Origin of the sequence: Paenibacillus oralis, assembly GCF_003863965.1 — a bacterium.
In the GTDB taxonomy this organism is placed as follows: domain Bacteria; phylum Bacillota; class Bacilli; order Paenibacillales; family Paenibacillaceae; genus Fontibacillus; species Fontibacillus oralis.
In genome coordinates this window covers 4,840,071-5,070,756 of sequence record NZ_RRCN01000001.1, presented here as the reverse complement: position 1 = coordinate 5,070,756, position 230,686 = coordinate 4,840,071, and the positions used below count along the sequence as shown (strand labels likewise).

The window sequence follows — 230,686 nt, the reverse complement described above, 5'->3', positions numbered from 1 at the left end:
TCCGTAATCCCGGCCGACACCGTCCGCTTAAGCTGCGCCATCGCCGCCGGCACGCCAAGCGCCCGGCCGATATCGACGCAAAGCGTGCGGATGTAAGTTCCTTTGGAGCAAAGCGCCCGGAACTGGATGGTTGGATGCGGCCCCTCCGGATGAAAGGATAACAGCTCAAGCTCATAAATCGTCACTTCGCGGGCTTTACGTTCGACCGTTTTCCCTTCCCTCGCCAGTTCATAGAGCCGCTTTCCGTCGTGCTTCAGTGCGGAATACATCGGCGGAACCTGGGAAATCGTGCCGGCGAACCGCTGCAGCACCTGCCTGACGGCTTCTTCTGTTACCGATACTTGATCAAGCTGCTCCACGACCGTACCCGACATGTCTTCGGTGTCCGTAGCCACCCCCAGAATCAGGGTCGCCTCATACTCCTTGGGCAGCTCCTGCAAATATTCGACCATCCGGGTGGCCCGTCCCAAGCAGAGCGGAAGCACTCCGGTGACGGCGGGGTCCAACGTGCCCGTATGGCCGATCCGCTTCATTTTGAGGATGCCGCGGCATTTGGCCACAACGTCGTGAGAGGTAAAACCGGCGGGTTTTAGCACCGGCAGGATGCCTTCATACGCGGTCATAACTGCAGCCTCACCTGCTCCACCACGCGCGGCACAATCGTGTCCAGCGTTCCTTCGACGCGCGCTCCCGCGGCCCGGACGTGCCCGCCCCCGCCAAAGCTTTGGGCCACCTTGGCCACGTCCACTTTCCCGGCGGAACGCATGCTCACTTTTACGGCTTGCTCATCGATCACCTTAAACAGGAGGCCGACCTCCACCCCTTGAATATTGCGGGGATAGTTGACGATGCCTTCCATGTCCTCATGAACCGCACCCGCGGATTTCAGGTCTTCGTCCGTCACGACCACCCAGCTGATTTTGCCGTCTTCGGTAAGCTGAAGCCCGTTTAAGGATCTCGTCAGCAGGCGCAGCTGCGACAGGGTCATTTGCTCCAGCAGAAGTTCGGACAAGCCCGGTCCGTCAACACCGTACTCCAACAGCTTGGACGCCGCCGCCATTACTTTGGGAGACGTGTTCGAATAGCGGAACCCGCCCGTGTCGGTCAGTAGTCCGGTGTAAAGCGCCGTGGCGATCGTCTCGTTCAACTCCAGGCCCATAAAATGGATGAGATCGAATAAAATCTCCGCCGTGGCTGCGGCATGAGGGACAATCAAATTAATATCGCCATACCCGTCATTGGTCGGATGGTGATCGATGTTCAGCAGCTTGGCGCCTTCCGCAAACAGCTCCTTGGTCGTCCCGACCCGTTTGAAATCCGCGCAATCGACGCAGATCACGTAGTCGAATTTCCGGTTTAGGGGCTCTGCCGACAGGTCGACAATCCGTTCCGCCTGCCGTAAATAAGCCATCCGCTTAGGGATCGGCCCTTCGTTGACCATTACATATTTTTTACCCAGACATGACAGAAGCCAGCCCACCGCGAGGGTGGAACTGACTGCGTCTCCGTCCGGCTGAACATGCGCCACCACGAGAAAATCATCATGCTCCGTCAGAAAAGCCTGGGTCTGACGCAGCTCCCGTTCATATTGCATTGCCGGTCTCCTTTTTAAAGAGATCAAAAAGTCAGACTTTTTGATCTCTATTTTAATTCATTTGTCGTGCTCGTGCGTAATTTCGCCCAGAAGCTGCTCGATCCGGCTTCCGTAAGCGATCGATTCGTCGATTTTAAAGATCAGCTCCGGCGTATGCCGCAGCCGGATCCGCTTGCCGAGTTCGGTGCGCAAAAATCCGTTGGCCTTCTCCAGCCCTTTCAGGGATTCGTTTTTCTTCTCTTCATCCCCGAAAACGCTCAAATAGATTTTGGCCTGCGACAAATCGCTCGTCACATCTACCCCGGTCACGGTGACAAAACCGATGCGCGGATCTTTCAGTTCCTTCTGGATAAGCACGCTAAGTTCTTTTTTAATCTGTTCGCCTACGCGGCCGGTCCGATTTTTGGCCATTTATGACACCACCTTACTTCGGTTCAACAGTTTCCATGATGAAGGCCTCAATCACGTCGCCTTCTTTAAGATCATTGTAGTTATCGAGGGTAATCCCGCATTCGTAACCTTGCGCAACTTCTTTGGCGTCGTCCTTGAATCGCTTCAAAGAATCGATTTTGCCTTCGTAGATTACGATGCCGTCGCGGATGAGACGCGTTTCCGCCGAACGGGTAATTTTGCCGGAAGTGACCATGCAGCCCGCGATCGTTCCGACCTTGCTGATCTTGAACGTATTGCGGACTTCGGCATGCCCGATGACGGACTCTTTGTATACCGGATCCAGCATCCCCTTCATCGCTTGTTCGATCTCCTCGATCGCATTATAGATGACGCGGTGCAGGCGAATGTCGACCTTCTCCTGCTCGGCCGTCGCTTTCGTCTGGTTGTCCGGACGGACGTTAAAGCCGATAATGATCGCATTGGAAGCTGCGGCCAAAATAACGTCGGACTCGGTAATTGCCCCGGCACCGCTGTGGATGATCTTCACGCGCACGCCCTCGATGTCGATTTTCTCGAGCGCGCCCTTCAGCGCCTCTACCGAACCTTGAACGTCCGCTTTGATGATCACGTTCAGCTCTTTGATTTCGCCCTCTTTAATGTGGCGGAACAAATCGTCGAGCGTCACGCGCGTATTCGCGCCCAGATCGGACTGGCGTTGCGTGATCGCACGTTTGTCGGCGATGGAACGGGCTTTGCGTTCGTCCTCGAACACCATAAGCGGATCGCCCGCTTGCGGCACTTCGGTAAGGCCGGTAATTTCCACCGGTGTCGAAGGCCCTGCTTCCTTGAGACGGCGTCCCCGGTCGTTCACCATCGCGCGGACGCGCCCGAAGCAGTTGCCGGCCACAAAGGCGTCGCCGACTTTCAGCGTCCCGTGCTGCACCAGCACGCGGGCCACCGGTCCGCGGTTTCTGTCCAGCTCGGCTTCAATAACCGCACCGCGAGCGCGTTTGTCCGGGTTCGCTTTGTACTCGTTGACTTCCGCCACAAGCAGGATCATTTCGAGCAGGTCTTCCAGTCCCATCTTTTGCTTGGCCGACACGTTGACGAAAATCGTGTCGCCGCCCCATTCTTCCGGTACAAGTTCATATTCTGTCAATTCCTGCTTGACTTTATCCGGGTTGGCATCCGGTTTGTCGATTTTGTTGACCGCCACAATGATCGGCAGCCCCGCCGCTTTGGCGTGGTTGATCGCTTCGACCGTCTGCGGCATCACGCCGTCGTCAGCCGCAACGACGATGATCGTAATGTCGGTCAGCTGCGCTCCGCGCGCCCGCATCGCCGTAAACGCCTCGTGGCCCGGCGTGTCGAGGAACGTGATCTTCTTGCTGTTGATTTCGACCTGATAAGCGCCGATATGCTGGGTAATGCCGCCGGCTTCGCCGCCGGTCACGTTCGTCGAACGGATGGCGTCCAGCAGCGTCGTTTTCCCGTGGTCAACGTGACCCATAATCGTCACGACCGGCGGACGTTCCTTCAAATCCGCCTCATCGTCAACCTCTTCGATCGTTTCGAAACGGTCTTCCTCGACCGGAATTTTCACTTCAACTTCAACACCGAAATCGCCGGCAAGCAGCAAGATCGTATCGATGTCGAGCTCCTGGTTGATCGCCGCCATGACGCCGAGCAGCATCAGCTTTTTGATTACCTCGGAAGCGTCTTTATGCAGCAGCTTCGCGGTTTCACCAACGGTCATCGTGCCGCGGACAATAATTTTCTTCGGCGTGTTGTCGATTTTCTCGCGCGGCGGCTGCTGATATCCGCCACGGCCCCCCCGGCCGCCTTTGCCGCCGCGGTTGTTGTTTCTAAAGTTGCCACTACGGTTGTCGTCAAAACCTTTTTGGTTTTTGCCGCCATGGTTGCCCTTTCTGCCTTGACCTTGACCTTGGCCTTTGCCTCCGCCATTGTTATTATTGTTGCCAGCCGAAGCAAAATTACGGTTTGGCGCTTGCCCGCCGCGGTTTGCTCCGCCGTTACCTTGGCCGCCTCCTTGGCGGTTGCCCCCGCCGTCACGGCGCTGCGAATCGCCCCCGCTTTGGCCTTGTCCCCGATTTCCTTGAGGGTTGCGGCCTCCGGCATTGCCCGCGTTTTGCGCGGAAGCGCGCGGGCCTTGCTGATGTCCTCCGTTTGGACGTTGATTTCTTTCCTGTACAGCGGTAGTTCCGCCTTTTGCGTTTTGGTTGTGATTTGGTTTATTATTCATGCTTACCTGCTTTTCATGTTGATTTTTATTTTTGGCTTGACCGCCGGGGTTGCCGTGAACCTTTGCCTCCCGGCCTTGTTCTCCGCGATTCCCCGCCCCTTCCGGGGCCGGATTTTTCGCAGCCTGGCTTCCTCCTGCGGAAGCCGGTGCCGGCGATTTGGACGGGGATTCGGCGCGGCCCGAATTTTCCCGCTTGGCAGCGGCGTTCGTCTTAATATCCTTGAAAAATTGCTCCACGCGCGTTACGGTATCATTCTCCATCACGCTCATATGGTTGTTCACCGGGATATTAAGTCGCTTAAGAATCGTAATGATTTCTTTGCTGCTCATGTTGAGCGATTTCGCATATTCATATACCCTGAGCTTATCTTGTTTTTCTTGTTTACTCAATATACTCCACCTCCGACGTTTTCGCGATCGCTTTACGAACCATATCGGCAAACCCTTGATCTGTAAGGGCCAGAACAACCCGTTCCGGCTTCCCTACGCTCGATCCGAGCATCTCCCTGTCAAATCCGACCATCAAAGGAACTTTGTACGTACCGCATTTGTCGCGATACTTCTTTTGCGTATTGGCCGACGCATCGCCGGCTACGATTACGAGTTTGGCCTCCGCAGAGCGGATCGCCTTCAGCACGACTTCATCTCCCGTCACCAGCTTGCCCGCCCGCATGGCAAGCCCGAGCCCGGACAACGCCTTATTCATCGTCATCCTCTTCGCGTCCCTGGCCAGCGAGAAACTCCTCTTCCACCGCCAAAAAATCGCGGGCCAATTGCTCATAAACCTCTGGACCGACCGGCGCTTTCAGCGCACGGTCGAGCGCACGGGTCTTATGGGCAAGCTTGAAGCAAGCTTCCTTTCCGCACAAGTATGCGCCACGCCCCGATTTTTTGCCGGTCAAGTCGATCGACACTTCGCCTTCCGGCGAACGGACGATGCGGATCAGCGATTTCTTGGGCATCATTTGCTGGCAGGCCACGCATTTGCGCAGCGGTACCTTTCTCTGTTTCATTTTACAACCGCCCCCGATCAATCTACGGAGATGGAATCCTGAGGCATTTCGTCCTGATCGGTTTTTTCTCTTCCGAATTCCTCTTCCGCTTGGGTTTCGCTCTTAATATCGATTTTCCAACCGGTTAATTTGGCCGCCAGACGAGCGTTCTGGCCTTTGATGCCGATCGCCAGCGAAAGCTGATAATCCGGCACGATGACGCGCGACATCTTCTCGGCCTCAAACACCTGCACCTCCAGCACTTTGGACGGGCTGAGCGCATTCGCCACATATTCCTCGACATTTTCCGAATAACGGACGATATCGATCTTCTCTCCGCGCAGCTCGTTTACGATCGTTTGCACCCGGGTGCCTTTCGGTCCTACGCAGGAGCCGACCGGATCGACCTCGCTGTTGCGGGAATATACCGCGATTTTGGAACGGAATCCCGCTTCGCGCGCTACGGAACGGATTTCCACGACACCGTCGAAAATTTCCGGCACTTCCAGCTCAAACAAGCGTTTCAAAAGACCCGGATGCGTGCGGGACAGCAAAATTTGCGGTCCCTTGGTCGTATTTTCCACCTTCGTGATGTAAGCCTTGATGCGATCCCCATGCTTGAACTTCTCATTCGGCATCAGCTCGTTCAAGGGCAGATGCGCTTCGATTTTGCCGAGGTCGACGTAAATGTTGCGCAGATCCTGGCGCTGCACGATGCCGGTGACGATATCCTCCTCCTTCTCTACGAAGGCGTTATATATGAGTCCGCGCTCGGCTTCGCGAATCCGCTGGGTCACGACCTGCTTCGCGGTTTGCGCCGCAATCCGGCCGAAATCGCGAGGCGTAACTTCAATCTCGGTAATATCGTCAAGATGATAGTTCGCATTGATCTCGCGCGCGGCCGCAAGCGAAATTTCCGTGCGCGGATCAAGCACTTCTTCCACGACGAGCTTGCGGGCGTATACTTTAATCGCGCCGGTATGGCGGTTCATATCCACGCGAACGTTCTGCGCCGTATTGAAGTTCCGCTTGTAGCTGGAGATAAGCGCGGCTTCAATCGCTTCGAACAAAATATCTTTGCTGATTCCTTTTTCCCTTTCCAATTCATTCAAGGCTTCGATAAAATCCATACTCATTTGCCTCGAGTTCCCCCTTTCATAGTTCCCAGCATGTCACGCTTAACCAAATGTCTGCTCTTCTAGAAAATGATCGCCAACCTTGCGCTGGCTACTTTGCTGTATGGAATCGTGTGACTCTTCTTTCCGACTTCAACGACCAATTCGTCGTTCTCGAAGGAAAGAAGCCGGCCTTCAAACTCCTTCAGGCCGCCTACCGGTTCATATGTAGTGACAAATACGTCTTTGCCGACGGCTTTTAATACGTCCTCGGCTTTTTTAAGCGGGCGTTCCGCCCCCGGCGAGGACACTTCCAGAAAATAAGCCGATGGAATCGGATCATTCTCATCAAGCTTCTCGCTAAGATATTCGCTGATCCGGCCGCAGTCATCGATGTCAATGCCGCCGTCCTTATCGACGAATACGCGAAGGAACCAATTGCTTCCCTCCTTGACGTATTCCACGTCAACCAATTCAAAGCCGTGTTCCTCCAAATAAGGCGTGACCATTTGCTCTACGGTCGCTTTGATCTTCGGTGTGCTCAAGCGTACATTCCCTCCATCACGTTCATTCCTGTATACCAAAGAGTAAAGAGTGGGTTTCCCCACTCTTTAAACAACGGTTCTATCTTCATGATTGCCAAAAAAATTATAACATAGTCCGCCAATAGTGACAAGTAAAACACCTTTACTACTATAGGTAGTTCAAAAAATCAGCTTTTGATCACGAAGCAATTCATGAAGTGAATTCGACATCGAATCTTGAATTCAGCCGGGCCTTCCGGTGCTCACGTACCCAAAACGTACGCTCCGCTCCTGACGTCCCTAGCTTCATCCAACCTTCTCGGTGCTGAAAACCTGATATTTTTGAACTTATATTTAAACTCACACTTAAAATAGCGACAGCTGGTTGCTTTCGGGGAGTCCGCGGAAGCAGCCCATGGTGCCGAGCAGCTCGACGATCGTTTTGCTCGCCTTCGATTTCTGCTGGAAGTCCTCAATCGACAGAAATTCGCCTTGCTCCTTGGCCGCCGCGATATTTTTGGCGGCGTTCTCCCCAATGCCGGCAAGCGCCGAAAACGGCGGAATCAGCGAATCGCCATCCACAGTGAACTTGGTCGCGTCGGAGCGGTACAAATCGATCGGTTTGAAATGGAAGCCGCGCGCGGTCATCTCAAGCGCCATTTCCAGAATCGAGAGCATCGCTTTCTCTTTGGGCAGCGCCTGGAAGCCCTTTTGCTCGATCTCCTCGATTTTGCGGTAGATTGCCTCGTATCCCTGACAGCAGAGCTCGATGTCGAAATCCTCACCGCGCACCGAAAAATAAGTCGCATAGAATTCGATCGGATGATAGAGCTTGAAATAAGCGGTGCGCACCGCGGAAATGACGTACGCGGCGGCGTGGGCTTTCGGGAACATGTACTGGATCTTCAGACAGGAATCGATGTACCACTGCGGCACTTTGCATTTCTTCATCTCCTCGATCCACTCCGGCGTCAGCCCTTTCCCTTTCCGCACGCTTTCCGTGATTTTGAAGGCAAGACCGGCGTCCATGCCCGCTTTGTAAATCAAAAACAACATGATGTCATCGCGGCAACCGATCACCGTTTTGATGTTGCAGGTCCCGTTTTTGATCAAATCCTGCGCATTGCCGAGCCAAACGCCCGTTCCGTGCGACAACCCGGAAATTTGCAGCAGGTCGGCAAACGACGACGGCTGCGATTCCACCAGCATCTGCCGGACAAACTTCGTTCCCATCTCCGGAATGCCGTACGTAGCGACCGGCGTACGGATCTGTTCCGGCGTCACCCCAAGCGATTCCGTCGAGTTGAAGATGCTCATCACCTTCGGATCGTTCATCGGGATCGTCGTCGGATCAATGCCCGTGAGATCCTGGAGCATCCGCATCATCGTCGGATCATCGTGTCCGAGAATATCGAGCTTGAGCAGGTTCGCGTCAAAGGCGTGATAATCGAAGTGCGTCGTTTTCCATTCCGCCTCGGTATCGTCGGCCGGATACTGCACCGGAGTGATATCCTCCACCTCGATATAGTCCGGTACGACCACGATCCCGCCGGGATGCTGGCCCGTGCTGCGCTTAACGCCGGTACATCCCGCCGCGAGGCGGCTCAGCTCGGCCCCGCGCCAATGCTTGTGATGCTCTTCCTCGTATTTTTTGGTGAAGCCGTACGCCGTCTTCTCCGCTACAGTACCGATCGTGCCGGCGCGGAACACGTTTTTTTCGCCGAACAGCACTTTCGTGTAGTTATGGGCGTGCGGCTGATATTCCCCGGAGAAGTTAAGGTCGATATCGGGAACTTTGTCGCCCTTGAACCCGAGGAACGTTTCGAACGGGATGTCGTGGCCTTCGCCCTTCAGCGCCTTCCCGCAATTCGGACATGTCTTGTCCGGAAGGTCAAAACCGCTCGGCACGCTGCCGTCCAGGAACCATTCGCTGTGCTTGCATTCCGGGTTTTGGCATATATAATGCGCCGGCAGCGGGTTAACCTCGGAGATGCCGAGGAACATGGCGACGACCGACGAGCCGACGGACCCCCGGGAACCAACCAGATACCCGTCCTGGTTTGATTTTTTGACCAAACGTTCGGAGATCAGATAGTTCGCCGAGAACCCGTATTTGATGATCGGCTCCAGCTCTTTCTCCAGCCGCTTGACAACGACGTCCGGCAGTTCCTCGCCGTAAATCTTTTTGGCCGTGTCATAGCAGGTCTGGCGGATTTCCTCTTCCGCGCCATCAATGATCGGCGTAAACAGCTTATCCGGAAACAGCTCGTATTCCTCAAATTCGTCGGCCAGCTTGGAGGTGTTGGCAACGACTACCTCGAAAGCCTTCTCTCCGCCGAGAAAAGCGAATTCCTCCAGCATTTCCTCCGTCGTCCGAAAATGCGCATCCGGCTTGCGTATATCCTTCAGCGGGCTAAACCCGGTGATACCGTGAATCGTTATGTCGCGGAACAGCTTGTCCTTTGGATCGAGATAGTGCACGTTGCCGGTAGCCACCACCGGCTTATCCAGCTTCATCCCGATCTCGACGATTTTGCGGATCGCCGTCTCCAGCTCGGCTACGCTGCCGACCAATCCTTTGTCCACCAGATGCATATACATCGTTAGCGGCTGGATCTCCAGCACATCGTAAAACTCGGCCACTGCCTCCGCTTCCTCCACCGATTTGTTGAGCACCGTTTCGAAAAACTCGCCTTTTTCGCAGCCGGACATGATGAGCAGCCCTTCGCGCATTTCCACCAGCTTCGATTTCGGAATGCAGGGCACCCGTTTGAAATAGTCGGTGTGCGACATGGAGACGAGCTTAAACAGGTTTTTCTTGCCTGTAGCGTTGAGCGCGTAGATACCGCAATGAAACGGCCGGGTATTCGACAGATCTTTGCCGACCTTATCGTTCAGCCGGTCCAGCGTCGTATACCCTTCGATCTTGAGCGCATCTTCGAGCAGGCCGTTTAATATTTCCCCGAGCGCCAGCGTATCGTCGATCGCCCGGTGATGGTTTTCCAGCGACACCTTGTATTTGGCGGCGAGCGTATTCAACCGGTGATTTTTAAGGGTCGGAAACAGCATCCGGGCTAGTTCGAGCGTATCGAGCACCGGATTGTTCATCTGCGGCAGGCCCAGCTCCTTCAGCTTCGCGTTGACGAAATCGACGTCAAACCGGGCGTTATGGGCCACCAGCACCGCATCTCCGGCAAACTCCACGAACCGCCGCAACACCGGTTCCACATCAGGGGCGTCCCTAACCATATCGTCGTTGATGTTGGTGAGCTGCTGGATGTTGTAAGGAATCCGTTCATGCGGGTTCACAAAGGTGGCGTACCGGTCGATTTCTTTGCCTTCCTGCATTTTGACGGCCGCAATTTCAATGATTTTGTTTTGGGTCACTGAAAGACCGGTGGTCTCGATGTCGAATACGATATATGTAGCGTTCTTCAAATCGTCCCCGCGCGGATTCAGCACCACGGCGACATCATCGTTCACCACATTGGCCTCGACACCGTAAATCATTTTAATGCCGTTCTTTTTCGCCGCTTTCGCCGCGTCCGGGTAACATTGCACCCCGCCGTGATCGGTGACGGCGATCGCTTTATGCCCCCATTTGGCGGCCATCTTCACGTAATCGCCGATCGGGGTGACGGCGTCCATGGTGCTCATTGTCGAATGCAGATGGAATTCAACCCGCTTCTCGGGGGCATTGTCCTTGCGTCCCGAAGGCCCCGTAATTTCCATCAGGTCGGAAGGAATCATCACCAATTCGGGAATCTGCATAAAGCGGTCGAACTCCACTTTGCCGCGGGCTTTCACCCACTTGCCGTTGGCCAACTGGCCCATCACTTTCAAATCTTCCTTGTTTTTTGCAAACAGCTTCATCGCCAGCGAATCGGTAAAATCCGTCAAATTGAACGTAAACAACGTATTTCCGTTGCGCAGCTCCTTGCGGTCCAGCCCGAAAATTGTTCCCTGAATGGTGATTTTCTTCTCTTCGTCCTGGAGGTCCTGAAGCGGCACCGGCTGCTCCTTAATGTCGTATCCGATTTGCAGTTTGACGACCTCGCCGTCCACCTCTTCAGGCGGCGCTTCCACCGTCATGCTTTCCATCATTTTCTGGATAACTTCGCGCTCTTCCTCCACGATCCGCTGCTGGAACTCCTCGAACGCTTCGGCGCCCGTTTCGCCGGTTTGCAGCTTTACCCGCAGTTGCAGGGCAAAATAAGTTTCATAAAACGTCACGATCGCCCGGTCGATACTTTTCTTGCGGGCCAGCTCCAATGCGGTAGAATCGCCCAACGTCACGGTGACGAGATCGTTCTCCACCTCAAACCCGGCGCGCATCATCCATCCGTTGACGGAAGGAACCTGACGCTGCACCCACTCCAGGAACAGCTTCCAGTACTCGCCTACAATTTCTCTGGAGGACACTTCACCGCCGTATATGAATTCGAAGGAAACTAACGCGATGTGCTCCATTTTTTCCTTGATGCGAAGGCAAAAAGTGCGGTAGGCTTGAGCCGGCACCAACGTGTCCTTCTTGATCGTGATTTTCCAATCCTTGTTGCTGCGGCTAACCTCAACCCGCTCGATATGGCCGTCGAGAAAATAGGGATCGATTAACGAGGCGGGAAGCTCCGCCTGCTTCATCAACAGCTCAAGCCGGTTTCTCTTTCCCCCAGTCTCCGTCATGTCTTCCTCCCCCATTCTAGTGCTGAAAACTTGACTTTTGGAACGCTCTGTTTAAAAGCCGTGCAGATGAATCCGTGTCCGCTTCAAATGCAAAAAGCTCCCGGCGGAAAACCGGCAGGCAATGAACCTGCCCGGCGATTCACTGCCGAAAGCCCTCTTTTGGCTGCGTTGTTTGATTTTTAATAGGCTCTGGCAAATACGACGGTATGCTTGGCTTGTTCCCCGCAAACCAGACAAGTGTGCTTCGTCTCTTTCGGTGCAAACGGAATGTTGCGGCTGGTCGCGCCGGTTTCCTCTTTCACCTGGCGCTCGCAAGCCTCCGAACCGCACCATCCGGCCAGCGTAAAGCCGCGTTTTTCTTCAATGCTTGCCTTCATTTCATCCAGCGTTTCCACGGAATAGAAATGCTCCTCACGATACGCATGAGCGCGTTCGTACATTTCATGATGCACCTGATCGAGCATCGCCCGGACTTCTTCCACCAGATTGTCCTGCTGAACCACTTTTTTCTCGCCGCTGATCCGGGAGACAAGGACGCACACGCCGTTCTCCATATCCCGCGGTCCGATCTCCAGGCGTACCGGCACGCCGCGCATTTCGTATTCGTTGAACTTCCAGCCCGGACGAAGATCGGAACGGTCGTCGATACCAACGCGAATCCCGGCCTTCTTCAACTCGGCGAACAATTCGTCCGCTCTTCCCACAACCGCGTCCCACGTTTTCGGCGGGCCGATCGGAATGATCATGACTTGCTTCGGCGCAACCTTCGGCGGCAGCACGAGGCCGCGGTCATCGCCGTGAACCATAATAAGCGATCCGATAAGCCGGGTGCTTACTCCCCACGAGGTTGTATGCACATATTCCCGGACGTTCTCACGGTTCAAGTATTGAATATTAAAGGCCGACGCAAAGTTCGTCCCCAAATAATGGGAGGTTCCGGCTTGCACGGCGCGGCCGTCCTTCATCATCGCTTCGATGGAATACGTGTCCACCGCGCCGGCGAATTTCTCGGACGGCGTTTTTTGCCCGACAATGACCGGAATCGCCAAGTAATTCTCGACAAAATCGCGGTAAATCTCCAGCATGCGCATTGTTTCTTCCCGCGCGTCCTGTTCGTTTTCATGGGCGGTATGGCCTTCCTGCCAAAGGAATTCGCTGGTGCGCAGGAACGGCAGCGTCCGTTTCTCCCAACGGACCACGTTGGCCCACTGGTTGATCAGCACCGGCAAATCGCGGTAGGATTGAATCCATTTCTCATACATGTGCCCGATCATCGTTTCCGAAGTCGGACGGATGGCGAGCCGCTCTTCCAATTTCTCGCCGGCAGCTTCGGTTACCCAAGGCAGCTCGGGGTTAAAGCCTTCGACATGCTCCTTTTCCTTCTGGAAGAAGCTCTCCGGGATGAACAACGGAAAATAAGCGTTGCGATGCCCCGTTTCCTTAAAACGGCGATCCAGCTCCTCCTGGATGTGCTCCCAGATTTCGAAACCGTCCGGCTTAAAAACGATACAGCCGCGCACCGGCGAGTAATCCATTAAATCCGCTTTTTTAATGACGTCGATATACCATCTGGAGAAATCTTCTCCCTGCGGGGTAATCTCCGTAACGAATTGTTTCTCCTCGTTTGCCATAAGAACCCTTGTCCTCCCGTTAAAAAACAACAATTTTTATTTCACCGCGTGATTCGCACGGTCCGGGCAACCGGTCAGCCGTGGAACAAGCGCAATATATCATTATAAGTGACCGCGATCATCAGCAGGAACAGCATCGCAAAGCCGATGAAATGAACCATGCCTTCGCGGTTCGGATCGATTGGCTTGCCGCGCAGCGCCTCGACCCCGAGGAACACGAGACGGCTGCCATCCAGCGCCGGAATCGGCAGCAGGTTGAATATGCCAAGGTAAAGGCTTAGGATTGCCGCCCAATACGTGAGCTGGGCTATCCCTTGTTTGGCAATTTGCCCCGTCACTTCAAACGTGCGCACCGGCCCGCCCAGATCGTCCATGGAAAACTTGTTGATCAACTGCTTAAAGCCAAGAAAAATCGCCTCGGTCGTGGACACCATTTTCTGCCCGGCTACCTGAAACGTCTCACCGAAAGAAGCGCTGCGGGTCGGGAAAATCGTCACGATCGTGCTGCCCACTTTTCCTTCTTCTTTTTCGGCTCCGCGCGGCGTAATCGTAAAGCTAAGCGTTTCTTCGCCGCGTTTGACCGTCCATTCCATCGGTTGACCCTTGGAAGCTTGAATCTTCCCGATCATTGCGTTCGCATCGGTGCCGACCGGCTGACCGTTGATCGTCTCGATAATATCCCCAGGCTGAAGTCCAACTTCCGCCGCCGGCATCCCTTTCACAACTTCGCCAATTTGCAAATGACTCGGCGTTTCCAGCGGAATCCCCGCCATTTGGGTATGCAGGGCAAACAAGACAAAGGCCAAAATAAAATTCATTAAAGGCCCGGCGAAGATCGACAACGCCCGCTGCCCCACCGTCTTGCTGCCGTACTGCCGATCCCTTGGCGCGATTTGCGTTTCTTTGCCTTTGGTCACCAGCATCGCCTGCGGATGAACGCGGTAAGACATCACGTCGCCATCCACATCCAGGCGAACCGCAAGATCATCCTGCAGATCGGCGTGCTGCACCTCGCCGCGGATGACATTTTTGCGGCTGTCCAACCGGTCCAAATAAATTTTACGAACGGTATCGCCATCCAGGCGCAGCGCGACGGTTTGTCCTTCGGCAATCTGGATCAGTTCGGGTTCTTCCCCCGCCATACGGGCGTACCCGCCGAAAGGAAGCAGGCGCAAAGTAAACTGCGTCTCTTCTCTTTTAAAGGAAAGCAGCTTCGGCCCGAATCCGATCGCGAATTCCCGCACCAAAATACCCGCGCGTTTCGCGAAGTAATAGTGCCCCCATTCGTGCACCGTAACGATGATAAAGAACATGAGCACCGTCAAAAATATAATTTTAAGCAATTCCAAGCGTAAGCATCCTCCTTTTGGCCACGGATCGTCCTAGGGCGTCTTCTTAGATTAACATTATTCTCCGAACAGGCACAAGAGAATACCGCCGCCGGACTTTTCCGGCGCAAAAGAGGAATTTTATAGAGGTTCCGGTCAAACGGGCGGGCTCTATAAAGATTCGGCCATGTTCCGGGCCCAGCGGTCGGCGAAGCGAATCCCTTCCAGATCCGGCTTCTCCTGAACGTCATGTTTGGACAACACCGTTTCAATAATCGTCTCAATCTGCAGAAACGAAATGTTTCCTTTCAGAAAGCGGGCGACGGCCACTTCATTGGCAGCATTGTAAACACAAGTAGCTGTACCACCTATTTTACCACACTCGAAGGCCAGTCTTAAACAAGGGAACCGGGTGTAGTCCATCTCCCGGAAATGCAGCTTGCCTACTTCCGCAAGGGACAGGCTTTTTGCTTCAGACGGCCAGCGGCGCGGATACGAAAGCGCGTATTGAATCGGAACCCGCATATCCGGCGTCCCTAATTGGGCGATCACGCTGCCGTCACGATATTCAACGAAGGAGTGGATAATGCTCTCGGGATGCAAGAGCACCCCGATCTGTTCGTAAGGAAGGCCAAACAGCCAATGCGCTTCGATGACCTCCAGTCCTTTGTTGACCATCGTGGCCGAATCGATCGTAACCTTGGCGCCCATCGACCAATTGGGGTGCTTCAGCGCATCCTCAACCGTGACGTTTTGCAGTTGCTCGCGGGTTAAATCGCGGAACGATCCGCCGGAAGCCGTCAACGTAATTTGCCGCACCTCTTCGATTCGCTCTCCGTTCAGGCACTGAAAAATGGCGGAATGTTCACTGTCTACCGGCAGCAGAGCGACGCCCTTGCGCTTGGCCGCTTTGGTGACCAGATGGCCCGCCGTCACCAGCGTCTCCTTGTTCGCCAGCGCAATATGCTTTCCCGCCTCTATCGCGGCGATCGTTGCCGGCAATCCGGCGCTGCCTACGATGGCGGTAACCACCGTATCGGCTTCCGTCCCCGCGGCCACCTCGATTAGCCCCTGCTCCCCATAATACAGTTCCACGCCTTGTGGAAGCTGGGGGCGCACCCGCTCGGCCAGCTCTTTCGTGGCCACGGAAGCTTTTTTCGGGCGGAACCGGTTTACCTGTTCGGCAAACAGCTCGATATTGCCTCCGGCCGCAAGCCCTTCGACTTCAAATTGCCCAGGATGCTGCCGAACGACATCCAGCGTTTGGGTACCGATCGATCCCGTCGATCCGATCAACGCTATTTTTTTCATATCGCACCTCTAAAAAATGGAGTTTCGTGATTTTCAAACTCATTTCAATCAATGTTTAAAAATCGGCTTTTCAGCACCGAAGCATATGCTTCCGATGTGCGTTTTTTCAAAACGCTTTAGGTCGGACGAAGCTAGGAACTGAGCAGCGCAGCATCGTCCCCATCAAATAGAGGAACTTTAGGGTCTTATTTCCCGAATTTGAGCCTATTCATCACCATAAGGGAACTTTTGGGTCTTATTTTTGATGAACAGGTCGAAAATGCTGCCTTTCGCCACTAGATCGTGAAAATAGCGCCATAAAATTCCTCTATTTCACGCAACATGGGGGACATCGGCTGAAATAGCGACCTATTTTTCCTTTATGTTGTCACCCGGGATTTTCAATAGACTATTTTGCCGTTTTTTCAATTCTTCACTTGCCATCATACTGACGTTATTTCTCAGAATCGTCCACAAGTTCTTGCCTCGTGATCAAAGCTTGGTTTTTAAACTGCCTCTACGGGAGGAGAATGAGGATATGTATAAACGGGAACACCACAATCCAACTGTCGCAGCGGTCCAAAATCCCGCCATGGCCGGGCAGCAGCTTTCCCGTATCCTTAATCCCGTAAACGCGTTTGTAGGCCGATTGAATCAAATCGCCGAATTGGCCGACGACAGCGGCGGATATCCCCACCACCGCGGCTCGTCCGATGCTTAACAAGCCGCCGGAAGCTACGGCAAAAATGACCGCTACGATCACCGCAAGCAGAACACCGCCAAGCGCCCCCTCGACCGTCTTGTTCGGACTGATGGCGGGCCACAGCTTGCTCTTTCCAAACCGGCGGCCGGTGAAATAAGCCCCGGCATCGCTGCTCCAGATCGCAGCCAGCAGCAGCAAGGTCCAAAACAGACCGTGGCCGTCCGGCGTGCTGCGCGTCTCAGCGATCGATGAAAAACCGATTCCAATGTAAACGGCGCCCAGAAACAGCAGCGCGGCTTGACCGATCGGAACCTCGTTTTTGGAAATCACCGTCACCGCCAAAAACAGCAGCATAAGCAGCCAGAGGATCGCCAAGGTCGGAAGCGGCATGGGGATTTGTAAGAGAGTCCATGGAAAACCCAAGTACAAAACGCCCAAATATCCCAAAACGGCGGTTCCGCCAAACGACGGCAGTCCGGTCATGCGGACGAATTCGTAGTAGCCGATCAGAGCCATTATTAAGATGAGTACATGATAGGTTAGTCCACCCAGCCAGCACATGCCCAGAAAAAAGCCGCCGGCAACGATTCCTGTAATCAACCGCTGTTTCAAGAGTTTACACCTTCCATCGCTAGCTTAATCCGCCGTAACGCCGCGTTCGCCGCTGATATTCGGCCACCGCTTCGATCAAATGCTCCTTGTGGAATTCCGGCCAATAAATATCCGTAAACCATAGTTCACTATATGCCGTTTGCCATAACATGAAATTGCTGAGCCGCAGTTCTCCGCCGGTCCGGATGAGCAGATCCGGGTCCGGCAGCCCGGCCGAAAGCATATGTTCTTCAAGCGAATCGGGGGTAATGTCTTCTGCGGACAGTTCCCCGCTTTGCACCTTCCTGGCAACGGCCTTGACGCTCTCGGCAATTTCGCGGCGGCTGCCGTAATTCAGGGCAAAATTCAAAATGAGTCCGGTATTGTTTTTCGTGCGCTCAGTCGCTTCTTCCATGGCGGCTATCGTATGAGGAGGCAACATGTCCGTATATCCCATCATTCGCACCTGGACATTTTTTTCAATCAGCTCGCCAAGCTCAATCGCCAAAAATTCCTGCGGAAGTGACATCAGAAAATCGACTTCATCCTTCGGCCGTTTCCAATTTTCCGTCGAGAAAGCATACAGCGTTAAAACGGAAATGCCAAGTTCGTCAGCCGCAATCGTCGCTCGCTTGACGGCTTTCATACCTGTACGATGTCCGACGATTCGCGGCAAACCAAGCCTGCGCGCCCAACGTCCGTTGCCGTCCATAATGATGGCCACATGCTTTGGAATGTTGTCAGGAGATAAAACAGCAGGTGCTGGACGTTGCTTTTTTTTCCACCAGGGTTGAAATAACTTGATCATTCCTTTTCCTCCAGCCGATGATGAAAAAGAGACAAACCCCACCGTAAAAGGAGGGGCCGCTTATCGTCTCTTAAACTTCCATAATCTCTTTCTCTTTCGCAGCAAGAACCTTATCTACTTCCGCGATGTATTTATCCGTCGTTTTCTGAATATCCTCTTGATGCCGGCGCGACTCGTCTTCCGAAATGTCCGTTTTTTCCATCTTCTTGATCTCGTCATTGGCATCGCGGCGAATGTTGCGGATGGCGACTTTCGCCTCTTCTCCATGCTTCTTCGTCATCTTCACGAGTTCAACGCGGCGCTCCTCCGTTAGCGGCGGAATCGACAGCCGGATGGACGATCCGTCATTCGCCGGGGTCAGCCCGAGATCGGATTTCTGGATCGCACGTTCGATATCGGACAGCGATGATTTGTCCCAAGGCTGAATCAGTAATGTCCGGGAATCCGGCGTATTGATGTTGGCCAACTGATTGACCGGAGTCGGCGCTCCGTAATACTCCACCTGAATGCGATCCAAAAGCGATGGGGCCGCTCTTCCCGCACGCAGCGTCGCAAGATCTCTTTTCAGCGCCTGGATTGCTTTGTCCATACGTTCTTCGGCATGCTTTTTAACCGACTGTGGCACTATTCAACACTCCCTTTAACAATCGTCCCGATTTTTTCACCGAGCACGACGCGCTTAATGTTTCCTTGTTCCGTAATGGCAAACACGATCAGCGGAATGTCATTGTCCATACACAGCGATGAAGCCGTGGAGTCCATAACACCTAGGTTTTTATTCAGCACATCCAAATAAGTGAGGGTTTCGTACTTCACTGCATTCGGATCAACAAACGGATCGGCGGAATAAACGCCGTCCACTTTATTTTTCGCCATAAGGATAACTTCGGCTTCGATTTCGGCGGCGCGCAGCGCAGCGGTCGTGTCCGTGGAGAAAAACGGATTACCCGTACCGGCGGCAAAGATGACGACCCGGCCTTTCTCCAAGTGACGGATAGCCCGGCGCCGGATATAAGGTTCGGCGATTTGCTGCATCGCAATGGACGTTTGCACCCGGGTCGGAACCCCGATCTGCTCCAGCGCATCCTGCAGGGCCAGGGAATTCATCACGGTCGCGAGCATGCCCATGTAATCGGCCGTAGCCCGGTCAATGCCCTTAGCGCTTCCGGCAATCCCGCGCCAAATATTGCCCCCGCCGCAAACGATCGCCACCTGAACGCCCAGTTCCACCACTTCCTTGACCTGTTCGGCGATGGATGTAATGGTGTCCGCGTCGATACCGTACCCGTTTTGACCGGCGAGCGACTCTCCACTGACCTTTAAGACAACACGTTTAAACACTGGCTGTTCCAAATGTATACCTCCACATCGAACTCATTCGCGACAAACAGTAAAGAATAACGTCTACCGACGTAAACTCTAAGGAGACAAACCACGATTAGCGGCAGTTTTTCTTAAAAAAGAAGGAACACGGCGTGTTCCAACTTTCCTTACGTTTATGATTGGCCTTTAGATTATTTATTTACTTGGGACATTACTTCTTCTACGAAGTTGTCCACTTTCTTCTCCATACCTTCACCAAGCTCATAACGAACGAAGCGGCGGATGGAAATGTTTTCGCCGATCGTGCTGATTTTTTCGCTAACCAGTTGGGAGATCGTTTTGTCCGGGTCTTTAACGAAAGCTTGCTCCAGCAAACAGAACTCTTCAAAATATTTGCCGATGCGGCCTTCCACCATTTTTTCCACGATTTTTTCCGGTTTGCCTTCGTTAAGGGCTTGTGCCGTTAAAATTTCCTTTTCCTTATCGATTTCTTCCTGCGGCACTTCTTCGCGGCGAACGTAACGCGGGCTCATCGCGGCGATATGCATGGCGATGTCGCGGGCGAAATCTTTAAATTGATCCGTCTTCGCAACGAAGTCGGTTTCGCAGTTGATTTCCACCAGAACCCCGATCCGTCCGCCGGCGTGTATGTAAGACTCAACCACGCCTTCCGTAGCGATGCGGCCAGCTTTATTGGCGGCAGCGGCAAGACCTTTTTCGCGAAGCAATTCAATCGCTTTCGTCAGATCGCCGCCAGCTTCTTCCAGCGCTTTTTTGCAATCGAGCATCCCTGCGCCCGTTTTTTCACGTAGTTCTTTAACCGTTTTAGCGTCAACAGCCATTGTTTAATTCCCTCCGTTATTGTTATGAAAATCAAAAACCGATTTTTAAACTTCCTTATTAAATCAAGGTTTAAAAATCGGGTTTTCAGCACCGAGAAGGTTGAATGAAGCTAGGGACTGAGCAGCGCAGCGTAGGTGAGCCTACGTGAGCAGCGGAAGGCCCGGCTGAATTCAAGATTCGATGTCGAACTCACTTCTTGATTCAACTTCGTGATCAAAAACCGATTTTTAAACTTCCTCTTTAAAAAAAGGGTAGTGAGAGGTTTGACACCTACCAACCACCCTTTTCATTTAGTTTATCGTTTGTTGTCGGCAATTAGCCGCTTACGCCGTTGTTTGCTCACCTTGGTTAGCTTCGATCACGGCATCCGCCATTTTGCTGGTCAACAGTTTAACCGCGCGAATCGCGTCGTCGTTGCCCGGAATGACGTAGTCGATTTCGTCCGGATCGCAGTTGGTATCTACGATACCTACGATCGGGATACCAAGTTTGCGGGCTTCCGCTACCGCAATGCGCTCTTTGCGAGGGTCGATGACGAACAAAGCGCTTGGCAGACCTCTCATGTTCTTGATCCCGCCGAGGAATTTCTCAAGGCGTTCTTTCTCCTTGCGAAGAATGATAACCTCTTTCTTCGGCAATACGCTAAACGTACCGTCTTCTTCCCAAGTTTCCAATTGTTTCAGACGGTCGATCCGTTTTTGAATCGTTTGGAAGTTGGTCAACGTACCGCCCAGCCAACGTTGGTTAATGTAGAATTGGCCAGCGCGTTCCGCTTCTTCCTTCACGGAATCTTGAGCTTGTTTCTTCGTGCCTACGAACAGAATGGTTCCATTCTCTTCCGCAATGCTTTTTACGAAGTTGTAAGCTTCTTCGACTTTCTTGACCGTTTTTTGCAGGTCGATAATGTAAATGCCGTTTCTTTCGGTGAAGATATAACGATCCATTTTCGGGTTCCAGCGACGAGTCTGGTGACCGAAGTGAACGCCTGCTTCAAGCAGTTGTTTCATGGAGATTACTGCCATCTTCACGCACCTCCTAAGTTTGGTTTTTTTGTGATGCTTCCTCCGCAGGTGTCATTTCCCGACAAGACTCTCAAGCGAGAGCACCCTTGGCGAAATCCTCCTGCGTGCGTTATAACACCGTCAATTAATATACCATAAGTGAAAAACGGATGCAACCGAAGTTTCCCGTAATTTCGCCCTTGTGGACGGATGCATGCGAAAAAGGCGCCTTTCGGCGCCTTTTTCGGATCGGCTCGGTTTATTTCCCCGAAGCCTTTGGCGAAATTTTGGCAATAATCGAGTCGTAATCTTCACCCTCGGTAAACGCGTACGTTCCGGTACGGATCTTGTTGTTGATTTTTTTCGCTTTGGCCGCCTTCAAAAACGCTTCCTTATCCGTAATCACGCCTGCCTTATACAAGCCTTCCGCCACGCCGGCAAGCGTGCTGCCGTAAGCGATTTTGTATTCGACGGAAACCGCGGCTGGCTTTGCCGGCTTAGCGGGCGTTTGCGGCTTCGCCGCTTCCGGGTTTGCCGCTGGCTTGTTTTCTGCCGGGTCCCTCTTGGCTGGTGCGGCGGGAGCTTCCGGAGCTTTGGGATTCCGGGGTGACGCCGGAACGTCCGGCTCCGCTCCTGCTCCTGCATCCTCCTGGCCGTTGCCGGCCTTCTCCTGCCACTGCTCTTCAGTCAGCAGCTCTTCATGAGCATCGACGACCTTCAGGCCGAGTTGTTCGGCCGCTTGCTGCACCTGATCCGCCGTATAAAGCTTGCCGCCCCCTTGCCCAAGGATCATCAACTGCAGGAGGAGCGCTCCGGCAATCAGGCCGCAGCCAAGGCCTAGCATAAAATAACGGTTTTTGATCATCGGGACTCCTCCTTTTTGGCCAATTGCAGGATAAGCTGCACCTCGCCCCGCTGAAGTCCCGTCGATTTCGCGATCATGTCGATCGATTTTCCTTTTTCATATAAGTCAAACAGTTCCGGATACCGGCCGCGCACATGATCGGCGTTATCCTCCGTTTCGGGCACCGGTTCGGCGGCTGGTTCGGCGGCCGATTCGGTGCCCGAAAGAACGGCCAAGCCGGACGCTTGTCCGGAAACGGCTGCATTCGCTGACGTCAGGCTTGCTTCCGCTGTGGCCGCAGCCGGGAGCGAAGCGGAAGCGGCGTTCTCCAACGCGGAAGCCGCCAAGCTCTCCAAGCGCGATTCGCTCTGCCGGGCCGAAAACTCCACGTCGCTAAGCCGTTTGCGCAGCTCGGCGATCTGCTCCTGCTGGGCCAGCTGCTTGGAGGCAAACTCCTGCTTCATCTGGGACACCAAATCGATAAGCTCCTGATTTTCTTTTTCGATTTCCGACATGTATTGTTCCAGCGTGGCTTCCATCTCTTTCGCCGCATCGTTCTTCGGGCTTGAGGCTTGGCGTCCCGGCAAAAGCAGGGCGTAAACAAGCGCCGCCGCCCCCAGAAGTACAACATAAAACCAGGGGTCTCCAAATGACAATGTAATCCTCACCTTTTTTGCTGTTGAATTGAAGTGCCAAAACTTAAGGCCCGCCTGCATCCTCCCCTGATTCATGAGGTGAAATCCCCGAATTACAGAGAGAAATCGATGTGCCGTCCTTTATATGGATGCTCGGCCAATTGCTCCGGCTTCGGCTCCTGCTCGTCCGGTTTGCCGCCGGAGCCTTGTTCCGGTTCCTGTTCCTCGCTGAAGGAACCATTTCCTTCCCGCCTTACGTTCTTATTACGGTTGCTCTCATCCACCCCAGCGCTCCGCTGGCGTTCTGCCTCGCTGGTTTTGACAGCTTGCAGCGAGAGCAGATTTTGATCGAGAAGAGGTCGATGCTGCTGATCATGCTGAACGCGACCCGCTTCGCTGGTACGCGGGACCGCGATTTGCAATTCCACAGGTTTCATATTCATGGGATCACCTCATCCGAAATGAAGTAAAAAACTTCGATAAGATCCAGGTAGTCCTCCTCAAGAGCCGTTACTAGATGTAAGCCGACATGGAAATATCCCCTTCGCTGTAGTAAAAAGACATGCGCGAAATGGGCTCTTTGATATATTTCGTATAACGGCCAATCACGATTTTGGAACCGCCGTAAATCATTTTTAATACGTCGACGCGGGCCTTGCCGGTATCCTCCAACGCCTTTTCGATCGCAAGCATGCGTTCTTTCATCAAATCCAATTCCTGCTTATTCGATTTTTTAGTCAAATTCAATTTGGAACGCATCGCCACCTTGTCCGGCGTCAGCTTTCCCAACGAGGCGAGCTGATCCAAAAGTGTCAGCGCTTTCTCAGTTTTGTCGAGATTCGCCAGCTGTTCCTTAACCTGCTGGCGCAAATCCTGAAGCTCGTTACGCAATTCCGGCAGCGCGCCCACCTCGATCGAGGTTGTCGTCGACATCGGGTTGCCGATGATCCGGGCAATCACTTTTTCTCCGGCCTGAATGCTGCCGCCGACGATAAGCCCTTTCGCCCCGCTGCACAAAACGTCGCGCCCGGCACGGATATTGGAGTGCATAATGCTCTGGGAAACGCTGACATCCTCCCCCGCTTGAACGTTTCCGTCCTGAATAAACGAGCTTTTCACGTTTTGGCCGGCTTTAACCAAACCTTTGTTATACCCGATGATCCCGCCGGTGATTTCGATAGACCCGTCGGCGTACAACTCCGCCCCTTCAACCCCGCCAACAACGCGAATGTCCCCGGCCGCACTGATCCTAAAACCGGTCAGCACATTACCGCGGACAACGACGGTTCCCACGAAATCGATATTGCCGATGCTGTAATCGACGTCCCCGTTGATCTCATATATCGGGAAGACGTTCAGCTTCCCCTTCTCGGTGAGCGTCACCAAACCGTCAATCGCCGCATACAAAGCGGTCTGCTCCGGGTTGAGCACGACGTTTTTCCCGACTTTGAAGCGGGCGGCTTTCCCCTCTTTGCAGGGAATCGTTTCCCCGGTCACGGCCGTTCCCGGGCGTCCGGGCACAGGAGGGACAAGTTCGGCGATAATTTGGCCTTTACGGATATTGTTCAGTCTCGTAATATCCTTCAAGTCCACTTTGCCGTCTTCGGTTTCCGCCGGTTGATGGCGATTGTCGTCATCGAGGGAAATCGCATAGCGGATTGAACCGTCTTTCCCGTGCACCGGTTCCTGTCCGATGGCTATCGGCGTTCTACTGAAATAGTACTCCTGCGGATTGGACGCAAAACGTCTGACAATGTCTTCCTGTATCCCGAATTTCAGGCCTTCGCTATGTAGAAATTGGTGCAGCGCGTCCTCCGTACAAGAAAAATCATCTTCCTTCTTTAAAAACTGCAGGTAGGCTACCGTCTTGTCATCATTTAACGTGACACTTAAGATCTGCCTCAAATCGTCCATAAGCTCCAAGAAGTCGTTCCTCCTCTCTTCCGTTTCGCTCGTTCATGATTTACCCGTCAGTCTTCGCACATCAGCAAATCCCGCTGCTTCTCCAAACTGCCGCGAAGCCGTAAAATCGCTTTGGAATGAAGCTGGGAAATTCGCGACGGCGAAAGCGACATCACTTCCGCGATTTCGCTTAATGATAAATCTTCATAATAGAGCAGGGAGACGACCGTTCTTTCCTTTTCGGTCAGTTTTTCGATTCCTTTTGCCAATGAATCCCTTAAATAAAACTCCCTGACTTTATAATCCGGGTTTTTTGCTTTTTCGTCAACGAGTAATGTGAGACGAGTTTCCGATTCTTCTTCGCGAATCGGGTCCTCGAGGGAACAAAGCGTCATGACGGCGACTTCTTGGAGCATGCTCTGAAACTCTTTCTCGCTGATATTCAAGTAAGCGCTCATCTCCTCGTCCGTCACGGAGCGGAGATATTGCTGTTCCAAATGCTGATAGCCTTCTTCGATTTTTTTGGCTTTCTCTCTCACGGAACGGGGAACCCAATCCCCCTGCCGAAGGCCGTCCAGAATCGCTCCTCGTACCCGCCAGGATGCATAGGTTTCGAATTGAAGACCGCGTTTATAGTCGAATTTTTCGACCGCATCGATCAGCCCCATCACCCCGTTGCTGGCTAAATCATCTTTGGAAACGTTCTTGGGAAGGCCAACGGCGAGACGTCCCGAAACGTAGTCGACAATATGCAGATACTTTTCGATAAGTTGTTTCTTGGCCTCCAAATCGCCGTGTTCTTTCCATCTTTCCCAAACCTCGGCATAATTCAGAGTAGAAGTCTTCCGCTCGTTCAATTGCCTTCACCCTCCTTATTTTTCTGTCAGGTGACGAACGACCTTAGCCAGCTCTTCAGGATCTTTGTCGTCAGGTGTTTTTACGAGTTTCGGCGGACTCAGCGGCGTAAAATCCGCGGACTCGCCCGGCGCATCCGCGGGCGGCTTCAGCAGTTCATTAAGCTGCTCGCTTTCGTCCGGTGTGGTCAGGTCGAGATTGCCCCCTTTACCCTCCTCCGAAAGCATGGCCTCCTGCGGTTCGGCCGTTTCGTTTTCCGGAATTTCCTTCAGAAACCCGAACATCCAGCTTGCCGCAAAGGCAAGCCCAAACCAGACGGCAAAGGCGATAAGTCCCCGAATAAAGCTGGTCAGAAACAAATTGTTCCCCGCCGATACCGCAAATGTAATTAGAAAACCGATAAAGCCCAACAACCAGTAATATCGCGTTTTTCCAGCCATGGCTACAATTCCTTTATCCCCATTTGTACACTGCGCACATAAAGAATCCCCGTTTCGTTATCCAGTTCGATGGTCCGGCCGTAATTTCCGCCGGTATCCTCCGCCAACAAGGGAATTTTCAATTCCTTCAGCTTCATTTTGCAAGATTCCGCGTTTCTCGGTCCGATTCGCATCGAATCTCCGCTCCCCCCAAAAGAAAACATCTGCGATCCTCCGGCCATTTTGGCCACCAGCCGGGATGGAGAGGCCCCGAGATCGATTAGTTTGCGGTACAGCTCCGGAATGGCCGTATCCGCATATTTTGCGATGTTCAAGGATCCTTCCCGCGCGATCTCCGAAGAGGGCAGCATGACATGCGCCAAGCCGGCCACTTTCAATTGCGGATCATACAGCGTAAGCCCAACGCAGGAGCCTAGCCCAGTCGTACGAATCAATCCCTGCTGTGTTATGACGTTCAACTCGGCCATGCCCACTTTTACAACGCGTTGTTCATCAATCATGCTGGGCCGGTACCCCCAACGCAGTGAAAATTTTGGCGAATGAATCCGGATCGGGAATCAGAAAAAACTGTCCCTCTACCTCATGATGTCCTTCGATAAACGTAGTATCGATCAGCAGGGCGGAGTCTCCCATTTCACCAAACTGCAGGAGTCCATAACTCAGGATCGCTCCTGCCATATCCAGCGCCAGCGCAGGTACCGTCGGCGCCATCGACAGGGACGTAAAATCGGCCAGCGAGGACAAATAGGAGCCCGCCAAAATGTTGCCGATTTCCGAAAGCGCGGACCATTCCATTTCCGAAAAGCTCTCTTCGCTTTCCACGTCAATCCCCGCAAGGCGATGCAGTAGTTTTTTGGCCGCTTCCGGGCTTAAAATGAAGAACAGATTTCCCGGAGCTTCGCCTTCCACGCGGAAAAATACCGCTAGCACGATATTTTCGGCGCCGCCGACGCGTTCGGCAACCGCTTCGAAAGGCAGCATCTGCACCTTCGGCACCGCCATATCGATCGGCTTGTCCAGCAGCTTCGACAGCGCGGTCGCCGCGTTGCCCGCCCCGATGTTGCCGACTTCTTTTAAAATGTCAAGCTTCAAATCTTCAAAGTCTTTAAAGAGCTCCACGGTCTTAATCCTCTAAACTTTCCAGCTGGATGATTTCCTTCCGGCTAAGCACTTCGGAAAGGTTTAGCATCACGAGCAGGCGCTCCTCGGATATTTTGGCCACTCCGTCCAGGTATTTGGCTTTGACTCCGCCGACGACATCGGGCGGCGAATCGATCAAATCGGAATCCAAATCGACGACATCGTTGGCGGAATCGACGATAAAGCCGACCTCCAACTCATTGGCCGCAACGATAATGATCCGGGTCTGATCGGTGTACTCCGTTTCCGGCAAACCGAAACGGCCGCGAAGATCGATGACGGGAATGACGACGCCGCGCAGGTTAATAACCCCTTTAACGAAGGAAAACGTCTTAGGCACGCGCGTGATCGGCATCATCCGCTCGATCGTTTGCACTTTGTCCACTTCGATGCCGTATTCCTCATGACCCAACTTAAAAACGATGACTTTTAACTCCTGTCCCATGTGGAAATCCCTCCTTAATGATTCGAACCTTATTTAATGAATGCGTTTGGATCAATGATGAGCGCCACTTGCCCGTCTCCCAAAATGGTGGCCCCAGCCACGCCCTGGATCGAAGGGAGGTATTTGCCCAGGTTCTTGATGACGATTTCGTTTTGTCCGATAAAATCCTCCACCGCAAACGCGGCCATTCGGTCGCCTTTACGGATAACCACAATCTCCGTCTCTTCCTCTTCGCTTTCCGAAAAGCCCGGAATGTCGAACAATTGGGCGAGCGACATCAGCGGAATATGCGTGTCCCGATACGGAATCATCGTGTAGCCGTGCACCTCGCGAACCTGCTCCCGCTTGATCAGTCCGGTTTCGACGATGGAGGAGAGCGGAATCGCGTATTTCTCCGCTCCGACTTTGATCAGCATCGCGGATATGATCGATAGGGTCAGCGGCATCTGAACCGAAAATTTGGTTCCGGCGCCAAGTTTGGATTGTATCGAAACAACCCCGCTGAGCGATTCAATCTTGGATTTGACGACATCGAGGCCGACGCCGCGTCCGGAAATGTCGGAAATCACTTCCGCCGTGCTGAAGCCCGGAGCGAACAGCAGCATGTACACCTGTTCATCGGTCATGGATGCCGCTTCACTCTCCTTGACGACCCCGTTCTTGAGCGCTTTTTTCAGCACCTTGTCGCGGTCGATGCCGTGCCCGTCATCTTCGATTTCGATAAACACGTGGTTGCCGCTGTGGAAAGCGCGCAGGTTGACCGTTCCCGTCTCCGGTTTGCCGGCAGCCACCCGTTCGGCCACTGGCTCGACCCCATGGTCGACGGCGTTCCGCAGCAGGTGGACGAGCGGATCGCCGATTTCGTCAATCACGGTCCGGTCAAGCTCCGTTTCGGCTCCCACGATGACGAGGTCGATTTTTTTGTCGAGCGATTTGGCCAGGTCGCGGACCATCCGCGGAAACCGGTTAAATACGGTATCGATCGGCACCATCCGCAGCTTCAGCACGATATTTTGCAAATCGCTGCCGACCCGGCTCATGTGCTCCACCGTTTCCGTCAAATCGGCGCGTTTTACTTCATTCGCCAACTGCTCCAGACGGGAGCGGTCGATGAGCAGCTCGCTGAGCAGGTTCATGAGCACATCCAGCCGGTCGATATCGACGCGAATCGTCCGCGACGGAGCCGGAGTGCCGCCGCCGGCGCGAGCGCCGCTTTTATGTTCCCCTTGCTGCGCCGAAGGTTTGGCCGCAGGCGCGGGATTGGCTGCATTTGTCTCCGGAGCCGGTGCGGGGGCGGCCGCGGCGGATGCCGCCGTTTCTTTGGCGCCGGCCGCAAGCTGGGCGAGCGTCTCGTGATCCAATGCCGCCACCTGAGCCGAACCGATCTCCGAGAGATTCATAATCATGCTTTGAATTTCAGCAGCCTCTTTCTGCGTTATGTAATAAAGCGAGAAACTGCGGTCAAATTTCTCTTGTTCAATATCCTGCACCGAAGGGTAAGCCTTCACGATTTCCCCGAAGCGTTCCAGCAGGTCGAACACCATGTATGCTCGCGCCGCCTTCAACTGGCTATCCTCGGAAATCGCGACTTCGACATAAAGCACCCGATGCCCTTCGGCGATGGACTGCTCCAGAACGGAATATTGATACTGGTCCAATTGGATCGCACCGGCTCCGGATGCTCCTTGAGCTTCCGCCGCCGGTTTGCCGTCCGCGCCGCCGCCCTGCCCAAAATCGCCGCGCACGATCGACTGCAGATCGGCCACGATGGAACTGACGTCGGCCTTCCCTTCTCCCCCCTGGGTAATGTCCTCAACCATCGACTGCAAAGCATCGAGGCCGCGGAACAGCGTATCGAAAATGAATTCCTGCATTTTCAGCTTCTCGTTGCGAACCAAATCGAGCACGTTTTCCATTTGGTGGGTGAGGGATGACAGATCCTCGAAGCCCATCGTTGCCGCCATCCCTTTTAAGGTATGCGCCGACCGGAAAATGACCTGGACGATGCTGATATCGTCCGGACTGCTTTCCAGTTCCAGCATCTTTTCGTTCAGTGATTGCAAATGATCGTTCGACTCATCGATAAACATGGATAAATATTGATTCATGTCCATGGTGAGGCACCTCCTCCAAGAGATTCCGTTTATTTCACAACTTGTACAAGCTTGGGGCCGATTTCTTGCAGCGGCAAAACATGGCTGACGCATTTCAGTTCGATTGCCGAGCGCGGCATGCCGAACACGACGCAGGTCTCTTCGCTCTCGGCAATGGTGGAGGTCACGCCAGCGTCATACAGCCGCTTCATGGCTTTCGCCCCGTCGCTGCCCATCCCCGTCAGGAGCACGATATGCCGCTTTAGCGATTCCAGCGGGAGCAGCGACTTATACAAGACATCCACCGACGGCCTGTGTCCGTTGCAGGGCTCTTCCTGCGACAGATGCAATCTGTAGCCTTCCGCCGGACCAGGCACCACGTTTAAATGGAAACCTCCCGGAGCAATATAGGCCGTACCGCTGAGCAGCTCCATTCCTTCTTCCGCTTCGACCACATTCAGTCCGCTCAAGCTATTGAGGCGTTGGGCCAGCGATTTGGTGAAATTCGGCGGCATATGCTGCACGATGACGATCGGGGCCGGAAAATCCGCCGGAATTTTCTCCAGCACGGCCTTCAGCGCTTTGGGGCCGCCCGTCGACGTGCCGATCGCGACCAAATCGGTAAAGCCCCTTGGGGCGGCGCTCCGCGGGCGGGAACGCGCGGCTGCGCCGCCGGCCGCTTCCCGGGCCGCGGCGGCCTCCGCCTGAGCCGGCTCCAGCGGCGGCTTTGGCGTCGCCGCAGGCGCGCCCTGCCGCGCGGAGGCCGCGCGCGCTGCCGCTGCAGGCGGAGCCAGCGGCTCCCGGCGCGGCGGCCCGCCCGCAGGGCGCGCGCTGCCTTGCGCCTGCGGCGGGCGCCGGTCCGCTTCGCCCCGGCCGGCAGCCGGCGCGGCCGGGGGCTGCGCCGCGGCCTGCCCGGGCTGCTGCCGGGGCAGGCGCGCGTCCTCGCCGCCGCTGCCCACAGCCCCGGGCGCGGGCGGAGACGCGGCGCCGCTGGCCGAAGGGGGCGCCGCTGGCCGCGCCAGCTTTTTCCGGCTCGGCGCAGCCGCCTTGCCGCCCGCACCCGCGCTGCCGTCCGCAGGCGGCGCCATTGCGGAGCGCAGCGCCGCCTCGCGGGCCGCCTTCCGCTCCGCAGCCAGCATGGCGCCCCGTATCTGCTCACGCAGCTCGCGTCCGACCTGAGCGATGTCATGCGAGCTGGTGGAGGCCGACGGCTTGCGGATAAAGTCGAAAGCCCCGAGCTCCAGCGCCATGATGGTCTCCCGCATGCCCTGCTCATTGATTCCCGACAGCATAATGACCGGGAGCGGATGCTCCTTCATAATGACTTTAAGCGCGTCCAGCCCGTTCATCTCCGGCATCTCGACATCCATCGTTACAAGGTCGGGCTTCAGCCCCGCGATTTGCTCGATCGCTTCCCGGCCGTTTTTCGCCGTAGCCTCCACTTTGAAATCCGGATCCTGCTCGATAAGGTCGGACACGATTTTTCGCATAAACGCCGAATCGTCTACCACCAATACTCGATAAGACATCGATTGTTCCACCCCTGTTCCAGAATCATTTTGCTAGCTTCAACCACTTTTGCATGAATCCCTTGATTCCTGACATAGTATCCCTTGGCTTGATTTGTGGAACATTCATATAAGCGATAGCCAAACGCTCGATATCGCGCGCCGCCTCTGAGCCGGGAAAAGCGACGGTAAAAGGCACCTGCTTCTTGACCGCCTGTACAACGCGCGCATCATCGCTCAAATAACCAAGAGTAGGGATGTCCATCCCCAAAAAACGGTGGGCTACCAGCGATATTTTATCGGCAACCTGGCGGGCCTCCCGCTCGCCGGTAACCCGGTTGATCACCAACCGGAACGGCACATGCTCGTCCAAACCGTGCACGACTTTGATCAAGGCGTAGGCATCCGTGATCGACGTCGGTTCGGGCGTCGTCACCACCAGGCATTCGTCGGCGGCGGTGATAAATTTCAACGTTTCTTTGGACAATCCCGCACCGGTATCAAAAATGATGTAGTCCATCTCCTCCGAGACGGATTCGATTTGCGAGGTGAAATAGTTCAAATCCTCCTCGGATAACGCAAACAGATCCGCCAAACCGGATCCGCCGGCAATAAACGGCAATGAATGAGTTCCCAGTTCAATAATTTCCGAGATGTTTTTTTCGCCTTTTAGCAGATGGTACAAGCTGTACCTTGGTCTCACGCCCATCAACACGTCGATATTGGCCATGCCGATATCGGCGTCAAACAGCAGCACTTTGCGTCCAAAAGACTTTAGGGCCAAGGCAAAATTGAGCGTAAAATTCGATTTGCCGACCCCGCCCTTGCCGCTGCTGACGGTGATGATCCGGGCTGAACCTTTTCTGGGGACCGATTCCGCAGAATCATCCCGCGACGAAACCAGTTGTCTGAGTGACTGGGCCTGATCATTCATAGCTTACGTTCCCCCAAAAGGATGTCGACCAGCAGCTCCCGATCCGCTTGCAGCAGATCATCCGGAACGTTCTGGCCGTTTGTAATGTAAGAAACCTTTAGCGGATAATCATTCAGCAAATTATAAATCGGCCCAACGCTTTCCGTTTCGTCCAGCTTGGTGAAAATCACTTTATCCAGGCCGTATTTGCTGAAATGCTCGGTTATTTTTTTCATGTCTTGCGTTTTGGACGTCAAGCTGAGCACCAGATACATTTCGCTGACATCCGAAGGGGCAAGCAAACTGTGCAGCTCCGCCACAAAAATCTCGTTCAAATAGTTCCGTCCGGCCGTATCCATCAAAATCAAATCGCAATCTCCAAGCCGCTGCATCGCCCGCTGCACATCTCCCGGCGATTGGACGACTTCAAGCGGTACGTTTAAGATCGCGGCGTAAGTGCGAAGCTGCTCGACCGCCGATATCCGATACGTATCCGCCGTGATGAATCCGACCTTTTTGCGGGCCCGGAAAATCTGATCGGCCGCCAGCTTGGCGATCGTCGTCGTTTTGCCGACGCCCGTCGGACCCGCAATATAGACGATGCGCGTCCCCTCTTCGATCCCTGAGCCGATCCGCCCCTCCAAAAACGCGCCGGCTTTACTGCGGAACTGGGCGGCAAGCTGTTCATCGCTGAGCGATTTTTCGGATTCCACCCACTCCTGATACACTTCCTCGATCCAGGAATCGCAAAGATCGGCCGACACCTCCTGGCCGAACAGCTGATTCTGAATCGACTGCAAGACCTGCGGCAGCTCGCGTCCGCCTTCCTGGTTTTTGGCGAGCTGGCTTAGCCACATCTTCATCTGCCGGATGTCTTCAAGCAGCTGTTCCTCCCTGGAATCCGCAGCTGGAGCGGCAACCGGGCTTGAGCGTTCCAAACCGGGGCTTAGCCGCGCAGGCTCTTCGCGGTGAATCGGCTTGTCCGCAGCAGATGCAGCATCGACGGCAGGCGCCGGAGGGGAGAATGGCGCCCGCTCGGGGGTCAAAGGAAGCGCGTTCCCGCCGGCCGGCGGTTCCTCCCGCTCTTGCAGCGCGATCGCCGCGAGCGCCGCGTTTGCCGCGGTTGACGAAGACGGGCTCGCCGCCGGCGAACCGAGCTGCGAATTTTTACGATACGCCTCGGGGACGGCCCGCCTTGCCACCGGAGCAGGCGCCACTGGGGTTGGCCTAGCCGTTTTGGCCTTGGTGGAGGAGGTTTCATTCCCCTCCGTCGCGGCGATGACCTCGATCTTTTTCTTTCCGAACAATCCAAAGATGCCTCCGACCTTCATCTCTTTGGTGCTCAAAATAACGGCATCCACCCCTAGCTCGCTCCTGATCTTCAGCATCGCGTCAGGCATCGCGTCGACGATATAGCGCTTCACTCTCATAAATTCACCACCCCGACACTTTGGATTTCAACATTAGGTTCAAGTTCGCTGTAGGACAATACCGGGATATCTTGCATGCTGCGCTCAATGATTTGCCGCAAATACATACGAATGGTCGGGGAGGTCAACAAGATCGGCTGCTGCCCCATCTGCACAAGCCGGTTGATCTGTTCCGTAAGCTTCTGGAACACGGTTTGCGTCGATTGAGGATCCATCGTCAAGTAGCTGCCCTGTTCCGTTTGCTGGACGCTTTCCGCGATTTTTTTCTCCAGCGACGGCCCTACCGTAATGACCCGCATCGTCTCACCCGGCCGGGTGAACTGCTGCGTAATCTGGCGCGACAGCGCCTGTCTGACATATTCGGTCAAAACATCGGGATCCTTGGTGTAAGTACCGTAATCCGCCAGCGTCTCGAAAATCGTGACCATGTCGCGAATGGAAATTTTTTCGCGGAGCAGCTTGGCCAGCACTTTCTGCACATCCCCGATCGTTAGGATCGACGGGATCAGCTCGTCGACAAGAACCGCGTAATGTTCCTTGAGGTTGTCGACCAGCGCCTTTGTTTCCTGCCGTCCGAGCAGTTCGTGCGCATGCTTTTTAATCAGCTCCGTCAAATGCGTGGCTACGACGGAAGGAGGATCCACGACCGTGTACCCGGACAATTCGGCCCGGTCCTTGGCCGCTTCATCGATCCACAGGGCCGGAAGTCCGAAGGCGGGCTCCCGGGTCTCAATACCTGTTATCGATTCGTCATCCATCCCCGGACTCATTGCCAAATAGTGATTAAGTAATAATTCACCATCACCTACGACATTTCCTTTTATTTTTATGACATATTCGTTAGGTTTTAGTTGAATATTGTCGCGAATGCGAATGACCGGAACGACAAGTCCCATTTCAAGCGCGCACTGGCGCCGGATCATGATAATCCGGTCCAGCAAATCCCCGCCTTGACTTGTATCGGCCAATGGAATAAGTCCGTAACCGAACTCGAATTCGATCGGATCGACCTGCAGCAGGTTGATGACGCTCTCGGGGCTGCGAACTTCCTCGATCTGCTGTTCTTCCTCTTGCTGCTCTTGCTCAATTTGCCTGCGGTTCATATTTTTTTGCATCCGCATAGCCGCAAAAATCATCAACCCCGCAAACGGGAGCGTAGTCCAAATGCCGATCGGCGTAAACAAGCCAAGCATGGCGATCGTCCCGGCAACGATATAAAGCAGCTTCGGATAATGAAATAACTGCCCGGTAATATCTTCGGCCAGGTTGCCTTCGGAAGAAGCCCGGGTCACGATCAGACCGGCCGCCGTGGAGATCAGCAGCGCCGGAATCTGGCTGACCAAGCCGTCCCCGATCGTCAAGATGGAATAGGTCGAAAGCGCTTCGTTAAAGGGCATGCCATGGATCGTCATCCCGATGATAAAACCGCCGATCAAGTTGATCAGGAGGATGACGATGCTGGCGATCGCGTCGCCTTTCACGAATTTACTCGCACCGTCCATCGCCCCGTAGAAGTCGGCTTCCCGTTCGATTTTGGAGCGCCGCTCCTTCGCCTGCTGCTCATTGATCAGCCCGGCGTTCAAATCGGCGTCGATGCTCATCTGTTTCCCCGGCATCGCGTCCAAGGTGAAGCGGGCCGCAACTTCAGCCACGCGCTCCGAACCTTTGGTAATGACGATAAACTGCACAACCACCAGAATCAGGAAGACGACAAAACCGACCACGGGTTGTCCCTGCGATATCCATGAGCCAAACGTGGCGACAACGTCGCCGGCTTTGGCCTGTCCCAGAATCAGCTTGGTGGTAGATATGTTCAGCGCCAGCCGGAATAACGTCGTAATCAGCAGCATTGCCGGAAAGATGGAAAATTGCAATGCTTCTTGCGTGTTCATCGCGACCAGCAAAATGATTAAAGCCAAAGAAATATTTACGATCAGAAGAATATCCAGCAGCAACGTCGGGATCGGGACGATCATGAGCAGAACGATGCCGATAATGCCAACAAGAATGAATAAATCTCTATACTTTTTCAAGGGGAGTTCCCTCCGTCCCTTCCTTATTTCACTTTGCCTTTTATTCTATATACATAAGCCAGCACCTCGGCGACGGCCTGAAACAGATCGGCGGGAATCGTGTCGCCGATTTCCGTTCTATGAAACAGCGCCCGCGCGAGGGGTTTGTTTTCCATTGTGATGACGCCGTGCTCCTTGGCGATTTCTTTAATCCGCAGGGCCACGTAGTCCTGGCCTTTGGCGATGACCTGGGGAGCATCCATTTTCGAGTTGTCGTATTTTAAGGCTACGGCGAAGTGCGTCGGGTTCGTAATAATGACGTCGGCTTTCGGCACTTCCTGCATCATCCGCTGCAGCGCCATCCGCCGCTGCCGCTCGCGGATTTTTCCTTTGATCAGGGGATCGCCTTCCTGGTTTTTGTACTCGTCCTTGATGTCCTGTTTGGACATTTTTAGACTTTTTTCGTGCTCGTATTTTTGGTACATGTAATCGAGCACCGCCAGTACAAGCAGGGCGGCGGCAATCTTGATTCCAAGGTTCGTCGTCATTTCGGCGGCAAAATGAAAAATATCCTCTACGGGAAGATGCACCAAGGCGGAAATGCTTCCCCTAAAGTCCCAAATCGTCGAATATACGATATATCCGATCACCGTAAGCTTAAATAACGTTTTAACAAATTCAAAAAGCGAGCGCATCGAGAAAATTTGCTTGAATCCTTTGATGGGGTCGAGCTTGCTGAGCTTCATCTTCAGCGGCTCTCCCGTGATCATAAAACCAACTTCCGCCAAGTTGGTGGCGGCCGCGACGACCATAACGACAAGCAATATCGGAGCAAGCAGCAGTAAGATCTGTACCGCATAATCGCCCAGCATCGTCATGACGTTCTCTTTCGTCACCTCGGTCGTGAGCCGATTATAAAACACGTCCACGAACAATCCGACCAGCCGTTCCTTGATAAATCCGCCAAAAAACAACAGGCATAAAAATCCCGATAATAGGACGAGCGCACCCGACAGATCCTGGCTTTTGGCCACTTGACCTTTTTTGCGGGCATCTTGCCGCTTCTTGGGCGTGGCTTTTTCCGTCTTCTCGCCGGCGAAAAGCTGCAAATCAAGCGAATAGCGATACGCCACCTTCAATCCCCCATCCTACGTCGGCCTTTGCCCGATCGAGCTGAGCAGGTCATGCAGCGCATCAAACAGCACCTCGAACAAAGCTTGGAAAGCATAAATGAAGCTAGGTACAAGCAACAGCATCACGAACAGCCCGACGATAATCTTCACCGGAATCCCGACGGCAAAAATGTTGAATTGCGGAGCCGTGCGCGCCAATAAGCCGAGGGCTACGTCGGTGATAAATATGGCGACGACTAACGGTGCCGACATTTGGAACGCCAACAGAAGAGCCTGTCCGAACGTTTGAGCCAAAAATTCCGTCAAATTTCCGTTGTAGATCCGCTGAAACACATCGTTGGACAACGGAACCCAGCCATAGCTGCGAATGATTGCATCCAGCAAGTAGTGATGCCCGTTCATGCTGAGGAACACCAGGGTCGCCACAACGTACTTGAGGTTCCCCAATACCGGTGCCGTCGCCCCCGTCATCGGGTCAAGCACATTCGCAATGCCGAAACCGACTTGCAAATCGATAAAAGACCCGGCCATTTGAATGACGGAAAAAATGAGAAACGCGACATACCCCATCAAAAGTCCTACCAGCACTTCGCGAAGGATATACAGCACGTAACCCAGATCGCCGGGAACGGCTTGACCCGGACCGATGATGAATAAAACCAGAAATGCGAGAATGCCCGCTAATCCGATTTTGAACGATGTCGGAACCGCTCGCGATGAAAATACCGGTGAAACTACAAAAAAAGCTGTCATTCGACAAAAAATAAGCAAAAATACAGAAAATCCGTGCAATAAGGTATCCATAATCTATGCAGCCTAACCGATATAACTAGATAGATTGTTTAAGATCCCATAGGTAAAGTCGACCAGCGTCGTTAAGATCCAGGGGCCAAACAATAATAACGCGACCAAAACGGCGACGATTTTCGGAACAAAGGCCAGCGTCTGTTCCTGAATTTGCGTCGTAGCCTGAAAGATACTGACCAAAAGACCTACGGCCAGCCCTAATATCAGCATCGGCGCGCTAACTTTCAAAACGGTGTAAACGGCTTGTCCGGCCAAACCGATGATAAATTCCGAACTCATAAACCGTCTTCCTCTCCAGATAATTAAAATCGATTCCCGACCTTTAAATTCGAGTTCAAACCTCTAAGGGTTGAAACTCATCAGCAGCGACTTGACGACTAAGTACCAACCATCCACAAGCACAAAGAGCAATATTTTAAACGGCAGCGAAATCATGGAAGGCGGCAGCATCATCATCCCCATCGCCATCAACACGCTGGAAACGACGATATCGATGATCAGAAAAGGGATAAAAATCATAAAGCCCATTTGGAAAGCCGTTTTGAGTTCGCTGATGGCGAACGCCGGAACCATGACCGAAAGCGGGATATCCTCATAGCTTTTCGGTTTTTCCATTTTCGTGTATCCCATAAACAGCTGAAGGTCTTTGGTGCGGGTATGGGTATACATAAACTTTTTCATCGGCACCGCCGCTTTTTCCAGCGCCTCCGATTGGGTAATCTCGCCTTTGATATAAGGTTGCAGCGCCACCTCATTAACCGTGGAGAGCGTCGGGCTCATCACAAACAAGGTCAGGAACAACGCAAGCCCGATCAGCACCTGGTTGGGAGGCATCGTCTGCGTCCCCAGGGAACTGCGGACAAAGCCTAGCACAACGACGATTCGCGTAAAACTCGTCATCAGCACCAGAATGGCCGGCGCAAGGCTGAGCACGGTAATGAGCAGAATAATGGACAACGAACTGGTGCCCGATTCTCCTCCCGTGCCACCGATCTGAATGCCGATGTTCGGAATTGGATCCGCCGGTTCTGCGGAAGCTACGGAGACGGCAAGCACGCTACACAAAGCCAGCAGCAAGCTGACGAGTATGACTTTTTTCTTCATGAATCCCTCGACCGATCTGTAGATTGTTCTTCCGGATCCTGCAACAAATCCTCCATTTGCCGTTTCCGGTTTGGCATTTTCCGCAGCTGTGATTGGAACACCTCGTGAAAAGCCGTCCCTTCCAGCTCTTCTTCCTGAGGCGGTTCCTTTTTGAAGCGGGAGATTACGCCGGACAGAATGGAAGAAAATCCGGCAAACTCCGTCTCTTCCTCCGCCAAGGCCTGCCGCAGCGCCTCTACTTCGGCCGGGCCGGAGATCTTATCGACCAGGGAAATGTCCTCTCCCACTCCGACGACGTAAATGGAGCCTCCGATTTCAATCACCTGCAGCGATTTGTTTGGTCCCAGACCCACGGCTCCCAAAGTGCGGATCGACCGGCTCTGGGACATGATGCGATTTCTTTTCCCGATAAAACGGAGCAAAGCAACGATTAAAACAAGGATGAGGCCAAGGACAACGATGACCGTTATCAGGTTCCCCCATAAATTGACATCCCCAGAACCGAACTGAGGAGCCGGCTGATTCGGATTCATTTTATAGGCCTACAGTCCCAGCGTTTTGTTGATCGCTTCGATAACCCGGTCGGATTGGAACGGCTTCACGATGAAGTCCTTGGCCCCGGCCTGAATCGCATCGATAACCATCGCTTGTTGTCCCATAGCGGAGCACATGATTACTTTGGCGTTGGAATCCAGCTTTTTAATTTCCTTCAGCGCGGCGATACCGTCCATTTCCGGCATCGTAATATCCATCGTGATGAGGTCGGGGTGCAGCTCCTTGTACTTTTCGATCGCTTGCGCGCCATCTTGCGCTTCCCCAACTACTTCAAAACCGTTTTTCGTTAAGATGTCGCGGATCATCATTCTCATAAATGCTGCATCGTCTACGATTAGAATTCGGTTTGCCATTGATTTAAAATCCTCCCTAAACTTCTACTATTGTAATTTTTGGATGCGGTCCCACTGGCTGACGATATCCGTTACGCGAACGCCAAAATTCTCATCGATGACGACGACTTCGCCTTTGGCGATCAATTTGTTGTTCACCAGAATATCAACCGGCTCGCCGGCAAGCTTGTCCAGTTCGATGATGGAGCCTTGCGATAATTCCAGGATATCCCTAATCTGCTTTTGGGTCCTTCCTAATTCTACGGTGACTTTAAGGGGAATGTCCATCAGTAAGTTTAAATTATTTTCATCAACTTGCCCGAAAGACGGATTTCCCAAGTTCGCAAACTGTACGGGCTGCACATTCACATTCCGGCCCGGAACACCGCCGTAATGATGCGGCTCACTGTAAGGCTGGCCTTGCGGCGGATAAGGATGCGCCCCTGGCTGCCCGTATGCGGCAGGCTGCTGATATGGATCCGGCTGTTGCATCGGCGGCGCTTGGTACGTTTGCTGAGACGCTGCCGGAGGCTCGTGATAAGCCGGAGCCGCTTTCGGAGCCGGGGCTGCCGCCGCGGCGCTTTCACTGGCCGAATCCGTTGTCGAACCGCTGATCAGGCTGTCCACCATCTCCTTGGCGAATTTTACGGTCAGCAGCTGCATGATCGTGGAATCGATCAAATTGCCAATCGTTAGCCTGAACGATATTTTAATCAGCGGATCCGCAGGCGGCAGGCTTCCCACCCCATGCCCGTCGGTCATGTTCAAAATATCGATCCCCGGCGGCGAGATGTTGACAAACCGGTTGAATATGGTCGACATCGATGTCGCGGAAGAACCCATCATTTGGTTCATCGCTTCCTGTACGGCGCTGATATGAATTTCATTCAATTCCGCTTCGGCCGGATTTCCCTCTCCCCCAAGCATCAGATCGGCGATGACTTGAGCGTCTCTCGTCTTGATGACCAGAGAGTTCATCCCTTCAAACCCGTCTACGTATTCAACGTGAACCGCAACATGCGGCTTCGGAAACTCGGCTTCGAATTGGGCCCGCGTAATGACGGAAACTTTCGGCGTGGTAATGTCCACCTTTTTATTGAGTAGCGTCGAGAGCGCAGTTGCCGCACTGCCGAACGTAATGTTGCCGATTTCGCCAAGCGCGTCCTGCTCGAGCGGGGTCAATACGTCGTCCACCGTAGGCTCGGACGCCGTATCCTGGTTGGCCTGTTTGAGCAGGGCGTCGATCTCCTCTTGGGATAAATAATCTTTACTCGTCAAGTTCCTCAACTCCTTCGCTGACAATATCGTTAATTTGCACCGCAACTCGGTCTTTGATGGTTCCCGGGCTGCCGATATACTTCAATCTGTCTCCGATCCGGATCTGCAAACCTTCCTGGACCGGTTTGTTCAAGGAAATCACATCGCCGGCCGATAAGCCCAAAAATTCGCGAACGGTGATTTGCGATTCCCCCAGTTCCGCTACAATCGGCAGCATCGCCTTATTGACCCGGTGGCGGAGCGCATCGACCTCTTCGGGAACACGCGACTTTTTCTGGGAGACGAACCAGTGGTGAACCGAAAGCTTCGGCATGATCGGTTCAATGACCACATGCGGGATACAAAGGTTGATCATCCCGGAGGTGTCTCCGATTTTGGTACTCAGCGAAATGAGCGCAATCGTTTCGTTAGGCGAAACGATTTGCATGAACTGCGGGTTCGTTTCCAGCCCCTCCATCCGCGGATTGATATCCACCACGGTTTTCCAGGCTTCCTGCAAACTTTCGAAGGCCCGGCTGAAAATCCGCTCCATGATGATCGTTTCGATTTCGGTCAAGGAGCTGATTTTCGAAGGCGCGGTCCCGATCCCCCCAAGGAGTCTGTCCAGCATGGCAAAAGCAACGTTTGGATGGACCTCAAGCACCATTCTTCCTTCCAGCGGCTCCGCTTCGAAAATGTTCAGAATCGTCATTTTCGGAATAGACCGAATAAACTCATCATAAGGAAGCTGTTCTACCTGAACCACGTTGATTTGCACGAAAGTACGCAGCTGCGCCGAAAAGTAGGTGGTGAGATAACGGGCAAAATTCTCGTGAATCCGGGTTAAACTGCGAATATGGTCTTTGGAAAATCTCACTGCTCTTTTAAAGTCGTAAGAGCGGATTTTCTTCTGCGTTTCTTCCTTTTTCAGTTCTTCGGCATCCATTTCACCGGATGACAATGCAGCGAGCAACGCATCGATCTCGTTCTGCGATAATACATCTACCAAACATCTCACCCCCTTAGAAAAATCAGTTTCGTTCGATATTGTCTAGATCGCCTGCATAATGAAATTGGTAATATCGATTTGAATCAATTTTCCTTCCGGCAGCGATTTATTGATCAGGTTCAGCAGCTTGGAGCTCAAATTGTCTTTGCCCTGCGCCCCTGTCAGATCCTCCGGTTTCGTATCCGCAAGCGTTTTGATGATAATCGGCTTGATTTTGTAATCCTTGATCATGTCGAACGCTTCCTTGGACGTTTCATTATCCAATTGGAAGGCAAAATTCATGACGACGACGTAGTTCGGATCGGACAAATTCGTCTTGACGTCATCGATCGTCGAAGTAACTTTTACGATTTCATCGGCCGACATCATCTGGGGTTCAGCCACTGTTTCGACATTTGCCTTCGCTGCGTTGCCTGAATCCGATTTGTTCATTAAGCTCATCAGATAGCCGGCGGCAATCACAATCAACGTAATCGCAAGCAAAATCGTAATTAGCCAGGGCAACATTTTTTTCATGACCATTCCTCCGTTTGTTGCACTTTAATAGTCGCTGCGTGGATGCCGATTTCCCGGTAATACTCCTCGATCTTTGCGATCACATCGGCCGCCTTCTCCAGCACGATAATACGCTTGCCCGTTACGAGAGTGACATATGTATCCGGCGTTTCTTCGACGGTCTCGATCATGATGGCGTTAAGCCACATCTGCGAACCGTTTAGGCGTGTTACAGAAATCATGGTACCTCCTCCTACGCGGTAACGGGAAAGTTAGGGATGCGGGGGAGGCACATAGCTTACGCTCCCCCGCTAACGTTTACTAACGTTTCAGGTTAACGACTTCCTGCAACACTTCGTCGGAAGTCGTGATGATGCGCGAATTCGCTTGGAAACCGCGCTGTGCGACGATCATTTCCGTAAATTCACCGGTGAGATCCACGTTGGACATTTCCAGTTGCCCTGGGACTAATTTTCCGGTGCCTGCCTCGGCATTATTGGGGTTTGTGTACGTCAGTTCCCCGTCAGCTACCGCGTTCAATGTAGACCGGTAGAGATTTCCCCCGATTTTCTCCAGGCCTTCGGGATTCGCAACTTTGGCGACACCGATTGGCCCGGCGGTAGTCTCGCCGTCTGCGGTCTTCTGGATGATCGTGCCGTCGGCGGAGATGGAGAAAGCCGTTACTGTGGCCAGATCTATCGGTTCCAGCGCCTCCCCGGCGCTATCGCAGACAAGCAATCCATCGGAAGTGACCAATTGGCCCACAGCGTCAATATGAAAATCCCCGGCCCGAGTCAGGAATGGTTCTTCCTGATCCGCATTCAGCTTCACCAAGAAAAATCCATCACCGTCAATCCGCAAATCGAGCGGATTGTTGGTCGTCATCGCACTGCCGCCGGTATGCAGCGTGTCGATCGAGCCGATCTGCACGCCAAGGCCGACTTGCTTGGCATTGATACCGCCGCTTGTATCCTCAACCGGAGCGGTAACCCCAGATATCGTCTGGCTCATAATGTCTTTGAACATTACGCGGCCGGACTTAAAACCTACGGTGTTTACATTGGCGATGTTGTTGCCGATAACGTCCAGCTTAGTCTGAAATCCGCGCATCCCGGATACGCCTGAATACATAGATCTTAACATTCGATTCTCATCCTCCCAGCTAATAGTTGGCTATAGCCGCTTCAGTCGATCCGCGGCTGTTGGCTTTCCGTATCCGGTCCAGCCAATCAAGAAATAATGACGGCGCTATCGATCTGTGTAAAAACGTTGTCCTTCATGCTGTTGCCGTCCATGGCCGTCACAACCGTACGATTGCTGATGTTTACGATCAGCGCCATATCCTTCATCAAGATCAGCGAATCCTTAGCCCCTTTTGCGGCCGCACTGTCGATCGCCGATTTAATTTGATGAAGCTGCTCCGGTTTAATCTCAATCCCCCGCTGCTCCAAACGTTTTACGGCGTGATTGCTGAAATGAATCAGCTGGTCCGCGAGCATGTCCTTGAAGGAGGACTCTCCCAAAGCGCTCGTATGCGGGCCTTTCCCTGACGATAATGAGCTTGGCGGGATTCTTCCCGGATAAAGATGCCCGATTTTTACCGGATCACTCATGACTCATCAGTTCCTTGCTCAGGCTCATTCGGCACATCCGGATCTGCAGCCGGATTCCCAACTTGTTGGACCTCGGAAATTTTGATTTCTTTGTCCCCAACTTTCACGTAGTGAATCCCGTCCCGAACGATAATGGAGTCGACGATCCCGCTTTCGGTCTCGACGATAACCTCTCCTTTTCCTGTTTTCGTATCGTAATTTCCGGTTTTCGTCTCCTTGACCCAAGTGACTTCCTTGCCGATCAAGCCGGACTCATTCCCTAAAGATTCTTGCATGGCAGCAAGTTGGTCCGAAATGTTTACAAGCTGCTCCAACGAAGTAAACTGCGCCGTTTGTGCGACAAATTGGGCGTTGTCCATTGGAGATAGCGGATCCTGGTATCGCAACTGGGTGATCATTAATTTCAGAAAATCGTCCTTGCCTAGCTCATTGCTCTTCGTACTGGACTTTTTCGTATTCGTATTCGTTTGCGCATAACCCGGCCACGAGATATTGCCCGTATATTCATCAGCCACAAAGCTGCCTCCTTTCTTCTATGCTCTTGCGCTAAAGGAGCTGCCAAAACCTTGTTCCTTCTCCCGGACCTCGGCAATCCACGCGTTCCACTCCTCATTCAAATCACGGGTTGCCAAAACATCTTCCTCGACCAGCGCACGGCGTCTTTCGCTTTGCTGCTGCTGTCCTGCCCCGCTGCCGGATTGCTGTCCGTCATGGTACATATGCGAAGATAACGCGGTATTTTGCGTCACTTCCAGCTTGTTCACCTGCAGCCCCTGGGATTGCAGCGCCGAACGAAGCTGAGACATCTGCTGTTCCAGCGATTCCTTGGCAAATACGTGCTCGGTCATAAATTGCGCCGTTAATTGGCCGCCTTGCATCGTAATCTTCACATCAACCTGGCCTAAATGTTCAGGGTAGAGCGAAATTCTAGCTTCGGACACGCCTTGCAGCTTAACGATTTCCAGCTTGTTTACCAGAAAACCGCTCATCTCTTTAGCGAAATTCTCCACAGGCACCGGGCGTGGCGTATGCTTTACGGAAGCAACACCGGCATCCCGAAGCGCAAGCTGTCCCGCTGTAACGACACTGCCCGGTTGAAGCGGACTATCCACATCCGCATTATCCGTAGGTTCAGCCTCAACAGCGCTGACCTCGCCCGCGGCTTTAGCGGCAACGGAAAATTGGGATTTCGCAGACTCTGTTTTAGGTTGATTTGCCACAACGATTTGCGGATTTTCGCCTTTCAGGGAGTCGCCATTTCCGTTTTGACCCATATTCCCTTGGCTGTTCGTTTCCGCAGGTTTGTTCCCCGAAACCAAGTTATGTACACTTGGAAGCTCGGCAGCTTTGCCGCCGGTTTGCGCCCGTTCGGAGGATTCCGGAATACTGTCCAGCACGTGTTGCAGCGAATCCAGCAATGCTTGAGTCTGGGAAAGGGAAGCCGCGTTCGTCGCGCCTGCAACCGACTGCGCATCAGCTTGGACGGTCAGCAGTTGAACCAGCGCATCCTGCACTGCAAAGCGCACCGTTTCCGGCTGCTGCGCCAAGGCCAGAATTTCAACGGCCCCATCCGCCCCGGTCTCATCCGCCTGCGGCATGATCAAGCTCTGGAAGTTTTGCAGCCAGCCCTGAAGCGACTCGAGCAGCGACGGGTTGTCCTGAAGCGCATCGTCCAGCTTCGGAAGCTGCTGCAGCAATCCTTCGATCATCGACAGCAGACTATTGTTCGCATTTTCTTCTTGAGCGCTTCCGTCGCTCTGCAGACCTGCCAAAGTGAGCAGTTGGGCATTCGCTTGTCCTGTCCCCGGGTTCGCATTTCCTAGCAGCATCGAAACCAGCTTTTGATCAAACGATTGCCCGTTTCCTTGGCCGCTCGCCGCGCTGACGCCATTTCCGCCAACCGTGTAAACCAAGGCGTTAGCCGCCGTTCCCGAATTTATCGATACCGATTGACCCATTTCTTTTTCACCTCCTTTCATGAACGGTTGCCCGCTGTCTCCATATCATTTGGCTAACAGCTGATTCAAAATTTTCACCGAAGTTTTTTCGTCGGTTTTCGTCATGTTTTCCAAAATTTTCGACCGGGTGTTGTCATCGATGGCCTTCAAAATTTTCAAGCCTTTGTCCGGACTGACTTTGTATGTTTGCAAAATCAACTGGGAAGCGGCGTCGGCCGACATGGTTGCGAACGTCTGGCTGAGTTGGGTATCGTCCAGTCCTTTGGCCGTACCCGCAGCCGTGGCTTCTGACGCCGCGTCCTTCTTCAACCGCGACTGCAGCGCGGCGATCGCCAAATCATCCGCCGACTTCACATCCTTGAGCTTGATCGAAATATCCGCCGCTTTTTGCGGATCCATTTTTTCGAGAATCGCCACTTTACTTTCATTGCTCATCGCGTTAAGCATCTGCAGCGTTTCGTCCGTCGTTAAGTTGCCAAAAATGGCGGCCGCTTTACTGGGGCTCATTTCCGAATACAGCTGAGCCAGCTTTTTTACTTCCTTTTGATAAGCTTCGGTTTCGGCAGCCTGTTGTTCCTCGGCCGATTGCTGCTCCGCCGCGGCCAGTTCTTGCTCAAGCTGCTTCACCCTGTCCTGCTGCTCCGCGGTTTGCTGGTTCGCCGCCTGCAGCTGCGCCTCTTGACGGGCGACCTGCTCCTTCAATTCCTTAACCGTAGCATCCGTGCTTTCTTGCTGTTTTTTCTCATCCGTTGCCGCAGCGGCCTTCTCTTCTTCGGTCAACTCGGGATCGGGCACGAAGTTGCTAATAAACGGGACCTTGTTCCCCAAATCCAGCAGCGTATTCCGAAAGTTCGTATTAAACAGATACAATAGCACCGCAAAAAGAACAACCGTAAACAGGATCGGCGTCATGAAAAACAGAAAACGCGAGAATCCGCCACCCGATTCCTCCAGCTCTTCCTCCAGTTTCAGCTCCGTCTTAGCCATTTTCTTTCCTCCTTCGAAAAACCCATAATTATCGCCCGCACAAAATTTAACGGGCCCTCATGGCAAACCGGACGGTGGCCATCTCATCCAGCTCGTTTTGTTCCCGAAGAAGCATTTCGTGCTGAAATTTTTCTTTCGCTTTTTCTTTGGCTTTCAGCCAAACTTTTTCGTCCCGCATCTTGCCGTTTAAAATCGTCTTCTTTTGCTCCACGTTCAATTCGGCGCGTTTGACATCCCCCAGTTTACGGGTAATGGATTGCTCGATATATTCCATGTACCGTTGAAGTTCCTGGAGCCTCTGCATCGAAGCGCTATTTTCCATTTCATATTGAATGGCCGAAGCGGTTCTGGCCTGTTCCTCGAACAATTGCTCCAAGGAACGCTGTTCCGACTGCAACTCCCCGACGGCGGCGGACAACATCCATTCAGCTTGCGTCTTCTCGTTTGATTTCAAATCCAAAACTTTCTGATAGACGTAACGGAATTTCATCCTTTAAAGGTCATCTCCTTGCAAATTCGGAAATTAAGCGTTCTTGCGCCTCGGCGAGCGTTACCTTTTCGTTCACTTTCTGTTTCGAAAAAGCCCAAATGCTCTGTATGTATTCGATCGCTTCATCGATATCGGCATTGGACCCCCGCTGGTAAGCGCCGATGTTGATCAAATCCTCGGAATCTTTGTACACCGCCAGCAGCCTTTTGTAATTTTCGGACGCCTCGTTTTGCTCCTCCGGCACAATGTCTTTCATAACCCGGCTAATGCTCGCCAAAATGTCGATGGCCGGGAAATGCCCTTTGTTCGCTATGCCCCGGTTCAGCACGATATGTCCGTCCAAAATCCCCCTCACCGCGTCGGCGATCGGCTCATTCATATCGTCACCGTCAACCAGCACGGTATAAAAAGCGGTAATCGATCCGGTCGGCCCGGTCCCCGCCCTTTCCATCAGCTTGGGCAGCGCGGCGAATACCGAAGGCGTGTAGCCTCTCATCGCCGGCGGCTCTCCAATGGCGAGTCCCACTTCGCGCAGCGCCATCGCATAACGCGTCACCGAATCCATCATCAGCATGACGTTCAAGCCGCGATCGCGAAAATATTCAGCGATCGTCGTAGCGATGAGCGCTCCTTTCATCCGGATCAAAGCGGGCTGGTCCGAAGTGGCCACGATGACAACGGATCGTTCCAGGCCTTCAGGCCCAAGATCCCGTTCAATGAAGTCCAGCACCTCGCGGCCGCGTTCTCCTACCAAAGCGATAACATTGACGTCCGCCGCCGTATTCCGGGCAATCATCCCCATCAAGGTACTTTTACCTACCCCGGAGCCGGCGAAAATACCTACCCGCTGTCCTCTGCCGATCGTCAGCAATCCGTCGAGCGCCCGGACCCCGATACTGATCGGTTCGGCAACGCGCGGGCGATTCAACGGGTTCATCGGTTTGTTGAAGGTCGAGTAGTGGCCCATCCGCGAAGGCAGAAGCGAACCGTCGAGCGGCTGGCCCAAACCGTCCAGCACTTTGCCCAAAAGCTCGGATCCCACTTGCACGGTAAGCGGCTTTCCGGTTCCGACCACATCGCATCCGGGACCGATGGACTGGAGTTCTCCCAGCGGCATCAGCAGCACTTTGTTGTCCCGAAACCCGACGACTTCGGCCTGCAGCGGCTGCGACGCTTTTGTCGGATAGATATGGCACACGTCGCCGATGCTGGCATCAGGACCTTCGGATTCCACCATAAGACCTATGACTTGAGTAACCTTGCCGTTAATCCGGACCGGATCAAGCTGCTTGAGATGATCGATATAGCGTTCAGCGTTCATGCTCATCGTTCGTCTGCCCCCGCTCTTCCGCCTGCATCGCGATGCGCACCAGCTCTTTTTTGATTTCAGTCAACTGAGTATCGATGCGGGCATCCACGCTGCCGAATGCGGAACGAATCACACAGCCCCGGTCTTTTACGGTCGGATCCGGCAAAATTTGCAGCTCCGCTTGCGAATCGATCGCCAGGCTAAGTTCCTCTCTGGCCGCCTGCACGAAAGCAAAGTGAGCAGGCGAAACGCATAACGTAAGAACGCCTTGCTCCCGTTTGCGCGCCAAGCTTTTCTTGACCAGTTCCAGCGTATAATCCGGATCGACGCTCAGCTGCTTATCGATAACTTTCTCGGCGATCGCGCAGCTAAGCTCCACGAGAAACGGCTCGGCCTCCTGAATGATCCGTTCTTTCTCAATGTAAGCCTGCTGCAGTACGGCTCCCGCTTCCCGCATCATTTCGTCGATCTTGGCCTTCGTCGTCAGCTCCGCTTGAATTTTTCCTTCCTCAAACCCTTGGCTGAAGCCTTCCGATTTGACCGCTTCTATTAAATGCTCATCCTGCTCACGGCGCTCCTGCCACCAAGTTTCGATTTGCTCCCGGGCTTCGGCAAGCAGCTGCTCGGCTTGTTCCGCGGCCTCCCTTACCTGACGCTCGGCAAACTCCTTGGCATCGTCAAGCATTTGCTTGCGGATTTGTTCCGCGGCGATATCTTCCGGAGATGGAACATCCTCCTCTACGGCAGGAGTCTCCGCTTTATCATGCTGGTCCTCGGGAATCTCAAACGATTTCGCCAAGTTGAGCTGCTTCAACACTTCCACCGGAACGTACTGCGACACCTTAATCAAATTAGACAATGATGTCATCTCCTCCGCCGCGGGCGATGATGATCTCACCAGCTTCTTCCAATCTGCGGATCGTAGCTACGATGCGGGTCTGCGCTTCTTCGACATCACGCAGCCGCACAGGTCCCATGTATTCCATTTCTTCCTTGAATGTCTCGGACATCCGCTTCGACATGTTGCGGAAAACGGCTTCCCGGACTTCTTCGCTGGCCACTTTGAGGGCAAGCTGCAGATCGGCGTTTTCGATGTCGCGAATAATCCGCTGGATCGAGCGGTTGTCGATGTTGACGATATCTTCGAAAACAAACATCCGCTTTTTGATCTCTTCGGCCAACTCCGGATCTTGAATTTCCAACGAATCGAGAATCGTTCTTTCCGTGCCCCGGTCGACCCCGTTCAAAATTTGCACGATCGACTCGATGCCGCCCGCGCTGGTGTAGTCTTGAGTTACGGTAGCGGACAGCTTTTGTTCCAAGACACGTTCAACCTGAGAAATCACTTCCGGAGACGTGCTGTCCATCACGGCGATTCTTCTGGCAACCTCCGCCTGCTTCTCCTGCGGCAAAGAAGAGAGAATAGCCGCCGCCTGCTCAAATTGCAGATAGGACAAAACAAGGGCAATCGTCTGGGCGTTCTCGTTCTGAATAAAGTTTAAAATTTGGTTCGGATCCGCCTTGCGGGCAAAATCGAAAGGTCTCACCTGCAAGGTCGCCGTCAGCCGATTGATAATGTCCAGCGCCTTGGACTGTCCAAGCGCCTTCTCCAAAATCTCCTTGGCGTAATTGATGCCGCCCTGCGTAATATACTCTTGGGCCAGACAGATTTGGTGAAACTCGGCCATGATCATCTCTTTTTCCACGCTGTCCACTTTGCGGACATTGGCGATTTCAAGCGTCAATTGCTCGATTTCCTCATCGCGCAGATGTTTGAAAATTTCCGCCGACACCTCAGGCCCGAGCGTGATCAACAATATGGCCGCTTTCTGTCTCCCGGTTAACACTGTGCTAGTTGTTTTTGACAATCCGTTCACCTCTAATCGTCCGCTAGCCATGTGCGAAGCAAGTTAACGAATTCCTCCGGCTTCTTCTTGGCCAGCGTCTCCAGTTGTTTGCGCACTTGGTTCTCATTCGTGACCGAATCCAAATTAATGGACGGGAATTCTGGAGTGAGAGGCATCGAAATTTCTTCTTCCTCTTCTGCCAGTTGTTGGTTGCGGCGACGGCGGAACAAGACGAATCCAATCCCTGCCAGTGCCAGCAGAGCCGCCGCGCCAACTCCCCATACTATCGGGCTCGAAAGGCTCAGACCCGTACTTGGCTCAGCATCGCTAAGAAATGGTTGCGAAACAACTGAAACTTTTCGCTGCAGTTCTGCGTCTGTATATGTAGTACCGGAATCGGCAAGATAGGAACCCACGATGTTGGTCAAAATATTTTCGATGGCCGTGCGGGTAGTATCATCCAATGCTTGCTGTCCGTTTGGCGGTGCAACGGCAACGTTGATGGTTAAATCTTTGATGACATAAGGGCTGGCTACGATATCCTTCGTAATCCGGTTAACTTCGTAATTGATCGTCGAAGACGATTCCTCCGAAGAAGAGCCGCCGCTGGACTGGGCCGAAGGGTAATTAACAACATCCTGCTGGCCGGTTCCCGGAACTCCGCTATCGGGGCTTGCCGTTCCTGTGTAGCTCTTTTGCACCTTTTGCGCGCTGATTTCAATCCCTTTCATGTTTTCGGTATCGACCGGCGTCACCAGATTGTCTTTTTGCGTCACTTGGTCAAAATTAAGTTTGGATGCGACCAACACCTCAATTTTGTCCGGTCCCGTCAGTCTGGAAAGGAACTGTTTCACACTCTGGCGAACATCACTCTCGAATTTTTTCTGCAAGGCCATGTTTTCCTGAACCGCCGCCGACAGAGTGCCGTTTGTCCCGCCTTGTCCGCTGGGCAATAGTACGGTATCATCACTGGATGACATAGAGATGTTTTCAATCGGCAAATTCGGTACCGATGTCTTGACCAGATTGAAGTATCCGTCGATAGCCTCCTGGTTTGCACGATATCCCGGATTGAAGGTGAGGACGATGGAAGCCGTCGCTTTTTCCTGCTCTTCCGGACTGGCAAACACGTTTTCTGCCGGAAGATTGATCAATACCTTGGCGTCCTTGACACCCTGCATCTGTTTAAGCAGCTGTTCAACTTCGCCGTTCAAAGCGTTTTTGTACTTAACGTTGAATTCATTATCCGTCATGCCGATCAGCGAAGAGCTTTGGTTAAAAGATTCCAGTCCGATAGAACCGCTTTTAACGATCCCTTGGGACCCAACGTCCACCTTTACGCGGGACGCGTTTTTGCTCGGAACCGATATCGCCGTACCGTTCGAACTCAATTTGTAAGGGATGCCCCCGGATTCCAAATAATTGATAATTCCGGCAGCATCGGTTGAGTCCAGGTCCGTAAAAGCTACTTCATACTCCGTTTTGGAGAATTGGATTGTCATCAGGATCACGGCAAGCAGCACGAATGCGATTGTAGCTATCAATAATGTTTTCTGTTTTTTGCTGAATTGGTTCCAGTACCCGGTTAGTCGGTCCCGGTACTGAGCGATTCTCTCATTCACAATGTCACCTCATCCGAAGCATCTAAAATCGTTAAATTTGCGTACGCATGATTTCTTGATAAGCTTCTATCACTTTATTGCGTACTTGCGTCGTCAATTGCAAACTTAACAAAGCTTGCTCTGAGGCGATCATCATCTGGTCGGCGCTTGCATTTCCGAGTATAAATTGATCATTTACTTTCTGGGCGTTCGCTTCCTGCGCAGCCACTCCGTCCAACGCATCGCTCAAATAAGAACTGAAGTTTTTAATCGATTCGGCAGGAGTCGGCGTCTGCGGTTTGCTTGGCAGCTGCGGCCCCACCAGCGGTTTGATGGCGTCAAAGCTCATTCTCTCAATCAAAGATCAACACTCCTAACTGCTTGATGTCTAGCTTGCTTTAATACTATTTGCCTATTTGCAGCGCTTTGGTAATCATCGCTTTGCTGGCGTTCAGCGCCGTTACGTTAGCTTCGTAGGACCGGGTAGCCGAAATCATGTCCACCATTTCTTTCAAAATATCCACGTTCGGCATGTGCACGTATCCTTCGCTGTCCGCGTCGGGATGCGTCGGATTGTACACCGGTTTAAAAGGAGCCGGGTCTTCTTGAATCTTCGTAATTTTGACCCCTTGGCCGTTAAAGCCGCCCTCAAGAGCAGAGCTCAGCATACTGCCGAAATCCGCTTCCTTGGGAGCCATGACAACGGTTTTTCTGCGGTAAGGAACCGCTTGGCCGTCTTCGATTCTGGCTCTCGTCGTCTCGGCGTTGGCGATATTTGAGGAAATGACGTCCATACGGAGACGCTGCGCAGTTAGTGCGGAAGAACTAATGCTGAAACTATTGCTGATTGTCATTTTGCTTATCTCCCTTCTATAGACGTGCGTTTCATTTTGACCATGTAATTAAGCTGTTCGATGTAAGAATTGTACCGAAGTTGGTTTTCGGCGAGTTGGGCCATCTCGCTGTCGATGTCCACGTTGTTCTGGTTGTTGTTCATGATCGTGCTCTCATCTGTCAGGACTTTCGGCTCCGGAATACCCGTCGACGGCCCTATTACGAAATGTCTGGAATCAGTTCTTTTGCCCTGCAAGGCAGGCATGCCGCCATTCAGTTCGCCTTGCAACAAACTTTCAAAAGAAACGCTTGAACGCTTATAGTAGGGGGTGTCCTCATTTGCTATATTATTGGAAATAACCCCTTGCCGAAGATTGGCGGCCTGTAATGCAGTCTCTAGTCTGTTAAATCCCAACCCATTCAACAATTGCACCTTATTTCCCCCCTTTTAAGTCTCATATGAGCAGTTAATCATCATAATTCAACAAACAGATAATAAATCCTCTTTTTTTCGACATATTTTTGCTATTTTTTGTCTTTCTTGCTGTCTTTCTTATGTCCTAGTTATTGAAAAATTTTCATGATGTCATATATCCTAAGTTTCATGGAGATTCGACATTATTACAATAAGAAAAAAGCCCTATCTTTGGGACGTAATTAGTTATTTTTTTCATTATTTGAAGTCTTTTCTATAAAACAGCCAACATTCGACAATTTTCAATCAAACTAAAATTTATCAACTTTGTCGGAATAACAAAAAGACCACCCCTATTTTCATAGGTAGGCGGTCTTTCTTGAAGAATTTGTGAAAAAAGTGTCAGGTCCTGGGTAAAAAAGCCGAGGACATCAAAAAAAAGGCGAAAAACTTACAAAATGAACTGGCTCAAATCACGATCCTGGGCAATTTCTCCTAATTTTTCCCTTACGTATTCCGGAGTGATCAACATTTTTTCCAACGTCAACTCCGGCGCTTCAAAGGACAAGTCCTCCAGCAACTTTTCCAGAATGGTGTGCAGTCTTCTTGCCCCGATGTTTTCGGTGTTGGCATTTACGGCAGCGGCGATTCTGGCGATTTCCCGAATGGCTTCGTCGGAAAATTCAATCTCCAGGTTCTCCGTGCGCAGCAGTTCAATGTACTGTTTGGTGAGCGCGTTTTGCGGCTCCGTCAAAATCGAAACAAAATCGTCCAGCGACAAGCTGCTAAGTTCAACGCGAATCGGGAAACGCCCCTGCAATTCGGGAATCAAATCCGACGGTTTGGCGATATGGAACGCCCCCGCGGCGATAAACAAAATATAGTCGGTTTTGATCGGACCGTATTTCGTCATTACCGTCGAGCCTTCGACGATCGGCAAAATATCGCGCTGCACGCCTTCGCGGGAAACATCCGGTCCGGAGCCTTGCCCCCGGCTGGCTACTTTATCGATTTCGTCGATAAAAATGATCCCGCTCTGCTCCGCTCTCGCGATCGCCTCTTGGATCAGATCATCATGATCGATCAGCTTGGCGGCTTCTTCTTGGGTCAGCACTTTACGCGCTTCCTTCACGGTCAGCTTTCTTTTTTTGGTGCGCTTGGGCAAAAGGTTCCCGAACATTTCCTGCATGTTGATCCCGAGCTGGTCATTGCCTTGCCCCGCAAACATGTCCATCATCGTAGGCGTATTGTCCTCCACTTCGACCTCGACGATATCGTTCTCGAGCTGGCCGGCAAGCAGCTTGAAGCGTATCTGGCGGCGGCGCTCGCCGAGGCTGCTGTCCTCCTCGGTTTGCTCTTGGGTCGGGACACTGCCCTGGTTTCCGCCTCCGAACAGCATTTCGAACGGATTACGCCCGCTTTTGGCCTTGTTTTCGGAAGGAACCAGAATGTGAACGAGCCGCTCGTTGGCAAGCTCCTCCGCCTTGTCTTTGACCTTCTCGGTACGCTCCAGCTTTACGGTGCGGATGGCCGTTTCAACGAGATCCCGGACCATCGATTCGACATCCCGGCCGACGTAACCGACCTCGGTAAATTTGGTAGCCTCCACTTTCACAAAAGGCGCTCCTACCAGCTTGGCGAGACGGCGGGCGATTTCCGTTTTGCCGACCCCCGTCGGACCGATCATCAACATGTTCTTCGGCACGATTTCATCCTGTACCTCTTCGTGGAGCAGGCTTCGCCGGTAGCGGTTCCGCAAGGCAACAGCCACGGATTTTTTCGCTTGTTTTTGGCCTACGATGTATTTATCCAGCTCTGCGACGATTTGTCTTGGCGTTAAATTTTTCTCGCTCACGATACGTCCCTCCTGAGAAAATAGTGTGGCCTAGGCCGCTTTAAAGCTCTTCCACGATAATGTTGCTGTTCGTATACACGCAAATTTCCGAGGCGATCTGCAAGGACTCCCGGACGATGTCTTTGGCTTCCATTCCACCGGCATGCCGTTTGAGGGCCCGGGCCGCCGAAAGCGCAAAGTTGCCGCCCGAACCGATGGCCAGCACGTCATCATCCGGCTCGATGATTTCTCCGCCGCCGGAAATGAGCAGCATCCCCGAATGGTCCATCACGATCATCAGCGCCTCCAGCTTGCGCAGCACCCGATCCTGACGCCAATCTTTGGCGAGCTCGACGGCAGCCCGTTGCAAATTGCCATGATGCTCTTCCAGCTTGCCTTCAAATTTCTCAAACAGCGTAATCGCGTCGGCTACCGAACCCGCAAACCCGGCCAGCACCTGCCCCCGGTATAAACGGCGGACTTTTTTAGCGGTCTGCTTCATCACAACGTTTTCGCCAAAAGTGACTTGGCCGTCGCCCGCAATCGCCCCTTTGCCGTTATGACGAACGGCGCAGATCGTTGTAGCGTGAAAAGTTGGAATCATGTGTATCGCCTTCCTTTCTCTTTTTCTCAACCCTCCCAAGCCCTCCCTTACCGTAAGGGAGGGCTCCAAGGGCTTGCAGCCCTTTGGATACCCGCAAAGGGGACTAACGTAGGAGGGAGTGAGGCGCTCCTAGCGCTCTCCCTTTGGGATTCGCTTGGCTTCGTGCTAGGAACGCTTTTCTCCCCTTCGGGGTACGTCTTACTTTGGGTGTTCCTGGGTTTCCTGATTTTGAACTAACGTGGGAGGCACTGTGGCGCTCCTTTGCGCTCTCCCTTTGGGATTCGCTTGGCTTCGTGCTAGGAACGCTTTTCCCCCCTTCGGGGTACGTCTTACTTTGGGCGCTCCTACTCGCTCTCCCTTCGGGAATCGCTTGACTACGAGCTGGCAACAGGCGCTTTTTTAACGCTAGTTCTATGTTATGACTTAATGAGCTTGCTGGATTCCCTTTTGGTACGTAGAGTGCAAAAAAACGGTGGTTAGCCCAACCGTTCTTCTGTCATAAAGGTTCTCAAGCTTTGCAGCGCACGCTGGGCGAGCGCTTCGTTTTTTTCGGCTTTTTTGCGGTAGCGGGTGTCCAGCTTCGGGAACAGGCCAAAATTGGCGTTCATCGGCTGGAAATGCTCGAAGTCGGCGGTCGTAATGTACCGCGCCATGCTGCCGAGCGTAGTGTCCGCGGGGAAGACGATGCCTTCGGCGCCGGAGGCGGCGCGCGCGGCGTTGATGCCGGCGATCAGGCCGGAGGCGGCGGACTCGACGTAACCCTCGACGCCGGTCATCTGGCCGGCAAAAAAGAGCGTAGGCCGCGCCTTCAGCTGATACGTCGGCTCGAGCAGCTTCGGTGAATTGATGAATGTGTTGCGGTGCATGACGCCGTAACGCACAAATTCGGCGTTCTCCAGGCCCGGGATCATCGAGAAGACGCGCTTCTGTTCGCCCCACTTCAAATGGGTCTGGAAACCCACCAAGTTGTACAGCGTCCCCGCTGCGTTATCCTGGCGAAGCTGCACAACGGCATGAGGGAGCGTGCCGGTATGCGGGTTAACGAGGCCTACGGGCTTCATCGGCCCGAATAACGCGGTCTGCTTGCCGCGCCGCATCATGATTTCGATCGGCATGCAGCCTTCGAAATACACTTCTTTCTCGAATTCCTTGAGCTGGGCCACTTCGGCGGAAATCAACGCTTCGTAGAATGCGTCAAATTCCTCTTCCGTCATCGGACAATTGAGATAAGCGGCTTCGCCCTTATCGTAGCGGGAAGCGAGATACACTTTGCTCATATCGATCGAGTCCTTCTCCACGATCGGGGCGGCGGCGTCATAAAAATAAAAGTAATCCTCGCCGGTCAGCCGCCTGATTTGCTCCGAAAGCGCGGGAGACGTGAGCGGGCCGGTCGCGATCACGACGATCCCCTCTTGCGGGATCTCCTGGATCTCCTCGTTCACCACTTCGATCAGCGGATGCTCACGCAGCGTGCGCGTAATTTCTCCGGAGAACCCGTCCCGGTCCACCGCCAGCGCCCCGCCCGCCGGGACCGCATTGCGGTCGGCGGCGCCAAGAACGAGCGAATTCAACATCCGCATCTCTTCCTTCAGCACGCCGACGGCGTTGGTTAGGCCATTGGCCCGCAGCGAGTTGCTGCAGACGAGCTCGGCGAATTTATCCGTGTGGTGGGCCGGGGTTTTAACGACCGGGCGCATTTCGTAAAGCACGACGGGGACGCCGTGGCTCGCGATTTGCCAAGCCGCTTCGCTGCCCGCCAGCCCCGCGCCGATAACCGTTACTTTATTGTTGTTCATAAGAGTAAAATCCCCCCAAATCTCCTGCTGAGTATCTTAGATGATTTCCCGCTTCAAATATTAATTCGTACGGTATTGGTCCAAGCGGGAGGCGCCGGTTTAATCGTCGGCACCGTCGTCATTTTCCTCGATGGCCTCCACGTAGTCGCAGGAAGTGCATTGCAGCTTTCCGCCCTGCTTGTTCCGCTTCTCTACGAGCAGTGAACCGCATTTCGGGCAAGGCTTCGGCGACGGCTTATCCCAAGATACGAAATCGCATTCCGGGTAACGATCGCAGCCGTAAAAAATCCGCCCCTTCTTGCTGCGCCGCTCCACCACATGGCCTTCCTTGCATTTCGGGCAAGTTACGCCGATATCCTTGACGATCGGCTTCGTGTTCCGGCAATCCGGGAACCCCGAACAAGCCAGGAACTTGCCGAACCGTCCCAGTTTATACACCATCGGTTTGCCGCATTTTTCGCAAATTTCGTCGGAAACCTCGTCTTCGATCTCGATTTCCTTCATTTCTTCCTCGGCCACGCTAAGGCGTTTCTCAAACGATTCGTAGAATTCGCCGAGCACCCGGACCCAATCTTCGGCGCCTTCCTCCACGTGGTCAAGGTCCTCCTCCATATGGGCCGTAAACTCCACATCGAGGATTTCCGGGAAAAATTGCTCCATTTGCTCGATGACCAGCTCGCCCAGCTCGGTAGGCACAAACTTCTTCTCCTCAATCGCGACGTAACCGCGTTTTTGGATCGTCTCCAGGGTTGGCGCATACGTGCTTGGGCGTCCGATACCCAGTTCCTCCAGCGTTTTGACGAGGCGGGCTTCCGTATACCGCGGCGGCGGCTGGGTGAAGTGCTGCTTCGGCTCGATCTCTTCCGTGATCAGCTTATCCCCTTGCGCCAGCGGCGGCAAAAACTTGTCATCGTCGTTGGCGCTTCCGTCGTCGTTGCCTTCCACATACAGCTTCATAAATCCCGGAAAGCGGATTTTCGACCCGACGGCGCGGAATGTCGCCTCGCCGGCAGCGATATCGACGGACAGCGTATCCAGCACGGCCGAGGACATCTGGCTGGCCATAAAGCGGTCCCAAATCAGCTTATACAGCCGATACTGGTCCCGGCTGGTGAATTCCTTGACCGATTCGGGGTCGCGCATCGCCGACGTCGGGCGAATCGCTTCGTGGGCATCCTGCGCGCCGGCCGCCTTCTTCGAGTATTGGCGCGGCGATTCGGGAACATAGTCTTTGCCGTACTTGCCCAGGATGTATTCCTGCGCTTCCTCCTGCGCCGACGCGGCAATCCGGGTCGAGTCGGTACGCATGTAGGTAATGAGGCCGACGGTGCCTTCCTTCCCAAGGTCAACGCCCTCATACAGCTGCTGGGCGACCGACATCGTTTTGGCGGCGCGGAAATTCAGCTTGCGGGCCGCTTCCTGCTGCAGAGAGCTGGTCGTAAACGGAGCGGCCGGATGGCGCAGACGTTCCTTCTCCTTGACCTCGGCAACGCTGAATTTGGCTTTTTCGATCGATTGTAAAATCTCCTTAACCTGCTGCTCGCTCTTCAGCTCAAGCTTCTGGCCGCGGAATTGATGAAACTTCGCTTCGAACGAGGACTCTCCGGTTTTTAGCCTCGCCGTAATGCTCCAGTATTCCTCGGGTACAAACGCGGAAATTTCGTTTTCCCGGTCCAAAATGATCTTGACGGCAACCGATTGAACACGGCCGGCCGACAAGCCCTTTTTGACCTTTTTCCACAGCAGCGGGCTGATTTTGTAACCGACGAGCCGATCCAAAATGCGTCTGGCCTGCTGCGCGTTCACCAGATCCATATTGATTTTGCGCGGGCTTTTAAACGCATCCTTCACCGCCTGCTTCGTAATCTCATTAAACACGACGCGGCACGTTTCCTTTTCATCCACGTCCAAGACATGGGCCAGATGCCAGGCTATCGCTTCTCCTTCGCGATCGGGGTCGGCTGCCAGATAGATTTTTTTGACCTTTTTACTGGCATCCTTCAATTCTTTTAATACGGAACCCTTCCCACGGATCGTAATATACTTCGGACTGAAGTCGTTCTCCACTTCAACCCCAATTTGGCTTTTGGGCAAATCGCGAACATGGCCCATTGAGGCTTTCACGATGTATTTGCTGCCTAGGTATTTGCCAATCGTTTTCGCCTTGGCAGGCGATTCCACGATGACGAGTGAATCCGCCACAGGTTCGTCCTCCTCTCAAACATACAAACTTCCATCTGATATAGTCATATATTCAGCCACTCTCGGTTAGGAATGGACTATATTAGTTGATAAACGGAGCCAGGGAGCTGGACCACCGTTTTTTTCATGATTAAAGATAACAGAACTGAATGTAAAAGTCCAAAATCCCATTCCGTTTTTACAAGCAATTCGTCAAAACTGGCGATTCCCTGCTCCAACATATGGTATATGCGCCGCTCCTCATCTGTCAACTTGTTTGCGTTTTTCCCGGTTTGGACAGGCATTTTGGGCGCGGAAAAGATGGAACCATATTCCTCCCAAATATCTTGGGCACCGGTTACGATTTTCGCTCCCTGCTTCAGCAGCGCCAGCGTACCGCGGCTTTTGGGCGAGGTGATCGGGCCGGGCACGGCAAACACGTCCCGGTTCGCTTCCAGCGCCCAATCCACCGTGATGAGCGAACCGCTGCGGGCGTCCGCCTCCACGACCACCGTACCGCGGCTGATCCCGGCGATGATCCGGTTGCGCTGCGGAAACATGCCGGGATGCCCCGGCGTGCCGATCGGGTATTCGGAAACGATCAGCCCCTGCTCCGCAATGCTGTGGTACAGGGAGGCGTTTTCCGGCGGATAAGCGACATCAATGGCCGTACCCAGCACGGCGATTGTCCAGCCGCCCGCCCGGAGCGCCGCCTCATGGCTGATCCCGTCAATCCCGCGGGCCAAACCGCTGACGACCGTAATGCCGTGGGCGCACAGCTCCTCCGCCAGTTGAACGGCAACCTTGCGCCCATAGGCGGTAGGCAGACGCGTTCCTACGATGGCCACCGACAGGGTGGAGAGCAGCCCGGGCTCGCCCAGCGTATACAGCACCCAAGGCGGGCGGGTGATTTCCTTCATTAATACAGGATACTCCGCATCAAAAGGGGTGATCGCTCGAACTTTTTTACGCCTCATCAGCTCCAGTCGGGATTCGATCCACTCCAAGGTGAAAAGCTTGGACATTTGCAAGGCCAGCTCGGAATCGAGCCCCCGCTCCATCCAATCCGCGGAGCTAAAGTCCGGCGCCCCCTCCCAACCGGGCCGGGACAAAATGCCTTGAATCCTCTTCCAGCCAAGTCCGGGGCTTTCGTGCAACCCCACCAGAATCCATTTTTTCTCCATGTCCATTCCTCCATTCAGATGTATGCCAGGACAACAAAAAAAGCAACCTTCCCGCCATTGGCTGTGAAGGTTGCTTACCTTTCCCTTATTATACCAAATAAAAATCAATGTGTCGTGCAGCGTTCGAGCAGACCGCGTTCCTCAAGCACGCTGACGAGCGTAGCGCCCATTTCCGAAGGCGTCGGCGCCACTTTGATGCCGCAAGCCTCAAGCATGGCTATTTTCTCCTTCGCCGTCCCTTTCCCGCCGGAAATGATCGCGCCGGCATGGCCCATCCGTTTCCCCGGAGGCGCCGTAACCCCGCCGATAAAACCGACGACAGGTTTCGTCATGTTTTCCTTAATCCATTCGGCCGCTTCCTCTTCCGCCGTGCCGCCGATTTCTCCGATCATGATGACGGCATGCGTGTTCTCGTCTTCATTAAACCGGCGCAAAATATCGATAAACTCCGATCCCTTGACCGGGTCGCCGCCGATGCCAACGGCCGAGGATTGCCCGATCCCTCGGGTCGTAAGCTGATGTACGGCTTCATACGTCAGCGTGCCGCTGCGGGATACGACGCCGACATGGCCCGGAAGATGAATGTATCCCGGCATAATGCCGATTTTGCATTCGCCCGGCGTGATCACACCAGGACAGTTTGGACCGATCAGCACGGTCTTTTTCCCTTCCATATAACGTTTGACCTTAACCATATCGAGCACCGGAATCCCTTCCGTAATGCAGATGACAAGCTCCATTTCCGCCTCTACGGCTTCGAGAATGGAATCAGCCGCGGCAGCAGGCGGCACGTAAATAACGCTGGCCGTCGCGCCGGTAGCGGCTTTCGCTTCTTTCACCGTGTTGAAAACGGGCAGGCTGACCGTGCTTCCGTTCTCCAGCGCGATGTCGACCTGGCTTCCCCCTTTGCCGGGCGAAGTTCCCCCCACCATTTGGGTGCCGTAATCCAGGGCGCCTTTGGCGTGGAACAGGGCGGTTTTGCCTGTAATCCCCTGGGTGATGACCTTTGTATTTTTATCGACCAAAATACTCATATTTCGAGCCTCCCCTTCATGGATAGGTAAAACTTAGGATACGAGCGAAACGATCTTTTGCGCGCCGTCGGCCATGGAGTCCGCGGATACGATCGCCAGCCCCGAATCGGCCAATATCCGCTTCCCGAGCTCGACGTTCGTCCCTTCCAGGCGCACGACTAGCGGACGGTCCAGACCGACCTGCTTCGCCGCTTCCACGATGCCGGAAGCAATGACGTCGCATTTCATGATGCCGCCGAAAATATTGACGAAAATGCCCTTCACCTTGGCGTCGGACAAAATGATTTTGAACGCCTCCGTAACTTTTTCGGCCGTCGCGCCGCCCCCTACGTCCAGGAAGTTTGCAGGGTCGCCGCCATAATATTTAATGATGTCCATCGTCGCCATCGCAAGTCCGGCCCCGTTTACCATGCAGCCGATGTTCCCATCGAGGGCAATGTAACTGAGGTCGAATTTCGAGGCTTCGATCTCCTTTTCGTTCTCTTCTTCCAAATCGCGCAGCTCCAAAATGTCCTTGTGACGGAACAAAGCATTTGAATCAAAATTCAGCTTGGCGTCGAGCGCCAGCACATGGCCGTCTCCGGTGACGACCAGCGGGTTGATTTCCGCGATGGAACAATCTTTGTCGATAAACGCATTGTACAAAGCAAGCATAAACTGTGCAGCCTTCCCGACGAGCTCGTTTGGAATGTTGATCGCAAAAGCCAAACGACGCGCCTGGAACGGCGTAAGTCCGACCGCCGGATCGATCACTTCTTTGAAAATTTTCTCCGGTGTCGCTGCAGCCACTTCTTCGATTTCGGTGCCGCCTTCCTCGGAAGCCATCATCGTTACGCGTCCGGTTCCCCGGTCCACGACGACGCCGACGTAATATTCCTTCTTGATGTCGCAGCCCTGCTCGATCAGCAGGCGCTTAACCTCCTTGCCTTCCGGCCCCGTCTGATGCGTGACCAGCACTTTGCCGAGAAGCTCCTGCGCATAGCTTTTGACTTCGTCCAAATTTTTCGCAACTTTGACGCCGCCGGCTTTTCCCCGGCCCCCGGCGTGGATTTGCGCCTTGACGACGACAACAGGCGTACCCAGCGTTTCCGCCGCTTTCACGGCTTCGTCGACCGTAAATGCCACCCGTCCTTCAGGAACGGCAACGCCGTACTGCTTCAGGACTTCTTTTCCTTGATATTCATGGATATTCATGCGTAAAAATCCTCCTATCAACAGGCGGTATTAGAGGGTACAAAGCAGGCCCCCATCATGGAAACATCAGCTGAAACCCAGATTATTGTACCACTTTTTTAAAACGCTTTCCTTAAAAAGTTCATCATTTATACACAACTTTTTTATATCGTTTTCATCTCAAGTTGAGATGAATTATTGCTAGGCCCATTTTATCATTTTTAAGCGTCTATCCGCTGAAAAAAAGCCGGTTTTTGTCGGAACACACATCTCGCATTGAGATGAATTTCGACTTTTTCCGCAGCAATCCGCACGTTTGTCTCTATAGTTTCAATGTGAGAAATGTGTTTGCACATCAGAAAAAGCCGGCGTCCGGGGCCGAATTTAGGTCCATACTCCTATGTTCAGCATTAGTCGAAGGGTCGTATAGAAGCTACTTTAAAAAACCACATCCGTTCTAGGCCACCCCGCTATTGGGCCGCCCCACGCAAAGCCCTCCCGCTCAAGGTCATCCTACTCAAGATCATCCCACTCAAGATCATCCTACGAAATGCAAAAGTGCAGGCGATTTTCGTCGAAATTTCTCGAAACAGGCGGTTCAACTGCAAATGTGCAGTTCATTTCCGGCCATAAGCTGCTTTTTTATCCGCTAGTCCCAAATGAGATGCACTTTTGCAGTTGATCCCATTCCAGCTATCTCGACGGCGTCCTGATCCGCGCCTGAAAATTATAACATATCGAAAAAACCGCCGGCACCAATGACCGGCGGTTTCAAACATTTAAAGTAACTTCTCTACTATTGTATATGTTCATTTCCAAATCAATTATACAAGATGGCAAGCGGCCTGCCGGCCGGAAGACACTTCCCTTAACACGGGGGTCTCCTTACGGCAGATGTCCGTCGCCAGCGGACAGCGCGTATGGAACGCGCAGCCGCTCGGGGGCTGTTCCGGATTCGGAACATCGCCGGACAGCACGATTCTTTCCGGCCGCTGCTCCGGGTTCGGCACGGGCACGGCGGACATCAGCGCCTTGGTATACGGGTGCAGCGGGGCCGCGAACAGCTCCGCCGTCGGCGCCAGCTCCACCACTTTGCCCAAATACATCACCGCGACGCGGTCGCTGATAAACTTCACCACGGACAGGTCATGTGATATAAACAGATAGGTCAAGCCAAACCGGTCCTGCAAGTCCTGCATCAGATTCAGCACCTGCGCCTGAATCGATACATCCAGCGCGGAGACCGGCTCGTCGCAGACGATAAACTTCGGGTTCAGCGCCAGCGCCCGGGCAATCCCGATCCGCTGCCGCTGACCGCCTGAAAACTCGTGCGGATAGCGGTCGGCGTGATATGGCGATAACCCGACGACCTCCATCAATTCGGCTACCCGGTCCTTCAGCGCGGCGGCGCTGCCGGGATTGTGCGTGCGCAGCGGCTCCTCCAGCGTCTGCCGTACGGTCCAGCGCGGATCAAGCGAAGCGTAAGGGTCCTGGAACACCATCTGCATCTGTGTGCGCAGCTGCCGCAACCCTTCCGGGTTCAGCGCCCGCACATCGGTGCCGTCAAACCAGATTTCGCCGTCCGTCGGCTCAATCAGGCGAAGAATCGCCCGCCCTGTCGTCGATTTGCCGCAGCCGGACTCGCCGACCACGGCCAGCGTTTCCCCCCGCTGCACCGACATCGTGACTCCGTCGACCGCCTTCACCGAGCCGACTTGCTTGGACAGCAGCCCTTTGCGGATCGGGTAATGCTTTTTCAGGTTGCGCACTTCAAGCAGCGTACTCATAGGCTGGCCTCCTGTTCAAGCAGACACCGGCACAGATGTCCGGGAGCGACTTCCTTAAGTTCCGGGTCCGACTGTTCGCAGCGTTCGACCCGCATCGGACAGCGGGGAGCGAAGCGGCAGCCCGAAGGCATTTCGAGCGGATTCGGAACCTGTCCCGGAATCGACTTAAGCCGGTCGGTGTCCCCCGCCAGCTGCGGCAGCGAAGCCAACAGCCCGCGGGTATAAGGATGCCTCGGCATCCGGAACAGCGTCTTGACGTCCGTCTCTTCCACGACCTGCCCGGCATACATAATTACGACGCGATCGCACATTTCCGCCACGACCCCTAGGTCGTGTGTGATCATCATGATCGATGTCCCTTCTTTGCTCTGCAAATCGCGCATCAGGTCGAGGATCTGCGCCTGAATCGTCACATCGAGGGCCGTGGTCGGCTCGTCCGCGATCAGCAGGCTCGGGTTGCACACCATCGCCATGGCGATCATCACCCGCTGCCGCATACCGCCGGACAGTTGATGCGGATATTGGTCGAATATTTTTTCGGGACGGGGAATCCCGACTTTGGCCAGCATATCCACCACGCGCTTACGCGCTTCCTGTTTGCCGATTTTCAAATGATAACGCGCGGCTTCGGATACTTGCTTGCCGACTTTGAATACCGGATTCAGGGACGTCATCGGCTCCTGGAAAATCATCGCAATGCGATTGCCGCGAATTTGGCGCATTTCCCTGCGCGAAGCGGTCAGCAGGTTTTTGCCTTCGAAGCGGATTTCCCCCGCCGCAACGCGGCCGACCCGCTTAGGAAGCAGCTGCATGATCGACAGCGAGGTGATGCTTTTCCCGCACCCCGATTCGCCGACGATCCCGAGCGTCTCCCCTTTACGCACCGTAAAGCTGACGCCGTCCACCGCTTTGATGACGCCTCCCGGCGTCGTGAACTCCGTGCGGAGGCCGGAGATCTCCAGCAAATTAGCCATCCTAGTCCCCTCCTTTACAAAAAAACTTCAATAATAACTCGTCAAGTTCGCCGTTCTGCTATTTCCAGATACTCCTGCTATTTCTCATCGACTCCCAAATATTTCAACGCCGTGAGCGCGTACACTTTCGCGCATTGGATGATCTGCCAAACCGGCGCCTTCTCATTGAAATTGTGAATCGTGGACAGCTCCGCCGGGCCGTACTGCAGCACCGGAATATGGTGGGTACGGAAATGGCGGGCGTCGCTGGAAGCCCATTGCAATACGCCGTAAGCCTCCTCGCCGCTGACCTCGGAAATGCTGTCCACCAGATGGCGGACGACCGGCTCCTCCGGCGGCGTCCAGTTGGCGTTGCCTTGAAAACCAAACGGTTTAATTTCCGTTTCGATCCCCGCGCCAAGGAGCAGCGAATGAGCCCGTTCCATCACCTCGCGGTAATCCACGCCAAACGGCACGCGGGAGTCAACCTGCACGGTGCAGCGGTCGGCTACAACATTGACCTTGGTCCCGCCTTGAATCGTTCCGATATTGACCGTGACATGATCAAAAACTTGATAAGCCAGGCCCTGGCCTTCCCGCTCTTTGGCGTATTCCTTGGAAATCTCGATGATTTCCTTCACTTCGTCCGGTATTTTCGGCTCGATGTCCCACAGCCGCTGCAGCGCCTCGATGCCTTTGGCCGCTTTGACGATCGCGCTCTCGCCAATGATCGGCGACAGGCTGCCGTGGCCCGGCGTCCCTTCCACGGTGAACTCGAACCAGCAGCTCCCCTTCTGGCCGATCGTCGGATTCAGCGGCCCCGAAGGCTCGGCGATAACCGCCGCGGTGCCTGCGATCAAGCCGCGTTCCAAAACCCACGGCACGCCGAGGTGGCCGCCCGTCTCTTCGTCCGGGACAATGAGCAGCGACAGATCGCCTTGCAGCGGAACGCCCAGCTTGGCCAGCAACGCGGTGGCAAAAACAAGACCGGCCAGCCCGCCTTTCATGTCCGAAGCGCCGCGACCCAGCATGTAGCCATCACGAATTTCCCCGCTGAACGGATCGAAATCCCAACGCTCCAAATCCCCTGCGGGCACCACATCGGTGTGCCCGCAAAAGATCAATTTTTTCCGGCCGTTGCTCGAAGCCGGTTTGTACTCCGACACCAGGTTCAGCATCTGTTCCGTCGCCGCGTGAATATCCGTCGAAATTCCTGCCCGGTGCAAATAGTCAATGATAAAGGCGCTGATTTCACGCGAGTCGCCGGGAGGATTTTCCGTCGGAAACTGGATCAGCTTCGAGCAAAGCTCAAGCAGTTCATCCTGCCGCGCGTCGATTTCTTCCAAAACTTTCGTTTTCCAGTCTGTCACAGCCGCCACTCCTTTTCTCCGTTTAAATCAGTTCTTGGACAACGGATAGAAGCGAATGACTTCATCCGGGTAGTACACATAGCCGCTAACTTTGCTGTTCATGCCCACGATGCGGTTGTATTCGTACAAGTAGAGCCACGGCGATTCGGTCGTAATGATTTCCTGCGCTTTAGCGTACAGTTCGTTGCGTTTTTCCAGATCCGGCTCCAGGTTGGCCTGCTCCCACAATTTGTCCACTTCGGCATTGCTGTAGTTATGGTAGTTGGACGATCCTTTGCCGTACATCAAAAAGCCGAGGTGATAGGAAGGATCGTTGACGAAAGACGTCCATTTCGAGATATAGGCGGCCAGGTTTTTCTGTTTTTGCATTTCCAGGAATTGAGCGCGCGCTACTTTGTTAATGTTCATCGTTACGCCGATTTTGGCCAGTTCCGCTTGAATGAGCACCGCGTCGTCTTCCCAGTCCTGGAAGCCCGAGCCCAGCGTCAGGTCAAATGTGAACCCGTCCGGATAACCGGCCTCCGCCAACAGCTGCTTCGCTTTCTCCAGATTGTGCTCGTAAACATAACCTTTGTCGGTGTATCCCGGCGTATTGCTGGCCACGGAGCTCTTCATGATTTTCGCCTGGCCGTGCATAACATCGTTGATCAGCTGATCGTAAGGCACCGCATAGGCCATCGCCTGGCGCACCTTCGCATTATCGAAAGGTTTGACCTTGTTGTTCAGAGCCAGGTACAAAATCCGGTTGCTGGCATTCGACTTAACCGTCAATGCGCTGTTGGCTTCCAGGCTGGCCACATCTTTGGCCGGAATTTCGATGGCCATGTCGATGTCCCCTTTGTTCAGCAGCATCACGCGGTTCGAAGCTTCTTTGGTGAATTTGAGCGTGACCTTGTCCAGTTTCGGAGCGCCTTGCCAGTAGTCTTTGTTGGCCGTCAGCACCGCTTCGCTGGCCGGATCCCATTTATCCAGCAGGAACGGACCGGAACCGGCCGTGTTCGTGTTCAAATAGTCGGCAGGTTTGCCTTCCATGGCCACGTCGTCAACGATGGAGAAGTTGTACAAAGCGATGATTTGCAAAAACATATGATTCGGTTTGTTCAGCACCATTTGCACGGTGGAATCGTCAAGCGCGGTTACCGATTTGATATCCGCCATTCCGTACAGGAAGCTGCCGGAGTTGGAATTTTTCACGCGATCAAACGTATAAACGACCGATTTTGCGGTGAGCGGATTGCCGCTGTGGAATTTCACGCCTTCCTGCAGTTTAAACGTATAGGTCAATTGATCGTCGGACACTTCCCATTCCTTGGCCAGCATCGGCTGGATTTTGTCGGTGTCGGCTACATCCGCGCCATCGACGTTTTTCACCCCGTAGGTGACAAGCTGGTCGTAAGCGGCGATGACGAACGTGTCGGATGTAAGGTCGCTCGCTTCCGCCGGATCGAGGGTCGTTCCCCCTTCGGAAAAAGCGACGGTCAGCGTGCTGGAGCCGCCTGCCGCTTGTCCGGACGTTTCATTTTGACCCTTGGAGTTTCCTTCGGCTGCCGGCGGATTGGCTTTGGGAGCACAGCCGGCCAATACTACACATAACGATACCAGCGCCAGAAAATACTTCATTCCTGTCTTCATCACTCGATCTCCCCTTTTGTTTTTGTTTTATATGGTATAGAAAATAACCCCTATTTACCGGACCGCAAGCGCGGGTCCAAAATATCGCGGAATCCGTCCCCCAGCAGGTTAAAGCCGAGAATCGCCGTGGCGATGGCCAAGCCGGGGAAAGTGACAAGCCACCATTCGCCCGAAATGATATATTCCCGGCCCTCCGAAATCATGGCGCCCCATTCGGCGATCGGCGGTTTCACCCCAAGGCCGAGAAAGCTTAAGCTGGCCGCGGTCAATATCGCAAACCCCATGCCCAAAGTTGCCTGTACCAAAAGCGGAGCAAGGGCGTTCGGGAGAATATGCTTAAACAAAATGACGCGATCCTTGACCCCGATCGACCGGCTGGCTTCCACGAACTCCTTTTCGCGCAGCGAAACGGTTTGTCCATACATCAGCCTGGCGAATTCGGGAATCCCCACGATACCGACCGCGATCATGGCCCCGGATAAACCGGCCCCCATGGAAGCGGCGATCGCCATCGACAGAACGAGCGATGGAAAAGAAAGCAGCACATCCATCACGCGCATAATCACCGTTTCGGTTTTTCCTCTGTAATAAGCGGCAAACCCGCCCAGCGGAACTCCGATCACAAAAGAGATTCCCACCGCGATCAGGCCCGTCCAAATGCTGATTCGCGCCCCGTAAAGAACGCGGCTGAAAATATCTCTCCCGAAGTTGTCCGTGCCCAGCCAGTGAACAGCGTTCGGCGGCTGCAATTTGGCGGCGGTATCCGGGACGTAAGGATCGTACGGAGCGACCCACGGCGCAATGATTGCGGCGATCGTCCACAAGAGGATAAACGTCAAACCGATGGTCGCCAGCCGGTTGCGCAGCAGCAGCCGCAGGAACGTCGCTTTGCGGGCCTTGGCCGGCTGAGCCGGAGATCCCGCCGTCATCGTCGACCCGGCAGACATGGCATTCCCCCCCTTCTCTAATCTAGTTAGCCTCGTGTTCCTATTCGTAGCGAATGCGCGGATCCAGAAGGCCGTACAGCAAATCCACCAGCAAATTAATCAAGCAATACAACACGGCGCTGACCAGCGTAAAAGCTTGAATCGGCGCGTAATCCGCCGCCAGAATGGAATCGGTGATATAACCGCCCACCCCGGGCCAGGAAAAGATCGTTTCCGTAATGACCGCGCCGCCCAGCAGATAACCGAACTGCAGTCCAAGCACCGTAAGCGTCGGAATCAGCGCGTTGATTAGCGCATGCTTTCCGATCACGACCGCTTCGCTGAGGCCTTTGGCCCGCGCCGTGCGGACGAAGTCCTGGCCGATGGTCTCAAGCATGCTGGAGCGCGTCATCCGGGCCACGATCGCCATCGTGCCGGTGCTGAGGCAGATAGCCGGCAAAATCAGATGGACAATGCTGCTCTTTAAAGCAACAAAGTCCGCGGACAGCAAACTGTCCAAAACGTATAACCCGGTGATGTCCGTCGGCGGATTCAGATCGCCGCTGATTCTCCCCATCGGCGCCGGCGCCCAGCCGAGCTTGGAATAGAACAAGTAAATCAAAATCAGTCCGAGCCAAAAAATCGGCATGCACGCGCCCACCAGCGAAAATACGCGCGAAATGTGGTCGATGATCGATTCTTTGCGGGTTGCGGCAACGATACCTACCGGGATCGCCACGATCACGGCGATCAAGATGCTCGCCAGCGTAAGCTCCACCGTGGCCGGAAAACGCGAAGCAAAGTCGCTCGCCACCGTATGTCCGGTGTGGTACGCAAAACCTAAATCCCCGCGCAGCAATTGCCCCAAGTAGTCGAAAAATTGGGCAAATAGAGGCTTGTTCAACCCCATGTCGTGCCTGATTTTCTCGATGACCTCCGGAGGCGCCTGTTCACCGGCCACCATCACCGCCGGGTCGCCCGGCAGTACGCGGGACAGGATAAACGTAATCAGCACGATGCCGATCAGCGCCGGAATCATCTGTCCAAGTCTCCGGATCGTATAAGTGAACAACCTCTCACCCCCTCTCTCACCTTCAGTTCAGTTCATGTCAGGTTAGGTACCTTGCGAAAAAGGTTTTACTGAATTGTGCTCATTCTACATAGTTTCCGAACGGCTCACTACGTCCCCTCCAACTAAAAAAAGAGCGCCCTGTTTGTATCCTTAGGACGAATATGTCTTTAAAAGTTAGAATATATTACACTTGAAATGGAAGTTATAGATCAGCGGCTGTATTATCATGCAAATAAAAATAGATTAAACACAAATGGCATACGAGCCCCTCGCGCGCGTCGCTTAAATCAAATCCGGTAATGTCCTTGATTCTTTCCATCCGGTATTTCACGGAATTGCGGTGGATATACAGCCGGCTTGCGGTTTCGATCAAGCTCCCGCGGGTCTCCAAATAGCAAAGAAAGGTGCGCATTAAATCCCCGTTATGCTCTTCATCATAGCGGCGCAAAGCGCCGAGTTTCCGCTCAAACAGCTTGCTGAAATCGGTCTTTTGCATCGCCTCTCCCAGCAAATGATAGATCTCCACCTCTTCGTAGCGGATGACCTTCGTTTCCCGGGGCATGCGGCGGGCGACGGCCATCGCTTTGCGCGCCTCAGTATAGCTGTCGTAAATCTCCCACAAATATTTTTTGCCTCCAACCCCTACGAGGCTGCCCGTCGCCCCCAACGCTTTATCGCCAACCCATTCGAGCAAGGTGTCCGCCCATGGCTTCGGCACGTTGCGCAAATCCTCGGCTCTTTTTACGTCCAAGCTGGGCAGGAACAGGACGGCGCGGTTCGAACGAAACTCAACATGCGGGCTGACCCGCCGCAGTCTGGCTTCCTCCCCCAGCCGTTTCAGCAACTCTTCCTCATCCGGAGCCTGATCTCCTTCGATAACGGCGACTTCCCACAGATGTTCCACATGCATGCCGAGCTTGCGGCCCCGCTGCTCCACTTCATGCCGGGAAGGAACGGGCGGGGTAAGCAATTCATCGATGAAATTTCCGCGCAGCCGGTGCTCCGTATCCGCCACGATTTTCCCGCGCATAATTTCCAGCGCCAGCACAATCCGGGCTTGTTCAATACATACCTTCTCCATTTCATCGAGCCTGTCTTTCGCTACGAGCAGCTTGGCCACCTGGCGGCGGTCCACCGTGATCCCCCATTGCAACGGCGAATCCGCCTCTTCCCAGTGCAGCTCCGCCGGCGAAGACACAATCGTATTTCCTTCCGTATCCACGACCTTGACGGGAGCGCGAAGCAAGCCGGACACGCTGTCGCTGACGGCCTGAATCCCGCTGTTCTCCAGCACCATGGCGGTGAGCGTGCGGTATACCTCTTCCGAACGGCGAAGCAAGGCGGCCTGACGGTCCAAAATCAGCTCCATGATCGGCCTGGTGATGTCCGTATAAGGAATTTCCGCCGGAATTTCAATAATCGGCAGTTCGATTTCGTTGCTGACATCCAAAGTCTGCTGCGGAATCCCCTGCAAAAAACGCGTCGGCTTGATCGCCAGCGCCGCTCCGCCGGAAGCATGCAAGATCCGGACAAGCTCGGTCAACTGCAGCGGTTCGTTGCGGATTGCGTACGCCGTAGTCAAAATAAGCACGCCTTCCTTGACCCATCCCTTAAGCTCGGGCACTTCCATAATATCGATGAACTGAACGACGCGATCCAAGCCTTTATGCCCGCTAAGCACTTTGGCCTGCCGCAAGATCGGAAGGTTAAGCACTTCCCTGACGGTGGTTCCTGTATTTTTTTCCATATCTTCGCCCCCTTCTTGTGCCAACGTCGCAGAAAATAATATTTCATGCTAGTGTACCAGAAGACGGCTTTTAAAAAAATCAAAATGGCAAAAAATGTCGAAAAAATAAGCGTCCAACTTGTACCATCAGCACAATCGAACGCTTGTTATGAATTATAAGACACGTTATTTACTTTCAGAAGGTCCGAAGGGTTATAGGACCGATAATATGGAAGATGCCAGACTGAGGTGGTTGAGGTAAGTGGCTAAAGCGGCTCTATAGCATTCGTGCCTTGGTGTCCCCTGCATGCTGCTTTGCACGATTATACCTTTCGTTCAGGGGAGAGGGTTGCAGGTTCTTTCTCATAAATCTGTCTGATGATCTCGAACCAGTCTGCTTCTCCCAAACATATCTTCTTCTCCTGAATTGATCTTCTTTCTGCTTCCTGATCAAATGGGATAATCGTGCAAAAGCGCCCGGATAGGGGATGTTGATCTTCCGGCCAACCCACCAGCCTTCCCTGTTCACTAGTGTTGAAAACTACTAAAACCGTTGTTGGGCTGCTCGGCCATAACGGCCGCGGCTCCCAACGAAGCAATCGGATCAAACGCAGTCACCCCAAGCCGCTGCTTCAATTCCGCGGCAAAGCCGATCGTCGCAAATCCGGTGCAAGCCAGCACAATGCTCCTCGCTCCCCGCCGCGCCAATCTTTGCGCCGCTTCGAAAGCCGCTTCCCGCCCCTGGTCTGTCCGCAAATCCAAGGTGGTCGTGACCCCCTCGGGACGGTCCATACCAACGTAAGCGTCCCCGAGAATGGAACGGATTAACGGCGGAGTCTCCTGCAAAATGGTCAGCACGCCGACGCGGGTGCTTTGGGTAAGGCTTAGATGAGCCGCACAAGAGCCCGCCCCCAGCACCGGAACCGGGAGCGCTTGCCGACATTCTTCCAGCGCCGGATCGGCCGCGCAGCTGATGCCGATGACCGTGCATCCTTCGTCCGCCAGCCGTTTCGCCAAAGCGATGATTTTAGGCACGGCCAACCGCTCGGTCCGCTCGTCATAAACCCCGTTCGGCTGGTCCGGAATGCAGGCGCTCCTGACGTCAAGCCCGTATTTTTGACGGATCAGTTCCCCATGCAATTCCGCATCCCGGCGGTCCTGCAAAGTGATAACTCGTATGATTCCCAGCATATGAACCGGCCTCCCTTCGCACCGCTTGACATCATTTTAAATAAGTTTTCCTTGCGACATGATCAACTCACCGTCCAAATACACGTCCGGTTCCTTTACAACGATATCGATATGCACCCCGGCCGCGATCTGGCCGCCAAACGTGTTGTTGCTGCCGAAAGCGACATGGATCGTGCCGAATACTTTTTCGTCCTCCAGCACAACGCCGGTAATACGCGCTTTGTCGTTGGTGCCGATGCCAAACTCGCCAAGCCAGCGTCCGTCGCCATCGCCCAGCATTTCCAGCAGTTCCTTGGCTCCGTCGCCTTCCGCTTGGACAAGTCTTCCCTGCTCCACCGTTAACAAAAGCGGGGCGGCAAGCACGCCGTAACCGGCCACGGAACCGTCCGCCAGCAGTTGCCCCGACGCGCTGCCCTCTACCGGAGCGATATAAGCTTCTCCGGAAGGGAGATTGCCCGACTGCCCCGGTTCCACAAACATGCCCGTGCTCGGAACGCCGTCCCGGTTCTCAATGGAAAATTCCAACGCGCGGCCCGCTTTCTCAATCCGCACAAGACGGGCCTGGGTCAGCCTGGCGGTTAATTGTTCGGTCAATTCCTTAACCTGCAAATAATCGGCTGTCACCGCCCCGTTTAGAAACATATCTTCCGTAATCCCCGGCATCGTGGCCACCCTTGCCCCCGCGGCCGCCGCTCTTTTCCGGGCATTCGTATGCGTTAGCGAGTGCTCCGTAACGCATACGACGGCCTGGGCGGCCTCCATGGCCGCGGCCACCGCCGCCGGAGGCTCCTCCCCCGACCGGGAGCGCTCCTCCATCACCAGCAGCACGGATTCCGCGCCGAGTTCATGGCCGGCTTTTTGCAGCAACTCGCCCAACGTTTTTTTGGGTCCATCCGCCACCACCAAAAAGTTTTCCCCGGCCTTAAGCGCCAGGCATTCAGCCAGCAGTTTCTTGCTGGACATCACAATAATCTCGTTCATGGTTGTCACCTTTCATCGGCGCGCTTTGCCGGGCAAAGCCGCCGTTCTTCGTTCAGGCGATCACTTCGGATACCAGTTTGCTCATCAGCGAGCTGGACAGAATCGTCGGCAGCCCGGACAACGCGGTTACCCAGTTTCGGTGTCCTTCGGTATACCCCATGCAATCCAGCAGCAAAACGTCCGCCCGCCCTTTCAGCTCTTTGACCGCAGCGGCAAAATCCTGCCAATTTCCGGTATAAGGCGATGCCGAAGCGAAAACGGGTTCGACGCCGTATTCCGCGAATTTCGCCTGAAGGGCATCGGCTTGCCCATGAAGCGGACAGATCACGCCAAGCCGGCGATTCCCCGCCAGCGCCGCCACGGCGGGGGTCAGGACGCGGTCCGGCTCGATCAAATGAGCCGATGCCGCCTGCAGCCCAGGAAAAACGCCCGTGCAAAGCAGCAGGATATGGCGGATTCTCTGGGCCTCCAATTCGGCGATTTTTCGCTGCAGCAGGGGCATGATTTTGTCGCGGGCCACGACCACCGCCTGACCGTCGGCCAGCCGCGAGGTCAGCATGTAACTGCTGCCAGCAGGAGACAGCTCAGTTTCGATTGCCTCAAGGCTCCAGCCATCCAGCACCCCCGCCTGCACCAGTTCAGCCCGTCCTTCGAGCTGCCTCAGCAAAAACGGGGCCACATCGGTGCGCGGGGCCTGGCCGATCGTGATCATGCCTAATTTAGGAACGAGTTCCAGGCCCGTCCGGATCATTTCTGGACCGCCGTCTCTTTCCCCATCGTTTGCAGCACTTTCATCGAACCGTAAAGTTTGGTGATGTGTGCAAACTCTTCGGCACTATAGAAGCGGCAGGTCCCGCTCCCCACTTCCTTGGCCGTTTCCACCGCAAAACGCACCGCTTGGGCGATATCCACTTCATGGCTGGCCCCCGTCCCGCAACCGGGTACGGCCGATTGCGCCGTAATCGCGACGCCGACCACCGGGGCGTCCGTGGCCACGGCAGGCTGCAAAATCGAGTTAATATGATACAGATCGTTCCCGTAAGGCGTAATGTCCTGCATCGTCACCGGGAAGGTGACCGGCAACTGCCCTGTCGTCATTTCCATGATTCGCAGCAGATCCTCGCTGATGCGGAGAATGTACCCTTCCTTCACCGTCGGGGAGATGGCGATCCCTTTGTGATTGATCACGCGGTTGCCTTTCGTGGTGTCGATCGATAAAATCGCGTCCATCTCCGGTACGATTTCATGGCGGTTCATGGTGAGAATATCGATCGGCGAATCCATGAAGTCAACCGGTTCATGCGGCAAAGTTGGCGCATCGGGACAAATGTGCGTCGTTACGATCACATCTCCCGGCAGGGTATCGCCCTTCAATTGCATGTCGGCCAGCTTCAAAGCCGAAGCGATTGCCGCCACCGCGCCGTCCGCGTCGGAAACAATCCCGATCCGGCTCGGTCTTGCGCCAATTCCCCCAAGCCGCCCTACAATCCCCAACGTCGGCGCGCTGCCGCCGCTGCTTTTGCCGTTTGCGCCCGGGATCACAACTTTAATGAAATCCGTGCTTCCTTTTTCCCCTGTTACGGTTTGAACCGTTACGGAAACGCCGGGAAATGAGGAGAACAACTGTTTTACCGCTTCACCATTTACATGAGCGCTGTCCAGCGCGTCGATGACCGTCAATGTCTGTTTCAATGCCATAATTCGTTACCTCCCAATGCTCCTGATGTCGATCAGTTTCATTAATGGTAACCCAGGCGAAAGAACGGCCACAATGTTCTCCTCTACCAAAAGGCCCGACGGTTTATTGTCCCGGGAGAATAAAAAACGGGCAAAATCAAGCGTTTTCTTTCCTTGTGTGTTAGAAAAGCTTACTCTATGATATTTACCGAAATGATCGCTTGAATTTGTTCCAAAACTAACCCATATTATTGGGGATGTCAAGCGGAGCTTTCCTTGGATTTCTAAAGTATGGTATAATCGGTAAAGTCAAGCTTGGCAATTCGAAATTGAATTATTTTATGATGCGATAATAAGGAAGCACCTTTTATCCTGAAGACGGTTTTTGTTGTAAGCCGGAAAATACAGGGTCAGGGGTGTTTTTTGTTATGTACGGAAAATTGTACAGTGCTTGTTTATACGGAATCGACGGTATGATGATCGAAGTGGAGGTGGATTTGTCCAGCGGCATCCCTCAAACCAACATCGTTGGTCTGCCGGATTCCGCGGTCCGCGAGGCGGTGGAACGGGTTCGGGCGGCGGTCAAAAATTGCGGCTTTACGTTTCCGCTGCAGCGGGTGACGATTAACTTGGCGCCTGCCGACCTGCGCAAGGAGGGTGCCGCCTTCGATCTGGCGATCGCGCTTGCGCTACTTACGGCCAGCGGGCAAATCGCCCTGCCGCCGGAGGAAAAGCTGCTGATTATCGGCGAGCTCTCGCTCGACGGTACGCTGCGCCCCGTTCCCGGCGTGCTGTCGATGGTTGACCGCGCGCGCCGGGAAGGATTCAACTCCGTGCTGCTGCCTCGGGAAAATGCCGCCGAGGCGCTCTTTCTGAAGGGAATCCGGGTATATGGGCTCCGTCATTTAAACGAACTTTTTCCCGAAGGGAAAGAAGGAGAAGCAGGGCCAGAGGATGCAAAAAAGGCGCCGCTGCGGTCAACGTCCCTGGGACACCTGGAAGTAGGCCCGCTGCCATCAACCGCTGACGCGTTATATGAAGCGCCGGAAAATTACAGCGACGTGCTCGGCCAACGCCACATCAAACGGGCGCTTACGATCGCCGCCGCCGGCTTTCACAACATCGTCCTGATCGGCCCGCCCGGAACCGGCAAAACGATGCTCATCCGCAGGCTGCCTTCCATTTTGCCGCCGCTTTCCCCGGAGGAAGCGCTCGAAGTCACCAAAGTTTACAGCGCCGCCGGCAAACTAAGCGATACGGAGCAGGGGTTGATCACACGGCGCCCGTTTCGCTCCCCGCATCATACGATCTCGGCGGGCGGCCTCATCGGCGGCGGCTCCATTCCGAAACCTGGCGAAGTGAGCCTGGCTCACCACGGGGTTTTATTTCTCGACGAATTGCCGGAGTTCTCCCGGAATGTGCTGGAAGTGCTGCGCCAACCGCTGGAGGAACGGCAGGTGACCATCAGCCGCTCCCGCGCCTCGTTTACGTTTCCCGCCCATTTTTTGCTGGCGGGTTCGTTAAATCCGTGTCCCTGCGGCTACTTAGGGGCGGAGTCTCCGCTTCCCCGCTGTACCTGCACCCCCTGGCGCGTCGCCCAATACCGTGAGCGGATATCCGGCCCGCTGCTGGACCGTATCGACATGCACATCGAAGTGCCGCAGCCAAACGGCTGGCTGGAAGACCAGCAGCCGCTCAGTTCGGAAGCGATGCGCAAGCAGGTCCTTAAGGCCAAGCAGCTCCAAATGGATCGTTATAAAAATTGCGAAATTTCCCGCAATAGCGAATTATCCGGCAGTCTGCTGCGGCGGTTCGCCCCGCTGGCTCCCGAAGCCGGAAAGCTGCTGCAGTCCTCCTTTGAGGCACTCGGCCTCAGCATGCGGGCTTACGACCGCATTATCAAGCTGGCGCGGACGATTGCCGACCTCGAGGGCCAACAAGCCATTCAGGCGGAGCATATCGCGGAAGCGATCCAATACCGCCAGTTGGACCGGAGGCCGCTGGATGTGAGAGGGTGACGGCTGGCTGCCCCTGCCTCTCATCCCCTCACCTCTCATTGGAAAAAAATCCAATAGATTGGCGGAAATCGCGCGCAATTGGGAGTCCTGAGCTTTTGCGTGAAATTTGGAAAGTATCTGGGCTCACTTTTTGAACAACCTCTTAAAAAGCGTTTTTGATATGTTCCACTGCTGGCTTTTCTCCAAGGCCATACGTGACGGCGATGACGTCGAAGCGGACATTGGCCAGGGTTTGGCCGGTTTGGTGGAGGTACACGGCGGCCGTGTCGCGGACCTGCTTGATTTTGCGGGGCGTGATCGACTCGGCCGGCGTGCCGAAAGCCGCAGCCCGATGGCTGCGGCTGCGCACCTCCACAATCACGATCGTGTTCCCGTCTTTGGCGACCAGATCCAGCTCGCCGGAACGGCAACGCCAGTTTCGCTTCAAGATGGCATAGCCAAGAGCGGTCAAATAATCGCTTGCGGCTTGTTCCGCCTCGCGGCCCCGCGCTTTTCGATCATCCCCGCCCATGGGGCTCAACTCCCGGTTATTCAAGGAACATCCTTCTTTCCGCCATTTTGTCGGACCGGTATATAAAGGTAAGAATTTCCGCCACCAGATCGTATAATTCCGCAGGGATCTGCTGGTCCAAATCGAGCTTGGAAAGCACCTCGACGAGCGCCGCATCCTCCTGCACGGGAATGCCGTGCTCCTTCGCCGTCTCCAAAATGCGCTCCGCCAGCAGTCCGCTTCCTTTGGCGGCGACGACCGGAGCCTCGCCCTGCCCGGGATCGTACTTTAGGGCTACCGCTTTTTTAAACGCACGGTTCTTCGGCTGTTCGCTCATACGCGGTAATCCACCCCCTTATACGGGCTTGGGGCGTAAGACAGCGGCAGGCTAAAGTCGGTTGCGCCGCCTTCTTCGCTCTCCGCCGGAATCAGCGGCTCCGACTTCATGGACAGCAACCGGTAACCGACATTTGACAAGGCTTCGCTGATTTCCTCCTGCCGGGATTCTAGAAATGTGCCGGTCGCTTCCTGCTCGCTGAATATTTTCAGCAGCACCTTTTTGTCGGCGACCTGCACGTCGACCATAATTTGGCCCAGCGTCTTCATCTGCAGGTCAAACCACAGCCGGCAGTTGGCCGGGTCCAGCTCGCCTTTGCGCCCGCGGCGCGATTCGATATGGACCGAGGCGGTTTGCTTGCCGTCCGGTCCGAAAAAGGGCAGGAACATAGTTACCTGCGCAAACGGCGCCGTGCGGTCGGTATTGAGCAGCAGCTGCTGGCCGGTCAGCTGCTGCACCAGTTGCCGGGCCGCTTCCTGGAGTGGCGCGGGCAAATCGTCGGCGACCGCCATCTGCAGCAGCAAGCCTTTGAGCGTGTCTTGCGCGGCTCCGCTGGTGGCATTGGGGGCGGTTGAAACGTTGACGGATGCGTTGACGCCGCCCAAGGCGGAGCTGCGCATGGCAGCCGCCTCCTCGGCGTTTGCCGGTGCCGGCGCCGTTCCGCCTGCCGCGCGGGCGTCCGCCTGCGCGGCGCGGCTTTCCACAGGCGACGCGGCGCTGCCTGTGGCTCCGCCCGGCGCGGCCGCCGCAGGCCCGCTGCCGGGCGCCTGGCCGCCGGGGTGCTCCGCGCCCCCGGCGGGCTTAGCCGAAGCGCCCGCCGCAGGCGGCGCTTCTTGCGCTTGCGCCGGCTGCGCCGCCGCTGCGCTAGGCGCGGCCGCGCGCACCTGCTGCTCGTGCTCCGCACCGAGCAGCTTCAGCACGCGCCCCACCCACGGCTCCGCCGCGGGGGTGGGACGCGTGCCTGCCGGCGAAGGGCCAGCGGCCCCTTCGCCCTGCGCCTGCGGCGCTGCCGCCGCGCCTCCGGCGGCGGCACCGCTCCCTCCCAGCGTTCCCGCGCTGGGAGCAGCCCCGCCGGCGCCCGTCCCTCGCCCGGGCGCCGTTTCGGCCATGCCCTCCTGCAGCATGGCCACATCCAGCTCCGCCAGCACCGCCTGCAGCTTCGCCACCAAAGCGCCGCCGGACAGGCTGGCCGAGCCGCTGCCACCCGGATTGCCCGGCTGCGGGGTCTGCCCCATCGCAGCATCGGCAAGTGCTCCCCGCATCGCCATCTGAACGAGCCCGGCCGCTTGATTCGGCTGGGCGGAAGCTCCCGCCGCTCCAGTACCAACTGCCGCAGCGCCCGCAGAGGCCGCTCCCGAGCCGGATGGTGCCGCATCCGGCATTGCGGCGGCGCTTGTCCCGGCTTGAGCCTGCTGCCCTTGCACTACCGCTCCTCCGGCGCTTCTGCCGCTTGCGCCTGATCCGGCCGTCCCGTCCGGTTTTCCTGCCGATTGACTAAGGAAGTTTGCAAGCTGCTCGTCCAGCGAAGACAATAACGCGTGCAGCGGCGGTCCAAACACCGCCTGATGCAGTCCCGCCACCGTCTCCCCGGTCAGCGGCAGCCCCCGGCTAAAAGCGATGCCGGCAGCCTGAATCCACTCCGACAGCGGCACACCGCCCGGCTTTTGCCCGGACACCTGCAAAATCTGCGATACGTTCTCCTTCGTCAACGGCAAACCGCTTTTCTGCATCAACTGCAGCAGCTCGCGGTTCGTCGCCGTATCCTCCAGTCCCAAAGATTGCAGCGCTTTGGCCAGGGAAGCCGCCGACAGCTCGGCGCCCGGGAGGGAACTCATCGGTCTCAGCACCGCCAATCCGTTTTTGGATTCCGGCTGAACCTGCAGCAAAGTCGTTTCCCCCGGGCGCATGGGCGTTTCCAGCGCAGCGTGCAGCTTGACGCCCTGTACCTGAATGACGGCTTCCTGACCGTTTTCGGATACGGACAACACCGTTCCGCGGACCACCTGCCCTGTTTTCAATTCCAGAGTTTTGGGTTCCCCCGCCTGGGCATTTCCCATCATACTGCGCAGCAGCGGTCCGATATTCATGAAACTCCCCCCTTGCTTCAAAAGTTATATTGAAAAACCCGCCATCGCTTCGGCGGGTTGCTTAAAATGCGAGTTCAAAAAGTCAGGTTTTCAGCTTTTTGAACAACCTCTTAAAACAACGTTTGCTCCTCGGCAAATAATTTGCCCAAGAAGCTTTTCCGATGCATCGGCGTTGGCCCGAGAGCCTGAAGCTGCTCACGATGCAGCTTGGTTGCATACCCTTTATGTACCGCGATGCCGTATTCGGGATAACGCGCATCCCACTCGCCCTGGCACAGGCGGTCCCGCGTCACTTTGGCGATAATGGAGGCCGCCGCGATCGACTGGCTTGTCGCGTCCCCTTTAATGACCGCCAGCTGCGGAATGCCGACATCCACTTTTTCGGCATCCACCAGTAAAAAATCCGGAGCTACGTCAAGTTGTTCCACCGCACGCTTCATCGCCAACCGGCTGGCCTGCTTGATATTGATCCGGTCGATCGTCGCCGTATCGGCATACCCGATTCCGACCGCAATCGCCTTTTCCATAATGAGATCGTACAGCTTCTCCCGCTTTTTTGGGCTTAATTTTTTCGAATCATCCACGTCCTCAAGCAGTAAATCCTGGGGCAGAATAACCGCCGCAGCCACTACGTCACCAAACAGACACCCCCGGCCGACCTCGTCGATTCCGGCTATGTAACGGTGCGAGGACCAATACTCTTTTTCATAGACTAACAGATCGTCCATAGTGCCTCCTTCACGATTTAACCCTGTTCTAAGCTTAAGGGGTCACGGAAGTTTTATCAAGCGTTTGGTCCTCGCCTGCGGATGATAAATCTTTTATCGGTTAAAACGGTTAAAAAGTATAGAGTCCTTTTCATTTTTAGAGCTTGTTCAATCGCTTTTAGAATTCCTCCTTTGCGCCGGCAGATGAGGCCAAGAGATGTTCTCTGCTTTCATCGGCAAGTTTGCGCACGTGGTTCAAGTCGACGTTGAGAAGCCTCCCGTGCCGTTTCAGCGGACGACCGGCCACAAAAACGGAGTCCACGTTGCCCGGGTTGGCAAATTGTACGACGGCGCCTACCGGATCGGATACGGGAAACATGTTCAAATCTGTCGTCCGAATCAAAATAAGGTCGGCTTCTTTCCCCGGAGCCAAGATACCGATTTTATGGTCCAATCTTATGGCCCTGGCTCCTGCCGAGGTAGCAAAATGCAGCACTTGCCCGGCCTGCAAATTCAATTCTCCTGGCATATTTTTCGAGTCCAGAATATCTTGGTTCACTCTTGCCCGCTCCGCCTGCAGCGCGAATTTCATTTGCGTGAACATGTCCCCTCCGGTTGAGGTCACGACATCCACGCCAAGCGCGGGGGTACCGCCATTCTCAAGGAAGTGCCCGGTGGCGGGATAGCCGTGCCCCATCATCATTTCCACTTCCGGCGTAACGGATAGCGAGGCCCCCGCATCCGCCAGCAGCTTGTATTCGTCAAAGCCCATCGTGTTGGCGTGCACCATATTCAAATCCGGACCGAGCAAGCCGGCTTTATAAAGCTTCTCAACAGAGCGGTCGTCCGCTCCCCAGTTGCCGAACCCAATATGCATGGAGCATAGCGCATTCAGTTCCCGAGCAAGCCCGATTTCTCGAACCGTTGCCTCCCAACTGCTAAACTCAGGACCTCTAATCGCCAGCCCCATCGTCAACAATTGATCATCGGAAGCAAAGTATTCCCTTTTGACGCGGTACACATCGTCCGGGAAGGTCTTTTGGCTGTCACGGCTCCAATATTCGGTTTCACCGGAGACACCATAGGCGAATACGGCGCGAATACCGGAATCCCGTAAGCCGCGTATCAGTTCGTCAGCATGATCGGGCGAATAAATCATCGTCCAGTCCAAAACGGTCGTCACCCCTGCGTTAAGCGCTTCCAATGCTCCCAGCAAGTTGGCGGCATAACTGTCCGCGGGCCGCAGTCTGCTGCCAATTCCGCCATAATAAATGTTTTGCAGATAAACCGGCAGCGACCAGTCCGCGCCGACAGTCCGCAATAAAGACTCCCAGACATGACGATGGGTGTCCACGAATCCCGGCATAACAATCATGTCCGTGGCATCAATGACCTCACTATCCGATACGTCAAGGTCGGCTTGAATCGTTACGATCAATGAATCCTCGATCAAAATGTCGGCTTTCCGGAGGGTACCTAAAGAACTGTCCATCGTCAACACGCAACCGTTCTTGATTAAGCGACGCGTACTCAATCTTCCCATCTCCTTTGGCTTTAATTGGATGTACAAGCTGATGTTTTTGGTAAAATATACCACCCCTTATGTCAATTATAGATAATTTATAATTATAACTCAACTTTCGCAGCAAAAAATCGGCAGACAAGTCTTGATTTAGCTGGGTAAAGCAGCAATCCGTTGCCGGAGTTGACGCTGAATCAGAGGCGGACCGTGTCTTCCCGGCTTTTTGGGCTGCTTCGTCGTTTAAGAGCATATGAGATCCCTTGTAAAACGTACCGGTGGCATGATCTCTAAATCGGGCAAGCAACTCGACCGCTTTGCTGCGATTCCGCTTAAACATGGAAGCATGGAAGCATCAACGATGAAGAGGGCGTCACGATCCGCCGAGGTCAGCGCATCTCCCTTTTGCACCGTAGCCGTTTCGAGCAGTGTCACAAATCGACGGCAGGTGAGGTGCTGTCTAAAGGGTTCATGTCTTGGTGACTTGGTGTCTTGATGTCTTAGTGTCCCTGCCTGCAGCCTTTGCACGATTATCCCTTTCGTTAAGGGAGCAGGGGTTGGGGCTTGAGCAAGGGTTCAAAAAAAGTGAGAAGAAAAAAATGAGACGATTCAGGTGAAATGTTCGGCTTGAAAAGAGAACGTACGTTTGGTATAATGAAATAAATGGAACATGAGTTCGTAAATTTTTGATTCGGGGGCGAGCGAACATGGACATCAATGCGGGAACGGAACTTCAACCATTCACCAGCCGTTTTAACAGCGAGCAGGCCTGCATGGAGGCGCTGATCGCGATGAAGTGGCCAAGCGGCTTCGTCTGCCCGCGCTGCGCTCACACTCAGTGCAGCCGTCTGACTTCCCGGCATATCCCCTTGTTCGAGTGCGGAAAGTGCAAGCATCAAACGTCGGCTTTGGTCGGCACGATTTTTGAAGGAACGCATTTGCCCCTGCTCAAGTGGTTCAAGGCGCTGGAGTTGTTCTTGCTTGAGGACGGCATCTCGGCGATGCGGCTGAGCAAGGTGATCCGGGTCACCTACAAAACCGCCTGGTTGATGCTGCACAAAATACGCCATGCCGTGGGAGAGTTCGATGCCCGAGAGTTGCTCCGCGGAGACGTGAAGGTGAACAGCGATCTGTACGGGCGTAATCCGTCCCGGCTTCAGTTTTCGCATCCGTATGCCTCGGCGGTCGTAGCGGGATGCACGGTCACGGAGTCGGACGAGCCGGAGCAGGTCAAAATCCGGCTGGTACCGCATAAGAGAGGAGATGGACAAAGGGCAAACCGTCACGAACTCGCCGCGTTCATCAACAAGCATGTGGATGTCCGTACATCGGCGGTACAGTCGTTCCCTCTAGCCTATCGGCTGTATGCGCCCTTGCGGAAAGTGGTGAGAGAGGCGTGGGAATCGCTGAAGAGTACGTATATAGCCTTGGGATTGAAGCATCTGCAGGCGTACCTAAACGAGTACACCGTACGCCGCTCGCTGCGCCGGCCCGGAGCGGAAGAAACCATGCGGCAGAAGTTACTGCGCATGTGTGTGGCGATTCCGGCGATCCCTTACCGCCGGCTGATTGCACGCCAACCGAACCAGCCCCTTGCGGCTGCGGCCTGATCGAGACGTTGGAACGGTGGGAGTTTGACGCAGATCAACTTAATGGGTAGGGGTTAGCTTAATGCGGATCAACTTGATTGGTGTGAGTTAGCATGAACGGTGTGGGCGTTGCTGCAAATGGAAGGGTTCAGGCTACAGCAAAATCACGGTCTTTTCGTTTCCCTCACGTCTTGTCCTTGATCTCCTGTCTTGATCTCCTGTCTTGCTCTCTTGTCTTGATCTCTAGTCCGGTCTGTTTCACCTCCCCTAAACCTGATTCCTTCTCCTTAGCCCGTCTAAATTATTTCGAACCTATCTGCTTCTCCACCAAATATTTTCTTCTCCCGAGCTTGTCTGTTTCTCTGCTACCTGATCAAACGGGATAATCGTGCAAAGCGTCCGGACAGTGAGTGTTGATCTGCCGCCCAACAACCCACCGGTCTTCCCTGTCCTCAAGCTTCCAACGCCCTTCTGCGTCTCTTGCCATGATCGGTTTTCGGCTTGACTGGCAAGCAAGGATTATAAGGTTGAGCCAGAAAACAATACGTTAAATGGTCTATAACAATGAAAGACACCTCTTCTGTCTGAAAGTAGAAGCTCGTCACTCTCGCTTTACCATTCGAAGCGGTGTTTTTCTATTTTGCCAGCCGCCTATCTTAATTCTTTGAATACCTTCAGTTCAAGGACTCAAGCTGATTTTCGCTCTGCGAAAGTTGAGTTATAAGTAAACTAAAAAGCGCAAGCCCCGAACCAAATGTCCGGGACTTGCGCTTATTACGTTTCTTCCGCCGCAATATGTCCTTACCGCTCGGGTTTATACGTTCGGATCCTCCAGCGAATATCGGCCCATTTTTCCAGCCCGCAGCTCGCGAAGCAGGATTTTTGAAGCTTTTTCAAGGTCGACCCGGCCGCCGCTTTGCAAACAGCCACGTTTCCGGCCAACCGCTTCCATAATGGCGACGATTTCATCCGGGTCTTCATAATCGCCGGGAGGCTGCTCAAGCTCGAATCTGGCTTTGAACGGCTCCCAGTAATATCTGACCAAATATTTTACCGCGAAAAAAGCGATATCCTCGGCATTCAAAATCTCTTCCCGGATCGCCCCCGTTACGGCAAGGCGGTAACCGACGTTTTGATCCTCGAATTTGGGCCATAAAATCCCCGGCGTGTCCAGCAGCTCCATTTCGGTGCCGACTTTGATCCACTGCTGCCCTTTGGTGACGCCCGGACGGTCTCCGGTCGCCGCGATGCTCTTCCCGGCTAGCCGGTTGATAAGCGTCGACTTGCCGACGTTGGGAATGCCGACAATCAGGGCCCGCACTGCACGCGGATTGATGCCTTTGGCCAGCTGTTTTTCAATTTTGTCCTTGAGCAGCTCTTTGGCCAGCTGCGGAATCTCCTTGATTCCTCGGCCGCTGGAAGCATCCGCCTCAACGGCGGTATGCCCCTCCTGCTTAAAAAACGCGATCCACTGCTTAGTCACCGCGGGATCGGCCAAATCCGCTTTATTTAAAACGATCAGCCGCGGTTTTCCCTGCAGAATCTCGTCGATCATCGGGTTCCGGCTCGATAAGGGAAGACGGGCGTCGAGCAGTTCGATCACCACGTCGATCAGCTTCAGCTTCTCCTGAATTTGCCGGCGGGCCCTGGTCATATGCCCGGGAAACCATTGTATTGTCATGTTTCTTCACCTCAAGCTTCCGAGTATGGCCCTCTAGCCGCGGATTTTAATGTTTAATGAAATGGAGCTCCTGAAGCGGCCAGAACACCAGATCTGCCCTCCCTACGATGTCGCCAAATGGCACATAACCGATGCTCCGGCTGTCCGTGCTGTTGGAACGGTTATCGCCAAGCACAAAAACATATCCTTCAGGCACGGTTCCATCGGAAACCCGCTCATTCGGAAAGTCCGCTTCCGTATTATAAAGCTCATTGTTTTTATGTTTCGCATTCACGGCTTCTTTGATGTACGTCTCATCCACAACCTGACCGTTGACCGTGATGGTATCACCTTCGACCTTCACCGTGTCCCCGGGAACGCCGATCACCCGTTTGATGAAGTCGCGCCCTTCGGTCGGGACATGGAACACGATGACTTCCCCGTGCTTCGGCTGACGGATATCGTAAATGATTTTGTTTACAATAATTCTTTCGCCCGTATGAAAATTAGGTTGCATCGACGGGCCATCCACAATAAACGGTGCAAAGAAAAGCCAACGAATCACAAGAACGAGCACGACGGCGATCACGATCGCCTTAAGCCACTCCATGGCCTCGCTCGATTGTTTTTTGCCCGAAGTAGGGGCAGAAGCCGTTTCCTGCGGGCTTGAATCGTGATCATTCAGTTGCCCTGGCACTTCCCGATCGTCCGGATGGTTTGGTTGCTCATGCTTCTCCAAGGATCGCGACCTCACTTTGTATTGGAATATGTAAACGGAAATTCCTCCGTTAAAAACAGCAAAAGGGCTTGAATGGATACAAGCCCCCTGTTCGTTAAAAAATTAACGACGCACTTCTTTAATTCTCGCTGCTTTACCGCGCAATGCACGAAGATAGTACAACTTCGCACGACGCACTTTACCACGGCGAGCCACTTCGATTTTATCGATTTTCGGGGAATGAAGCGGGAAAGTTCTTTCCACGCCTACACCGTTGGAAATTTTACGAACCGTAAAAGTTTCGCTGATTCCGCCGCCGCGACGCTTGATAACAACACCTTCGAACAATTGGACACGTTCACGAGATCCCTCGATAACCTTAACGAACACTTTCAAAGTGTCACCAGGACGAAAGCTCGGAATATCTTTGCGAAGTTGTTCTTGCGTAATCGCTTGTACGATATTCATCTATGACTCCCTCCTTCCACTCAGGTGTTCATGCCTCTTCCGGAGAACCCCATGTTCTCCATCATCATCCGCAGCGGACCACCGAATTCACAACAAGGAGAATTTTATCATAATTCCATAGGCATAGCAAGGAAAATCTAATTTTCGGCGCATGCCCGGACGCGACCGCTAACTTTTCATTTCACTAATTAAAGTTATAAGGGGTTAGTATGAAGTGTAAAGTGTTCATGAATTTTTAAGGATAATGTTCAATGTAAATATAAACAGCCGATGAAGGATTTATTCATTTTCAGTAAACTTTTTATCCAAATCCGCTATTTCAAGTTTTAAGCGTTCTAGGCTTATCATTTAATCAACTCTTTTATATAGAAATCTTTATAAAAAAAGACCCTCTGAAGGGTCAATCAAATAGAATTATTTAATTTTTGAAAAATCAACTTCATATGTTACTGATAATTCTTTGCCAGCATACATATAAACAAATTCTGCATTTTTACTGCAATCAATCTTATCTAAATCAAAACTTGCTGTCATGTAATTAATGTAAGCAGGTGATTCCGGCCAATACCTGCTATGATCCGCCAAATCACTTTTCGAGAGATTAACTTTTAGTATTGTCCCTAATACTGATTAATAATTTGATCACTTCAGAAAACCCCATAAATAAAAGCCCGCTTATCGATGTGGAAATAATTATTCCAATGCCATATAACCATCTTAATGGATGAGGATCAGAAAAATAAGAACTTGAATCCGGGTCTTTCAATAAGGTGATTACAAATACTCCCACTAGTAAACCTAATCCTATAAAAGCAATTCCAACATAATGTAATGCTGAACCTATTGAACTGGAAGTTGAACTATCATCAGATTTATACAGAATTAGTAAAAAATGCAGTTAGTGCTCAAGAGGAACTATTAGTTGAAACGAATTAGAACATTCGATTTTTCCTTTTTGCCTTTATCTAATCGGTTAGTTGGCGGGCCAATTACCACCCCCGTTGGCAGTTCTCGAAATCAAACAAAAAAGAACCCCCCTTTAACAGATGTCAATCTGTTGGGTGTAGTCCATTTTTGCAAAACCGTTTCTGCTATTGACCGCATTCTATTTTGTTCATCAGAAAGCAGTGAAAACCCCTGATATTATTAGTTTAAATCGGAGTAGCGGGATTCGAACCCACGGCCTCACCCACCCCAAGGGTGCGCGCTACCTGACTGCGCCATACCCCGATGATACTAAGCATTGTATCAACGTTTCCTTACGTTGGTTCAACACTTGTCAATAGCGACATATGTTATTATACGCTATAGACGAGTACCCTTGCAAGAGTTAGACGCGCATAACTGCGCAAAATTTTCCCAATAAAATAACGCATAAACGTGCGTTAACCACCGATCAACTCCATTTCAATCCAAATTACGAACAAATCGTAACCCATTTTTTTCAAGACTATATAAAATAGATATGTTAGACAATTAGAGAGGATAGGAGTTTTATCAAGGAATGAGAAAAAGAATCTCGCAGTATGCATTATTCTCGCTGGCCATTCTGGTGCTGATCTATGCGGTGGCGGTGACCCATCCGAACACCGTATTATCACGTAAGGCTTGCACCTCATGGGGCATGGTCAAAAATACGATGTTCGCTTGGACCCATAAAAAGCATGAAGTAAACCCTAAGCTGCCCGAAGGCTTTACCGTCGCACCCGGTACTGCCGAGCAAGTTCCCGTACTTATGTATCATTACATCACGCCGAAGAAATACAATAAGTATCCGGGCAACGAATCCGTCATCAATTTGGAGGCCTTCGAGCAAGATATCGATTATCTACATGACCAGGGGTACTATACGGCTTCGCTAAGCGAACTGGAACAATACGTCAGGGGGCAGATCTCCCTCCCGGCCAAAAGCGTCGTCATTACGTTTGATGATGGATATCAAAACAACTATATATACGCCTACCCGATCCTCAAAAAATACGGATATAAGGCAGCCATTTTTGTGATTGGCAGTAAATTGGAAGAGCAGACTCAAGCCTTTGATCCCGCAAAAAAAACGTATTTATCGAAGGAAGAAATGGAGTCTGCGGGCGATGTGTTCGAGTTTCACAGCCATACTTACGATCTGCATCGCAAAGGCTTTGAGAAATGCGGGGTAATGAAAGCTGCGGGACAAGACCCCTCGTTAGTGGAAAAGGATATTGCCATGATGAAAGAAAAAGTGGTCGACTCTCCTTACTTCGCCTACCCATTTGGAGAGAAGACCCGGCAAATGATTTACTATCTCCAGGAAAACGGTTACCGAATGGCCTTCACCGTCCACCAGGGCTTCGTAAAACCCGGGGATCGGTTGATGACCCTGAATAGATTAACGGTCACATCGGACACAGACATGGAGAAATTGCTCAATCCTTAATTTCCGGAGGATGAGTTTTCATTTGCTCCAGCCATTTCAAATCCTGAGGCGACAGTTCCAGCTTCTCAAGCAGGTCCGGGCGGCGCAAAAGGGTGCGCCGAAGCGCTTCTTTTCGCCGCCAGTCCTCAATATTGGCATGATGTCCGCTAAGCAGAATGTCGGGCACCTTCCACCCGCGAAAATCGGCCGGGCGCGTGTAATGCGGATATTCCAGCAGTCCGGTGCTGAACGAATCCGTCACCGCGCTCGTCTCGTTGCCCAAGACGCCGGGAAGCAAGCGCGTCACGCTGTCGATCACGACCATCGACGGCAGTTCCCCGCCGGTCAGTACATAATCGCCGATGGATATTTCATCGGTTACGAGCTGTTCGCGAATCCGTTCATCATATCCTTCGTAGTGGCCGCAAATAAAGATCAAATGTTCCTCGGCGGCAAGCTCCTCAGCCTTCTTCTGCGTAAAAGTTTCGCCTTGGGGACACATCAAAATAACCCGCGGTGAGCGGGTCTTCCCCTCGGCATCACCATGTTTTCCTTCCCGTACAGCTTCCACCGCAGCGAAGATCGGTTCCGGCTTCAGCACCATCCCGCCTCCGCCGCCGTACGGCGTATCGTCTACGGTCCCATGCTTATTCCCCGAATACTCCCGGAAGTTGATCGCATTTAGCGTAACGATCCCTTTTTCCTGCGCTTTGCCGAGGATGCTGCTGGCGAACACGCCTGCGAACATTTCCGGAAAAAGCGTCAGCACATCCACACGCATCCTATAACAGCCCTTCCATCAGGTGAACTTTAATCAGCTTGTCCTGCACATTGACGTCCAGCACGACGTCGTCGATGACAGGCAGCAGCAGCTGTTTGCCGGACGGCAGCTTGGCGACCCACACATCGTTTGCTCCCGGGCGCAAAATCTCCTCGATCACGCCGAGGTCCTCGCCTTCGTCGCTGATGACACGGCAGCCGATGATTTCGTGGAAATAGTACTCGTTTTCCGGCAATTCCACCGTTTCCGCTTTCGTCACCTTTAGATCCCGGCCCTTAAATTTTTCAACCTCATTAATATCTGAAAATTCGCTGAATTTCACGATGTACGTCTGTTTGTACGGTCTCGACGCTTGCACGGTGACCGCCAGTTGTTCCCCGCTTTCCGGGTGAACGATCAGCAGACGGCTATTCGGCGCAAACCGCACGTCCGGGAAATCCGTTTTCAGCAGCACCTTCAGCTCCCCGCGGATCCCGTGCGTATTTACGATTTTGCCGACCGTCAACAAAGAATTCGACATAACAACCTCCCAATATCCTGAACCGGCTGCCGCTCGTAACCAGGGGAAACGATCAGCCGTTTTAACAAAGTCACGCTTCAAATTCAATCGGTAGCATTTGAGCAAAAATTCATGTCCTTTATTCTTCAGCATGTACGAAAGCGGGTTAGGACAAACATCCTAACCCGCTTTCGTACATCTTTAAGAGGTTGTTTAAGACATAATGTCCACGGTAACCCGCTTATCCATCTTGACCGCTGCCGATGTCACGACCGTGCGGAGCGCTTTGGCGATTCTTCCCTGCTTGCCAATCACTTTCCCCACATCGTCGGGATGCACGGACAGTTCATACACAATCAGGTGATCCTTCTCCACAACCTCCACACGAACATCGTCCGGATGGTCAACAAGAGCCTTCGCGATAACGCTGACTAATTGTTCCACTTACGACCCTCCGAATCAGCAATTATTTCTGCTGTCTGAGCTCATGAAACTTCTTCATTACGCCTGCTTTGCTCAGCAGATTGCGAACGGTATCGGACGCTTGCGCGCCGTCTTGGAGCCATTTGAGCGCCTTCTCTTCGTCGATGTTCACTACTGCCGGCTCTGCAACCGGGTTGTAGTAACCGATCTCCTCGATAAAACGGCCGTCACGCGGGGAACGGGAATTCGATACCACGATGCGGTAAAATGGAGCTTTATGAGCACCAATACGTTTCAAACGAATACGAACTGCCACGAAATTCACCTCCTTCAAAAAATCAATGATCCGCCGATTAACGGAACGGAAAACGCATGCCTTTTCCGGCTTTGCTCAGTTGCTTCATCATTTTGTTGCCTTTGCCTTTCGGCCCCATCATATCGGAGAACTGCTTCATCATCCGGCGCATCTCGTCAAACTGCTTGATCAAGCGGTTGACGTCGGCCAGCGTCGTCCCGCTTCCGGCGGCGATCCGCTTGCGACGGCTGTGATTGATCATTTCCGGATTTTGCTTCTCCGCTTTGGTCATCGAATGAACGATGGCTTCCACCCGGCCCATTTGCTTCTCGTCGACCTTGATGTCCTTCATCTGTTTCATTTTACCCATGCCCGGAATCATGTCCATAAGCTGATCCAACGGACCCAGCTTCTTCACCTGATCCATCTGCTCCAGGAAATCGTCGAACGTAAATTCCGCGTTGCGCATTTTCCGTTCCATTTCCTTCGCTTTTTCGGCATCGATGTTCGCCTGGGCTTTCTCGATCAGCGACAACATGTCGCCCATGCCCAAAATCCGGGACGCCATTCGCTCGGGATGAAACGGCTCAAGGGCATCGATCTTCTCGCCAAGCGCGGCGAATTTGATCGGGCAGCCGGTTACCGCTTTAACCGACAGCGCCGCGCCGCCCCGGGTATCGCCGTCCAGCTTCGTCAGCACGACCCCTGTCAAAGTGAGCTGCTGGTTAAAGCTTTCCGCGACGTTGACGGCATCCTGACCGGTCATCGCATCGACGACCAGCAGCACTTCGTCCGGCTTCGTCACCTCATGGATTTGCCGCAGCTCTTCCATCAGTTCCTCATCGATGTGCAGCCGGCCCGCGGTATCGATCAGCAAATAATCGTTGCCGTTGTCTTTCGCGTGCTGCAGCGCCTGACGGGCGATCTCCACCGGACTGTTGCCTTCCGGCAGCGTAAACACCGGCACCTTGATCTGCTCGCCCAGCACCTGCAGCTGCTTGATCGCGGCCGGACGATATATGTCTCCGGCCACCAGGAGCGGCCGGTGGTTTTCCTTCAGCAGCAGCTTCGCCAGCTTGGCCGATGTCGTCGTCTTCCCGGCACCCTGCAAGCCCGCCATCATAACGACGGTCGGAGGACGGTTGCTTTTGGCTAGCCTAGCCTGACTGCCGCCCATCAGCTCGGTTAATTCCTTGTTGACGATGTCGATGATGACCATCCCCGGCGTGAAGCTGTCCATCACTTCCTTGCCGACGGCCTTCTCCTTCACTTTGGCGATGAATTCCTTGACGACTTTAAAGTTGACGTCCGCCTCCAGCAGGGCCAGCCGGACCTCGCGCATCGCTTCGTTGACGTCGTCTTCCGAAACCTTGCCCTTGCCCCGCAGCTTGCTGAACACGCTCTGCAGCCGGCTCGTCAATCCTTCGAATGCCATATTGCCGTCACCTCCATTCGCTAAAATTTGTTTCTTAACGCCATATTACAATTGCTCCGCCTGGCGAAGCAAATTTCTCGCTTCTTCTTTATCGGGCGCCGACATCGCGCTGCCTTCCACCAGCTTCTCCAGGCGGGACAATACGCCGCTGCGCGCCTCATGCTTCTTAAGCAGCCCAAGCTTCTCTTCATACGTTTCCAGCATGCCTTCGGCCCGTTTGATGTGCTCGAACACCGCTTGGCGGCTGATTTCAAACTCTGCGGCGATTTCGCCAAGCGAAAAATCGTCCAGAAAATAATATCGTAAAAAAGTCTGCTGCTTTTCCGTCAGCAGCGCTTCGTAAAAATCAAACAAAAGGTTGATCCGATTCGTTTTCTCAAGTCTATTCTCCTGACTCATTTGGGCACTCCCTCCGTCAAGGAAAAACACTTTACAGCGCATCAACTTTTCCTATGATACCTCAGTGCCGAATAAGATGTCAAGTATTTTCCCTTAACATGTTGAAAAGCCCAATATGCTGCCGCTTGTACAGCAAAAACACCCCACAACCGCCAAAAAAGCCGCCTCGCGAACAGGGCGCAAAGCGGCGGCTGTTAAAGATGTGAAATTCAGTGATGGGGAAGCAAATACAGCAGGATCGCAAAAAAATGAGTAACGCTGCCGCCCAGCACAAACAGGTGCCAAATCGCGTGATGGTACGGAAACCCCCGCCAGACGTAAAACACAGTGCCAAGCGTGTACAAAACGCCGCCCGTAACGAGCAAAACGATGCCCTGAGACGCGACAGCCGCCGTTAACGGCCCCCACGCAATCACGATCAGCCAGCCCATGATAACGTAAAATACCGTCGACAAAAACAGGAACCTTTTCACGAAAAAAGCTTTAAACACGACGCCGAGCAGCGCGATCCCCCATACCGTCCCGAACAGGCTCCACCCGAGCGGACCGCGGAGTGCCACCAGCAAAAACGGAGTATACGTCCCGGCAATGAAGATGTAAATGGAGGAATGGTCCAAGAACTCGAACACATCCTTCGCTTTGCCTGCTTTAAAGCTGTGCACCAGCGTCGAGCACAGGTAAAGCAGCAGCATGCTGGCCCCATAGATCGTAAAGCTCACGACATGCCAGGCCGTCCCTTTTATGCTGGAAAACACGATCAGCAGCACCAGGGCAGCCACGCTCAAGAGCGCCCCGATCCCGTGCGTTACGGCGTTGGCAATTTCCTCCCTGCGGTCAAAAGTATGCGTACTCGCCATCCCTGTCGCCTCCTTATTTTTGCCTTGCTAAAAAATTTGGGCGTCTACCCATTTTACGCCATCGAACTTTATGTGGTGCATGACCTTCATCCACTTTGGAATCAGGCTTCCGCCGAAGCCTCTTCGTCGTTGATCAGCCCGGCGAATAGGCCGTGTACGAACTGCTCGGAGTCGAACTTCTGCAGGTCGCCGATTTTCTCGCCGAGGCCGACGAATTTTACCGGCAGGCTCAGCTCCTGGCGAATCGCGATGACGATCCCGCCCTTGGCCGTTCCGTCCAGCTTGGTGAGCACAAGCCCGGTGACGCCGCTTTTTTCACCAAACAGCTTGGCCTGGTTCAGGGCGTTTTGGCCGGTCGTCGCATCCAGCACCATCAGCACCTCATGCGGGGCGCCGGGAATTTCCCGCTGGATAACGCGGTAAATTTTGTTCAGCTCTTCCATCAGGTTGGACTTGTTTTGCAGCCGGCCCGCCGTATCGCAGAGCAAAATGTCCGCTCCCCGCTGCTTGGCCGCCTGCACCGCGTCAAACATGACCGCCGCCGGATCGGACCCGGCCTGCTGCTTGATCACATCGACGCCAACCCGCTGGCCCCAAACCTCAAGCTGTTCGATCGCCCCGGCCCGGAACGTATCGCCCGCCGCCAGAATTACTTTTTTGCCCTGCTGCTTGTAGTAATGCGCCAGCTTGCCGATCGTCGTCGTTTTGCCGACGCCGTTGACGCCGACGAACAAAATAACGCTGATCCCGTCTTGGCTCAGATGTATTTCGTTGTCCTCATCGCCGCGCAATAGCTCGGTCAGCTTCTCCGACAGCAGCGGCTGCAGCTCCGCCGGGTCTTCGATCCGGCGCTGCTTGACTTCATTGCGCAGATCGTCGATCAGCGTAAGCACCGTATTCACGCCCACGTCGGCGCCGATCAAAATTTCCTCCAGTTCCTCGAAAAATTCTTCATCTATTTTTTTGCGGCGGGTAACCAGTTCCGCGACTTTCTCGACAAAGCCTTTGCGGCTTTTTTCCAGGCCGTCCCTGAACTGTTTCGTTACCGATTCCGTTTTTGCGGCGATGCTTTCTCGCAGTTTCTTAAAGAAACTCATACAAGCTTTATCCTCCTTTGATTCATCCGGGTATGTATATGTAGCGATCCTATCATAACTTAAAGGAAAAAAAGGGCGTTATTAAAATTCATTCGGACGTTGCCCGCAACATAGCGGAAAAATATGGCGCTATCTCAGGAAAACCTACGCAAAATCCGCTTTATTCACGCTTGTCTCCAAAAATAGCGCCATGGATTACCGTTAATTATGAAAAGACGCTCGGTTGCCCTGAAATAACGCCTTAAAATGCCGTTAATTCGCTTCGGGCAGCCCTCTTCATTATCGCACAATGCTTGCTGCCAAGCAATTTTGCACCAGCTGCTTTGAGCCCCGATTAGCGGGATCAGGCGATTTCCATCGTCTCCTCGTCGTCCAGCTTCACCGAAACGAGCTTGGAAACGCCGCCTTCCTCCATCGTCACGCCGTACAGCACGTCGGCCTCCTCCATCGTTCCTTTGCGGTGCGTTACGACGATAAACTGCGTTTGCTCGGAAAACTCCCGCAAATACTGGGCAAACCGCGACACGTTCGCTTCGTCCAGCGCCGCCTCGACTTCGTCGAGCACGCAAAACGGCACCGGCTTCACCTGCAGGATGGCAAACAGCAGCGCCATCGCCGTCAAAGCGCGCTCCCCGCCGGAGAGCAGCTGCAGGTTTTGCAGCTTTTTGCCCGGCGGCTGGGCGACCACATCGATGCCCGTCTCCAGCAGGTTGTCCGGATCGAGCAGCACCAAATCCGCCCGACCGCCGCCAAACAGCTTGGAGAAAACGATGACGAACTCGCGCCGGATGGCGTCAAACGTCACCTTAAACCGCTTGGACATCTCCTCGTCCATCTCGCGGATAACCTGATACAGCGTCGTTTTCGCTTCCACCAGGTCGTCCTTCTGCTCGGTCAGGAACTGATACCGCTCGTTGACACGGTTGTATTCCTCGATTGCGCCGAGGTTCACCTCGCCAAGCAGGGTGATCTGCCGTTTCAGCTCCTTCACCTCGGCCTGGGTCTGCGGCACATCCTCCGGCACCGCGTAGCGCTGCTTGGCCAATTCGTAGCTCAGCTCATAGTCTTCCGACAGCTTGCGCAAAATATTGTCCAGTTCCACGTCGAGCCGGTTGGCCTGGATTTCCGTTTGCCGCAGCTGCTCTTCCACGGCCTTCAGACCGATCCGCTGCTCTTTCGTTTCGCTTTCGCCTTCCTCCAGCTTCTTCACAAGCACGGTGCGCGACGCGCGCTCCATTTCGAGCTGCTCGCCGGCGTGTTCCTTCTTCAGCTTGAAATCGTTAAGCTCTTCGCGCTGGCGGACGCTCTGCTCTTCGTTTTGCTGCAAATCCGCTTCGATCGACTGCAGAATCGTGCGGTTCTGCTCCAATTCACGCTGCTGGATTTGATATTCTTCTTCGGCGCGGCGGAGCTGTTCGCGGAGCGAGGAGCACTCCTGGTCCAGCTTGCCTTCACGCACCTTAAGCCCGGTTAGCAAATCCTGCAGCTCTTCCTTGGCCGACTCGCTCGCTTTGCGCGCAAATTCAGCCGCCCGGATCGACTGCTGCACGGACTGCTCTTCTTTCTCCAGCTCCACCAGGCGTTCTTGCGCCGCTTTTTTCGTCGCCTCCAGCCCTTCCAGCTCTTTCTCGTATTGGCCTTTTTCCTGGCCATAGAGTTCAAACTGCTCCGAAACATGCCGCCATTCGTGCTCGACCTGCTTCAGGTCGCCGGCGGCGGACTGCTCCTCCGCCCGTTTGGCGTCGCCCGCCTCGCGCAGCCGGTTCAGATCGCTCTCCGACTTGGCAACCTGGCTGCGGACATCGGTCAGGCCTTTGCGCAGCTTGTCCAGCATTTCTTCGCTTTCGCGGATGTCGGCGGCCAATTGGTCCAACTGGCGTTTACGGCCGAGCAGGTTGCTGTTCTTGCGGTGCTGGCTGCCCCCGGTCATCGATCCGCCGGCGTTGACGACATCGCCTTCGAGCGTGACGATCCGGAACCGGTACTGGCAGCGGGCCGCCATTTTGTTCGCCTTTTCCAAATCGGTGGCAAACACGACGTTGCCCAGCAAGCTGCCGACGATATCGGCATAACGCGGCTCATAACCGACCAGTTCGGCGCCGATGCCGACGAAGCCTTCGGCGTCCTCCATTTGCCGCTTGTCACCCGCGGAAATTTGCCGCGGGCGGATGACGTCGAGCGGCAGGAACGTAGCCCGCCCAAGCTGCCGCTGCTTCAGGAAGGCGATCGCCTGCCGGGAAACGGCTTCGTTCTCCATGACGATATGCTGCATCGCCCCGCCGAGCGCGGTCTCCACGGCGATTTCCAGCTTTTCGGGTACGCGGATCAGCTCGGCTACAGCCCCGTGTACACCGGGCAGAACCGATTTCTTGGCGGCTTTAAGCACTTCCTTGACGCCGAGCATAAAGCCGTCGTAATCCTCTTCCATTTCCTTCATTGTATCGCGGCGCGACACCAAACCTTCGCGCTTCTGCTCCCATTTGCGGATACCGCTTTGGCTTTCCTCGACGAGCTTTTGCAGCGATTGGTGATGTTCGCTTTGCTGGATATATTTGCTGCGCAAATCGGAAATCTCTTTCCCCAGCTTCTCCAGCATCGCTTCCAGTTCGCTTTTGCGCGCTTTCAGGCGCTGCTGCCCCTCGGTCCACTTGACGCCTTCCTCTTCGGCCCGGTCCATCCGGCGCCTTACGCTTTCCTTCTGCTGCTCGGCATAATGGATTTCGTTGCGCGCCTGCGCCATCTGGTTCATGATCTCCAGGAGCTGGCCCTTCAGGCCTTCCTCCTGCGCCTGGCTGATGCCCCCGGTCACCCCGATCAGCTTGGCTTCTTCATCCGCCAGCTCGCGGCGCAGCTCTTCCAGCTGCTGCTCGGCGGCGGTGAATTTGGCCGTAAGCTGCTCCATCTCCTGCGAACGCTGAGCATAACGTTCCTCGCTGACCGCCAAAGACTGCCGCAGCTGCTCCCGGTTCTGAGCCAGGTTTTTAGCCCGTTCCTTGAGCACCTCGCCGTAGCCTTCGCTTTTTTCGTAGCTTTCGCTGTATTCCAGCAGTTGCGCCTGCAGCGTTTCGATCCGGTCTTCGACCTGCCGCAGCGCCAAACGGTCGCTTTCCAGCTTGGCGTCATGGGCGGATACGACCGTGGACAAAGCGAGCTGTTCTTCCTGCAGCTTGGTGAGCTTGGCGTTGGCCTCGCTCCAGGACTCATGAATTTGCTCAATCTGATGGACGTACAGCGAAATTTCTTTATTTTTCAGCTGCTCGCGCAGTTCCTTGTATTTCAGCGCTTTTTCCGATTGCTCCTTCAGCGGTCCGACTTGATCCTCCAGCTCGCTGATCAGATCGTGAATCCGCAGCAGGTTTTGCTCCGTATCATCCAGCTTGCGGCGGGCTTCGCGCTTGCGGCTTTTGTACTTCACGATTCCCGAAGCTTCTTCAAAGATACCGCGGCGATCCTCCGAACGCGTGCTCAAAATCTCCTCGATCCGGCCTTGTCCGATGATCGAATACGCCTCTTTGCCGATCCCGGTATCCATGAACAGCTCGGTAATATCTTTCAGGCGGCAGGCCTGCTTGTTGATGTAATATTCGCTTTCCCCGCTGCGGTGGACCCGCCGGGTTACCGTCACTTCGCTAAAGTCGAGCGGCAGCGCCTGATCGCCGTTGTCCAGCGTCAGCGAAACCTCCCCGTAATTCACCGCCTTGCGCGCATCGCTGCCGGCAAAAATAATGTCCTCCATCTTGCCGCCGCGAAGCGATTTGGCGCTTTGCTCCCCGAGCACCCAGCGGATGCCGTCGGAAATATTGCTTTTGCCGCTGCCGTTAGGTCCTACTACAGCGGTAATGCCGCGGACGAATTCCATTTCCGTCTTGTCCGCGAATGATTTGAAACCCGCTAGCTCGATCCGTTTCAAAAACATACGTTCACGATCACCTCTAACGACTATTGTAACACACAGCAAGCCCCGCAGCACAGGCCGTCAAGCGGATCGGCGCCACGAGCGCCTTTCGCTGCCCAGCGCGCTGACCCAGATGCTATAATTCTCCTGAGAGTCTTGAAATCTCCATCTTGTTTTGCTAGTCTGATAGACAATCTTATATCGGCAAAAGGAGTTCTAACGATGAGCAATATCACGCATTTAATCCGCAATTATTCCAAAGTCCATGACAGCTTGGAGCGAGTCAGCGGGCAAACGGACCGAGAAGACCGCCATATGCACCATAAAAGCAGCTTTAAAAGTCGCGTAGGCCGTACCGCCGCGATGCTGTCCCTTACCGCAGCCATCGCGCTTTCGGCCGGCGTTGGGCTCTATCCGCAGGCCACGGCAACCGCCGCGGCGATGGCGACGACAATCGCGGTTGATGGGAATGCTGTTACATGGAGCGTCGAACCGCAGATGCGCAAGGGCACGACCTTTGTCCCGCTGCGGGAAACCGCGGAACTGCTTGGCGCAGCCGTACGCTGGAACACGGCCGAACGCGTTACCGAGTTGAAGCTCCACGGCGATACGATTCTGCACCGCCCAGGTACGGCGGAATTCTTGGTCAACGCCTATCCCGTTCAGGCCTCCTTGCCTTCGTTTCAAAAAGACGGGACGACGATGGTGCCGCTGCGAACGCTCGCCGAAGTTTTGAAGGCCGACCTTTCAACGATTTCGCTCTCCGGCCATACCGCGATCAATCTAACCCTGGACGCAGAAACGGTTGTCTCGGGGGAAACCGGACAAGCGGACCAATATTTGATCGATCAGCAATATTCGGGCATCGCCCTGATCGCCAAAGACGGGCAAATCCTGCTCCGCAAAGGCTACGGCTACAGCGATGAAAACCGGCTTGTCCACGCCGGCCAAAAATCGCGCATCGCCTCCTTGACGAAGTCGTTTACCGCCGCGGCGGTCATGAAGCTGGAGGAAGAGGACAGACTCAAGCTGGACGATACGCTGGAATCCTACATTCCCGGATTTCCGTCCGGCGACCGGATCACCCTGCATATGCTGCTCTCTCATACCTCCGGATTATCTGCAAATATCCCGCGCGAGCCGGGCATGACCTTGCAGCAAACGATCGATGCGGTCAAAGCCAAGCCGCTGGAATTTGAACCGGGGACCGATTTCAAATACAGCAATATCGGGTATGTACTGCTTGCCTCCATCATCGAACAGGCATCCGGGATGGAATACGGGGCGTATTTGCAGCAAAACTTCTTCCAACCGCTAAGCATGAAAGAGACGGGGGAAGCGGATTTGTCCACACCGGTCATTAAGGGATATGTCCGTCAAGATAACGGCTGGACGCTGGCTGAGGATTATATCTCGCAATCGGGCACGGGCAGCCTGTACTCGACCGTGGACGACCTGCTGAAATGGGACGCGGCTTTAAATACGGATGAAGTGCTGCAAACGGCTTCGTTGGAAAAAATGTTCACCCCCTATTCGGCCAAAAACTACGGATACGGCTGGATGATCAAACAACAGGGAGACCATACGATCGTCTTTCATAATGGCAGCGGTACGGGTTATGCCACAGGATTGTCCCGGGAAGCCGGCGGAGGCGTTACGATTATCCTGCTCGGCAACCACGCCGGGATCGATATGCTCGAGCTGATGGAAAGCTTGCGCGGACTGGTTGAATAGGAACCAAAAAAAGATCGAAGATCAGACCTCTGAAAATAGAGCCTGTCTTCGATCTTTTCTTATATCGATTTATTGCGAGCTTTCGCCGAGACGAACTTCCCCGGTCTCCCGGTTCCAATCCAGCGGGATTCCCAGCTTCTCACAGATCAGCTCTAGCGGATACAAGGTGGAGTTGGCCAGGAACGGCAGATCTACCTCCTCCTTGGACGCCTTCCCGTTTACCAGCAGCACCGTCCGGTCGCTCCGTTTAAATGCCACGGTCTGCCCGTTATAGGAAAAGGATATCACCGAATATGTCCGATTGTAGTTTTTCGGATCGGGATTGGACTGCACGGTTTTGGTTTTGACGCCCAGCGCTTCAAATACACTACTGTAGGGTACGTACAGTTTGCCGTCAACAATAGCCGCTGTCGCGTAAAATTGCACATTCTGCCCGTTAACCTTAAAGGAGAAAGGAGGCAGCACTTGAGCAATTCCGCCTTCTTTTATCTGCTGCGAGCTGCTGTCCGTTCCCATACCGGAGTAGTAGCCGTCGCCCCATGCCAGCAATTTTCCATTTTTGCTGATCGCATACCCGGTTTGACCGTAAGTTCCCTCGATTGTCTTGATCCCGGTGAGTCCCTGCACCTGAAACGGTTTGGCTGACTGGCCCGTGTTGTAATCCCACTGCCAGACGGTCCCGTTGTCCTTCAACATATACAAGCGATTATAACCTGTTTTGATCTCTTTGATGTCCTTGACACCGCTGAGATTCTTGACTACAGCCGGCGGCTCTTTAGTGTCGGCATTCCAACGAAGGATGCTGCCGTTTTGGTGCAGGAAAAATACATCCCTCGCCGATACCGCCATCTGCTCAATTGAGGATACCAGAGGTTTTACTTCTTTCAGCTCGCTCTCTGTGCGGTATCTGTCGTAATAGCTGTTGTACAGATTCAAAGTGCCTACGTTTCCGCCCTCCGTCAGAACGACGGCTTCGTATCCTGCTATCACGGCATCCTGAACATTAGTGAAGCCTTTAAGCGGAGTAAGCTTGATATCATAAGATTTGTAGTCTTCCTGGAAAGACGGGTACCATAACGTTGCTGTGCCGTCCTTATGAATGGCGATAGAAGCATACGGGTCCGAATAGGCAAGGCGCCTCACGTCCTGCAGCTGTTCTACCTTAACCGGCTCCCCCCGCTTCTGATAGGGAAGAATGGGATCCCCGCTGACATAACGAGAATAGAAATCCCCCCATGCCCAAACTTCTCCGTCCTTGCTTACTGCAAATGAAGTGCGTTCACCTGCCTGAACCTGGACAATTTCCGGCAACCCGGCTATCGTTTTGGGCACAAACTGATCTATGGAGGTTCCGTCACCAACTTGTCCGAATTTGTTGTATCCCCAGCCCGTCACCGAACCGTCACTCCAAGCAGCAACTCCATGTCCGAACCCGCCCGCGGCACTTACCGGCTGTACAGATGACGCCGCCCCCGCATCGTGAACCCATGCAGAAGCACCAACCGTCACCGCAAGGACAGCCGCCAAAAATCCGCTCACCCAGCGTTTTCCAGTTTCCAACTGTAATATCTCCCTTCTTCCATAAACTGCATATATATCTGCGATATACTGACGCCGGTTAAGGGAAAATGTTTCGCTAATATGAAAAATTCCCTCTATTTAACGAACCCCCAGCGTTGTTCGCGACGGTATTGGTGGCCGGTCCGGCGAAAACCTAACGGTTGCAGCAGCCGCCACAGAAATTTAACTTATAAGTTCAAATTAACCAATTGACCAAAATTCATAATGTGAGTATATTTGTATATAATCGGAAACGAATTCGGTGATCAGCTTCGCGTATTTAAGGGGTGGTTAATTTGAAACATACAACCACGATTCTTGCGGAAATCAGAAAGTTTATGGAGCAAAACGGTTTAACCTTGCTCCAGTTAAGTCAAAAAGCCGGAATAAACACGGGCTCGTTCAGCTCGATTTTAAACGGCAAGCGGTTGTTGAACGCGACGCATCTGGATTCGATCACTGCTGCTTTGGCTTTGCCTGAGGGTTATTTTTACGAACAATATATCGAGGAATTCCTCGCTCAAACCGCGCCCGATTGGCGCAGAGCTGGTCCTTTTTTAGACCGCTGCGCGGAATTGGACAAGCTGGACTGCATTCGGCAGGTCACAGGCATTTTGCTTGACAACCTGATGTATTTGCCACTGTTGTTCGAAGCCGCCGAGGATTTTTTTCAACGCGGTCTGAAGGAGGCCTCCGCCATCCTGTACGAAAACGTGGCAATGAGCGAAAGGATGCAGCATTCGGAACGGCTTGCCATGTGCCAATATCGCTTGTTTTTGTTAAGACAAGGTGAAGACCAGGAGAAAAACTATCAAGCGGCCATCCAATTCGAGCCATTTGTCGACCGCTTGGATGAATTCGATCAACTAGACGCCTTAAAGGATTTAGGAAATACGTACCGCTGCTTATACCGTTGGGATCAAGTAGAGAAAATTGCGCATGAAATGGAATTAAAAGCGAAGATGCAATACACCTTAAATCTTCAATCCGGAAGGAATGCGCATTCCCCAAAAAAGCCCAGCAGGCCGCTGTTTTCATATCTAGCTCTATCTAATTTGTTTCTTGCTGACGTATACAATGCCAAAGGAGACTATGAGCAGGCGTTAAGATATACATATGCCTATGCTGATCTAAGTTGGGTTAAAGAAACGGATAAGGACACTTTGCATTGGAAGGAACTGTTCCAGAAATGGGCGGAGGCCAATCTTTATGTTATTAAATTATCATCCGGCGATGTTAGCGTTCTTCCGGATTACATAGCATATATTGAAACGAAAGAAGAAGAGATTCTTCCGGCGCTGGTCATTATATTGAGAGCTGCAAATCAATATAATATCAACGTTGATGACATTCTCCTCCGATTTGATTCATATATTACGGCATCAATAAAGGAACAACAGGCCACTGACGTATACACAGACCAGTTTATGTCGAATTCGTTAGCTTTTTTATTATATGAACTAGCTAAATATCAATTAAATAAATCAAGCTATAAAGAGGTATTCGATGCTTTACAAATCAGTTTGGAAAAATCCGTTATCATAAACAACAAAACATGTCTAATTAGATGTCGATGTGCAGGATTATTGGAACTTTTATGCCGACTTGGCTACTCTTTCGCTGATGAGCAATCCCCGAAAAAAGAATGTTCTTTAACCTAAGTTGGTTGATGTTAATCGAACCTGCCCATTCTTCACAGTCCTGTAAAGCCCCCGCAGAATCGGCGGTCCTCTGATGCAAATCAAACCCATGCCGAAAATAGAGACAATTTATGTCGTTATTGCTGTAATTCCCCTTCTCCCGTGCAAAATAGCGGAAATTTTTTCCGTTATTTCGGAAGCTGGCTTGAAAAAACCGCCTGTTTGCTCACATATTTCTAAAATAGTGGAATAAAATCCCTCTATTTTTGTTGTACTCCCTTTTTCACCGAAAATAAGGCCCTTTTTTACCGCTATTCCTATAACCGCCACAAAAAAAGGCTGCCCCCAGGTCCTAACGAACCTGCGGAACAGCCTTTTTCATTTCTGCATTAATCTCGGGAATCGGACTCCTTCAACACATTCAGCGCTACAGCCGCGGCCTGCTGCTCGGCTTCCTTCTTGGACCGGCCGGTTCCCCGGCCCAGCGCGCGGCCCTCCATCCAAACCTCGGAGACGAACTCGCGCTCATGGGCAGGTCCCCGCTCTTCGATGATCCGGTATTCCAGCGTGCCCATATTATGATGCTGAGTCAACTCCTGCAGCTCTGTCTTGTAATCGCTCGTCTGCAGTTTCCCGTCAAACGTCAATTGGGAAAAAACATGGCGATGAAGGAACGCAGTAGCGGCTTCCAGGCCCTGATCCAGGTATAACGCGCCGATAAAAGACTCAAACACGTCGGCCAGCAGCGCCGGACGCGTCCGCCCCCCCGTCAGTTCCTCCCCTTTCCCTAACAATACGTAATGGCCAAATTCCAGACTTTCGGCAAACTTCACCAGCGACGGCTCGCAAACGATCGCGGCGCGCAGCTTCGTCAATTCGCCTTCGGGACGGTCCGGAAATAACCGGTATAAATGCTCCGAAACGGTCAATTCAAGCACGGCATCGCCAAGAAACTCCAGGCGCTCGTTATCCTCATATTGACTGAAGCGGTGCTCGTTAACGTAAGATGCATGGGTGAAGGCCTGTTTCAAAAGCTGCCTGTTTTGGAACGACAGCCCAAGTTTTTGCTGTAACTGCTTCAGATCTCCATTCACCGAACTTAACCCCTTATGCTTCGAGTTTCTTGATAATGATCGTGGCGTTGTGTCCGCCGAAACCGAAGGAATTGGACATAGCCACCCGCACATCGGCCTTTCTCGCTACGTTGGGAACGTAATCCAGATCGCATTCCGGGTCCGGATGCTCCAAATTGATCGTCGGCGGGATCACGCCGTGCTTCAGCGTCAGTCCGCAAATCACGCCTTCGACGCCGCCCGCTGCGCCCAGCAAATGCCCGGTCATCGACTTCGTCGAGCTGACGGCCACTTTGTAGGCGTGGTCGCCAAGCGCGTTTTTGATCGCGATCGTTTCCGAGCGGTCGCCGACCGGCGTCGAAGTACCGTGGGCATTGATATAATCAATTTGCTCGGGCTCGATGCCGGCATCGCGGATCGCCATCTTCATGCAACGCTCCGGCCCGTTCGGGTCCGGTTCAGTCATATGGTGAGCGTCCGCGCTAAGCCCGTAGCCGATGACCTCGCCATAAATTTTCGCGCCGCGTTTCTTCGCGTGCTCCAGTTCTTCCAGAATGAAAATGCCTGCGCCCTCGCCCATAACGAATCCGTCGCGTTCGAGGTCGAACGGCCGGCTCGCCTTCTCCGGCTCGTCATTGCGCGTCGACATCGCCCGCATGGAGCAAAATCCCGCCAGACCAGTCGGGCGGATCGTCGCCTCCGCGCCGCCGCAAATCATCACATCGGCGTCACCCCGCTGGATGAGCTTGTACGAATCGCCGATGGAATGAGTTCCGGTAGCGCACGCCGTCACCGCCGTCGTGTTGGGCCCTTTGGCGCCAAACAAAATCGAGACGTAGCCGGAAGCCATGTTCGCAATCATCATCGGAATAAAAAAGGGACTCACGCGTTTCGGGCCTTTTTCCAGCAAAATGTTGTGCTGATCCTCCCAAGTACCGAGACCGCCAATCCCTGAACCGATCATCACGCCCACCCGCTCCGGGTCGGCCTGTTCGGCGATATTCAGACTGCTGTCTTCCAATGCGCTTTTGGCTGCCGCCGCCGCAAACTGAACAAAGCGGTCCATTTTCCGCGCTTCCTTGCGGTCCATGTAATCTTCGGGATTAAAGTCCTTGACCGATGCGGCAATGCGCGTCGGATATTCGCTAACATCAAACGAGTCGATAGCGGAAACGCCGGATTTCCCCTGCACCAGATTGTTCCATAACGTATCCAGATCTTGTCCGAGCGCGGTTACGACGCCCATACCCGTTATCACTACTCTATGCTTCAAACACACTCACCTCGTATGGACTACATGTGTACCATGCAAAATGTATTTCCAAGAAAAAACGACGCTCATGTCAAAATGAGGAGAAGTCCCGCCTTCTTGTAAGGAGGTACGGGACTTTGGAATGACATTAGGTATGAGATTGTATGTAGTTTACAACTTCACCTACGGTCGTAATCTTCTCAGCATCTTCGTCTGAAATTTCCAGATCGAATTCATCTTCCAACTCCATGACCAATTCAACTACGTCGAGCGAATCAGCACCAAGGTCATCTTTGAAAGACGCTTTCAGCGTCACTTCGGCTTCGTCAGCGCCGAGGCGATCCACTACAATGCGCTTTACGCGATCAAATACATCGGACATCCGGTTCACCTCCTCTTTGGTATTATACGAGAATTGCCGCTAAAATGCCATAGAAGCGAGAGATGCAATTACATATACATCCCGCCGTCGACATGCAGCGTTTGTCCGGTCATGTAGGACGCGCCATCCGAAGCGAGGAATACGGCAACTTTCGCGATTTCCTCCGGCTGGCCCAAACGCGCCAGCGGGATGCCGGCCAGCATGTTTTGGCGTAGATCCTCAGGCAACTGATCGGTCATGTCGGTCTCGATAAACCCAGGCGCGATACAGTTCACCGTAATGCCCCGCGAGGCCAGCTCGCGGGCCGACGATTTCGTCAAACCGATGACGCCGGCTTTGGCCGCCACGTAATTGGCCTGCCCCGCATTGCCCAGCACGCCGACGACCGAGGAAATGTTGATGATGCGCCCAGAGCGTTGTTTCATCATCGGCCGGGTAACGGCTTTGATGCCGTTGAATACGCCTTTGAGATTCGTCTCGATGACCTGATCGAACTCTTCTTCCTTCATGCGCATAATTAAATTATCTCTAGTAATGCCCGCGTTATTCACCAGAATGTCGATCCGGCCCCAGGCGTCCAGCATGCCTTTGACCATATCCTCAAACTGCTGGCTGTTTCCAACATGGGCTTTGACGGCATACGCTTTGACGCCAAGTGCCTCGATTTCGGCGACAACGCCCGCCGCGGCCTGTTCGTTTCCGGCATAATTGACGGCCACATCGGCCCCGGCTGCAGCGAGCGCCAGCGCAATGCTGCGCCCGATGCCGCGCGACGCTCCGGTAACGAGAGCGGTTTTGCCCTGAAGCGGTCTACTCACCATGTTCATCTCCTTTCAATTTAGTTTAAGAGGCAGTTCAAGTGATTTCCATATTATCTTTGTCGCCATTCTTGAAGCACGGCCGTGCGCTCTCCATCCGGCCGACTAGCGGCCGAAACGGGGATGTTCAAGCAAGCCGTATCGCTCCTTTGCGGCGATCCGCACCTAAATATCAGAGGCGGGTCTGAACGTTTATCCCAGCGCGGCCGCGGTTTGCTCCAGGCTCTCCAGGCCGCTGACGTTGAACAAACGCAGCGATTTGTCGATTTTTTTGATTAGTCCGGTAAGCACGCTTCCCGGCCCGATCTCCACGAAGGTGTCCACACCTTGCGCAATCAGCCAGGCGACGCTGTCCTCCCAAAGCACGGGCGAATACACCTGCTCCACCAGCAGCTTGGAAATGTCGCTCCCGCTTTGAACCGGGCGCGCGGTGACATTCGCGACAACCGGAACGGAAGCATCCTTGAACGTTACGCCCGCAAGCTTGTCCGCCAGACGCTCCGCCGCCGCTCTCATCAGCGAGGAATGAAACGGCCCGCTGACTTCAAGCGGAATCGCCCGTTTGGCCCCGATCTCCTTGACGCGTTCGGCGACCTGCGCAACGCCTTCCTTGCTGCCGGAGACGACGATCTGCCCCGGGCAGTTGACGTTGGCGAGCTCGACTAGCGCTCCGCCGGCAGTAATATCCGCGCAGAGCTGCGCCAGCGCCTCGCGTTCGCCGCCAAGCACCGCAGCCATCGCCCCCTGCCCGCCGGGTACAGCCTGCTCCATATACTCGCCGCGGGCGCGCACAATCGAGACGGCGTCTTCAAAAGCAAGCGCCCCGGCCGCCGTTAACGCGCTGTACTCGCCCAGGCTGTGTCCGGCGACATAATCCGGCGCGAAGCCTTTGGCCGCAAACGCTTGATGCAGCGCCACACTGGCCGTAAGCAGCGCCGGCTGCGTGTTGGCCGTCTGCTTCAATTCGCTTTCCGGCCCTTCAAAAACAAGCTGGGAAAGCGGAAAGCCCAATTTTTTATCCGCGGTATCAAATAAGTTCCGGGACGAAGGCAGCGCGTCATATATATCCTTACCCATTCCGACGCTTTGGGAACCCTGCCCGGGAAAAACAAATGCCAATTTGCCCATCTTGTGCACTCCCTATGTCAAAAATACTAGTCAGTCCAGCGCCCTACCACACCAGCACGGAAGCTCCCCAGGTCAGTCCGCCGCCGAAGCCGACGAGCAGCAGCGTGTCGCCTTCCTTCATCCGGCCTTCCTCCGCCGCTTCAACGAGCGCAAGCGGAATGGAAGCCGCCGACGTGTTGGCGTATCTATCCACGTTGATGACGCATTTTTCCTCTGACAAATTCAGCCGCTGCATCGCCGATTGAATAATGCGGATATTGGCCTGGTGCGGCACGAACAGATCGATGTCCTCTTTGCTCTTGCCCGCTTTGCGCAAGACTTCCTCGGTCGCGTTCTCCATCACGCGCACCGCGAATTTGAACACTTCGCGGCCGTTCATATAAAGGTAATGCTTACGCTCCGCAACCGTCGCCTCCGAGGCCGGAAGCCGGGAGCCTCCCGCAGGCAGGTTAAGCTGCACGCCGCCGGCGCCTTCCGCGCCCAAATCGAAGGAGAGGAATCCGCGTCCTTCCGGCACCTCGCCAAGCACGACCGCCCCCGCGCCGTCGCCGAACAGCACGCATGTATTGCGGTCCGTATAGTCGGTGATGCGGGACAAGGTGTCGGCGCCGATCACCAAAGCGTTTCTGTACATTCCCGTCTGAATAAAACCGTTGGCCGCAGCCATGCTGTAGACGAAACCCGAGCAGGCGGCGGACAAGTCGAACGCGGCCGCCTTTTTGGCCCCAAGCTTATCCTGCAAAATGCAGGCCGTGGACGGAAACGCCATATCCGGCGTAATCGTGGCCACAATAATCAGATCCAAATCCTCCGCCGCCAAGCCCGCGGACTTTAGCGCCCGCACCGCGGCTTCATACGCCAGATCGGACGTCGCTTGCTCCGGAGCGGCGATATGGCGTTCCCGGATTCCCGTCCGCGATACGATCCACTCGTCATTGGTATCCACCATTTTTTCCAAATCGGCATTCGTCAACACTTTTTCGGGAACGTATTTCCCGGTCCCGATAATCCCTACCGAACGTAATTTCATTAGCTTCAATCACTCACTTCCCGCTGATTTCCCGTGCTATGCTCTCCGTCAGTTTGTTTTGCAGCGCTAAACGCGCCTGGCGCACGGCGTTTTTGATCGCTCCTCCATCCGAAGAGCCATGCCCTTTGACGACAAGTCCGCTAAGCCCCAAAAGCGGTGCTCCCCCGTGTTCCTTGTAGTCAAGCGTTTGCTTCAGTCCGCGCAAAGACGGCATCAGCACCGCTGCGGCCAGCTTGTTTTTCCAGGATTTCGTAAATTCCCGCTTTAGAATCGAAAACAGCGTACCCGCCGTTCCTTCCAGTGATTTGAGCAAAATGTTGCCGGCAAACCCGTCGCACACCAGCACATCGCAAGCGCCGGTCAAAATATCGCGGGCTTCCACGTTGCCGACAAAGTTGACCGGCAGCTCCTCCAGCAGCGGATAGGCCGCCTTGGTCAGCTCATTGCCTTTCATCGCTTCCGTGCCGACGTTCAGAAGCCCAACGCGCGGTTTCGCGATCCCGTGCACCTTTTCGCGGTAAACGCTGCCCATCAGCGCGTACTGCGCCAAATGCTCCGGCTTTGCGTCCATGTTGGCGCCAAGGTCCAGCGCCAGCACGCCGCGCTCGTCAACGGTCGGGATCATCGGCGCCAGCGCCGGCCGCTCGATCCCCTCCATGCGGCCGACGACGAGCAGCCCGGTCGTCATGAGCGCGCCGGTGTTGCCGGCCGAAATCATCGCGTCGGCTTCGCCCTCGCGGACGAGCCGGCCGGCGACGACCATCGAGGCGTCTTTTTTGCGCCGGACGGCTTTAACCGGCTCATCCTCCGCTTCGATGGTTTCCTCCGCAGGGTGGATGCGCAGGTTTGCCGGAGCGCCCTCCAGCATCGGCCTTAGCACCTGCTCTTTTCCGACCAGAACGATCTCCGTGTCGCTCCATTCCCTGGCCGCAGCCAGCGCGCCCTCGACGGTGCTTTGCGGCGCATGATCCCCGCCCATGGCATCAATGGCGATTCTCATGATGATTCCCTCCTTCATGTCTGTCCTCTCCCGTAGAACGGTAAATGACGAAGTTTCCTTGAAACACCATCTCTTCTCCGACATATGTAAAAACCTCTACCCTGGCTTTTCCTTTTTGCCCCGAGGAAGGCCGTACATACGCTTTGGCGATGCACTTCTCCCCCAAATGGACCGAGCGGATAAAGCGGATGTCCGCGGAAAACGTCAGCGCAATCTCGTCATTGATGACGGCGACGGCCAAGGAGTTGGCCTGGGCGAAAACATGGTGGCCGCGGGCGATGCCGGTCCGGGAGAACACATGCTCCTCGCGGATTTCAAAGATCGAGATCCCGCTTTTGTCCAACTGCAGGTCAACGATTTCCCCGATCACTTCATGGAGCGGCAGCGACCTGACCTGGTCGTAAGAGCGCTCCGCCATCAGCTTCATCCGCTCCCGCAGCTCCGGGATCCCGAGCTCCATGCGATCGAGCCGAATCGTCTGGATGCTGACTTTCAGCCGCCGGGTGAGCTCCTGGTCCGTGATGAACGGATTTTCTTCGATAATTTGGACGAGCTGCTGCTGTCTCGCCTTTTTGGGCAAACGTTCGATGGGTGTTCCCCTCCCTGATGATCATAGAGACAGTTCAACACTGAACTGAACCGGCTAAACCTTTATACTTCCAAATTTCAAAATCATTTCGTCCAAAGTCTGCAAAACTGCAGTTCTTTTCGGCTATCCAAGCGCATCAAACGCAAATTCACGCTGAAAAAAACTGCACTTTCGCAGGAATCTATGCGCACGAGTTCTACCTCTATCATTATCATTAGAACCTGGTACTAAATTTCAGTATAAAACATCCCGCTGCAAAAAGAAAGTGGCATTGCCATAAACCATACGGGGCAGGGATTCGGGCAACCTCCGAAAGCGGCCGGGAAGCGGCTGCCCGAATATTCCTCCGCCATTCTAACGGGTACCGCAGCAAAAAAAATAGCACCTCACCGAAATGAAGTACTACTTGAAATTCAGATACAGCTTATTGACCAATAATTTCTCTCGATTTGTATGTTCCGCAAACTTTGCATACGTGGTGAGCAAGCTTCAATTCGCCGCATTGTTCACATTTCACCATGCCCGGCACAGCCAATTTGAAGTGCGTGCGGCGTTTGTCGCGGCGCGTTTTGGACGTTCTCCGTTGAGGTACTGCCATGGTTCCCACCTCCTTATTCAAGTCAACCCATTTAACGGTATGCTTTATTCGTGTTTACTGCTTGTTTTTGAAAAAATCACCGAGCGCTGCGAGGCGCGGATCGATCACTTCGGTGTTGCAGCCGCATTCCCGTTCGTTCAGATCTGCTCCGCAATTGGGGCAAAGCCCTTTGCAGGATTCCTTGCAGACAGCGGCAAACGGCAGATTCAGCAGCAACGTCTCCTCCGCATATGGCGTCAAGTCCACTTTGTCCTCGGCGACATATTGCAGATCGTCGTCTTCATCCTGCGCTTGCATGTCCATCTCGGGATCGTCACTTTGTTTGAAGCTCTCTGCAAATTCCGCTTCGACCGTGCGTTTCAAAGGCTTCAGACATCTGGAGCACGTCATGTCGAGCTCAGCCGTCAGCTTGCCCCTGACATCGACAACTCCGCCGCCGGAGGCTTCCGCCCGCAGATCAACCCGTAGCGGACTGATCCCGGTGATGTCCCTGCGGCCTTTAATCACCCGGCTGACATCCAAGTTCTGATGGATCTCCACCGGAGCTTCCGACGATGCCACCTGGCGAAAATGTATAAACATCAGCATCACTCCAAACAAACAAAATTTATTATACCGATTTCAAGCAAGTTTTGTCAACAATATAGCTTAATTCGTGGTATATTTTGTAGGAATAGCAGCTTAAAACATAAATCGACGCTTGGCTGCTGGACAAGTGCACAAGCGTAAAAGAACGAAAAAAATCTAACGGTTGTGAGCGGCGCTATTTGGGTAAAAATGAGCGAATACAAAATGTAACGCTTGCCACTGAGCTTAATTCCCGTATTTCAGCGGTAATTGGGACGGTTTCATCTAAATAAGCGTGGTGACAACCGTTAAAAATGGAACTACTGCTTTTTCGCTCAAATAAGCGCGGGTGACAACCGTTAGAGTTGAAAATTTTCCGGATAGCTTGATCACTTCGAGTTTAGCCAAGGCTAATTTCTAGGTTGAGCCAAAAAAGCCTTTTCAAAAAGGAGTCGATCCGCACGTGAATGTCGTCGGCATGATTGTTGAATATAATCCGCTCCACAACGGGCATGTTTATCACTTCGCCGAAGCGAAGCGCTTGACGAAGGCGGACGCGGTCATCGCCGTCATGAGCGGCGATTTCTTGCAGCGCGGCGAACCGGCGATCGTGGACAAATGGGCGCGGGCGGAGATGGCGCTGCACCTCGGCGCCGATCTTGTGCTCGAGCTGCCGATCGCTTACGCGGCCCAGCCGGCGGAGTGGTTCGCCTACGGCGCGGTGGCGCTGCTCGAGGCGACGGGCGTCGCGACGCATCTGTGCTTCGGCAGCGAAGCCGGCGCGCTCGAGGCGCTGCAGCCCTTCGCCGAGCGGCTCGCCGACGACGGCGGCGCGCTGAAGGCGGCGGTCGCGGAGGAGCTCGCCACCGGGGCGAGCTTCCCCGCCGCCTACGCCGCAGCGGCCGCGCGCCTGCTCGCCGGCAGCGGCGCTGCCGCCGCAGCGCGGGCGCTGCTGGAGCAGCCCAACAACAGCTTGGGGCTGCACTACCTGATCGCGCTGCGGCGGCTTCACAGCGGCATCGCGCCGGTCACGGTCCGGCGCCGGGCCGCAGGCTATAACGATGCCGCGCCGACGGACGCGCGCATCGCCAGCGCCACCGCCGTGCGCCGGCTGATCGCCGGCGGCGGCCTGGACGCGGCTGCGCCGTATCTCCCGCCGTACACGGCGGGCATCCTCGCCCGCGAATTCGCGGCCGGACGTGGCCCCGTGACGTGGGAGAACCTGGCCGCGCCGCTGTTTCACCAGCTGCTGCTCGCTTCGCCCGAGCAGCTTCGCGCTTGTCACGAAATGACCGAAGGCCTGGAATACCGCATCAAAAAAGCGCTGCCCCGGCTCGAAAAGCCAACCGTATCCGAGCTGCTGGCCAAGCTCAAAACAAAACGCTACACCCACACCAAGCTGCAGCGCACCCTGCTGCACGCGCTGCTGCTTCACCCGCAAGGCCTGCTTGCCCCTGAAGCGCTGGCGGAAGGTCCGGGCTACCTGCGCGTGCTGGCGTTCAGCAAGCGGGGGCAAGAGCTGCTGAAGCAGATGAAACAACTCGCCAAACTGCCGATCGTGACACGGGCCGCCGAACTCGACCATCCGCAGTTGACGCTCGATATCCGGGCAGCCGCCGCTTATGCCAACGCCATGCCTGCGCGGCGGGCCGATCAGCTGTTCCGGGAATACCGTCAGCCGCCGCTCCGGGTTTAGTCGCTCAGCTTAAGCGCCTGCAAATAGTTCAGCGCATCGTCGAGCTTTTGGACCGGCACAAGCTCCATCTTCGAACCGATTTCCTCTGCCTTTGCCCTGGCCTCTTTATAATTCGCTTCGGGCACGAAAAATATTTCGGCCTTCTTCCGCTCCGCAGCGACGATCTTGAACTGGACGCCGCCGATCGGCCCGACGGTGCCGTCCTCCGAGATCGTGCCGGTTCCGGCGATGCGGTGCCCTTTGGTCAAGTCCCCGGGCGTCAGTTGGTTGTAAATTTCCAGCGTAAACATCAACCCCGCCGAAGGACCGCCGATCTCCGTATCGGCAAAGGTGACTTCTTTCGTTTTGTCCGCAGCCTCCACCTTCAGCACCTCCCCGACGCTGACGCCCAGCCCCGCTTTGCGTGCGCCTTCCGCATCGACGATCTGGACGAGCTCCACCTGCTCTTCGACCGTTTTTCCGCTCCGCGAAAGTTGCACGGGAACAACGTCTCCGGGCTTTTTGCCTTGAAGCAAAGGCGCCAGATCCTCAAAGCGTTTCACCGGCTGGCCGTTCACCTGGCGGATGATGTCCCCGGACTGGAAACTGCCTTTTGGCTCGCTTTCTTTGGACAACCCGACAATAAAAACATACTGGGACACCACGTCGTATTTCACTCCGGCTTTCCGGTAGGCCGCCATCACCGCGCTGGACTGCGAGCTGCTCATATAATACCGCTGCTGCGTCTCGTACTCCTTATCGTTGCGATCCGGTTCCTTGCGGACCACTTCGGCATCCTTGTTGAACGGGGACGTGGCCAGCATCCACAAATTGGCGTAGCTGACCGATACCGTCGTAAGCATAAATGCGCCTTTCTCCTCCGTATCCCCCGACTTGACGCTGACAATCGGCTTAACCTCTTCGGCGGTTCCCGGCTGATTGATCATGTACGGCGTGTTCATAAAAACGACCACATATACGATCACCGCCATCGTTAGGACGTACAACCCCGCTTTTATAGCTATGGATCTTGATTGACGCATTGTTTCTCTCTCCCTTCATGATGCGGCGGCAGACGGTTGATGGACGTACGGGCCGAAGCGCCCGGCCGCAAACGGCTAGTCTGCGATTCACGGCTGCTGCATAGCATGTACTATATGATCTACTTATGAAGAAGGTGATTCCGAATGAACTTAAAAAACTTTGCCGGCAGCCCCGCTTCCACCGCCTTCACGGGGCTGCTGGCCGTTCTGCTTGTCGTGTGCGTCGTATATGCTCCAAGCGAAGCGTTTAAAGCCTCCGGACAGGGGCTGGCTATCTGGTGGCATATCGTTTTTCCCGCTTTGCTTCCTTTCGTGATGTTATCGCAAATGCTCCTCGCCGGCGGATTCGCCCATGGCCTAGGCACGCTGCTTGATCCTTTAACGCGAAGGCTGCTCGGTCTTCCCGGCTCCTTCGGCTGGGTGCTGCCGCTCGGCATGACCGCCGGCTTTCCGGCCGCCGCCGACACGGCGGCGACTTTATACAAGCAAGGAAAAATCTCCGCAAGCGAAGCGGAACGGATCGCCGGAGCGGCTCATTTTTGCAGCCCGATGCTGCTTGTGATCGTCATCGGCGCCGGTTTTTTCGGCCGTCCCGAATTCGGCTTGCTTCTGCTGGCCGTGCACTGGGCCGCCGGTCTGGCCGCCGGGGTCACGCTGCATTTTGTTTTTCCGGATCGCTCCTCCGCCCGGAACGCTTCGGGGCCGGTCACTCCAAACCACGGCAACCGGCGCAGACAATCCCGGCTTCGCCAGGCGCTCCGCAGCATGGAGCGTGCGCGCCAGGAGGACGGCCGCAGCCTCGGCCGGCTGCTGGGCGATACCGTGACCTCCGGTGTGCAAACGCTGATGATCACCGGCGGCTATATGCTTATTTTTTCGATCCTCATTCATGTCATACTCCTGGCTTTGCCGGGAACGTTTTTTTCCGTCACCGTCAAAAGCCTGCTGGAGGTTCACCTCGGCTCGTACGCCATGTCACGGCTGTCTTCCCCGGCGCTGTCGCCGGCGGTATTCACCGCTTTGCTGGGTACCGCCCTCGGCTGGAGCGGTCTGTGCGCCTACCTCCAGGTTCGGGCGATTCTCGGACCGGCCGGAATTCGCGAACGGTTTTTCCTGCTGAACCGCCTGCTGCATGGAGTTTATGCCTACGCCATCACGCTGCTGTTGTGGAAACCGCTTATCGGATGGCTGCCCGGCGCTTTTCCCGCTTTTGCCCAGGAGGGACAAACCGGCATAGGACACGACACCCCGGCAGCCGGGCTGCCCACCTGGCAGCAAGCGTTCGGGGTGATGGGATGGCAGCTTTGGATGCTGGCGCTGTTAACGCTCGGATTCGCAACCACTGCGCTCGTATGGAACCGCCGCGGCGAACCTTAATTTTTGCCCGTTCGGCCCGCGTATTTATGTTGCAGCGCCAGTTCTACTTCCGGCGGCACAAGATCGCTGACGTCTCCGTGGAAGCTGGCGATCTCCTTGACAATGCTGGAGCTTAAATAGGAGTATTTCGGGTTCGTCATCATAAAAATCGTCTCCACGTCGCTGTTCAGCTTGTGATTGGTCGATGCGAGCTGAAGCTCGTATTCGAAATCGGTGACGGAGCGGATGCCCCGCACGATAACGTGAGCCTGCTTGTAGCTCATATAGTTGACGAGCAGATCTCGAAAACTGTCAACCTCCACGTTCGGCAAATGCCCGGTAACCTCGGTCAGCAGCTGCTTCCGCTCTTCTACCGTAAATAACGGGTTTTTGCTTAAATTGTTCAGCACCGCCACAACCAGTTTGTCGAATTGGCGCGAAGCCCGTTGAATGATATCCATATGTCCTTTGGTCACCGGATCGAAGCTGCCCGGATAAACAGCGATTCGCGGATGATTAATCCGTTGTTCGTTCATGCCTGTGTTCCTCTCCTATTCTTAGCGGTTTATACCGCGCTGGTTTCTCGTTCGTAATCATAAACGGATACGGCCGTGTCTCCGTATTCCGCCTTGCGCCGCTGCGTAAAGTTCCCGAACCGCTCCGGATACGCAAAGGAGGATTCATACTCCAGGACGATCGTAGCCCCCTCTTTAAGCAGCTTAAGCTCGTCCATTTGCGTCATCAGCTGATCCCCGTGTTTTAGCCGGTAAGGCGGGTCCAGAAATACCAGATCAAAGGCCGCTTTGCGTTTGGCCAAAGCTTTCAGCGCTCTTTCCGCATCGTTTTTGTACACTTCAGCCCGTTCCGTGAGGCCGGTTGCTTTCAGATTGGCGCGGACGGTTTCCATGCTTTTGTACTCTTTGTCGATGAATACGGCCTTGTCCATCCCGCGGCTTAACGCTTCGATGCCGAGACTTCCCGTGCCGGCAAACAAATCGAGCACCGTTCCTCCTTCAAAGTAAGGACCGATGATGCTGAACACCGCTTCCTTTACTTTATCCGTTGTGGGCCGCGTCCCCATGCCGGGGACCGCCTTCAGCGCCCGGCCCCGGGCGCTGCCCGAAATGACTCTCATGAATATTCACACCCTTATGTATGCCTAAAAATTCCTGTCGATATCGTACCACAATCCGCTGCGGATTGAAAAATCAAAATATCATAACTTTTTTTCTCCGCAGAGGTATATAACCCGAACCTCCCGGACACAATTGTAGTATCGACATCACCAAATGTCGTAGACAACCGCGGAGAAGACTTACGTTTCCCCATAAGCTCTTCGTCCGGTTTCTCCTCTCCCATGATGGGACCCTCGCAAGAGGGTCCCGATTTTTTTATTATCACAGAAGAAAAAGCACCCGAAGGTGCTTTTAGATGTATACTAATAACCCATCATGCCAATTTCGCTTATATTGACCAAGTTCCCCCCATTGTTAGCGGTTATTCTAAGTCTATATTTATTGTAAGGGGTTGTGTTCTGAAACGAAAACTCTTTGGTGATATCCGGGTTCCAATCCGTAACATTGCTCTGAGTATCTAACACCACCCATTCTTGACCGTCATATGCTTCAAAAAACCAAGAGTTCGGTGATTGTAAAAAGCCGTGAGTTGGATCATTTTGTTTCATACGAATCGAGTATTTATTAACTACTTTTGCATCGAAAAACTCGTATTGAATCCAACCTGACTTTTCACCATTTGCGCTTTCCCAAGGAGAACAACTGTTGTCGAAAGCACGGAAAGGCTGAGTATCATAATATGTGTCATAGCTGCTTGCAGCAGCAACCCCATACTGATCGCTATTCGAAGTCATTGCATGGATTAATGAATCATTATTTTCTACACTGCAGACATCAATAGGAGTATTTATAGGAGTACCGTCATTTCCACCATCGCCTCCATCGTTCTGCCAAGGAGATCCATTATTGATTATAATCGGTACACTCCCAAGCGAACCAGATACAAACCCTGATGCAACGAATGTTGCATCGTCACTCCCGGCAACAAATGCACCGGAAAAAGGTCTGTTCTCGCAATTCGATAATTTACCCCCAAAAGAGACGTGATAGGTCGCTGTTTCAAGTGGGGATAAAGTTACATCCACACCTGGAATAAGGCTAGAAGAAACTCCATTATATGAGGTTCCTGCCTCTGCAAATGAACTACCGTCATAACGGTTTAGCACTAATTTTACGCTAGAGCTTGAACTGCTTAAATTTGTTATGTTCAGTGATAACTCTAAAGTATGTGACTGATCGCAAAAAGTATTTGCTGGAATCGAAAATGCTAAGGAAGAACTTTTAGATTCCTCTGCTGATACGGGTGTCACAATTGAAAACAACAGATAAAAGACAACCATCAATCCAGAAATACACTTTCTCCAAATCATCAAAGAACACCACTCCCTCAATACGGATTTATGTTAATTATCGACAATTAGATTCCCAGATTTTAGGACTAATTCTAGTTTGTGTTGAGTTAGTTTTCACGTGCGACCCACTAGGAGGAGGGGATATCCCACGAAATGCAAAAGTGCAGGCGGTTTTTGTCGAAACTCCTCTAAACCGGTGGTTCAAAGGTAAAAGTACAGTTCATTTCCGGTCAAAAGCTGCTTTTTTATCGTATAACCACAAATGAGATGTACTTTTACATTTCAACCGCTTTAAAATGGTTATTGGTGAAAAATAGGATGCACTTTTGCAGTTCCATGCCGGAATAAATCACCAGTAAAAAAGAAAATCCGATGCCGGCGCATCGGATCGATTTACTTGATTCTTTTCAGTTCTGCTTCCTGCTGGATAGAGCGAGTAGAGAGCAGTTCTATGATTTTATGCTGGTTCTCCAGGACGGACTCCATTTTCATAACTCGTTCGTTGGTGTCCAACACTGCACGTTTAATTAAATGCTGATCCTCTTTGATTTCTCGAATGTCCTGTTTAATTCCTTGTACGTCCTGTTTGACTCCTTGAACTTCCTGTTTAATTCCTTGATTGTCCTGCTTGATTCCTTGAACGTCCTGTTTCATTTCTTTCTGTTCAGCTTCAATCTTATCGAGGCGCTCATTCATGGGAGCCAATTCTTCTTTGATAACGGACCGCAACAGTTCGGTTAAATCATTTTCCATAAGTTCCGCTCCTTCGACTTTATGAGGATATATATTGTACCAGAAGCGTTCTTTAAACTCTACTTGTTTTCAATTGAATTGATGACTAAATCCGCAAATATCGTCTGCGGCTAAGCTCGAGTGGAACGGGCAATTATTTATTTCAGTCCCTGCGCCAACTTTTGAACTTCAGTAAGCGGGGCGCCGGAACGATTTCCGCCGACAATCACGATGGCATCATCGTACTGTCCGAAGAGTTCTTCCAAATCCCCATTCTCTTTACTGTTGAGGAATACTACATATGCTTCCTGCTTGTCGCTGCTTGGGTAATCTTGAGATATGGATATGGAGCCCTGACCGTCACCGATCGGATAGGTGTAGGTTTTTCCGGGGGTCAAATTGGTCTTGGCTCCTTTGGGTGTTGAATAAGCAGCAGCCGCTTCCTTCGGCAGAGTAAACGTCAGCTTGCCGTTCGCTACTTTCATATTATCTGCAAACAGCGTTTTTGCCAATTTAGTATAACCTTCATTCCACGTAAAATCATCATTATATACGTTGCTTCCATCCGGTACAGGATCCGGATCGGTTACTTCTTTCCCCGTACTAATGCTCACAAGCTGCTTGCTTTGATTCCAATCGACTTTTGCCCCGAGTGCTTCGCTTACAAACCGAAGCGGCACGTAAGTGCGCTCTTGCTGGAGCCGGGCGGGAACATCCAAAGTTACGACGGATTCTCCGACTACAACTTGCTTGCTATTAATATTCATGCTCATTTTTTTATCGCCTAAAGATGTAGTCACCGTCTGATTCACTATAGATCCGGACGCGGTTTTCTTAAACCCTACATCCGCTCCAAGCGCCTCGCTAACAAATCGCAAAGGGATCATCACCCGATTGTCTTCATAGTATGGTTGCGCATCCGGAAAAGAGACCGTCTTTCCATCAACCTGTACGGTTACATTGACCTTGGCGGCAACAGCCGTAGATACGATGAAACTTAGCGTCATGGTAACGGACATCAAGATTATAAGCACTCTTTTTCTTAAAATCATATAGTCATCTCCATTTCATATTCTCTCAATTATAATCCAATCGCTATTTTCCGGCAAAATAAATAAGCCGCTCCAGGTACGAGCGACTTTCAATTATGTATGGTCTTCATCCAAATAATCCTTTGGAAGTGGTGAACCTTATCTAAAATAAGGTCCACCACAAAAATGTACTTCTACCAGTGATGCTTTCTGTGCTTACACTTTACCAATACTTTTTGTCCGGGTCTGAGGATAATAACAATAGGCTTTTTATGACGATGTTTCATGATGAATTCCCTCCCTTCGAAAAAGAGTTAATTCATTATATGTAAGGGCGCTGAAAATGAATTGGACTAATGAATCAATGAAAATGTGCATATTAAAAGAAGAATCAAGAGGAGAAAAGCAGCCTCTCTATCCTTGTACATGGTTCTGCCAGCTCTTCACTTTGACCCAGGTATCTCAGCAGGGATTTAACGATCACGAAGCGCGGTTTAGGCCCCGTAAGTTCATACTTTAGGTATTTCAGACCTTCTTCCCAATCAGGGCTCAGTTTTTGCTCTTTGTCCCCGGAATCGACTTTTCGCTCAAGCGTTTTAATCAACTCCGTTACTTGTTTTTCCTTCTCATCGGTGCTTGGATCTTGCTCCGCTTCCATCCCGATTAATTTATCCGATAAGAACGCTTCAATGTGTTTTTCGCGAAACTGTTGAACAACCATGTCAAGGACATTGGCAATGAGCTGAGAGGCCTTTTTGAACATTGCGCTATCGGCGTCGAACATTTGCATGCTGTACTCTCCGAACAACGAGTTGAATATGAAAACAATGTCCCCCACGAAGGGATTAATTTCAGCTCCATAAACATTCAGGAAAAATTCCCTCATTCTGTCCGAAATTCCGTTTTCGAATTCAGCGATATACGGGTTGAATTGGATAAAATTGTCGGCACCTTGATCATAATCAGTCAATAAGATACCGTAAAGCTGCGGTTGTTCGATGATATAATCCAGACTGAGATTACAGTACTTCTCGACTTTTTCCTTGTTCGATAAATGATCCAGCTTCTGAACATAAGACGTTATTTCAAACACGGTGTTCAGAATTTGTTGCAGGATGCGGCCAAGCAGTTCATCATTAATGAACCCCATCCTTTTTTCCGAAAATATCAGAATTGGCGCCGTATCCTCTTGCTTTTTATCCATGTCTGTCCCTCCATTACCCCATCTATCTTGAATTATAGGCTGGACATCCCATAAAAAAATCGTACTTAAGGGCAAAACCCTTTATGTACGATAGGGCAAGACTATTATTCGAGAATTCGGTCGGGATTGGCCGCTTTTTCAATTTTGCTCGAAGTACGGCCTTCGCTTCCGAGATAATGTTTTTCGACGGGTTTTAAATGCTCGTCAAGCGTATAAACAAGCGGTGTTCCGGTCGGAATATTGACATCGACGATCGCTTCGTTGCTTATATTCTCCAAATATTTGATGAGCGCCCGCAAACTGTTGCCATGGGCCGCAATGATGACCTTTTTCCCGGCTTTGATTTGGGGGACGATTTCCTTTTCCCAGTAATCCTCGACCCGAATGCCCGTCTCCTTCAGACTTTCGGTCAACGGGAGAAATTGCTCCGGAACATCGCGGTATTTGATGTCATTGCGCGGATTTCGTTCATCTCCGGCGGTAAGGGCGGGCGGGAGAACATCATAACTTCGCCGCCACCTCATTACCTGCTCCTCGCCATATTGACGAGCGGTCGTCTCTTTGCTTAACCCTTGAAGCGCTCCGTAATGCCGCTCGTTGAGCTCCCAAGATTTGCGGACCGGAATCCAAAGCAAGTTCATCTCATCAAGAATATAGTCCAACGTTTTAATGGCACGCTTCAAATAGGAGGTAAACCCGGCATCAAATTCGAAGTTCTCACGTTTCAGCAGTTGCCCGGCTTCCTTCGCTTCCATGACGCCTTTTTCGGATAAATCGACGTCGGTCCAGCCGGTAAACAAGTTGGATTTATTCCATTCGCTTTCACCGTGTCTGACAAGCACTAATTGATACATGTTTTTTCCCCTCCTCTATCTTTTCCTTACCTTTCTTTTCCTTTCTCTTCTTAAACATACTACGTTTACCGCAGCGGTTCAAATTTCTGTTAGCAAAGCCCCGCCGGTCATCCTAATGCATATCACTTCGCAGGCAGGGCAACCTAACTTTGGTTCAATCACCAACCTATATCTTTAGAGGAGGATTCTCATTTCATGTACAGCAATGTTAGTCAGCAACTCCGTGAAATCGAGCAAACGATGCGCCAATTGGAGCAGCAAACACGCCAGGCGACAATGATGTATCAGCAAATGCTGCAGCAGGAGCAGCATAATGCGATCCAGCTTGAAGAGCTGGCTCAACGCGAACGCAGAGCGGCGCAATCGATTCAAAGCGCGCTGCAAGGACATCACACGGCGATGCAGTCCTATCAACGCGTGGCCCAAATCGCCAGCCAGCTCGAAAACAGCATCCACTCGATGAGCGCCGGCGCAAGCTTCGGCCAATCCGGCATCGGCCAAAGCTCGTACGGCGTTCAACATATCGGAGCATCCGGCTACAATCCGGGCAGTGTAGGAAGCTACAGCTCCTCCGGCATCAGCCACTCGATTTCCGCATCCGGAATTGGAAGCGGGATGTCCTCTGCTTCCGGGATGGGCGGCGGAATGTCAGGAGCGTCCGGCAGCGGCATGGGCAGCGCGATGTCCGGTGCGTCCGGCATTGGCAGTGCACCGAGTGCGTCCGGCTCCGGCTCCGGTTCTGGCTCCGCTTCTACCGCTTCCGGCGGCCATATGCGCGGATTTCAGTAATTTTCAAAAGAACAAGCCGTCCGGGCGGACGGCTTGTTCTTTTTTCGCGTTCCCCTGCCCTGTGTTATAATGGGAATTAATTCATTGGTTGGAGGACACTCATGAGTAAGTTTATTCTGTTTTTTGCCTTAACCTGGTTGACCGGAAATCCGATTATCGCCATCGTGATTTTGCTCCTTATCGTCTACTTCCTGGATCGGCGGTTTATCGGGATTTTCCCCAGTGTAACGAAACCTTTCAAACGTTCCCGCAGCATCTCCCGCTTGCGGCAGCAGCTTGCGCTAAGCCCTTTTGACGTTTCTTCCAAACGCGAGCTTGCCCGTCTGCTGCTGGAACGGAAACGATATCGCGAAGCTTGGGACCTGCTCGAGGATGTTAAGTCGTCCTCGGAAACCTCCGCCGAGTTTTGGAGCGATCTGGGGACCGCTCTACTTGGACTGGGGCGCCTCGAGGAAGGCGAAGAACAAATGCTGCGCGCGCTTTCCCTAAATGATCGCGTCAAATACGGCCAGCCCTATCTCCTGCTCGCCTCCGCCTTTCGCGACAAAGATCCGCAAAAAGCGCTGGATTACGCCGCCAAATTCGGGGAAATCCAGTCCTCCTCCAGCGAGGCCTATTATTTGCTCGCCGGCCTTTATCAGTCGCTCGGACGCAAGGAGGAAGCCAGACGGGCGCTCAACGAATCCATCGCCGTTTACCGCAGTTTGCCGAAATACAAAAAACGGCAGGAACGCAAATGGGCGCTGCGCAGCCTGATCAAACGAAGCACTTTAAATTAAACGGCCGGATTAGAAAGACCGCCGGAGAAACCTGCTCCGGCGGTCTTTTGGTATTCGAAATAGCGGTCATTTGTGGCGCTATTTTTGAGATTTTTCCCCTCCTGCGCAAAATAGCGGCACTTTAGGGCCTTTTTTTACCTTTATTTTCAACTGTCCCCGTAAAAACCTTGTCCGTCTATACTCCTCTACACGAATTAACTGAATCCAGGGCTTGATCCATTTCGGCGAGATGCAAAAGTGCAGTTCAATTTCACTCAAATGCCCCGGAAATGGTTTGTCAAATGCAAAACTGCAGTTCATTTTCAATCAAAACAGTCTTTTTTATCAAACTGCCCCAAAACAGATGCATTTTTGCATTTCAACCGCCTCAAAGCAGGTGAATTCCTTCAAATGGAATGCACTTTTGCAGTTGATCCACACAGACCGTAAAAAAACTGCCGCCGCTCCCTCAAAGGGAGGCAACAATAATGCCTCGGCAACTGCTCCCCGATCATTACTCTCCGTGAATTACTCCTCGTTGTCCTCATCCACGTTGTACACGCAGCGGAAGCGCTCTTCCCCGTAAGGGCCGCCGCCAAGACCGGTGATTTGAAAGCCGATGCTGCGGAAAAACTGGGCTCCCTCCTCGTCCGTGTCCGCGGCGATGCTGTCCGGGTTGGCATGGGACAACGCCAGCAGCACCATTCCCCGTCCATATCCCTGCAGCCGGTTCTCGGGCCGCACGACAAGATGAATGATTTCCAGCTCGCGGGCTTCATTGACCCGAAAACCGATCAGCCCGACGATTCCGCCTTCGTCCTCATAACCGTACAGTTGGCCAGCGCCGGAGCGGTACAGCCCAAGCGCTTCCTCCAGGGCTTCGGGTTCCAATACGGCGGCGTATTCCAGCAGCTCGCGGATTTGCGGCTCGTCCACCCGCGAATTTACTTGCTTGAACATGCGGCCTCCTTGATTTCCGTATGCCCGTCATCGTAGCCGACAACAACCGTATCGGCAATTCCGACGAATAAACCGTGATCAACGACGCCGGTCATCGCTTTAAACTCCTCGGCCAGCGCGGCCGGGTTTTCGATTTTGCCGAATGCGGCGTCGACAATATAGTTTCCGTTGTCGGTGACATACCGCTCTTCCCCCCGCATCCGCAGCTCAAACGAAACGCTGTAGCGTCTTTCCAATTGTTTCAGCGTCCATTCATAGCAAAACGGCACGATTTCGATCGGCAGCTTAAATTGCCCCAGATGCGGCACGATTTTCCCGCTGTCGGCAATTACGATAAACCGGTCGCTGTTCATGGCGACCAGCTTCTCCCGCAGCAACGCGCCGCCGCCGCCTTTGATCAGCGAGAGCCCGGGATCAACCTCGTCCGCCCCATCGATGGCGATGTCCAAGCGATCGACTTCGCCGGCCTTAAGCAGCGGAATATTATATTTTACGGCAAGCTCCTCCGAAGCGTTGGAAGTGGCAATAGCGCGGATGCGCAGCCCTTCGGCGACCATTTGGCCGATTTTCTCAATTGCATAGTAGGCTGTAGAGCCGGTTCCAAGCCCTACCTTCATCCCGTCCTTAACCCACTCCGCCGCGCGGTACCCCGCCGCCTGTTTTGCATTCATGTGATTCCCCTCCAAAAAAATAATGGCCTAAACCTTTATGTAAAACCTGTCTATTCATCCGACTCGCTCTTAATCATACCAAAAAAGCCCGCACAATAGAACAGCGGAGCCGCTATCCCGCTCCACTGTCCAGGCAGGCGAATCCTATGGAGTTTAACCCTGATGCAGCGGCCGCGGCGCTTTCTTGGGCCGGGAGACACCGCCGCGCCCCGAATGGGGTTTGACCATCAGCAGAAGCAGCAGCATCCCCGCCAAAGACACCCCCGCAATGGCAAAAAACATCGTCATATGCCCCCGCTTCATCAGCAGCGATATGACCGGCGGCCCGGCCGACACCCCGATAAAACGCATGCTGCTGTACAGGGAAGTAATGGTGCCGCGCATTTCTTTGTCGATGCCTTCGGTAATCAGCGCGTCCTGGCTGGGGAGCACCATGCCAATCCCCGCGCCGCAAACGATCAGACAGGTGATGACGAAATAAATGTTACTGAAAAATCCGATGCCGAAGAGGGCAGCTGTCGCAAGCACCAGCCCCGCCACCCCCAGCCATTTCATGAGGATTTTGTTTTTGCCGATCTTTTTCCCGGTCAGATACGAAGCGAGGCATAAGGCGGCCAGCGGAATGGCCAGCACCAAACCTTTGATTACGCCTTTCAGTCCGTGCTTAACTTCCAACTGTTCCGACAGGTAAAAAAGGACGCCAAACAGCAGAAACATGCAGATGCCGCCGATGGCGAAAATGGCAAACAGCCAGCGCCCCTTCAGTTTGAATACTTCCTTGACCGCCCGCAAAAACTCGGGCAGTGGTTTCGCCTTCTCCCTTTCCTTCGGTTCCTTGACCCAAAACAGGACGAGCAGCAATGAGATCAGACAGAGCACGGGTATCGCCAGCAGCGGTACGTACCATATCCAGGCGCCCAGCAGCGCGCCAAGAATCGGACTGAGCACCTTGCCGAACGTATTGGAAGTTTCGATGAGCCCAAGGTTATGGCTGACCTCCTCCTCGTCGTCGAACAAATCGCCAACGAGCGGCAGCACGATCGGAAAGGCTCCGGCGGCTCCGATACCTTGCAAAAAACGCCCGGCCAAAATCAGCCAATACACGGCGATGCCATCAGCAAACCAATCGGCAACGCCCGAAACGGCGCCGCCGACCCCGGCAAGGGTCAGGCTGGGGATGATGATCGCTTTGCGTCCGAATTTATCCGACAGGTAACCGGCCACGGGGATCAGCAAAATCGCGACAACCGCATACACCGTAATCAGCATGCTGACCTGAAACGAGGTAACGCGGAGCGCACGGGCAATTTCCGGCAAGATCGGGATCAGCATGGAATTCCCGAGCGTCATGATGAGCGGTATCGAAGCCAACGCAATCAAATCGCCTTTTTTGCTAACCATAAGGTCGTCCGCCATCCTTCCGTATAACGTATATAACCGACCTGGTTAGTGTCTTAATTTTCGGCGAAATTATACCTGCTAAAGGGTTACTCCGTTTTTGAAAATCGCAATCTCCCGAAATCCGTTTTGCTCGTTATTGACCCGCTTGCCGCTGGCGATATCCGTAATGAAGTTCAGGAAATCGTCCAGCACCCGGTCCGGATCTCCATCTTCAACCAGAACGCCGGCGTTGTAATCGATCCAATGCGGCTTTTCCCGGTGCAGCGCCGAATTGGTCGATACCTTCACCGTCGGCACAAATGTGCCGAACGGAGTGCCGCGCCCGGTCGTAAACAGCACCATCTGGCATCCGGAAGCCGCCAGCGCCGAAGACGCAACCAGGTCGTTGCCGGGGGCGCTCAGCAAATTCAAACCTTTCGTTTTAAGGCGTTCGCCGTACCGCAATACGTCATTGACCCTAGAAATCCCCAGCGATTTATCCTCCAGCGTCGTAATGCCTCCCGCCTTGTTGCCCGGCGAAGGATTCTCGTACACCGGCTGCTTGTAATCGAGGAAATATTGTTTGAAGTCATTGATCAGATGAACGATTTTGCCGAACACTTCTTCATCGGCGGCGCGCTCCATCAAAATCGTTTCGGCCCCAAACATCTCCGGCACCTCCGTGAGCACCGTCGTCCCGCCCTGTGCCGCCATATAATCCGAAAGGCGGCCCAGCAGCCGATTGGCCGTAATCCCCGACAGCCCGTCGGAACCTCCGCATTTCAGTCCGATGTTGAGCGCGGACAGCGGAACCGTCTCCCGGCGGTCTTGGCGCGCGGCCTCATAAATCTCCTTAAGCAGCCGGACTCCTTCGCCAACCTCATCGGACACTTCCTGGGACACGAGGAATTTTACGCGGGAAGCATCGTAATCGCCCAAAGCTTCTTTAAATTCGTTCATCGTGTTGTTTTCACAGCCCAGTCCCAGAACCAGCACGCCCCCGGCATTTGGATGTTTTACGGCATCGGCCAGCATTGTCCGGGTATGGACATGGTCATCGCCAAGCTGAGAGCAGCCGTAATTATGCTTCAGGACCAGCGCGTTCTCAAATGGCAGGGTCGAGCCGATTTCCTGGATAAAAGCGGACAAAATCAGGTCGGCCACCCCGTTTACGCATCCCACGGTCGGCACGATCCACAGCTCATTGCGGATGCCTACGCTGCCGTCCTTCCGTTTGTACCCTTCAAAAGTCCGGTTCTCGAAAGAGTACGGGTTGGCCGCGATTTTGGGGGTGTACCTGTATTCTTCCACTCCTGTCAAATTCGTTTTCGTATTATGCGTATGCACGTGGCTGCCAGGGGCGATGTCACGGATGGCATGGCCGATCGGATAGCCGTATTTGATCACATGTTCGCCGCTTAAGATCGGGGTCAATGCAACCTTGTGCCCCCGTCCGATCGCTTCCGTCAATTCGATATCGCGCCCGCCCACGCTGATCTTTTCCCCGGCGGTATAATCCCGCAGCGCAACGGCCACATTGTCGCTCTCTTGAATCCGGATAAACTCTTTCATTCGCGCGCCCTCCCCATCATCGATCGGCAGCGGCGGATGTTCCGAGCAAATCGCCCAGCGCTCGCACCATACCTGCCGATTCGATGCGGTACAAATCTTCTGCCAGTTGATCGGTCAGCCCGTTCACCCCGTTCAAATCCGCGCCCCAGCGTTCCTTTGAAGCAAGGGCTTCGGATACGAGACGGCGGATGGCTTCACGGGAACCGTCGCAAGCCTGCCACAATGCGGCAAATTGATCCAGCACATCCTGATCGTCGGCGAGCTCGATCGGCTCCTCGCCGCGTTTTCCTTTGTAGAACGCCAGCAGCGCGGCGAACGAGAAGGTGAGCTTCCTCGGCAATTTCCCTTGCTCTTTGGAATAGGTAAGCAACGTCGGCAGGTCCCGGGTTTTGAATTTGGACACGGAATTCAGCGCAATGCTCATTAAATAGTGGCGGACAAACGGATTGCGGAACCGTTCAAGCACGGCCGCCGCAAAAGATCTCAGCTCCTCCTTCGGCAGCTCCAGGGTAGGAATGATCTCGTCATATATCAGCGACTCTATGAATTTTCCCACGAGCGGGTGATCGACGCTTTCGCCCACCGTTTCCAGCCCGTAAAGGTAAGACACCGGGGTTAAGGCGGTATGCGCCCCGTTCAGAATTCGTACCTTGCGGGTCCGGTACGGGGTCATATCGTCCACGACCAGCACCTGCAGCCCCGCAAGCTCCGCCGGGAATTCTTCCTTGATCCGCTGCGGCCCCTCGATGACCCACAGATGAAACTGCTCGCCTACAACGACAAACCGGTCTTCATACCCCAGGTCTTCCGTGATTTCCCCGATCCGCTCCTTCGGATAACCCGGCACAATCCGGTCGACCAGGCTGCAGCAAAACGTGTTGGCTTCATGCAGCCAGCTTACAAAATCGGCGCCCAGGTTCCAGAGTTCGGCATACTTCAGCACGATCGCTTTCAATTCATCGCCGTTGCGGTCGATAAGCTCGCAAGGAATAATGATAAAGCCTTTGGAACGGTCGCCGCCAAAGTGTTGAAAACGGCGGTACAGCAAGGCGGTCAGCTTGCCGGGATAGCTGGATTGCGGCTGATCCTCCAGCCGGTCCGACGGTACAAAAGCAATCCCCGCCTCCGTCGTATTGGAGATGATAAAGCGCAGGTCGGGATTTTCCGCCAGCTTGGCATACGCCTCGTACTGATTATAGGGATTGATGCCCCGGGCTACCGCTTCGATCAGCGAATGCTCCCGGACAGGCCGCCCCTCCTTCATCCCTTCCAGATAAACGGTATAAAGTCCGCCCTGCTCGTTCAGTGCCTCGGCCAGCCCTGCGGGAAGCGGTTGGACGATCACTACGTTTCCGTTAAAATCGGTCTTCTTGTTCATGATGTCGATCTGCCAATCGACAAAAGCCCGCAAAAAATTGCCTTCCCCAAACTGCAGCACTTTCTCCGGACGAGCGGCGCGATTTGGCGCCATGGTTTGCGTTAATCGATTCATCTTAAAATTCCTCCATCGCATCAGACTATAAGATCATTTGAATACCTTGATTCATTCATGCACACGTTAACATATTAGCAAACTATTAAAACAAATCAATTATATTATCAATATGTTCACAAATAATGCACACGTTAAAATAAATAAGCGATTAAGCGACCGGCTACCCTTAAGCAACCGGCCTTATTAAAGTTACTGCGCCCTACAGCCCTGCCGGCTTTCCCGTGGAATTCCGCCGCATCAGCTCCGTCTTTAGAAACAGCGTCTCTCCCGCGGCCGACGGATCGTCAATCAACTGCAACAGCCTCCTCGCGCCCTCGGCGCTGATCTCTTCGATCGGCCGTTTAATGGTGGTCAGCGACGGTGTGGTAAACTGGGCAAACTCAATATCGTCAAAGCCGATTACCGAGATGTCCTCCGGCACCTTTTTACCTTGCTCAAACACGGCTTTCATCGCGCCGATGGCCATATCGTCGTTGGCACAGAAGACGGCGGTGGGAGGCTGCTCCAGCTTGAGCAATTCCTGCATGGCCTGAAACCCGCTTTCCATATCATAGCGCCCATGCACGAAATAACCGCCGACAATCGGCATCCCGCTGTCGATCAACGCGTTCAGCAGCCCTTCCCTTCTTTGCTGCGTCGACTTAAAGCTCTCGACCCCTTCAATCATGGCAATGCGCGTGTGGCCTTCGGCGATCAAATGTTTTCCCGCCGCGCACGCCCCTTCCTTGTCATCCGACAAAATATTGATTATCCGCGAATCTGCCACTTGACGGTTCAGAACAACGAGCGGAATCTCCTGCTGCAGCACATGGTAAATAAACGCGTTGTCCGATTCGCTCTGACTCATCACGATTATGCCGTCAAACCGTTTGCGGTGGATCGAGGAATAATCCTCGTAGTCTTCAATACCGCGCGTGAACAAATTGTATTCGACATCGATGACCCGGTTGACTCCGCTCATGGCGTCGGCAAAAAAGCTCGAGGAGGTCCCTCTTTTCAGACTGGTAAAAAACAGACCGATCGTGTAAGACCGCTGCATCACCAGGCTTTTGGCGTTGACGTTTGGCGTATAGTTCATTTGCGCCGCGAGTTCCATAATTTTGCGTTTGGTTTCTTCCTTGATGAACGGGCTGTTGTTCAAAGCCCGGGATACCGTTGTATGCGATACGTTCGCCAGCTTGGCGAGATCTTTAATCGTTACTGTCATCCGAATGAGCCCTCTCTTATCAAGCATCCTGTACTTACCGTATTTTCTTTTAACAATAGCATAACCCGGGCAAGCAGATAAACGCTTCATAAGACTTTGGGAACACATTCACACATTTTTCTTATTTGCCGGCCGCTTGCAGTTCCTGAACAATCTGCTCGTGCTTTTTGTCCGTCAGCTTATACATGTAACCGATGACAAGCGCCGCCAGCGTCAAAGCCACAGCAGGATAGAGCAGCAGCAGCCCTTTGATTCCGGTTAAAGTCCCTGCTTTCTGGGCTACATTGGGGACATACCCCACCAGCCAGAGACCGATCCCGGAAAGGAATCCGGAGAGCGACTGCGCCAGCTTCCGCGAGAAATTAAACAGCGAGTAGGTGGTTCCCTCTTTGCGTTCGCCGGACACCCATTCCCCGTAATCGATAATATCGGAGACGAAGGCCCAGGTTACGCCGTTCGGAATGCTGATGCCGATAAAAGCGATGCTTGCGAGCACCGTAAAAAGCACTACATTGGACGGCATAAAGAAGTTCAGCAGATCGGCGGCAACGCTGATGACCATCCCGATCAAAGCTGTTTTCTTTTTGCCGAATTTGGCGACCAGCTTAGGCAGGAAAAGCACGCCGATAAAAGAAGAACCGATGATGATGAAGTTCATATAAGCCATGAGTTCCACATTGCCCAAGTTATATTCCGCGAAATACACCAGCATTGCCGATTTCAGGTTGTAGGCGGAAATTGTAAAAATCGTCATAAGTACCAAAACCAGCAGCGGTTTATTGGATATGAAGGTACGGACAATCGTCATGAAAGTCAACTTTTCCTTCGGAGCCTCCTGCTTCACAATCCGCTCCTTCGTCCCGCGGTAGCAAAAGAAGAAGGCAATGACTCCGATGGCGGACATCAGTCCCATCACAACCGGGTACCCGATTTTTTCGTTCGGGAAGCGAACGATCAGCGGCATAACGATAACGCTAGTCACAAACAGGGCGCCCAGCGAACCGGCCTGCCGGAACGAGGACAGCGACGCCCGTTCTTTGGTGTCCTGCGTAATGGCCGCCCCCAAAGAGCCGTAAGGAATGTTCACGAAAGAATAACCGATTCCCCAAATCATATAAGAGGCGTAAGCGTAAAATAAATTGCCGCCGGAAGATAAACCCGGGCTAATAAACGTTAGAACCGTCAGTACGGCAAGCACGAAGCTCCCATACAGCAAAAACGGTCTGAATTTGCCCCGGGGGCCGATTTTTTTGCGGTAGTCGATCGAAGAACCGACGATCGGATCGACAAAAGCCGCGAACAATTTGCTCACCAGGAAGATGCCCGCCGCCGCTTGCGAGGAAATGCCCGCGACGTCGGTAAAATATTTCAATAAGTACAATTGTCCGAGGTCAAACATGAATCCGTTTCCAAAGTCGCCCAAACCATAGGAGATTTTCTCCTTTAATCCAATGCCCTGATTTGGGCTTCCTGTGTTGTTCAGGGTTTTTGCTTGTTCAGCAACAGCCACTCCCATATGCTATCCTTCTTTCTATTTGTGTGAAAAATTTTGTGAAAATATTCACTTGTAAATTTACAATGTTCTGTATTTTCCGTTTTAATCGGCTTATTGGCAGCCTTTTGCCCTTCTTTTGCGGCATTCATTTTGGGGCAAAAGATAGCAGCAAAAGGCTTCGAGCCGCCGGCCTTAACCCGGGAACACCGCCATGGCCGGAAAAGCAAAGTAACGCTTGGCGTTTTCGTAACAAATATTTTGCACCATTTGGCCAAGCAGTTTCATATCATCCGGCGCTTCTCCTTGCTCCACCCAGTTTCCGAGCACCGCGCACAGCAATCTGCGGAAATACTCATGACGAGTATACGACAGAAAACTGCGGGAGTCTGTAAGCATTCCGACAAAAGCGGACAACACACCCAAATTCGCTAATGTTTTCATCTGCTCGGTCATCCCGTCGATATGATCGTTGAACCACCAGGCTGTCCCTAGCTGCATTTTTCCGGGTATACCAGCCCCCTGGAAGCTCCCCATCACACTGGCTAGAACCGGGTAATCGTTCGGATTCAAAGAATACAGAATCGTTTTGGGAAGCGCGCCTTCACGCTCGAGTCCGTCCAGCAAAGCCGCGAGCGGTGCGGCAATCGCCCCGTCGTTGATGGAATCGTATCCCGTATCCGGTCCAAGGCGGTTAAACATTTTGGTGTTGTTGTTGCGCAGCGCGTGAATGTGAAGCTGCATCGCCCAGCCGAGTTCCGCATAAAGCTTGCTCATATAGCGCAAAGTGTACGATTTGTACATGGCTTCCTCTTCGGCCGTAATCTCTTCCCCACGGAGCGCCTTGGCAAATACAGCGGCAGCTTCCGCACGGGTCGCTTCCTTATACGCAAGCACATCGATCGCGTGGTCGGATACCCGACCCCCGGCCGAATGGAAGAAGCGGATACGCGCTTCCAAGGCCTTAAGCAACCCGTCGTAATCGGCGATGGTTTCCCCGCTTACGCCGGACAGCTTTTCGATCCAGGGCAGGAACGTCGCGCGTTTGATCTCTAACGCTTTATCCGGACGGAAACTTGGCAGTACAGCGGTTTCAAAACCGGAAAGCTCGCGGATCTTGAAATGATATTCCAGCGTATCCGCCGGATCGTCCGTGGTGCAAACGACGGCCACCTTCGATTTCGTAATGAAGTCCCGAGCGCCGAACCCTTCGCCTTGCAGCTGACGGTTCACCTTTTCCCAAATCAGCGGAGCCGTCTCTTCACTAAGCAGTTCATATACCCCGAAAAAGCGCTGCAGCTCCAAATGCGTCCAATGATACAAGGGGTTGCCAATCAAGGTGGGCACGGTGCGGGCCCAGGCCAAAAACTTGTCGTAGTCGCTGGCCGCGCCGGTGATGCACTCTTCGTCCACGCCATTCGCGCGCATCACTCTCCATTTGTAATGGTCGCCGTAAAGCCAGGCCTCGGTAATGTTGGCAAACTGCTTGTTCTCATAAATTTCCTGAGGGCTCAAGTGGCAATGATAATCGATAATCGGCATGCCCTTGGCCCAATCGTGGTATAACCGTACGGCTGTTTCGGTGGAGAGAAGAAAGTTCTCATCCATAAATTTCTTTACCACATCCGTATCCTCCCGCAAGATATTGTTAACGTGAACAATTTGTCTCAAAAAAAATATCTGCGCGCAGAGATAGTGAGAAAAAAATCACATAATTGTCGGCAATATGATCATCTCAATCCTTGAATGTTCACGTTACCATTATATTGTATCCGTTTTATTTCCTTACGCAAGATTTTATTTGCAATCTATTGTTACAGAACTATGAATTCGCTAACGAAAAAAACGGACAACCGAAAGCTAAAAAAGTTGAACTAATGATCGAACAGAAGAGACAGCCGGGTGAAATGTTCTTCCGATCGCTGTTGTTCACGGATTTCTTTAATCCACTAAATTCGGAAGTTGTAGAAATCCGTATTTTCAACTTAAATAGATTGGTTGTCCGTTTGATTCGCATTTTCGCTATCTCGCTTTCGTAAACCGCTTTATCCGGCTTCAGACAAGCTGCCGTTCGCTCACGTAGAGGGCGGCGTCCTGGCCGGTGACAAACGGGCTGGGCTTGCCGAGCGAGTAGATATAAAGCAGGTGCATCGCCCGCGTACAGGCCGTGTAGAACAGCTTCCGTTCGCTTTCCCGGGAATACTGGTCCGCCGACGCGTCATAGATCAGTACGGCGTCGAATTCGACCCCTTTGGCCAAATAGGCGGGAATCACCTGCACCCCTTTTTCAAAACCAAGCGTCGTTTTCTTAACCAGCTTCGGCGGTACGGGCAAAAGCGGCTCCAGCGCCCGCTGGACCTCCGCGCTTTGCTCGGCCGTTTTGCAGATGACCGCCACCGACTCGTATCCTTCTTCCGCCAGGCGCTTCAGATCGTCCGATAAGACCCGAATTAGCCCTTCCCGGGTGTCCAGAACCGTCACGCGCGGACGCTCCCCGCTCCGGTTAAACGGAACGATGTGTTCCCCGCCCGGAACCATGCCCCGCGTAAACTCGACGATCTCCTTGGTGGAGCGGTAGCTCCGCGTCAGCGAAATAACCTCGGTCTCCTCCGGACCGTACAGGTTTACCAAAAGGCCGGATTCCTGCAGCACGGAGCCATGCGCGTAGATCGCCTGGTTGAAATCGCCCAAAGCCGTGATTTTTGCCCGCGGGAACAGCCGTTTCAGGAAAAACAGCTGAAAAGCCGAATAGTCCTGGGCCTCGTCAATGATGACATGGCGAATGGACGTATTGGATCTAAAGCCCAAGAGCAGCTCCTTCAGGTACAGAAGCGGCGTGATGTCCTCGTAAAACAACTCTCCTTCGGCGATTTTCCGCAGCGTCTGGGCACATATTTCATCCCAGTACTCCGGCAAAGCTCCCGGGTGCACTTCACGGAACAATGAAACATCGCTGAACAGCTGTGTATACAGCCGGGTCACATCGACGAAGCGTAACGATTTCACCCATTTCCGCAGCGGCTTTAGCCGGTTGCTCACGACCATTTTGGCCAAAATCGTTTTTTCGTCCTCGTAGTCGCTGAAGGAATCTCCCTTCCTTTGATTCTTGCGGCGCATCCGCTGGTAAGCACGCTGGTAATCCTCGGTGTCCAGCAACTGAATCTGCTCCTCGACCCAAGGCTGATTCAGCTCTTCTTTGCCGAATGCGGCCAGCTCTTTAAGCAGCCACTCCTTCAGCAGCTCGCAGCGGTTGGCGAGCCGGATCGCCGGATCGTAGCCGTAAAATTGCGCGGCGATCGCCTCCGCGCCGATCACCTCGCGGCCTTGAAACCGCAGCGGCTTGAACTTCATCGCTTTCTTCTCCAGCAGCTCCTTGTAGCGGACGATCGCCTCCAAGTAATGAACGGACGATTTGAAGCGGATTCCGTCGATCCGCGCTTGATAAGCCTCGTCTTCCCTGGCGGACAGGACGTATTCGATCTGCACGAATGGATCCTCAAGCTGGAAATCCCGGCCCAACCGATGCTCGAGATACTCCTGGAACGTCGTTTGCTGCATGTTCTCTTCCCCAAGCTCGGGAAGCACGGTCGATACATAGCTGTTAAACATCGGATTCGGGGAAAACAATATCATCTGATCCGCCTGCAGCACGTCGCGATGCTTATACAGCAAATAGGCGACGCGCTGCAAGGCCGCCGACGTCTTGCCGCTGCCCGCGGCTCCCTGCACGATCAGCATCCGGCTGCGGTCGTTGCGGATGATGCGGTTTTGCTCCCGCTGGATCGTGGCAACGATGCTTTTCATCTGCGCGTCGGAGCTGCGTCCAAGCACCTGCTGCAGCAGTTCGTCCCCGATCGTCACGCCGGTGTCGAACATCAGCTTCAGTTCGCGTCCCCGAATGACGTACTGCCGTTTAAGCGTCATCTCACCTGATATGGTGCCGGAGGGAGTTTCATAAGAAGCCGGCCCGGGCACGCTGTCATAATACAGGTTGGAGATCGGCGCCCGCCAATCGTAAACGAGAAACTGCTCGTCTCCGTCTTCCAGCAGGGAGGCGATGCCCAAATAGATCGCCTCGGCCGCGGCTTCTCCTGCTTCGGCGAAATCGATCCGTCCGAAATAAGGGGACTCTTTCAGCCGTTTCATTTTTCCGAGCATGGCGGAAGCGTGCAGGTGGCTTTTTTCCCGCTCCGCAAGCACCTGGGATTGCTGCCGGAGGCTGGTGGACGTTTCGCCCACGTCATCGGCCTCGCTGAAATTGACGGTCACTTCATCCCAAAAATCTTTGCGCATGGTAACGACATCCCCGCGAACCGCGCCGACCTCCCGCTCAAGTTTGCGGATTCTGGCGTCGATCTGGTCGGCGACATACTCTACGCGGCGCTGCTCTTCAAGCCAAGCCTGGTCTTTATTGTCCAATTAAATCGCTCCCTTGGTTACGTTCAGACTATTGACAATCAAATAAATACATGATATAATCTAAAAGGATGGTTATTTTTATTTACATCTATTTGCAGTCCATTTTTTATTGTAGCAACTTTGCCCTTAATTTTCAATCTATGTATTATTTTTTCCGTCATGAAAGTCCTGCCGCTTTGGCAGGACTTTTTCTGCTCTAAGCGCGTGGCTTTAAATGCGTGTTCAAAAAGGCAGGTTTTCAGCACCGAAGCGTATGCTTCCGTAGTGCGTTTTTTCAAAACGCTTTAGGTCGGATGAAGCTAGTAGACGATTCTGGAAATAACGTTAGCATGATGGCAAGTGAAGACTTGAGAAAACGGCAAAAATTAGTCTATTGAAGATCTCGGGTACAACATAAAGGAAAAAAAGGGCGCTATTTCAGCGACACCCCCTATGTTGCGTAAAATAGAGGAATTTTATGGCGCTATTTTCACGATTTAGTGGCGAAAGGCCGCCTTTCAGGTAGCGTCAAGAGTTTTGTGTAATTATCTTTTAGGGTTCGAAGTAGGGTATCCATTGGGACAATGGATATCATTGGTTTTCAAGCTTCAGGGGGGATCCCCCCTGAAAAATTTCCTTTTCATTTCCAGTTGTCAAAGTGTCCTTGTTATCTATGCTTTGTGTGCCACACCTGGCTAACGCGACTGCATCGGCTCAGGCCTGGGGATATTTTTCGTCAAACATTTTTTTGAGCGCTTGCTGGGTTTTTGCATCCGCGAATCCACGCAACACCCGGCTGCTCCAGCGTTCGTTATAGGAGAGGGCCTCTAGATAAATAATTTTCTCCGCTGCATCCATGTTCGTCAAACTGTTCATGGGCCGCAGCCGCTTGCGGATTTCCTTGTTTGTTCGCTCGATGGGGTTCGAGGTGTAAATGGCATAGTGGATCATCGTTGGGAAATCGTAAAAGCGAAGGAGGACCGGTAACTCGTTCTCCCACGACGCGAGCTCCTTCGGATAGATCTTGCCCCACTTGGCTTGCACGAGGTCGAAATTGGCCATGGCGACATCGCGATCCATGGCACTGTAAATCGTCTTCATGTCCGTCACGAAATCCGCTTTGTCCTTATCGCGGATTTTCGGTAGCGTATTGCGCATTTTATGAGTGACGCAACGCTGGACGCCGGCCTGCGGATACGTTTCCCGGAAGGCCTCCTCCAGTCCCGCTAAGCCATCGAATACGCCCAGCAGCACCTCGTGCACGCCACGTTTGTAGAGGTCTCGCAGGACATCCCTCCACCCGTTGGCGCTTTCTTTGCCGCCAAGGCTGAAGCTAAGGATCTCACGGTGTCCGGCCTCATCGACACCCATGGCAATATAAATGACTTCGCTGGCGACGGACTGACGCTTGAGCTTCACGTACATCCCGTCCAGATAGATGACCGCATAACGCTTGGCCAGCGGTCGAGCCTGCCAGGCCGCAACGTCTTCCAGCACCGTGCTCGTGATGTTGCTCACGGTCGTTGGCGAGTACTGGGCGCCAAACATTTTTTCAATGAAGGCGGCGATGTCTCTTGTGCTCATCCCGCCCTTGTACATGTGAATGACCGTGTCCTCTAGCCAAGCTTCCCGCCGCTGGTAGGGCGCGAACAGTTCCGTCTGAAAGTCGCCTTGGCGATCCCGCGGCACTTGCAGATCCGGAATCACCCCGTGTCGGGTTTCCCAGTTCCTGCTGTAATATCCGTTGCGGCTGTTTGCCACTTCCGGGTGTTCTACTTGTAAGTAATTTTTAATTTCCTCCCACTATAAAGTAATAACTTCTCCTGTTTTCTCGTTCATTCTCAATATTTCAACTTTGACAGTGTAAGAGATACTGGTGGAGAATATAGTCTACACCACGATTTTCTGTAAGAGCGTAGGCGGGAACAGAGCTTAGGATCTTCTCGTTTCCAAAACTGTAGATAATTGGTTATGATCGCACAATGGATCTCCACATTCCGCCCTTGGGGTTCACCCTCCCATGTCACACTGGGTCTATGCCCTTACATTCCTTCGTTCTACCTCTCAAGGGGTGGATGCCGTTTCTCGCTCCTTTACAGGGTCGTTGCCCTTACGGTGTGTCGTGCGTCGGCTTCTCCGGTGCTTCCGTTGTCTAGTTGTACACATGTGAATAAGCGATATTGCAGGGTGATTGCTTCCTTGACTTTATGCAGCCAATTGTTGCAGCTGGGCTTGCCTAACGGGGCCCATGACATCGTTGGCGTTATACATTCTTTGCTTTGTTCCCAGGGTATAAAGCACCCGTATGAGTTTTCCACATAGGGCAATGAGAGATTGCTTCTTCTTCAGCGGGTTCTGGCTCCGCGTCGTGTAATACCGGTGAAGCGCTTGGAACTCCGGATTCTTTGCAACCAGCGGCATCACCGCTCGGAACAACAGCGCCCGTAGGCGTGATCGCCCTCGCTTGGTTATGCCTGTCTGTCCTTTCCGTATGCCTGAACTGTTTTCCATCAGATTAAGGCCCGCCAGACGAATGATCTGCTGACCGTGATCGTAGTGATTCAGATCTCCAACCTCGGCTAGAAATCCGGCTACGGTCAGAACGCCGATTCCGGGTACAGACAGCATTTCTGTCGTTCCTGGAATGCCCTCCAAAATTCCGGCCACTTGATGCATAATCGTTTCAAGCTGCTCGTTAAACAGGTCAAACTGCGACAGTAGCGTACTTAGTTCCAGCCTGGCGGCAACGATGCCTTCTGTCAGACCGATGGAGACGCTTGCTGCAGCGTAAAGCGCTTCTGCCCGCTTGATTCCAACGCCACGCCTGACTTCCGTCTTCCAATGCGCTAGGACGTCTCTAGCGCCCTTGGCGACGATATCAGCAGGCAACGGGAAGGCTCGCATGGTCATGAACGATGCCTTGCCACTCCAGTTTTTAAACACTTTTGCGTACTCCGGAAAGAATCGATCAAACCAATTGCCGATGCGGCTTTTGACTTGAGTTAGACTGTCCGATACCTTCTCGCGGAGGTTCATCAGGATCCGCAGTTCTGCGAATTCCTTCGTCGGCAACTTCGGTTCGGAGTAATTCCCATCCCGAATGAGTTTTGCGATGACTTTTGCATCCTTGTAGTCACTCTTCGTCGGTGAGTTATCTTCAAGCTCTTTCGACTTATTGACATGATGCGGGTTTACCACTACGACTTGAATCCCTTGATCCTGTAAGAAGGCTGCTAACGGAAACCAGTAGTGTCCAGTAGGCTCGATGCCAAATATGATGTCCGTCTTGCCGTGTGTCTGCCCGAGCTCCTTCATCCACGTCGCCAGCTTCGTCAGCCCTTCCTGGCTATTATGAAACACGCAGTCTTTTCCAAGCTCAATGCCACGGAAATCTACTGCACGAGCCACATGAATCTTCTTGGCGATATCCGCTCCGACGACCAGTGTCGATTCGGTAATTCGTGTAATTCGTTGATTCTTTTTCTGTTTCAGCTTATACTTCATGTAGAGCGTCCTCCTTCAATTAGGGCAGTGAATGGCCACCATTCCGAGACCCAGCATACAGGAGGCGCTTTTTCTTTTCAAGGGGCAAATTACTTCATTACAGGAATGGCTCCTTTAAAAGAGTTTCAATTTTTTCTTTTAGAAAACTTTGCATTGTATTTTCGAGTTGTTCTGTGAACGAGTTTTGTTGTATAGTTGTCATTGAGTAGGGTTCCTCCTTGGTGACTTCGCAATCCCAAGCATACCCTACTTTTTTGTCGTTTGATAGACTAACCTGTCCTTACACAACTTATTTTACGCCATCGCCTTTCAACGTGTTCATCGAAAAATAAGACCCAAAAGTTCCCCTATGGTGATGAATAGGCTCAAATTTGGAAAATAAGGGCCTAAAGTTCCGCTATTTTATGGGGACGATGCTGAGTTGAAGTTTTTGACTTTTTGAACTACCTCTTCAAGGCACTCATTCCCCCGCGGCTGCGGCTGCACTGGTGTGATCCGCCAGCCTGTTCAGCCTTTCCAGCTGATGCCCGTATTCGTACATTTCCGCCGAAACGATCGACAACCGCAATACCCCGGTCCGCTCCGCCGCATACCGATCCAGCATCCGCCGCAAAAACGCATCGTTTTCCTGTTCGAACTGCAACGCCTCTCCGTAATTGGGCTTTAGTTTATCATCGAATTTCAGCATGATGTGCTCGTGAAACTTGGTCAGTTTCTCCAAATGCTCGTCGAATTCCCGGTTCAGCTCCGGGGAACGGACCGCCTGAAAATAATGCTGGTCCACCGCGTTCAGCACCTCAAAGCCTTTGCGCAAGGCGCTGAGCATCTGTTTGTAGACGACCAATCCACGATTGTCGCTGAACTTCGGCTTGCGCAGCTTGTTTTTCTCCTCTTCCATCAGCTTATACTTGTCCGCAAGCGAGCCGATCGTATCCTCCAGCGCCCTTTTTTCGCTGCGGAACACCGTCTCCTTCATCTCGTCGGAAATCGCCGTCCGCAGCAGCAGCGACAGCTGGTCGAACGTCTCCCGGACCTGCTGCTCGAACTGCACTTTCGGTTTGGGCGGAAGAACGAGAATGTTGATAATAAACGCGGACAGGATGCCGATCATACTCAGCGAAAAACGGTTCAGCGCAAACTCCCACTGCCCTGAAGCTTCCATGACCGATACTACCGTCACCAGCGTTAAACCTATCGTATCCCCCATTTTGAGCTTCAAACAAATCATGATGACCAGAATACAGATTAATCCGACGGCAATCGGTTCATTGGAAAACAGCATCCCGCCCAGCATCGCCAAAGCGGCGCCCAGCGTATTGGTTTGCAGCTGGTCGATCAAATAGCTCCAGGAACGGTAAATCGTCGGCTGCATCGCAAAAATCGCCGCGATCGCCGCGATAACGGGCGATGACAGATCAAGCAGCACGCCGATATATAAAGCCAGCGTTACGGCGATGCCCGTTTTGAGCATTCTTGGACCAAATGTCACGGATAACTCCTCCCATGATCAACAACAATTTCGTATATTATAACCCTTCTCGATCCTATAAACCTGACTTTTTGAACTCGCACTTTAAGCGGAATTTTAAGAAATATTAAGCTTCTATTAAGATACTTGGCGCGTTTTTGGTCAAGACTGATGAAGGCAAGGACCAAATTATTCTAAACGAAGAGGTGAAGAAAGTCTATGGTTAAGCAGAAACGAAAACCTTTTGCGATGAAAGGCGCCCTTGCGGTCCTGTTGGGCTTCAGCCTCATGGCGGCGGCCATCCCCGCGTATGCGGAAGGGAGCGCAGCCCCTGCGGGTCAAACGCAGGAGACCCCAAGCCCCGCGCAAAACGAATCGAAGTTCCACCGCCACCACAGCCATTTCCGCGGCGGCCATATCGTCAAGGAAACAGCCGAGATGCTGGGCATGGAACCGAAAGCGCTGGTGGAGCAACTGAAACAAGGCAAAACGCTCCTTGAGGTCGTTCAAACGCAAAAGGGCTGGAGCGAGGATGAATATCTGAAAAAGCTGATGGAGACCGCAAACCGGAACATTGACCAGGCGGTCGCCGAAGGCAAGCTTGACCGGGAGAAAGCGGACAGCATCAAAGCGCAGCTTCCCGAAAAGCTGAAAAAGGCGATCAACCGTTCCTGGAAAGACCGGATGCCCGGGGGGCATCCCGCGGCAGACTATCAGAACAACCAGGTGAAATGGAAAAATTAAGCCTAAAGGAATGCGATAGAAAACCGCTGGACACATCATCCAGCGGTTTCATCACGCCTCGCGCGGATTACTTTTCCTTGACCGGTTTCCGCAGTCTTGGCTTAGGCGGCGTTTTTCCGACCGGCACCTCCATAATATCGAGCAGGAACATGAAAATCGGCACCCCGACAATCAACCCCCATACGCCCAAAAAGTGCTCGGAAACGAGCAAAATCATAAACGTGTAAAAAATCGGCAAATGCGTTTTGTTGGACATGAATTTCGGATTGAGGAAATAAGTTTCCACCGCATGCACCACGGCCACCATCACGAGCACGTAGATGATTTTGACCACCCCGCCGATTTTAAAGGCGATCGCGCACAGCGGAACCAGCGATACGATCACGCCCATGACCGGGACCAAACCGAGCAGGAAAATCATAATCGCCAGGGCAAACAAATTCGGGAACCCGAAAATCCACAAAAATATCGTCGACAGGATGCAGTTGACGAGAGCGATCAAAAATTGCACTTCGATCACTTTCCCGAAGGACTGCACGAATTTTTTGCCGAAATACTCCAGTTCTTTGAAAAGCCCTCCGATTTTGCTTCCCCTGAATTTTACCGTAAATCTCGTCACTTTTTCTTTCTCCAGCAGGAAAAATAGGCTGAGTATGATCGCGATGAATAAATTCAGGCTCCATTTGCCGATATCCGTCAACGTGTTGACCAGAAAATCCAATCCGTTATGAATGTAAGCGGACAAATCGAAATCCTTCAGGTACTCCACAACGTAATTCAGGATAGAGTTATCCGGGAAAACGGGCGGATTCGCATAAAAGGACATGACCTGGTTGACCAGATCGGTCAGTTCCACGGTAAATACCGGTAAATAGTAGTAAAGCGCGATGCCCAAAAGCGAGATCATGACAACATAAATAAACACCAGGGTCACGGCCCGATTGACGCGGATGACCTTTGCCACGTTGCGGCTGATAAAATTGTGCAGCCGATTGATCAGATAAGTAAGGATAAAAGTGATCAAAAGCATATTAAGCATGCTGCGGGCAAAATACAGCACAAGGACGACAAACAGCAGAGCCAGCGCTCTGCGGAATCCCGCCATTTGAAAAAGCTCCTTAAAAAACGTCATTATCGGCTACCTGCTCCTTCGTCGGTCGAATAGAAAACTAAAAAAAACCTCTGACGTTAATCTTAAGCGAGGCTATGCTACTTTGCAAATGTAAATGCCTAAAAGATTGGTTAATTCATTGTAAAATTTTCGGACGTCCGGATTTTATGCTTTATCGTGCCGCAGATTCAAAGTTTTGATGCGTTGCCCCATCTCATTGCATCTCTTTATAGTTCGGCATATAATTTCGTAAACCGAAAGCGACGATGAAGGAGAAAAGTAAGCGAAAGACGCCCTGTCAGGGACGGCGGTGCCATAGACTGAAAGCACCCCGCAGGAGACGCCCCGCCGAAGTTCGCTCCCGAGTCGACCTCTGAACGTCCGGCGCTGCCGGTCAGTAGGAGGATCCGGCCGCACACCGTTATCCGTGCCCGAAGCTGAGCAACAACAAAAGTTGTCTAACGAGGGTGGTACCGCGGAATCGACTGTATTCCGTCCCTCGATGGACGGCTTTTTTTGTTTATTTGGCACTTATTTTTGAACTATCTCAAAAAGGAGAGATCAAAGTGACTGAGGCATTAAACAAACTGCGCCAAAAACTGGACATCATCAACGATGAGCTGCTGCGCCTGCTGAACGAACGCGCCGCCGTCGCCCGCGAAATCGGCGAAATCAAGGAAAAACAGGGAGTTCCCAAATTTGACCCCGTCCGCGAAAGAGCGATGCTGGAGGAACTGACGCGCCGCAACCCCGGCCCGTTCAAGGATTCGGCGGTCAAGCATATTTTCAAGGAAATTTTCAAAGCCTCGCTGAACCTGCAGGAGGAGGACCATACCAGACAACTGATCGTCAGCCGGAAAAAACAGCCGGAGGATACGGTCATCAACGTAAAGGGCAATATCATCGGCGCAAGCGCCCAGGTGATGATCGCCGGGCCGTGCTCGGTTGAATCTTACGAGCAGCTCCGCACCGTCGCGGCCGCCTTGAAAGCCGCCGGCGTCAAAATCATGCGCGGCGGCGCTTTTAAGCCGCGAACCTCCCCGTACGACTTCCAAGGGCTCGGCGTCGACGGGCTGAAAATGCTGAAGGAAGTCGCCGATGAATTCGGGCTGGCCACGATCAGCGAAATCGTCCACCCGGCCCATATCGAGCTGGCCGAGCGGTATATCGACGTGATCCAGATCGGCGCGAGAAACATGCAGAATTTCGAGCTGCTCAAAGCCGCCGGCGAAGCGCGCATCCCGGTGCTGCTCAAGCGCGGGATTTCCGCGACCCTGGAGGAGTTCGTGCATGCCGCGGAATATATCGCGGTAAACGGCAACACCCGCGTCATGCTGATCGAACGCGGCATCCGCACGTACGAGAAGTGGACGCGCAACACGCTTGATATTTCCGCGGTTCCGCTGCTTAAGCAGGAAACGCATCTCCCGGTGCTGGTCGACGTCAGCCATTCCACCGGGCGGAAGGACATCCTGCTGCCTTGCGCCAAAGCGGCGCTGGCCGCCGGAGCGGACGGCGTCATGGTCGAGGTGCACCCCGACCCGCAAACCGCTTTGTCCGATGCCGCACAGCAGCTCGATATTCCGCAGTTCCAGCAGCTTTGGTCCGGAATCCGCGAATCCGGTCTGCTGAAGGAATGAACTGGCAGATAAGAAAAACGCCTGACGGCGTCCTTTTATGACTCTGACTTCTACGTTAGAGCGATTGGAGGGATGGGTATGTGGTTTCACCCCATACCCATTCCCTCTTCTGTTCTACTACAAGTACCATTCCCCTTCTTTCATGAGCCGAAGCACCGAGGACTTCTGCTATTTCTAATCTGTGGACGCTGCTCTAACGGACTCCAGCGGCCTTATCCGCCTATTTCCCGCCGGAAATTTTATAAATTCTAGTATCGGCTCAAAACCGAAATCAGTTCTTGACGAAATAAATTATGATTTTGACATAGCGTTCGTGTCTTAGTGTCCCTGCATACTGCTTTGCACGATTATCCCTTTCGTTCAGGGGGAGGGGCAGTATCCCCTTATTCGAGTGCGAAAGGTGCAAGCATCAAACATGGGCTTCTATTTGGCACGATTTTCGAAGGAAACCGGCTGCCTCTGTTGAAGTGGTTCGAGGCCCTGGATTTGTTCCTGCTCCATGGCGGCATCTCGGCGATACGGCTGAGCCAGATGATCGGGGTCACCTACAAGACCACCTCCAACCGAATCAGCCCCTTGCGGCTGCAGCCTGATAGAAATGCTTGAATGGTACGGACGTTACTGCAAACGGATTCAGGATGCAGCAAAATCACGGTTTTTTCTTTTTCCTGTGTCTCGCCCCATCCCTTCCGTCAGATCTGCTTCTCTTCTCCTAAACCTCCTTCTCACAAACCTGTCTAATGATCTCGAACATGTCTGCTTCTCCTATACATATCTTCTTCTCCCAAACGTATCTGCTTCTCCAAAATTTATCTTCTTCTCTGCTTCCTGATCAAACGGGATTATCGTGCAAAGCATTCGGACAGCGGATGTTGATCTGCCGACCAACCCACTGGCCTTCCCAGTTCTCAAGCTTTCAACGCCCTTCAGGCATTACACAATCGGTTGCCGGCTTGACTACTGTCAAGTACTGATTATTGGGTCGAGTCCTAGTATAACAAAACCAGCCCTGCTCGCTAGTGACGAGCAGGGCTGGGCCCGCGTTCGGGGTTTCTATACGCTGGCTGCCTACCGGTTAAAGAATACCGGCTTCACGCAAACCGGCTTGGACACCTCGGCGGTGTGGCCGGTAAATTTCAGTTGGCCGGTTTCCCCATCCACCGTAAACAAAGCCAGGTTGTTGGAGTCGCGGTTGGCCGCGATCAGATGTTTACCGTCGGGTGTCAGCGCAAAATGACGAGGATGTCCGCCTTCGCTGGATACATGCTCCACATAATTCAATTTGCCGCTGGACGGATCGATGGCGAACTGGACGATGCTGTCATGGCCGCGATTCGAGCCGTACAGATAACGGCCGTCCTGGGAGATGGCGACCTCTGCCGTCGTGTTCTCCGCGGTAAATCCGACAGGCAGGGTCGGTACCGTATCCAGCAGCTCCAGCCGCCCGGATGCCGGATCATACGAAAAAGCGGAGATCGAGGAATTCACCTCATTGATGGAATACAGGAAACGCCCGTTAGGATGGAAGGCCATATGGCGCGGCCCCGCTCCCGGCGGCGTGTGCGCTTCACCTTTGCGCACCAGCCGTTCGGCCTGGCCGTCCAGCTCGTATACCACAATGAGATCCAGTCCCAAATCCGCAACCAGCGCAAACCGGTTGTCCGGGCTGAAGATGACCGAATGCGGATGCGGCCGGTCCTGTCTTGACGGATCGGCTCCTTTCCCTTCGTGCTGCCGCTCATCGGTCAGCTTGCCGATAAGGCCGTCCGGCTGAACATTGACGAGGCCGACGTTTCCTCCGTGATACCCCGACACTGCGGCAAAACGGTTCGTCCGATCCAGCTGAATATGCGAAGAAGAAGGACGAATTGTCATGGTGCGGTTCAGTTCGCTTAGCTCCCCTTTTGCGGGATCGATGGCAAAAGCGGCCGCTTCGCCGATGCGTTCCCCTTCCGAGACGGTTTCCGAAATGGCATACAAGCGGCCATCGGCTTGATCGACGCTAACAAACGTTGGATTTTTGAGTCCGGAAACCGCGCTTAACCGGTTCATCTGACCGCTGGCAGCGTCCAGTTCATATACATAAACTCCCGGATCCGCCGCCTCGGCGTAGGATCCTACAAATAACAGCAAACGTTGTGTCTGTGGCAATTCGCATACCTCCTGGTTAATTAAAATCTAAAGTTGTCGTTCTCTTTATTGTTCCTCACTTTGCCATAAAAGTCCAGTCCCCCTCATCCCCCAACATCGGCAGCTTAATTGCATGAGGGCAGCAAAAGCCCAAAATTTTTATCATTTCGCCCTTTTCCCTACCCAAAATTTAAAAAACGTGATATACTGTAAGCGCTTCCGTAGCATCATCTAAAGGGGGATTTGGTATGATGAATGTCGGACTGGAAGAAAGAAACGTCTATGAGGACCTCGATCCCAAAGACACGTATTTCTTCAAGATTGGAGTTCACGGACTGGTTTGCTTTCATGGCAGGAATTACAGCATCAAACAGAGACTATCCGCCGAACAGACCTCGAAACTGATCTCGGACCCTAACTTTTACCGCATTAGCACCAACTGTTACGTCAATTTATCTCAAGTCTCGGACATCCAGGACAATGTCGTCTATTTTCGGGATGAGCGGCACGGCATCAAAACGATCCATGTGCCGAAACGCAATCTGGGGCAAATGAAGCGGCTGATTCCATCCACCCGACGTAACGTAACCGCTGGGGTCAACTAAACTAAAGCCGGCATACCTTCGGAGCCAAATAGTCAAAGAAAAAGCAGCCTCGTTTGGGCGTCTTTTGCAGATGCCGGCGGGCTGCTTTTTCCTGGTTTAGGATTGCCTTCTATTTCACGTAAAAACGGGCGGTTTCTTCCCAAATTTCCCCGGCGTTCAAACTAAACAAGCCGATTTCCTCGCTCGGCAGCTTGACATTCGGGGCGTTAACCAGGTTAATTTGCGGTTCAGGACAGAAAAAGCCTTCCTTCGCCCCATTGTTCCAAATCATCCACTGCTTGTAGGACGTTCCGACATCATACACCAAAGTGACGCCAAGTTTCGTGTCGGTCAGCTCCATCCGGTTTCGGCCGTTTTGCGGCAGGGCGGTGTAATGATTGTCCATTGACGCGAAAAACGGATAAATGCCCTCCCCTTGCATCTGCTTCTCCTCGCCGGTCAGAGGCTGGAACGAACCGGTCGGAAGCATCCGTTCGCTAAGCTGCCAACGGTCGCCGATCGTAAGCTTTACGCGGTAGTCCTTAGCGGCGCTTCCCGGCGCAAACGGAGCGTTCACCGCCGTGTGGAAAGCGAGCAGACAAGGCATCTCCTTTTCCCCGTCGTTGCGTACAAACAACTGCTGCGACAAGCCGTCGTCAGTCAGCGAATATTTCAGCCTTACCGTAAACTTGAACGGCAAATACCGGTACACATCGTGCTGCTCGTCAACGGTCACTTTGACCGTAACGTAGCTTTCCAAAGGCGTGTGCCCGAAGTCCTCCACCTGCCAAGGCGTCGTATGTAAAAAGCCGTGCAGATGATTGCCGGTTGAAGCTTCGTTTACCGGAAAACGATACACTTCGCCTTTCCAGGGGAACAGGCCGTCCTCGTACCGGTTCGGCGGAAACAGCACGGGGATTCCGTGTACGCCGGGATTGCTCTTGAAGCTTTCCATTTCGTCCTCCGCCGGTTCGCGCAGAAAACGGTAACCGCTTTCGATATCGCGAAACGCAATCAAATTGCCGCCGATTTCCGGCAGCATGACTGCCTCATACCGTCCGAATTTTAGCCACACCGCTTTTTCTCCCTGATAAGTTCCTTCATAAGCCGTTTTTTCTGCCATCGTTTCAACTCTCCCTTCCATGATTAGCCTTTTCTGATTACCTTATAGTAATATACCTAAAGCGCGTACAAAAGTCATCTAACCTGCTCACAGAACACTTCAGTACATTTCCGCAAAGCGTACGAACGCCACATCCGGATAAAACAGAAAAATGACGATATTCGCCGTGATGCAGATCCATACGATGACATACAGGTACAGAAAACCTTGCGCCCCGGACGATTCATAGCTTCATTTCCCTTCATTACAAATACAAAGTATAATAAATGTAAGCGTTACTTTCCATATAATAAAATGACAGGATTTCAGAGCAAAATCAGAGGAGATAGGCGATGGAGAAAGACATTTTAAAACAGGCATATGAGCAATTGGGCCTGCCCAAAAACGCTTCGCGCGAAGACGTCGAGAAGGAATTCGACATTCTGCTGCGGAAATCCCGCTCCCGCCAGCAGGACGACCGGTTCGAGCAGGAATATGAGGCCAAGGTCAAAGCCTACAAAACGATTATCGAAGCGGAAGAGCGGAGCAAAGTGGAGGAAATGAGCCGCCAAAGATACGCGAAATGGGGGAAATTTGCCGGCACCGCCGAGAAAATCGACGATTTTTTCCGGGTTTACAAAACGCATTGCATCATCGCTCTCGTAGCCATTATTGCTATCGTATTTGGTCTTAACGCATACCTGGATCACCGCGAGGAGCAAAAAAGACTGGCCGCCCTACCCCCAGTTGACTTGTCCATCATTATGGTCGGCAATTTCCTGACCGATGAGGCGAACGGCGGTACGGACGCGCTGGCGCAGGCGATGACCGCCCAAATTCCGGATTTCAAACGCTTGGAGCTGGAGATGTTGTACTTGCCGGGGCAAAACGAGTCGGGCATGAGCGGCGCGGACATGGCTTATCAGCAAAAGGCGCTGGCCGTCATCGCCACCTCGTCGCCGGATATTTATATTACGGACAAGGCCTCGTTCGATTGGCTGTCCGGAGGCGGCGCTTTCCTCAACCTTGACAATGAAGCGGCCGAACTAAACCCCCTGCTATCCGACGACCGGATCCTTAAAGCCAAATCCGAGGATGACGGTCAGGAGCATGTATACGGCATCGACGTCACGGGCAGCGCCTTGGCTGACGAACTGCCGTTAGCGAAACAACAAATGATCTTCTCGCTGCGGGCGGACACGCCAAACGCCGACAAAGCGCTCACGATGATCCGCGAATATCTGGAACACCTCCCTGCGGCGGCGAAATAGCCGCCGTTTTTTCACCATTGATTATCTCGCGGCAATCCATTACAATTACCTCATAAACGCGCGTTTACGAAAGTGGGGACCTAATATGCGCAGCGAAGACATAGCCAAACTGGCCGGGGTGTCCCGCAGTACCGTATCACGGGTGATCAACAATTATCCGAACGTTCCCGAAACAACGCGGGCCAAGGTGCTCCGGGTCATTGAACAGCACCAGTACGAGCCGAACAGCTTTGCCAGGGCGCTGGCCGGCAAACGTACGGATACGATCGGCTTGTTTGCGATCAGCATGACCGAACAGGAGAATGCCAGCCGGATTTATCAAAACAGCTACTTCGCCCCCATCGTCGACATGGTCGTCGATACGGCGAACGCCCGCGGGTTTTACGTTCTGATACATACCGTATACTCACGCGGCGAGTTTCAAAAGGTCAAGCAGGCTTTTCAGCAAAAGCGGATCGACGGCGGCATTTTGGTCGGCACGCAAAAAGACATCGAGCTGGTGCGGGAAATGGTCGATCAGGAAGCGCCGCTCGTGCTGGTCGACTACGACATTTCGGAAATTATGGCGGAGCGGCTGAACAAAAACCATCTCGCCGTCATCAACTCCATGGACTACGAAGGCACGGCCGAAGCGCTCGAATACCTGATCGGCCTGGGGCACCGCGACATCGGCATCATCAAAGGGAGCATGAACACCTACTCCGGGCGCGAGCGCTACTTGGCCTATGAGAACACTTTGCAAAAGCATGGGCTGCCGCTTCGGAATGACTTTGTCCTGGAGGGAGAATTTCTGAAGGAAAGCGCCTATCGCGAAGCGAAAAGACTTGCGCAGCAAGAGGAACTGCCGACCGCCCTGTTCTGCTCCAACGACGACATGGCGATCGCCGCGATGGAAGCGTTTGCCGAGCATGGAATCGCCGTGCCCGACCAGCTGTCGATCATCGGATTCGACGATGCTCAGTTGGCTTCGCGGATTACGCCCAAGCTGACCTCCGTCCGGCTCCCGGTCGACGAAATGGCCAAAGCCGCAGTATTGAAAGTGATTGAGCTGTGCGATACCGATGAGGCGACATTCAGCACGACCAGCTTCCCGACCCGGCTCGTGGTCCGGGACACCTGCAAGCCGCCGGCCCGCTGACCCGCCTGCGGCGGGCTGCTTCCCCTTGCATGTCCGGGAAGCAGCCTGTCCGCCAGGCGGCTTGCCGAATAAAATAAACGCGCGTTCACAAATGATAGGAGAGTGTTGTTTCCATGAAATTCGGAGCTTTTGACGACAAGCGCAAAGAATATGTGATTAATACGCCGCAAACCCCTTATCCCTGGATTAACTATCTCGGCAACGAGCAATTTTTCGGACTTATTTCCAATACGGCCGGCGGCTATTCGTTTTACCGGGACGCACGCCTGCGCCGCTTGACGCGTTACCGCTACAACAACATTCCGCTGGATACCGGCGGCCGCTATTATTATGTCCGCGATCATGACAACGGCGACTTTTGGACGCCGGGCTGGATGCCTGTGAAGCGCGAACTGGACTTTTACGAGTGCCGGCACGGCCTTGGCTACACCTCGATCACCGGCGAGCGCGGCGGCGTTTCCGTTACCCAACTGGCGTTCGTGCCGCTCGGCTACAATGGTGAAGTGCATCGTCTGACAGTGAAAAACACCGGCTCCCAGGCGAAAAAGGTATCCTTGTTCTCTTTTGCCGAGTTTTGCTTGTGGAACGCCCAGGACGACATGACGAACTTCCAGCGCAACCTGAGCACCGGCGAAGTGGAAATTTTGGATTCGGTCATTTACCACAAGACGGAATACCGCGAACGCCGCAACCACTATGCCTTCTACTCCGTCAACCGGGACATCGACGGATTCGATACCGACCGCGAAGCGTTCGTCGGCCTGTACAACGGCCTGCATGAACCGCAGGTTGTCGTAGCGGGCAAAGCTTCCAACTCCGTGGCCAGCGGCTGGTCGCCGATCGGCTCCCACGAAGTGGTGCTAAAGCTCGCGCCGGGCGAGGAGCAAAGCCTTGTGTTCATCCTCGGCTATGTGGAAGTTCCCGAGGAGGAGAAATGGGAAGCGCCCGGCGTTATCAACAAGAAACCGGCGCTTGAAATGATTGAGCGGTTCGCCACCGATGCCGATGTGGATAAGGGGATGGCCGAGCTGGCGGCGTATTGGGACGGCCTGCTCTCCAAGTACCAAATCCAGAGCGGCGACGACAAGCTGAACCGGATGGTCAACATTTGGAACCCGTACCAGTGTATGGTTACGTTTAACATGTCGCGTTCCGCGTCCTATTTTGAGTCGGGGATCGGCCGCGGGATGGGCTTCCGCGATTCGAACCAGGATTTGCTCGGGTTCGTGCACCAGATTCCGGAACGGGCCCGCGAGCGGATTCTCGACATCGCCGCCACCCAATTCGAGGACGGCAGCGCCTATCACCAGTATCAACCGCTCACCAAAAAGGGCAACAACGAGGTTGGCAGCGGCTTTAACGACGATCCGCTCTGGCTCATACTCGGCACGGTCGCTTACATTAAAGAAACCGGCGATTTGAGCATCCTTGACGAGCAGGTTCCGTTCGACAGCAACCCGGACAACGCCGCCACGCTGTTCGAGCATTTGAAGCGCTCCTTCTACCATGTCGTCGAAAATCTCGGGCCGCACGGTCTGCCGCTGATCGGACGCGCGGACTGGAACGACTGCCTGAACCTGAACTGCTTCTCCAAAGAGCCGGGTGAATCGTTCCAAACGACGGCCAATATCGAAGGCCGGGTGGCCGAATCCGTGTTCATCGCCGGATTGTTCGTGTTCGTCGGCCCCGATTTCGCCGAGCTGTGCCGGATTCGCGGACTTAAATCCGAAGCGGCCGAGGCGGAAACACATGTGGAAAAAATGCGGAAGACCACGCTCGAACACGGCTTCGACGGCGATTGGTTCCTGCGCGCCTACGACCACTACGGCCAAAAGATCGGCAGCAAAGAAAACGCGGAAGGGCAAATTTTCATCGAACCGCAAGGCATGTGTGTCATGGCCGGGATCGGCGCCCGAGAAGGGCTGGCCGAGAAAGCGCTCGTCTCCGTAGCCGAGCGTCTCGATACCAAATACGGTATCGTGCTGCAACAGCCGCCGTATTCCAAATACTATCTGAACCTCGGAGAAATTTCGACCTATCCGCCGGGATATAAAGAAAACGCCGGGATTTTCTGCCACAACAACCCGTGGATCATGATCGCCGAAACCGTGCTCGGACACGGCAACCGGGCGTTTGAGGTATACGCGAAGATCGCTCCGGCTTACCTGGAGGATATCAGCGAAATCCACCGCATGGAGCCTTACGTGTACTCGCAAATGATCGCCGGTAAAGACGCGATCCGCCACGGTGAAGCGAAAAACTCCTGGCTGACCGGCACGGCCGCCTGGAACTACGTTGCGATCACGCAGGCGATCCTTGGCATTCAGGCCGATTTTAACGGCCTGAAGGTTGAACCTTGCATACCGTCCGCTTGGGACGGGTATGAAATCACCCGCGTCTTCCGCGGGGACACCTACGTGATCCGCATCAGCAACCCGAATCACGTGGAAAAAGGCGTGGCCAACATCACCGTGGACGGCCAGCCGATTCAGGGCAACGTCATCGCCCCGGCCGGCGACGGCGGCGTGCACCAAGTTGAAGTGGTACTGGGCTAATAAAAAAGCGGTGAAGGGGAAAAACTCTCCTTCACCGCTTATTTACTACCTGCGTTATTCTAATTACTGTTGGTTTTATCTCGAAGCATAGGGTGCTCAAGATCCGCATGTCCCATTAAACTATCAGCGGCTTTTCCGTCAACAAGCAACTCAATACGATCTACCTCTTCAAATTGAAAAAATGCTTTCTTCACTACTTCCAACGCGAGTAGTTCACCTGTCGAACCTAATCTTGCTTCATCCGGTATATGAACATCCAATGTTATCGTTCCATCGGTGAAGGATAACGATTGTAATTCCGTTTTAGCCCACAATGATACTATATCCGGATAGGAATCATTTTGTAATGCTTGAAATGTTTGTTTGAATTTATTTGGACCAGCTGTAATTTCTACACTTTTTTCCTCAAGTTTTTCAAGTTGTTGGTCCGGGAAAAACACTTTTATGAGTTGCTTTTCTTCTGCAACGTTCCCACTGGAAGCATCTACACTCCTATTCGGGGACTGAACCTGATCAGAAGAACTCATGGGCTTATTGGCGCATCCTGCTCCCATAGTCATTAAAATGAACAATAAGACGATAAAACACCATTTTTTATTCAAATAAACACATCCCCCAATAAATCTTACGTCCCTGTTATATCCAAATATTCTTTTATGCCGTCGACAATAGCTTGAGCCGCCTTATATTGCATCTCCTCGGAAAACATCGCTTCCTCATCGGATGGGTTGCTAAGAAAACCGATCTCTAAAAGAGCCGCCGCCATATGGGTCTCTCTAATGACTTGAAAATTACCGTTTTTCACTCCACGGTCTTTTAAGCCCATGGCTTCCACTAACCGCTTATGAATAACATCCGCTAATTGTTTGCTGCTGCTTCGCTCATAATAATAGGTTTCCGTCCCGGTCGTTTGCGGTGAGGAAAGGACACTATTGCCATGAATTGACACAAACACGTCGGCATTTAATTCATTCGCCAACTCCACACGCTCTGTACGGGTGGGATAAACGTCGCTTTCGCGAGTCATAACGAGATTAATATCCGGTTCATTTAAAAGGAGTTCCTGAACTTTCAAAGATAACGCCAAAGTAAATTCCTTTTCAGCCCTGTTGCTGAAGCTGGTTGTCCCCGGATCGCTGCCGCCATGTCCCGGGTCAATCACTACTGTTCTAAGTCCTGGTTTAATAACAGGATCAACAGGATTAAATGGTTCGGAAGGATCGGAAGGACCGTAAGGACCGGAAAGATCAGAGTTATTCTCCGAAAGGCCTAAATTAACAATCAGATTGCCTTCATTAAATTCATAATTAAACGGCGTTTCTTGACCTTCCATTAACTCAACGACGATCCGGACTTGTTCCGGATCCTGATTAAACAGCGAATATCTAATGTCAGCTATCTGGGAAGAACCGCTTACATCCAAATTCCCGTTTAGGCCGGCATTTAAAGACTGGAAAGTATCCGCAAATGCAGTGTTCGGCAAATCAACTACAATTCTTTCAGGGTCCTGCAATGTAAATATGGTTGGAGTAACTTGCCCATTCATAGATACAACGAGCTGATTATCGTTAAAATGGATTTCGTTTATACGTATCAAAGAGTCGGCGGTATTTTCTTCGGTTGGAACAACATTTTCTCCGTTACTCGTAAGATAAACAATCTTATCGGTATTATTCCAACTTACCTTAAGCCCCATTTGTTCACTAACGAAACGTATAGGAACTAGAACCGTATTTTTCTGCATTAAAGGTGCGGTGTTTAATAATACTTGTTCATTGGATACTTCTGCTTCTTGTTGGCCCACTTTTAAAGATATCGTATTCGAATTATTTTGGATTTTAACGTTCTGCGCCTTTTGGTCCCAATTGACATTAAATTTTAAATTTTCAGCCACAACTCTTATAGGGATCATTACGTTATTATCTATATTGGCAACTTCCACATTCTCCGGAAGAGCGATTTCCTGGCCATCCAGCACAATTTTTGATTGCGCGGCTTTCGCATCGATTTCATGCGGCGGCAGAACGATCAAGAAAATCAAACTCAAAAAAAATAATAAAATTGCTTTTTTCATTTTACACCTCTATTAATCGTCACAATCTATGATTTAGTTATGGCTTTTATCCCTTTGCCACAAAGGTCGCTCTCCCCCCCTGCTTAGTAATTTAATAAACAAATTATCATCATGAAAATATTTCTACATTTATATATATTTTCCCTTCTAAAACTACATTATTTTTCATATTTTGTTTTAATTTGAATCAACAATTGTAGAAAAAGAAAAAATCCAACCGCAAGCAATCCTGCGATTGGATTTTTTCATTATGATAGGGAAACGCTATATCAGCCAATTTCAGTCAGATACTGTGAAGCTACCCATCCCCAAACACCATGATTGTAACTATATACACTCACCCATGTAATGCCATCAACTCTTTTTGTCTCACTACCACCGTTAACCATATCTCCTTTATACAAAAGCCCCAGGACGGTTCCGGAAGAAGAAGCGCTGGCTCTCAATCTGACACCATCCGCGTTGATTTCATATGTGGAAGTCATAATTCTGATAGAATCAGATTTAGCCGCAACACTGTCAGCAGGAACGGCCGCATTAGCTGTGCCTTCAGCAGCTAAAGCTCCGGTAACCGGTACAAGTGTTGTTGCAACCAACGAAGCAATGATAAATTTTTTTAACATTTGAAACACTCCTTTTCTATATTGGAATTATGATAACGATTTCATTTATCAACCGACTTCAGTCAGATATTGTGAAGCTACCCATCCCCAAATACCGTGCTTGTAACTATAGACACTCACCCATGTAATACCGTCAGCTACTTTTTGTTCACGGCCTCCGTTAAGTAAATCCCCTTTATACAAAAGTCCCAAAACGGTTCCGGAAGAAGAAGCGCTAGCTCTTAATCTGACACCATCTGCATTGACTTCATAATCGGAAGTCATAATTCTGATCAAATCGGATTTAGTCGCATTAGTCGTGCCTTCAGCAGCAAAAGCTCCAGTAACAGGTACAAGTGTTGTTACAACTAACGAAGCGATGATGAATTTTTTTAACATTTGAAGCCCTCCCTTTCTATGAAATAATAATAATAGAATTAAAAATCCATACAATCATCCTTTCTTTAATAAATTTTCCTAATATATTCTAGATGTAACCATAATATACTATATTATGGAGTCAAAGGAAAGCAATATATGGAAAAATTACTAGAATTCTAGATAGAAAAAAACGCCACGATTGGCGCCGGCTCTTAATGTCCCGTATCTCAAGCCTTACCGGACTTCATGCCAGGCTCTTTTTTGTTTTGGTTCTGGGGCCATCTGGACCAACCTGCACTTTCCGGATGAAGAAAGACAGCACAAAGGCTACCAGTGTGATCCCCGTAGCGACCACGAAAGCGAAGTCGATCCCGTCGATCGTCGCTTCTTTGGTAATGAGCGCGACCTGCTGAGCGTTCGCCGGGTCCTGCGGGTTGATGCCCGCGGACATAATCATAGGAACAACGCCAATGCAATAACGCCGACGACCAAACCGGTGATTACCTCGGGTTCGCCCCAGCTTGTGCTTCCCGCTTCGCTGAAGCCGTACAGCACCCCGCCAAAGCCCAAAGTCGACAAAATGACGGATAACATGTCCAGCTTTGGACGGGCCACCTCGGTTACGTTCCGCAGGAAAATAATCCCGGGAAGTATGGAAAGGATGGCGAACGGCAAAATGATCCAGAATAAGACATACCAGGACTGATGCTGGATAACCCAACCGGAAAGCGTGGGTCCGACCGCCGGAGCGAAAACCATCGCAATCCCCATCATCCCCATCGCCTGGCCGCGTTTCTCAATCGGGAATATCGTCAGGAACACCACGGTCATCAGCGGCATCAATACCCCGGCGCCGGCCGCTTGGAACAAACGTCCGACCAAAACCATCGCGAAGCTGGTCCCGATCCCGCAAATCACCGTTCCGATAGCGAAGATCACCATGGCGGAAATAAACAGCATTCTCGTCGTAAAACGTTCCATAAAATAAGCGCTGAGCGGAATCAGCACCCCGTTCACCAGCATGAATCCGGTGGTCAGCCATTGAATCGTCGTAGTCCCTACATTCAGGTCTCTCTCATTTGCGGAAGCGCCACGTTCATCAGAGTTTGGTTCTCTTTTAAAATCGGCGCCCTGTACAGCAGCTGTGTTATTCATTGGTTTATTCTCTCACTTTCTCTAATGAAGCTATCAAGCTAATTTATCCGCCGGAAAATTTTCAACTTGAAGGAAGCATTTCTCGGAATATTCCGTCCTATACCCTGCATTGTTTCGATGTTATAATCATGGTAAAAATAACCTACTCTGAAGGAGGAAATGAATCCAATGTCATGGTTCAATAGACTTCCCCTAAGCGGAAAAATTAACGCCGCCTGCTATCTCGTGGCCGCCCTGTTCGCTGTTCCCGCCCTGATCGTATTTGTTATGCTCGGCCACATCTTCATCGGATTAGTCCTGATCATCATTTTGGCAGCGCTTACTTACCCACTCTCCCGCTACCTCGAGCGAGAGCTCACGGATTCGTTTTCCGACATCTCCAGCGCGTCCGCGCAGATCGCCAAAGGAGATTTCACCGCCCGAGTGAACGAAAGCGGCGGCATGAACGAGCTCAGCCGGTCGTTTAACGGCATGGTGGACAAGCTGCGCAAAATTTTGCAGGAAACCTCGGACATCACCCGCAAAGTGATGGATTCCAGCCGCTGCATCTCCGAGCGGAACCAGGGGCTTATTGAGGTGATGACCCAGGTAACGCAATCATCCAATGAATTGGCGCTTGGCGCAAGCGCGATCAGCGAGGATGTCGGCGGCATGACGGAAGCGATCGGCGAAATCGAAGATAAGGTCGGCAATTACACCGATTCGACCCGGCAAATGAATCAGCGTTCCTTGGAAACGCTGCAGCTTGTGGAACGGGGCCGGGAATCGGTATCCAGGCAGGCCGAAGGCATGCGCAAAAATATCGAGGCGACGGAAAAAGTGGCCGAATCGATCGAAGCGCTGGCGCAAAATGCGCAAGGTATTACGAAAATTACCCGGGCGATTTCGGAAATCGCCGAGCAAACCAACCTGCTTTCGCTTAACGCCTCCATCGAAGCGGCGCGGGCCGGCGAGCACGGGGCCGGGTTTGCGGTCGTCGCCCTTGAAGTACGCAAGCTGGCCGAAGAATCAAGCTCATCCACCAAAGAGGTGTTCAACCTCGTCCGCAGCATTGAACAGGATGTAAAGCAAGCCGGGCAAAACATCAAAATCAACGAAGAAGTCGTGCGCGAGCAAAGCGCAATCCTCCTGGAAGCTGAACGAATTTTTCAGGACATCGTCCAAAGCGTCCAGTACATTTCCGAAGAAATTTCCGCCTTTGCCCGGGAAAGCGAAGTAATGCTGGAAAGCGCCCATAACATTTCTTCCGCCATTCAGAACATCTCCGCCATCACACAGCAGTCGGCTGCCGGAACCGAACAGGTTTCCGCATCGATGAACGAGCAGATCACCTCCATCCGGGCGATGGCCGATGAGATTGAAGCGATGAAAAACGCCGTGTTTCAGCTGCAGAAAACGATACATATTTTTAAATTTTAAAGCCCGAAGTCTCGAAAGACCTTGTTTCCTCTTGCGAAACAAGGTCTTTTCGTTAAGATATATAAGGAAAGGGGGTCCGTATGGCGCAAACCAAACTGGAGCAATTTTATCAGGAGCACCGGCTTTCGCTCACCGCATTATCTTACAGGTTAACGGGCTCCTGGTCCGAAGCCGAGGATATCGTTCAGGAGCTGTTTCTTGATTTCCACCGGAACGGAAATGCGGACGGAATCCGCCAGCTGAAGTCGTATTTTATGAAGGCGGTCGTCAACCGCAGCCTAAACGTGCTTAAATCCCCGCGTTATGCCCGCGAGCAGTACATCGGACCTTGGCTGCCCGAGCCGGTTTTTGACACGGCGGGAGAGGAGCTTCTGGATTTACTGCTGAAGGAAGAGCATTTATCGTATGCGTTTATGGTCATGCTCGAACGTCTGACCGCCGACGAACGGGCCGTGTTTGTGCTGCGGGAATCTTTTACCCTGGAATACCCGGAAATCGCCGATATTCTCGGCAAAAGCGAAGCGGCGTGCCGAAAGCTGCTTAGCCGCGCAAGGCAAAAAGTTAAAGCGGACCTTCCCGCTTTACCTCTAAACAACACTGTGGTGTCCAGATGGGTTAGCGTATTCACCAAAGCGGCTCAGACCGGTGAATTCGGGCCGCTGCTCGAGCTGATCCGAGAAGATGCCGTCCTGGTGTCCGATGGCGGCGGCAAAGCAAGGGCCGCTTTGCGTCCGATCGTGTCCAAAGCGCGCATCGCCGCATTTTGGGAGGGCATTACCCGCAAAGGGTCTCTGCGGGGCGAGCTGGTGCCGGTCCGGATGAACGGCGAAATCGGGTTGATTTTGTACGATGGCGGCACGCCCGTCAAAATCCTTCTGTTCGAAGGGGATTCCCAGGGCCGCATCGCCCGTTTTTATCTGCTTGTGAACCCGGATAAAATTAAAAACGCGCCGGTTTCATAAAACTAATAACTTTTTTCTCCGTTTGGTCACAAAAACATCCCCTCCATTGTCTTACTTATGATAACTAGTTATCCACTAACATTTGGAGGTTGATGTACATGAAAGTAAGATTGGACCATTACGCGGCCAACCCGGACATTTACCGGGCGATGAGCGAATTGGAGAAACAGGTGACCGCAAGCGGGCTGGACCGCATCATTTACGAGCTGGTAAAAATCCGGGCATCGCAAATCAACGGCTGCGCTTTTTGCCTCGATATGCATACGAAGGAGCTGCGCAAGCTTGGAGAAAGCGAACAGCGCATTAATTTAATCAGCGTGTGGCGGGAATCACCCTGCTATACGGATAAGGAACAAGCGGCGCTGGAATTGACGGAAGTGGTCACGCTCATCGCCGAGCGCGGCGTGCCGCAGGACGTTTATGATCGGGTTCGCACCCACTACAGCGAAAAAGAAACGATGGATCTGATCTTCGCGATCAACGTCATCAATTGCTGGAACCGCATCGCCATTTCGACCGGGATGTTCCCGGGCTGCCGCGATTAATTAAAAAATCCTTGTCAATCAGCCGCAGAATACCTATCAGTGTTTGAACTGAGATGGCTGTTTATAAGGTTCGTGTCTTGGTGTCCCTGCCTGCAGCCTTTGCACGATTATCCCTTTCGTTCAGGGGACAGGGTTTTGAGGGTTGTAGGTTGTGGACTAGGGCAAGGGATAAAGAAAAAAAGAGAGAGAAAAAAAACGGGGCGGTTCAGTGAGATGTTCGGTTTGAAAAGAGAACGTATGTTTGGTATAATGGAATAAAACGAACGTATGTGCGTGAATTTTTGATTCGGGGGCGAGCGGACATGGAAGTCAATGCGGGAACGGAACTTCAACTATTCACCAGCCGTTATAACAGCGAGCAGGCCTGCATGGAGGCGCTGATCGCGATGAAGTGGCGAAGCGGCTTCGTCTGCCCGCGCTGCGTTCACACCCGGTGCAGTCGTTTGACTTCCCGGCATATCCTCTTGTTCGAGTGCGGAAAGTGCAAGCATCAAACCTCGGCTTTGGTCGGTACGATTTTTGAAGGAACGCATCTGCCCCTGCCCAAGTGGTTCAAAGCGCTGGAGTTGTTCCTGCTTGAGGGCGGCATCTCGGCGCTGCGGCTGAGCCAGGTATCCGGGTCACCTACAAAACCGCCTGGTTGATGCTGCACAAAATACGCCATGCCGCCCTAGAATTCGATGCCCGGGAGCTGCTCTGCGGAGACGTGAAGGTGAACAGCGACCTGTATGGGCGTAATTTATCTTGAACCCATCTGCTTCTCCATAAAATATTTTTCTTCTCCCGAGCTTGTCTATTTCTCTGCTACCTGATCAAACGGGATAATCATGAAAAGCGTTCGGACAACGAGTGCTGATCATCATCCGAACGTTTTTCATTTTCGCCACCTCATCTACATCATAGCAATATGTAAACTTTCAAAAAACCTGAAGGAAGCCCTTACGCCTCCTTCAGGTTTTAATTAGTGCACGGCTTTCAACCGCACCATCATGCTACTGAAATCGCCGCGTACCGACGCGACGGACAACCCCGCCGACATCAGGCGGTCGCCGCCGTACACTTTACCGTTGCCAACCACGGCGTAGTCCTTGGCGGGGTCAAGCCCTTCCAGCTTGACGTTGCGCAGCGGGCCGTTCGGCTCAGCGAGCACGCGGAAGTAGAACAGCAGCGCTTCGTTTTTGTCCGGGCTGACGAACATCCACGACGTCTCGTTGCCTTCGAACGGGCTTTGCAGTCGGTACAGATCGCCCTGCTGCACCAGCCCGCGAATTTCCTTATACATGGCGATTTGCGCCTTGGCCGTGTTCTTCTCTTCGTCCGTAAACTTGGTCAGATCCAGCTCATAGCCGAAGTTGCCGGACATCGCTACGTCGCCTCGGAACGAAAGCGAAGTCGTACGTTCCACCTGGTGGTTCGGCACCGCGGAAACATGCGCTCCCATCGTCGATATCGGGTAAACGATGCTGGTGCCGTATTGGATTTTCAGACGCTCCACGGCATCCGTATCGTCGCTCGTCCAGGTTTGCGGCATATAGAAGAGCATGCCCGGATCGAAACGGCCGCCGCCGCCGGAGCAGCTTTCGAACAAAATGTGCGGGAACTCGCCCGTCAGCCGCTCCAACAGCTCATACAGCCCCAGCATGTAGCGGTGGGCGATTTCCCCTTGCCGCTCAGCCGGGCTGGCTGCCGAACCGACCTCCGTCATGTTCCGGTTCATATCCCATTTGACGTAGGAAATCGGCATGCAGGAGAAAATACCGCTCAGCCGCTCGTACAAATACTGCCGCACATCTTCCCGCGACATATCGAGCACAAGCTGGTCGCGGGCTTCGGTCCGCCGCCGTCCCGGCACGTGCAGGCACCAGTCCGGATGGGCACGGTACAAATCGCTGTCCGGCGACACCATCTCCGGCTCGACCCATAATCCGAACTGCAGTCCGGTTTCCTTCACGCGGCGGGCCAAATCGTCAAGCCCGTCCGGCAGCTTGCGGCGATCCTCGAACCAGTCACCGAGCGAGCTGTTGTCACTGTCCCGGCGGCCAAACCAGCCGTCGTCAAGTACGAACAACTCAATGCCGAGCTCACTGGCCGCCTTGGCGATCGCTTCGATTTTGTCCGCGTTGAAATCGAAATAAGTCGCTTCCCAGTTGTTGACGAGAATCGGCCGCTCCTGGTCGCGAAACTTCCCGCGGCACAGTCTTGTCCGGTACAACTGGTGGAACGTGCGCGACATGCCGCCCAGCCCTTTGTCGGAGTACAGCAGCACGGCCTCCGGCGTCTGAAACGTTTCGCCCGGCGCCAGTTTCCAGGTGAAATCAAACGGATTGATCCCGATCGACACGCGGGTCGTCCCGAACTGCTCCACCTCGGCCTCGGCGGTAAAATTGCCGCTGTAGATCAAACTAAAGCCGTATACTTCCCCCTGGCGTTCGTTGGCATCCGGCCGCAGCAGCGCGAGAAACGGATTTTGCTGGTGCGAGCTGGCCCCCCGGCGGCTGCCGATGCCGGTGACCCCCGGCGCAAGCCGTCTGCGCTGCACGTGACGTTCTCTCGCCCAGGCGCCGGACAAATACAAAGCATCATAAGACGCGTCCGCAAAATCGACCGAAGCGCTCAGCGCGCGTTCGATGTGCATCGCTTCGCCGCTGTCGTTGCGGAATCTGGTCGATCTGGCGATCGCGTCAAAATCCGCAAATACGGTATAGCTTAAATACACGGTCAGCCCGGACACCGTGTCGAACAGCTCGAGCTCCAGCGTTTCGGCTTCGCTCTCCCGCTCGACATAGACGGCCGGGAGCCCTTCCAGCGCCGGTTTGCCCGGAATGATCCGGTGCGACTTGTAAGTGAGCTCGGTCGCCCGGGCGCCGTTAGCCAGCCGAACCTCGTACGCCGGGCTGCGGAAATCGCCGGTGCCGTATTGCGGATATTCCTGCGGCAGCGTATCGAGCGAGATCGATTTATCGTCCGGTAGCGGATTCGGGCTGAAGGAAGCGCGTTCCATAAACGTCAACAGCTCGTCGAGATTACCGTCCCGCCGCAGCTTAGCGCCGAAATACGCATGGGCGGCATATCCCCGAACCAGTTGAATAATGTAGCTTGTATTGCGGGATTGCAGATGGAAAAGGCCTTGGGCTTCATCGAAAAAAATAGGCATTTCGCGATCCTCCTGGGAATGTGCTAATCTGACTTTTCTTATATGGCTCTTTTTCCATTCTACTATTTTATCCAGGAGGAGTAACGATAATAAAGTGATCTTCTATATGGATTTTTGTGAGATTTATTGGAGGTTAAGCTGTGTTTGGGGCCACGTTTTTTTAGCGCTGGGGTTCGATTGAACGAGGTCTTCCGGGAGCACCCGCTCCCCGAATACGCAATACCGGTTTTTGCCAAGCCGTTTGGCATGATACATCGCGGCATCGGCTTCCTGCAGCATGCGCGTGCGTTCGGCCCGGTGCCCCTGGCAAATGCTGATCCCGATGCTTCCCGTGACGGATAGATCCCTTCCTGCAATATAATAGGGCCTGGAGATTTTGCTCAGCAGCAACCCGGCCATAATCTTCACCTGGTTCGGATCGCAATTTTTCACGATAAACAGGAACTCGTCTCCCCCAATCCGAAACGCCAGCTGGTTCTTATTCGTCAACTGCTCCAGATACCGGCTTACTTCCCACAGCAGCTGGTCGCCCGCCTGATGGCCGTACGTATCGTTGATTTCTTTGAAGCAATCCAGATCGAGACTCAGAACGGCGAGGTTTTCCTTGCCTTTATATTTAGCCCAAAAATGATCCAGCCCGTTCCGGTTCGACAAACCCGTCACCGCGTCGCGGTAAGCCAGTACCCGGAGCGCCGCGATCTCCGAATATAAAGACCGCAGATAGAGCGCGGCGCCGACCAGCACTACGCAGCCCACCCCGTATATAATATAAGAAACCGTAATACTCATACCTTATCACCAACCATATCGCACTATTTGCAGCCTCTATTTGCTCTATTCCATTTTGGCTTGAACGATGAGACGATGGGTCGGATTTATCAGCGGATCGCATGTGATCAAAGTCAGAATTTTATCCTTCCCGTTCGGCTTAAGGACGGAGACCTCCGTCGGTTCGACTACCGAAATTTTATAAACCTCATAGGTGTAACGTTCGGATTCGGTACTAACGACAATCTTATCCCCTATCTCCACTTCGTTCAAGCGGTTAAACAAACGCCCCTTCGTCCGCGCCCGGTGGGCGGCGATCGCCGCGTTCCCCTCCGCGCCGAGCGGCACCGTCTCGGTCATATGCGCGGCCGCATGCTTCATATTCGCCTTCGTGGCGCCTGCCAAGACAGGGAGCTTTACATCGATTGCCGCGATTTCAATCGTAGCGACCGGCGTTTTCCCGTCAACCGTCATAAGCTGCGAGGAGGCGGCCGGTGCGGAATCGGCGGCGGAGGACTCTTCCTCCAGCAAATGTGAGACCCGCTCTAAGCCGGCGGCCAGCTCACGGTTCATCTCCGCAGCATCCCGCTGTGCCCGTGCCTGCTCCACCTCCGCCAGCAGCCTTTGCTGCTCGCGGTCCGCTTGCCACTCCATTAACATCGGCGCCGCGATCACGGCTATGCCCAGCAAAATCAATAAATAAGACAGCTTTCGCATAGGATCGGCTCCTTGTCGTGATAGACATTTACTTCCAAGTTGATGCAAACTATTACATTATAGCTAGGGTATCTCAACAATTTCTTAACATTTGAACGGCAAAAGGGGCCATCCCCAAAAGATCGTCTCAGATCCTTGGAGATGCCCCCTCGGCGTTTATCCTATTTGCGCTCAAGATGTTTCTTTCTCAGCAGCAATCCCAGTAAGATCAGGGCTGCCCCTGCCACTTGGAAAGGCAACGTGCTTCCTTCCCCGGTTTTCGGCAGGACGCTGACTCCCGGGAATTCCTCACCGGATGGACGATCGCCGCGGGTTCCGCCCAGCGGATTCCCCTCGTCGTCAAGCTCCAGGTCCGTCGGTTTCTCTGGATCCGGTTTCGGTTTATCTCCCTTCGGCTTGTCGCCATCCGTTCCGTCAGCCGGAATCGAGCCGTCCGGAATATCGACATCGCCGCCCTGGTTCGTATCGTCAACCGGCGGGTTGATCACCGTACCCGGGATGGTTGGTACAACCGAGTCGGATGGATCGTTTGGAGTGCCCGGAGTACTCGGATTGCTCGGTTTACTTGGCTTGCTTGGTTTGCTCGGACTTCCCGGGTTGCCCGGATTCGTCGTTTGCTTACGGTTCTCTACCGTAATAGCAAGCGTGTTATCCGTCAGCTCAAGGCTCGCGTCGATCGTGATCAGCCGCTCAGCCTCGCCTTCAGCCAAATAACCTGCAGGCGCTGCGGTTTCTTTCAGGATGTAATTACCGTATGGAAGATCGGCGAATACCGCTTTTCCGTATACATCCGTCGTCACCGCAATCGGAGCTTTGGCCCGGGCTGCGTCCTGAAGCTCGAAGGTTGCGCCGGCCAGCACTTTTGTGTGGTCGTCTTTATCGACCTTGGTAATGACCAGCTTGCCTTTCGGTTCAACCGGATCGACCGGCGGAACCGTCCGCTGCTCGTTTGTTACGGTAACTTCTTTGACGCCGCCGGTATTTTCCACCGCTTCGTCAATCGTCACGCTATGAGGCGTCCCGTCCAGGATATAACCGGCTGGCGCTTTCGTTTCCACCAGGCTGTACGTGTCGTACGGCAGATCGGTGAACGTAAGCTTGCCGTCGTCGCCGGTCGTTTGTTCACCGACGAACTCGTCTTTGCTGTTCACCAGCTTGAAGGTGGCCCCGGCCAGCACTTTCGTGGAGTCTCCTTCATCAACCTTAACGATGATCAGCTTACCCTTCGGCTCTACCGGATCGACCGGTGGAGCGGTTCGCTTCTCGTTCTCTACCGTGAGCTTCGTGATACCGCCGGTCGATTTGGCTTTTTCGTCAAGCTTAACGGTCAACGGCGTACCGTTGAGGAGATACCCGGCAGGCGCTTCCGTTTCCACCAGGCTGTAAACTTGGTCGTACCGCAGCTTGGTAAAGGTCAGTTTGCCTTCCTCATCGGTGGTCTTCTCTCCGAGCAGCTTGCCGCCATTGTCCAGCAGTTCAAAGGTAGCGCCAACCAGTTTTTGGGTTGGATCAGCCTTATCGACCTTCGTCAGTTCCAAAGTCCCGCGGATGCCGGAACCGGTGCCCGAACCGTCGGTAAAGCGCACCTGAATCTTGTTCGAAGACTCCTGGGAAACATTTTTGATGCCTTCGCCCGCGAAGCTTGCCTTATTCGTTACTTCTTCCCGGTCGGCAGAGACCGCGATTTCCGACGAATACTGCAGTACATAGGCATTTTCTATGAACTCTGCGGCAAACTTAAGCTCAAACGATTGGCTGTCGTTTTCCGGGTCCGTCTTGATCGCCAGGAAGTAATCCTGGTCCTTCGTCAGCTTCTCCCCAACCGGAGTCACGCTCTTGTCCGTGTTCACGACCGCTTCGTAAAGTTCGAAGGAGTCGGGAAGCAAAATCTGGTTAGGGCTTGGCGTATCGATGATGGTTGCGTTCTCGACGTACGATTGGCTTCCGTTGATCACGATTTTCCAATCGATTTTTCCACCGTTTTGCGTACCGCTTTTGTTGACATACTCGCCGCCGCGCGGGATCGGCAAGTCGGCGTACCAACTCCAAGATTTATCGCCGTCCCCGGTCAAAACCGCCGTATTCGGCACTTTATCGACGACCAGCACGTTTTCCAGCTTGGTTTTGAACACGATTACGTAAGGCGAGTTGATATCTCCCAATTCGATGCGGAGCGTATTATCCGCCGCCTCGGTAATCTTGGCGGGATCCGTTACCTCGGCTCCCCGAGCTACCGAACCATTAGCCCCTACGGTCGCTTCATAAACTTTCACTTCATCTTTCAGCAGTTTTTGATCCGCTTCTAATTTGTCGGTCAACACCGCGTTGTTGATGGAGTTGCCGTTATAGTTCGCCACGATCTCCCAGGTGAGTTCCTTGGTCTTCGGATCATAGCTTTTTCCTACTTTACGGCCGTTTTTCTGTGTTTCGGTATTCGGCGTAAATGGCGCCTGGACCGGGTACTCAGCCCCCGGAGTTTTTTCCGTCCAATCCAGAGTAGCCTTGTTCAGGTACTGGGATTTCTCGGGAATAAACTTCGTCTTGTAGGTAATGGTATACTTGTCCGTAAACGTTCCGGCAAACGTCAGGGTGAACCCTTGATCCGGATTATCGGCCTTTACCGTAGGAGTAATAGCTGGACCCGTTCCCGAGGAAGTTACTTGAACGCTGCCCGGAATAAATTCCAGACCGCCCCCCGTAAATGTATCCTCGATCACCAGATCCGTCATTTCCTGTTTATCCTCGTTGACGACGATATTCCAGGTGAGTTCCTTGGTGCTGTAGTTGATACCGCCAAGCGATTTAACCCCTATTCCGCTCTTGAAGGTGAACGAATCGGAACCCTTTCTCTCCTTGCCGCCGACCGTTGCAAAGATGTCGTTAGTAACCTGAGTATCCTTATAAATGCGGTCTATCGCCTTGGTTTGATATTCAATGTCATAGGCGGAAGTCACCTCGGATTCGAACTGCAAATCAAACCCGTTTTTACCGCCGGGACTCGCATCGGTCACCGGGTCTACTTTGTACGTAATGTCGTCAGCCGGTACGTTCGTTCCTGGCTTAAGCACTTTGACCGAACCGTCCACCAGTTCCATGCTGTTGTTGAAACGGTCATGAATCAGCCTTTCGCCGGCTTGGGTTATCGTCTTTTCACCATAATTATATTGTACTCTCCAGGTCACCGTCTGAGTCTCTTTATCGTAGTAGGTGTCCTTTTTGGTGAAAAGCGGCGTACGGGTAATCGTAATCGTCTCATCATCCGCCGCCGAAATGCCGTTGTCCCCGGTCAAATTGGCGCTGTTCGTAAATACGGTCTCTTCCTCACCCGTTACCAAAGTCGTGTATTGGATGCGGTAAGCCGAGTTGATGCTTGGCTGATTAAATTTGACCCGGAAACCCGAACCGTCCGGTTCAACGGCCGTTTCGTAGGTTGCTGAGCCCGGATCGACCAGGTTCCCCAGATCCGGTCCCCTGTCGACATTCGGAAGCAGCTCGTAAACCTTGATCGAGCTTTCTTCCAGCTTCAGTCCCAGCGGAATCAGGTCGGACACAGCCGCATTGTCGATCTTGTCGAGCGAGGTGTTCACGTCGATTGACCACTCGATGGACTTGTCCTTATCAGCTGTCCCGCTCTTTTTCAGGAGCGTGCCGTCCTTCGGCTCAAGCTTGATTAGGGCTTCCTGTTCCCCGCCCTGGATCGGGAAAGAAATCGGCACATTTACACTGCCCTTGATGTCTTCGCTGAGCACCGTACGGACTGTAAAAGTGCCCCAAACTCTCGAATTGTCGACGTTCTCGTTGAACACGATCGTCACATTGCCGGCCAAGTCAACCGTGAAATCGGCGATTGAACTGCCATCGTCGATCGTCAACTCCCCATTAACCGGGTTAAAAATTTTAAATTCCTGCGGAACTTTGAATTCGAATTTGCTGCCGTCCGTGTAGCCATGCCCATCCGGCAGCTCCCATTCGTATTCGATGCTGACGGCGTCTCCCAATTTGGAACGCTGCTGATTGTCGGGATTGTAAACCGCGTCGATTACCGTCCCCTTCGCATCCTTAACGAGGACTCTCGTAATGATGCTGTCTACATTTTCAGCCGCAGCCGCAGCTGCAGGGGCAGCCAGTCCATACGTAGCATCGGTCGCACTGTACGCAGTCTCTCCGCCGGAAGCTTCATCCGGATTTGCGCTGACCTGCGCCGCCCCCATACCAAAGACGCCTTGGAAGATCAGCGCGCCGGTCATGAGTAAAGCCATCCATTTTTTCTTCATACTTTGAGAGCACTCCCTCCTTATACCTAAAATTATTCTTTGAAAATACCTTGATTTTTTTCCAATTCCCTCCTCGTCCATGTCAAGTAATTGGGCGACGCTCCCATCTTAATCTGCCGCTCTGAACAAATTCTCAACAAATTATAAAAATCACTCGATGAAACTATGATTTTTTTAATAGCCCTCGCATTCCTGTCGCGAAAGGTGTCAAAAAAAACCCGGCCAGCGGCCGGGCAATAATATTGTATATTCAAGCAGGCGGCATCAGCGTACCTGTCCCGCTTCCTCTGTAAACTGTCTGTACCATTCCGTGATGTAATGGCTGGGCTCCACATTCAGCTCCTCCTTCAGCACGGTTGCCAGCTCGCGGTACTGACGGTGCACCATGGCAAAGTTCTGCTGAAGCGCGAATATTTTCATCAGGGCAAAATAAGGCGCCTCCTCCTGGGGATGAAGGGTGCAGATGTTTTGATAGAAGACCCCCGCCTTCTCCCACAGCTCTTGCCCGAGATACCAATCGGCGATCGCCAGCGCATTGTGAAGCCATATGGCTTTGAGCCGCTGGCGCTCGCTCTCTGTCCACCAATAATCGTATTCTTGCAGATAATCTCCGGTGTAGATTTTCATCGCCTCCAGGTAAGCGTCCAGCGAAGCGCCGGATACGGGCGGCAGCGCAGCCAGCTTAGCCTCCCATTCCTCGATGTCCAAGCTGACCTGATGGGTATTTAGGATGTAACCCTCCATCGCGTTCACAATTTGAAAATGATCTCCGTAAGGCTTGAGTGTTTTCCGAATATGGTACACGGCCGTATATAATTGCGAGTTAACCTTATCCGTCTCGTATTCCGGCCACAAGACATCGATCAGAGTCGACTTCCGGACTAACCTTCCCCGGTGCTGCAGGAGATAAAGAAACAACTCCTGTGCCTTTGTCGTACGCCACTGCAGAAGGGCCGGCTGCCCATGCCGGGCTTCCAACGTTACCTGTTTGAACAAGCATATTTTTACAACCTGCTCGGAAACGGCGACGTCCTCCTGTCCCGTTTTCAGCCGCTCTTGAATCCGGTCTACGGTTTTGGCCAGGCGCTCGGCTCTGATCGGCTTGAGCAGATAATCCAGAGCGTTTAGCTCAAAAGCTTTTATAGCATATTCATTGTACGCCGTGACAAAAACGATATGTATCTCCGGTTTTGATTGCAAAATCCGTTCCGCCAATTCAATGCCGTTGATTTCCGGCAGGCTGATGTCCAAAAACAGCACATCCACGCGCTCCCGGAGAATTTCGCTTATCCCCCTGACCGGGTCGGTAAATTTCCCGACAATCTCTACATCGGCCAGCTTCATCAATAGCCGCTCCATATAATTCAAGGCCAACCGTTCATCATCCACAAGTATTACTCTCATTAGAGCCAGACTCCCCCGCTTGGATACTCTTCCCTTCATTAAGAAGATTAGCATATCCCGCCCAAACAAAGAAGCCTTGAACCATCGTTCAAGGCTCTTTTTTCTATTTGGCTGTTCATGATTTGGCTTAGTAATACTTGTCCGCCTTATATTTAGAGGCGTCCTTGATCATAGTAAACGCGGTCGTTGTTCCCTTCCAGCCGGCATCGGCCGTCGTGTCGATGATCACCCAGCGTCCGTTCACAAAAACTTCATTCCAGGCATGATACGTCTCCACATAATCGGAAGATCCCATCGCCAGCTTGGCCGGAACCCCAACGCTGCGCAGCATCCCCGCAAACAGGGAGGAGAAGCCATAGCAGATGTCTTTCTTGACGGTCAGAGTGCGTTCGATATCCGGCAAATAATCCGAGGAAGCAGTGAACGCCAGGCTGTCGTCATACTTGATATTGCTAATCATGTAATTATAAATAGCCTTCACCTTGTCTTCATCGCTAGCCGCGTCTTTCGTCAGCTCCGCCGCCTTCTTCACCGCCAAGCCGTCTATATCCCAATTGACATTTTGTGTCGAATTCAGATAAACCGGCGTCTCATCCTGCAAGCTGAGCTTCACCGTATCCTTATACACTAGGCGATACGTGGTCCCTTTAATCTGTTCCAACAGGCTTATCGTGTAATCCCCATTGCCCATTTGCAGCGGAAACGTCTCCTCCTTGGCACCGTACGTCAGATTATAGGTATACTTGTTTTTTCCTTTCTCGATCAACAGCTTGGTCTTGATTTTCGGCTTCACATCGTAATGAATGCTGATCGCTCCCATGAACAGGTTGTCCTTATTGAGCCAGCCCTCAAGTTCGGCCCCCCGCGCCTCCGTTCCGCCAAATCCGGCAAACAAGAGCACAAGGGCCATCGTTACAAACATCAATTTACGCATAAAAAATAAAACCTCCTTCGGTAACTGGCTGCCAGCAAAAAATACAGGCCCTGTAGCTTTGCGTCCCTGCCTTTCGACAGGTTTGCCATTTTCGTGTAAAGTTTTATATCTTTCTTTATCTCTATCGGAAGCAGAGGCGTCATTTGTTAGCCCTAAAAGATGAAAAATTTAAATTTTTTATTTTTTTTCGTGACCGTTCATTTCGTAAAAAGTAAAAATAATAAAAAAGCACCATCATCACCACCAAAGCGGCGAGAATGAGATAAATATTACTGTACACGCCGGAGTTCACAAACGGATTTAGCGGGTTCCAATGCACGCTGCCGCCTTGATCCACAGCCTTGCTGTAAACGCTGGCCGCCACCGCGCCGGAAAGAAAATTCGACATCGACAGCAGCCCCATGCCAACTCCGGTCTGTTCCTTGGTCAGCGTCCGCGAAATCGTGCCTGTCAAGGCGATTTGCATAAACATCTGACCAACGTTGCCAAAGATTAATAATACGGCAATGATGGGGACCGCCGCTCCCGCGAAGATCGAGATCAGGGTAAAGCAAACCAGCAGCAGCAAGGACGCGGTGCAAAATACAAACGGGTTGCCCTTGGCATCCGCCAGCTTGCCGCCCGTTCTGCCCAGCAGCGCCGATACCGCCGCCCCCGGAACCATAGCGAAGCCAATCCAGCCTGAGGCAAGCCCGTTGACATCCGCCAGCAGCTGCGGGGTCAAAAACGGGAGCGCATAACCGAGCCCCATCGCCAGTATGGACATGAGCAGCCCCAGGGAATAGCTTCTGTTGCGGAAAAGCTGCGGATCCGCGAATGGATGAGCCGCCGTCCGATTGCGGATAACAAACAGCAAGAACAGGAGCAAGCTGCCGAGATAAAACGTCATTCGCCCATAAGTAACGCCCAGCAGCAGCAAAGCTACCGCGCCGCCAAGCAGACCGGCCCCCAGCCAATCGACTTTGGCATATTTGGGCGCCTGCTCGCTTAAATATCGGCGGTAAAACGGCAAGGTGACGAGCATCAGCATCGGAATGCAAAACAACCAGCGCCAATCGACCAGACTGACGATCAACGCCGAGACGACCGGTCCGATCGCCCCCCCGACAGCCAGTCCGGTTGCCGTAATTCCGAGCGCATACCCGCGCCGTTCGGGCGGAAAGTGGCGGACGGGAATGATCATCGCCGCCGCCGGAATAACCGCCGCTCCCGCCGCCTGCAAAATCCGTCCGGCCAGCACCATCCAAAACGCCTGGGCGGCAAGCCCGGCGAGCGAGCCCAGACAAAACACGGCCAAACCAAATGTGATTAAATTTTTGAACCTGAATAAATCGGCCAGTTTCCCGTAGATGACCGATCCAATCGCATAGATCAGCATATAAATGGTGGCCACCCAGCTGACCTGGGCCACGGATAAATGGAACTCGCTTTTAATTTCCGGCAGCACGATATTAAACATCGTGGCGCTCATCGACGAAAGCACCATCGTAAATGCCAAAATACGGATCAGCTTTTCGGCTGACTCCCCCTCCGTCTGCTTTCTCATAACAAATCAAGCCTCCCCAAAAACCTTTGATATGAGTTATTTTATATTTGCATATTGATAATTAAAAATATATATTTAATTATAAAATCATATACTACAGTATATTAATGAAAAGGAATGACTAGTGTGGAACTACTGCAGCTGCAATATTTTCAGACGGTCGCCCGCTTGGAGCATATGACAAAAGCCGCGCAGGAGCTTCACATCGCCCAGCCCGCGCTGAGCAAGACGATCGCCCGGCTGGAACAGGATTTGGGCGTGCCGCTGTTTGACCGGCAGAACCGGCAAATCCGGCTCAACCACTTCGGCAGGGCGTTTTTGAAAAAAGTGGAGATCGCGCTGAACGTGCTTGATGAAGGGCGCAAGGAAGTCGCCGATCTGGCGGGGACGGAGCGGGGGAGCATTCGTCTGGCGACAAACAACTTGGGCCGGATTACTCCCGCTCTGAGCGCTTATCGGGCGGAGCATCCGGAAGTGAATTTCCGCATTTTGCAAACGTCGCCCGCTTCCATTGAGGAGTTGGTGGATTTGCTGGAAAATGGCGAGGTGGACTTGTGTTTTACCGCCGCCTCCATCGATCATCCGGACATCCGCGAACAGCCGGTGCTGGACGCCGAGGTGTTTTTGGCCGTGCCGCCCGGCCACCCCTTAGAGCGGCGCAGCAGCATCCGCCTCGAGGAGGTTGCGGGCGAACCTTTTATCGAATATAAAGCCGGCCATCCGTTCCGGAAAATAAACGCATCGTTTTGCCGCGAAGCAGGCATTTCGCCGGACATTGTCTGCGAGGTGGACGAGCCGTCCGCCTTGGGCAGCCTGGTGCAGGCCGGACTTGGCGTGGCGTTCGTGCCCGCATGCCGCAAAGACGAGGCGCCGCCATATAAAATGCTGCGCATCGAAAGCCCGGTATGCCGGCGCATCTTCCGGATCGCCTGGCTGGAGCGGCGGTATCTCCCGCAGGCGGCCCGCAGCTTCGCCCGGTTTTTGAGCGAATATTATGAGGAGCTTCAGGCGCCATAAGCTGCGTGGCCATCCGCAAGCATTCCGCAATCAAGTAAAATACTCCAGCTTCGCCTTCGGAAAAAATTGTTTCATATAGCCGAACAGATGGGTTTTCAAATCCTCCTCTTCCTCTTTCGGATAAATATATTTGCCGATGCCGTATTTGCCCCATTTGTACCTGCGTTTTTCTTCGTCCAGTTCCAGCTTGGTCATCGGGTAATTTTTCTCAATCACCCGTTTGGCCGGTTTCGTGAAGCGGTGCTGAATGAATTCGAACGTAAGGTCCTCTTTCGCCTCGGCCGGCAGCTCGGCATCAAGCCGTTCGAACATATGGCGGTATCCGTCCTCCCACCCTTCGTGAATGTAAATAGGCGCGACGATAAAGCCCAGCGGATACCCGGCCCGGGCCACCTTCCCCGCCGCCTCGATTCTTTGCTCCAAAGGCGAGGTGCCCGGCTCGAAGTTTTTAATGATGTAATCGGCGTTGACGCTGAACCGGAACCGTGTTTTTCCGTTATGCCTCGCATCCAGCAAATGATCGACATGATGAAACTTCGTGACGAACCGCAGTTTGCCGTACTCGGACTGCCCAAAGTGCTCGATCGCCCGCTTGAGCGTATGGGTCAGATGGTCGATGCCGACGATATCCGAGGTGCAGGAGGCTTCGAAACGGGTGTATTCCGGGGCGCGTTCGGCCATATACCGGTCAGCGGCGTCCAAAATCTCCTCCACGTTGACATAAGTGCGGATATATGGCTTGCTCCCCATCGTCGTTTGTAAATAGCAGTAATGGCAGTGCCCCATACAACCGGTGGCAAAAGGAATGGCGTATTCCGCCGAAGGCTTGGACGTGTCGAATTTCAACGTTTTGCGGATGCCGACCACCAGCGTGGATTTGGCCACCCGGTATTTTTGCAGATCGCTTTCGCCCGGCAGGTTTCTGACCTGGTTGTGGGAGGTTGTATAGCGGATGTCCACATCCATGCCCTTAAATTTGTCATAAAGCGTTTGACCCAGCGGATAATCCAGCGCGTCCGGCTCGAAGTATACCAGCTTTGGAACAAACGGCTTCATTCCAGGCTTCCCTCGGCGGCGTCCCCGAAATAGTAGCTGTAAGCCTGTTCCGCTTCGTCCGCCGATGCATATACGGCCATTTCGCTCGTCAACGGGTAGTAGGTCTCATACAAAAACACGGCGAGTTCCCCCGGCGCAAAGGTCCGGGCTCCGTCTAATATTTCCATCGAATCCCCTTCTTTTTATGGAATGGTGAAGCTGTCCCTCTGCTTTTAAAATATTTCCTTTGCCGGAAGCAATTATTTTTCCTCGTTATGGAAAAACACACTTTAGTGTTCCTCTGAACCTAAAGCGGCTCGTCTCCACAATATTTTATGCTGTGTCCGGCTTAGTTTCTCGTAGAACAGCACGGAGTTTTTGCGAAACACCTGGATGACGACATGAATGAAAAACGCTAAATCCATCAGCAGGACCAACATGGCCAATAACGCCCTAGCTCCCTCTGGCAATGATCCGGGAGGAAAAACAACCAAGCGGTTGACGCCGAATATTCCCCAATATAGAAGGCCATTGCGGATGATGATCGATACGGCTCTCGGCCGCGCTCGGTCCATTTCCTCAAGCCTGATGCGAACGAGCCATTTGCCGAAGGTGCATCCGCCGGTCAGGTAGGGAAGCAGCATGAAGTATAGGCCTGTAGCGACAAAATAAGCTCCCGGAATCCGCAGCACGTGGCAGACGGCCAACAGCACGGCGCAAATGACAATATCGAACATCCAGGCCAAGCCGCGGCGGGTGTAGCTCACCCTTTTTGCGGACAAATCCACGCCCCGGTCCAGATGCTCGATCCTGGGCAAAAAACGCGACAGCCATTCGGCCGCGAGAAAGCCGATCATTCCGCCAAGCGTGTTTGTCATCAGGTCGTCGATGTCGAACACCCGGTAGGCGTTGTCAAAAAAGCCGAATATGCCCGTCAGCTGCGTTACTTCAAAAAACAGGGACAGCAAAAAGGACAGCAGCAGGCAACGAATCGGCCCAAAACGGAAATAGTAACGCATGATCATCCCAAACGGCACTGTTAACAACACGTTGAAGACCACCTGTAAAAAAGCCCGCTCCCTCAGCAGCCGCCAATACGTCGAAGGTTCCCCTTTGGCAACGCTGGTCTCCTTCAGGATATCCTGAATGAAATGAAACGGAACGAGCTGCACGGCCGATTCGCCGAGCGGCGGGTTGTGCCGGGTGGCAGGAAAAGGCAGCATAATCAAAAATAAGGCGTTCATCAGGTACAACAGGAACAGGTATAGGACGAATGCCCGAACTTTGTTGATATACCCATACCGGCGGTACTGGACGACGAGAAACGGCATCGTGAACAGCAGCGCCGCGAAAGGAAATGCCATAAAGGCATAGGAAATGGGGAACAAATACGTTTCAAATTTCAAAGTTTAAACTCCTTTTGCGTAATGAAATCTTATTATCTTACCATAGGACGTATGAAGCCGTTTTTTAGTTAGCCAAAAAGTCCGGAATTTATGCAAAAAAGCTTTCCCGTCGCCCCACAGGCGGAGTCGGGAAAGCTTTTTGCACGTTTTTGGTGTATTGCACTGAATGCTGACTTACTCCGTTTTGTCCGGCGTTTTTGGCGAAACGTCTATGTCAGCCGGCTCCTGCGGAATCTTCTCCCCTTCCGGACGGGCATGCGCGGCCACCGCGTTCGCTTGCTTCCAGGCTTCCCGCTGTGCGGCTCTATTCTGCACTTGGCGGCGGCGCAGGAGCCAAAGCGGCACCACGATAACCGCCGCGACGGCGATCACCGGAAGCGCCCCTGCCAAAAAGACGATCAGCCACTGCAAAATCAGCGACAGCACTTCGATGCTTCCCGTCAGCGCCTGCTTGGCGCGTTCCAAGAGCGGAGGCTCATCGCCTGCTGCTAAGGTGGAGCCCGCCTGATCCGGTTGATACACACGAATTTCGATCGTGGAATAGGCAACGTTGCTGTCGATGTACCGCATCCGGCCTTTGATTTGCTCGATTTCCGTCTGGATCCGCTCCAATTCGTTCACGAACTTAACCAGTTGGCTCGTTTGGGTTGCTTCCTCCACGAATTTGAGATACCGGGCTTCCATCGCTTCCTTGACTTTCAGCCGTGATTCCAAATCCACGTACTCCTCGGAAACGTCCTGTCCCTGAATGGTGCGCTGCATGGATTTGGGCTTGAGCTGCTCCAATTTATCCAGGAGTGAAGAAAACCCGGCGGCCGGCACCTTCAGGATAAAGTTTCCGCCAAGCTCATGCTGGGACTGATTTTCGGAAAATTCGACGATGTACCCGCCCGTTAACGCCACGAGGTTGCGGATTTCAGATTGCGCTTTGGCATAATCCCCCACTTCCATCACAACGTTGGCCCGGTATATCAGCTTTTTGTTGAAGCCGGTGTCCGCTGACATCCCCTGAAACCCGGGGGGAGGTTTGCCCCGCGGCGGCAGCGGCGGCGCTTCCGCCTTCCCCCGCTGCTCCCGCCGAAGATCCGGAGCCTCCGCCGGAGGTCTCGGCTTCTCCAGCCGCTCCGGCCACCCCGGACTTCTCCGCATCTGCTTTGTCCGCACTTGCCGCTTTCTCCAAACCCATTCCGCTGTCGGCGGCCTCATTGGAAGCTTGATCGCTAACGGCCATGTCAGCCGCTGGCGAAGCGCTTTCCATGGACAGGGATGAGCCGCCCGAATCACTTGCGCTCCCGCACCCGCCAAGCAGCCATAACCCTAAAACAGCCGCTCCTAATACCGCAAACTTTTTATCCCATTTTCCCAATGGTATGCCCCCCTTGTCATAAACAGGCCTGAGAGCGATCCGCATCTTCTTATCTGCTTTGTCTGTTCACCTGCGGAACGTCTCTTACCTGTCTTGACGCATCCAAAGTCTGGAAGGTTGCCGCCTTCGAAAAATAAAACAGTGCAAAACATTAAGGACTCAACCTAATAATCAGTGCTTGACAGGACAGGGAAGGCCTGTGGGTTGGTCGGCAGGATCAACATCCGCTGGCCGGACGCTTTGCACGATTATCCCGTTTGATCAGGAAGTAGAGAAGCAGATCTGTTTAGGAGAAGGGAAGCAGACCTAACCGGAGGGATGGGGGCAAGATACCGGGAAAAATGAAAAGATCGTGATCTTGCTGCAACTGAATCCGTTTGCAGCAACGTCTGTACCGTTCAAGCATTTCTATCAGGCCGCAGCCGCAAGGGGCTGGTTCGGTTGGCGTGCGATCAGCCGGCGGTAAGAGATCGCCGGAATTGCCACACACATCTGCAGTAACTTCCGCCGCATCGTTTCTTCCGCTCCGAGCCGGCGCAGCGAGCGGCGTACGGTGTACTCGCTTAGGTACGCCTGCAGATGCTTCAGCCCCAAGGCTATATACGTACTCTTCAGCGATTCCCACGCCTCTCTTACCACTTTCCGCAATGGTACATACAGCCGATAGGCTAGGGGGAACGACTGTACCGCCGATGTACGGACATCCACATGCGCGTTGATGAACGCGACGAGTTCGTGACGGTTTGCCCTTTGTCCGTCTCCTCTCTTGTGCGGTACCAGCCGGATTTTGACCTGCTCTGGCTCGCCCGACTCTGTAACTGTGCACCCCGCTACGACCGCTGAGGCATACGGATGCGAAAACTGACACCGGGAAGGGTTACGCCCATACTGATCGCTGTTCACCTTCACGTCTCCGCAGAGCAGTTCCCGGGCATCGAACTCCCCGGCGGCATGGCGTATTTTGTGCAGCATCAACCAGGCGGTTTTGTAGGTGACCTCGATCACCTGGCTCAGTCGCCTCGCCGAGATGCCGTCCGGGAGCAGGAACAACTCTAAGGCCTCGAACCACTTGAGCAGGGGCAGATGTGTTCCTTCGAAAATCGTGCCGACCAAAGGCGACGTTTGATGCTTGCACTTTCCGCACTCGAACAAGAGGATATGCCGGGAAGTCAGACGACTGCACCGGGTGTGAGCGCAGCGCGGGCAGACGAAGCCGCTTCGCCACTTCATCGCGATCAGCGCCTCCATGCAGGCCTGCTCGCTGTTATAACGGCTGCTGAATGGTTGAAGTTCCGTTCCCTTATTGACTTCCATATCCGCTCGCCTCCCGAATCAAGAATATAAGCACATACGTTCGCTTAAATTTATTTTACCAAACAAACGTTCTTCTATCAAGCCGAAAATCTTACCTGAACCGCCTCATTTTTTTCTTATCTCTTTTTTTCTTTATGCCGTACACTAGCCCCCTGCCCCCCTGAACGAATGGGATAATCGTGCAAGGCAGCATGCAGGGACACCAATACACCAAGACACGAGCGCTATAGACAGCCACCTCAGAGCCAAAGTCATAAAGTGCCGCTATTCTGATGACCGACGGTTGGTCGTTCACGTAGCCTACGTTTCATCGTTCCGGCAGCCGGCTGTCGAGCACAGATGTCTAGGTTGACCCCAGAGAACATACGATCAATCACATATGTATGTAAAACCAACAGAGACCCTGCTATACAGCCAGGGTCTCTGCATCTATCTATGTTTTAAGGGGGTGTCTTTATATTACAAGGCTTAACTTAAAGCAAGATGAAAATCAGTTTAAAGTTTAATGAAATCAATCGTGATATTTCCGCAGCACAATGACGGCGTTATGTCCGCCGAACCCAAACGAGTTGGACAAGCCGATGTCCAGGTCGGCCTTGCGCGCTGCGTTCGGCACGTAATCCAGATCGCATTCGGGATCGGGATGCGTCAGGTTGATCGTCGGCGGAATCACCCCTTCGTTCAGCGTCTGCATCAAAGCGATCGCTTCCGCGCCGCCCGCCGCGCCAAACATATGGCCGATCATCGATTTGTTCGCTGTGATCGGAATTTGATAGGCGCGCTCGCCAAACGCTTTTTTGATCCCCAGGGTTTCCCCGCGGTCGCCCACCTCCGTGCTTGTGGCATGGGCGCTGATCACGTCCACCTGCTCCGGAGACACTCCGGCGGACTGGAGCGCCCGCTTCATCGCCTGGGCCGCGCCTTCCCCTTCCGGATGGGAGGCGACCACGTGAAAGGCGTCCGAGCTGGCCCCGTACCCGATCACCTCGCCATGAATCCGGGCACCTCTGCGCAGCGCGTGTCCCAGCGATTCCAGGATGACGATGCCGGCGCCTTCGCTCATCACAAAGCCGTCGCGGCCCGCGTCAAACGGGCGGCTGGCCTGCTCCGGCTCGCCACCCCGCTTCGACAGCGCTGTGGCATTGCCGAAACTGGCCAGAGCCAAAGGATGAATCGCCGCCTCCGTTCCGCCGGCGATCATCACATCCGCCTCGCCGCTCTTAATCAGCCGGAACGCTTCGCCGATCGCCGTATTACCGATCGAACAGGCCGTCACCGGCGACAGCGTAGGCCCAAGCGCGCCGTAGCGGATGCTGATTTGCGCCGCGGCCATATTCGTAATCATCATCGGGACAAGGCTCGGACTCACCCGGCCCGGGCCCCGGCCATCCAGGACCCTCAAGTTTTCGGCCAGCGTCTCAATCCCGCCGATCCCCGAGCCGACGTAAACGCCAAACCGTTCCCGGTCAAGCCGTTCCGGCTGCAGCCCTGCATCCTGCATCGCCTGTTCGGCGGCAAACATCGCATATTGGCAAAAGCGGTCCATCTTGCGCGCTTCCTTCCGGCCAAACAGCCCCTCCGCATCGAAATCCCGCACCTGGCCGGCGATTTGGGCGCCGAATCCCGACGCATCAAAACGATCGATCCGGGAAATTCCCGATTTCCCTTCCTTTAGTCCGTTCCAAAACGTATCCACATCGTTGCCGAGCGGAGACAAAATACCCATACCGGTAATAACAACCCGTTCCATACCAAAATCCTCCTTCGCAAAAACACCTGTTGTCCCCTATTTTATCCGTTCATTATCCTATTACAAGTTTTTAGTTATCCTAGTATAATAGGTAATACAATAAGTGACCATCAAAGGAGTGTCCCCATGAGTACGGAACCAAGGCTTAAAGCGCTCTCCGAATTTTTAAAAACCCGGCGGGCCAAGCTGAATCCGCAGGCGGTCGGACTGCCATCGGGCGGACGCCGCCGGACGCCGGGACTGCGGCGGGAAGAGGTTGCCCAATTGGCCGGAGTCAGCACGACCTGGTATACCTGGCTGGAACAGGGCCGGGATATCAAGGTGTCCGCTTCGGTCCTGGACGCCATTGCCGGCGCGCTCAAGCTGAATGCCGATGAACGCAAATACTTGTTTGATCTGGCGATGGACAGCGGCTTGCACCCTTACTTCACTCAGGAGCCAAAAACCGCGATCAGCCCTTCGCTGCATAAAATCCTGCAGGAGCTGAAGTTTTGCCCCACGATCATTTCCGATCGCCATTGCCATATCGTCGGCTGGAACGCCGCCGCGTCCCATGTGTTTGTCGACTTCGAGCATCTTAAAGGCGAAGAACGGAATCTGATCTACCTCGTGTTCGCCAAAAAAGAACTGCGCAGCCTGGCGGTCAACTGGCCGCATTTCGTGAAAGGATTTTTGGCGATTTTTCGCGCGTATTACGGCCAATACGTGGCCGATCCGTGGTATGCCGGGTTTATCGAGGAAATGACGCGAAGCTACCCCGATTTTCATGATTTATGGGAGCAAAGCGAAGTCAAGGCCGCTCCCGAAGTCCTGATCGAATTCCGCCACGCCAAAGCCGGAAAAATGCTGTTTAACCTTACCTCACTGCAGGTGCAGGGAGAGAGCGATTTGCGCTGCAGCATTTATACACCGATTGAAGGCACGGCCACGGAAACCAAATTGAAGAAGCTGCTCGAGGGAACGGCACAGTAACATTGACCAAGGTCATTTTATCTTTGGCTGGCAAACACCTTGTCGCGGTATTCCACCGGCGAAATCCCTTCCAGCTCCTTAAAGACGCGGGAAAATTGCTTCGTATTTTCGAAGCCGACCGCCGCTCCGACCTCGAACAATTTCAGGCTCCCGGCGCCGATCAACTGCTTCGCTTTGCGGATGCGCACCTTTTTTAAGTACAGCACAAAGCTTTCTCCGGTGTAAGCCTTAAAGGCCTCGCTAAAATATGAGTAGTTCAGCGAGACATGGTTGCTGACCATCGCCATGTTGAGCGGCCGGTGATAGTTCTCTTCGATGTAGGCGACGGCATCCTTCATGTCCCCGTGCTCGCTGTGGGCGGAGCGGATGCCCCCGATGTAGTCGTCCAAATTCAGCAGCAGCTGCTCAAGGGCGCGAAAATAGTCATGAAAATGGCGGAAATTGTTCATCGTCCCCACCTGACGGTACAGCTTCAGCACCTCCACCGAAGCTTCGCCGTACAACCGGAACACCTCGTCCAGCACCTGTTCGTTCATGCGCCGGCCAACCGTTTCCAGGTAGGAAATATCGACATCCGGCAGTTCACCGACATGGAAGATCCCGCGAAGCAGCGCCCCGATTTCCTTTTCCCGCTTAGTGCCGAGGATGTTGCCCAGCTTGCGGAGTTCCTCCTCCGGTACGGGAAAAACACGTTTGCGGTCATGCAGCTCACTGTACCAAATCAAGCTCGTTCCCGGATAGATAAACGTGTGCTTCAGCGACCTTTTGGCCTCCGCATAACAGCGGGGGATATCCTCCGGAAGGCGGCCTTCCCGGCTGACGCCCATCAGCAGGCCTTCCAGGTCTTTCTCCGCGGCAAGCCGCGACAGCTCGGCAAACTTGGCTTGCGGCCCCCCGATCAGTACGACCCGGCCTTCGCGGTCGAACACCGCGGCGTTCAGGCGGCCGTTCACGCTTAGCAGCATGTGCTCCGCCAACGATTTCAACTCCTCCTTGTTCATGCACCGTCCGTCATCGTACTTGTACATTAGTACCGCCACCGAAAACGGCACGGCGTAACGGTCAATCCCGATTTCCTGCCCCAGCTTCCGGGCGTCCTCCCCGCTTATTTCCCCAACCTGCAGCAGTTCCTGCAATTTTCTCGACTGCAGTTCGGCACGGTACATCTCCGAGATCGCCATCTGCTCCTCCATTCGGGAAAACTGGTCCAAATGCGCTTCGCATTTCCGCAAAGCCGCAAACAGCTCATCCCGGCGGATCGGTTTAAGCAAGTAGTCCTTCACCTGATATTGGATCGCCGCTTTGGCATATTCGAAATCCTCATAACCGCTTAGAATGATGACCATAGGTTCAGGTTGCCCCGCGGCCAGGGGTTCCGTGGCCAATTTGCCGATCAAGGCAATCCCGTCCATCCGCGGCATCCGGATGTCCGTGATGACAATATCGGCCCCTTCGGAGCGGTAAAGCTCCAGCGCTTCCCCGCCCTGGCCCGCAGTGATCAGCCGGTACCGGCCTGGAAACTCGCGCTCAATCATCGTTTTTAACCCCAACCGGATATTTTTCTCATCATCTACGATCAAGAGTGTTCGCACGTTCACCCATCCCTCCTGTCAATAACATCCGCGGAATCGTCATCACGATCCGGGTATAACGCCCGGGTTCACTGAATACCTCCAGCCCCTGAGCCGCGCCGAAAAACAGTTTCACCCGCTCCTGGACGTTCCGCAGTCCAATGCCGCGGGGTTTGAATCCCGGCTCGAAAGCCCCCGGAAGCTTCTCTTTAACCCCAACCGCAGCCAATTCCGCATTTAATGTGGCGAGCGGTCCGGTTTCGATCCCGCAGCCGTTATCCATTACGGCAATCTGAATCCGGTCTTCTTCCAAAGCGGCGGCGCTGATCCGAATCTCCCGCCTTCCCTCGGCCTCCCCCGGCCAGGCATGCTTCACCGCGTTTTCCACGAGCGGCTGCAGCGACATTTTCAGCACCTCCAGCTCCAGATCACCGTCGCTAATATCCAAGATCAGCGCAATCGGCTCGTCAAACCGGATGTTCATGACCTCCAAATAGTTTTCGATATGGCGGATTTCATCGCCCAGCTTGACGTACTCCCCCGACCACTTAAAGTTATAGCGCATCATGCCGCCCAGGGAGGTCAGCGCGTCGGAAATGGCGCGTTGTCCCTCGATTTCAGCCATCATTTTGATGTTCTCCAGCGTGTTATATAAGAAGTGCGAATCGATCTGGCTGTGCAGCGTCCTCAGCTCGGCTTCTTTGGTCGTCGCCTGTTTGCGGATTCCCTGGGCAATCAGCTCGTTGATTTTTTGGATCAGCTTATTGAAATGATGCGCCAGCTCCCCGATTTCCCCTCCCCCCTTGATGCGCGGGATATCGATATGAAAATCGCCTTTGCGCATTTTTTTCGTCGCTTCGGTCAAACGCCGCAGATTTTTCAGAATGATCGAGTTCAGAAAAAAGGTAATGATCGACAAAAGCACGATCAACAGGATATTGGCGGCCATGATTTGCTGCTTGGAGCGCAGGATGTCGTCGAGTACGCCTTCAAGGGACACCACGTACAGCAGGCGGGCGCCAATCCGTTCGATGGGGGCGGAAATGAGCAAAAACCTCGCCCCCTCCAGTTCAAATTGGGTTTGAAAGGCGCCGTCCGCGCGCTGTTCCCGGAGCAGTTGCCGCACCTTTTGCTGCATGATTCCGCTGCCGCCGAGCACAGGTTGCCCGCGATCCATATACATCGCGCCATGAGCATCAAGCAACGCCATCTGGGATTCATGGTCCGCAATACCCGTATACACCCTGGGCGAAAAATCCTTCAGCAGCATTTCCACCCCGATGATTCCGACATGCGCTCCGCCCGAGTTGATCTCTTGAAACAGCGAAATTTTGGGCTGGTTCTCCGCAGGTTCGGCCGTGTACCTTTTCATGATGTCGCGGTCGGTCTGCTGCAGCACCCACAGTTGACCGCCATCCAGTTCATTGACCTCAGGGTACCACGGCTCAGCGGCGATCCGGCTCTCCCGGAACACGGTTGGCCAAATTTCATGGATCAGCGGGTTGTTCGTGAACATCCGCCAGTGAACAATTTGCGGCGTGCTCAGTTGAATCAGACTGAAATCGGCGAACTTCCCCATATTCCAGTCGATCAGCTCGCTGGTCTCCGGCTCCCGGTCCAGGGTCAAATAATTCATCAAATCCTGATGGGATATGGAGATTTGGGCCGCCAGCTCCATCGCCTCGATCTGCTTTTGGATTTGGATGCTTTCCAGTTCGATCGTGAATTGGCTTTTCTTAAGCGCATCGGCGGTGTAGTTTTGATGAATCTGGTTAAACAGATAGTTCGATACAATAATACTCGGAATAAAAAAAATAACGATATACGCCGTCACAAGACGGCTTTGCATCGATCTGCGTCCAAGCCAATATAGACAATGATCCGCGGTTGACTGAATCCATCGTTTCATCGCTGCGATTTCTCCCGGGAATGCGGACAAAGGGGAACCTCGCGGGCAGGCAAGCCGCCGCAAGGAACCCCAGTTTTGTCCTCATGAATTATGGTTTATTTAATGAACTCGGCGAGCTTCGCCATGTTCTCCTCGTATTTCTTCTGCTTGTATTCCCACACCTTGGCATATCCGAGCTCATCGCGTTTCTTCAAGTAACCGTCCCAGACTTGATCGAACTCGGCATCGGATTTGGCCAACAGCAGCTTAGGCGCCACTTTGCCCCACTCCTGCAAAATTTTCGTATTCATCACGCCTTCCTCGGAGTTGCCCTGCGGATCGATTTGGTCGAATTGCGAGAAGCTATGCGACTTGCCGCGGGTCCAATCTTCCGTCTGCTTGAACGGTTCGACGGCCGGAGGCGCCCAAGCCATGGTCGTGTTCGTATCCATCAGCATCCAGAAGGTATGGGACGCGCCGTACTTTTTGTCGAACGCGCCGCGGTCGCTGTTCAACAGCTCCGCAACTTCAGGAAGGAACTGGTCTTTGCCGTCAATCGTGTCCCAGGTGACGCCTTGCTTGCCCAGGTACGTGTCGCGTTGTCCTTCCTCGGAAATCATATAGCTCAGGAAGCGGATTGCCCGCGCTTTGTCTTTGACGTTCTTGGAGATCAGCGTCACCGTCCAGCCGGAAATGGACGGTCCGGACAGCGTCGGTTGATCCAGAGCTGCGTTCGCCGGTCCGTCAACCGCAATGTAGATGGAGTTCGGATCGTTCGCGTACAGCACGTTTTGCTGGTTGGCCATGTCATTGCGCTGATACAACATCGCGAAGTAGCGGCCCTGCGCAATCTTCTCTTCCATCTGCGGACGTTTATCCACGAAGATGTCTTTGGACAGCAGCCCTTTCTCATTGGCCTGACGCAGCGTCTTCAGCCACTTGACGTATTCCGGATCGGTGGTGCGGTCGTACAGCTTGCCGTCCTTCTCCCACGGAATCGCCAGGAAGTTCTGGATGTAGGCCTCGAGCGAGTAGTTGCCTTTCTCGTGGAAATCGTGCATGCCGAACGGAATCAGCGGCTGCCCATTCACGTCAGGGAACATTTTTTTTGCGTCTTCAAGCGCTTTCAAGAAACCTTCAGGCGTACGCATATCCGGCTTGCCAAGCGCTTCGTACATATCCTTGCGCACGAGGAACGTCTGGGTGGACGTGAAATTGTCGCCGAATTTCTCGTAATCCTTCGGAGAAGAGGACGCATTCGGATAGCCGTAGACGTTGCCGTCCTCCTGGGTATACCACGACACCTTGGCCGGGTCGGTCGCTTTATAGAAATACGGATCGTATTGGTCCGCCAGTTCGTTCAGCGGCAGCACCAGGCCGCCTTCGATCATTTTTTTGACCGCGTCCTCGCTCCAGGCGATCGTAATGAAATCCGGCAGCGAACCCGAGGCGATCATCGCGTTCATTTTTTCGGTCTCGTTGCCGGCAGGCACGATTAAGTTGAGGTTCACGCCGGTTTTCTCCGTTACGTATTGGGAGGTAATATCCTCACCCCATTTGTTCGGGAACCAGGCAAAGTTGATGTACCAGTCGAACGTAATCGGCGATGTATCCACCTTCCAGCCCGGATCGTCCCGGGTCAGCTTCACTTCCTCCGCCGCGGGCTGCTCTTCCCCTCCCTTCGCGGGTGCGTTGTTAGCGCCGCCGGACGAGCATGCCGTCGTAAAAGCCACAATCAGCGCGAACATTAACAGCAGAAGGCTCTTTGGCTTAAGCATCTTGCTCATGTGTTTTTCCCCTTTTCTTGTATAGAAATATGATTATATAGAACCCTCGCCGGGATAGGCAAGAGCAGCTATCTTGCTTATTAGGCAAATCGTGTTATCCCTTGATCGAGCCGATCATCATGCCTTTGACGAAATAACGCTGCAGGAACGGGTAGACGAACACGATCGGCAGCGTCGTGACCACCATCGTTGCCAGCTTGATCGACTGCGAGGTGACCGTCTTGGAAATGCCTCCCGGAACTTGGGCCGCCATCTGGTTGGAGCTGGACTGGGCCACGACCCGGTACAAGTAGGTTTGGATTGGCTGCAGGTCCATATTGTTGAGGTAAATGACCCCGGTAAAATAGTCGTTCCATTGATATACGCCATGGAATAACGCGATCGTCGCCACCACCGGCATCGATACCGGAAGCACCACGCGGAGGAAGATCGCCCAGTCGTTGGCGCCGTCGATTTTCGCCGCTTCTTCAAGCCCGTCCGGGATTTCGCGGAAAAAGGTCATGAAGATGATCAGATCGAAAAAGCTGAACATCGCGGGGATGATGTAGATCAGGAAATTATCCAACAGGTGCAAATCCCTCATCAGCAGGTAAGTCGGGATCAATCCGCCGCCGAAAAACATCGTGACCGTTCCGAGCAGGATATAAAATTTTCCGCCGATCAAATCCTTCCTGGAGAAAGCGTACGCCACCATGGCCGTGAACAGCACGTGCAGCAGCGTCCCGATGAGCGTTTTGGCCACGGTGATGCCCATCGCCAGCATGATGCCGGAGCTTTGGAACACGGCGCCGTAGTTCTCGAAGCTGAACACCCGCGGCCACCAATAGATCCCGCCGCGCATCCCGTCCATCCCCTCGTTGAGGGAATTGACGAGCACGTACCAGACCGGATAAAGCGTCACAAAGCAGATCAGCAGCATTCCGAGATTGTTGAGCAGGTCGAAGATCGCTTCTCCTCGGGTTCTTCTTTTTAAGGTAAGCATGTTCTCTGGGCTCCTTCATGAATTGGACTTGGTCTCACCGGCTAAAACAGGGACGTATCGTTCAGCTTCTTCGTCACCCGGTTAGCCAGCAGCAGCAGAATCAGCGCGATCACCGACTTGAACAGGCCCACCGCCGTCGAATAGGAATAACGCCCGGACAACATCCCGGTTTGGTAAACGTAGATGTCGATGACGTTGCTGGCGCTTTCGTTCAGCGCGTTGCGCAGCACCAGGATTTGATCGAAGTTGGAGTTCAGCACGCCGCCCACCGCAAGAATGAACAAAATCGAAATCGTCGCCTTGATGGAAGGCAGGGTGATATACCACATTTTCTGAAATCTCCCGGCTCCGTCGATTGTGGCCGCCTCGTACATTTCGGGCGATATGCTCGTGATGGCGGCCAAATAAATGATCGCGGACCAGCCCAGCTCCTTCCAGACATCCGAAGCGATGACGATGCCCCAGAAATAATTCGGCTCGGCCAGATACGAGATCGGCTCTTGTATCAGGTGCAAAGCCAGCAAAACATCGTTGATGATCCCGACGTCCGACAGCCAGGTGGTCAAAATCCCGCCGAGGACGACCCAGGACAAAAAGTGCGGCAGATACGAGATTGTTTGCACCGCCTTTTTGAACCGGACCGAACGCATCTCGTTCAGAAACAGCGCAAAAATGATCGGCAGCGGAAAACCGACGACCAGCTTGATCAAGCTGATGCCCAGCGTATTTTTCATCACATTGACAAAATTGTCGTCCTGAAAAAACTCCTTAAAATGGTCAAAGCCCACCCACGGCGCCTCGGCGATCGATTTGACGATGTTGTACTCCTTAAAGGCAATGATGATGCCGTACATCGGCACGTAGTTAAAGACGATCATCCAGGCGACGCCAAGCAGGGCCATGATTTGAATATGCCTTTGCGCGTACAGGCGCTTGAAACGTTTGCTCCATACCGGTGGCGGCGTCTTTCTTTCCGGAGCGGCCGCCGTTTCCGTCATCTGCCCTATATCCATTCCTCTGACCTCCAAGCTGTCCATAAGCTAATTATGTAAGCACTTCCAACTCCCTGTTTCTATTGTAAACAGGGGCCGGGGCAAGGGTAAGGTTTCAGATTTCGTATCAGGGGCTTATTTTTCGGTTAAGAAAACATCGCCGCTGGCGAGGTCCTTCGCCGTGCAATCCCATACCTTGGATGCGCGGGAGGTTCTAACGGACACCAGCGACCTTATCCGCCCATTTCCCGGGTATTTCCCAGTCTAACGGACAGAGGCGACCCTATTTCGCTCTAAACCAGTTTATCCAGCACGATTTGAGGTAAATAAGGGCTTCTGTGTCCGTTACATTTTGCAAACCCCCGTTTTTTCGAAAATAACGCCTCTGGTGTCCCTTAGCCTCTTAAAAAAAAATGACGACCGGAACTCTCTCCGTGTCGTCATTCTCTAGTTTCCTATTGTTCTTCCGCCAGCACGCTCATGATGATCAAATCGCGGTATCCCCCATTTTTGAACTCTTTTTGCCTTAGCCGCCCTTCTTCCTTAAAGCCGCAGCTAAGATAACAACGGTAAGCCCGTTCGTTAAAATCAAGAACCTCCAGCTCCAGCCGGTTCAGGTTCAGCCGTTCGAACACGAACCGTTTCATCAGTTCGATTGCTTCCCGGCCATACCCTTGTCCAAGCAGTTCCTTGCGTCCGATGACGATGCCAAGCACGGCCGAACGGTTTTGCCAGTCGATTTTATGCAGATCGATTTGACCGATGTACTCCAGCGTATTTTTTTCCGCAATGATAAAGCCTTTGCTCCCGGTCTTCCCTTCCATCGTCATTTTGAGGAAAGACTCGCTCTCATGAAGCGTGTGCGGAAACGTAAAAATACCGCTCAGCGTGCCGGTAATTTCCTCATCGTTCACCCATTGCCGAATATAAGGCAGGTCCTCTATCCGGTACTCCCTTAACGTGATCCGGTTTCCGTGAATATGCGGCATCCTCCAAACCTTCTTCCTTCCCGATCATTGAGAAAATTTGGCGTAGATCATAATTCCAATATAAGGGATCACCCACAGCAGGGGAAGCATATTCCACCAAACCGAGCGCTTCCCTTTGCCTTTGGCGAAAAAATACCAGCTGAATATAAGGGCAAGCAGCAGTCCGCCAGGATAGGCTTCAAGGTAATATAAAAAGAGCCTCATTCCCCTGTCGCCAGCCGAGCCGGGCGAATCGAACAGAAACGCGGAAATGCCCAGCACGACGAGCCAAACGGCCAAAAACAACACGTATACGATCTGCGACAAAATGAGAAAAAGCATCGTTTTCCGCTTGGTCATCATCAAATTTTCTTAACGTATTTGGCCAACGTCATGCGGTAACCGAATTCCACTTTTTCGCTTTCTTCGGTAAATTCAAACCCGTTTGATTTATAAAATAAAGTGCCGATTCCATTTTCCCGTTCGCACCAAGCAAATATGTCTTTGAGGGAAGCATTGAGACGGATCAATTCACCAAGCAACGCCTTGCCGATTCCTTTCCTTTGATGTTCTTTCAAAATATACAATCGGGTCAGCTCGCTTTCCCCGTTCACGGGATCGCCCAATTGCCCGAATCCGACAATTTCTCCATCCAGCTCAGCAACCAAAAACTTTCGGGCCGGGTCCGCTTCATCCCGGGTGATGCTGTGCTCCAGGCTGCTTTTCGAATAGGCGTGATTCAGAAAAGTGGCGATAAAATGCTCCGGATAAATCGTTTCATAAGTGCTGTTCCACGTTTCGACCGCAACCTCGCGAATCCCGTCGATGTCGTTAAGCCGTGCCGGACGGATCTGCAATGCCTCCATCTGCTTCAATCCTTTCTCTGTAAATAACTTGACCCAGCCAATAGATAAGCCTATCTCCAGCCGGGTCGTTGCTCCTTACGCCTCAACATATGTTTACAAAACTATGATACACTGCCGCCTAAGGTAAACGCTACCCCAAACCGATGAAATCAATTAAACATTCTCACAATGTAATCAACGAAACCTTGCCTGATTTTTTCACCTTCATAAATGCGTTCAAGCACTCTGTCTTCTTTGTATAAAATTTCCATATCATGAAACAAACTGTCGGGTTCCTGCGGATCGTAATAGGAATGAATCACTGGCAAGTCATCGTCAAATTGCTCATATTGATGATTTCCCAGATGAGGACCTTGACCGCAGCGGAAATCATTCGTTGTGAGAAAGTTAACGAACATAAGGCCCCCGGGCATCAACACCCGCTTCATTTCCTTCAAAGCTTGTTCGACATCCTTTTTTCGCATATGAAAAATCGTGTTATAGGAATAAACGAACCCCATCGAAGCATCCGCAAAATCCAACCGTCTCATATCCCCCTGGCGGATGTTCAACTCCAGCCCTCTTTGTTTGGCGTATTCGCCGGCAATTTCGCATTGCTTCGGGTCAGCATCTATGCCGTAAGTCTCGTAGCCATAGGAGCGGAACAAACTTAAGGGCGGCATATCGCCGCCTGCCCCGCAATCCAGTATTCGTCTTGGCATTTCCGTTTCCTGACAGTACATTAAAAATCGGTATAAGGGAATTTGTTTGATAATATCCTGCATTTTTTAAAAGGCCTCCTCATGGACTTCTTCTATTTCACTATCCTTCTTCCTAACTCATGCCCAAGCAGAACGCATGGGGCCAGGATGAACCCGACGGGGACGCTTAACAAAATCTCCCCCCAGGTTACCCATTTTTCGGCGAGCAGCCGAGAAAAGAGATAAATGGTATAGGGAAGCACGACCAGCACCGCGGTTACGACGCCTGGCGTGTATCTTTTCAAATAAAGGGACTGTCCGAGATGCGTAAACACATGTAATAAGAATAGGGTGTTAAACGCCAAAAACATAAAAAAGCGGCCCTTCTCCGCAGCCATGTACGTAAAGGGAATAAAGATGATGAATTCCATAAGGACCGCCACGGCAAATTGGCTGCTGGTCAACCGCGACATTTTTTCGAACGTCGGCCTAATGCCGGCTGGAATCAAAGGGGCAACCTGGCGTGCATTTCTTTTCATCCACGGCTCCACCCAAATAATTTCTTCCAAATCATGAATGACAAAAGCGACGATAAACAACCATACCAATGTCTGAAGACTCATCGCCTCCATATGTAGGACCCCTTCCTTGGTCAAAAAAAAGCTGCAAAGCCATAGTACGACACCTACTATATCATTTGCAGCTGCATTGTTCTATGAGATTGTTGCTATACATTGGAAACTGACGGTTTAGGCGGGCGGTTACTTCGGTTCATCCGGATGTTTGCCGAAAGGCTGAGCCGGGTTTACGACTTCTTCGGCGGCTTCCATTTGCGCCAGCGGCATACGAATTCGGCCTGCTCGATCCGGGGCGTTGCCCGTGTATTTCCTCAAGCCCAGTGCACGCCGTCCCGCAAGTCTCCTTTTCAGGTAATACGTTCCCGAGAGCAAAGCAACCAGGACGAGGCCTATGACGAGGCCCGTGCCTTGTCCGGGAATAAACGGCATGCTGACGATAATCGCGATCATGGCGATCAGCCCCGCCCAGGAAGTATAGGGATATCCGGGAAGCTGGCAGGCGGCCTCCGGGGAACAAGGGGTGTGCCGGCGCCACTTATAGTGGGAAGCAAGGATCACGAAATAGGAAAACAGGAGCGAAAATCCCCCCAGGCTGAGCAGGAACAAATAAACCTGCTGCGGCAGCAGGTAGCCGAGACCTAAACCGGCCAGCATGGCCGCACCCGAAAACAGAATCCCCCGGTAAGGAACATCCGTTTTGTCTTTTAACCAATTTGGAGCGTGTCCCTCCGCCGCCAGGGACCGAATCATCCGGCCAAGCCCGAACATCGCGGCCAGCATGGTGGACAAAATCGCGGTGATCATGACGATATTCATCAGCGTGCTGGCCCAGCCCATTCCCCAGCGGGTCAAGGCAAGCACGAGCGGGCTTTCGTCGGCGAGGATCCCCCCGGTCGGAAACAGCGGCAAAATCACCGCGATCGCCGCGACGTAAAGCCCGATCAGGCTGATCAATGTCAGGTTAATGGCGCGCGGGATCGTTTCTCGCGGATTGCGCACCTCTGAGGCGGCCAGCCCAATCACTTCAAAACCGGCATAGGTCAGAATGACCGTGAGCATACTGCCGGCGATTCCCGCGATCCCTCCGGGAAGCCACGGTTCGGAGCGCAACTCGCCGGCCCCGACGGCGGGAGTGCCGGGCATCAGGCCCGCTATGATCGCGAGGCCGATTGCGATAAAGCCGGCAATGGCGATCAGCTTGATCGCCGCCAGCCCGCTTTCCAGCTTGCTTAAATATTTGGCGCCCAACAAATTGAGCAGCGTAACGGCAACAATGATCACCGTCCCGGTAAATCCCGGGGAAAGATTGGGAAACCACACCCGCAGGAACGTTGAAGCCGCGATCGATTCGCTGGACATCGCAAAAATCAACCCGATCCAGTACACCCAGCCGGTGACAAACCCGGCCCCCGCCCCGAAACTTCTTTCGGCATAGGTCCGGAAAGAACCGGAGACCGGATCGGCTACCGTCATTTCCGATAAAGCATACAAAATAATATAAACCAATGCACCGCCGATGATATAAGCAATGAGAATTGAAGGCCCCGCCGCTTTGATTCCCACCCCCGAACCGAGGAAAAAAGAACCTCCGACCACCGTGCCAAGCGCCATCATCGTTAAATGAAAGGTCGATATGCCGGCCTTAACTTCACCCGTTTTTGCCATGATAACTCCCTCCAGCATCTGACTTAAGGATCACTGGAAGTATTTGCGTATTGCGGTAAAAGTATGTTAGTGGCCGGACCCGAAATGTTACGCGCCTCTTTTTGCCGTCTTGACGTCCTTTTCTCCCTCGCTCCGCCACCGCTTTGCGTACGACTGGATTAAATCCAAAAACTCCGCAAGCGCCGGGGACCTCCACTTTTTTTGATGATAGGCTAGCTGTGTGGCCACGCGCTGCGATTCGTCGTCCCAGTTCAGCTTGACCAGTTTTCCCTCACGCAGCTCGCCGCGGACGGCAATCAGCGGCAGGAACGACAAACCCAGGCCGGAAATGACGCACTGCTTGATCGCTTCAATGCTCCAAAACTCGAGGTTCGGGTCGGGAAAAACGCCATGGCTGTTCAAATAATGCTCAAACAACGTCCGATAGGAGCAGCCGCTTTCGGTATGCAAAATCGTTTGATCTTTCAGGTCCGCAGGCTGGACCTCCTTCTTCGTTTGCAAAGGATGATCGGCCGGCGCCACCAGGGCCATCGGCTCCTGGACAAGCGTCTCGATATGCAGGTCCCGGTCCTCCACCTCCGGCTGCAGCAGAAAAGCGACATCGAGTTCACCCGAGCGCACCCGCTCCCTTAATTCCATGCATTGTCCCGGCTGCAAAACGATCTGCACCTCCGGGTACCGGAGGCGGAAATCGCGAATAATCTCCGGCAAGCGAAAAGCGGCCAGCGATTCGGGTGCACCGATTTTCAGGGAACCGGACACCTCCGCCTCCGCATGCAGAGCGTCCTTGGCCATGGAGTGGATTTTGGCGATCTCCTGCGCATACGGCAGCAGCCGGCGCCCGGCATCGGTCAGGATGATTTTTTTGCCGATCCGGTCGAACAAAGGCAGGCCCAGTTCGGACTCCAGCGCCTGGATTTGCGCCGTAATGCTGGATTGCGCATAGTCCAGCTTTTGCGCGGCGCGGGTAAAACTGCCGGCTTCCACCACGGTCAAAAACGTAAATAAATGGCGGGATTCCATCGCTCAAATCTCCTTCCATCGAAAAATCGAATAGATAAAATTCAATAATTCTGTTTTTCCTATGAATCGATTATCTGATACGCTAGATAAAAACGCAAGGAAAGCAGGATGACTTCAATGCACGAAAACGCAAACTCACCAAAACTCAAGCAGGGCATCGGCCTGCCGCAGGCCATCGCCCTTTATATCGGCTCCGTGCTGGGCTCGGGCGTGCTGATCGTTCCCGGACTGGCGGCCGAGCTGGCCGGACCGGCCTCGCTGCTGGCCTGGGGCTTCATGGTCTTGCTGATTCTGCCGATGGCTTTGTCCATGGGCTTGCTGTCCGCCAAATATCCGAACGCCGGAGGCGTCTCCCACTTCGTTACGCTCGCTTACGGCAAGCGGGCCGGGACGCTGGTCGGCTGGTTTTTTCTGATGTCGGTGCCGATCGGAGCGCCCGTGGCCGCCCTGACCGGAGCCGGCTATCTGACCGCCGCGCTGGGCTGGGGCGAAGGGGCCAAAATCGCCGTAGCCGCGGCCATGCTGGCCGCAGCGCTGCTCACCAACTGGATCGGCATGCAGCTTGCCGGCAAAATCCAAATCGCCGTCGTGATCGCGATCGCGGCCGTGCTGGTATTTTCTTTTGCGGCGGCGATGCCGCAGATAGAAAGCGCCCACTTTACCCCGTTTTTGCCGCATGGCTGGCTTAGCGTCGGTCAAGCGGCTTCCATGCTGTTCTGGTGTTTTATCGGCTGGGAAGCGGTGTCGCATATGTCCGAGGAGTTTAAGGATCCGCAAAAAGCGGCGATCAAAGGCGTGACCGCCGCCGCGATCATCGTGGGGATTTTGTACTTCCTGTCCGCGCTGGCCACGGTCGGCACACAAAGCTATTTAAAGGGCGGTTCGGATTCCTCGATGGTGTGGATCATCAGCCAGCCGCTTGGCGCTTGGGGCGGAATTGTCGCCGGGGTGACCGGGTTGTTCATTTGCATGGCCGGCATGATCGCATACACCGGCGCGGCCGCCCGTGTCGCTTACGCGATGGCGCGGGAAGGGAACGCGCCCAAATGGTGGCGCGGCCTTTCGCCCCGGTTTCATACGCCGGTTGGAGCGCTGATCTTCCTCACCTTCTGCTTTGCGGTGGTGATCCTGCTTTACGGCAGCGGCGCGCTTTCTTTGGCCACGCTGATCCAGTTCCCGAACGCCACGTTTATTTTGACGTATATGGGCGGGTGTGCGGCCGGCATCAAACTTCTCAAGGGAAGCCGCAGCGGCGTTATCATCAGCTGGATTTCCTTTATCGCTACGGCCGTCGTCTTTCCGTTCACCGGCTGGGCGATGCTGTATCCGCTATTCATCGCGCTGCTGTTCCTGGTCATCGGGCTGCGGATCGGCCGGCGTAAAGAAACTTCATTGGAGCACTAGGACTGAAAAAGGCCTCCCGGCGATGGCGTGATGACCATCCCGGCAGGCCTTTTTTCTCATATCGGGGCTGCTTAAATTTTGCCCTCATCAAAATAAACAACCTCCACGCCTTTGGCGACAATGGAGCTGATTCCTTCCGGATAATAAGGCATCAGCTCATCCGCCTGCTTCACGTCGACCCAGGCGATGTCCAATATTTCCTCCGGCCGGGTAATTTCCTGAGTGCCGCCCTTAATTTCAGCGCGGAAGGTCAGCAGCACGACATGCTCCATTTTTTCCGTATGCACGAATTCATTGACCGCGACAACGCCAAACACGTCAACATCCAGCCCGGTTTCTTCCTTCGCTTCCCGGACCGCCGCCACCTGGAGCGTTTCACCCGCTTCCACCGTACCTCCCGGCAGGGTCCAGGTTTCATTTTCATTTTTCACCATCAGAACCTGCGTCTTCGCCTCGTTTGTGATCAGCAGGTACACAACATCCGTTCGTTTCATTAAACAGGCCAACTTTCCTCGGATTTATGAGCAACCTAGAAATCGGTATTTGACCGCCGGCTACTGGAAGGATCAATCATAGGCTCCTGGAACGATGAATCATAGGCTACTGGAACGAAAACCGTTGGCTACCTGAACGACCAACCATCTGCCTTCAAATTAGCGGCACTTTATGGACTTATTTTCCGGAGCCAGGCCTGTTCATCCCAATTAGCGGCATTTTTTGTCCTTATTTTCCTAGGAATAGTCCAGAATGCGGGCATTTTCTTGCGATCGGGGAAAATAGCGACATAAATTTCCTCTATTTCGCTTGGAATAGGGAGTATCACCGGAATAACGCCCTTATTTGTCCTTATGTTTCTCGTTGGTGTTTCTCAGGCAGCACTTCATGCTTACATTCCGGGCAAACATCGTCAATCAGTACCACCCGCTCTCCACACCACGGACATTGAATCATGGGAGCCTCCTTCCGGGGAATCAGCTAAAACGTCTTGCCCATATAATACTCGTCGACGTATTTGCCGTCCATCCAAATGGAATTCTTTTTCGTCCCTTCAATTTCAAACCCCATTTTTTTATACAGCGCAATGGCAGTCTCATTCGGTACCATGACCGTAAGTTCGAACTTGGTGATGCCGGAGGCGGAATGAGTCCGCCAAGCCTCGGCGGCTTGAAAAAGAGCAGTTCCAACGCCTTTTCCCTTGTAGTCCTTCAAAATGCCGATCACGATATGACCTAGGTGTTTTATCTTGTTGGCGCCTCCTCCATTCACCGCAAGATACCCGACCAACTCACCGTTCTCTTCAGCCAAGATCATCGTGGAATTGGGCGATTCGATAATCGAACGAATCCGTTCTTGGTGCGCCTCGGCGGACGTTTTGCGTTCTCCCGGTTCCAACAGCATAAATTTCGTTTCCTGATCCAACTTCAAACATAAGTTCAAATGCCGCTCGGCGTCCTCTTCCCTGATTTCTCGATATGTAATCATTTGTTTAATCCTCCATTAATGTAACCCGGTAATGATAAATATGCTGCAGTCCTTTGGGTCCCATTTTGGTTAAACCGCGATCTTCAAAGCCTACTTTAGAGTAAAGCTTTTGCGCGGCGTAGTTTCGATGGTTGACGGCCAATACAATCTCATCCGCTTCGGGAAAATGCTCCCGCACGAACAAAGGCAACTGCAGCATTGCCGCTTTGGCGTATCCTTTTCCCTGGTGCTTGAAATCGACTGATAATGCGCGCAGCACCAGCGCCCGGGGATTTCCGACCAGAGGGACGAAATCGGAATTCCGATGCAGCACGAAAAATCCGGCCAGCGTTGTCCCGCCCGCCAAAATAACTACCGGATAGCGGTCAGGGTCGTTTACGGACATGTCCAGCGCCTCAGAGGGCAGGGCGGTAAATTCGGCCTGATTTTCGGGAAGCTCGAAGCGTTCTAGCGCCTCAAGGTATTTTTCATCGTAAAAGCTAAGACTGATCTGTTGTTTTGATAGGTTCATATTCAACTCCGTTTGGCTCCACTTTGATTTGAACGGATGTAGCACGTTCCCAATAATTATACGCTATTTAAAGGAGTTTGAACTCAACGCAAACGTCTGGGCCAGCAGTTCGTGAACTCCGGGCAGGCCTTCGATTTCCACGCTTTCGGCGGTTTCCGTATAAATGATTGAATGCCGCTTGTAAAAACTCCGCCAAAACGCTACGGCTGCGGCATTGTTCTTAAGCTGCTCCACCCTCACCCGTCCCGACAACCGCCCCATAACTTCCGCCACCGCCGTTTGCGCCACCTGCCGGCCCCGGTATTTTTTCAGCAAAAACAACTCCTGCACCGTGTAATCGATCCCGTCAGGGACAAACGGCGGCGCACAGACGAGGACAAAACCAACCATCTTGCCGGAATAGTGTATAAAGTAGGGGAACAATTCTTTTCGCTCCAAATACAAATCATTGTTCGACGTATCGAATCTCCCGTCCTCCGCCGGGTCCTCGCCCGTATATTCGGATAAATCATACAAGTACAAGTTATAAAGGTTCAAAAAAAGTTCTTTATGTTCGGGCAAAATTTCCGATATGCTGACATCCATAGGGCGGTCCCTCCTCTATCCTCGATTTTAACGGCGATTACTTTCCCCGCTTTTCGTACAGGTAAATATCCAACGCCTCGATTCCCCGGCGAGCGAGTTTGATGAACAAGACAAGGGCATAGATCCCTAAACAAACAACTACAATATACACCAGCAGCATCAATACAGGTAAAATCCCGAACACACCAAAGCTTGGCCCAACAACATTCATCCTTGGATCACCCTCCATCTAAAGGTTTACTGAATAACTATATTCTCGGTATCTTTCTAAATACCTTTCAGGCGTGCTCCCTCCGAAATCGCACGAAATGCAAAAGTGCAGTTGGATTTGACCAAAATCCCCCGCCCAGGTTGATGAAGTGTAAAAGTGCAGTTCATTTTCGAATAATCTACTAGTTTTTACCATATCACCTTCAAACAGCTGCACTTTTACATCTCATGGGTTCAAATAAGCGAATATTTTGAAAATAAGATGTACTTTTGCATCTGAACCCGCCAAGAGGAGCAACTCTCTAAAAAAACAACCGGCCTGCCCGCAGGAAAGCGGACAGACCGGTCATTTGGAATTCATTATTTGCGTTGCCCCAACTGTCTTACTCCCCCGCAACAAGCTCGTGAATTTGCTCCAGGCGGTGTATCTCATAGGTTGGCCGGACGCCGGAAGCATTTGGCTGCTGCTGCGGATTAAACCAGCAGGTATCGATCCCGTAATCGGAACCGCCCTTGATATCCGAGCTTAACGAATCGCCGACCATCAACACCCGGGTTTTGTCCGTAAGCCGCAGTTTGTCGAACGCATAATCAAAAATGCCCCGCTGCGGCTTATGGTAGCCCGTTTCCTCGGAGACGATAATCGCTTCAAAGCAGCCGGCCAGCTCCGAGCCTTGGATCCGGCTCATTTGCACTTCTTTGATGCCGTTCGTGATGATCGCCAAACGGAGGCCCGAATCGATCAAATCCCGGCAGACCGGAGCGGCGCCTTCCACCAAAAATGAAGCTTTCCCCAGAAACTGCGTGTACAGGCTGCTAAACGGGCTAACTCCGCAGCCAACGGCAAGGTCCAGTTCGCGGAACAGACGTTCAAACCGCTCCGTTCTAAGCTTGTCCTGGCTGATTTTCCCCTGTTCGTATTCGGTCCAAAGCTGTTTATTAATCGTCTTATACGCCTGAGCCACTTCGTCGGTGCAAGTTATCCCTTCATGCTTTAACGCTTCGCTTAACGCAAATGCTTCCGCCTTGGAGAAATCGAGCAGCGTTTCATCCGCGTCAAACAAGATGTGCGTATACTTCAAAAACTAGTCCTCCTCTTTACCGGAACGTACAATTCGATTTTCGCCTTGCCCTCGGGATCGTCCGCGGGATTGTTCATGCTGAATTCCAGACAATCCCTGTCGTCCGGGTCGTATTCACTGCTTGGCAGCCACCCGCCAAAAATACTTTGATACAAAATCGCGAATTTATCCAGCGTATCGTAAAAATAAAACATCGCATAGAGTCCCCCAGGCAGCGTCCTGAACTGCACTTCGGGCGGAGCGTCCTCCCGGTTCAGCGTATCCGGCACGGTTACGCAAGCATCGTAACGGCAGGCGAATTCTTCCGTGGCAGCCGGATCGTCCAGTGAAATTCCGATAAAAGATTGCTCCGGCGGAAACAGCCCGTTTGGGCCCGCCCACTCGCCCAGCTTCGCCCAAGCTTTATACGTCTCCAGATAACTGCCTACATGCCTCACATAAGCCACTTCAAAATCGGGCAATTCCTTCATTATTACGTTCATTTGCCAAACCCTCCTCAAAAAATTACGATTCCTATTTGAATCATACAGGGAGGCAGCGGGTTCAGCTTCCTGGTTATTGCTCAAAGATGATGAAAAATTGCGCTCCTTTTGCCGCTCCCGGCGAACCTCGCTTGGCGTTTTGGCAAAATGCTTCTTGAACGCGGCGTTGAAATTCGAGGCCGATTCAAACCCGCACAACGCGGAAATTTCCAGCACCGTATTATCGGTTTCCAGCAAATAAGCCAGCGCTTGGTTTAATCGCAGACGGTTCATATAAGCGATGGGCGTCACCCCCGTCACCGCGGCGAACACCCGCGAAAAGTGATATTTGGAGAAATGGGATACCTCGGCCAGTTGCTCCAGGTTCAGCTTTTCGCTTAAATTTTGCATCATAAACGCCTTTACGCTTTCGATCCGGTCCAGGTAATCGCTCATGCGCCGATCCCGTTCCAATGGGCCGGACGGACGAATTTCGGCGGCAGCTTGGTGCGCCCGTCGCCCTTTGCCGCATTCAGTTGCATTTGGGTCAAAAAAAGGCAACTCGACAAGTCCGCGCCGCGCAGATCGGCATCGCGCAAATCGGCCCCGATTAGATCGGCCATGCTAAGGTCGGCATCCCTAAGATCGGCGGCGATCAGATAGGCCCCTCTGAGGTTTGCCCCTCGCAGATCCGCGCCTTTGAGCTTGGCGCCGATCAGGTCCGCGCCGCGCCCGTAGGTTTTGCGGCGGCGGCTCGCCGTATTCTTAAGCTCGCGAAGCGCGGCGCTCCGTACCTGCTCACTGGTCTCCAGCAGCAGCGCATTCACCTTCGCGCGCTGTGCCGCCGCATCCGCTTTTTGGAGTTCTGCCGGGCCCAAACGGGTGAGCCGTTCCGTTTCGTCAAAAGCCAAACGGAGCCGCTCATGAAGCGGACCGGCCGGCTCCAGCGCCAACGCTTCGTCCAAATACCAAAGCAGCTCGTGAAGCTGCCACATTACCGGAAACAGCTCATACATCAGCGCCGCGGACTCCGGGGCTTCCCGCCAGCTGATTCCGCCGAAGGTTACCTGCGATATTTTCTGCCCCGCCCCGAAGCAGTCGTAAACCGTGCAGCCCCGATAACCCCGCTGCCGCAGGCTGTCATGGACGCCGCAGCGGAAATCGTCCCGCAGATTGGAGCAGGGCACCCCCGCCGCTTTATCGGCCGCAAAATCCACCGAAGCCGCATAAGGCAGCGCCACGCAACACAGGCCAAAGCAATGCTCGCAGTCGGCTTGCAGATCAGCCCTGCTTCTGCCTTGCGGCCGTTCCTTATGAAGATGCTCTCCAGACATTATTCCAATCTCCCCTCACTATCTTCACGTTTATCTTAAATAGCAGCCGCTATTAATATCAAACGTCGCTCCGGTATAATGCCGTGCTTTATCGGACAACAAAAAGATCACGGTATGGGCCACGTCTTCCGCCGTCAGCGGTTGGTTTACCAATTGATGACTGACATACTCCCGTTTCCGCCATTCCGGAATACGCTCCATCATCGCCGTGTCCACCATGGTGGGCGCGACCGCATTGACGCGGACATAAGGGGCAAAATTCATGGCACAGCTTTTGGTAAGTCCCAAAATAGCCGCCTTCGAAAGTCCATAAACGGCGTCAGAGCTTCCTTCCTGGCCAGAGACGGAAGACATGTTGACGATAACCCCCTGCTTACGCTGTTCAAGCCTTCTTTTTCCAAAAAATTGTGAAAAATACACAGCTCCTTTGACATTCACATCAAGTACGCTATCGATCTCCTCTTGCTTATAGTCCAGGATGCTTTTTCCAAGATAAATTCCCGCGTTATTCACTAACCCGTCGATACTGCTATGCTCTTCGTCCAAAGCCGCAAACAACGAGGCTACTTCTTCATAATGGCTTACATTCACCCTATACGTAAACAAGTTCGGGGAATCGGCAGTCCGCGCCAACTCGCGCAGCCGCTCCTCATTTAAATCGCATGCGATGACGGAGGCTCCTTCCCGTAAACATTGCAGGGTGATTTCTTTTCCGATGCCAGAGGCAGCGCCGGTAACGATAACTTTCCGCGTCGATAACATGAACGTTCTCCTCTTTGTTCAACTTTCCGGGCCTTACTGTTTCACACTTTAGCGTCGATTTTTTCCCGCAAGTTAGCCTCGTTCAGACCGTTTCGGGTAAAAGAAAACTTTCTGCCGGTCGCGGCTTGAACCCGATCCAGCACCTGCCCGAGATGATAGCCGGTATGTTCGGCCAAATGATACAGCTGGTGAATTTGCTCCCGATTGACGGGCAGTTCGCGGCTTAAGTATTTCATCAGCAGCAGCTTCCAATCATCCAGTTGGGCTTCGAACAAAGCAAGCAGTTCTTCCGCCGTCTGCCCGTTGGCCGGAAAGTAATTCTCAAACCCAGGTTTCAATTGCCGCTCTAAATTTTGCAGCCTTAAGCAGCTTCTGGCGATGTGCTCGCACACATGCAAAACGATCCCTCCCAGCGTATTTCCCGCCGGGTAAGGTTCATGCCATAAAATTTCCCGTTCCACCCCTTCCAGGGCGATTTTAAACTTCGGCCAATACATATCACACATCCGGTGATACGTAATTTTCAAAAAAAGTTCCTCAAACTCTCCATGCTCCACGCCGCTCATCTCCCGCAGAATTTTTTAGGACCGCCCGAAATATTCCCGATCCAGCATGCCCATGACAAATAAAGAGTCGTATCGATCATTAACCTTTACGCATTCCCTCAGCTTCCCTTCGATTTGAAAACCAGCCGATTCGTAAACATGCTGCGCCCGCAAATTGAAATCTTTCACGTCAAGCCACAGCCGATGGGCCCCAAGGCCGGTAAAAACCAATGTTTTAACCAATTCCAGCGCTTCTTTTCCGTATCCTTTGCCCTTATCGACGATGACGATTCTCCTCAGTTCAATGTTATGATTGCTGATTTCGATACCAAACAGCATCGCAAATCCAACCGGACGGCGGCTTTTATCCTCGATGACGAGGTGCAGGCAATCCTTTTGATCCAAGGCCTGGAGATGCCGCTCTTTCGTCCAAAGGGTGATGAATTGCCGGTTCTGCGCATCCTGCTCGGCTGCAAGAACGAATTCAATATCCTCGGGTGTCGTTAGCCGCAAATGAAGCTTGTCCGAGACGGGGAAATCGATCTTCATTTTATACCTCCGGCTGCAAAGTTAAGAAGTAGTGATAAAACTCCGTATCCTTGATATATCCTTTTTTTTCGTAAAGCCGTTGGGCCCGCTCATTGGTGATGGCCGTGGACAGCTCCAGTCCTTTGGCGTTTGTCTGCAGCGCATGAGTTCTAGCCGCTTCCAGCAGCAGCTTCCCCGCCCCCTGTTTGCGGTACTCCTCCCGAACGTAAAGATCGTTGAGAACCCACAAACGCTTCATCGATACCGAAGAGAAGGACGGATACAGTTGCGTGAACCCAATCGGCTTTTGATCGGCCCCATCAACGGCGAGAAATACGACAGATTCATTCCGGGACAGCCGTTCCGACAAAAACCGCGTGGCCCCCTCCACATCGGAAGCTTGCTCATAAAAGATACGATACTCGTTAAACAATACAGCCAGTTCCTCCAAATCCTCCGAACCGGCTTGTTTGATTGAAATAGAGGGGTTCATAAGATAATCTCCTTTTTTAATTATCCATTCACAGATTTTATAAATTCCCAAGCCCAGTCCAAAACCTAACGCATTTAAAATAAAATCGTCTACGTCAAAGCTGCCTTTTTTTAATAGAAGCTGGAGCGACTCCAACACAAAAACGCCGGTTATAAAAACGGCCCATGACCTTCTCAGGTTGCCTCGAAAAACGACAGGCAGCAGGATGCCGAACGGAACGAAGACGCCGATATTTCCAATCAAATTGACCAGCCAGATTCCGGACATAAAATCATACGAGCGAAGATAAAGGCCAATCGTGGAAAAAGGCTTGAGATTATACATATACGTACTATGGGACACTCTGCCGAATCCAAAAAGCATCCAGTAGATTAATAGCAGCGAATAACCGATGAGCAAAATGAAGGCCTTGCCGCGCGCGGATCTCAACAATACTTCTCTAATCCCCCTTCAGGCTTCCTGTACAAGCTCCTTCATCTTCGTGCCAAGCTTGATCCGGTCCGGCGTAAAAACATCATAATATTCGGTTTCGTACACGTGGTTTCTCCTATTGTTCCATTATAACCTAAACCTTTCCCGGATGGCCTTTGCGGTTTCTTCTGGACTTAGGAAAGTATTGTTGATTTTTATATAGTTTTCTTTCCGGATCTCGCCTTCGTTAGAGTTCAGCCTGTATTTTTCCATGGTTTTCAACAAATCTTGCTCGGAACGTTTAATGTTTCTTTTCGTAGGTTTATGCTGCAGCCGGTGCGGGTCCTTGTTTCGTTCCAGCCTTGCGGCCAAATCCGCCTCAAGCTCAACCCAATACACCTCCGCGCCCCTGGATTCGAACAAATCGCTGATTTGCCGGACGTAATCCCAATCCTCCTGTAGATTAAACGCCCACACATATGTAAAAATCAACCCGGGAAGATCGCTTTTCGACACTTCTTCAAATATTTCCCGCCGGAATAAGCTGACCAATCTTTTTCCGGCCGGCGTGCCGTAGTCAAAGAACTGGGAAACCAATTCTATGGTCATGTGGTTATGGAACAGTTTTAGTCCCGTGATTTTCGCCAGCTCCTGTCCAACGGTCATCTTGCCCACCGCCTGCGGCCCGAACAAAACGATGAATTTCATAGCTTCCCCTCCTACCTTATTCCCATGATTATACATCCATTTTCTGAATCCTATAAACCTATTTTGGAAAATATGAAAATTTTAGTTGTAAAAATATCATTTCTCACCTTATAATGGAAATGTAATTTTATGATAACGCTGTCATTTAGTGATGTTTTTTGAACAAACTTTAAAAAGGAGTGAAAATGATGTTGAAGCTTGGCAAACCGCTCTACCTGTTTCTGCTGTTTACTCTCATCCTGTCTTTTTTTCCTGCTGCAAATCCCAGCGCTTCCGCCGCAACCGATTGGAAACTCGTTTGGAGCGACGAATTTAACGGCTCCTCGCTGAATACGGCCAACTGGACCGCCGAAATCGGCACCGGCAGCGGAGGCTGGGGGAACAACGAGCTGCAGTATTACACCAACCGGCCGCAGAACCTGCAGGTGACGGGCGGCAATCTGGTCATCACAGCGCAGAAGGAATCCTATGGCGGCATGAATTACACTTCGGCCCGCATCAAAACCCAGGGGCTGAAAAACTTTACTTACGGCAAAGTGGAAGCCAAAATCAAACTTCCCTCCGGACAAGGGCTGTGGCCGGCATTTTGGATGCTGGGTTCCAACATTTCCACGGTCGGCTGGCCTTATTGCGGGGAAATCGATATTATGGAACGGGTCAACCACAATCCGTTCGTAAACGGCACCGTACATTGGGATGCGGGCGGGCATGCGGATTATGGACGGACATCCGGGAACCTGGACTTTTCCCAATATCATACGTACAGCATCGAATGGGACTCCAAATACATTCGCTGGTTCGTGGACGGCAATCAATTCAATGAATTTTATATCGAAAACGGAACCGGGAACACCGAGGAATTCCAAAAGCCGTTTTTCATCTTGCTGAATCTTGCGGTCGGCGGCAATTGGCCCGGAAGTCCGAACGGTTCGACGCCCTTCCCGTCGCAAATGCTGGTTGACTATGTGCGGGTATATCAAGCCTCTGGCAATTCATCCAACATTGAAAGCGGCGCCGTTTATACTTTAACCTCTAAAGCCAGCGGCAAAGTGCTGGACGTGACGGACGTCTCCATGGCGGACGGGGCCAAAATGCAGCAGTGGACCAATTACACCGCAACCAACCAGCGCTTCAAGGTAGAGCATATGGGCAACGGTTATTATAAACTGACGGCGGTGCATAGCGGCAAAGTACTGGATGTGCCGAGCTCAAGCAAGGCCAGCGGCGTGCAGCTGCAGCAGTGGAACGATAACGGAACCGATGCCCAGCGGTGGAAGATCGTCGATGTAGGCGGAGGTTACTATAAGCTGGTTTCCAAAGTCAGCGGCCTGGTCATGGACGTGTCCAGCTCCTCAACGGCGGACGGAGCGGTGGTTCAGCAGTACACCGACAACGGAACGGATGCGCAGAAATGGTTGTTTACGAAAGTGAGCTAGGCGGTACTTGAACCGAACGAAAAACGGGAAGCCCGGGAGCGTTAAGCGGCGGGTTTCCCGTTTTTAGGTGCGTTAAATCGATGAACGCTTCCTTCCTCCCGCCTTCCGTTTTATCGTACGGTCCAGCTTGTTCTGACGTAGGCGGTTTTCATGCCGGCCCGTTCCATGTTTCTGTGACTTTGCGATAAAAAAGCGCACTGGCCGACGGCCAGCTTGCACCCCTGGCGGGATGCCTCCGCGATCCGCCGATGCAACAGCCTTTGCTGCAAGCCACGATTCCGGAATTGCGGCAAAGTGGCCGCAAAAGTGAACGAAGCTATGCTGTCCTTGATATACATCACGCCGGCGGCGGCAGGCTCCTCCTTCACATAGGCCAAATAAAATTTCCAGCCGGGCCTTCCATAAAGCACTTTGTTATTTTCGGCGACGTAAGGTATGCCATCGTCCGATAGCCCGGTTCCCCGGCAATGAATCATGGCATAGGTCATAAACTCGTCTTCCTGAAGTTCTTTAACGGTGATTCCATCCATTTCGTCGATATGGGGAGTTTGGGGCTCGGAAAGGTGTAATGAGGTGTGAAATCCCGACTGAAAAAATCCGCGTTCGGCCAAACGGGCAAGTACATGCTGATCCGCAAACGACGGGACGAGTTCGAATTGAGGTTTCCGCCCTTTTGTTTTGTAAAACTCAATGATCGGGTCGATGAATTCCCCGTCCGCAGCAGTTAATCCTTTTACGGTATTAAAAGAAGGCCAGGGCATGGTCCGGCTGTAGATGCACAAGGCGTTGCCGAACCGGCGGAGTTCAACTCCCTCGGGATTGCCCGGCTTGCTTTGAATGGCCAACATCCGATCATACATATAATCGTTTTCGGATGAAACGATTTGTTGGATTAATGTTTCCGACGGCAATGAGCAGGGCATGGTCCACCTCTTTTATAAATTATTTCTCCCCTTTTAAGGCAGTACGGCGTCCAGATAATGAGAGGTTATCCCATCTTGCAAAATTTCCATATACAATTCGTCGTAAGCTTTGCCGTTAACGAGATAGCTCCGGCTTCTTCTTCCAAAAAGGCGGAACCCGGATTTTTCGTAACACTTGATGGCCGGCTCGTTAAACTCGAAAACCCGAAGCATGATGTTGTTTAAGTTTAGTATTTTAAAGCCGTATTCGCACAGCAGCTTGATGGCTTCCGCCCCGTAGCCCATACCTCTATACCGATCTTCGCCGACAAAAATACCGAGTTCCGCGACTCTTCGAATCTGATCGATGGCAAACAAAGAACAATTCCCGATCAGTTCGTCATTATTTTTCAACACAATCGCAAAATTTTGCCCTTCCCGGGCTATATTTTCGAGTACGCTTTTTTCCCGCGGCAAACTGAACACTTCGGCGGGAGAACCTATTTTCAAAGACAAAGATAAGTTATTGATCCACTTTGTGTATATTTCTATATCCTCCGGATTTACCGGGGACAAATACAGCCTGTCCGCTTCCATTTTTTTAAAATATTTCATCCATTATCGCTCCTTATTTAAGTTGATCGTATGCCTGAAACGAAGAATATAAGAACAAAAAATGGCTTTATTTCACCGATATCCATCCATTTGAGTGAAATAGAGGAAAATAATGTCGTTATTTTCTCGAATCACAAGGAAATGCCCGCGTTCCGGACCATTCGTAGGAAAATAAGTACAAAAAATGCCGCTAACGGGAACCAATATGATTAATTCCGGATAATAAGTACATAAAGTACCGCTATTTTGAAGGTCCTGCCGACGGTTGGTCCTGCCACGGTTAGTCCAGCCGACGGGTCGTCGTTCCAGCAGCCGGCTGTCAAGCGCCGATTTCTAGGTTGAGCCGAACTTCCTGCCTATTCCTTCCGCAAAATAAACTCCCCGGTCACCGCGTCGATAAAAGCGAGGCGTCGCTTTTTCCCAAGGCTATTCGTCACCGCAGTATCGGATTGATACACAAGCCGGTACTCCGGCAGCGCTTGATCACGATCCAAAAACCACTTCAGGCGAAGTTTCAGTTGCCCGGCATATAACTCGAAGGCCTGTTCAGGCGTAATCGCCGGATGGAATTGCCGTGAAGCGAGAGCCTCGATCATTTCATAAGAAGTCCCCATATACATGCAAACGGTTCCGGTAGCAGTGCACACGCTGATCGTTACCCGTTCGAGATGGACGGGGACACCATGGATATAAACCGGCAGGTAAAAAAATTCCCTGGAGCGCTCCTCTTCCCCCTCGTCCTCGGCATCGATTTGCAGTTGGAGATACTTCGTATAATCCGGGAAAACCATCCGTAAAAACCGTTCCGCCACTTCCCAGCATTCGGCTCGGCTGAACGCGGGACTTCCTTCTTCGCCACAGCCCGTATGGTGGTAACCTGCCAGCCGTCCCGTCGATTTCTCCACCTGCACCATAATCGAAGTTTTGCGGAAAAAGCGCAGCTTGTCTCCCCATTTCCGCTCCATATAACCTTCCGCCGACAGTGGATCCCGTTCCCGTTCATTCTCCTCTTCCTCTTGCGTCTTAAGCTGATAAATCCGCTTCACTCTTTCCCCATCGTCCGAAGATTTCTCCAGGACATAACGGTTCATGTCGATACCCAGCCGCTGCTCCCAGGACTCTTCCGAAAGAGGCGGCGCTTGCGTTATGTTCTCATTCGAAGATAGCGGGCGGCTCGGCGGCAAAACATAATGATCAGGCCCGAACAGGTCGCGGCCGGTGGTCGCGTCGATCAGGGCATGGTCCGGCTCCGGCTCATAAACAAGCCGGTCTTCCGGTTCGGTGCCTTTCATTTCATAGATGGAAGGATGCAGGTTCAAAATAATGGGCTTCATCCGCAGACATTGTTTGAGTTCCTCTAAAATTTGCGCTTCAGGCGTAATGGCATTGGGCCAATCCGGTATAGGAATCGCCTTGTCCAACCGGCTTTCCAGCCGATAACGCGTGACGTTGAAGCGGTGATCCACCGTCAGCTCACACCCCGTGTCCGGAAGCGGCAAGCCCCCGGCCTCCTGGCGATAGGCGAACGTATGCGGAATTCGTCTTTTCATCGTTTCGCAAATGGTCAGTTTGTCAGGCTCGGGATGATATTCGGCTACAAAGGCATCCGCGGCCTTTTTCGCCAGCTTAAGCTTATCTTCATCCGCCATAAGGCTTTCGGCTTCCGTCCCGTGGTCCTCTTCCGGCCCGTTTATACTTAGCCGGGTAAGAATCCCTGTGGCGATATCCAGAGAGACTTCAATTTGCTGCTCCTCATCGCCGGGATCCTCCCAAATAAAACAACGTTCCCGCTCTTCCTCCTGGGGAACGCTGTCCTCCATCTCCAGCCGGTAGTGAGGAGGGATTGTGACGATGGTTTGCGCGATTTGGCGAAGTTGATTGAAATCAGTGACCATGAGTGTGGCTTTCCCCCCTTACTTCAAGCGCTTCAGTTCATCGTCGGTAAAGTTTTTGACGGCCTTGTCTTGGGAAAATTTTGTCTCATTATATTGATTGGAGCGTTTTTTTGGGATGGACAAGCTGTCCCAGTCCGTTTTCTTCAGGATCTTGGCAGCATAAATGATCTGCCCGACATGGTAAGGGTAATGCGCCAGCTGCCTGTTGATCGCATCCATAACGGTGTGCCCTTCATTGCGGATATAAATAACTTGCGTCAATTGATCCGGACGGAGGGAACGAATCGCGCTCAGCAAGCAATCCCAGCCTTCATTCCATTTTTGCAGCAGTTCCTCTTGGCTTAGGATGTCATTTTCAAACTCGACATCGCGGTTGCGCCAAGGTTTCTCCCCGTCAGACGTAAGAAAATCGGTCCAGCGCGAAAGCATGTTTCCCCACAAGTGCTTTACGATCGTGGCAATGCTGTTGGAATCCTCGTTAAAAGCGACGAACCATTGGTCAGGTTCCAATTGATCCATCGCTTTTTCTCCCAGCGTTTTATAGTACAGAAATAGCTTCTCCACACTTTCCAAATAGACTTGATTTACGTCCAAGGGATGTTCCTCCTTTTTACTTTCCAGAATTTTCATATATCTTAACACGGATACACTTTGATGGGAATGAAATTCCGAAACGCATTCAGCGGTTCTTCGCATCCGCTTTTGCAGGTATCCAGATCCTAGAGCTTTATGGCTTCTAACGCCTGTATTAATGCGGTGATGGAATGGGTCAGCACGCCATTGGGATCTTGCTCCAAATCGCCAAAATTTCCGTATTCCGTGTCAATCCATTCAACCGCCCCCATTTGATTGTTGAAAACCAGCAAAATTTCGCCGATATTCGCATAGATGGAACCGATCCAGATCCGCTGTCCAAAGTCATTTCCGCCGGTCCATGCGGTGTAGTTATACATGAGCTGTTCACTAATTGCCTGGCTTTGGTCCAAGCCCTGAAGCGCGATATGGAGCTTAAATTCTTTATTGAATTCAAACCAGTTCCCCCATTGATCCGTGGGCGGCACCTGGGACGCATCGATAACCCCTTCCAGCTCCTCAAAATAAAAACCCCCGTAATATTCTTTCAGTTCCGGATGAAGCGTAAACCCCAACTCCCGCTCGGACGCCGAAAAATCAACTTGTTCCGTATTTACTTGATAGGCACCTGGATAATGTTGTTGTAGAAAGTGTTGAAGTGTCTCTTTAAGTGTCATATATAACTCCTTTATTCGCCGGATAATCCTAGTATAGCATCTTTAATAGGCATTCTCTGCCAAAAAACGTACCGGTGCCCAACCTACATTGGAATTATCCAATAGAATTGGAAGGCTATCACCAAATAGCATCGTTGATTAGATTTTTCCAATCAGCCAAACCGCAACCCCACTTCCCCCACCACCCCCAAAACAAGCTCCCTTTAAAGGACGATATACGGATATTTCCCTTTCCAAGTATTGCCGCTACAATGAGAAAAAATCGGCGGGTGCTCATCCGCGTGAAAGTGAGGGAGATGAAGATGTTAGCTCATCGTTTGAAGCGGAATGGCGGCGTTTCCTGTTGGTTGTTTAGGCTCTGCATCGCGCTACTGGCCGCGGCATTGCTTCCCCTATGGCCCCTGGCTTCGCTTCCCGCCGCATCGGCCGAGTCCTCCTTGACCATCGACACGCCTGCGGACGGCGAGGATGTGGAAGTCGGGACGATCACCGTATCCGGCCGTTATAGCGAAGCTTACGCCATCAAACTGATCGTCAACGGCACCGAGCAGCTCGATACCCGGATGGAAGGGGAAAGCGGCGCGGAATCGGGCACATGGTCTGCCGAACTGGACACAAGCCGGTATGACGGGGAGATCACTCTGGTCGCCAAAGGAACGAACAGCACTACCCGTTATGGCGTGACCAGCGCCCCTGCCGTCATCACCGTAAACAACCCGAACGCGGTGAAGCCGGTCGTGACCATTATCAGCCCGCGCGACGGGGAGAAGGTCAAAGGTTCCGGCACGACGGTTCAAGTCTCCGTTGCCTCCCCAAACCCGTTGACGAAAGTGGAGGTGAGAATTAACGGAGGTGCGTGGAAACGGGCGGGAAAATCCGGAAAAGTATACAAGTACAACTGGAACACAAAAGGCCTCGGCAACAAAACCTCCAGCATTGAGGCCAGGGCCGTCGATTCGCGGGGGAACATCGGCCGCAGCTTAACCGTCTATGCTTCCACCGGCAGCGGAACGCACGAGGATATTACGCTTGCAAAACAGGATCGGGCCATGTGGATTTGGGAAAAAGCGGCCTACAACCTGTTCCTTAATCCGGGTTCGCGGACCGCGCTAAAAGCGTTTGCCGACGACACCTCCACCTTCGATTCGGATCCGATCACCACTTTTTATATCGGCGTGTTCCCCTATGGCGGGGTCGACATCCTTGAGGAATATCCGGAAAAAGTCCGCGATTTCGTGCGGTGGGCGCACGACAACGGCTACCAGGTTCATGCCTGCATCGCCGGCGGTACGACTCCTCCATATTTGGGAGCGCTTACACCTTATCACGAGCATGCGATCCGCGAGATGGAAAAGGTGATCAACTACAACATCTCCTCCGCGTCGGACGAACGTTTTGACGGCGTCAACGTGGACATTGAACCTTATATCCTGCCCGAATTCGGAGCCGAAAAGCCCTCCGTTCAGCTGCAATACCTGGATGTCCTGCAAAAAATGATCGGCCGCCGGGACACCGCCGGCATCGACTTGCCCTTCGGGCCGGCCATCCCGCGTTGGTTCGACAGCAGCGCCAGCTCCAGCGATATTACGTGGAACGGCGAAACGAAATGGCTGTCCGAGCATGTTCAGGACATCAGCGACTATATTTCGATCATGGATTACCGCGACACCGCGGACGGCAGCGCCGGCATCATCACCCAGGCGCAAGGCGAACTGGCCTACGCCAATGCGATCGGTAAGCCAAACTCCGTTGTGATCGGCGTGGAGACGCTCGACATCGCTAGCAGCGGCGATCCCGAAACGATCACCTTCCGCGAAGAGGGAAGGACTTACATGGAAGCGGAGCTCGACAAAGTGTACGCGGCGTTCAATGGCAATCCCGCGTTTGCGGGCATCGCCATGCACCACTACGATTCCATCCGCTGGCTGCCTTCCGTCTGGGGGCCGGACGGCCAATTGTGGCGCGTCACGCCGGAGGATACCTCGCCCCCGTCCGCTTTGAGCGGACATCCGGCGGCGGCGGCGTTCGACTATCAAAGCATCAACCTAAGTTATGGCCGGGCCACGGACGACTCCGACATTGAACATTATTTGATTTACCGCAGCACAGAGCCGGATTTTACCCCGGATGAAAGCAGTCTCGCCGGAAGCTCGCGGAACTTAACCTACATGGATTCGGGCCTGCTGCCGGATACGACCTATTACTACAAAATTGCGGCCATGGATATCAGCGGAAATGTCGGCCCCGCCAGCTCCGAAACTTTAAGTGCGACGGCATCCACGTATCTGCGGCCGATGATCATCGGCGATATGGATGTGGTCTTTAACGGGACGCGCGCCGAGGTATCGCTGCACATCGTCGACCTGGATACCGGCGATGGCGTGACCGCCGCCGTATACGGCCGGTTTACGCAAAGCGGCGGCAGATACATCGAAATGCGGACCGATGCCGACGGCTTCGCCACCGGAAGCTCCGAAGCGTTGACCTTTTCGTCCGGCGAGGCCGGCTTCTGGCCGCAGCGGATCGTGGCCCCCGGCTACTATTGGGCGTCCGCCTACGATGAGCGGCGAAACGCGACCGCCGCGTGGTCCGGGGCGTCCTTCAGTACAACGCCTGATCCGCAATAACCTGCCGGAGCGCTTCGATTTCCTCGCGGGTCATTTCATAACCGGCGATATCATGCGCGGCTTCCTCCGGAATGACGCCGGATAGTACCAGGCACCACAGCATCCGTAAGATGTATTTGTCCAGCGGCTGGATAAACGTACGTTCGGCATAAGCGTCAACGCGCGAGGAGAGCGCCAGGAAGGCTGCGAAATTCCCCTCTGCGAACGCCTGCATCAAATCGTGCTGAATGCCCGGGAACGCGGCGCCCAATCCGACCAGGGCGCTGCGGGCCCCGCGCATCAGCGAGTATCCGAACATCCGGTCCTCGCCGGTGATGAGCAGCTTCTCCGGAAACTCGGCCGAAATCAGCGTGGACACATCCTGCAGTGTCATGACGCTGTCGAGCGTGGCCACTTTGATGCCGAGCGTCCGGGGCAGCGCTAGCAATTCCCGCAGCACTTCTGCGGAATACGACACGCCTCCGGCCTCGTCGTACAAATAAAAAAGCACCAAAGGGCAGCCGAATCGGGACAGCTTGCAGTGATAACTCACGATCGCCTCATCCCGCTCCCCGGGCGGCAACTCCTTGAAAATCGCCGGCGGGAACACGAGCAGGGCGTCGGCCCCCCAATGAATCGCATCGGCCGCCATGCCCAGGCTGTCCCGTTCCCACTGGCGGATTTTCATGTTCCCCAGCAGCCGGTTGTCGGGAATTGCTCCCACCCCGGCGATCAGCAGTTTTTGTCCCCCCAGCGCGGCTTTCCAAACCTCCAGCACCTGCTTGCGCTCATGCCGATCCAAATGCAGCCCTCTGCCCGTATGCGCCCAAACGGCGGCGCCGGCAATCGGCTGTTCCGAAAGATACTGCGCGTAGGCTTCCTGCGCTTTCGCATGGATTTGTCCCGTATAATAGCGGGGTACGGGCACGGCGGGGATCAACCCCCAAGCACATGCGTTTTTCACGGCATCCGTGTTATTCATTCGTACAACCTTCCTTTAACATTTTTTGACTCCAGAAAAAAAGATCGTCCCCGATCCCGATACCAGTTCGTCACCTCGCAGAATGAAGCTGTCCCGCCGCGGCCGGCGATTTCGCCCGTTTCGCGCAGATGAAGCAGCCAAGCAACCAACCCTACATCGGGATGGAAATACAATTCATGCAGCGCACGCTGCGTTTTGGAGCCCCGCTTCATGCTGTAGACGTCGCCCGGCAACTGAAACAACGTATGCATCTGCAGGCTCGAAACGCCGCGCAGCGCGTATTCCAGCGCCATTTTGCCGGAGTGCACGTCGCCCGTTCCCGACAGAGCAGGCACGGGGGATCGCAGCTCGCCTTCCAGCTCCAGCCTGCGCAGCCCGGACAATATCCGCAGATTGCGCGCGCTAAGGTCAGGTCCGCCGTAGGCCGCCCCGGCTTTGCCGCCGCCGGCAGCCTGCCGTTCGGAGTCATACAGCCGGTTCGCATAGACGATATAATCCGCCCCCTCGTCCCCTTCTTCCACCAGCGTCTTTATCGTCTGCAATTGGAACTCGTCATCAAACAGCGTGTTCATCAGCTTGATGCCCAGCCGGATTTCCCTGTCCGGCAGCGCCGACCGGATCGCCTTAGGCACCTCTCTGAGCCAGCGTATAATCGCCGGACGCTCCGCGGCCAGGTCCGAGCCAGCCAGGGTCGGGCTGAAATCTTTCTCCAGCTGGAGCGGACCGGGTTCGCCGGCCTCCTTCCAGACTTGCGCCAAGCACCGCGTTGTATAGCGGTATTCGTCCAGCCGAAAATCCTCGGCCGCGGCAGGCAGATGGTATTTGCAGGACGGCACGACCACGGTTCCCCGCTCCCGCCCGAGTTGGATCGCCTCCCGAACGAAGCTCAAATATTCATTAAAACTGCCGTGCCAGCCCCGGCCGTGCCAGGTCACGTTCCACCCCGGTTCTCCCGTTTCTTTGCCCACGATCCGGCCCACTTCCATCCGCGTCTCTTTGACGGCCCATTCCTTCATCGAGCGGTCGCCCTGCTCGTCCTCCGCGATGACCGTTTTGAGCACGACAAAGCCGAGGCCTGCTTCCGCATCGGACTGGACCTGGTGCGCGCTGAGCGAGAGTTGGCCCGAGGCTTTGCCGAAAGGATTTTTAATCGGGCGCGGCCCGTAAAACGAAGATACATCCAGTCCGTACTGTTCGAGCAAATAGAGTTCGACCTGCTCCGGCAGCCCCGTTTCGCTGAACCGCTCATAGTCGTGGCGGATCCGGACCGCGTCCTTCTGTGAAATCCGCGGCGGACCTGCCGGCAAAATAAGGTGGTTAATCATCTTCATCCCCTTTGATCATTAGTTCATGAAGATGTGTATTCAGAAATGGCGGACCGTATCCTTGTTCCGGCAAATTTTTAACATTTGTACCGGCAATTTGGCGATTTACTCTGAACGGATATTGTCCAGGTTGAGCGTATAAATCTGCCTTGGACGGCCGCGCCCCACCGGCTGTTCCTCGCCTACGATCGCAGCGATTCCGTACTTTTCGAGCGCGGCCATAATGCGGCGCGCGCTGCGCAGCGTAATGCCGAAGCCCTCCGCCAGCTGCGCGGCGGTCAGGGTCGAAGTGCCGAGCCGGCGGCAGAGCGAAATCAGCTTGTTGATCGTGCCGACGCTAAGCCCCGCTTTTTTCGCCAAAGAGATCAGCTCCGGGTCTTCGCTGCGCGCCGAATATTTTAAAGTCAGCTCCGATCCCAGCGGCCCGTAAACGAGACCGTCCTGCATAATCAAAAAGCAGTTGCCCCCGCCCCCCGCCTTTGCTTTCAGCAGCGCTTCCCGCGCCTTTCCTTCCGCTTCGTTGGCCGTCCGGCCAAGCCCGATGCCGATGCTCGCGTTCCACTGCAGCCGTTCCATCACCTCCAACAGCAGCGGGGCCTCCTGAAATTTCCGGGTCACCTGCTCGATGATGCCTTGCGTCGTAATAAAAGACACTTCTCCCGAATCGTTCCATTTGATCAGCGACTGCGTCGCCTCGCCGAAATCGACAAAAATTTGTTGGAGCACGATTTTTTTGCGCTGGATATCGTATTCGGAGACCGCTTCTTTAAGCACCCGCTCATAATGGTCGATGCTTAATATGCCGATGGCGATTTGCGTGCGGCTGAGCCGCAGGCTTTTTCCTTCGAGCAGCGCCCGGCTGAGGCAGTCGCGGATCGACGAGCGGGTGGGAATGACGCGGAAAGCCGGAACGCCCAGCTCGGACAGCTGCTGGTAAACCGAGGTCACGCAGGTGACGGTGGCGGTTACGCGGCCTTTTTTCCATAAATCGTAATGAAAAGCGACCAGGTCGTCATGACGGATTCCGGAAGCGTAGGATTTCACGTAGATTTGCCGGTGCGTTAAGCCCAATTCGTCAAGCTGTTCGGCCAGCTCTTGAGACTGAAGCACATCGACGCTGATGCGGACCTCTTCGTCAAAGGCTGTCGGCCGACGCCGGAAAAAATCAAACAGCACCTTATACAGCGCGGTTCCGGAATAATGCACATGCACCATCGGCAGCCCGGGATCGCTATCCAGCGCCAGCTGGTAAGGAATCGGACCGGTAAACAGCAAAATATCCGCCTGTTCCCGCACCCCGGTGACGACGTTCAGCGTATCCTGCTCATGCTGATAAGGCGCGGGAAACATGGACAACTCATGAAAAACTTCGCCCGCCTGAAGCACCGTTTCCACCAGATCGTACGGGCCAATCACCGCCACCTTCATGTTCATGACGACCGTCACCTCCGTTTACCGCTTGTATGGACCTTTTCGGTTCAGGTTGTTGTGCGGGACAAGTAATCCCTCACTTCGGCGTACGACTGCCGCGTAAGCTCCAGAACATCCTCCCCGAAATATTCAAAAGAAATAAAGCCGTCGTAACCCCGAGCCCGCAGCTCCTTCAAAATGGAGCGGTGGTCCGCATCACCCTGCAGCACGGGAACCGGCCTGCTTAACGCCCAGTCTTCATGGTTCCAGCGGTAATCCTTAAAATGAACATGCGTGATGGAGCCGTAAAACCGTTTCAGCACCGGCAGCGGTTCGAGCCGGTCGACAAATAGGTTAAAGCCGTCGTAAATAAGCTCCAGCTCCCCGGGTTGCCTTGTTTGACCCACTTGCCCGAGCAGCGCCGCGAGGGAGTCCGCCGTATCGGCGAACGTGCCGTTGTGGATTTCCACCGCCAGCTTGACTCCCTGCTCGTGGCAAGCGTTTAGCGCTTTCCCCAAGCCGGTGGCGGCCCGGCTCCACTGCTCGCCGCTCGCCTCCCGCGAGGCCAGATGCCCCGCGAACGTGCGGATGCGCGGGCAGCCGACCGCCGCGGCCCACCGCGCCGCTTGGCTGATGCGGGTTACATCCCGCCCGGATTCGCTGTCGCTCCGGGAAAAGTACGTGTACCCGCTGATCGCCGGAACGGCCAACCGGTGCCTGGCGAGGAGCCGGCAGAGATCGGCGGGGGTGCCGCCTCGTTGGGCGTATTCTTCGAGATGGCCGATCCACAGCTCGACGCCGTGCAGCCCCAGCCGCTCACACGCGGCAAGCACCTCCTCCAGCGTCAGCGATTTCAGCCCCGTCGAGCAGAGGCTGAACTTCATGCCATTGCTGCCGGGGGCAAGGGAAGTTTGGGGGATCGTGACATCCAGCATATCCAACGTGCCCGGTACGCCCGGCGTATCTAGCGTGTCCGGTGTACTCGGCGTATCCTGCATGTCAGGTGCACACAGCGCATCCTGTGTGTCTGGTGCGCGCGCTACATCCTGCGTATTCGGTGAACCTGGCGCATCCAACGTATCCGGTGCAGTCGGCGTGTCCGATGCCCCCAGTGTATCCGGCGGCGCATCGATTAAACGGCGTTGGCAGTCTGCTTGCGGCTTACGAGCTTCGCACAATTTGCTCCACCCCCGTTTCATGCGAACGGTACACCGCTTCGAGCGCGGCAATGACGGATCTAGCGTAAGCGCCGGAGCTGTCCGGCTCCGCATCGCGCTCGATGGCCTGCAGCAGATCCTGGAGCTGCAGGCAAAACGGATCTGCGCAATCGCCCCACTCGCCGCCCGTAACCGGCTCATATCGTCCGTTCCGGCTGATCCACAGCCCTCTGGCGGAATTTAACTTCGCCATCCCGCCGGTGAAGATCAACTCAGTTTCGTCCTTTGCCACGCCTTCGTACCCGGACTGGACGATGACCGCCCCCAGACCGCTCGCCGTCTCCGCAAAAACCACACCGCTTCCTTCCACATCGCCGATCCCGCCTTCATAACTAAGGCTCGCTTTAACTTTGCGGATGCGGCTGTCGGTGAGCCACTGGATTTTGTCGATCGAATGAGCGCCAAGGTTCATCATGATTCCCCCGCCGGCCTTGGCCTTCTCGAAAAACCAGCGGGGCCGGTTGTCGCTGTAGTAAGGCAGATGGCGCGTATCGTGGATCGCCACAAGTTTTCCGAGCTGCCTACTGCGAATCAGCGCTTTGGCCCATAAGTTAGCCGGCAAGTAATGCTGAGTGTGGCCGACCATCAGCTTGACCCCTGTTTGACTTGCGGCTGCCAGGATCGCATCGCACTGGGCTATGTTTAAGGCCATCGGCTTTTCCAGCAACAGATGGCAGCCATGCTCTGCGCAGAAACTAGCGCATTCCTCATGCAGATCATGCGGCAGCGCAATGATGACGATATCCGGCCGCTGCTCGCGGACCATATCCCGGTATCGAGTGTAGAAGGCGAGGCCGTATTTTTCTGCGGCTGCCCGGCCTTTCGCCTCATCCGTGTCCGCCACGGCCACGGCGGTTAACCGCTCGGGCCCCACCTGCCCGATCGCCTCCAAATGATGTCCCGATATGATCCCCGCCCCGATCAGGGCCACCCGGTAGGCCATCCTGTTCCCTCCCCGGTCAAAATTTAAAATGGTTGCGTTGCTGTTCACGGCGCGGTTCATGGTACAGTTCACATTACTGCTCATGGTGCGGCTCATGGTATAGTTCATGCTACAGTTCACATTACTGCTCACGGTGCGGCTCATTTCTCAACTTGACCGGCCGGTGAGGCCAGCGGAATCCTAACGGACTCCAGCGCCGCTATTTAGCTGAAATCACGAGTTTTCAGGATGTAACGGACACCAGAGACCTTATTTACCTCTAAAACGCGCGATTTCCGCCATTTTTGGGCAAATAAGAGCCCTCCTGTCCGTTAGAAGTTGAAACCCCGTTTTTTCGGGCCAATAAGGTCGTTTGAGTCCGTTAGCCAGCCGCACTACGGTCCGACGAATGAGCCCCCATAAAAATAGCGGAATTTTATGGTCCTATTTTCCGAATCTCTGCATGTTCACCACCCTTAGCGACATTTTATGTCCTTATATTCCAACGAACGGTGCGAAAACGGCCATTTCTCTGCGATTCAAGAAAATAGCGGTAAAAATTTCCTCTATTAAACTTAAACTAGGGGGACGCCGCCAAAATAGGGACATTTTTTTTCGTTATATTTTTACTTGAGTCGTACTCACGTTACTTGATACCGGCGGAGTTGCTGCCCTGGCAGAATTCTGCCGGCCTATTTAATCCCAGCAGAATTACTGCCTTGCACAAAATATTTCTCCGCGAACAAAAACACGAGCAGGATCGGGATCAGGCTCATCAGCGCGGCGGCGACCATATATTGCTCGTTTCCCGACCATTGGCCCGACATGGATAAAATCCCGATCGGCAGGGTGAAGTTTTCTTTGGAGGTGAGGAAGATCGCCGGGGACAAGATTTCGTTCCACTTCGTCATAAACGTGAACACCGCCAGCGTCGCGAAGGTCGGTTTGCACATCGGCATAAAAATACGCACGTAAATCTGGAACGGGTTGCAGCCGTCGAGCCGGGCGGACTCCTCGTAATCGCGCGGGATGCCGAGGAAAGCCTGGCGCATCAAGAAAATCCCAAACGGCTGGGCCAGCCACTCGATAATCCACAGCGGGGTCAGCGTATCCAGCATATGCAGCGATTTGAAGATGACAAACTGCGGAATGATGAGCACGACCGGCGGGATCATCATCGTCCCGAGCACGACGAGGAACAGCGTATTTTTCAAAGGAAATTTCAGCCTGGCAAAAGCGAACGCCACCATGGAGCAGGAGATCAGCGCGCCAACCACCGACAACACCGTGATGATGACGCTGTTCAGCGTGTACTGTCCGAACGGTCCCATTTTCCACACTTCGGCATAATTGCTCCACTGCACGGGCGAAGGAATCCATTCCGGGGGCACCTTCGTATATTGGGCATAACTTTTCAAGGAATTAAACAGCGTCGTCAAAAAAGGCGTGAGCATCACCAGCGAGCTTAAAATCATAACCGCGTATCCCGTGACGTCCCGCCAGCGGTTCCATTTCATGCGCCAGCCCCCCTCTTTCCCGCTTCGGCGTCTTTTCTCATTCGTAATGCACCCACTTTTTCTGCAGCGACATTTGCACGACCGTCAGCAAAAACAGGATGACAAACAACACCCAGGCGATCGCCGAGGCGTAGCCCATGCGCAGGAATGAAAAGCCTTCCTGATAGAGATAGATCATCAGCACCAGGCTGGCCTTGTTCGGTCCGCCTGCGGACGAAGCGTCCAGCGCCCCGCCGGTCATGACGTAAATTTGCTCGAACGCCTGAAACGTCGAAATCGTGCTCATGATCAGCACCAGAAACGTCGTGCCCGAGATCAGCGGCACTGTAATCCGGCGAAACTTTTGCAGCGTCCCCGCGCCGTCGATCTCCGCGGCTTCGTAAACATCGGAAGGGACGTTCTGCAGGCCCGCCAGGTAAATGACCATAATGTATCCGATGCCCTTCCACACCGCGATCAGCACGAGCAGCGGGATGACGAGATGCTCATCCTGCAGCCATTTTTGCGGCGTCAGGCCGATGGTTTGCAGCAATGCGTTGGCAAAGCCGAACCGCGGATTGAACACGGCGTCGGACACGTACATGATGACGGTCCAGGAGGAGATCACCGGCAAAAAATGCGCCAGCCGAAAAATCTTCAGCCCTTTAAGCTTCTGGTTCAGCGCCACGGCCAAAATCAACGCCAGCACTGTCTGCAGCGGCACGAACAAAACCGTGAAATAAACGGTGTTCCCCAGCGCCTTCCAAAACACCGGCTCATTCAGCAGCTTCCGGTAATTGTCCAGCCCCGTCCACTGCGGCGGGTTCAGAATATCGTACTTGGAAAAGCTGAAATAGAGAGATGCGAGCAGCGAGCCCAGCACAAACACGATAAAATGCACGAGATAAGGGGTCACCATCAGGAGTCCCCATTTGCCATCGTTATTAAGCCGTTTTTTGCGGATGCGGGCGGACTTCTGTCCGCCTTCGATCCGCACGGTTTCCGTTTTTTTCAACATGCTTATCACGCGCTTTCCGTCTAGTTCTTATAAAATTCGTCGAGCACCTGCTGCACGTCCTTATCCGCCTGGCTCAGCGCCTCGTCGACGCCGATCTCGCCTTCAAACGCCCGGTTGACGCTGTCGCCGAACTTCCCGACCCATTCGCTCCACACCGCGTTGACGTCCAGCGTTCCGGCAAATTCGAAGCTGTCCAGGAACGCCTGCTTATTGTCGGGTTTGCCGCTTAAAAACCGCTCGGAGTTGGCCACCGATTTTTTCACCGGAACCGCTTCGCCAAGCGACGCCCATTCATTTTGCACCTCGTCTTCCGTCGCCCAGTACTTCACCCATTCCCAGGCCGCGTCCCCTTTGGCGCCTTCCGCCTTTTTGTTGATCACCCACGAGTTGGCGATGACCGGGGAAAAACGTTTACCGTCCGGCCCCTTCGGGAGCAGCGTTACGTCGTAGTTTAGTCCCGCGTTGTTGGCGTCGATCGTGCGGGCGTAAATGCCGATCCGCATCGCCGCCGCTTGGCTTGGGAACGGGGCCATGTTGCTCTGGAAGCTTTTCAAGTCCGAAGGCGCCGTGAACAATTCGCGCTGCATGCCGTCGACAATCCATTCCATCGCCTGCTTGTTTTCCGGCGTACCTATGATCGACTTCGTTAACGTTTCGTCGAGCACGCCGCCCCCGTACGATTTCAGCACGGTCATCCAGCCCTCCGTAATGCTGAAAAATGTCAGGCCGTACTGGCTGATTTTGTTTTTGTCAAAAGCGGCATCGGCCGCATAAGCTCCGGCGGAATCCTTGGTCAGCTTTTCGGCGGCCGCCTTGAGGTCATCCCAGGACCAATCCTCGGTCGGGTAGGCGACGCCGGCTTCATCGAACATGTCTTTGTTGTAGTACAGCACCGCGATCTGGATACCTTGCGGGACGCCCCAGTATTTGCTGTTTGCGTCTTTGTTGAAGTCGAGCCCGTAATATTCGTCCTTGCCCAGGTCCCGTTCGATCAGTTCGGTCAGATCCTTGAGCACGCCGCGCTCCGCGTATTTCGGCACGAACACGCCGTCCGACAGCCAGACATCGGGGGCGCTTTCGGCGGCGATTTGGGTATCAAGCTTCTGAAAAAATTGATTATACGGCGAGGATTCCGTTTTGATCTTTATATTCGGATGCTTTTCCTGGAATTTGCCGATCAGCTCCTGCATTTTGGTATCTGTCTGTGCGGAAGAGTAATAGCCAAGCCGAAGCTCCACCGTTTCCGCAGCCCCGCCTTGCCCCTTCTGCCCCTGGTTTTGCTGCCCGGACTGTTCGCCCGCTCCATCGTTAATTCCCGTGGCCGCCCCGCTTCCTCCACCGCCCGAACAGGCCGATATGAACAGTGCGAATATCAATGAAAAAGTTAATAAAAGGCCCGCCCGTTTACCCATCTGCCGCTTGATGATCAGCCGTTCCATGTGCATCCCCCCAGCTCGAATTTCCACCCCTTGTTATTTTTTTCTATATATCCATGGCGAGTGTGGTTTCCTTATTTTCAAAGTACTTCTGCTCTTACTAAAGGTGAACGTCCTTAAAACGACCTAAAAAATTTTCTTCATAAAAAAGGGGGCAGGATGAGCGCCCCTGTCAGAACCACTGAAATACGCCAGCGTACCGCTTCGTCAAACCTTCACGGTGTATGTCCGGACGGAAACTCCGGGCGTGGCGCTTCTTCGCACCAGCAGTACGTCGCCGCTCAGATGGACATCGGCAAACCGGTAGCCGCGCGGCCCCTGATGGGAGAACAAAACCGCATCTTCCGCGACGCCTTCGCCTTCGCGCACCACCGACAAAGCCGTAGCCAGGTGCGGCGCAACCTTGTTGCCGTAGCTGTCCAGCACTTCCAGTTCCCGCACCGTAGGCGCAGCTTGTTCAGCGGACCCGGCCGGATACAGCACCGTCACGAATTTGGTGAAGCCGCTCCCCTTTTGCCGGAAAACAAGTCTGCTTGAGAAGGTTTTCTCGTTGTAATTCCGGGAAATCCAGCACGGCTCCACCTCTGTCTTCACCTGCCCCAGCGGGATCAAGCGCAGCAAAGGTCCGCTTCCGTTCGGGGAGCAGGCTTTGGCGAGGCCGTCCTCCTCAAAGCTTAGTTCCAGCCCCTCGGCAAAATGAAACGGGAGCCTGTAATCATGCACCTCCTCGCCATGCGCCCGGCAAGTATCGACCACGATCCAGTAATCCGGTTTGACGAACAAAATTTGCCTCAGCACCTGCACCGGATGCGGCAAACGCCAGTACCCGTCATGGCCGGCCTGCGCGTAATCGTATTCCGGGGTGAGGCGCCACCAGGCATCAAGCGGGTGGGCCGGGTCACGCCATTTCCAGGAGTCCACGTACGTTGAAATGGTCCTGCCGTCAACGGATAACGTATTGTGCTGGAGCGACTCCTTGAAATACTGGCGGTAAGCATTTTCCATGTAGGTGTTGCGCCCGGGATCGGTCAGGAACTCCTGGCCGTAGGCGAACAAATTGATATGCAGCAGGTCGTCGTGCCCGTGCGCCCGAATCACATCCATATGCCCGGCATCAAACGTCAAGTAGCGGGCGAAGCGGCTCCAATCGCTGCGCATAAAGACGTACCCGCTTTGCGCCAGCCCGATCGAGGCAAATTCCGGCTCCCGGGCCGGAAGCCGCTCATAGTCGGCGAAGCCTTTGGGGCCGAAAAACCAGATTCCCTCGTAATCAAGAACCTCGTAACCTTGCGATTTCAAGTCGCCGCGCCCAAACAAAACCGCCCCTCGCGCCAGCACATCGCGGATGTCCGTGACGTCGCTGTCGCTCAAGGCCGGCTGATGCCCGTTTGGCTGCACGAGCGCGAGTGAAGCGGTGTACATCCGGTTCAAGGTGTCCTTCAGGATTGCCGGCATCGTCAGGCCATTTAATTCCCCGAGCCACACCGATTCGAACAGGCAATGCAGCACTTCATGGTGGTACATGCTGCACTGCTCGTTTTGCAGTCCGTCATCGAACACCTGCAGAGGACACATCTCTTCGAGCCGCCGGATCGCCGCCTTAAGCCACTCGTTGGCATCTTCAACCTCAGGGAACAGCAGAGCCAGCTGAAACAAACCGTTCGTCTCCAAAAACCCCCAGTTGCTCTGTCTATCATGCGGCGTATAGGCAAGACTCAGGTACATGCCGTGCCGGCGGACCGCCTCCTTGAACAACGCCTCCTCTTTTTCTCCCCAAAGCCCGGAGACGCGGACACAGTAGTACCCCTTCAACCAGTGCGTGATCCGGATGCCGCTGTCGAGCTTGCGCCAGGTGTCTTTTACGTTATAGGCCCGGTTGGTACTGCCCCGTACTTCTTCCTCGGTCAGCGGGTTTTGCGTCATCCAATCTTTCAGCAAGCGAATATAGCCTTCCGCAAACCGCTCTTCTCCGGTGAGCCAATAGGCTTGCCCCAGCTCGCCCATATATCGCGCCCGGTTCAGCATCACGAGCCATTCCAGGTCGCCACGGTGACGGTAATTCCAGTCAATCCGCCCCGGAAAAACCACCTCTTCCCCGCAGCGCTCCATATCCCAGCGATGGGTAAAAATAAACGTGTTGCGGCAGGCCAATCCGGCCCGGCGAATCACTTCCCGCACCTCCTCCGGCCAATGCTTGCGGCAAGCGTCCGCAATAAACCCGCGATCTTCCTCCTTCCAGTAAAAACGCCTTGCTTCCAGAGAGCCCTTTCCCGCCGCGGTATCGTTTGGCAACACCGGCTTCGTCCGCCTCCTTTTTCGTGGTTTGGCTTTTTGCCCGAATACGGCAGCCTACGCTTCATTCAGCCACTCGCCCAGATACTTCTGGACAAACTCATCGTCGTTAAGATCAGGATATGCGCGATAGACGCGTTCAATCTCTGCAATTTGTCCCGGCGACAATTGTTCGTCCGGATTGAGGCACCAGTTGCCCGCCAACAGCCCTTGCCGCCGCAGCACTTCATGAATGCCGGGAATGCAGCCTTTAAATCCGTTCGCCGCGTCAAAAAAAGCCGCATTCGCATCGGTGATCCTGGCTCCCCGGCTCAGCCATTCGGCGGAAGGGACTTCCCCCCGCTCGCGCAGGGCGATGATTTCCTCCAATAGTTCCACCGCCTTTGACGTCCACACCGCCCAGTGGCCCAACAGGCCGCCGGCGATTTTTTTCTCCGCCCATTGTCCGTCCGCGGCCCGGAACCGGTACACCGTCAGCAGATCGGCCACAATGTTATCGTCGTTCCCTGTGTACAATGCGATCTCATCCCTGCGGCTGGACTCGCACACCGCGCGGACGACATCCAGCGTCTGGTACCGGTTGAACGGCGCGATCTTGATCGCCTTCACCCCGGGAAGCTCCGCCAGCTCCCGCCAAAACGCGTAGCTGAACCGCTTGCCGCCAACCGCAGGCTGCAAATAAAAGCCGAACACCGGAATCACCGACGATATCGCTTCGGAGCGCCGGATCAGTTCCGCTTCGCTCGAGTCCATGAGGCCGCCGCTATTGACCAGCCCTAGATCGTACCCCAAGGCGGCGGCCGTCTCCGCTTCGCGCACCGCCTGAACGGTGGGCCCGCAGATCCCCGCCACTTTAATGAAAGGGCGGTCTAGCCGCGCCCGCTCCACTTCCTCGGCGGCAAGCCGCAACACCGGCTCATACAGATCGATCCCGGGTTCCCGGATTTCGAACTGCGTTGTATGCACGCCTACGGCGATGCCACCGCTCCCGGACGCGATATAATACCGCGTTAACGCCCGTTGTCTCCGTTCATCGAGCCGGCGGCCGGCATCGAGCGCCAGCGGGTGGGCCGGAATCACGGTCCCGCGATGCATCAGCTGGTGAATTTCGGGTTTTAAATTTTCTCCCATCAGAAAACACCCGCCCGTTCCTGAAAATGCGTTGGCTTGCTGAGCGTTGCTCCCCCGGCTTCCACCCATCCCGCCGTCCATTCGATCATCTGCCGAAGCGGTACCCGCGGATAACCCAATTTAGCATGGGCGGCCGAAGCGTTACTAAGGAGCGCGGTCGGCTGCTCTTCACCGGCGAAAACCGGCTTTACACCAAAGGCATTGCCAAACCGCTCGGCCAGCCAGCGTACCGATACCGTCTCCGGGCCGGTTACGTTTAGCGTGACCGGAGGTGATTCGCAGAGCAGCAGCGAACGGATGGCCATTTCATTGGCATCCCCCTGCCAGATCACGTTGACCATCCCCATGTTCAGGTCGATCGGCCTGCCTTCCTTGACCGCCTTGGCAACCTCGAGCAGCACGCCGTACCGCATATCGATCGCATAATTTAAGCGGAAGTTTACCAGCGGAGTCCCGTTTTTTCGGGAAAAATATTCGAATACCCGTTCCCGCCCCAGGCAGGACTGCGCGTATTCGCCCACTGGCGACGGTGCGGTTTCTTCCGATGCCCCGCCATGTTTGATGTCGGTCAGCGGATAAATGTTCCCGGACGAAAAGGCCACGATCCGCGAGGTTTTGTATTTTTCCGCCACCCGCCCCGGCAAATACGCATTCATCGCCCAGGTGAAATATTCGCGGCCGGTCGTCCCGAATTTATTGCCGGCCATGTAAATGACGTTTTGCGCTTCCGGCAGGCCTGCCAGCGCCTGCTCATCAAGCAGATCGGCTGCCAGCGTAGCGATCCCGGCCGCCTCCAGCTCGCGCCTCAGGTCCCCCGACGAAAACCGGGACACCCCCGTGATTTTGGCCGGTTTACCGGCTGCCGCCAGCCCCCGCCGGAGCAGCTTCGCCAGGCTGGGCCCCATTTTGCCGCCGACGCCAAGAATCAGGAAATCGCCGTCCAG

206 protein-coding genes, 1 tRNA gene, 5 pseudogenes and 1 riboswitch (2 of these 213 only partly in view) are annotated in these 230,686 nt (G+C 53.4%); of the genes and pseudogenes, 24 read left to right on the top strand and 188 right to left on the bottom strand.

Going from position 1 to position 230,686, the window contains the following annotated elements; all coding sequences use genetic code 11:
* The 73 genes from truB to EHV15_RS22270 form a co-directional block, all read right to left on the bottom strand.
* Nucleotides 1-623, bottom strand: the 5' portion of a protein-coding gene (gene truB, locus EHV15_RS22635; protein ID WP_128633210.1) for a tRNA pseudouridine(55) synthase TruB. Its footprint begins 295 nt before the window's first position; the window shows 623 of its 918 coding nt (coding positions 1-623); the start codon lies at nucleotides 621-623; the stop codon falls past the left edge of the window.
* A complete protein-coding gene (locus EHV15_RS22630; protein WP_128633209.1) occupies nucleotides 620-1,594 on the bottom strand; it encodes a DHH family phosphoesterase in 975 nt (324 codons plus the stop codon). The genes truB and EHV15_RS22630 overlap by 4 nt, the downstream gene beginning before the upstream one ends.
* A 57-nt stretch (nucleotides 1,595-1,651) precedes the next feature.
* Entirely contained in the window at nucleotides 1,652-2,005 is a 354-nt protein-coding gene (gene rbfA / locus EHV15_RS22625; RefSeq protein ID WP_128633208.1) for a 30S ribosome-binding factor RbfA, read from the bottom strand.
* Between the two features lie 13 nt (nucleotides 2,006-2,018).
* Complete coding sequence (gene infB / locus EHV15_RS22620; RefSeq protein ID WP_128633207.1) at nucleotides 2,019-4,640, bottom strand: translation initiation factor IF-2; 2,622 nt, start codon at nucleotides 4,638-4,640, stop codon at nucleotides 2,019-2,021.
* Complete coding sequence (locus EHV15_RS22615; protein ID WP_128635480.1) at nucleotides 4,633-4,956, bottom strand: L7Ae/L30e/S12e/Gadd45 family ribosomal protein; 324 nt, start codon at nucleotides 4,954-4,956, stop codon at nucleotides 4,633-4,635. Before EHV15_RS22615 ends, infB begins: the two co-directional genes overlap by 8 nt.
* Nucleotides 4,949-5,263: an RNase P modulator RnpM gene (gene rnpM / locus EHV15_RS22610; protein WP_128633206.1), complete on the bottom strand. Its 315-nt coding sequence runs from the start codon at nucleotides 5,261-5,263 to the stop codon at nucleotides 4,949-4,951. Before rnpM ends, EHV15_RS22615 begins: the two co-directional genes overlap by 8 nt.
* A 17-nt stretch (nucleotides 5,264-5,280) precedes the next feature.
* On the bottom strand, nucleotides 5,281-6,378 hold the full coding sequence (gene nusA / locus EHV15_RS22605; protein WP_128633205.1) for a transcription termination factor NusA: 1,098 nt from the start codon (nucleotides 6,376-6,378) through the stop codon (nucleotides 5,281-5,283).
* Nucleotides 6,379-6,440: 62 nt separating this feature from the next.
* Nucleotides 6,441-6,902, bottom strand: coding sequence for a ribosome maturation factor RimP (gene rimP / locus EHV15_RS22600; protein WP_128633204.1), 462 nt, complete (start codon nucleotides 6,900-6,902; stop codon nucleotides 6,441-6,443).
* Between the two features lie 345 nt (nucleotides 6,903-7,247).
* A complete protein-coding gene (locus tag EHV15_RS22595; RefSeq protein ID WP_128633203.1) occupies nucleotides 7,248-11,564 on the bottom strand; it encodes a PolC-type DNA polymerase III in 4,317 nt (1,438 codons plus the stop codon).
* A gap of 179 nt (nucleotides 11,565-11,743) precedes the next feature.
* Complete coding sequence (gene proS, locus EHV15_RS22590) at nucleotides 11,744-13,195, bottom strand: proline--tRNA ligase (RefSeq protein WP_128633202.1); 1,452 nt, start codon at nucleotides 13,193-13,195, stop codon at nucleotides 11,744-11,746.
* A 74-nt stretch (nucleotides 13,196-13,269) separates the two neighbouring features.
* A complete protein-coding gene (gene rseP / locus EHV15_RS22585) occupies nucleotides 13,270-14,544 on the bottom strand; it encodes an RIP metalloprotease RseP (protein WP_128633201.1) in 1,275 nt (424 codons plus the stop codon).
* Nucleotides 14,545-14,694: 150 nt separating this feature from the next.
* A complete protein-coding gene (locus EHV15_RS22580; protein WP_128633200.1) occupies nucleotides 14,695-15,834 on the bottom strand; it encodes a 1-deoxy-D-xylulose-5-phosphate reductoisomerase in 1,140 nt (379 codons plus the stop codon).
* A gap of 496 nt (nucleotides 15,835-16,330) precedes the next feature.
* Nucleotides 16,331-17,128 (bottom strand): phosphatidate cytidylyltransferase, encoded by a 798-nt coding sequence (locus EHV15_RS22575; RefSeq protein WP_128633199.1) that lies wholly within the window; start codon nucleotides 17,126-17,128, stop codon nucleotides 16,331-16,333.
* 19 nt (nucleotides 17,129-17,147) lie between these two features.
* Nucleotides 17,148-17,915, bottom strand: a complete 768-nt coding sequence (locus tag EHV15_RS22570) for an undecaprenyl pyrophosphate synthase (RefSeq protein ID WP_128633198.1) — start codon at nucleotides 17,913-17,915, stop codon at nucleotides 17,148-17,150.
* Between the two features lie 70 nt (nucleotides 17,916-17,985).
* Nucleotides 17,986-18,540, bottom strand: a complete 555-nt coding sequence (gene frr / locus EHV15_RS22565) for a ribosome recycling factor (protein WP_128633197.1) — start codon at nucleotides 18,538-18,540, stop codon at nucleotides 17,986-17,988.
* Nucleotides 18,540-19,268 carry a UMP kinase gene (gene pyrH, locus EHV15_RS22560; protein WP_128633196.1) on the bottom strand — a complete coding sequence of 243 codons (729 nt, stop codon included), beginning with the start codon at nucleotides 19,266-19,268 and terminating at the stop codon, nucleotides 18,540-18,542. The genes frr and pyrH overlap by 1 nt, the downstream gene beginning before the upstream one ends.
* Nucleotides 19,269-19,429: 161 nt before the next feature.
* A complete protein-coding gene (gene tsf / locus EHV15_RS22555; protein WP_128633195.1) occupies nucleotides 19,430-20,080 on the bottom strand; it encodes a translation elongation factor Ts in 651 nt (216 codons plus the stop codon).
* A gap of 324 nt (nucleotides 20,081-20,404) precedes the next feature.
* The gene (gene rpsB / locus EHV15_RS22550; protein WP_128633194.1) at nucleotides 20,405-21,103 is read right to left on the bottom strand and encodes a 30S ribosomal protein S2; all 699 of its coding nucleotides are present in this window, start codon (nucleotides 21,101-21,103) and stop codon (nucleotides 20,405-20,407) included.
* Between the two features lie 238 nt (nucleotides 21,104-21,341).
* Nucleotides 21,342-21,947 carry an MltG/YceG/YrrL family protein gene (locus EHV15_RS22540; protein ID WP_128633192.1) on the bottom strand — a complete coding sequence of 202 codons (606 nt, stop codon included), beginning with the start codon at nucleotides 21,945-21,947 and terminating at the stop codon, nucleotides 21,342-21,344.
* A complete protein-coding gene (locus EHV15_RS22535; RefSeq protein WP_128633191.1) occupies nucleotides 21,944-22,582 on the bottom strand; it encodes a hypothetical protein in 639 nt (212 codons plus the stop codon). Before EHV15_RS22535 ends, EHV15_RS22540 begins: the two co-directional genes overlap by 4 nt.
* A 92-nt stretch (nucleotides 22,583-22,674) precedes the next feature.
* Nucleotides 22,675-23,004 carry a hypothetical protein gene (locus EHV15_RS22530; protein WP_128633190.1) on the bottom strand — a complete coding sequence of 110 codons (330 nt, stop codon included), beginning with the start codon at nucleotides 23,002-23,004 and terminating at the stop codon, nucleotides 22,675-22,677.
* Nucleotides 23,005-23,074: 70 nt separating this feature from the next.
* A complete protein-coding gene (locus EHV15_RS22525; protein ID WP_425464445.1) occupies nucleotides 23,075-24,484 on the bottom strand; it encodes a flagellar assembly protein A in 1,410 nt (469 codons plus the stop codon).
* Between the two features lie 47 nt (nucleotides 24,485-24,531).
* Entirely contained in the window at nucleotides 24,532-25,320 is a 789-nt protein-coding gene (locus tag EHV15_RS22520; protein WP_128633189.1) for a FliA/WhiG family RNA polymerase sigma factor, read from the bottom strand.
* 15 nt (nucleotides 25,321-25,335) lie between these two features.
* Nucleotides 25,336-25,758 carry a hypothetical protein gene (locus EHV15_RS22515; protein ID WP_128633188.1) on the bottom strand — a complete coding sequence of 141 codons (423 nt, stop codon included), beginning with the start codon at nucleotides 25,756-25,758 and terminating at the stop codon, nucleotides 25,336-25,338.
* Nucleotides 25,759-25,760: 2 nt separating this feature from the next.
* Nucleotides 25,761-26,258, bottom strand: a complete 498-nt coding sequence (locus EHV15_RS22510) for a chemotaxis protein CheD (RefSeq protein ID WP_128633187.1) — start codon at nucleotides 26,256-26,258, stop codon at nucleotides 25,761-25,763.
* On the bottom strand, nucleotides 26,251-26,877 hold the full coding sequence (locus EHV15_RS22505; RefSeq protein ID WP_128633186.1) for a chemotaxis protein CheC: 627 nt from the start codon (nucleotides 26,875-26,877) through the stop codon (nucleotides 26,251-26,253). The genes EHV15_RS22510 and EHV15_RS22505 overlap by 8 nt, the downstream gene beginning before the upstream one ends.
* A 4-nt stretch (nucleotides 26,878-26,881) precedes the next feature.
* Nucleotides 26,882-27,343, bottom strand: a complete 462-nt coding sequence (locus EHV15_RS22500; protein ID WP_128633185.1) for a chemotaxis protein CheW — start codon at nucleotides 27,341-27,343, stop codon at nucleotides 26,882-26,884.
* A 29-nt stretch (nucleotides 27,344-27,372) separates the two neighbouring features.
* The gene (locus tag EHV15_RS22495; protein WP_128633184.1) at nucleotides 27,373-29,457 is read right to left on the bottom strand and encodes a chemotaxis protein CheA; all 2,085 of its coding nucleotides are present in this window, start codon (nucleotides 29,455-29,457) and stop codon (nucleotides 27,373-27,375) included.
* A gap of 29 nt (nucleotides 29,458-29,486) precedes the next feature.
* Nucleotides 29,487-30,965 carry a protein-glutamate methylesterase/protein-glutamine glutaminase gene (locus EHV15_RS22490; RefSeq protein WP_128633183.1) on the bottom strand — a complete coding sequence of 493 codons (1,479 nt, stop codon included), beginning with the start codon at nucleotides 30,963-30,965 and terminating at the stop codon, nucleotides 29,487-29,489.
* Between the two features lie 25 nt (nucleotides 30,966-30,990).
* Complete coding sequence (locus EHV15_RS22485; protein ID WP_128633182.1) at nucleotides 30,991-31,878, bottom strand: MinD/ParA family protein; 888 nt, start codon at nucleotides 31,876-31,878, stop codon at nucleotides 30,991-30,993.
* Nucleotides 31,875-33,287 carry a flagellar biosynthesis GTPase FlhF gene (gene flhF, locus EHV15_RS22480; RefSeq protein ID WP_128633181.1) on the bottom strand — a complete coding sequence of 471 codons (1,413 nt, stop codon included), beginning with the start codon at nucleotides 33,285-33,287 and terminating at the stop codon, nucleotides 31,875-31,877. The genes EHV15_RS22485 and flhF overlap by 4 nt, the downstream gene beginning before the upstream one ends.
* Entirely contained in the window at nucleotides 33,284-35,320 is a 2,037-nt protein-coding gene (gene flhA / locus EHV15_RS22475) for a flagellar biosynthesis protein FlhA (RefSeq protein ID WP_246061740.1), read from the bottom strand. Before flhA ends, flhF begins: the two co-directional genes overlap by 4 nt.
* A gap of 23 nt (nucleotides 35,321-35,343) precedes the next feature.
* On the bottom strand, nucleotides 35,344-36,432 hold the full coding sequence (flhB, locus tag EHV15_RS22470; RefSeq protein WP_128633179.1) for a flagellar biosynthesis protein FlhB: 1,089 nt from the start codon (nucleotides 36,430-36,432) through the stop codon (nucleotides 35,344-35,346).
* Nucleotides 36,433-36,447: 15 nt separating this feature from the next.
* Complete coding sequence (gene fliR, locus EHV15_RS22465; protein ID WP_128633178.1) at nucleotides 36,448-37,236, bottom strand: flagellar biosynthetic protein FliR; 789 nt, start codon at nucleotides 37,234-37,236, stop codon at nucleotides 36,448-36,450.
* Between the two features lie 12 nt (nucleotides 37,237-37,248).
* Entirely contained in the window at nucleotides 37,249-37,518 is a 270-nt protein-coding gene (fliQ, locus tag EHV15_RS22460; protein WP_128633177.1) for a flagellar biosynthesis protein FliQ, read from the bottom strand.
* Between the two features lie 63 nt (nucleotides 37,519-37,581).
* Nucleotides 37,582-38,343 carry a flagellar type III secretion system pore protein FliP gene (gene fliP, locus EHV15_RS22455; RefSeq protein WP_128633176.1) on the bottom strand — a complete coding sequence of 254 codons (762 nt, stop codon included), beginning with the start codon at nucleotides 38,341-38,343 and terminating at the stop codon, nucleotides 37,582-37,584.
* The gene (locus EHV15_RS22450; protein WP_128633175.1) at nucleotides 38,340-38,876 is read right to left on the bottom strand and encodes a flagellar biosynthetic protein FliO; all 537 of its coding nucleotides are present in this window, start codon (nucleotides 38,874-38,876) and stop codon (nucleotides 38,340-38,342) included. Before EHV15_RS22450 ends, fliP begins: the two co-directional genes overlap by 4 nt.
* Nucleotides 38,877-38,885: 9 nt before the next feature.
* On the bottom strand, nucleotides 38,886-39,251 hold the full coding sequence (locus tag EHV15_RS22445; protein WP_128633174.1) for a response regulator: 366 nt from the start codon (nucleotides 39,249-39,251) through the stop codon (nucleotides 38,886-38,888).
* A 27-nt stretch (nucleotides 39,252-39,278) separates the two neighbouring features.
* On the bottom strand, nucleotides 39,279-40,508 hold the full coding sequence (fliY, locus tag EHV15_RS22440; RefSeq protein WP_128633173.1) for a flagellar motor switch phosphatase FliY: 1,230 nt from the start codon (nucleotides 40,506-40,508) through the stop codon (nucleotides 39,279-39,281).
* A complete protein-coding gene (fliM, locus tag EHV15_RS22435; protein WP_128633172.1) occupies nucleotides 40,498-41,496 on the bottom strand; it encodes a flagellar motor switch protein FliM in 999 nt (332 codons plus the stop codon). Before fliM ends, fliY begins: the two co-directional genes overlap by 11 nt.
* 42 nt (nucleotides 41,497-41,538) lie before the next feature.
* Nucleotides 41,539-42,012, bottom strand: coding sequence for a flagellar basal body-associated FliL family protein (locus EHV15_RS22430; RefSeq protein WP_128633171.1), 474 nt, complete (start codon nucleotides 42,010-42,012; stop codon nucleotides 41,539-41,541).
* The gene (locus EHV15_RS22425; RefSeq protein ID WP_128633170.1) at nucleotides 42,009-42,233 is read right to left on the bottom strand and encodes a flagellar FlbD family protein; all 225 of its coding nucleotides are present in this window, start codon (nucleotides 42,231-42,233) and stop codon (nucleotides 42,009-42,011) included. The genes EHV15_RS22430 and EHV15_RS22425 overlap by 4 nt, the downstream gene beginning before the upstream one ends.
* A 79-nt stretch (nucleotides 42,234-42,312) precedes the next feature.
* Nucleotides 42,313-43,134 carry a flagellar basal body rod protein FlgG gene (gene flgG, locus EHV15_RS22420; protein WP_128633169.1) on the bottom strand — a complete coding sequence of 274 codons (822 nt, stop codon included), beginning with the start codon at nucleotides 43,132-43,134 and terminating at the stop codon, nucleotides 42,313-42,315.
* Nucleotides 43,135-43,220: 86 nt separating this feature from the next.
* A complete protein-coding gene (locus EHV15_RS22415) occupies nucleotides 43,221-43,604 on the bottom strand; it encodes a TIGR02530 family flagellar biosynthesis protein (RefSeq protein WP_128633168.1) in 384 nt (127 codons plus the stop codon).
* Entirely contained in the window at nucleotides 43,601-44,119 is a 519-nt protein-coding gene (locus EHV15_RS22410; RefSeq protein WP_128633167.1) for a flagellar hook capping FlgD N-terminal domain-containing protein, read from the bottom strand. Before EHV15_RS22410 ends, EHV15_RS22415 begins: the two co-directional genes overlap by 4 nt.
* 18 nt (nucleotides 44,120-44,137) lie before the next feature.
* Complete coding sequence (locus EHV15_RS22405; protein ID WP_128633166.1) at nucleotides 44,138-45,562, bottom strand: flagellar hook-length control protein FliK; 1,425 nt, start codon at nucleotides 45,560-45,562, stop codon at nucleotides 44,138-44,140.
* A gap of 45 nt (nucleotides 45,563-45,607) precedes the next feature.
* Entirely contained in the window at nucleotides 45,608-46,549 is a 942-nt protein-coding gene (locus tag EHV15_RS22400; RefSeq protein ID WP_128633165.1) for a MotE family protein, read from the bottom strand.
* 46 nt (nucleotides 46,550-46,595) lie between these two features.
* On the bottom strand, nucleotides 46,596-47,039 hold the full coding sequence (gene fliJ / locus EHV15_RS22395; protein WP_128633164.1) for a flagellar export protein FliJ: 444 nt from the start codon (nucleotides 47,037-47,039) through the stop codon (nucleotides 46,596-46,598).
* Nucleotides 47,040-47,049: 10 nt separating this feature from the next.
* Nucleotides 47,050-48,366 (bottom strand): flagellar protein export ATPase FliI, encoded by a 1,317-nt coding sequence (gene fliI / locus EHV15_RS22390; protein WP_128633163.1) that lies wholly within the window; start codon nucleotides 48,364-48,366, stop codon nucleotides 47,050-47,052.
* Nucleotides 48,350-49,207 (bottom strand): FliH/SctL family protein, encoded by an 858-nt coding sequence (locus EHV15_RS22385; RefSeq protein WP_128633162.1) that lies wholly within the window; start codon nucleotides 49,205-49,207, stop codon nucleotides 48,350-48,352. The genes fliI and EHV15_RS22385 overlap by 17 nt, the downstream gene beginning before the upstream one ends.
* On the bottom strand, nucleotides 49,200-50,246 hold the full coding sequence (fliG, locus tag EHV15_RS22380; protein WP_425464444.1) for a flagellar motor switch protein FliG: 1,047 nt from the start codon (nucleotides 50,244-50,246) through the stop codon (nucleotides 49,200-49,202). Before fliG ends, EHV15_RS22385 begins: the two co-directional genes overlap by 8 nt.
* Complete coding sequence (gene fliF, locus EHV15_RS22375) at nucleotides 50,228-51,817, bottom strand: flagellar basal-body MS-ring/collar protein FliF (RefSeq protein WP_128633160.1); 1,590 nt, start codon at nucleotides 51,815-51,817, stop codon at nucleotides 50,228-50,230. The genes fliG and fliF overlap by 19 nt, the downstream gene beginning before the upstream one ends.
* A 31-nt stretch (nucleotides 51,818-51,848) precedes the next feature.
* Nucleotides 51,849-52,157, bottom strand: a complete 309-nt coding sequence (gene fliE, locus EHV15_RS22370) for a flagellar hook-basal body complex protein FliE (RefSeq protein WP_246061739.1) — start codon at nucleotides 52,155-52,157, stop codon at nucleotides 51,849-51,851.
* A 43-nt stretch (nucleotides 52,158-52,200) separates the two neighbouring features.
* On the bottom strand, nucleotides 52,201-52,650 hold the full coding sequence (flgC, locus tag EHV15_RS22365) for a flagellar basal body rod protein FlgC (protein ID WP_128633159.1): 450 nt from the start codon (nucleotides 52,648-52,650) through the stop codon (nucleotides 52,201-52,203).
* 5 nt (nucleotides 52,651-52,655) lie between these two features.
* Nucleotides 52,656-53,063, bottom strand: a complete 408-nt coding sequence (flgB, locus tag EHV15_RS22360) for a flagellar basal body rod protein FlgB (protein ID WP_128633158.1) — start codon at nucleotides 53,061-53,063, stop codon at nucleotides 52,656-52,658.
* Nucleotides 53,064-53,496: 433 nt separating this feature from the next.
* Nucleotides 53,497-54,900, bottom strand: a complete 1,404-nt coding sequence (gene hslU, locus EHV15_RS22355; RefSeq protein ID WP_128633157.1) for an ATP-dependent protease ATPase subunit HslU — start codon at nucleotides 54,898-54,900, stop codon at nucleotides 53,497-53,499.
* 40 nt (nucleotides 54,901-54,940) lie between these two features.
* On the bottom strand, nucleotides 54,941-55,483 hold the full coding sequence (gene hslV, locus EHV15_RS22350) for an ATP-dependent protease subunit HslV (protein WP_128633156.1): 543 nt from the start codon (nucleotides 55,481-55,483) through the stop codon (nucleotides 54,941-54,943).
* A gap of 476 nt (nucleotides 55,484-55,959) precedes the next feature.
* Nucleotides 55,960-57,279 (bottom strand): FADH(2)-oxidizing methylenetetrahydrofolate--tRNA-(uracil(54)-C(5))-methyltransferase TrmFO, encoded by a 1,320-nt coding sequence (trmFO, locus tag EHV15_RS22345; protein ID WP_128633155.1) that lies wholly within the window; start codon nucleotides 57,277-57,279, stop codon nucleotides 55,960-55,962.
* 99 nt (nucleotides 57,280-57,378) lie between these two features.
* Entirely contained in the window at nucleotides 57,379-59,481 is a 2,103-nt protein-coding gene (topA, locus tag EHV15_RS22340) for a type I DNA topoisomerase (RefSeq protein WP_128633154.1), read from the bottom strand.
* Nucleotides 59,482-59,558: 77 nt separating this feature from the next.
* Nucleotides 59,559-60,644 carry a DNA-processing protein DprA gene (dprA, locus tag EHV15_RS22335; RefSeq protein WP_178075935.1) on the bottom strand — a complete coding sequence of 362 codons (1,086 nt, stop codon included), beginning with the start codon at nucleotides 60,642-60,644 and terminating at the stop codon, nucleotides 59,559-59,561.
* Nucleotides 60,645-60,748: 104 nt separating this feature from the next.
* Complete coding sequence (sucD, locus tag EHV15_RS22330) at nucleotides 60,749-61,678, bottom strand: succinate--CoA ligase subunit alpha (RefSeq protein WP_128633152.1); 930 nt, start codon at nucleotides 61,676-61,678, stop codon at nucleotides 60,749-60,751.
* Between the two features lie 33 nt (nucleotides 61,679-61,711).
* Nucleotides 61,712-62,872 carry an ADP-forming succinate--CoA ligase subunit beta gene (gene sucC, locus EHV15_RS22325; protein ID WP_128633151.1) on the bottom strand — a complete coding sequence of 387 codons (1,161 nt, stop codon included), beginning with the start codon at nucleotides 62,870-62,872 and terminating at the stop codon, nucleotides 61,712-61,714.
* Between the two features lie 803 nt (nucleotides 62,873-63,675).
* Nucleotides 63,676-64,638: an ABC transporter ATP-binding protein gene (locus tag EHV15_RS22320; protein WP_128633150.1), complete on the bottom strand. Its 963-nt coding sequence runs from the start codon at nucleotides 64,636-64,638 to the stop codon at nucleotides 63,676-63,678.
* Entirely contained in the window at nucleotides 64,635-65,612 is a 978-nt protein-coding gene (locus EHV15_RS22315) for an ABC transporter ATP-binding protein (protein ID WP_128633149.1), read from the bottom strand. Before EHV15_RS22315 ends, EHV15_RS22320 begins: the two co-directional genes overlap by 4 nt.
* Nucleotides 65,613-65,689: 77 nt before the next feature.
* The gene (locus tag EHV15_RS22310) at nucleotides 65,690-66,961 is read right to left on the bottom strand and encodes a M20 family metallopeptidase (protein ID WP_128633148.1); all 1,272 of its coding nucleotides are present in this window, start codon (nucleotides 66,959-66,961) and stop codon (nucleotides 65,690-65,692) included.
* Between the two features lie 27 nt (nucleotides 66,962-66,988).
* Complete coding sequence (locus EHV15_RS22305; RefSeq protein WP_178075934.1) at nucleotides 66,989-68,593, bottom strand: ABC transporter substrate-binding protein; 1,605 nt, start codon at nucleotides 68,591-68,593, stop codon at nucleotides 66,989-66,991.
* A 50-nt stretch (nucleotides 68,594-68,643) separates the two neighbouring features.
* A complete protein-coding gene (locus tag EHV15_RS22300) occupies nucleotides 68,644-69,522 on the bottom strand; it encodes an ABC transporter permease (protein WP_246061959.1) in 879 nt (292 codons plus the stop codon).
* 58 nt (nucleotides 69,523-69,580) lie between these two features.
* Nucleotides 69,581-70,591 (bottom strand): ABC transporter permease, encoded by a 1,011-nt coding sequence (locus EHV15_RS22295; RefSeq protein ID WP_178075933.1) that lies wholly within the window; start codon nucleotides 70,589-70,591, stop codon nucleotides 69,581-69,583.
* A 202-nt stretch (nucleotides 70,592-70,793) separates the two neighbouring features.
* On the bottom strand, nucleotides 70,794-72,338 hold the full coding sequence (locus EHV15_RS22290; RefSeq protein ID WP_128633145.1) for a PucR family transcriptional regulator: 1,545 nt from the start codon (nucleotides 72,336-72,338) through the stop codon (nucleotides 70,794-70,796).
* 507 nt (nucleotides 72,339-72,845) lie between these two features.
* Nucleotides 72,846-73,508: an aspartate/glutamate racemase family protein gene (locus tag EHV15_RS22285; protein ID WP_128633144.1), complete on the bottom strand. Its 663-nt coding sequence runs from the start codon at nucleotides 73,506-73,508 to the stop codon at nucleotides 72,846-72,848.
* 36 nt (nucleotides 73,509-73,544) lie between these two features.
* Complete coding sequence (locus EHV15_RS22280) at nucleotides 73,545-74,489, bottom strand: aminopeptidase (RefSeq protein ID WP_128633143.1); 945 nt, start codon at nucleotides 74,487-74,489, stop codon at nucleotides 73,545-73,547.
* Nucleotides 74,490-74,541: 52 nt separating this feature from the next.
* A complete protein-coding gene (locus EHV15_RS22275) occupies nucleotides 74,542-75,240 on the bottom strand; it encodes an AroM family protein (protein WP_128633142.1) in 699 nt (232 codons plus the stop codon).
* Nucleotides 75,237-76,187: a DUF1177 domain-containing protein gene (locus EHV15_RS22270; protein ID WP_128633141.1), complete on the bottom strand. Its 951-nt coding sequence runs from the start codon at nucleotides 76,185-76,187 to the stop codon at nucleotides 75,237-75,239. The genes EHV15_RS22275 and EHV15_RS22270 overlap by 4 nt, the downstream gene beginning before the upstream one ends.
* Nucleotides 76,188-76,594: 407 nt before the next feature.
* Between EHV15_RS22270 and EHV15_RS22265 the strand changes: the two genes are divergently transcribed.
* Nucleotides 76,595-78,184: a YifB family Mg chelatase-like AAA ATPase gene (locus EHV15_RS22265; RefSeq protein ID WP_128633140.1), complete on the top strand. Its 1,590-nt coding sequence runs from the start codon at nucleotides 76,595-76,597 to the stop codon at nucleotides 78,182-78,184.
* Nucleotides 78,185-78,326: 142 nt separating this feature from the next.
* On the opposite strand, the gene EHV15_RS22260 is transcribed toward EHV15_RS22265, so the two are convergent.
* The 6 genes and pseudogenes from EHV15_RS22260 to EHV15_RS38400 form a co-directional block, all read right to left on the bottom strand.
* On the bottom strand, nucleotides 78,327-78,695 hold the full coding sequence (locus EHV15_RS22260) for a YraN family protein (protein ID WP_128633139.1): 369 nt from the start codon (nucleotides 78,693-78,695) through the stop codon (nucleotides 78,327-78,329).
* A gap of 16 nt (nucleotides 78,696-78,711) precedes the next feature.
* Nucleotides 78,712-79,011, bottom strand: coding sequence for an EscU/YscU/HrcU family type III secretion system export apparatus switch protein (locus EHV15_RS22255; RefSeq protein WP_128633138.1), 300 nt, complete (start codon nucleotides 79,009-79,011; stop codon nucleotides 78,712-78,714).
* Nucleotides 79,008-81,098: a flagellar hook-length control protein FliK gene (locus tag EHV15_RS22250; protein WP_128633137.1), complete on the bottom strand. Its 2,091-nt coding sequence runs from the start codon at nucleotides 81,096-81,098 to the stop codon at nucleotides 79,008-79,010. Before EHV15_RS22250 ends, EHV15_RS22255 begins: the two co-directional genes overlap by 4 nt.
* Nucleotides 81,099-81,208: 110 nt before the next feature.
* Entirely contained in the window at nucleotides 81,209-81,826 is a 618-nt protein-coding gene (locus tag EHV15_RS22245) for a ribonuclease HII (protein ID WP_128633136.1), read from the bottom strand.
* Nucleotides 81,827-81,983: 157 nt separating this feature from the next.
* Nucleotides 81,984-83,339: an amidohydrolase family protein gene (locus EHV15_RS22240; RefSeq protein WP_246061738.1), complete on the bottom strand. Its 1,356-nt coding sequence runs from the start codon at nucleotides 83,337-83,339 to the stop codon at nucleotides 81,984-81,986.
* Nucleotides 83,340-83,571: 232 nt separating this feature from the next.
* Nucleotides 83,572-83,768 (bottom strand): annotated as a pseudogene (locus EHV15_RS38400) (IS4 family transposase); the annotation flags it as partial.
* Between the two features lie 263 nt (nucleotides 83,769-84,031).
* Between EHV15_RS38400 and EHV15_RS22230 the strand changes: the two are divergent.
* Nucleotides 84,032-84,934: a transposase gene (locus EHV15_RS22230; protein ID WP_128633134.1), complete on the top strand. Its 903-nt coding sequence runs from the start codon at nucleotides 84,032-84,034 to the stop codon at nucleotides 84,932-84,934.
* 793 nt (nucleotides 84,935-85,727) lie between these two features.
* On the opposite strand, the gene ylqF is transcribed toward EHV15_RS22230, so the two are convergent.
* The 4 genes from ylqF to EHV15_RS22210 form a co-directional block, all read right to left on the bottom strand.
* Nucleotides 85,728-86,594, bottom strand: a complete 867-nt coding sequence (ylqF, locus tag EHV15_RS22225; RefSeq protein WP_128633133.1) for a ribosome biogenesis GTPase YlqF — start codon at nucleotides 86,592-86,594, stop codon at nucleotides 85,728-85,730.
* A 46-nt stretch (nucleotides 86,595-86,640) separates the two neighbouring features.
* Nucleotides 86,641-87,183, bottom strand: a complete 543-nt coding sequence (gene lepB / locus EHV15_RS22220; RefSeq protein WP_128635476.1) for a signal peptidase I — start codon at nucleotides 87,181-87,183, stop codon at nucleotides 86,641-86,643.
* A gap of 231 nt (nucleotides 87,184-87,414) precedes the next feature.
* Entirely contained in the window at nucleotides 87,415-87,759 is a 345-nt protein-coding gene (rplS, locus tag EHV15_RS22215) for a 50S ribosomal protein L19 (protein ID WP_036622198.1), read from the bottom strand.
* A 1,156-nt stretch (nucleotides 87,760-88,915) separates the two neighbouring features.
* Nucleotides 88,916-88,989 (bottom strand) — tRNA-Pro (locus EHV15_RS22210).
* A 274-nt stretch (nucleotides 88,990-89,263) separates the two neighbouring features.
* Here EHV15_RS22210 and EHV15_RS22205 point away from each other — a divergent pair.
* Nucleotides 89,264-90,175 carry a polysaccharide deacetylase family protein gene (locus tag EHV15_RS22205; protein ID WP_128633132.1) on the top strand — a complete coding sequence of 304 codons (912 nt, stop codon included), beginning with the start codon at nucleotides 89,264-89,266 and terminating at the stop codon, nucleotides 90,173-90,175.
* Here EHV15_RS22205 and trmD read toward each other — a convergent pair.
* From trmD to smc, 9 genes are all read right to left on the bottom strand, one after another.
* Nucleotides 90,165-90,935, bottom strand: coding sequence for a tRNA (guanosine(37)-N1)-methyltransferase TrmD (trmD, locus tag EHV15_RS22200; RefSeq protein WP_128633131.1), 771 nt, complete (start codon nucleotides 90,933-90,935; stop codon nucleotides 90,165-90,167). The two genes, EHV15_RS22205 and trmD, sit on opposite strands and share 11 nt — an antisense overlap.
* Before the next feature lies 1 nt (nucleotide 90,936).
* Complete coding sequence (rimM, locus tag EHV15_RS22195; protein ID WP_128633130.1) at nucleotides 90,937-91,455, bottom strand: ribosome maturation factor RimM; 519 nt, start codon at nucleotides 91,453-91,455, stop codon at nucleotides 90,937-90,939.
* A gap of 192 nt (nucleotides 91,456-91,647) precedes the next feature.
* A complete protein-coding gene (locus tag EHV15_RS22190; RefSeq protein ID WP_128633129.1) occupies nucleotides 91,648-91,878 on the bottom strand; it encodes a KH domain-containing protein in 231 nt (76 codons plus the stop codon).
* Nucleotides 91,879-91,900: 22 nt separating this feature from the next.
* Nucleotides 91,901-92,173, bottom strand: coding sequence for a 30S ribosomal protein S16 (gene rpsP / locus EHV15_RS22185; RefSeq protein WP_009222977.1), 273 nt, complete (start codon nucleotides 92,171-92,173; stop codon nucleotides 91,901-91,903).
* A 37-nt stretch (nucleotides 92,174-92,210) separates the two neighbouring features.
* Nucleotides 92,211-93,587 (bottom strand): signal recognition particle protein, encoded by a 1,377-nt coding sequence (ffh, locus tag EHV15_RS22180; RefSeq protein WP_128633128.1) that lies wholly within the window; start codon nucleotides 93,585-93,587, stop codon nucleotides 92,211-92,213.
* A gap of 45 nt (nucleotides 93,588-93,632) precedes the next feature.
* Nucleotides 93,633-93,986, bottom strand: coding sequence for a putative DNA-binding protein (locus EHV15_RS22175; RefSeq protein WP_128633127.1), 354 nt, complete (start codon nucleotides 93,984-93,986; stop codon nucleotides 93,633-93,635).
* 209 nt (nucleotides 93,987-94,195) lie between these two features.
* On the bottom strand, nucleotides 94,196-94,843 hold the full coding sequence (gene trhA / locus EHV15_RS22170; protein WP_128633126.1) for a PAQR family membrane homeostasis protein TrhA: 648 nt from the start codon (nucleotides 94,841-94,843) through the stop codon (nucleotides 94,196-94,198).
* Nucleotides 94,844-94,944: 101 nt separating this feature from the next.
* Entirely contained in the window at nucleotides 94,945-95,940 is a 996-nt protein-coding gene (gene ftsY / locus EHV15_RS22165) for a signal recognition particle-docking protein FtsY (protein ID WP_128633125.1), read from the bottom strand.
* 343 nt (nucleotides 95,941-96,283) lie between these two features.
* Complete coding sequence (smc, locus tag EHV15_RS22160; protein ID WP_128633124.1) at nucleotides 96,284-99,856, bottom strand: chromosome segregation protein SMC; 3,573 nt, start codon at nucleotides 99,854-99,856, stop codon at nucleotides 96,284-96,286.
* A gap of 201 nt (nucleotides 99,857-100,057) precedes the next feature.
* Here smc and EHV15_RS22155 point away from each other — a divergent pair, with 201 nt between their 5' ends.
* Nucleotides 100,058-101,569, top strand: coding sequence for a serine hydrolase domain-containing protein (locus EHV15_RS22155; RefSeq protein WP_128633123.1), 1,512 nt, complete (start codon nucleotides 100,058-100,060; stop codon nucleotides 101,567-101,569).
* A 69-nt stretch (nucleotides 101,570-101,638) separates the two neighbouring features.
* Here the strand turns inward: EHV15_RS22155 and EHV15_RS22150 are convergent, their stop codons facing one another.
* Nucleotides 101,639-103,129, bottom strand: a complete 1,491-nt coding sequence (locus EHV15_RS22150) for a stalk domain-containing protein (protein ID WP_178075932.1) — start codon at nucleotides 103,127-103,129, stop codon at nucleotides 101,639-101,641.
* Nucleotides 103,130-103,425: 296 nt separating this feature from the next.
* Here EHV15_RS22150 and EHV15_RS22145 point away from each other — a divergent pair, with 296 nt between their 5' ends.
* Nucleotides 103,426-104,790 carry a helix-turn-helix domain-containing protein gene (locus tag EHV15_RS22145; RefSeq protein WP_128633121.1) on the top strand — a complete coding sequence of 455 codons (1,365 nt, stop codon included), beginning with the start codon at nucleotides 103,426-103,428 and terminating at the stop codon, nucleotides 104,788-104,790.
* A 108-nt stretch (nucleotides 104,791-104,898) separates the two neighbouring features.
* Here EHV15_RS22145 and EHV15_RS22140 read toward each other — a convergent pair whose 3' ends face one another.
* The 11 genes from EHV15_RS22140 to EHV15_RS22090 all read right to left on the bottom strand — a co-directional run bounded on the left by EHV15_RS22140 (nucleotide 104,899) and on the right by EHV15_RS22090 (nucleotide 113,221).
* Nucleotides 104,899-105,099: a hypothetical protein gene (locus EHV15_RS22140; protein WP_128633120.1), complete on the bottom strand. Its 201-nt coding sequence runs from the start codon at nucleotides 105,097-105,099 to the stop codon at nucleotides 104,899-104,901.
* Nucleotides 105,100-105,158: 59 nt separating this feature from the next.
* Nucleotides 105,159-105,863 carry a ribonuclease III gene (gene rnc, locus EHV15_RS22135; protein WP_128633119.1) on the bottom strand — a complete coding sequence of 235 codons (705 nt, stop codon included), beginning with the start codon at nucleotides 105,861-105,863 and terminating at the stop codon, nucleotides 105,159-105,161.
* A 13-nt stretch (nucleotides 105,864-105,876) separates the two neighbouring features.
* A complete protein-coding gene (fabF, locus tag EHV15_RS22130; RefSeq protein ID WP_128633118.1) occupies nucleotides 105,877-107,115 on the bottom strand; it encodes a beta-ketoacyl-ACP synthase II in 1,239 nt (412 codons plus the stop codon).
* Nucleotides 107,116-107,242: 127 nt separating this feature from the next.
* Entirely contained in the window at nucleotides 107,243-107,476 is a 234-nt protein-coding gene (gene acpP / locus EHV15_RS22125; protein WP_128633117.1) for an acyl carrier protein, read from the bottom strand.
* A gap of 68 nt (nucleotides 107,477-107,544) precedes the next feature.
* Nucleotides 107,545-108,294, bottom strand: coding sequence for a 3-oxoacyl-[acyl-carrier-protein] reductase (gene fabG, locus EHV15_RS22120; protein WP_128635475.1), 750 nt, complete (start codon nucleotides 108,292-108,294; stop codon nucleotides 107,545-107,547).
* A gap of 192 nt (nucleotides 108,295-108,486) precedes the next feature.
* A complete protein-coding gene (gene fabD / locus EHV15_RS22115) occupies nucleotides 108,487-109,422 on the bottom strand; it encodes an ACP S-malonyltransferase (RefSeq protein ID WP_128633116.1) in 936 nt (311 codons plus the stop codon).
* A gap of 43 nt (nucleotides 109,423-109,465) precedes the next feature.
* Complete coding sequence (locus EHV15_RS22110) at nucleotides 109,466-110,452, bottom strand: beta-ketoacyl-ACP synthase III (protein WP_128635474.1); 987 nt, start codon at nucleotides 110,450-110,452, stop codon at nucleotides 109,466-109,468.
* Nucleotides 110,453-110,465: 13 nt separating this feature from the next.
* Entirely contained in the window at nucleotides 110,466-111,452 is a 987-nt protein-coding gene (gene plsX / locus EHV15_RS22105) for a phosphate acyltransferase PlsX (protein ID WP_128633115.1), read from the bottom strand.
* On the bottom strand, nucleotides 111,436-112,032 hold the full coding sequence (gene fapR / locus EHV15_RS22100; protein ID WP_128633114.1) for a transcription factor FapR: 597 nt from the start codon (nucleotides 112,030-112,032) through the stop codon (nucleotides 111,436-111,438). Before fapR ends, plsX begins: the two co-directional genes overlap by 17 nt.
* Before the next feature lie 433 nt (nucleotides 112,033-112,465).
* Nucleotides 112,466-112,639: a 50S ribosomal protein L32 gene (gene rpmF, locus EHV15_RS22095; protein WP_009222962.1), complete on the bottom strand. Its 174-nt coding sequence runs from the start codon at nucleotides 112,637-112,639 to the stop codon at nucleotides 112,466-112,468.
* A gap of 54 nt (nucleotides 112,640-112,693) precedes the next feature.
* A complete protein-coding gene (locus EHV15_RS22090) occupies nucleotides 112,694-113,221 on the bottom strand; it encodes a YceD family protein (protein WP_128633113.1) in 528 nt (175 codons plus the stop codon).
* Nucleotides 113,222-113,669: 448 nt separating this feature from the next.
* On the opposite strand from EHV15_RS22090, the gene EHV15_RS22085 reads away from it, so the two are divergent.
* Nucleotides 113,670-114,902, top strand: a complete 1,233-nt coding sequence (locus tag EHV15_RS22085) for a nucleotidyltransferase (RefSeq protein WP_128633112.1) — start codon at nucleotides 113,670-113,672, stop codon at nucleotides 114,900-114,902.
* Here EHV15_RS22085 and EHV15_RS22080 read toward each other — a convergent pair.
* Nucleotides 114,899-115,924, bottom strand: a complete 1,026-nt coding sequence (locus tag EHV15_RS22080; protein ID WP_128633111.1) for a SepM family pheromone-processing serine protease — start codon at nucleotides 115,922-115,924, stop codon at nucleotides 114,899-114,901. The genes EHV15_RS22085 and EHV15_RS22080 overlap by 4 nt on opposite strands.
* 144 nt (nucleotides 115,925-116,068) lie before the next feature.
* Here EHV15_RS22080 and EHV15_RS22075 point away from each other — a divergent pair, with 144 nt between their 5' ends.
* Nucleotides 116,069-117,301, top strand: coding sequence for a nucleoside recognition domain-containing protein (locus EHV15_RS22075; RefSeq protein WP_128633110.1), 1,233 nt, complete (start codon nucleotides 116,069-116,071; stop codon nucleotides 117,299-117,301).
* On the opposite strand, the gene coaD is transcribed toward EHV15_RS22075, so the two are convergent.
* The 7 genes from coaD to gpmA form a co-directional block, all read right to left on the bottom strand.
* Complete coding sequence (coaD, locus tag EHV15_RS22070; protein WP_128633109.1) at nucleotides 117,298-117,816, bottom strand: pantetheine-phosphate adenylyltransferase; 519 nt, start codon at nucleotides 117,814-117,816, stop codon at nucleotides 117,298-117,300. The two genes, EHV15_RS22075 and coaD, sit on opposite strands and share 4 nt — an antisense overlap.
* Before the next feature lie 29 nt (nucleotides 117,817-117,845).
* Complete coding sequence (gene rsmD, locus EHV15_RS22065) at nucleotides 117,846-118,415, bottom strand: 16S rRNA (guanine(966)-N(2))-methyltransferase RsmD (protein ID WP_128633108.1); 570 nt, start codon at nucleotides 118,413-118,415, stop codon at nucleotides 117,846-117,848.
* 303 nt (nucleotides 118,416-118,718) lie between these two features.
* The gene (locus EHV15_RS22055) at nucleotides 118,719-119,729 is read right to left on the bottom strand and encodes a hypothetical protein (protein ID WP_128633106.1); all 1,011 of its coding nucleotides are present in this window, start codon (nucleotides 119,727-119,729) and stop codon (nucleotides 118,719-118,721) included.
* 372 nt (nucleotides 119,730-120,101) lie between these two features.
* On the bottom strand, nucleotides 120,102-120,461 hold the full coding sequence (locus EHV15_RS22050; protein WP_128633105.1) for a hypothetical protein: 360 nt from the start codon (nucleotides 120,459-120,461) through the stop codon (nucleotides 120,102-120,104).
* Between the two features lie 137 nt (nucleotides 120,462-120,598).
* Entirely contained in the window at nucleotides 120,599-121,492 is an 894-nt protein-coding gene (locus tag EHV15_RS22045; RefSeq protein ID WP_178075931.1) for a copper amine oxidase N-terminal domain-containing protein, read from the bottom strand.
* 370 nt (nucleotides 121,493-121,862) lie between these two features.
* On the bottom strand, nucleotides 121,863-122,675 hold the full coding sequence (locus EHV15_RS22040) for an RNA-dependent RNA polymerase family protein (RefSeq protein ID WP_128633104.1): 813 nt from the start codon (nucleotides 122,673-122,675) through the stop codon (nucleotides 121,863-121,865).
* 104 nt (nucleotides 122,676-122,779) lie between these two features.
* On the bottom strand, nucleotides 122,780-123,529 hold the full coding sequence (gene gpmA / locus EHV15_RS22035) for a 2,3-diphosphoglycerate-dependent phosphoglycerate mutase (protein WP_128633103.1): 750 nt from the start codon (nucleotides 123,527-123,529) through the stop codon (nucleotides 122,780-122,782).
* Between the two features lie 195 nt (nucleotides 123,530-123,724).
* Here gpmA and EHV15_RS37545 point away from each other — a divergent pair, with 195 nt between their 5' ends.
* Together EHV15_RS37545 and EHV15_RS22025 are read left to right on the top strand one after the other, a co-directional pair.
* On the top strand, nucleotides 123,725-124,318 hold the full coding sequence (locus EHV15_RS37545; protein ID WP_246061737.1) for a hypothetical protein: 594 nt from the start codon (nucleotides 123,725-123,727) through the stop codon (nucleotides 124,316-124,318).
* Between the two features lie 101 nt (nucleotides 124,319-124,419).
* Entirely contained in the window at nucleotides 124,420-125,097 is a 678-nt protein-coding gene (locus EHV15_RS22025; RefSeq protein ID WP_128633102.1) for a tetratricopeptide repeat protein, read from the top strand.
* A 507-nt stretch (nucleotides 125,098-125,604) separates the two neighbouring features.
* On the opposite strand, the gene EHV15_RS22020 is transcribed toward EHV15_RS22025, so the two are convergent.
* From EHV15_RS22020 to EHV15_RS21965, 12 genes and pseudogenes are all read right to left on the bottom strand, one after another.
* Nucleotides 125,605-126,036, bottom strand: a complete 432-nt coding sequence (locus EHV15_RS22020; RefSeq protein WP_128633101.1) for a GNAT family N-acetyltransferase — start codon at nucleotides 126,034-126,036, stop codon at nucleotides 125,605-125,607.
* Complete coding sequence (gene rpiA / locus EHV15_RS22015) at nucleotides 126,021-126,707, bottom strand: ribose-5-phosphate isomerase RpiA (protein WP_128633100.1); 687 nt, start codon at nucleotides 126,705-126,707, stop codon at nucleotides 126,021-126,023. The genes EHV15_RS22020 and rpiA overlap by 16 nt, the downstream gene beginning before the upstream one ends.
* A gap of 153 nt (nucleotides 126,708-126,860) precedes the next feature.
* The gene (gene bcbE / locus EHV15_RS22010) at nucleotides 126,861-128,108 is read right to left on the bottom strand and encodes a bacillibactin exporter BcbE (RefSeq protein WP_128633099.1); all 1,248 of its coding nucleotides are present in this window, start codon (nucleotides 128,106-128,108) and stop codon (nucleotides 126,861-126,863) included.
* Nucleotides 128,109-128,186: 78 nt separating this feature from the next.
* Nucleotides 128,187-129,659 carry a UxaA family hydrolase gene (locus EHV15_RS22005; RefSeq protein WP_128633098.1) on the bottom strand — a complete coding sequence of 491 codons (1,473 nt, stop codon included), beginning with the start codon at nucleotides 129,657-129,659 and terminating at the stop codon, nucleotides 128,187-128,189.
* A gap of 16 nt (nucleotides 129,660-129,675) precedes the next feature.
* Entirely contained in the window at nucleotides 129,676-131,151 is a 1,476-nt protein-coding gene (locus EHV15_RS22000) for a tagaturonate reductase (protein ID WP_128633097.1), read from the bottom strand.
* 202 nt (nucleotides 131,152-131,353) lie between these two features.
* Entirely contained in the window at nucleotides 131,354-132,361 is a 1,008-nt protein-coding gene (locus EHV15_RS21995) for a LacI family DNA-binding transcriptional regulator (protein WP_128633096.1), read from the bottom strand.
* A 121-nt stretch (nucleotides 132,362-132,482) separates the two neighbouring features.
* Nucleotides 132,483-133,877 carry an MFS transporter gene (locus EHV15_RS21990; protein WP_128633095.1) on the bottom strand — a complete coding sequence of 465 codons (1,395 nt, stop codon included), beginning with the start codon at nucleotides 133,875-133,877 and terminating at the stop codon, nucleotides 132,483-132,485.
* Between the two features lie 171 nt (nucleotides 133,878-134,048).
* Entirely contained in the window at nucleotides 134,049-135,476 is a 1,428-nt protein-coding gene (gene uxaC, locus EHV15_RS21985; RefSeq protein ID WP_178075930.1) for a glucuronate isomerase, read from the bottom strand.
* A 432-nt stretch (nucleotides 135,477-135,908) separates the two neighbouring features.
* On the bottom strand, nucleotides 135,909-138,272 hold the full coding sequence (gene helD, locus EHV15_RS21980) for an RNA polymerase recycling motor HelD (protein WP_128633094.1): 2,364 nt from the start codon (nucleotides 138,270-138,272) through the stop codon (nucleotides 135,909-135,911).
* A 693-nt stretch (nucleotides 138,273-138,965) separates the two neighbouring features.
* Nucleotides 138,966-140,051, bottom strand: a pseudogene (locus EHV15_RS21975) (IS256 family transposase); the annotation flags it as partial.
* 405 nt (nucleotides 140,052-140,456) lie between these two features.
* Nucleotides 140,457-141,755: an IS110 family RNA-guided transposase gene (locus EHV15_RS21970; protein WP_128631682.1), complete on the bottom strand. Its 1,299-nt coding sequence runs from the start codon at nucleotides 141,753-141,755 to the stop codon at nucleotides 140,457-140,459.
* A gap of 460 nt (nucleotides 141,756-142,215) precedes the next feature.
* On the bottom strand, nucleotides 142,216-143,244 hold the full coding sequence (locus EHV15_RS21965) for an FUSC family protein (RefSeq protein WP_128633093.1): 1,029 nt from the start codon (nucleotides 143,242-143,244) through the stop codon (nucleotides 142,216-142,218).
* Nucleotides 143,245-143,442: 198 nt separating this feature from the next.
* Between EHV15_RS21965 and EHV15_RS21960 the strand changes: the two genes are divergently transcribed.
* Nucleotides 143,443-143,967 carry a hypothetical protein gene (locus tag EHV15_RS21960; protein WP_128633092.1) on the top strand — a complete coding sequence of 175 codons (525 nt, stop codon included), beginning with the start codon at nucleotides 143,443-143,445 and terminating at the stop codon, nucleotides 143,965-143,967.
* Between the two features lie 67 nt (nucleotides 143,968-144,034).
* Here the strand turns inward: EHV15_RS21960 and EHV15_RS21955 are convergent, their stop codons facing one another.
* The gene (locus EHV15_RS21955) at nucleotides 144,035-145,099 is read right to left on the bottom strand and encodes an AI-2E family transporter (protein ID WP_128633091.1); all 1,065 of its coding nucleotides are present in this window, start codon (nucleotides 145,097-145,099) and stop codon (nucleotides 144,035-144,037) included.
* Between the two features lie 545 nt (nucleotides 145,100-145,644).
* Here EHV15_RS21955 and EHV15_RS21950 point away from each other — a divergent pair.
* Nucleotides 145,645-146,718 (top strand): bifunctional 3-deoxy-7-phosphoheptulonate synthase/chorismate mutase, encoded by a 1,074-nt coding sequence (locus tag EHV15_RS21950; protein WP_425464443.1) that lies wholly within the window; start codon nucleotides 145,645-145,647, stop codon nucleotides 146,716-146,718.
* A 1,068-nt stretch (nucleotides 146,719-147,786) separates the two neighbouring features.
* On the opposite strand, the gene EHV15_RS21945 is transcribed toward EHV15_RS21950, so the two are convergent.
* Nucleotides 147,787-148,869: a lactonase family protein gene (locus EHV15_RS21945; RefSeq protein WP_128633090.1), complete on the bottom strand. Its 1,083-nt coding sequence runs from the start codon at nucleotides 148,867-148,869 to the stop codon at nucleotides 147,787-147,789.
* Nucleotides 148,870-149,096: 227 nt separating this feature from the next.
* On the opposite strand from EHV15_RS21945, the gene EHV15_RS21940 reads away from it, so the two are divergent.
* The gene (locus EHV15_RS21940; RefSeq protein WP_128633089.1) at nucleotides 149,097-149,453 is read left to right on the top strand and encodes a LytTR family transcriptional regulator DNA-binding domain-containing protein; all 357 of its coding nucleotides are present in this window, start codon (nucleotides 149,097-149,099) and stop codon (nucleotides 149,451-149,453) included.
* A 109-nt stretch (nucleotides 149,454-149,562) separates the two neighbouring features.
* Here the strand turns inward: EHV15_RS21940 and EHV15_RS21935 are convergent, their stop codons facing one another.
* Nucleotides 149,563-150,555 carry an aldose 1-epimerase gene (locus tag EHV15_RS21935; protein ID WP_128633088.1) on the bottom strand — a complete coding sequence of 331 codons (993 nt, stop codon included), beginning with the start codon at nucleotides 150,553-150,555 and terminating at the stop codon, nucleotides 149,563-149,565.
* Between the two features lie 332 nt (nucleotides 150,556-150,887).
* On the opposite strand from EHV15_RS21935, the gene EHV15_RS21930 reads away from it, so the two are divergent.
* The 3 genes from EHV15_RS21930 (at nucleotide 150,888) to EHV15_RS21920 (ending at nucleotide 155,498) form a co-directional block, all read left to right on the top strand.
* Entirely contained in the window at nucleotides 150,888-151,805 is a 918-nt protein-coding gene (locus tag EHV15_RS21930) for a type 2 periplasmic-binding domain-containing protein (protein WP_128633087.1), read from the top strand.
* 85 nt (nucleotides 151,806-151,890) lie between these two features.
* Nucleotides 151,891-152,943, top strand: coding sequence for a LacI family DNA-binding transcriptional regulator (locus EHV15_RS21925; protein WP_128633086.1), 1,053 nt, complete (start codon nucleotides 151,891-151,893; stop codon nucleotides 152,941-152,943).
* Nucleotides 152,944-153,056: 113 nt separating this feature from the next.
* Nucleotides 153,057-155,498, top strand: a complete 2,442-nt coding sequence (locus tag EHV15_RS21920; RefSeq protein ID WP_128633085.1) for a glycoside hydrolase family 94 protein — start codon at nucleotides 153,057-153,059, stop codon at nucleotides 155,496-155,498.
* A gap of 59 nt (nucleotides 155,499-155,557) precedes the next feature.
* On the opposite strand, the gene EHV15_RS21915 is transcribed toward EHV15_RS21920, so the two are convergent.
* From EHV15_RS21915 to EHV15_RS21890, 6 genes and pseudogenes are all read right to left on the bottom strand, one after another.
* Nucleotides 155,558-156,100, bottom strand: coding sequence for a GerMN domain-containing protein (locus EHV15_RS21915; RefSeq protein ID WP_128633084.1), 543 nt, complete (start codon nucleotides 156,098-156,100; stop codon nucleotides 155,558-155,560).
* A gap of 23 nt (nucleotides 156,101-156,123) precedes the next feature.
* Nucleotides 156,124-157,572: an N-acetylmuramoyl-L-alanine amidase family protein gene (locus EHV15_RS21910; protein ID WP_128633083.1), complete on the bottom strand. Its 1,449-nt coding sequence runs from the start codon at nucleotides 157,570-157,572 to the stop codon at nucleotides 156,124-156,126.
* A gap of 269 nt (nucleotides 157,573-157,841) precedes the next feature.
* Nucleotides 157,842-158,195: an SH3 domain-containing protein gene (locus tag EHV15_RS21905; RefSeq protein ID WP_128633082.1), complete on the bottom strand. Its 354-nt coding sequence runs from the start codon at nucleotides 158,193-158,195 to the stop codon at nucleotides 157,842-157,844.
* Nucleotides 158,196-158,243: 48 nt separating this feature from the next.
* Nucleotides 158,244-158,573: an SH3 domain-containing protein gene (locus EHV15_RS21900; protein WP_128633081.1), complete on the bottom strand. Its 330-nt coding sequence runs from the start codon at nucleotides 158,571-158,573 to the stop codon at nucleotides 158,244-158,246.
* Between the two features lie 226 nt (nucleotides 158,574-158,799).
* Nucleotides 158,800-159,012: a hypothetical protein gene (locus tag EHV15_RS21895; protein WP_128633080.1), complete on the bottom strand. Its 213-nt coding sequence runs from the start codon at nucleotides 159,010-159,012 to the stop codon at nucleotides 158,800-158,802.
* Nucleotides 159,012-159,706, bottom strand: a pseudogene (locus tag EHV15_RS21890) (MFS transporter); the annotation flags it as partial. The pseudogene EHV15_RS21890 and the gene EHV15_RS21895, both read right to left, overlap by 1 nt.
* 172 nt (nucleotides 159,707-159,878) lie before the next feature.
* Here EHV15_RS21890 and EHV15_RS21885 point away from each other — a divergent pair.
* The 4 genes and pseudogenes from EHV15_RS21885 to EHV15_RS21870 form a co-directional block, all read left to right on the top strand.
* Nucleotides 159,879-161,129 (top strand): methyl-accepting chemotaxis protein, encoded by a 1,251-nt coding sequence (locus EHV15_RS21885; RefSeq protein ID WP_128633079.1) that lies wholly within the window; start codon nucleotides 159,879-159,881, stop codon nucleotides 161,127-161,129.
* A gap of 80 nt (nucleotides 161,130-161,209) precedes the next feature.
* Nucleotides 161,210-162,091, top strand: coding sequence for a sigma-70 family RNA polymerase sigma factor (locus tag EHV15_RS21880; protein ID WP_128633078.1), 882 nt, complete (start codon nucleotides 161,210-161,212; stop codon nucleotides 162,089-162,091).
* A gap of 98 nt (nucleotides 162,092-162,189) precedes the next feature.
* Nucleotides 162,190-162,636, top strand: coding sequence for a carboxymuconolactone decarboxylase family protein (locus EHV15_RS21875; protein WP_128633077.1), 447 nt, complete (start codon nucleotides 162,190-162,192; stop codon nucleotides 162,634-162,636).
* Between the two features lie 302 nt (nucleotides 162,637-162,938).
* Nucleotides 162,939-163,369, top strand: a pseudogene (locus EHV15_RS21870) (transposase); the annotation flags it as partial.
* Nucleotides 163,370-163,597: 228 nt separating this feature from the next.
* Here EHV15_RS21870 and EHV15_RS21865 read toward each other — a convergent pair.
* From EHV15_RS21865 to EHV15_RS21835, 7 genes are all read right to left on the bottom strand, one after another.
* The gene (locus EHV15_RS21865) at nucleotides 163,598-165,790 is read right to left on the bottom strand and encodes an alpha-galactosidase (protein ID WP_128633076.1); all 2,193 of its coding nucleotides are present in this window, start codon (nucleotides 165,788-165,790) and stop codon (nucleotides 163,598-163,600) included.
* A 123-nt stretch (nucleotides 165,791-165,913) separates the two neighbouring features.
* A complete protein-coding gene (locus EHV15_RS21860; RefSeq protein WP_128633075.1) occupies nucleotides 165,914-166,579 on the bottom strand; it encodes a GGDEF domain-containing protein in 666 nt (221 codons plus the stop codon).
* 45 nt (nucleotides 166,580-166,624) lie between these two features.
* Nucleotides 166,625-167,275 carry a class D sortase gene (locus tag EHV15_RS21855; protein ID WP_128633074.1) on the bottom strand — a complete coding sequence of 217 codons (651 nt, stop codon included), beginning with the start codon at nucleotides 167,273-167,275 and terminating at the stop codon, nucleotides 166,625-166,627.
* A 161-nt stretch (nucleotides 167,276-167,436) separates the two neighbouring features.
* On the bottom strand, nucleotides 167,437-171,549 hold the full coding sequence (locus EHV15_RS21850; protein WP_178075929.1) for a collagen binding domain-containing protein: 4,113 nt from the start codon (nucleotides 171,547-171,549) through the stop codon (nucleotides 167,437-167,439).
* A gap of 264 nt (nucleotides 171,550-171,813) precedes the next feature.
* Nucleotides 171,814-172,953 carry a response regulator gene (locus EHV15_RS21845; protein ID WP_128633072.1) on the bottom strand — a complete coding sequence of 380 codons (1,140 nt, stop codon included), beginning with the start codon at nucleotides 172,951-172,953 and terminating at the stop codon, nucleotides 171,814-171,816.
* Nucleotides 172,954-173,080: 127 nt separating this feature from the next.
* A complete protein-coding gene (locus EHV15_RS21840; protein ID WP_128633071.1) occupies nucleotides 173,081-173,887 on the bottom strand; it encodes a transglutaminase-like domain-containing protein in 807 nt (268 codons plus the stop codon).
* Nucleotides 173,888-173,903: 16 nt separating this feature from the next.
* A riboswitch (cyclic di-GMP riboswitch) is annotated at nucleotides 173,904-173,984 on the bottom strand.
* A 42-nt stretch (nucleotides 173,985-174,026) separates the two neighbouring features.
* Complete coding sequence (locus tag EHV15_RS21835) at nucleotides 174,027-175,433, bottom strand: MFS transporter (protein WP_128633070.1); 1,407 nt, start codon at nucleotides 175,431-175,433, stop codon at nucleotides 174,027-174,029.
* Nucleotides 175,434-175,559: 126 nt separating this feature from the next.
* Between EHV15_RS21835 and EHV15_RS21830 the strand changes: the two genes are divergently transcribed.
* Nucleotides 175,560-176,450, top strand: a complete 891-nt coding sequence (locus EHV15_RS21830; protein ID WP_128633069.1) for a LysR family transcriptional regulator — start codon at nucleotides 175,560-175,562, stop codon at nucleotides 176,448-176,450.
* 30 nt (nucleotides 176,451-176,480) lie between these two features.
* Here EHV15_RS21830 and splB read toward each other — a convergent pair whose 3' ends face one another.
* The 7 genes and pseudogenes from splB to fabF (EHV15_RS21800) form a co-directional block, all read right to left on the bottom strand.
* Nucleotides 176,481-177,506 (bottom strand): spore photoproduct lyase, encoded by a 1,026-nt coding sequence (gene splB, locus EHV15_RS21825; RefSeq protein WP_128633068.1) that lies wholly within the window; start codon nucleotides 177,504-177,506, stop codon nucleotides 176,481-176,483.
* Nucleotides 177,503-177,640 (bottom strand): annotated as a pseudogene (locus EHV15_RS21820) (transcriptional regulator SplA domain-containing protein); the annotation flags it as partial. The gene splB and the pseudogene EHV15_RS21820, both read right to left, overlap by 4 nt.
* A 135-nt stretch (nucleotides 177,641-177,775) precedes the next feature.
* Nucleotides 177,776-178,891: a VanZ family protein gene (locus EHV15_RS21815; protein ID WP_246061734.1), complete on the bottom strand. Its 1,116-nt coding sequence runs from the start codon at nucleotides 178,889-178,891 to the stop codon at nucleotides 177,776-177,778.
* Nucleotides 178,892-179,065: 174 nt separating this feature from the next.
* Nucleotides 179,066-179,896: a DUF4349 domain-containing protein gene (locus EHV15_RS21810; protein WP_246061733.1), complete on the bottom strand. Its 831-nt coding sequence runs from the start codon at nucleotides 179,894-179,896 to the stop codon at nucleotides 179,066-179,068.
* On the bottom strand, nucleotides 179,808-180,257 hold the full coding sequence (locus tag EHV15_RS37540; RefSeq protein ID WP_246061732.1) for a hypothetical protein: 450 nt from the start codon (nucleotides 180,255-180,257) through the stop codon (nucleotides 179,808-179,810). Before EHV15_RS37540 ends, EHV15_RS21810 begins: the two co-directional genes overlap by 89 nt.
* Before the next feature lie 411 nt (nucleotides 180,258-180,668).
* The gene (locus EHV15_RS21805) at nucleotides 180,669-181,571 is read right to left on the bottom strand and encodes a transposase (RefSeq protein ID WP_128633066.1); all 903 of its coding nucleotides are present in this window, start codon (nucleotides 181,569-181,571) and stop codon (nucleotides 180,669-180,671) included.
* Between the two features lie 511 nt (nucleotides 181,572-182,082).
* Entirely contained in the window at nucleotides 182,083-183,321 is a 1,239-nt protein-coding gene (gene fabF, locus EHV15_RS21800) for a beta-ketoacyl-ACP synthase II (protein WP_128633065.1), read from the bottom strand.
* A 126-nt stretch (nucleotides 183,322-183,447) separates the two neighbouring features.
* Between fabF (EHV15_RS21800) and EHV15_RS21795 the strand changes: the two genes are divergently transcribed.
* Nucleotides 183,448-184,293, top strand: a complete 846-nt coding sequence (locus EHV15_RS21795) for a helix-turn-helix transcriptional regulator (protein WP_128633064.1) — start codon at nucleotides 183,448-183,450, stop codon at nucleotides 184,291-184,293.
* A 17-nt stretch (nucleotides 184,294-184,310) separates the two neighbouring features.
* On the opposite strand, the gene EHV15_RS21790 is transcribed toward EHV15_RS21795, so the two are convergent.
* From EHV15_RS21790 to EHV15_RS21735, 12 genes are all read right to left on the bottom strand, one after another.
* Nucleotides 184,311-185,891 carry a response regulator gene (locus EHV15_RS21790; RefSeq protein ID WP_342774031.1) on the bottom strand — a complete coding sequence of 527 codons (1,581 nt, stop codon included), beginning with the start codon at nucleotides 185,889-185,891 and terminating at the stop codon, nucleotides 184,311-184,313.
* A complete protein-coding gene (locus EHV15_RS21785) occupies nucleotides 185,860-187,773 on the bottom strand; it encodes a sensor histidine kinase (RefSeq protein WP_128633062.1) in 1,914 nt (637 codons plus the stop codon). The genes EHV15_RS21790 and EHV15_RS21785 overlap by 32 nt, the downstream gene beginning before the upstream one ends.
* Before the next feature lie 95 nt (nucleotides 187,774-187,868).
* On the bottom strand, nucleotides 187,869-189,539 hold the full coding sequence (locus tag EHV15_RS21780) for an extracellular solute-binding protein (RefSeq protein ID WP_178075928.1): 1,671 nt from the start codon (nucleotides 189,537-189,539) through the stop codon (nucleotides 187,869-187,871).
* A 94-nt stretch (nucleotides 189,540-189,633) separates the two neighbouring features.
* Nucleotides 189,634-190,521, bottom strand: a complete 888-nt coding sequence (locus EHV15_RS21775; RefSeq protein WP_128633061.1) for a carbohydrate ABC transporter permease — start codon at nucleotides 190,519-190,521, stop codon at nucleotides 189,634-189,636.
* 41 nt (nucleotides 190,522-190,562) lie between these two features.
* Entirely contained in the window at nucleotides 190,563-191,519 is a 957-nt protein-coding gene (locus EHV15_RS21770) for an ABC transporter permease (RefSeq protein ID WP_425464485.1), read from the bottom strand.
* Nucleotides 191,520-191,968: 449 nt separating this feature from the next.
* Nucleotides 191,969-192,502, bottom strand: coding sequence for a GNAT family N-acetyltransferase (locus EHV15_RS21765; RefSeq protein WP_128633059.1), 534 nt, complete (start codon nucleotides 192,500-192,502; stop codon nucleotides 191,969-191,971).
* A gap of 24 nt (nucleotides 192,503-192,526) precedes the next feature.
* Complete coding sequence (locus tag EHV15_RS21760) at nucleotides 192,527-192,844, bottom strand: hypothetical protein (RefSeq protein WP_128633058.1); 318 nt, start codon at nucleotides 192,842-192,844, stop codon at nucleotides 192,527-192,529.
* Nucleotides 192,844-193,347: a GNAT family N-acetyltransferase gene (locus EHV15_RS21755; RefSeq protein WP_128633057.1), complete on the bottom strand. Its 504-nt coding sequence runs from the start codon at nucleotides 193,345-193,347 to the stop codon at nucleotides 192,844-192,846. Before EHV15_RS21755 ends, EHV15_RS21760 begins: the two co-directional genes overlap by 1 nt.
* Before the next feature lie 149 nt (nucleotides 193,348-193,496).
* Nucleotides 193,497-194,069, bottom strand: coding sequence for a class I SAM-dependent methyltransferase (locus EHV15_RS21750; protein ID WP_281281726.1), 573 nt, complete (start codon nucleotides 194,067-194,069; stop codon nucleotides 193,497-193,499).
* Between the two features lie 71 nt (nucleotides 194,070-194,140).
* A complete protein-coding gene (locus tag EHV15_RS21745; RefSeq protein ID WP_128633055.1) occupies nucleotides 194,141-194,659 on the bottom strand; it encodes an HXXEE domain-containing protein in 519 nt (172 codons plus the stop codon).
* A 129-nt stretch (nucleotides 194,660-194,788) separates the two neighbouring features.
* The gene (locus tag EHV15_RS21740; RefSeq protein ID WP_128633054.1) at nucleotides 194,789-196,270 is read right to left on the bottom strand and encodes an amino acid permease; all 1,482 of its coding nucleotides are present in this window, start codon (nucleotides 196,268-196,270) and stop codon (nucleotides 194,789-194,791) included.
* 87 nt (nucleotides 196,271-196,357) lie between these two features.
* Nucleotides 196,358-197,293, bottom strand: a complete 936-nt coding sequence (locus EHV15_RS21735) for a LysR family transcriptional regulator (protein WP_128633053.1) — start codon at nucleotides 197,291-197,293, stop codon at nucleotides 196,358-196,360.
* A gap of 108 nt (nucleotides 197,294-197,401) precedes the next feature.
* On the opposite strand from EHV15_RS21735, the gene EHV15_RS21730 reads away from it, so the two are divergent.
* Nucleotides 197,402-198,697: an APC family permease gene (locus tag EHV15_RS21730; protein ID WP_425464442.1), complete on the top strand. Its 1,296-nt coding sequence runs from the start codon at nucleotides 197,402-197,404 to the stop codon at nucleotides 198,695-198,697.
* A gap of 71 nt (nucleotides 198,698-198,768) precedes the next feature.
* Here the strand turns inward: EHV15_RS21730 and EHV15_RS21725 are convergent, their stop codons facing one another.
* From EHV15_RS21725 to EHV15_RS21665, 13 genes are all read right to left on the bottom strand, one after another.
* On the bottom strand, nucleotides 198,769-199,191 hold the full coding sequence (locus EHV15_RS21725) for an NUDIX hydrolase (protein ID WP_128633051.1): 423 nt from the start codon (nucleotides 199,189-199,191) through the stop codon (nucleotides 198,769-198,771).
* A 481-nt stretch (nucleotides 199,192-199,672) separates the two neighbouring features.
* Nucleotides 199,673-200,179, bottom strand: a complete 507-nt coding sequence (locus EHV15_RS21720) for a GNAT family N-acetyltransferase (RefSeq protein ID WP_128633050.1) — start codon at nucleotides 200,177-200,179, stop codon at nucleotides 199,673-199,675.
* A gap of 4 nt (nucleotides 200,180-200,183) precedes the next feature.
* Entirely contained in the window at nucleotides 200,184-200,690 is a 507-nt protein-coding gene (locus EHV15_RS21715; RefSeq protein WP_128633049.1) for a GNAT family N-acetyltransferase, read from the bottom strand.
* A 63-nt stretch (nucleotides 200,691-200,753) separates the two neighbouring features.
* The gene (locus EHV15_RS21710; protein ID WP_128633048.1) at nucleotides 200,754-201,275 is read right to left on the bottom strand and encodes a GNAT family N-acetyltransferase; all 522 of its coding nucleotides are present in this window, start codon (nucleotides 201,273-201,275) and stop codon (nucleotides 200,754-200,756) included.
* Between the two features lie 37 nt (nucleotides 201,276-201,312).
* Nucleotides 201,313-201,486: a hypothetical protein gene (locus tag EHV15_RS36625; RefSeq protein WP_178075927.1), complete on the bottom strand. Its 174-nt coding sequence runs from the start codon at nucleotides 201,484-201,486 to the stop codon at nucleotides 201,313-201,315.
* A 382-nt stretch (nucleotides 201,487-201,868) separates the two neighbouring features.
* Complete coding sequence (locus tag EHV15_RS21705; protein WP_128633047.1) at nucleotides 201,869-202,567, bottom strand: YjjG family noncanonical pyrimidine nucleotidase; 699 nt, start codon at nucleotides 202,565-202,567, stop codon at nucleotides 201,869-201,871.
* A complete protein-coding gene (locus EHV15_RS21700) occupies nucleotides 202,564-203,484 on the bottom strand; it encodes an AraC family transcriptional regulator (protein WP_128633046.1) in 921 nt (306 codons plus the stop codon). The genes EHV15_RS21705 and EHV15_RS21700 overlap by 4 nt, the downstream gene beginning before the upstream one ends.
* Nucleotides 203,481-204,362: a pentapeptide repeat-containing protein gene (locus EHV15_RS21695; RefSeq protein WP_128633045.1), complete on the bottom strand. Its 882-nt coding sequence runs from the start codon at nucleotides 204,360-204,362 to the stop codon at nucleotides 203,481-203,483. Before EHV15_RS21695 ends, EHV15_RS21700 begins: the two co-directional genes overlap by 4 nt.
* 30 nt (nucleotides 204,363-204,392) lie before the next feature.
* Nucleotides 204,393-205,124: an SDR family NAD(P)-dependent oxidoreductase gene (locus tag EHV15_RS21690; protein WP_128633044.1), complete on the bottom strand. Its 732-nt coding sequence runs from the start codon at nucleotides 205,122-205,124 to the stop codon at nucleotides 204,393-204,395.
* A 41-nt stretch (nucleotides 205,125-205,165) separates the two neighbouring features.
* Nucleotides 205,166-205,681 (bottom strand): DinB family protein, encoded by a 516-nt coding sequence (locus tag EHV15_RS21685; protein WP_128633043.1) that lies wholly within the window; start codon nucleotides 205,679-205,681, stop codon nucleotides 205,166-205,168.
* A gap of 24 nt (nucleotides 205,682-205,705) precedes the next feature.
* Complete coding sequence (locus EHV15_RS21680; RefSeq protein WP_128633042.1) at nucleotides 205,706-206,218, bottom strand: GNAT family N-acetyltransferase; 513 nt, start codon at nucleotides 206,216-206,218, stop codon at nucleotides 205,706-205,708.
* Between the two features lies 1 nt (nucleotide 206,219).
* On the bottom strand, nucleotides 206,220-207,122 hold the full coding sequence (locus tag EHV15_RS38085; RefSeq protein WP_342774029.1) for a GNAT family N-acetyltransferase: 903 nt from the start codon (nucleotides 207,120-207,122) through the stop codon (nucleotides 206,220-206,222).
* 126 nt (nucleotides 207,123-207,248) lie between these two features.
* A complete protein-coding gene (locus tag EHV15_RS21665; RefSeq protein WP_128633041.1) occupies nucleotides 207,249-207,809 on the bottom strand; it encodes a DEAD/DEAH box helicase family protein in 561 nt (186 codons plus the stop codon).
* Nucleotides 207,810-207,997: 188 nt separating this feature from the next.
* Here EHV15_RS21665 and EHV15_RS21660 point away from each other — a divergent pair, with 188 nt between their 5' ends.
* On the top strand, nucleotides 207,998-209,245 hold the full coding sequence (locus tag EHV15_RS21660) for an RICIN domain-containing protein (RefSeq protein WP_128635467.1): 1,248 nt from the start codon (nucleotides 207,998-208,000) through the stop codon (nucleotides 209,243-209,245).
* A gap of 110 nt (nucleotides 209,246-209,355) precedes the next feature.
* On the opposite strand, the gene EHV15_RS21655 is transcribed toward EHV15_RS21660, so the two are convergent.
* From EHV15_RS21655 to EHV15_RS21635, 5 genes are all read right to left on the bottom strand, one after another.
* Nucleotides 209,356-210,168: a GNAT family N-acetyltransferase gene (locus EHV15_RS21655; protein WP_128633040.1), complete on the bottom strand. Its 813-nt coding sequence runs from the start codon at nucleotides 210,166-210,168 to the stop codon at nucleotides 209,356-209,358.
* Between the two features lie 33 nt (nucleotides 210,169-210,201).
* Complete coding sequence (locus EHV15_RS21650) at nucleotides 210,202-210,762, bottom strand: GNAT family N-acetyltransferase (protein ID WP_128633039.1); 561 nt, start codon at nucleotides 210,760-210,762, stop codon at nucleotides 210,202-210,204.
* Nucleotides 210,763-211,118: 356 nt separating this feature from the next.
* Entirely contained in the window at nucleotides 211,119-212,657 is a 1,539-nt protein-coding gene (locus tag EHV15_RS21645; protein ID WP_128633038.1) for a YcdB/YcdC domain-containing protein, read from the bottom strand.
* Nucleotides 212,658-212,675: 18 nt separating this feature from the next.
* Complete coding sequence (locus EHV15_RS21640; RefSeq protein ID WP_128633037.1) at nucleotides 212,676-213,251, bottom strand: DUF1572 family protein; 576 nt, start codon at nucleotides 213,249-213,251, stop codon at nucleotides 212,676-212,678.
* 125 nt (nucleotides 213,252-213,376) lie between these two features.
* Nucleotides 213,377-213,907 (bottom strand): hypothetical protein, encoded by a 531-nt coding sequence (locus EHV15_RS21635; protein WP_128633036.1) that lies wholly within the window; start codon nucleotides 213,905-213,907, stop codon nucleotides 213,377-213,379.
* A gap of 302 nt (nucleotides 213,908-214,209) precedes the next feature.
* Between EHV15_RS21635 and EHV15_RS21630 the strand changes: the two genes are divergently transcribed.
* Nucleotides 214,210-216,534: an Ig-like domain-containing protein gene (locus tag EHV15_RS21630; RefSeq protein WP_178075926.1), complete on the top strand. Its 2,325-nt coding sequence runs from the start codon at nucleotides 214,210-214,212 to the stop codon at nucleotides 216,532-216,534.
* Here the strand turns inward: EHV15_RS21630 and EHV15_RS21625 are convergent.
* The 11 genes from EHV15_RS21625 to EHV15_RS21575 all read right to left on the bottom strand — a co-directional run.
* Nucleotides 216,509-217,495: a dihydrodipicolinate synthase family protein gene (locus EHV15_RS21625; protein WP_128633035.1), complete on the bottom strand. Its 987-nt coding sequence runs from the start codon at nucleotides 217,493-217,495 to the stop codon at nucleotides 216,509-216,511. The genes EHV15_RS21630 and EHV15_RS21625 overlap by 26 nt on opposite strands.
* On the bottom strand, nucleotides 217,492-218,820 hold the full coding sequence (locus EHV15_RS21620) for a beta/alpha barrel domain-containing protein (protein ID WP_128633034.1): 1,329 nt from the start codon (nucleotides 218,818-218,820) through the stop codon (nucleotides 217,492-217,494). Before EHV15_RS21620 ends, EHV15_RS21625 begins: the two co-directional genes overlap by 4 nt.
* Before the next feature lie 105 nt (nucleotides 218,821-218,925).
* Nucleotides 218,926-220,254, bottom strand: a complete 1,329-nt coding sequence (locus EHV15_RS21615; protein ID WP_128633033.1) for a helix-turn-helix domain-containing protein — start codon at nucleotides 220,252-220,254, stop codon at nucleotides 218,926-218,928.
* A gap of 44 nt (nucleotides 220,255-220,298) precedes the next feature.
* Nucleotides 220,299-221,408: a sugar phosphate isomerase/epimerase family protein gene (locus EHV15_RS21610; protein ID WP_178075925.1), complete on the bottom strand. Its 1,110-nt coding sequence runs from the start codon at nucleotides 221,406-221,408 to the stop codon at nucleotides 220,299-220,301.
* Nucleotides 221,392-222,390: a Gfo/Idh/MocA family protein gene (locus tag EHV15_RS21605; RefSeq protein ID WP_128633031.1), complete on the bottom strand. Its 999-nt coding sequence runs from the start codon at nucleotides 222,388-222,390 to the stop codon at nucleotides 221,392-221,394. The genes EHV15_RS21610 and EHV15_RS21605 overlap by 17 nt, the downstream gene beginning before the upstream one ends.
* A 671-nt stretch (nucleotides 222,391-223,061) precedes the next feature.
* Nucleotides 223,062-223,886: a carbohydrate ABC transporter permease gene (locus tag EHV15_RS21600; RefSeq protein WP_128633030.1), complete on the bottom strand. Its 825-nt coding sequence runs from the start codon at nucleotides 223,884-223,886 to the stop codon at nucleotides 223,062-223,064.
* Nucleotides 223,887-223,923: 37 nt separating this feature from the next.
* Complete coding sequence (locus tag EHV15_RS21595) at nucleotides 223,924-224,883, bottom strand: carbohydrate ABC transporter permease (RefSeq protein ID WP_128633029.1); 960 nt, start codon at nucleotides 224,881-224,883, stop codon at nucleotides 223,924-223,926.
* Nucleotides 224,884-224,903: 20 nt separating this feature from the next.
* The gene (locus tag EHV15_RS21590; protein WP_128635466.1) at nucleotides 224,904-226,295 is read right to left on the bottom strand and encodes an ABC transporter substrate-binding protein; all 1,392 of its coding nucleotides are present in this window, start codon (nucleotides 226,293-226,295) and stop codon (nucleotides 224,904-224,906) included.
* 231 nt (nucleotides 226,296-226,526) lie between these two features.
* The gene (locus EHV15_RS21585; protein WP_246061729.1) at nucleotides 226,527-228,614 is read right to left on the bottom strand and encodes an alginate lyase family protein; all 2,088 of its coding nucleotides are present in this window, start codon (nucleotides 228,612-228,614) and stop codon (nucleotides 226,527-226,529) included.
* 54 nt (nucleotides 228,615-228,668) lie between these two features.
* Complete coding sequence (locus EHV15_RS21580; RefSeq protein WP_128633028.1) at nucleotides 228,669-229,742, bottom strand: dihydrodipicolinate synthase family protein; 1,074 nt, start codon at nucleotides 229,740-229,742, stop codon at nucleotides 228,669-228,671.
* Nucleotides 229,742-230,686 carry the 3' portion of an NAD-dependent epimerase/dehydratase family protein gene (locus EHV15_RS21575; RefSeq protein WP_128633027.1) on the bottom strand. Its footprint extends 72 nt past the window's final position, so 945 of the gene's 1,017 nt are visible here — the last part of the coding sequence; its start codon lies beyond the right edge, outside the window — the gene reads right to left on this strand; its stop codon occupies nucleotides 229,742-229,744. Before EHV15_RS21575 ends, EHV15_RS21580 begins: the two co-directional genes overlap by 1 nt.

Excerpts from the sequence above, each read along its gene's own strand:
- EHV15_RS21645 (WP_128633038.1), bottom strand. The coding sequence starts at position 212,657 with ATGGTCACTGATTTCAATCAACTTCGCCAAATCGCGCAAACCATCGTC.
- EHV15_RS21925 (WP_128633086.1), top strand. The coding sequence starts at position 151,891 with ATGCGCAGCGAAGACATAGCCAAACTGGCCGGGGTGTCCCGCAGTACC.
- EHV15_RS22270 (WP_128633141.1), bottom strand. The coding sequence starts at position 76,187 with ATGGCATTGAAACAGACATTGACGGTCATCGACGCGCTGGACAGCGCT.
- EHV15_RS21660 (WP_128635467.1), top strand. The coding sequence starts at position 207,998 with ATGTTGAAGCTTGGCAAACCGCTCTACCTGTTTCTGCTGTTTACTCTC.
- fliI (WP_128633163.1), bottom strand. The coding sequence starts at position 48,366 with ATGAGCATGAACGCTGAACGCTATATCGATCATCTCAAGCAGCTTGAT.
- trhA (WP_128633126.1), bottom strand. The coding sequence starts at position 94,843 with ATGGCGAGTACGCATACTTTTGACCGCAGGGAGGAAATTGCCAACGCC.
- EHV15_RS21665 (WP_128633041.1), bottom strand. The coding sequence starts at position 207,809 with ATGAAATTCATCGTTTTGTTCGGGCCGCAGGCGGTGGGCAAGATGACC.
- EHV15_RS22040 (WP_128633104.1), bottom strand. The coding sequence starts at position 122,675 with ATGGATAAAAAGCAAGAGGATACGGCGCCAATTCTGATATTTTCGGAA.
- tsf (WP_128633195.1), bottom strand. The coding sequence starts at position 20,080 with ATGGCTGTTGACGCTAAAACGGTTAAAGAACTACGTGAAAAAACGGGC.
- EHV15_RS21655 (WP_128633040.1), bottom strand. The coding sequence starts at position 210,168 with ATGCCCTGCTCATTGCCGTCGGAAACATTAATCCAACAAATCGTTTCA.
- EHV15_RS22580 (WP_128633200.1), bottom strand. The coding sequence starts at position 15,834 with ATGAAAAAAATAGCGTTGATCGGATCGACGGGATCGATCGGTACCCAA.
- fliP (WP_128633176.1), bottom strand. The coding sequence starts at position 38,343 with ATGAAGAAAAAAGTCATACTCGTCAGCTTGCTGCTGGCTTTGTGTAGC.
- lepB (WP_128635476.1), bottom strand. The coding sequence starts at position 87,183 with ATGGAGTGGCTTAAGGCGATCGTGATCGCCGTCGTGCTCGTTCTTGTG.
- EHV15_RS21680 (WP_128633042.1), bottom strand. The coding sequence starts at position 206,218 with ATGAAGATCGATTTCCCCGTCTCGGACAAGCTTCATTTGCGGCTAACG.
- EHV15_RS21720 (WP_128633050.1), bottom strand. The coding sequence starts at position 200,179 with ATGATTACATATCGAGAAATCAGGGAAGAGGACGCCGAGCGGCATTTG.
- EHV15_RS21745 (WP_128633055.1), bottom strand. The coding sequence starts at position 194,659 with ATGGAGGCGATGAGTCTTCAGACATTGGTATGGTTGTTTATCGTCGCT.
- EHV15_RS21850 (WP_178075929.1), bottom strand. The coding sequence starts at position 171,549 with ATGAAGAAAAAATGGATGGCTTTACTCATGACCGGCGCGCTGATCTTC.
- rbfA (WP_128633208.1), bottom strand. The coding sequence starts at position 2,005 with ATGGCCAAAAATCGGACCGGCCGCGTAGGCGAACAGATTAAAAAAGAA.
- EHV15_RS22615 (WP_128635480.1), bottom strand. The coding sequence starts at position 4,956 with ATGAATAAGGCGTTGTCCGGGCTCGGGCTTGCCATGCGGGCGGGCAAG.
- EHV15_RS21930 (WP_128633087.1), top strand. The coding sequence starts at position 150,888 with ATGGAGAAAGACATTTTAAAACAGGCATATGAGCAATTGGGCCTGCCC.
- EHV15_RS21750 (WP_281281726.1), bottom strand. The coding sequence starts at position 194,069 with ATGTACTGTCAGGAAACGGAAATGCCAAGACGAATACTGGATTGCGGG.
- EHV15_RS22230 (WP_128633134.1), top strand. The coding sequence starts at position 84,032 with ATGGACATCAATGCGGGAACGGAACTTCAACCATTCACCAGCCGTTTT.
- EHV15_RS21805 (WP_128633066.1), bottom strand. The coding sequence starts at position 181,571 with ATGGAAGTCAATAAGGGAACGGAACTTCAACCATTCAGCAGCCGTTAT.
- trmFO (WP_128633155.1), bottom strand. The coding sequence starts at position 57,279 with ATGAACAACAATAAAGTAACGGTTATCGGCGCGGGGCTGGCGGGCAGC.
- EHV15_RS21630 (WP_178075926.1), top strand. The coding sequence starts at position 214,210 with ATGTTAGCTCATCGTTTGAAGCGGAATGGCGGCGTTTCCTGTTGGTTG.
- EHV15_RS22400 (WP_128633165.1), bottom strand. The coding sequence starts at position 46,549 with ATGGCTAAGACGGAGCTGAAACTGGAGGAAGAGCTGGAGGAATCGGGT.
- EHV15_RS22315 (WP_128633149.1), bottom strand. The coding sequence starts at position 65,612 with ATGGCTAATTTGCTGGAGATCTCCGGCCTCCGCACGGAGTTCACGACG.
- EHV15_RS21755 (WP_128633057.1), bottom strand. The coding sequence starts at position 193,347 with ATGGAGGCATTGCAGATCCGTCCGGCACGGCTTAACGACATCGACGGG.
- sucC (WP_128633151.1), bottom strand. The coding sequence starts at position 62,872 with ATGAATATCCATGAATATCAAGGAAAAGAAGTCCTGAAGCAGTACGGC.
- EHV15_RS22595 (WP_128633203.1), bottom strand. The coding sequence starts at position 11,564 with ATGACGGAGACTGGGGGAAAGAGAAACCGGCTTGAGCTGTTGATGAAG.
- EHV15_RS21740 (WP_128633054.1), bottom strand. The coding sequence starts at position 196,270 with ATGGCAAAAACGGGTGAAGTTAAGGCCGGCATATCGACCTTTCATTTA.
- smc (WP_128633124.1), bottom strand. The coding sequence starts at position 99,856 with ATGTTTTTGAAACGGATCGAGCTAGCGGGTTTCAAATCATTCGCGGAC.
- EHV15_RS21700 (WP_128633046.1), bottom strand. The coding sequence starts at position 203,484 with ATGAGCGATTACCTGGACCGGATCGAAAGCGTAAAGGCGTTTATGATG.
- EHV15_RS21725 (WP_128633051.1), bottom strand. The coding sequence starts at position 199,191 with ATGAAACGAACGGATGTTGTGTACCTGCTGATCACAAACGAGGCGAAG.
- nusA (WP_128633205.1), bottom strand. The coding sequence starts at position 6,378 with ATGAGTATGGATTTTATCGAAGCCTTGAATGAATTGGAAAGGGAAAAA.
- EHV15_RS22090 (WP_128633113.1), bottom strand. The coding sequence starts at position 113,221 with ATGTTTATACATTTTCGCCAGGTGGCATCGTCGGAAGCTCCGGTGGAG.
- EHV15_RS22495 (WP_128633184.1), bottom strand. The coding sequence starts at position 29,457 with ATGGACATGAATCAATATTTATCCATGTTTATCGATGAGTCGAACGAT.
- EHV15_RS22425 (WP_128633170.1), bottom strand. The coding sequence starts at position 42,233 with ATGATTTCTGTAACACGCCTAAACGGTTCGCAGATGTGGCTTAACGCC.
- EHV15_RS22080 (WP_128633111.1), bottom strand. The coding sequence starts at position 115,924 with ATGCGTCAATCAAGATCCATAGCTATAAAAGCGGGGTTGTACGTCCTA.
- EHV15_RS22175 (WP_128633127.1), bottom strand. The coding sequence starts at position 93,986 with ATGAGTCAGGAGAATAGACTTGAGAAAACGAATCGGATCAACCTTTTG.
- EHV15_RS22415 (WP_128633168.1), bottom strand. The coding sequence starts at position 43,604 with ATGAGTGATCCGGTAAAAATCGGGCATCTTTATCCGGGAAGAATCCCG.
- EHV15_RS21785 (WP_128633062.1), bottom strand. The coding sequence starts at position 187,773 with ATGAAACGATGGATTCAGTCAACCGCGGATCATTGTCTATATTGGCTT.
- dprA (WP_178075935.1), bottom strand. The coding sequence starts at position 60,644 with ATGGAGAAAAAATGGATTCTGGTGGGGTTGCACGAAAGCCCCGGACTT.
- rpmF (WP_009222962.1), bottom strand. The coding sequence starts at position 112,639 with ATGGCAGTACCTCAACGGAGAACGTCCAAAACGCGCCGCGACAAACGC.
- flhF (WP_128633181.1), bottom strand. The coding sequence starts at position 33,287 with ATGAGAGTGAAGCGCTATATCGTCGACGCGATGCCTGACGCGATGCTG.
- rimM (WP_128633130.1), bottom strand. The coding sequence starts at position 91,455 with ATGTCGAATTCTTTGTTGACGGTCGGCAAAATCGTAAATACGCACGGG.
- EHV15_RS37545 (WP_246061737.1), top strand. The coding sequence starts at position 123,725 with ATGTACAGCAATGTTAGTCAGCAACTCCGTGAAATCGAGCAAACGATG.
- fliR (WP_128633178.1), bottom strand. The coding sequence starts at position 37,236 with ATGGATACCTTATTGCACGGATTTTCTGTATTTTTGCTTATTTTTTGT.
- fliJ (WP_128633164.1), bottom strand. The coding sequence starts at position 47,039 with ATGAAATTCCGTTACGTCTATCAGAAAGTTTTGGATTTGAAATCAAAC.
- EHV15_RS21760 (WP_128633058.1), bottom strand. The coding sequence starts at position 192,844 with ATGATGACCAAGCGGAAAACGATGCTTTTTCTCATTTTGTCGCAGATC.
- EHV15_RS22305 (WP_178075934.1), bottom strand. The coding sequence starts at position 68,593 with ATGAAGACAGGAATGAAGTATTTTCTGGCGCTGGTATCGTTATGTGTA.
- trmD (WP_128633131.1), bottom strand. The coding sequence starts at position 90,935 with ATGCGTGTGGATGTGCTGACGCTTTTTCCGGAAATGTTCGCAGGCGTG.
- EHV15_RS21775 (WP_128633061.1), bottom strand. The coding sequence starts at position 190,521 with ATGCTTACCTTAAAAAGAAGAACCCGAGGAGAAGCGATCTTCGACCTG.
- EHV15_RS22075 (WP_128633110.1), top strand. The coding sequence starts at position 116,069 with ATGAACTTAAAAAACTTTGCCGGCAGCCCCGCTTCCACCGCCTTCACG.
- EHV15_RS22405 (WP_128633166.1), bottom strand. The coding sequence starts at position 45,562 with ATGGGTCAATCGGTATCGATAAATTCGGGAACGGCGGCTAACGCCTTG.
- plsX (WP_128633115.1), bottom strand. The coding sequence starts at position 111,452 with ATGAGAATCGCCATTGATGCCATGGGCGGGGATCATGCGCCGCAAAGC.
- EHV15_RS21955 (WP_128633091.1), bottom strand. The coding sequence starts at position 145,099 with ATGACGTTTTTTAAGGAGCTTTTTCAAATGGCGGGATTCCGCAGAGCG.
- EHV15_RS21860 (WP_128633075.1), bottom strand. The coding sequence starts at position 166,579 with ATGAGTATTACGGTTTCTTATATTATATACGGGGTGGGCTGCGTAGTG.
- EHV15_RS21895 (WP_128633080.1), bottom strand. The coding sequence starts at position 159,012 with ATGATTATGTCCGCGGGCATCAACCCGCAGGACCCGGCGAACGCTCAG.
- EHV15_RS21615 (WP_128633033.1), bottom strand. The coding sequence starts at position 220,254 with ATGAACATGAAGGTGGCGGTGATTGGCCCGTACGATCTGGTGGAAACG.
- EHV15_RS21605 (WP_128633031.1), bottom strand. The coding sequence starts at position 222,390 with ATGGCCTACCGGGTGGCCCTGATCGGGGCGGGGATCATATCGGGACAT.
- EHV15_RS22530 (WP_128633190.1), bottom strand. The coding sequence starts at position 23,004 with ATGAATATGAAACCTGTGGAATTGCAAATCGCGGTCCCGCGTACCAGC.
- EHV15_RS22500 (WP_128633185.1), bottom strand. The coding sequence starts at position 27,343 with ATGGGACAGGAGTTAAAAGTCATCGTTTTTAAGTTGGGTCATGAGGAA.
- splB (WP_128633068.1), bottom strand. The coding sequence starts at position 177,506 with ATGAAGCCGTTTGTTCCAAAGCTGGTATACTTCGAGCCGGACGCGCTG.
- EHV15_RS21970 (WP_128631682.1), bottom strand. The coding sequence starts at position 141,755 with ATGAAGTATAAGCTGAAACAGAAAAAGAATCAACGAATTACACGAATT.
- coaD (WP_128633109.1), bottom strand. The coding sequence starts at position 117,816 with ATGAACGAACAACGGATTAATCATCCGCGAATCGCTGTTTATCCGGGC.
- EHV15_RS21960 (WP_128633092.1), top strand. The coding sequence starts at position 143,443 with ATGGTTAAGCAGAAACGAAAACCTTTTGCGATGAAAGGCGCCCTTGCG.
- EHV15_RS22280 (WP_128633143.1), bottom strand. The coding sequence starts at position 74,489 with ATGAACGAGATTATTGTGATGTCCAGCAAGAAACTGCTGGCTGAATGC.
- EHV15_RS21770 (WP_425464485.1), bottom strand. The coding sequence starts at position 191,519 with ATGACGGAAACGGCGGCCGCTCCGGAAAGAAAGACGCCGCCACCGGTA.
- EHV15_RS22260 (WP_128633139.1), bottom strand. The coding sequence starts at position 78,695 with ATGGGCGGGGATGATCGAAAAGCGCGGGGCCGCGAGGCGGAACAAGCC.
- EHV15_RS22110 (WP_128635474.1), bottom strand. The coding sequence starts at position 110,452 with ATGAAATTACGTTCGGTAGGGATTATCGGGACCGGGAAATACGTTCCC.
- EHV15_RS21875 (WP_128633077.1), top strand. The coding sequence starts at position 162,190 with ATGAAAGTAAGATTGGACCATTACGCGGCCAACCCGGACATTTACCGG.
- EHV15_RS21900 (WP_128633081.1), bottom strand. The coding sequence starts at position 158,573 with ATGTTAAAAAAATTCATCATCGCTTCGTTAGTTGTAACAACACTTGTA.
- EHV15_RS22050 (WP_128633105.1), bottom strand. The coding sequence starts at position 120,461 with ATGGAAAATGATTTAACCGAACTGTTGCGGTCCGTTATCAAAGAAGAA.
- EHV15_RS21810 (WP_246061733.1), bottom strand. The coding sequence starts at position 179,896 with ATGTCAGCGGACACCGGCTTCAACAAAAAGCTGATATACCGGGCCAAC.
- EHV15_RS21840 (WP_128633071.1), bottom strand. The coding sequence starts at position 173,887 with ATGCGTAAATTGATGTTTGTAACGATGGCCCTTGTGCTCTTGTTTGCC.
- EHV15_RS22265 (WP_128633140.1), top strand. The coding sequence starts at position 76,595 with ATGTACGGAAAATTGTACAGTGCTTGTTTATACGGAATCGACGGTATG.
- fabD (WP_128633116.1), bottom strand. The coding sequence starts at position 109,422 with ATGGGCAAATTGGCATTTGTTTTTCCCGGGCAGGGTTCCCAAAGCGTC.
- EHV15_RS21715 (WP_128633049.1), bottom strand. The coding sequence starts at position 200,690 with ATGAACCTATCAAAACAACAGATCAGTCTTAGCTTTTACGATGAAAAA.
- EHV15_RS21765 (WP_128633059.1), bottom strand. The coding sequence starts at position 192,502 with ATGCCGCATATTCACGGAAACCGGATCACGTTAAGGGAGTACCGGATA.
- gpmA (WP_128633103.1), bottom strand. The coding sequence starts at position 123,529 with ATGTATCAATTAGTGCTTGTCAGACACGGTGAAAGCGAATGGAATAAA.
- EHV15_RS21735 (WP_128633053.1), bottom strand. The coding sequence starts at position 197,293 with ATGGAATCCCGCCATTTATTTACGTTTTTGACCGTGGTGGAAGCCGGC.
- EHV15_RS21710 (WP_128633048.1), bottom strand. The coding sequence starts at position 201,275 with ATGGATGTCAGCATATCGGAAATTTTGCCCGAACATAAAGAACTTTTT.
- EHV15_RS22155 (WP_128633123.1), top strand. The coding sequence starts at position 100,058 with ATGAGCAATATCACGCATTTAATCCGCAATTATTCCAAAGTCCATGAC.
- fliQ (WP_128633177.1), bottom strand. The coding sequence starts at position 37,518 with ATGAGTTCGGAATTTATCATCGGTTTGGCCGGACAAGCCGTTTACACC.
- EHV15_RS22025 (WP_128633102.1), top strand. The coding sequence starts at position 124,420 with ATGAGTAAGTTTATTCTGTTTTTTGCCTTAACCTGGTTGACCGGAAAT.
- EHV15_RS22045 (WP_178075931.1), bottom strand. The coding sequence starts at position 121,492 with ATGATTTTAAGAAAAAGAGTGCTTATAATCTTGATGTCCGTTACCATG.
- bcbE (WP_128633099.1), bottom strand. The coding sequence starts at position 128,108 with ATGGTTAGCAAAAAAGGCGATTTGATTGCGTTGGCTTCGATACCGCTC.
- EHV15_RS22020 (WP_128633101.1), bottom strand. The coding sequence starts at position 126,036 with ATGTTCAAGCAAGTAAATTCGCGGGTGGACGAGCCGCAAATCCGCGAG.
- ffh (WP_128633128.1), bottom strand. The coding sequence starts at position 93,587 with ATGGCATTCGAAGGATTGACGAGCCGGCTGCAGAGCGTGTTCAGCAAG.
- EHV15_RS22430 (WP_128633171.1), bottom strand. The coding sequence starts at position 42,012 with ATGAAAAAAATGTTGCCCTGGCTAATTACGATTTTGCTTGCGATTACG.
- acpP (WP_128633117.1), bottom strand. The coding sequence starts at position 107,476 with ATGTCCGATGTATTTGATCGCGTAAAGCGCATTGTAGTGGATCGCCTC.
- flgG (WP_128633169.1), bottom strand. The coding sequence starts at position 43,134 with ATGTTAAGATCTATGTATTCAGGCGTATCCGGGATGCGCGGATTTCAG.
- fabF (WP_128633065.1), bottom strand. The coding sequence starts at position 183,321 with ATGGAACGGGTTGTTATTACCGGTATGGGTATTTTGTCTCCGCTCGGC.
- EHV15_RS21910 (WP_128633083.1), bottom strand. The coding sequence starts at position 157,572 with ATGAAAAAAGCAATTTTATTATTTTTTTTGAGTTTGATTTTCTTGATC.
- rplS (WP_036622198.1), bottom strand. The coding sequence starts at position 87,759 with ATGAATATCGTACAAGCGATTACGCAAGAACAACTTCGCAAAGATATT.
- EHV15_RS22445 (WP_128633174.1), bottom strand. The coding sequence starts at position 39,251 with ATGGCAAACCGAATTCTAATCGTAGACGATGCAGCATTTATGAGAATG.
- EHV15_RS22490 (WP_128633183.1), bottom strand. The coding sequence starts at position 30,965 with ATGTCTTATCGAGTATTGGTGGTAGACGATTCGGCGTTTATGCGAAAA.
- EHV15_RS22320 (WP_128633150.1), bottom strand. The coding sequence starts at position 64,638 with ATGAGTACGCTGCTTGAAGTGCGCAACCTGAAAAAGCATTACCCGATC.
- EHV15_RS21845 (WP_128633072.1), bottom strand. The coding sequence starts at position 172,953 with ATGAGAGTAATACTTGTGGATGATGAACGGTTGGCCTTGAATTATATG.
- EHV15_RS21600 (WP_128633030.1), bottom strand. The coding sequence starts at position 223,886 with ATGAAATGGAACCGCTGGCGGGACGTCACGGGATACGCGGTTATGATT.
- EHV15_RS22290 (WP_128633145.1), bottom strand. The coding sequence starts at position 72,338 with ATGGAAAAAAATACAGGAACCACCGTCAGGGAAGTGCTTAACCTTCCG.
- EHV15_RS22245 (WP_128633136.1), bottom strand. The coding sequence starts at position 81,826 with ATGGACGATCTGTTAGTCTATGAAAAAGAGTATTGGTCCTCGCACCGT.
- EHV15_RS21595 (WP_128633029.1), bottom strand. The coding sequence starts at position 224,883 with ATGTTGAAAAAAACGGAAACCGTGCGGATCGAAGGCGGACAGAAGTCC.
- EHV15_RS21625 (WP_128633035.1), bottom strand. The coding sequence starts at position 217,495 with ATGAATAACACGGATGCCGTGAAAAACGCATGTGCTTGGGGGTTGATC.
- rpiA (WP_128633100.1), bottom strand. The coding sequence starts at position 126,707 with ATGAATGCAAAACAGGCGGCGGGGTACCGCGCGGCGGAGTGGGTTAAG.
- EHV15_RS22250 (WP_128633137.1), bottom strand. The coding sequence starts at position 81,098 with ATGAATATCGGACCGCTGCTGCGCAGTATGATGGGAAATGCCCAGGCG.
- EHV15_RS21620 (WP_128633034.1), bottom strand. The coding sequence starts at position 218,820 with ATGATTAACCACCTTATTTTGCCGGCAGGTCCGCCGCGGATTTCACAG.
- EHV15_RS22450 (WP_128633175.1), bottom strand. The coding sequence starts at position 38,876 with ATGAATCCGAATCAGCCGGCTCCTCAGTTCGGTTCTGGGGATGTCAAT.
- EHV15_RS21795 (WP_128633064.1), top strand. The coding sequence starts at position 183,448 with ATGAGTACGGAACCAAGGCTTAAAGCGCTCTCCGAATTTTTAAAAACC.
- EHV15_RS22510 (WP_128633187.1), bottom strand. The coding sequence starts at position 26,258 with ATGATTGATGAACAACGCGTTGTAAAAGTGGGCATGGCCGAGTTGAAC.
- EHV15_RS22630 (WP_128633209.1), bottom strand. The coding sequence starts at position 1,594 with ATGCAATATGAACGGGAGCTGCGTCAGACCCAGGCTTTTCTGACGGAG.
- flgC (WP_128633159.1), bottom strand. The coding sequence starts at position 52,650 with ATGACAATCAGCAATAGTTTCAGCATTAGTTCTTCCGCACTAACTGCG.
- EHV15_RS22205 (WP_128633132.1), top strand. The coding sequence starts at position 89,264 with ATGAGAAAAAGAATCTCGCAGTATGCATTATTCTCGCTGGCCATTCTG.
- EHV15_RS21885 (WP_128633079.1), top strand. The coding sequence starts at position 159,879 with ATGTCATGGTTCAATAGACTTCCCCTAAGCGGAAAAATTAACGCCGCC.
- ylqF (WP_128633133.1), bottom strand. The coding sequence starts at position 86,594 with ATGACAATACAATGGTTTCCCGGGCATATGACCAGGGCCCGCCGGCAA.
- EHV15_RS22005 (WP_128633098.1), bottom strand. The coding sequence starts at position 129,659 with ATGAAAGAGTTTATCCGGATTCAAGAGAGCGACAATGTGGCCGTTGCG.
- EHV15_RS21650 (WP_128633039.1), bottom strand. The coding sequence starts at position 210,762 with ATGAAATATTTTAAAAAAATGGAAGCGGACAGGCTGTATTTGTCCCCG.
- EHV15_RS21920 (WP_128633085.1), top strand. The coding sequence starts at position 153,057 with ATGAAATTCGGAGCTTTTGACGACAAGCGCAAAGAATATGTGATTAAT.
- EHV15_RS36625 (WP_178075927.1), bottom strand. The coding sequence starts at position 201,486 with ATGAATGTTGTTGGGCCAAGCTTTGGTGTGTTCGGGATTTTACCTGTA.
- EHV15_RS22275 (WP_128633142.1), bottom strand. The coding sequence starts at position 75,240 with ATGATCCGGACGGGCCTGGAACTCGTTCCTAAATTAGGCATGATCACG.
- EHV15_RS22540 (WP_128633192.1), bottom strand. The coding sequence starts at position 21,947 with ATGATCAAAAACCGTTATTTTATGCTAGGCCTTGGCTGCGGCCTGATT.
- EHV15_RS21935 (WP_128633088.1), bottom strand. The coding sequence starts at position 150,555 with ATGGCAGAAAAAACGGCTTATGAAGGAACTTATCAGGGAGAAAAAGCG.
- rsmD (WP_128633108.1), bottom strand. The coding sequence starts at position 118,415 with ATGAGAGTCATTTCGGGCAGCGCCCGGGGCCGGGCGCTGAAGGCGGTC.
- EHV15_RS21780 (WP_178075928.1), bottom strand. The coding sequence starts at position 189,539 with ATGAGCAAGATGCTTAAGCCAAAGAGCCTTCTGCTGTTAATGTTCGCG.
- EHV15_RS22515 (WP_128633188.1), bottom strand. The coding sequence starts at position 25,758 with ATGGCTGGAAAAACGCGATATTACTGGTTGTTGGGCTTTATCGGTTTT.
- fliG (WP_425464444.1), bottom strand. The coding sequence starts at position 50,246 with ATGGCTAGCGGACGATTAGAGGTGAACGGATTGTCAAAAACAACTAGC.
- EHV15_RS21995 (WP_128633096.1), bottom strand. The coding sequence starts at position 132,361 with ATGACAGTAACGATTAAAGATCTCGCCAAGCTGGCGAACGTATCGCAT.
- EHV15_RS21835 (WP_128633070.1), bottom strand. The coding sequence starts at position 175,433 with ATGAGAAAGCAGACGGAGGGGGAGTCAGCCGAAAAGCTGATCCGTATT.
- EHV15_RS21695 (WP_128633045.1), bottom strand. The coding sequence starts at position 204,362 with ATGTCTGGAGAGCATCTTCATAAGGAACGGCCGCAAGGCAGAAGCAGG.
- ftsY (WP_128633125.1), bottom strand. The coding sequence starts at position 95,940 with ATGAGTTTCTTTAAGAAACTGCGAGAAAGCATCGCCGCAAAAACGGAA.
- EHV15_RS21580 (WP_128633028.1), bottom strand. The coding sequence starts at position 229,742 with ATGGGAGAAAATTTAAAACCCGAAATTCACCAGCTGATGCATCGCGGG.
- rnpM (WP_128633206.1), bottom strand. The coding sequence starts at position 5,263 with ATGAAACAGAGAAAGGTACCGCTGCGCAAATGCGTGGCCTGCCAGCAA.
- hslV (WP_128633156.1), bottom strand. The coding sequence starts at position 55,483 with ATGATTCCAACTTTTCACGCTACAACGATCTGCGCCGTTCGTCATAAC.
- EHV15_RS22285 (WP_128633144.1), bottom strand. The coding sequence starts at position 73,508 with ATGCTGGGAATCATACGAGTTATCACTTTGCAGGACCGCCGGGATGCG.
- EHV15_RS21940 (WP_128633089.1), top strand. The coding sequence starts at position 149,097 with ATGATGAATGTCGGACTGGAAGAAAGAAACGTCTATGAGGACCTCGAT.
- EHV15_RS22255 (WP_128633138.1), bottom strand. The coding sequence starts at position 79,011 with ATGAGCGAACAGCCGAAGAACCGTGCGTTTAAAAAAGCGGTAGCCCTA.
- EHV15_RS22485 (WP_128633182.1), bottom strand. The coding sequence starts at position 31,878 with ATGAATGATCAGGCCCAGTCACTCAGACAACTGGTTTCGTCGCGGGAT.
- EHV15_RS21880 (WP_128633078.1), top strand. The coding sequence starts at position 161,210 with ATGGCGCAAACCAAACTGGAGCAATTTTATCAGGAGCACCGGCTTTCG.
- EHV15_RS21730 (WP_425464442.1), top strand. The coding sequence starts at position 197,402 with ATGACTTCAATGCACGAAAACGCAAACTCACCAAAACTCAAGCAGGGC.
- proS (WP_128633202.1), bottom strand. The coding sequence starts at position 13,195 with ATGGCAAACGAGGAGAAACAATTCGTTACGGAGATTACCCCGCAGGGA.
- EHV15_RS21635 (WP_128633036.1), bottom strand. The coding sequence starts at position 213,907 with ATGACACTTAAAGAGACACTTCAACACTTTCTACAACAACATTATCCA.
- sucD (WP_128633152.1), bottom strand. The coding sequence starts at position 61,678 with ATGAGTATTTTGGTCGATAAAAATACAAAGGTCATCACCCAGGGGATT.
- EHV15_RS22000 (WP_128633097.1), bottom strand. The coding sequence starts at position 131,151 with ATGAATCGATTAACGCAAACCATGGCGCCAAATCGCGCCGCTCGTCCG.
- rpsB (WP_128633194.1), bottom strand. The coding sequence starts at position 21,103 with ATGGCAGTAATCTCCATGAAACAACTGCTTGAAGCAGGCGTTCACTTC.
- EHV15_RS22300 (WP_246061959.1), bottom strand. The coding sequence starts at position 69,522 with ATGACGGCGGGATCTCCGGCTCAGCCGGCCAAGGCCCGCAAAGCGACG.
- EHV15_RS21865 (WP_128633076.1), bottom strand. The coding sequence starts at position 165,790 with ATGCCTATTTTTTTCGATGAAGCCCAAGGCCTTTTCCATCTGCAATCC.
- EHV15_RS21690 (WP_128633044.1), bottom strand. The coding sequence starts at position 205,124 with ATGTTATCGACGCGGAAAGTTATCGTTACCGGCGCTGCCTCTGGCATC.
- EHV15_RS21590 (WP_128635466.1), bottom strand. The coding sequence starts at position 226,295 with ATGGGTAAACGGGCGGGCCTTTTATTAACTTTTTCATTGATATTCGCA.
- EHV15_RS21855 (WP_128633074.1), bottom strand. The coding sequence starts at position 167,275 with ATGCGAAAGCTGTCTTATTTATTGATTTTGCTGGGCATAGCCGTGATC.
- EHV15_RS21905 (WP_128633082.1), bottom strand. The coding sequence starts at position 158,195 with ATGTTAAAAAAATTTATCATTGCTTCGTTGGTTGCAACAACACTTGTA.
- EHV15_RS22570 (WP_128633198.1), bottom strand. The coding sequence starts at position 17,915 with ATGATCAAGTTATTTCAACCCTGGTGGAAAAAAAAGCAACGTCCAGCA.
- EHV15_RS21990 (WP_128633095.1), bottom strand. The coding sequence starts at position 133,877 with ATGGGAGTGGCTGTTGCTGAACAAGCAAAAACCCTGAACAACACAGGA.